208 protein-coding genes, 3 tRNA genes, 3 pseudogenes and 1 riboswitch (2 of these 215 running past the window's edge) are annotated in these 225,819 nt (G+C 67.6%); of the genes and pseudogenes, 117 read left to right on the plus strand and 97 right to left on the minus strand.

The window, feature by feature from the left end:
- A protein-coding gene (locus RM543_RS16130; protein WP_311693492.1) for an efflux RND transporter permease subunit crosses the window boundary here: on the plus strand, positions 1-490 show its end. It extends 2,669 nt beyond the left edge of the window; the window shows 490 of its 3,159 coding nt (coding positions 2,670-3,159); its start codon lies off the left edge, out of view; the stop codon is at positions 488-490.
- 127 nt (positions 491-617) lie between these two features.
- Here RM543_RS16130 and RM543_RS16135 read toward each other — a convergent pair whose 3' ends face one another.
- The 7 genes from RM543_RS16135 to RM543_RS16165 form a co-directional block, all read right to left on the minus strand.
- Complete coding sequence (locus RM543_RS16135; protein ID WP_311693494.1) at positions 618-1,763, minus strand: iron-containing alcohol dehydrogenase; 1,146 nt, start codon at positions 1,761-1,763, stop codon at positions 618-620.
- Positions 1,763-3,142, minus strand: a complete 1,380-nt coding sequence (locus tag RM543_RS16140; RefSeq protein WP_311693496.1) for an aldehyde dehydrogenase family protein — start codon at positions 3,140-3,142, stop codon at positions 1,763-1,765. The genes RM543_RS16135 and RM543_RS16140 overlap by 1 nt, the downstream gene beginning before the upstream one ends.
- Before the next feature lie 3 nt (positions 3,143-3,145).
- Positions 3,146-4,510, minus strand: a complete 1,365-nt coding sequence (locus RM543_RS16145) for a glutamine synthetase family protein (protein ID WP_311693497.1) — start codon at positions 4,508-4,510, stop codon at positions 3,146-3,148.
- Between the two features lie 78 nt (positions 4,511-4,588).
- On the minus strand, positions 4,589-5,629 hold the full coding sequence (locus tag RM543_RS16150) for a TRAP transporter substrate-binding protein (protein WP_311693498.1): 1,041 nt from the start codon (positions 5,627-5,629) through the stop codon (positions 4,589-4,591).
- A 57-nt stretch (positions 5,630-5,686) separates the two neighbouring features.
- Positions 5,687-7,015, minus strand: a complete 1,329-nt coding sequence (locus RM543_RS16155) for a TRAP transporter large permease (RefSeq protein WP_311693500.1) — start codon at positions 7,013-7,015, stop codon at positions 5,687-5,689.
- Positions 7,005-7,547: a TRAP transporter small permease subunit gene (locus RM543_RS16160; RefSeq protein WP_311693502.1), complete on the minus strand. Its 543-nt coding sequence runs from the start codon at positions 7,545-7,547 to the stop codon at positions 7,005-7,007. Before RM543_RS16160 ends, RM543_RS16155 begins: the two co-directional genes overlap by 11 nt.
- Complete coding sequence (locus RM543_RS16165; protein ID WP_311693504.1) at positions 7,544-8,317, minus strand: N-formylglutamate amidohydrolase; 774 nt, start codon at positions 8,315-8,317, stop codon at positions 7,544-7,546. The genes RM543_RS16160 and RM543_RS16165 overlap by 4 nt, the downstream gene beginning before the upstream one ends.
- A gap of 121 nt (positions 8,318-8,438) precedes the next feature.
- Between RM543_RS16165 and RM543_RS16170 the strand changes: the two genes are divergently transcribed.
- A complete protein-coding gene (locus tag RM543_RS16170) occupies positions 8,439-9,305 on the plus strand; it encodes a MurR/RpiR family transcriptional regulator (RefSeq protein WP_311693506.1) in 867 nt (288 codons plus the stop codon).
- A 64-nt stretch (positions 9,306-9,369) separates the two neighbouring features.
- Here the strand turns inward: RM543_RS16170 and RM543_RS16175 are convergent, their stop codons facing one another.
- Genes RM543_RS16175 through RM543_RS16185 form a run of 3 tightly spaced genes read right to left on the minus strand, consistent with a single transcriptional unit; the run spans position 9,370 to position 13,650 of the window.
- Entirely contained in the window at positions 9,370-12,045 is a 2,676-nt protein-coding gene (locus tag RM543_RS16175; RefSeq protein WP_311693509.1) for a family 78 glycoside hydrolase catalytic domain, read from the minus strand.
- A 13-nt stretch (positions 12,046-12,058) separates the two neighbouring features.
- Positions 12,059-12,748, minus strand: coding sequence for a GntR family transcriptional regulator (locus RM543_RS16180; protein ID WP_311693511.1), 690 nt, complete (start codon positions 12,746-12,748; stop codon positions 12,059-12,061).
- Positions 12,745-13,650, minus strand: a complete 906-nt coding sequence (locus tag RM543_RS16185) for a dihydrodipicolinate synthase family protein (protein WP_311693513.1) — start codon at positions 13,648-13,650, stop codon at positions 12,745-12,747. The genes RM543_RS16180 and RM543_RS16185 overlap by 4 nt, the downstream gene beginning before the upstream one ends.
- Positions 13,651-13,815: 165 nt before the next feature.
- Here RM543_RS16185 and RM543_RS16190 point away from each other — a divergent pair, with 165 nt between their 5' ends.
- The 4 genes from RM543_RS16190 (at position 13,816) to RM543_RS16205 (ending at position 18,008) form a co-directional block, all read left to right on the plus strand.
- On the plus strand, positions 13,816-14,817 hold the full coding sequence (locus RM543_RS16190; RefSeq protein ID WP_311693515.1) for a sialic acid TRAP transporter substrate-binding protein SiaP: 1,002 nt from the start codon (positions 13,816-13,818) through the stop codon (positions 14,815-14,817).
- A gap of 3 nt (positions 14,818-14,820) precedes the next feature.
- Positions 14,821-15,336 (plus strand): TRAP transporter small permease, encoded by a 516-nt coding sequence (locus RM543_RS16195; RefSeq protein ID WP_311693517.1) that lies wholly within the window; start codon positions 14,821-14,823, stop codon positions 15,334-15,336.
- Positions 15,337-15,351: 15 nt separating this feature from the next.
- A complete protein-coding gene (locus tag RM543_RS16200) occupies positions 15,352-16,656 on the plus strand; it encodes a TRAP transporter large permease (RefSeq protein ID WP_311693519.1) in 1,305 nt (434 codons plus the stop codon).
- A gap of 170 nt (positions 16,657-16,826) precedes the next feature.
- Positions 16,827-18,008 carry a sialidase family protein gene (locus RM543_RS16205; RefSeq protein ID WP_311693521.1) on the plus strand — a complete coding sequence of 394 codons (1,182 nt, stop codon included), beginning with the start codon at positions 16,827-16,829 and terminating at the stop codon, positions 18,006-18,008.
- Positions 18,009-18,084: 76 nt separating this feature from the next.
- Here RM543_RS16205 and RM543_RS16210 read toward each other — a convergent pair whose 3' ends face one another.
- Genes RM543_RS16210 through RM543_RS16225 form a run of 4 tightly spaced genes read right to left on the minus strand, consistent with a single transcriptional unit; the run spans position 18,085 to position 21,381 of the window.
- Complete coding sequence (locus tag RM543_RS16210) at positions 18,085-18,564, minus strand: MarR family winged helix-turn-helix transcriptional regulator (RefSeq protein ID WP_311693523.1); 480 nt, start codon at positions 18,562-18,564, stop codon at positions 18,085-18,087.
- Positions 18,565-19,851: a TRAP transporter large permease gene (locus RM543_RS16215; protein ID WP_311693525.1), complete on the minus strand. Its 1,287-nt coding sequence runs from the start codon at positions 19,849-19,851 to the stop codon at positions 18,565-18,567.
- A gap of 1 nt (position 19,852) precedes the next feature.
- Entirely contained in the window at positions 19,853-20,371 is a 519-nt protein-coding gene (locus RM543_RS16220; protein ID WP_311693527.1) for a TRAP transporter small permease, read from the minus strand.
- Entirely contained in the window at positions 20,368-21,381 is a 1,014-nt protein-coding gene (locus tag RM543_RS16225) for a TRAP transporter substrate-binding protein (protein WP_311693529.1), read from the minus strand. The genes RM543_RS16220 and RM543_RS16225 overlap by 4 nt, the downstream gene beginning before the upstream one ends.
- 183 nt (positions 21,382-21,564) lie before the next feature.
- Here RM543_RS16225 and RM543_RS16230 point away from each other — a divergent pair, with 183 nt between their 5' ends.
- The 8 genes from RM543_RS16230 to RM543_RS16265 all read left to right on the plus strand — a co-directional run bounded on the left by RM543_RS16230 (position 21,565) and on the right by RM543_RS16265 (position 29,899).
- Positions 21,565-22,521: a PDR/VanB family oxidoreductase gene (locus RM543_RS16230; protein WP_311693531.1), complete on the plus strand. Its 957-nt coding sequence runs from the start codon at positions 21,565-21,567 to the stop codon at positions 22,519-22,521.
- A 13-nt stretch (positions 22,522-22,534) separates the two neighbouring features.
- The gene (locus RM543_RS16235) at positions 22,535-23,875 is read left to right on the plus strand and encodes an aromatic ring-hydroxylating dioxygenase subunit alpha (RefSeq protein WP_311693533.1); all 1,341 of its coding nucleotides are present in this window, start codon (positions 22,535-22,537) and stop codon (positions 23,873-23,875) included.
- Positions 23,872-24,354: an aromatic-ring-hydroxylating dioxygenase subunit beta gene (locus RM543_RS16240; protein ID WP_311693535.1), complete on the plus strand. Its 483-nt coding sequence runs from the start codon at positions 23,872-23,874 to the stop codon at positions 24,352-24,354. The genes RM543_RS16235 and RM543_RS16240 overlap by 4 nt, the downstream gene beginning before the upstream one ends.
- 71 nt (positions 24,355-24,425) lie before the next feature.
- On the plus strand, positions 24,426-25,985 hold the full coding sequence (locus RM543_RS16245; protein ID WP_432280473.1) for an AMP-binding protein: 1,560 nt from the start codon (positions 24,426-24,428) through the stop codon (positions 25,983-25,985).
- Positions 25,982-27,154, plus strand: a complete 1,173-nt coding sequence (locus tag RM543_RS16250) for a thiolase family protein (RefSeq protein ID WP_311693539.1) — start codon at positions 25,982-25,984, stop codon at positions 27,152-27,154. The genes RM543_RS16245 and RM543_RS16250 overlap by 4 nt, the downstream gene beginning before the upstream one ends.
- Positions 27,151-28,398 (plus strand): SDR family NAD(P)-dependent oxidoreductase, encoded by a 1,248-nt coding sequence (locus RM543_RS16255; protein WP_311693541.1) that lies wholly within the window; start codon positions 27,151-27,153, stop codon positions 28,396-28,398. Before RM543_RS16250 ends, RM543_RS16255 begins: the two co-directional genes overlap by 4 nt.
- Complete coding sequence (locus RM543_RS16260) at positions 28,395-29,177, plus strand: cyclase family protein (RefSeq protein ID WP_311693543.1); 783 nt, start codon at positions 28,395-28,397, stop codon at positions 29,175-29,177. Before RM543_RS16255 ends, RM543_RS16260 begins: the two co-directional genes overlap by 4 nt.
- Positions 29,174-29,899, plus strand: a complete 726-nt coding sequence (locus tag RM543_RS16265; protein WP_311693545.1) for an SDR family NAD(P)-dependent oxidoreductase — start codon at positions 29,174-29,176, stop codon at positions 29,897-29,899. The genes RM543_RS16260 and RM543_RS16265 overlap by 4 nt, the downstream gene beginning before the upstream one ends.
- A gap of 4 nt (positions 29,900-29,903) precedes the next feature.
- Here RM543_RS16265 and RM543_RS16270 read toward each other — a convergent pair whose 3' ends face one another.
- From RM543_RS16270 to RM543_RS16285, 4 genes are all read right to left on the minus strand, one after another.
- Positions 29,904-30,491, minus strand: coding sequence for a hypothetical protein (locus tag RM543_RS16270; RefSeq protein WP_311693548.1), 588 nt, complete (start codon positions 30,489-30,491; stop codon positions 29,904-29,906).
- A 241-nt stretch (positions 30,492-30,732) separates the two neighbouring features.
- Positions 30,733-32,718 (minus strand): copper amine oxidase, encoded by a 1,986-nt coding sequence (locus RM543_RS16275; protein ID WP_311693550.1) that lies wholly within the window; start codon positions 32,716-32,718, stop codon positions 30,733-30,735.
- A gap of 23 nt (positions 32,719-32,741) precedes the next feature.
- Positions 32,742-34,148 carry an aldehyde dehydrogenase family protein gene (locus RM543_RS16280; RefSeq protein ID WP_311693552.1) on the minus strand — a complete coding sequence of 469 codons (1,407 nt, stop codon included), beginning with the start codon at positions 34,146-34,148 and terminating at the stop codon, positions 32,742-32,744.
- Between the two features lie 108 nt (positions 34,149-34,256).
- On the minus strand, positions 34,257-35,222 hold the full coding sequence (locus RM543_RS16285; protein ID WP_311693554.1) for a helix-turn-helix domain-containing protein: 966 nt from the start codon (positions 35,220-35,222) through the stop codon (positions 34,257-34,259).
- 240 nt (positions 35,223-35,462) lie between these two features.
- Here RM543_RS16285 and RM543_RS16290 point away from each other — a divergent pair, with 240 nt between their 5' ends.
- From RM543_RS16290 to RM543_RS16325, 8 genes are all read left to right on the plus strand, one after another.
- The gene (locus RM543_RS16290; RefSeq protein ID WP_311693556.1) at positions 35,463-35,960 is read left to right on the plus strand and encodes an acyl-CoA thioesterase; all 498 of its coding nucleotides are present in this window, start codon (positions 35,463-35,465) and stop codon (positions 35,958-35,960) included.
- Between the two features lie 57 nt (positions 35,961-36,017).
- On the plus strand, positions 36,018-36,965 hold the full coding sequence (locus RM543_RS16295; RefSeq protein WP_311693558.1) for an ABC transporter permease: 948 nt from the start codon (positions 36,018-36,020) through the stop codon (positions 36,963-36,965).
- Positions 36,962-37,783, plus strand: coding sequence for an ABC transporter permease (locus RM543_RS16300; protein WP_311693560.1), 822 nt, complete (start codon positions 36,962-36,964; stop codon positions 37,781-37,783). Before RM543_RS16295 ends, RM543_RS16300 begins: the two co-directional genes overlap by 4 nt.
- Positions 37,780-39,351 (plus strand): ABC transporter ATP-binding protein, encoded by a 1,572-nt coding sequence (locus RM543_RS16305; RefSeq protein WP_311693562.1) that lies wholly within the window; start codon positions 37,780-37,782, stop codon positions 39,349-39,351. The genes RM543_RS16300 and RM543_RS16305 overlap by 4 nt, the downstream gene beginning before the upstream one ends.
- A 147-nt stretch (positions 39,352-39,498) precedes the next feature.
- On the plus strand, positions 39,499-39,927 hold the full coding sequence (locus RM543_RS16310; protein WP_311693564.1) for a putative signal transducing protein: 429 nt from the start codon (positions 39,499-39,501) through the stop codon (positions 39,925-39,927).
- A 72-nt stretch (positions 39,928-39,999) separates the two neighbouring features.
- Positions 40,000-40,317: a hypothetical protein gene (locus tag RM543_RS16315; RefSeq protein WP_311693566.1), complete on the plus strand. Its 318-nt coding sequence runs from the start codon at positions 40,000-40,002 to the stop codon at positions 40,315-40,317.
- Positions 40,314-41,330: a P1 family peptidase gene (locus RM543_RS16320; protein ID WP_311693568.1), complete on the plus strand. Its 1,017-nt coding sequence runs from the start codon at positions 40,314-40,316 to the stop codon at positions 41,328-41,330. The genes RM543_RS16315 and RM543_RS16320 overlap by 4 nt, the downstream gene beginning before the upstream one ends.
- 93 nt (positions 41,331-41,423) lie before the next feature.
- Positions 41,424-42,902 (plus strand): NAD-dependent succinate-semialdehyde dehydrogenase, encoded by a 1,479-nt coding sequence (locus tag RM543_RS16325; RefSeq protein ID WP_311693570.1) that lies wholly within the window; start codon positions 41,424-41,426, stop codon positions 42,900-42,902.
- A gap of 199 nt (positions 42,903-43,101) precedes the next feature.
- Here the strand turns inward: RM543_RS16325 and RM543_RS16330 are convergent, their stop codons facing one another.
- Positions 43,102-43,422, minus strand: coding sequence for a hypothetical protein (locus tag RM543_RS16330; RefSeq protein ID WP_311693572.1), 321 nt, complete (start codon positions 43,420-43,422; stop codon positions 43,102-43,104).
- A 165-nt stretch (positions 43,423-43,587) separates the two neighbouring features.
- On the opposite strand from RM543_RS16330, the gene RM543_RS16335 reads away from it, so the two are divergent.
- Positions 43,588-44,178: a LysE family translocator gene (locus RM543_RS16335; protein ID WP_311693574.1), complete on the plus strand. Its 591-nt coding sequence runs from the start codon at positions 43,588-43,590 to the stop codon at positions 44,176-44,178.
- Positions 44,179-44,181: 3 nt separating this feature from the next.
- Here RM543_RS16335 and RM543_RS16340 read toward each other — a convergent pair whose 3' ends face one another.
- Positions 44,182-44,520, minus strand: a complete 339-nt coding sequence (locus RM543_RS16340; RefSeq protein ID WP_311693576.1) for a nuclear transport factor 2 family protein — start codon at positions 44,518-44,520, stop codon at positions 44,182-44,184.
- Positions 44,521-44,636: 116 nt separating this feature from the next.
- On the opposite strand from RM543_RS16340, the gene lepA reads away from it, so the two are divergent.
- The gene (gene lepA / locus RM543_RS16345; RefSeq protein WP_311693578.1) at positions 44,637-46,439 is read left to right on the plus strand and encodes a translation elongation factor 4; all 1,803 of its coding nucleotides are present in this window, start codon (positions 44,637-44,639) and stop codon (positions 46,437-46,439) included.
- A 110-nt stretch (positions 46,440-46,549) separates the two neighbouring features.
- Here lepA and RM543_RS16350 read toward each other — a convergent pair whose 3' ends face one another.
- Positions 46,550-46,687: an entericidin A/B family lipoprotein gene (locus RM543_RS16350; protein ID WP_311693580.1), complete on the minus strand. Its 138-nt coding sequence runs from the start codon at positions 46,685-46,687 to the stop codon at positions 46,550-46,552.
- A 74-nt stretch (positions 46,688-46,761) separates the two neighbouring features.
- A complete protein-coding gene (locus tag RM543_RS16355) occupies positions 46,762-47,478 on the minus strand; it encodes a hypothetical protein (protein WP_311693582.1) in 717 nt (238 codons plus the stop codon).
- Here RM543_RS16355 and RM543_RS16360 point away from each other — a divergent pair.
- From RM543_RS16360 to RM543_RS16370, 3 genes are all read left to right on the plus strand, one after another.
- Positions 47,477-47,986, plus strand: a complete 510-nt coding sequence (locus RM543_RS16360; protein ID WP_311693584.1) for a cytochrome b — start codon at positions 47,477-47,479, stop codon at positions 47,984-47,986. The genes RM543_RS16355 and RM543_RS16360 overlap by 2 nt on opposite strands.
- A gap of 267 nt (positions 47,987-48,253) precedes the next feature.
- Positions 48,254-48,865: an SCO family protein gene (locus RM543_RS16365; protein ID WP_311693586.1), complete on the plus strand. Its 612-nt coding sequence runs from the start codon at positions 48,254-48,256 to the stop codon at positions 48,863-48,865.
- 146 nt (positions 48,866-49,011) lie between these two features.
- Positions 49,012-49,206 carry a hypothetical protein gene (locus RM543_RS16370; protein ID WP_116087654.1) on the plus strand — a complete coding sequence of 65 codons (195 nt, stop codon included), beginning with the start codon at positions 49,012-49,014 and terminating at the stop codon, positions 49,204-49,206.
- Here RM543_RS16370 and RM543_RS16375 read toward each other — a convergent pair.
- Positions 49,184-49,969 carry an alpha/beta fold hydrolase gene (locus RM543_RS16375; protein WP_311693589.1) on the minus strand — a complete coding sequence of 262 codons (786 nt, stop codon included), beginning with the start codon at positions 49,967-49,969 and terminating at the stop codon, positions 49,184-49,186. The genes RM543_RS16370 and RM543_RS16375 overlap by 23 nt on opposite strands.
- Before the next feature lie 78 nt (positions 49,970-50,047).
- Between RM543_RS16375 and RM543_RS16380 the strand changes: the two genes are divergently transcribed.
- Positions 50,048-50,419 carry a hypothetical protein gene (locus RM543_RS16380; protein ID WP_311693591.1) on the plus strand — a complete coding sequence of 124 codons (372 nt, stop codon included), beginning with the start codon at positions 50,048-50,050 and terminating at the stop codon, positions 50,417-50,419.
- A gap of 9 nt (positions 50,420-50,428) precedes the next feature.
- On the opposite strand, the gene RM543_RS16385 is transcribed toward RM543_RS16380, so the two are convergent.
- The 7 genes from RM543_RS16385 to RM543_RS16415 all read right to left on the minus strand — a co-directional run bounded on the left by RM543_RS16385 (position 50,429) and on the right by RM543_RS16415 (position 57,326).
- Positions 50,429-51,358 (minus strand): AEC family transporter, encoded by a 930-nt coding sequence (locus RM543_RS16385; RefSeq protein WP_311693592.1) that lies wholly within the window; start codon positions 51,356-51,358, stop codon positions 50,429-50,431.
- A gap of 30 nt (positions 51,359-51,388) precedes the next feature.
- On the minus strand, positions 51,389-52,189 hold the full coding sequence (locus RM543_RS16390) for an MBL fold metallo-hydrolase (RefSeq protein ID WP_311693593.1): 801 nt from the start codon (positions 52,187-52,189) through the stop codon (positions 51,389-51,391).
- Entirely contained in the window at positions 52,186-52,980 is a 795-nt protein-coding gene (locus RM543_RS16395; protein WP_311693594.1) for a TatD family hydrolase, read from the minus strand. Before RM543_RS16395 ends, RM543_RS16390 begins: the two co-directional genes overlap by 4 nt.
- On the minus strand, positions 52,977-54,149 hold the full coding sequence (locus RM543_RS16400; RefSeq protein WP_311693596.1) for a DNA polymerase III subunit delta': 1,173 nt from the start codon (positions 54,147-54,149) through the stop codon (positions 52,977-52,979). The genes RM543_RS16395 and RM543_RS16400 overlap by 4 nt, the downstream gene beginning before the upstream one ends.
- Positions 54,150-54,456: 307 nt before the next feature.
- Entirely contained in the window at positions 54,457-55,095 is a 639-nt protein-coding gene (gene tmk, locus RM543_RS16405; RefSeq protein ID WP_311693598.1) for a dTMP kinase, read from the minus strand.
- A gap of 23 nt (positions 55,096-55,118) precedes the next feature.
- Positions 55,119-56,309, minus strand: coding sequence for a D-alanyl-D-alanine carboxypeptidase family protein (locus tag RM543_RS16410; protein WP_311693600.1), 1,191 nt, complete (start codon positions 56,307-56,309; stop codon positions 55,119-55,121).
- Between the two features lie 18 nt (positions 56,310-56,327).
- Positions 56,328-57,326, minus strand: coding sequence for an SPOR domain-containing protein (locus RM543_RS16415; RefSeq protein ID WP_311693602.1), 999 nt, complete (start codon positions 57,324-57,326; stop codon positions 56,328-56,330).
- A gap of 190 nt (positions 57,327-57,516) precedes the next feature.
- Here RM543_RS16415 and RM543_RS16420 point away from each other — a divergent pair.
- Positions 57,517-57,606 (plus strand) — tRNA-Ser (locus RM543_RS16420).
- A gap of 269 nt (positions 57,607-57,875) precedes the next feature.
- On the opposite strand, the pseudogene RM543_RS16425 reads toward RM543_RS16420, so the two are convergent.
- Both RM543_RS16425 and RM543_RS16430 read right to left on the minus strand, forming a co-directional pair.
- Positions 57,876-58,172 (minus strand): annotated as a pseudogene (locus RM543_RS16425) (hypothetical protein); the annotation flags it as partial.
- Between the two features lie 103 nt (positions 58,173-58,275).
- Positions 58,276-59,196 carry a DeoR/GlpR family DNA-binding transcription regulator gene (locus RM543_RS16430; protein ID WP_311693606.1) on the minus strand — a complete coding sequence of 307 codons (921 nt, stop codon included), beginning with the start codon at positions 59,194-59,196 and terminating at the stop codon, positions 58,276-58,278.
- Positions 59,197-59,279: 83 nt separating this feature from the next.
- On the opposite strand from RM543_RS16430, the gene phnD reads away from it, so the two are divergent.
- The 5 genes from phnD to RM543_RS16455 are packed head-to-tail and all read left to right on the plus strand — an operon-like array spanning position 59,280 to position 63,590.
- Positions 59,280-60,257, plus strand: a complete 978-nt coding sequence (gene phnD, locus RM543_RS16435; RefSeq protein WP_432280476.1) for a phosphate/phosphite/phosphonate ABC transporter substrate-binding protein — start codon at positions 59,280-59,282, stop codon at positions 60,255-60,257.
- 54 nt (positions 60,258-60,311) lie between these two features.
- On the plus strand, positions 60,312-61,088 hold the full coding sequence (gene phnC / locus RM543_RS16440; protein ID WP_311693610.1) for a phosphonate ABC transporter ATP-binding protein: 777 nt from the start codon (positions 60,312-60,314) through the stop codon (positions 61,086-61,088).
- Entirely contained in the window at positions 61,085-61,879 is a 795-nt protein-coding gene (gene phnE / locus RM543_RS16445; RefSeq protein WP_311693612.1) for a phosphonate ABC transporter, permease protein PhnE, read from the plus strand. The genes phnC and phnE (RM543_RS16445) overlap by 4 nt, the downstream gene beginning before the upstream one ends.
- Positions 61,876-62,685 carry a phosphonate ABC transporter, permease protein PhnE gene (gene phnE, locus RM543_RS16450; protein ID WP_311693614.1) on the plus strand — a complete coding sequence of 270 codons (810 nt, stop codon included), beginning with the start codon at positions 61,876-61,878 and terminating at the stop codon, positions 62,683-62,685. The genes phnE (RM543_RS16445) and phnE (RM543_RS16450) overlap by 4 nt, the downstream gene beginning before the upstream one ends.
- The gene (locus RM543_RS16455; protein WP_311693616.1) at positions 62,682-63,590 is read left to right on the plus strand and encodes an HAD-IIA family hydrolase; all 909 of its coding nucleotides are present in this window, start codon (positions 62,682-62,684) and stop codon (positions 63,588-63,590) included. The genes phnE (RM543_RS16450) and RM543_RS16455 overlap by 4 nt, the downstream gene beginning before the upstream one ends.
- A gap of 36 nt (positions 63,591-63,626) precedes the next feature.
- On the opposite strand, the gene RM543_RS16460 is transcribed toward RM543_RS16455, so the two are convergent.
- From RM543_RS16460 to RM543_RS16470, 3 genes and pseudogenes are all read right to left on the minus strand, one after another.
- Positions 63,627-64,841 (minus strand): glycerophosphodiester phosphodiesterase family protein, encoded by a 1,215-nt coding sequence (locus RM543_RS16460; protein ID WP_311693921.1) that lies wholly within the window; start codon positions 64,839-64,841, stop codon positions 63,627-63,629.
- A 155-nt stretch (positions 64,842-64,996) separates the two neighbouring features.
- A pseudogene (locus RM543_RS16465) lies at positions 64,997-65,753 on the minus strand (IS5 family transposase).
- A 254-nt stretch (positions 65,754-66,007) separates the two neighbouring features.
- Positions 66,008-66,660, minus strand: a pseudogene (locus RM543_RS16470) (transposase); the annotation flags it as partial.
- A gap of 30 nt (positions 66,661-66,690) precedes the next feature.
- On the opposite strand from RM543_RS16470, the gene RM543_RS16475 reads away from it, so the two are divergent.
- Entirely contained in the window at positions 66,691-66,948 is a 258-nt protein-coding gene (locus RM543_RS16475; RefSeq protein ID WP_311693618.1) for a hypothetical protein, read from the plus strand.
- A gap of 5 nt (positions 66,949-66,953) precedes the next feature.
- Positions 66,954-67,886: a cation diffusion facilitator family transporter gene (locus RM543_RS16480; RefSeq protein ID WP_311693620.1), complete on the plus strand. Its 933-nt coding sequence runs from the start codon at positions 66,954-66,956 to the stop codon at positions 67,884-67,886.
- 205 nt (positions 67,887-68,091) lie between these two features.
- On the opposite strand, the gene RM543_RS16485 is transcribed toward RM543_RS16480, so the two are convergent.
- Genes RM543_RS16485 through RM543_RS16495 form a run of 3 tightly spaced genes read right to left on the minus strand, consistent with a single transcriptional unit; the run spans position 68,092 to position 70,908 of the window.
- Entirely contained in the window at positions 68,092-68,400 is a 309-nt protein-coding gene (locus RM543_RS16485) for an antibiotic biosynthesis monooxygenase (RefSeq protein WP_311693622.1), read from the minus strand.
- A gap of 30 nt (positions 68,401-68,430) precedes the next feature.
- The gene (gene lsrK / locus RM543_RS16490; protein ID WP_311693624.1) at positions 68,431-69,966 is read right to left on the minus strand and encodes an autoinducer-2 kinase; all 1,536 of its coding nucleotides are present in this window, start codon (positions 69,964-69,966) and stop codon (positions 68,431-68,433) included.
- Between the two features lie 3 nt (positions 69,967-69,969).
- A complete protein-coding gene (locus tag RM543_RS16495) occupies positions 69,970-70,908 on the minus strand; it encodes a sugar-binding transcriptional regulator (RefSeq protein WP_311693626.1) in 939 nt (312 codons plus the stop codon).
- A gap of 210 nt (positions 70,909-71,118) precedes the next feature.
- Here RM543_RS16495 and lsrA point away from each other — a divergent pair, with 210 nt between their 5' ends.
- The 5 genes from lsrA (at position 71,119) to RM543_RS16520 (ending at position 76,935) form a co-directional block, all read left to right on the plus strand.
- The gene (gene lsrA / locus RM543_RS16500; protein ID WP_311693628.1) at positions 71,119-72,594 is read left to right on the plus strand and encodes an autoinducer 2 ABC transporter ATP-binding protein LsrA; all 1,476 of its coding nucleotides are present in this window, start codon (positions 71,119-71,121) and stop codon (positions 72,592-72,594) included.
- Positions 72,587-73,597, plus strand: a complete 1,011-nt coding sequence (locus tag RM543_RS16505; protein ID WP_311693630.1) for an ABC transporter permease subunit — start codon at positions 72,587-72,589, stop codon at positions 73,595-73,597. Before lsrA ends, RM543_RS16505 begins: the two co-directional genes overlap by 8 nt.
- Positions 73,594-74,574: an ABC transporter permease subunit gene (locus RM543_RS16510; RefSeq protein ID WP_311693632.1), complete on the plus strand. Its 981-nt coding sequence runs from the start codon at positions 73,594-73,596 to the stop codon at positions 74,572-74,574. The genes RM543_RS16505 and RM543_RS16510 overlap by 4 nt, the downstream gene beginning before the upstream one ends.
- Positions 74,575-74,604: 30 nt before the next feature.
- The gene (lsrB, locus tag RM543_RS16515; RefSeq protein WP_311693634.1) at positions 74,605-75,621 is read left to right on the plus strand and encodes an autoinducer 2 ABC transporter substrate-binding protein LsrB; all 1,017 of its coding nucleotides are present in this window, start codon (positions 74,605-74,607) and stop codon (positions 75,619-75,621) included.
- Between the two features lie 69 nt (positions 75,622-75,690).
- On the plus strand, positions 75,691-76,935 hold the full coding sequence (locus RM543_RS16520) for a class II aldolase/adducin family protein (RefSeq protein ID WP_311693636.1): 1,245 nt from the start codon (positions 75,691-75,693) through the stop codon (positions 76,933-76,935).
- Between the two features lie 339 nt (positions 76,936-77,274).
- On the opposite strand, the gene RM543_RS16525 is transcribed toward RM543_RS16520, so the two are convergent.
- From RM543_RS16525 to RM543_RS16535, 3 genes are read right to left on the minus strand one after another with little or no spacing between them, the layout of a single operon-like run.
- Positions 77,275-78,525 (minus strand): CaiB/BaiF CoA transferase family protein, encoded by a 1,251-nt coding sequence (locus tag RM543_RS16525; protein ID WP_311693638.1) that lies wholly within the window; start codon positions 78,523-78,525, stop codon positions 77,275-77,277.
- Complete coding sequence (locus RM543_RS16530; RefSeq protein WP_311693640.1) at positions 78,522-78,947, minus strand: PaaI family thioesterase; 426 nt, start codon at positions 78,945-78,947, stop codon at positions 78,522-78,524. Before RM543_RS16530 ends, RM543_RS16525 begins: the two co-directional genes overlap by 4 nt.
- Before the next feature lies 1 nt (position 78,948).
- A complete protein-coding gene (locus RM543_RS16535; RefSeq protein WP_311693642.1) occupies positions 78,949-79,734 on the minus strand; it encodes an IclR family transcriptional regulator in 786 nt (261 codons plus the stop codon).
- A gap of 148 nt (positions 79,735-79,882) precedes the next feature.
- Between RM543_RS16535 and RM543_RS16540 the strand changes: the two genes are divergently transcribed.
- The 9 genes from RM543_RS16540 (at position 79,883) to RM543_RS16580 (ending at position 90,853) form a co-directional block, all read left to right on the plus strand.
- Entirely contained in the window at positions 79,883-81,442 is a 1,560-nt protein-coding gene (locus tag RM543_RS16540) for an acetate--CoA ligase (RefSeq protein WP_311693644.1), read from the plus strand.
- Positions 81,443-81,479: 37 nt separating this feature from the next.
- Entirely contained in the window at positions 81,480-82,619 is a 1,140-nt protein-coding gene (locus RM543_RS16545; protein WP_311693646.1) for an FAS1-like dehydratase domain-containing protein, read from the plus strand.
- A gap of 29 nt (positions 82,620-82,648) precedes the next feature.
- Positions 82,649-83,134: a TRAP transporter small permease gene (locus tag RM543_RS16550; protein ID WP_311693649.1), complete on the plus strand. Its 486-nt coding sequence runs from the start codon at positions 82,649-82,651 to the stop codon at positions 83,132-83,134.
- A 52-nt stretch (positions 83,135-83,186) separates the two neighbouring features.
- Positions 83,187-84,188 carry a TRAP transporter substrate-binding protein gene (locus tag RM543_RS16555; RefSeq protein WP_311693651.1) on the plus strand — a complete coding sequence of 334 codons (1,002 nt, stop codon included), beginning with the start codon at positions 83,187-83,189 and terminating at the stop codon, positions 84,186-84,188.
- Positions 84,189-84,270: 82 nt separating this feature from the next.
- Positions 84,271-85,560, plus strand: a complete 1,290-nt coding sequence (locus RM543_RS16560) for a TRAP transporter large permease (RefSeq protein WP_311693653.1) — start codon at positions 84,271-84,273, stop codon at positions 85,558-85,560.
- Positions 85,561-85,594: 34 nt separating this feature from the next.
- Positions 85,595-87,202, plus strand: coding sequence for a carboxyl transferase domain-containing protein (locus RM543_RS16565; protein WP_432280474.1), 1,608 nt, complete (start codon positions 85,595-85,597; stop codon positions 87,200-87,202).
- A 2-nt stretch (positions 87,203-87,204) separates the two neighbouring features.
- Complete coding sequence (locus RM543_RS16570) at positions 87,205-89,196, plus strand: acetyl/propionyl/methylcrotonyl-CoA carboxylase subunit alpha (protein WP_311693655.1); 1,992 nt, start codon at positions 87,205-87,207, stop codon at positions 89,194-89,196.
- On the plus strand, positions 89,193-90,065 hold the full coding sequence (locus tag RM543_RS16575) for a hydroxymethylglutaryl-CoA lyase (protein ID WP_311693657.1): 873 nt from the start codon (positions 89,193-89,195) through the stop codon (positions 90,063-90,065). Before RM543_RS16570 ends, RM543_RS16575 begins: the two co-directional genes overlap by 4 nt.
- Positions 90,062-90,853, plus strand: coding sequence for a crotonase/enoyl-CoA hydratase family protein (locus tag RM543_RS16580; RefSeq protein ID WP_311693658.1), 792 nt, complete (start codon positions 90,062-90,064; stop codon positions 90,851-90,853). Before RM543_RS16575 ends, RM543_RS16580 begins: the two co-directional genes overlap by 4 nt.
- Positions 90,854-90,950: 97 nt before the next feature.
- Here the strand turns inward: RM543_RS16580 and RM543_RS16585 are convergent, their stop codons facing one another.
- Positions 90,951-91,577 carry a TetR/AcrR family transcriptional regulator gene (locus RM543_RS16585; RefSeq protein WP_311693660.1) on the minus strand — a complete coding sequence of 209 codons (627 nt, stop codon included), beginning with the start codon at positions 91,575-91,577 and terminating at the stop codon, positions 90,951-90,953.
- Between the two features lie 136 nt (positions 91,578-91,713).
- On the opposite strand from RM543_RS16585, the gene RM543_RS16590 reads away from it, so the two are divergent.
- From RM543_RS16590 to RM543_RS16605, 4 genes are all read left to right on the plus strand, one after another.
- Entirely contained in the window at positions 91,714-92,790 is a 1,077-nt protein-coding gene (locus RM543_RS16590) for an efflux RND transporter periplasmic adaptor subunit (protein ID WP_311693662.1), read from the plus strand.
- A 3-nt stretch (positions 92,791-92,793) separates the two neighbouring features.
- On the plus strand, positions 92,794-95,868 hold the full coding sequence (locus RM543_RS16595; RefSeq protein ID WP_311693664.1) for an efflux RND transporter permease subunit: 3,075 nt from the start codon (positions 92,794-92,796) through the stop codon (positions 95,866-95,868).
- A 461-nt stretch (positions 95,869-96,329) separates the two neighbouring features.
- Complete coding sequence (locus RM543_RS16600) at positions 96,330-97,562, plus strand: GAF domain-containing sensor histidine kinase (RefSeq protein ID WP_311693666.1); 1,233 nt, start codon at positions 96,330-96,332, stop codon at positions 97,560-97,562.
- 152 nt (positions 97,563-97,714) lie between these two features.
- Complete coding sequence (locus RM543_RS16605; protein ID WP_311693667.1) at positions 97,715-98,530, plus strand: alpha/beta hydrolase; 816 nt, start codon at positions 97,715-97,717, stop codon at positions 98,528-98,530.
- A gap of 46 nt (positions 98,531-98,576) precedes the next feature.
- Here the strand turns inward: RM543_RS16605 and RM543_RS16610 are convergent, their stop codons facing one another.
- From RM543_RS16610 to RM543_RS16630, 5 genes are all read right to left on the minus strand, one after another.
- Complete coding sequence (locus RM543_RS16610) at positions 98,577-99,845, minus strand: ABC transporter substrate-binding protein (RefSeq protein ID WP_311693669.1); 1,269 nt, start codon at positions 99,843-99,845, stop codon at positions 98,577-98,579.
- An 88-nt stretch (positions 99,846-99,933) separates the two neighbouring features.
- Positions 99,934-100,890 carry a branched-chain amino acid ABC transporter permease gene (locus RM543_RS16615; protein WP_311693671.1) on the minus strand — a complete coding sequence of 319 codons (957 nt, stop codon included), beginning with the start codon at positions 100,888-100,890 and terminating at the stop codon, positions 99,934-99,936.
- Positions 100,887-101,792: a branched-chain amino acid ABC transporter permease gene (locus RM543_RS16620; RefSeq protein ID WP_311693673.1), complete on the minus strand. Its 906-nt coding sequence runs from the start codon at positions 101,790-101,792 to the stop codon at positions 100,887-100,889. The genes RM543_RS16615 and RM543_RS16620 overlap by 4 nt, the downstream gene beginning before the upstream one ends.
- A complete protein-coding gene (locus RM543_RS16625; RefSeq protein WP_311693675.1) occupies positions 101,773-102,522 on the minus strand; it encodes an ABC transporter ATP-binding protein in 750 nt (249 codons plus the stop codon). The genes RM543_RS16620 and RM543_RS16625 overlap by 20 nt, the downstream gene beginning before the upstream one ends.
- Positions 102,519-103,316 carry an ABC transporter ATP-binding protein gene (locus tag RM543_RS16630; RefSeq protein WP_311693677.1) on the minus strand — a complete coding sequence of 266 codons (798 nt, stop codon included), beginning with the start codon at positions 103,314-103,316 and terminating at the stop codon, positions 102,519-102,521. The genes RM543_RS16625 and RM543_RS16630 overlap by 4 nt, the downstream gene beginning before the upstream one ends.
- A gap of 82 nt (positions 103,317-103,398) precedes the next feature.
- On the opposite strand from RM543_RS16630, the gene RM543_RS16635 reads away from it, so the two are divergent.
- On the plus strand, positions 103,399-103,788 hold the full coding sequence (locus tag RM543_RS16635) for a RidA family protein (RefSeq protein WP_311693679.1): 390 nt from the start codon (positions 103,399-103,401) through the stop codon (positions 103,786-103,788).
- 101 nt (positions 103,789-103,889) lie between these two features.
- Here the strand turns inward: RM543_RS16635 and RM543_RS16640 are convergent, their stop codons facing one another.
- Positions 103,890-104,825, minus strand: a complete 936-nt coding sequence (locus RM543_RS16640; RefSeq protein ID WP_311693681.1) for a LysR family transcriptional regulator — start codon at positions 104,823-104,825, stop codon at positions 103,890-103,892.
- A gap of 97 nt (positions 104,826-104,922) precedes the next feature.
- Here RM543_RS16640 and dctP (RM543_RS16645) point away from each other — a divergent pair, with 97 nt between their 5' ends.
- The 7 genes from dctP (RM543_RS16645) (at position 104,923) to RM543_RS16675 (ending at position 113,015) form a co-directional block, all read left to right on the plus strand.
- Positions 104,923-105,927: a TRAP transporter substrate-binding protein DctP gene (dctP, locus tag RM543_RS16645; RefSeq protein ID WP_311693683.1), complete on the plus strand. Its 1,005-nt coding sequence runs from the start codon at positions 104,923-104,925 to the stop codon at positions 105,925-105,927.
- Positions 105,928-105,943: 16 nt separating this feature from the next.
- Positions 105,944-106,417 (plus strand): TRAP transporter small permease, encoded by a 474-nt coding sequence (locus RM543_RS16650; RefSeq protein WP_311693685.1) that lies wholly within the window; start codon positions 105,944-105,946, stop codon positions 106,415-106,417.
- Positions 106,418-106,420: 3 nt separating this feature from the next.
- Positions 106,421-107,704: a TRAP transporter large permease gene (locus tag RM543_RS16655; protein WP_311693687.1), complete on the plus strand. Its 1,284-nt coding sequence runs from the start codon at positions 106,421-106,423 to the stop codon at positions 107,702-107,704.
- Positions 107,705-107,716: 12 nt separating this feature from the next.
- Entirely contained in the window at positions 107,717-108,067 is a 351-nt protein-coding gene (locus RM543_RS16660; protein ID WP_311693689.1) for a hypothetical protein, read from the plus strand.
- Positions 108,064-109,056: an alpha/beta hydrolase gene (locus RM543_RS16665; protein ID WP_311693691.1), complete on the plus strand. Its 993-nt coding sequence runs from the start codon at positions 108,064-108,066 to the stop codon at positions 109,054-109,056. The genes RM543_RS16660 and RM543_RS16665 overlap by 4 nt, the downstream gene beginning before the upstream one ends.
- 219 nt (positions 109,057-109,275) lie before the next feature.
- On the plus strand, positions 109,276-111,126 hold the full coding sequence (locus tag RM543_RS16670) for an ABC transporter ATP-binding protein (RefSeq protein ID WP_311693693.1): 1,851 nt from the start codon (positions 109,276-109,278) through the stop codon (positions 111,124-111,126).
- Positions 111,123-113,015 carry an ABC transporter ATP-binding protein gene (locus tag RM543_RS16675; protein ID WP_311693695.1) on the plus strand — a complete coding sequence of 631 codons (1,893 nt, stop codon included), beginning with the start codon at positions 111,123-111,125 and terminating at the stop codon, positions 113,013-113,015. The genes RM543_RS16670 and RM543_RS16675 overlap by 4 nt, the downstream gene beginning before the upstream one ends.
- 153 nt (positions 113,016-113,168) lie before the next feature.
- Here the strand turns inward: RM543_RS16675 and RM543_RS16680 are convergent, their stop codons facing one another.
- The gene (locus RM543_RS16680; protein WP_311693697.1) at positions 113,169-113,585 is read right to left on the minus strand and encodes an organic hydroperoxide resistance protein; all 417 of its coding nucleotides are present in this window, start codon (positions 113,583-113,585) and stop codon (positions 113,169-113,171) included.
- 619 nt (positions 113,586-114,204) lie between these two features.
- On the opposite strand from RM543_RS16680, the gene RM543_RS16685 reads away from it, so the two are divergent.
- Entirely contained in the window at positions 114,205-114,768 is a 564-nt protein-coding gene (locus tag RM543_RS16685; RefSeq protein WP_311693699.1) for a TetR/AcrR family transcriptional regulator, read from the plus strand.
- 332 nt (positions 114,769-115,100) lie between these two features.
- Positions 115,101-115,709 (plus strand): NAD(P)-dependent oxidoreductase, encoded by a 609-nt coding sequence (locus RM543_RS16690; RefSeq protein WP_311693701.1) that lies wholly within the window; start codon positions 115,101-115,103, stop codon positions 115,707-115,709.
- Positions 115,710-115,867: 158 nt separating this feature from the next.
- On the opposite strand, the gene RM543_RS16695 is transcribed toward RM543_RS16690, so the two are convergent.
- The 8 genes from RM543_RS16695 to RM543_RS16730 all read right to left on the minus strand — a co-directional run bounded on the left by RM543_RS16695 (position 115,868) and on the right by RM543_RS16730 (position 124,338).
- A complete protein-coding gene (locus tag RM543_RS16695) occupies positions 115,868-116,173 on the minus strand; it encodes a DUF2218 domain-containing protein (RefSeq protein ID WP_311693703.1) in 306 nt (101 codons plus the stop codon).
- Positions 116,174-116,301: 128 nt separating this feature from the next.
- Positions 116,302-116,919 carry a DUF1989 domain-containing protein gene (locus RM543_RS16700; RefSeq protein WP_311693705.1) on the minus strand — a complete coding sequence of 206 codons (618 nt, stop codon included), beginning with the start codon at positions 116,917-116,919 and terminating at the stop codon, positions 116,302-116,304.
- 11 nt (positions 116,920-116,930) lie between these two features.
- Positions 116,931-118,925: a CocE/NonD family hydrolase gene (locus RM543_RS16705; protein ID WP_311693707.1), complete on the minus strand. Its 1,995-nt coding sequence runs from the start codon at positions 118,923-118,925 to the stop codon at positions 116,931-116,933.
- Positions 118,926-118,986: 61 nt separating this feature from the next.
- On the minus strand, positions 118,987-120,543 hold the full coding sequence (locus tag RM543_RS16710) for an ABC transporter substrate-binding protein (protein WP_311693709.1): 1,557 nt from the start codon (positions 120,541-120,543) through the stop codon (positions 118,987-118,989).
- Positions 120,540-121,568 (minus strand): oligopeptide/dipeptide ABC transporter ATP-binding protein, encoded by a 1,029-nt coding sequence (locus tag RM543_RS16715; protein ID WP_432280477.1) that lies wholly within the window; start codon positions 121,566-121,568, stop codon positions 120,540-120,542. Before RM543_RS16715 ends, RM543_RS16710 begins: the two co-directional genes overlap by 4 nt.
- Positions 121,547-122,512: an ABC transporter ATP-binding protein gene (locus tag RM543_RS16720; RefSeq protein ID WP_311693713.1), complete on the minus strand. Its 966-nt coding sequence runs from the start codon at positions 122,510-122,512 to the stop codon at positions 121,547-121,549. The genes RM543_RS16715 and RM543_RS16720 overlap by 22 nt, the downstream gene beginning before the upstream one ends.
- Positions 122,509-123,390, minus strand: a complete 882-nt coding sequence (locus RM543_RS16725; RefSeq protein ID WP_311693715.1) for an ABC transporter permease — start codon at positions 123,388-123,390, stop codon at positions 122,509-122,511. The genes RM543_RS16720 and RM543_RS16725 overlap by 4 nt, the downstream gene beginning before the upstream one ends.
- Positions 123,391-123,393: 3 nt before the next feature.
- The gene (locus RM543_RS16730) at positions 123,394-124,338 is read right to left on the minus strand and encodes an ABC transporter permease (protein WP_311693717.1); all 945 of its coding nucleotides are present in this window, start codon (positions 124,336-124,338) and stop codon (positions 123,394-123,396) included.
- Positions 124,339-124,540: 202 nt separating this feature from the next.
- Between RM543_RS16730 and RM543_RS16735 the strand changes: the two genes are divergently transcribed.
- Together RM543_RS16735 and RM543_RS16740 are read left to right on the plus strand one after the other, a co-directional pair.
- A complete protein-coding gene (locus tag RM543_RS16735; protein WP_311693719.1) occupies positions 124,541-125,284 on the plus strand; it encodes a GntR family transcriptional regulator in 744 nt (247 codons plus the stop codon).
- Between the two features lie 292 nt (positions 125,285-125,576).
- A complete protein-coding gene (locus RM543_RS16740) occupies positions 125,577-126,410 on the plus strand; it encodes an MBL fold metallo-hydrolase (RefSeq protein WP_311693721.1) in 834 nt (277 codons plus the stop codon).
- On the opposite strand, the gene RM543_RS16745 is transcribed toward RM543_RS16740, so the two are convergent.
- Complete coding sequence (locus RM543_RS16745) at positions 126,380-128,521, minus strand: CHASE2 domain-containing protein (protein WP_311693723.1); 2,142 nt, start codon at positions 128,519-128,521, stop codon at positions 126,380-126,382. The genes RM543_RS16740 and RM543_RS16745 overlap by 31 nt on opposite strands.
- A 139-nt stretch (positions 128,522-128,660) precedes the next feature.
- Here RM543_RS16745 and RM543_RS16750 point away from each other — a divergent pair, with 139 nt between their 5' ends.
- Genes RM543_RS16750 through RM543_RS16760 form a run of 3 tightly spaced genes read left to right on the plus strand, consistent with a single transcriptional unit; the run spans position 128,661 to position 131,844 of the window.
- A complete protein-coding gene (locus RM543_RS16750; RefSeq protein ID WP_311693725.1) occupies positions 128,661-129,797 on the plus strand; it encodes a tetratricopeptide repeat protein in 1,137 nt (378 codons plus the stop codon).
- A gap of 10 nt (positions 129,798-129,807) precedes the next feature.
- Positions 129,808-130,710 carry a FecR family protein gene (locus tag RM543_RS16755; protein ID WP_311693727.1) on the plus strand — a complete coding sequence of 301 codons (903 nt, stop codon included), beginning with the start codon at positions 129,808-129,810 and terminating at the stop codon, positions 130,708-130,710.
- A gap of 3 nt (positions 130,711-130,713) precedes the next feature.
- A complete protein-coding gene (locus tag RM543_RS16760) occupies positions 130,714-131,844 on the plus strand; it encodes a nucleotide disphospho-sugar-binding domain-containing protein (RefSeq protein WP_311693729.1) in 1,131 nt (376 codons plus the stop codon).
- On the opposite strand, the gene RM543_RS16765 is transcribed toward RM543_RS16760, so the two are convergent.
- The 8 genes from RM543_RS16765 to RM543_RS16800 form a co-directional block, all read right to left on the minus strand.
- The gene (locus RM543_RS16765; RefSeq protein WP_311693731.1) at positions 131,841-132,569 is read right to left on the minus strand and encodes a DUF6065 family protein; all 729 of its coding nucleotides are present in this window, start codon (positions 132,567-132,569) and stop codon (positions 131,841-131,843) included. The genes RM543_RS16760 and RM543_RS16765 overlap by 4 nt on opposite strands.
- The gene (locus RM543_RS16770) at positions 132,566-134,296 is read right to left on the minus strand and encodes a patatin-like phospholipase family protein (protein ID WP_311693733.1); all 1,731 of its coding nucleotides are present in this window, start codon (positions 134,294-134,296) and stop codon (positions 132,566-132,568) included. The genes RM543_RS16765 and RM543_RS16770 overlap by 4 nt, the downstream gene beginning before the upstream one ends.
- A gap of 179 nt (positions 134,297-134,475) precedes the next feature.
- Positions 134,476-135,516: a sodium:calcium antiporter gene (locus tag RM543_RS16775; protein WP_311693735.1), complete on the minus strand. Its 1,041-nt coding sequence runs from the start codon at positions 135,514-135,516 to the stop codon at positions 134,476-134,478.
- Between the two features lie 231 nt (positions 135,517-135,747).
- The gene (locus RM543_RS16780; protein WP_311693737.1) at positions 135,748-137,268 is read right to left on the minus strand and encodes an aldehyde dehydrogenase (NADP(+)); all 1,521 of its coding nucleotides are present in this window, start codon (positions 137,266-137,268) and stop codon (positions 135,748-135,750) included.
- A gap of 13 nt (positions 137,269-137,281) precedes the next feature.
- The gene (locus tag RM543_RS16785) at positions 137,282-138,076 is read right to left on the minus strand and encodes an NAD-dependent epimerase/dehydratase family protein (RefSeq protein ID WP_311693739.1); all 795 of its coding nucleotides are present in this window, start codon (positions 138,074-138,076) and stop codon (positions 137,282-137,284) included.
- Between the two features lie 9 nt (positions 138,077-138,085).
- Positions 138,086-139,363 (minus strand): TRAP transporter large permease, encoded by a 1,278-nt coding sequence (locus tag RM543_RS16790; protein ID WP_311693741.1) that lies wholly within the window; start codon positions 139,361-139,363, stop codon positions 138,086-138,088.
- 4 nt (positions 139,364-139,367) lie between these two features.
- Positions 139,368-139,883 carry a TRAP transporter small permease gene (locus RM543_RS16795; RefSeq protein WP_311693743.1) on the minus strand — a complete coding sequence of 172 codons (516 nt, stop codon included), beginning with the start codon at positions 139,881-139,883 and terminating at the stop codon, positions 139,368-139,370.
- A gap of 66 nt (positions 139,884-139,949) precedes the next feature.
- A complete protein-coding gene (locus RM543_RS16800; protein WP_311693745.1) occupies positions 139,950-140,942 on the minus strand; it encodes a TRAP transporter substrate-binding protein in 993 nt (330 codons plus the stop codon).
- A 98-nt stretch (positions 140,943-141,040) separates the two neighbouring features.
- Between RM543_RS16800 and RM543_RS16805 the strand changes: the two genes are divergently transcribed.
- The 6 genes from RM543_RS16805 (at position 141,041) to RM543_RS16830 (ending at position 147,555) form a co-directional block, all read left to right on the plus strand.
- Positions 141,041-141,754 (plus strand): FadR/GntR family transcriptional regulator, encoded by a 714-nt coding sequence (locus RM543_RS16805; protein WP_311693747.1) that lies wholly within the window; start codon positions 141,041-141,043, stop codon positions 141,752-141,754.
- 85 nt (positions 141,755-141,839) lie between these two features.
- Positions 141,840-142,745 (plus strand): 5-dehydro-4-deoxyglucarate dehydratase, encoded by a 906-nt coding sequence (gene kdgD, locus RM543_RS16810; RefSeq protein WP_311693749.1) that lies wholly within the window; start codon positions 141,840-141,842, stop codon positions 142,743-142,745.
- Positions 142,742-143,878 (plus strand): mandelate racemase/muconate lactonizing enzyme family protein, encoded by a 1,137-nt coding sequence (locus RM543_RS16815; protein WP_311693751.1) that lies wholly within the window; start codon positions 142,742-142,744, stop codon positions 143,876-143,878. The genes kdgD and RM543_RS16815 overlap by 4 nt, the downstream gene beginning before the upstream one ends.
- Entirely contained in the window at positions 143,879-144,739 is an 861-nt protein-coding gene (locus RM543_RS16820; RefSeq protein WP_311693753.1) for an amidohydrolase family protein, read from the plus strand. It abuts the gene before it with no gap.
- 273 nt (positions 144,740-145,012) lie between these two features.
- Positions 145,013-146,467, plus strand: coding sequence for an aminotransferase class V-fold PLP-dependent enzyme (locus RM543_RS16825; protein ID WP_311693755.1), 1,455 nt, complete (start codon positions 145,013-145,015; stop codon positions 146,465-146,467).
- 176 nt (positions 146,468-146,643) lie between these two features.
- Positions 146,644-147,555, plus strand: coding sequence for a LysR substrate-binding domain-containing protein (locus tag RM543_RS16830; protein ID WP_311693757.1), 912 nt, complete (start codon positions 146,644-146,646; stop codon positions 147,553-147,555).
- Positions 147,556-147,715: 160 nt separating this feature from the next.
- Here RM543_RS16830 and RM543_RS16835 read toward each other — a convergent pair whose 3' ends face one another.
- The gene (locus RM543_RS16835) at positions 147,716-148,447 is read right to left on the minus strand and encodes an EamA family transporter (RefSeq protein WP_432280475.1); all 732 of its coding nucleotides are present in this window, start codon (positions 148,445-148,447) and stop codon (positions 147,716-147,718) included.
- A gap of 77 nt (positions 148,448-148,524) precedes the next feature.
- Here RM543_RS16835 and RM543_RS16840 point away from each other — a divergent pair, with 77 nt between their 5' ends.
- The 17 genes from RM543_RS16840 to RM543_RS16920 all read left to right on the plus strand — a co-directional run bounded on the left by RM543_RS16840 (position 148,525) and on the right by RM543_RS16920 (position 164,803).
- Positions 148,525-149,019 carry a MarR family winged helix-turn-helix transcriptional regulator gene (locus RM543_RS16840; protein WP_311693759.1) on the plus strand — a complete coding sequence of 165 codons (495 nt, stop codon included), beginning with the start codon at positions 148,525-148,527 and terminating at the stop codon, positions 149,017-149,019.
- A 339-nt stretch (positions 149,020-149,358) separates the two neighbouring features.
- Entirely contained in the window at positions 149,359-150,357 is a 999-nt protein-coding gene (locus RM543_RS16845; RefSeq protein WP_311693761.1) for a TRAP transporter substrate-binding protein, read from the plus strand.
- Between the two features lie 75 nt (positions 150,358-150,432).
- Positions 150,433-150,903 carry a TRAP transporter small permease gene (locus RM543_RS16850; RefSeq protein WP_311693763.1) on the plus strand — a complete coding sequence of 157 codons (471 nt, stop codon included), beginning with the start codon at positions 150,433-150,435 and terminating at the stop codon, positions 150,901-150,903.
- Positions 150,900-152,204: a TRAP transporter large permease gene (locus RM543_RS16855; RefSeq protein ID WP_311693765.1), complete on the plus strand. Its 1,305-nt coding sequence runs from the start codon at positions 150,900-150,902 to the stop codon at positions 152,202-152,204. Before RM543_RS16850 ends, RM543_RS16855 begins: the two co-directional genes overlap by 4 nt.
- Positions 152,205-152,208: 4 nt before the next feature.
- A complete protein-coding gene (locus RM543_RS16860; protein ID WP_116083403.1) occupies positions 152,209-153,147 on the plus strand; it encodes a dihydrodipicolinate synthase family protein in 939 nt (312 codons plus the stop codon).
- 11 nt (positions 153,148-153,158) lie between these two features.
- Entirely contained in the window at positions 153,159-155,387 is a 2,229-nt protein-coding gene (locus RM543_RS16865; RefSeq protein WP_311693768.1) for a molybdopterin-dependent oxidoreductase, read from the plus strand.
- Between the two features lies 1 nt (position 155,388).
- Positions 155,389-156,168, plus strand: a complete 780-nt coding sequence (locus RM543_RS16870) for an SDR family oxidoreductase (RefSeq protein ID WP_311693770.1) — start codon at positions 155,389-155,391, stop codon at positions 156,166-156,168.
- Between the two features lie 10 nt (positions 156,169-156,178).
- The gene (locus tag RM543_RS16875) at positions 156,179-157,405 is read left to right on the plus strand and encodes a D-amino acid dehydrogenase (RefSeq protein ID WP_311693772.1); all 1,227 of its coding nucleotides are present in this window, start codon (positions 156,179-156,181) and stop codon (positions 157,403-157,405) included.
- Positions 157,406-157,566: 161 nt separating this feature from the next.
- On the plus strand, positions 157,567-158,442 hold the full coding sequence (locus tag RM543_RS16880; RefSeq protein ID WP_311693774.1) for an STAS domain-containing protein: 876 nt from the start codon (positions 157,567-157,569) through the stop codon (positions 158,440-158,442).
- Between the two features lies 1 nt (position 158,443).
- Positions 158,444-158,797 carry an STAS domain-containing protein gene (locus RM543_RS16885; RefSeq protein ID WP_116083394.1) on the plus strand — a complete coding sequence of 118 codons (354 nt, stop codon included), beginning with the start codon at positions 158,444-158,446 and terminating at the stop codon, positions 158,795-158,797.
- Complete coding sequence (locus tag RM543_RS16890) at positions 158,790-159,209, plus strand: ATP-binding protein (protein ID WP_311693777.1); 420 nt, start codon at positions 158,790-158,792, stop codon at positions 159,207-159,209. The genes RM543_RS16885 and RM543_RS16890 overlap by 8 nt, the downstream gene beginning before the upstream one ends.
- Entirely contained in the window at positions 159,206-160,210 is a 1,005-nt protein-coding gene (locus RM543_RS16895) for an ATP-binding protein (protein ID WP_311693779.1), read from the plus strand. The genes RM543_RS16890 and RM543_RS16895 overlap by 4 nt, the downstream gene beginning before the upstream one ends.
- The gene (locus tag RM543_RS16900) at positions 160,207-161,343 is read left to right on the plus strand and encodes a sensor histidine kinase (protein WP_311693781.1); all 1,137 of its coding nucleotides are present in this window, start codon (positions 160,207-160,209) and stop codon (positions 161,341-161,343) included. The genes RM543_RS16895 and RM543_RS16900 overlap by 4 nt, the downstream gene beginning before the upstream one ends.
- Before the next feature lie 249 nt (positions 161,344-161,592).
- On the plus strand, positions 161,593-162,543 hold the full coding sequence (locus RM543_RS16905) for a DMT family transporter (RefSeq protein ID WP_311693783.1): 951 nt from the start codon (positions 161,593-161,595) through the stop codon (positions 162,541-162,543).
- 156 nt (positions 162,544-162,699) lie between these two features.
- A complete protein-coding gene (locus RM543_RS16910) occupies positions 162,700-163,182 on the plus strand; it encodes a Fur family transcriptional regulator (protein ID WP_311693785.1) in 483 nt (160 codons plus the stop codon).
- On the plus strand, positions 163,179-163,982 hold the full coding sequence (locus RM543_RS16915; protein ID WP_311693787.1) for an ATP-binding cassette domain-containing protein: 804 nt from the start codon (positions 163,179-163,181) through the stop codon (positions 163,980-163,982). Before RM543_RS16910 ends, RM543_RS16915 begins: the two co-directional genes overlap by 4 nt.
- Complete coding sequence (locus RM543_RS16920) at positions 163,982-164,803, plus strand: metal ABC transporter permease (protein WP_311693790.1); 822 nt, start codon at positions 163,982-163,984, stop codon at positions 164,801-164,803. Before RM543_RS16915 ends, RM543_RS16920 begins: the two co-directional genes overlap by 1 nt.
- Here RM543_RS16920 and RM543_RS16925 read toward each other — a convergent pair.
- From RM543_RS16925 to RM543_RS16960, 8 genes are all read right to left on the minus strand, one after another.
- On the minus strand, positions 164,800-165,945 hold the full coding sequence (locus RM543_RS16925) for an alpha-hydroxy acid oxidase (protein ID WP_311693791.1): 1,146 nt from the start codon (positions 165,943-165,945) through the stop codon (positions 164,800-164,802). The two genes, RM543_RS16920 and RM543_RS16925, sit on opposite strands and share 4 nt — an antisense overlap.
- Entirely contained in the window at positions 165,942-167,303 is a 1,362-nt protein-coding gene (locus RM543_RS16930; protein WP_311693793.1) for an FGGY-family carbohydrate kinase, read from the minus strand. Before RM543_RS16930 ends, RM543_RS16925 begins: the two co-directional genes overlap by 4 nt.
- Positions 167,300-167,617 carry an L-rhamnose mutarotase gene (rhaM, locus tag RM543_RS16935; RefSeq protein WP_311693795.1) on the minus strand — a complete coding sequence of 106 codons (318 nt, stop codon included), beginning with the start codon at positions 167,615-167,617 and terminating at the stop codon, positions 167,300-167,302. The genes RM543_RS16930 and rhaM overlap by 4 nt, the downstream gene beginning before the upstream one ends.
- Positions 167,614-168,621, minus strand: a complete 1,008-nt coding sequence (locus tag RM543_RS16940) for an ABC transporter permease (protein ID WP_311693797.1) — start codon at positions 168,619-168,621, stop codon at positions 167,614-167,616. The genes rhaM and RM543_RS16940 overlap by 4 nt, the downstream gene beginning before the upstream one ends.
- A complete protein-coding gene (locus RM543_RS16945; protein ID WP_311693799.1) occupies positions 168,618-169,586 on the minus strand; it encodes an ABC transporter permease in 969 nt (322 codons plus the stop codon). Before RM543_RS16945 ends, RM543_RS16940 begins: the two co-directional genes overlap by 4 nt.
- Positions 169,583-171,103 (minus strand): sugar ABC transporter ATP-binding protein, encoded by a 1,521-nt coding sequence (locus RM543_RS16950; RefSeq protein ID WP_311693801.1) that lies wholly within the window; start codon positions 171,101-171,103, stop codon positions 169,583-169,585. The genes RM543_RS16945 and RM543_RS16950 overlap by 4 nt, the downstream gene beginning before the upstream one ends.
- 82 nt (positions 171,104-171,185) lie before the next feature.
- Positions 171,186-172,181, minus strand: a complete 996-nt coding sequence (gene rhaS, locus RM543_RS16955) for a rhamnose ABC transporter substrate-binding protein (protein ID WP_311693803.1) — start codon at positions 172,179-172,181, stop codon at positions 171,186-171,188.
- Between the two features lie 32 nt (positions 172,182-172,213).
- Positions 172,214-173,017: a DeoR/GlpR family DNA-binding transcription regulator gene (locus tag RM543_RS16960; protein ID WP_311693805.1), complete on the minus strand. Its 804-nt coding sequence runs from the start codon at positions 173,015-173,017 to the stop codon at positions 172,214-172,216.
- Positions 173,018-173,198: 181 nt separating this feature from the next.
- On the opposite strand from RM543_RS16960, the gene RM543_RS16965 reads away from it, so the two are divergent.
- Together RM543_RS16965 and rhaI are read left to right on the plus strand one after the other, a co-directional pair.
- Entirely contained in the window at positions 173,199-175,301 is a 2,103-nt protein-coding gene (locus RM543_RS16965) for a bifunctional rhamnulose-1-phosphate aldolase/short-chain dehydrogenase (protein ID WP_311693807.1), read from the plus strand.
- Positions 175,302-175,334: 33 nt separating this feature from the next.
- The gene (gene rhaI, locus RM543_RS16970) at positions 175,335-176,609 is read left to right on the plus strand and encodes an L-rhamnose catabolism isomerase (RefSeq protein WP_311693925.1); all 1,275 of its coding nucleotides are present in this window, start codon (positions 175,335-175,337) and stop codon (positions 176,607-176,609) included.
- 121 nt (positions 176,610-176,730) lie between these two features.
- On the opposite strand, the gene RM543_RS16975 is transcribed toward rhaI, so the two are convergent.
- Positions 176,731-179,238, minus strand: a complete 2,508-nt coding sequence (locus RM543_RS16975) for a cation:proton antiporter (RefSeq protein ID WP_311693809.1) — start codon at positions 179,236-179,238, stop codon at positions 176,731-176,733.
- 420 nt (positions 179,239-179,658) lie between these two features.
- Between RM543_RS16975 and RM543_RS16980 the strand changes: the two genes are divergently transcribed.
- Positions 179,659-180,258 (plus strand): malonic semialdehyde reductase, encoded by a 600-nt coding sequence (locus tag RM543_RS16980; RefSeq protein ID WP_311693811.1) that lies wholly within the window; start codon positions 179,659-179,661, stop codon positions 180,256-180,258.
- Positions 180,259-180,286: 28 nt separating this feature from the next.
- Here RM543_RS16980 and choV read toward each other — a convergent pair whose 3' ends face one another.
- From choV to choX, 3 genes are all read right to left on the minus strand, one after another.
- A complete protein-coding gene (gene choV / locus RM543_RS16985) occupies positions 180,287-181,312 on the minus strand; it encodes a choline ABC transporter ATP-binding protein (protein WP_311693813.1) in 1,026 nt (341 codons plus the stop codon).
- Positions 181,309-182,142, minus strand: a complete 834-nt coding sequence (choW, locus tag RM543_RS16990; RefSeq protein WP_116083364.1) for a choline ABC transporter permease subunit — start codon at positions 182,140-182,142, stop codon at positions 181,309-181,311. The genes choV and choW overlap by 4 nt, the downstream gene beginning before the upstream one ends.
- Before the next feature lie 265 nt (positions 182,143-182,407).
- On the minus strand, positions 182,408-183,331 hold the full coding sequence (gene choX / locus RM543_RS16995; protein ID WP_311693816.1) for a choline ABC transporter substrate-binding protein: 924 nt from the start codon (positions 183,329-183,331) through the stop codon (positions 182,408-182,410).
- 100 nt (positions 183,332-183,431) lie between these two features.
- Here choX and betI point away from each other — a divergent pair, with 100 nt between their 5' ends.
- The 4 genes from betI to betA all read left to right on the plus strand — a co-directional run bounded on the left by betI (position 183,432) and on the right by betA (position 188,720).
- Entirely contained in the window at positions 183,432-184,004 is a 573-nt protein-coding gene (gene betI, locus RM543_RS17000; protein WP_311693818.1) for a choline-binding transcriptional repressor BetI, read from the plus strand.
- Positions 184,001-185,509, plus strand: coding sequence for a choline-sulfatase (gene betC, locus RM543_RS17005; RefSeq protein WP_311693820.1), 1,509 nt, complete (start codon positions 184,001-184,003; stop codon positions 185,507-185,509). The genes betI and betC overlap by 4 nt, the downstream gene beginning before the upstream one ends.
- 16 nt (positions 185,510-185,525) lie before the next feature.
- Positions 185,526-186,983 carry a betaine-aldehyde dehydrogenase gene (betB, locus tag RM543_RS17010; RefSeq protein ID WP_311693822.1) on the plus strand — a complete coding sequence of 486 codons (1,458 nt, stop codon included), beginning with the start codon at positions 185,526-185,528 and terminating at the stop codon, positions 186,981-186,983.
- Positions 186,984-187,052: 69 nt separating this feature from the next.
- On the plus strand, positions 187,053-188,720 hold the full coding sequence (gene betA, locus RM543_RS17015) for a choline dehydrogenase (protein ID WP_311693824.1): 1,668 nt from the start codon (positions 187,053-187,055) through the stop codon (positions 188,718-188,720).
- 71 nt (positions 188,721-188,791) lie between these two features.
- On the opposite strand, the gene RM543_RS17020 is transcribed toward betA, so the two are convergent.
- From RM543_RS17020 to RM543_RS17055, 8 genes are all read right to left on the minus strand, one after another.
- Entirely contained in the window at positions 188,792-189,523 is a 732-nt protein-coding gene (locus RM543_RS17020) for an SDR family NAD(P)-dependent oxidoreductase (protein WP_311693826.1), read from the minus strand.
- Positions 189,520-191,190: an SMP-30/gluconolactonase/LRE family protein gene (locus RM543_RS17025; protein ID WP_311693828.1), complete on the minus strand. Its 1,671-nt coding sequence runs from the start codon at positions 191,188-191,190 to the stop codon at positions 189,520-189,522. Before RM543_RS17025 ends, RM543_RS17020 begins: the two co-directional genes overlap by 4 nt.
- Positions 191,191-191,201: 11 nt before the next feature.
- Complete coding sequence (locus tag RM543_RS17030; RefSeq protein ID WP_311693830.1) at positions 191,202-192,332, minus strand: ABC transporter ATP-binding protein; 1,131 nt, start codon at positions 192,330-192,332, stop codon at positions 191,202-191,204.
- 17 nt (positions 192,333-192,349) lie between these two features.
- Positions 192,350-193,183 carry a carbohydrate ABC transporter permease gene (locus tag RM543_RS17035; RefSeq protein WP_116083351.1) on the minus strand — a complete coding sequence of 278 codons (834 nt, stop codon included), beginning with the start codon at positions 193,181-193,183 and terminating at the stop codon, positions 192,350-192,352.
- A gap of 12 nt (positions 193,184-193,195) precedes the next feature.
- Positions 193,196-194,089, minus strand: a complete 894-nt coding sequence (locus RM543_RS17040) for a carbohydrate ABC transporter permease (RefSeq protein WP_116083349.1) — start codon at positions 194,087-194,089, stop codon at positions 193,196-193,198.
- Between the two features lie 140 nt (positions 194,090-194,229).
- Entirely contained in the window at positions 194,230-195,495 is a 1,266-nt protein-coding gene (locus RM543_RS17045) for an ABC transporter substrate-binding protein (protein ID WP_311693834.1), read from the minus strand.
- 32 nt (positions 195,496-195,527) lie between these two features.
- The gene (locus RM543_RS17050; RefSeq protein ID WP_311693836.1) at positions 195,528-196,703 is read right to left on the minus strand and encodes a mandelate racemase/muconate lactonizing enzyme family protein; all 1,176 of its coding nucleotides are present in this window, start codon (positions 196,701-196,703) and stop codon (positions 195,528-195,530) included.
- Positions 196,696-197,598: a dihydrodipicolinate synthase family protein gene (locus tag RM543_RS17055; RefSeq protein ID WP_311693838.1), complete on the minus strand. Its 903-nt coding sequence runs from the start codon at positions 197,596-197,598 to the stop codon at positions 196,696-196,698. Before RM543_RS17055 ends, RM543_RS17050 begins: the two co-directional genes overlap by 8 nt.
- 110 nt (positions 197,599-197,708) lie before the next feature.
- Here RM543_RS17055 and RM543_RS17060 point away from each other — a divergent pair, with 110 nt between their 5' ends.
- From RM543_RS17060 to nrdF, 12 genes are all read left to right on the plus strand, one after another.
- The gene (locus tag RM543_RS17060; RefSeq protein WP_311693840.1) at positions 197,709-198,608 is read left to right on the plus strand and encodes a 2-dehydro-3-deoxygalactonokinase; all 900 of its coding nucleotides are present in this window, start codon (positions 197,709-197,711) and stop codon (positions 198,606-198,608) included.
- Positions 198,605-198,961, plus strand: coding sequence for a VOC family protein (locus RM543_RS17065; RefSeq protein ID WP_311693841.1), 357 nt, complete (start codon positions 198,605-198,607; stop codon positions 198,959-198,961). The genes RM543_RS17060 and RM543_RS17065 overlap by 4 nt, the downstream gene beginning before the upstream one ends.
- The gene (locus RM543_RS17070) at positions 198,958-199,821 is read left to right on the plus strand and encodes an EamA family transporter (protein ID WP_311693843.1); all 864 of its coding nucleotides are present in this window, start codon (positions 198,958-198,960) and stop codon (positions 199,819-199,821) included. Before RM543_RS17065 ends, RM543_RS17070 begins: the two co-directional genes overlap by 4 nt.
- 13 nt (positions 199,822-199,834) lie before the next feature.
- Positions 199,835-200,464 carry a 2-dehydro-3-deoxy-6-phosphogalactonate aldolase gene (locus RM543_RS17075; protein WP_311693845.1) on the plus strand — a complete coding sequence of 210 codons (630 nt, stop codon included), beginning with the start codon at positions 199,835-199,837 and terminating at the stop codon, positions 200,462-200,464.
- 5 nt (positions 200,465-200,469) lie between these two features.
- Complete coding sequence (locus tag RM543_RS17080) at positions 200,470-201,213, plus strand: ChbG/HpnK family deacetylase (RefSeq protein WP_311693847.1); 744 nt, start codon at positions 200,470-200,472, stop codon at positions 201,211-201,213.
- 79 nt (positions 201,214-201,292) lie between these two features.
- The gene (locus tag RM543_RS17085) at positions 201,293-203,032 is read left to right on the plus strand and encodes a type I secretion system permease/ATPase (RefSeq protein WP_311693849.1); all 1,740 of its coding nucleotides are present in this window, start codon (positions 201,293-201,295) and stop codon (positions 203,030-203,032) included.
- Positions 203,032-204,333, plus strand: a complete 1,302-nt coding sequence (locus tag RM543_RS17090) for an HlyD family type I secretion periplasmic adaptor subunit (RefSeq protein ID WP_311693851.1) — start codon at positions 203,032-203,034, stop codon at positions 204,331-204,333. The genes RM543_RS17085 and RM543_RS17090 overlap by 1 nt, the downstream gene beginning before the upstream one ends.
- A gap of 211 nt (positions 204,334-204,544) precedes the next feature.
- Entirely contained in the window at positions 204,545-205,348 is an 804-nt protein-coding gene (locus RM543_RS17095) for an aspartate dehydrogenase (protein ID WP_311693853.1), read from the plus strand.
- A gap of 57 nt (positions 205,349-205,405) precedes the next feature.
- Positions 205,406-205,598: riboswitch (cobalamin riboswitch) on the plus strand.
- A 115-nt stretch (positions 205,599-205,713) separates the two neighbouring features.
- Positions 205,714-205,935, plus strand: coding sequence for a glutaredoxin-like protein NrdH (gene nrdH / locus RM543_RS17100; RefSeq protein WP_116083332.1), 222 nt, complete (start codon positions 205,714-205,716; stop codon positions 205,933-205,935).
- A 6-nt stretch (positions 205,936-205,941) separates the two neighbouring features.
- Complete coding sequence (gene nrdI, locus RM543_RS17105) at positions 205,942-206,346, plus strand: class Ib ribonucleoside-diphosphate reductase assembly flavoprotein NrdI (protein WP_311693856.1); 405 nt, start codon at positions 205,942-205,944, stop codon at positions 206,344-206,346.
- Positions 206,316-208,475: a class 1b ribonucleoside-diphosphate reductase subunit alpha gene (gene nrdE / locus RM543_RS17110; protein ID WP_311693858.1), complete on the plus strand. Its 2,160-nt coding sequence runs from the start codon at positions 206,316-206,318 to the stop codon at positions 208,473-208,475. The genes nrdI and nrdE overlap by 31 nt, the downstream gene beginning before the upstream one ends.
- Positions 208,476-208,566: 91 nt before the next feature.
- Complete coding sequence (gene nrdF / locus RM543_RS17115; RefSeq protein WP_311693860.1) at positions 208,567-209,541, plus strand: class 1b ribonucleoside-diphosphate reductase subunit beta; 975 nt, start codon at positions 208,567-208,569, stop codon at positions 209,539-209,541.
- 280 nt (positions 209,542-209,821) lie between these two features.
- Here the strand turns inward: nrdF and RM543_RS17120 are convergent, their stop codons facing one another.
- The 5 genes from RM543_RS17120 to RM543_RS17140 form a co-directional block, all read right to left on the minus strand.
- Entirely contained in the window at positions 209,822-210,097 is a 276-nt protein-coding gene (locus RM543_RS17120; RefSeq protein ID WP_311693862.1) for a hypothetical protein, read from the minus strand.
- Between the two features lie 231 nt (positions 210,098-210,328).
- Positions 210,329-210,405 (minus strand) — tRNA-Pro (locus RM543_RS17125).
- 57 nt (positions 210,406-210,462) lie between these two features.
- On the minus strand, positions 210,463-211,596 hold the full coding sequence (locus tag RM543_RS17130) for a glycosyltransferase (RefSeq protein WP_311693864.1): 1,134 nt from the start codon (positions 211,594-211,596) through the stop codon (positions 210,463-210,465).
- Positions 211,596-212,582, minus strand: a complete 987-nt coding sequence (locus tag RM543_RS17135; RefSeq protein ID WP_311693866.1) for a DMT family transporter — start codon at positions 212,580-212,582, stop codon at positions 211,596-211,598. Before RM543_RS17135 ends, RM543_RS17130 begins: the two co-directional genes overlap by 1 nt.
- A gap of 135 nt (positions 212,583-212,717) precedes the next feature.
- Positions 212,718-213,047, minus strand: coding sequence for a hypothetical protein (locus RM543_RS17140; RefSeq protein WP_311693867.1), 330 nt, complete (start codon positions 213,045-213,047; stop codon positions 212,718-212,720).
- A gap of 427 nt (positions 213,048-213,474) precedes the next feature.
- On the opposite strand from RM543_RS17140, the gene RM543_RS17145 reads away from it, so the two are divergent.
- Positions 213,475-215,160: a peptidoglycan-binding domain-containing protein gene (locus tag RM543_RS17145; protein WP_311693869.1), complete on the plus strand. Its 1,686-nt coding sequence runs from the start codon at positions 213,475-213,477 to the stop codon at positions 215,158-215,160.
- Positions 215,161-215,417: 257 nt separating this feature from the next.
- On the opposite strand, the gene ykgO is transcribed toward RM543_RS17145, so the two are convergent.
- Together ykgO and RM543_RS17155 are read right to left on the minus strand one after the other, a co-directional pair.
- Complete coding sequence (ykgO, locus tag RM543_RS17150; protein ID WP_005850168.1) at positions 215,418-215,543, minus strand: type B 50S ribosomal protein L36; 126 nt, start codon at positions 215,541-215,543, stop codon at positions 215,418-215,420.
- Between the two features lie 84 nt (positions 215,544-215,627).
- Positions 215,628-215,702, minus strand: a tRNA-Val gene (locus RM543_RS17155).
- A 163-nt stretch (positions 215,703-215,865) separates the two neighbouring features.
- Between RM543_RS17155 and RM543_RS17160 the strand changes: the two genes are divergently transcribed.
- Positions 215,866-216,732, plus strand: coding sequence for an N-formylglutamate amidohydrolase (locus RM543_RS17160; protein WP_311693895.1), 867 nt, complete (start codon positions 215,866-215,868; stop codon positions 216,730-216,732).
- A gap of 3 nt (positions 216,733-216,735) precedes the next feature.
- On the opposite strand, the gene RM543_RS17165 is transcribed toward RM543_RS17160, so the two are convergent.
- Together RM543_RS17165 and RM543_RS17170 are read right to left on the minus strand one after the other, a co-directional pair.
- Positions 216,736-217,995, minus strand: a complete 1,260-nt coding sequence (locus RM543_RS17165) for a DNA polymerase IV (protein ID WP_311693897.1) — start codon at positions 217,993-217,995, stop codon at positions 216,736-216,738.
- Positions 217,996-218,068: 73 nt separating this feature from the next.
- Entirely contained in the window at positions 218,069-218,461 is a 393-nt protein-coding gene (locus RM543_RS17170; RefSeq protein WP_311693899.1) for a hypothetical protein, read from the minus strand.
- Positions 218,462-218,665: 204 nt separating this feature from the next.
- Between RM543_RS17170 and RM543_RS17175 the strand changes: the two genes are divergently transcribed.
- Together RM543_RS17175 and clpB are read left to right on the plus strand one after the other, a co-directional pair.
- Positions 218,666-219,289, plus strand: a complete 624-nt coding sequence (locus tag RM543_RS17175) for a hypothetical protein (RefSeq protein ID WP_311693901.1) — start codon at positions 218,666-218,668, stop codon at positions 219,287-219,289.
- A 190-nt stretch (positions 219,290-219,479) separates the two neighbouring features.
- The gene (clpB, locus tag RM543_RS17180; RefSeq protein WP_311693903.1) at positions 219,480-222,095 is read left to right on the plus strand and encodes an ATP-dependent chaperone ClpB; all 2,616 of its coding nucleotides are present in this window, start codon (positions 219,480-219,482) and stop codon (positions 222,093-222,095) included.
- Between the two features lie 133 nt (positions 222,096-222,228).
- On the opposite strand, the gene RM543_RS17185 is transcribed toward clpB, so the two are convergent.
- On the minus strand, positions 222,229-223,569 hold the full coding sequence (locus RM543_RS17185; RefSeq protein ID WP_311693905.1) for an aminotransferase-like domain-containing protein: 1,341 nt from the start codon (positions 223,567-223,569) through the stop codon (positions 222,229-222,231).
- A gap of 114 nt (positions 223,570-223,683) precedes the next feature.
- On the opposite strand from RM543_RS17185, the gene RM543_RS17190 reads away from it, so the two are divergent.
- Entirely contained in the window at positions 223,684-225,000 is a 1,317-nt protein-coding gene (locus RM543_RS17190) for a hydroxymethylglutaryl-CoA reductase, degradative (protein WP_311693907.1), read from the plus strand.
- 23 nt (positions 225,001-225,023) lie between these two features.
- On the plus strand, positions 225,024-225,819 hold the 5' portion of the coding sequence (gene dctP, locus RM543_RS17195) for a TRAP transporter substrate-binding protein DctP (protein WP_311693909.1). Its footprint extends 239 nt past the window's final position; 796 of the gene's 1,035 nt are visible here — the first part of the coding sequence; it begins with the start codon at positions 225,024-225,026; its stop codon lies off the right edge, out of view.

Consider the following 225,819-nt stretch of genomic DNA (forward strand, 5'->3'; position numbering starts at 1 on the left):
CATCCCCTTCGCCGTCATGCTCGCGATGCCCATCGGCGTTCTGGGGGCGCTCATCGGCGCATGGCTCGGAGGGTACGAGAACGGCGTCTTCTTCCAGGTCGGCCTCCTGACGGTCATCGGCCTGACCGGCAAGAACGCGATCCTGATCGTCGAGTTCGCGCGCGAGAGGATGAACGGCGGCGAGACCCTGATGGTCGCGACCCGGGAAGCCTCGGTCCAGAGGTTCCGGCCGATCATCATGACCTCCATGGCCTTCTCGCTCGGCGTGCTGCCGCTGGTGATCAGCACCGGGGCCGGCGCCGGGGGCCGCAACGCCATCGGCGCGGGCGTTCTGGGCGGCACGCTGTCCTCCACGATCTTCGGCGTGCTTCTCGTGCCGCTCTTCTTCGTGGTGGTGATGAGCCTCTTCGGACGCCGACAGGTGCGGGAGGCCGAGGCGCGGGCAGAGGCGGCGTCCTCCGAGCCAAGGCTCGCCACTGCCGCCGAGTGAACGCGCGGGAGTGCTGGAATAAAGGAGCGCCGCCCGAGGGGGCGGCGCTCCTTTCGTTTGGTGCATGGTCTCCGGCCGGGGCAGATGCGCGGTTCGAACAGAGCGTCGCTCCCGTCCCGGGGCGGTGTCAGATCGCCGCCTCGAACAGCGCCCGCATGTTTGCCTCCGTCAGTTCCACCGGGTTGCCTCCGCAGGACGGATCGCGGAGGGCCATCGCGACGAGATCGTCGATACGGTCGCCCGTCGCGCCGAGGTCGCTCAGCTTCCCCGGAATGGCAAAGCGCGCGTTGAAGTCGTCCACGAACTTGCGGAACCCGTCGAAGCCGCCGTCGATCCCGAGATATCCCGCGGCGCGGTCGAAGCGTTCGGCAATGACCGGGGCGTTCAACTCCAGAACGGCGGGCATGCAGACGGCATTCGTGGTGCCGTGGTGGGTGCCCCAGATGGCGCCGACGGGATGGCTCATCGCATGGATCGCGCCGAGGCCCTTCTGGAAGGCCGTGGCCCCCATCGCGGCGGCGGACATCATGTTCGCCCGCGCCTCGATGTCGCCCGGCGTGTCGTAGGCACGCGGCAGGTTCTCGATCACGAGCCGCATCCCCTCGAGCGCGATGCCATGGCTCATCGGGTGGTAATGCGGTGAGGAGAAGGCCTCCACGCAATGGGCGAAGGCGTCCAGGCCGGTCCCGGCGGTGATCGCCTTCGGCATTCCGACGGTCAGCTCGGGGTCCGCGATCACGATGGCCGGCAGCACCTTGGGGTGGAAGATGATCTTCTTCTCGTGCGTCGCCGAATTGGTGATGACGCTGGCGCGGCCGACCTCCGAGCCGGTCCCGGCGGTGGTGGGAACGGCGATGTTGGGCGCGATGGCGTCCGCGTCGGCGCGGGTCCACCAATCGCCGATATCCTCGAAATCCCAGACGGGCCGGGTCTGGCCGGCCATGAAGGCGACCATCTTGCCAAGGTCGAGGCCGGAGCCGCCGCCGAAGGCGATGACGCCGTCATGGCCGCCGTCGCGGTAGGCCTTCACGCCTGCCGCGAGGTTCTTCTCGTTCGGGTTCGGATCGACCTCCGAGAAGATCGCACGCCCGAGGCCTGCCGTGTCGAGGATCTCCAGCGCGCGCTCGGTGATCTCGAGCCCGGCAAGCCCCTTGTCGGTGACAAGAAGCGGGCGGGTGATCCCGGCGGCCGTGCAGGCGCCCGGCAGCTCCGCGATGCGGCCGGCGCCGAAACGGATCGAGGTGGGGTAGGACCAGTTGGCGGTTGGGCTCATCAGGACGACTTCTTCAGGTGGTAGGATTTGGGGCGGGTGAGCGCCTGGATGCCGAGGATGGAGAGGCCCGCGCCGCGGCCGGTATCCTTGCAGCCGGTCCAGCAGAGGGCGGGGTCGAGGTAATCGGCGCGGTTCATGAATAGGGTCCCGGTCTCGATCCGGTCGCCGAGGTCGGCGGCGCGGTCCAGGTCGCGGGTCCAGATGCTGGCGGTGAGGCCGAAGCGGCTGTCGTTCATCAGCCGGACCGCTTCATCGTCGTCCTTGACCGGCATGATGCCGACGACGGGACCGAAGCTCTCCTCCCGCATCACGTCCATGTCGTGGGTGACGCCGGTCAGGACCTGCGGCGTGAGGTAGGCGCCGCCATCGTCCGCCGGCGAGGTCTCGAGATGCGCCGTCGCGCCCTCCGCCACGGCCTTGTCGATCTGCTCCCGCACGGTCCGGGCGAAGCGGACGTTCGCCATCGGGCCGATCGTCGTTTCGGGATCGAGCGGATCGCCGAGCTTCAGAGCCTTGGCCCAGGTCACCGCCTTCTCGACGAACGCGTCATAGAGGCTTTCGTGGACGTAGATGCGTTCGATCCCGCAGCAGCACTGGCCGGCATTGAACATCGCGCCGTCCATCAGCCCGTCCACCGCCGCGTCCAGATCGGCATCCTCGCGCACATAGCCCGGATCCTTGCCGCCGAGCTCGGTCGAGACGGGCGTAAAGGTCCCCGCAGCCGCCTTCTCCATCGCCTGGCCACCACCGACGGATCCGGTGAAGTTCACGAAGTCCACCGCGCGGGCGGAAATGAGGGCGCTGGTCGTATCGTGGTCCATGAAGATGTTCTGGAACACGTCCTCCGGGATGCCGACGGAGTGGAAGGCCCGTGCCATCCGCTCGCCCACGAGGAGCGTCTGCGTGGCGTGCTTCAGTAGGACGGTGTTGCCGGCGATGAGGGCAGGCGCGACGGTATTGATCGCGGTCATCCAGGGGTAGTTCCAGGGCGCGACGACGAGGACGACCCCCCAGGGCAGGCGGCGGATGTAGCGGCGGGAGGTGTCATCGTCCCCCACCTCGATATCCGCCAGGGCCGCCTCGGCGATGTCCGCCATGTGGCCGCCGCGCTCACGGAAGCCGCCGAACTCGCCGCCGTAGCGCACCGGGCGGCCCATCATCCGCGCCAGCTCCTCGACGATTTCGTCGTTCATCTCCCCCACGGCCTCGATCCCCGCGCGCACGAGGGCCGCGCGCTCGGCGATGGACCGCGCCGCCCAGTCCGTCTGAGCGGTGCGGGCACGGGCAGCGGCGTCCCGTGCGGCCTCGGGCGAGAGCGTCTCCCGTTCGGCAAGGATCGATCCGTCGATCGGTGAGACGCATGTCAGCTTGGTCGTCATAAGTCAGGCTCCCTCGAACCCGCGCGCGAGCTCCCAATCGGTCACGGCGCGGTCGTATTCCTCTTGTTCCCATGTTCCGCAGCGGACGTAGTGGTCGACCACGGCATCGCCAAAGGCTTCGCGCAACATGGTCGAGGTCCGCAAGGTCTCGATCGCGTCGCGCAGGGTGCGCGGGATCTCCTCGACGTCGTCCTCCGCATAGGCGTCCCCCTCGTAGGGGCGCGGCAGCGTCAGCTTTTCCTCGATGCCGCGGAGGCCGGCCGCGATCAGCGCGGCCTGCGCGAGGTAGGGGTTCATGTCGGACCCGCCGGTGCGGCACTCGATCCGGACGCCCCGGGTTCCCTCGCCGCAGAGGCGGAAGGCGGCGGTGCGGTTGTCCACCGACCACACGGCCTTGGTCGGCGCGAAGGTGCCTGGGGCGAAGCGCTTGTAGCTGTTGACGTAGGGCGCGAGGAAGAAGGTGTAGTCCCGCGCGTAGGCCAGAAGCCCCGCCACGAACATGCGCATCAGCTCCGACATGCCATGGGCGTCCGCCTCGTCGAAGAACGCCGCCTCGCCGTCTTTCCAGAGCGACAGGTGGACGTGACTGGAGGAGCCGACCTTGTCCGGCGCCCATTTCGGCAGGAAGCTCGCGGAGCAGCCGTTCTGCCACGCGATCTCCTTCGTCGCTTGCTTGGCGATGGTGTGATGGTCCGCGCAGTCGAGCGCCGACGCGTAGCGGATGTTGAGCTCCTGCTGGCCGATTTCCGCCTCACCCTTGGTGCACTCCACCGGGATGCCGGCGGCCACGAGGTGGTTTCGCAGGGGCCGCATCACGGCCTCCTCCTTGGTCGTCTGGAAGAGGTTGTAGTCCTCGTTGAAGCCGTTGAAGGGGACGAGGTCGCGATACCCGCTCTTCTGGAGCGTGCGGTAGTCGCCCTGGAACAGGAAGAACTCCAGCTCCGTCGCCATCGCGGCATCGAGGCCCATCTCGGCGAGCCGCGCGACCTGCGCCTTCAGCATCTCCCGCGGGGCATGGGGGACGGGCGCGTGGTCGTGGTGATCGAGCAGGTCACCGAGGACCAGCGCGGTTCCCTCCAGCCAGGGCACGAGACGGAGCGTCGAGAGGTCCGGCTTCAGCACGTAATCGCCGTATCCCGTCCGCCAGCTCGTGGAAGCGTAGCCGTCCGGCGTGGACATGACGAGGTCGGTGGCGAGGAGGTAATTGCAGCAATGCGTCTCCTCGTGGGCATGGTCGATGAAGTTCGAGACGTGGAACCGCTTGCCCATCAGGCGCCCCTGCATGTCCACCATGGCGGCGAGGACGGTGTCGATCTCCCCGGCCTCGGCCTTTTTCTTGAGGGCGTCGAATGTCAGGTTTCCGGGCATCTGGATCGGTCCTTGGGGGTACGTGCGCGGGGAAAGGGACGGCCCGGATCTGACCGGACCGCCCCCTCATGCTCTGGCTCAGCCGTTGGTGTAGGGAGGGCCGGCCTGGTTGATGATGTCGTTGTACTCGCGGAAGATCGAGACGACCTTCTGGTGCACCTCGCCCTCCTCGGCGATCTCGTCCCAGAACTCCTTGGCCGCGTTCTCGACCTCGGCCCATTCCTCGGCCGGAACGGTGCGCAGCTCGAGCTTCTCGCCGGTCGCCCTGAGCCGCGCCTCGCCGCCCCAGTACCACTGGTTGCGGTAGGTGTGGCCGGCCTCGATCGCGGCCATGACCAGCTCCTTAAGATGATCGGGCAGTTCCGACCACCGCTCCTGGTTGACGAAGAAGGAGCCGATCCACGCGCCCGAGATGTTGTTGGTCAGGAAGTAGTCGGTCACGTCCGCCCAGCCGACGGTATAATCCTCGGTGATGCCGGACCACGCCATGCCGTCGAGCTCGCCCGTCTGAACGGCAACCTCGGCGTCCTCGTAGGGAATGTTCACCGGCACCACACCGAAGCGGGACAGGAAGCGCCCGGCCGTCGGGAAGGTGTAGAGCTTCAGCCCGTCCAGATCGGAGACCGACGTGATTTCCCGCGTCGTGTTGAAGTTGCAGGGATCCTGTCCGGCGGCCGAGAGCCACTTCACGCCGACCTTCGAATATTCCTCGTCCCAGATCTCCTTCAGACCATACTGGTTGAAGAGCACCGGCACGTCGAGGATGTGCTTGGTCGCGAACGGGAAGTAGCCGCCGAAGACCCGGAGCGGGGTCGGCGAGGCCATGCTGTCGTCATCGGAGTGCACGGCATCGATCGTCCCGCGCTGAAGTGCCTGGAAGAGTTCGCCCGTGGGCACGATCTGGTCGGCATAGAACAGCTCGATCTCCATCTCGCCGTTCGAGGCGGCATTGATGTAGTCGATGATGGGCTTCGTGACCTGCTCGCCGAGGGCGGCACCGGCATAGGTCTGGAAGCGCCAGCGGATCGGCTCCTGCGCCCGCGCGATAGAGGGTGCGGCGAGGGTCGCGGGGCCGGCAACGGCCGCGGTCTGGAGGAACTTGCGTCTCGTGGTCGTCATCTGAAGTATCTCCTTGGTGGGGGGGAACGGCCGGTTCTCCCGGCTCTGTCTGGTCGCTCAGAGACCGTACACCTTGGTCGGCAGCCACAGAGCGATTTCTGGGAAGATCATCACCAGCGCGAGCGCGAGGATCATGACGAAGACGAAGGGCACGATGGAGCGGTAGATGTCCCGCAGGCCGATCTCGGGAGGGGCCATCGCGCGCATCAGGAAGAGATTGTAGCCGAAGGGCGGCGTCATGTAGGCGATCTGGCAGGTGATCGTGTAGAGCACGCCGTACCACACCAGATCGAAGCCGAGTTCGCCCACGAGCGGCACGTAGAGCGGCGCCACGATGACCAGCATCGCCGTGTCGTCGAGGAACGTGCCCATGACGAGAAAGCTGAGCTGCATCAGGATGAGGATCATCCACGGGTTCAGGCCCAGCTGCTCGGTGAACAGCGATTCGATGGCCCGCACCGCGCCCAGGCCGTCGAACACGGCGCCGAAGGCGAGGGCGGCGGTGATGATCCACATGAACATGCAGGTGATGCCGAGGGTCTGCCGGATCGTCGTCTCGAAGACGGCCCAGGTCATCCGGCGCTTGAGAACCGCGGCGACGAAGGCGGCGATGGCGCCGATGGCGGAACTCTCGACGAGGCTGGTCCAGCCGTTGACGAAAGGCACCATCATCACCGCGAAGATCGCGACGGGCAGGAGACCGGCCCAGAGGAGGCGGATCTTCTCCTCCCGCGTGATCTCCGCCAGCTCCGCCTCGGTCAGCGTGGGGCCGAGCTCCGGTGTGATGCGGCAGCGGATCCAGATGTAGAAGATGAAGAGCGCCGCCATCATCAGTCCCGGAACGGCGCCGGCGAGCCAGAGCTGACCCACCGGCTGCCGCGCGATCATCGCGTAGAGGACGAGGACGACGGACGGCGGCACGAGGATCCCCAGGGATGAGCCCGCCTGGATGACCCCCGTGACCATCAGCTTGTCGTAGTTGCGTTTCAGAAGCTCCGGCAGGGCGATCGTCGCCCCGATGGCCATGCCGGCCACCGAGAGCCCGTTCATCGCGGAGATCAGCACCATGAGGCCGATCGTGCCCATCGCGAGGCCGCCGGGTGTCCCGCCGGTCCAGACGTGGAACATGCGGTAGAGATCGTCGGCAATCTTCGACTCGGAGAGCACGTAGCCCATGAAGATGAACATCGGCAGCGTCAGGAGCGGATACCACCGCATCACCTTGATGATCGCTGAGAAGCCGAGGTCGTAGCCGCCCCGGTCGCCCCAGAGGAGCACCGCCGCGATGACGGCGACGAAGCCGATGGCGCCGAAGACGCGCTGCCCGGTGAAGAGCATCAGCATCATCGTGGAGAACATGAGGGCGGCGATCAGCTCATAGGGCATCGCCCGGCTCCTCGTCCTGGTGTCTGAGGGGGCGTCCGGTGCGCAGGAACAACACGTCCTTGGCAAGCTCGCTCAGCGCCTGAAGCAGCATCAGCGCGATGCCGACGCAGATCGTGACCTTGATCGGCCACAGATAGGGGCGCCACGCGGAGGGGCTGCGTTCGCCGCCGTACTGGAAGGAGTAGCGGGTACTGTCGATCCCGCCCCAGAGCATGATCCCGAGATAGACGATCAGCACGAGAACGGTCACGGCATCCGTCCAGGCCTTTTTGCGCGGCGAGAGCGATCCGTAGATCAGGTCCATGCGCACATGGGTGCCCATCTGCATCGCGTAGGGCCCGCCGAGGACGAAGTAGGCGATCATGATGAATTGCGCCATCTCCAGCGTCCAGAGCGACGGCGAGAAGAAGACCTTGGACACGGTGGACCACATCAGAACGCCCATCAGGGCGAAGATGCCGAACATCACCAGCCGGCCGAGGCCGTAATTCATGCGGTCGACGGCCGCGACGAAGAGCCGGAGGAGGGTCATGCGCGGACGGCTCCCGCGCCGGCGAGGGCGAGCGGCTCCTTGAGCGTCTCCGCCAGATGCCGCGCCATCCGCTCCGCCGACGCATCGTCCGCGATGAGGTCGTTCCGGATCTCGATCATCAGGGCCGGACGCCCCTTCTCTTCGCCATGGAGCTTCAGGGTATGGGTCACGCCGTCCGCCGCCGAGTAGGGCTCGTTCAGCGCCGCGCGCCAGATGCCGCGCAGCGTTTCCGCACGGCAGGCGGCCTCGGCGAGGTCCGGCGTGGCATCGTGGAGGAAGCCCAGATCCAGCTCGCGCGCCATGCCGTTGTAGACCGGCGTGAAGCTGTGGATCGTCAGAAGCGTCGCTCTCCGTCCCGTCTTCTCCTCCTGCGCGGCGCAGGTGCCGGCCAGAGCGTCGTGGTAGGGCGCGTGGACCCGGTCGAAGCGCTCCCGCCGCGCGTCCTCGGTGAGGGATGCGTTGCCCGGAACGGCGTGGATCTCGCTGCGCTCGGGGATCGCATCGGGCGCCGGGAGCGGGCGGTTGCAATCGTAGACGAGGCGAGAGATCGCGCCCTCGACCACGGGCGCGTCCAAGAGCTCGCCCAAGAGGCGGGCCACCGGAGCCGCGCCGATATCCCAGGCGATGTGGGACCGCAGGGCCTCGGCATCCAGACCGAGATCCGACAACTCCGGGGGGACGTGGCAGGAGGCGTGTTCGCAGGCGACGACGAGGGCGGCCGGCCGTTCGGGGCCGATCACATGTGCCGCTGTCCAGTCGTCTCGGGCCATTTCTCTTGTCCCGTCCATGCCATTTGTGAAAATATCATTACAGCCGTCTGGCTTGTGTCAAGATTTATTCTGTATCCTTGGGTACATCGAAGAAGCGGCTGTAGCGGAAGGAACGCCACCCTTGGTCAAACGCCCCCTGGTCCGCGATCTTCTGAAGGAGAAGGAGGTCGATCTGACGGCGTCCGAGCGGAAGCTCACGGCCGTTCTGATCGACGGCGCCATGGTCGCCGGCCTTCAATCCATCACCCGGCTGGCGGACAGCGCACAGGTCTCGACGCCGACCGTCATCCGCCTTGCGCGCAAGCTCGGCTTCGACGGGTTCGGCGACCTTCAGGACGCTATCCGGGAGGACATCGCGGCGCGCATCAAGGAGCCGCTCGCCAAGCTGGAACCGGCCTCGCCGGACGCACCGCGCGATCACATCGTCTCCCGCTTCGTCGCCAGCGCCACCGCCAACATCAACCGCACGCTGGAGCGGCTGGACCTGACGGAGTTCGACCGCGCGGCGCAAATCCTGTCCGACACCGCCCGCGAGCTGCATATCATGGGCGGGCGGATCACCCGCTCCAACGCGCATTACCTCTTCAATCACCTCCAGATCATTCGCCCGCGCGTCTTCCTGATGGACAGCTCCCCGAGCGTCTGGCCCCAATCGCTGCTCGACATGGGCCCCCATTCCGCGCTCGTGATCTTCGATATCCGCCGGTACGAGAAGGAACTGGAGAAGCTCGCCGGCTTTGCGGTCGAGCAGGGCGTGAGCATCGTGCTCTTCACCGATGTCTGGGGCTCGCCCATCGAACCGCATGCCTCGGTCTGCTTCCGCGCCGCGATCGAGGTGCCGTCGAGCTGGGATTCGACGCTCGCCATCAACCTGCTCGTCGAGGCGCTGATCGCCGAGGTGCAGAGCCGGCTTTCGGACAGCAGCGCCGATCGGATCTCCGCGCTGGAGAAAACCATCGGCGAATCGAAGATCTTCCGGGGGATCTGACGGGGCCGCCGGTCGCCCTCATGGATCGCAACGAGACCAAGCGCGGGCCTGCCCCTCGCTCCGCCTAGTCTTCGTCCGCCCTGTAACCGAACTCGATCACATGCGCGCCGGGGCCGAGAGGGGCGGACTGCAGCGGCGCTCCCGCGAGGACCGGATCGGTTGCGGTGCGGGGCAGGGTCACCTCGGCCGTCGCCCCCGGCGGTATCGAGACGGTCCACCGCCCCGTTTCGCCGTCGATCTGCCAGGCGCTTTCGATCCTGCCGGAGGGCGCGTCGTAGCCGGCGGCGAGATGGCCGATACGCTCGTCGAAGATCGGGCGCATCCGGATGGACGCGAACCCCGGCGCCGCCTCGTCCCAGTCGATGCCGGCGAGGCGGGACCAGATCCACTCCCCGACCGAGCCGAAGGAGTAGTGGTTGAACGAGTTCATGCTGGCGCTCTGGAAACCGCGCTCGGGCGTCCAGCCATCCCAGCGTTCCCACGTCGTCGTGGCGCCGTGACGGATCGAGAAGCCCCAGGAGGGAAAGCTCTCCTTGAGGAGCAGATCCACCGCGCGGCGCTCAGAGAGCTCGTCCGCGACGACCGGGCAGACATGGCGCACGCCGAGGAAGCCGGTCTGCAGATGCCAGTCCGCCTCCTCGAAGAGCTGACCGAGGCGGGCGACGGCGGGGGACCGGTCCTCGAGAAGGTCGAAGTCGAGCGCGAGGAGGTAGGCGGTCTGCGTGTCTCCCGAAAGGCGACCCTCGCCATCCGCGAAGGCGCCACGAAACGCAGCGCGAAGGCGGGCGGCGAGCCGGTGCCAGCGCGTCCTGTCGCGGCCGAGCACGCCCGCGATCTTACCCATCAGGTCCGCGATGTGGACCCAGTAGGCGCTCGCGACGAGGGCGGGATCACTGCGGGGGCCTACATTCAGCCAGTCGCCGTAGTTGTTGTTCACCCTGTTCAGGCGGACGCCGTCCGGGTTGGCGGCCTCGATATAGTCCATCCACGCAACGAACGGCTCCCAGGCGCGCTGTAGAAGGTCCGTCCGGCCCGTCCTGAGATAATCGTGCCACGCGATGATGATCGGCCCGTCCCCCCAGCCCGGCGCGCCCGGCTGCGGTGTCAGACGGTAGGGATTGAGCGGCTTCGTCGGGGCGACATCCGGGAAGGCGCCTTCGGGGGACTGACCGTCGATCAGGTCCTCGATGTACTTCGTCGCAAAGGCCGTCGTGTCCATGTTGAAGCCGGCGGTCCGCCAGAAGACCTGCGCATCCGCCGTCCAGCCATACCGCTCGTCCCGCTGCGGACAATCGGTGGGAACGGCGATGAAGTTGTCCCGCTGGCTCCAGAAGATGTTGGACAGGAGCTTGTTCAGAAGCTCGTTGCCGGTGTCGATCTGGCCGGTGCGGGGCATGTCCGTCTGCAGCGCGATGCCGGTGAGGACAGGCTCGGACAGCAGGGCGCCGCTCTCGACCGCAAGGCCGACATACTGGAAACCGTGGAAGGTGAAGCGGGGGGTATAGACCTCTTCGCCGCCGCCCCTGGCGATATAGACATCCTCGGAAACCGCGTAGCGCAGGTTCTCGGTATAGAGCGCGCCGGTTTCCGTCAGGCGCTCGGCATGGCGGAGGCGGATGCGGGTGCCGGGCTCGGCCGTGACCTTAAGTTCGCAATAGCCGGCGATGTTCTGGCCGAGATCGTAGATGCGTTCGGATCCGTAAGGGGCGAGCTCTGTCGTCCCCAGCCGCTCGACCTCGCGGACGGGCTGTGCGCGGGCGGCGTTAAGCTCCGGTGCGCGGGGTTCGGGGTCACCGGTCTCGACGGGCTGCCAGTCGGCGTCGTCGTATCCGGGAGCCGACCAGCCGGGCATCTCTTTCCGGGCATCGAAGGCTTCGCCGGCGAGGAAGTCGCTGTAGAGGATCGGGCCGCGAGCGCAGGTCCAGCCGTCGTCACTGCTCAGGACCTCCCGGCTCCCGTCCGCGTAATGCAGGTGGATCTGGCAGAGAAACGCCGGCCGACCGCCGTAATGGTTGCCGGCACGGCGCTGGTTGTGGCCGACCCGGCCGCTGTACCAACCCTCGCCGAGGATCGCGCCCAGGGCGTTCCCGCCCGCGCGCAGGTGCCCGGTCACGTCGTGGACCTGGTACTCGACCCGGGTGTGGTAGTCGGTCCAGCCGGGGGCGAGGACGTCGGAGCCGATGCGCGTGCCGTTGACGTGGAGCTCGTAGAGGCCGAGCGCCGTCGTGTAGGCCGTGGCGCGGACCGGAGCCTCCGGAAGGCGCAGCTCGCGGCGCAGGTAATCGGCGGGACGGGCCTGGAAGCGGTTGTCGTACGCGTCATCCTGCGGCACCGGGCGGCCTGCGGCGGGGACGAAGGAACGGGCGATCCACTCGGCTTGCCAATCCTCCGCGAAGAGCCCGGTGAAGAGCTCGGCCGGATCGGGGACCGGGGCGGGGCGGCCCACCTCGTCCCAAAGCTGCACGCTCCACCACAGATGCCTGTCCGAGGGCAGGGGCGGCCCGTCATACGAGGCGCCGAGACCGGACGTTTCGCGGCGTCCGCTGTCCCACAGATCGGCCCGGCCGGAGGCGACGGCGTCCCGATCCTCGCCGATGAGGAGGCGGCAGGCACCTTGCCCGAGGGCCTTCCCGCCGAGGGACCATGTGAAGCGGGGGCGGGCGCCGTTCAGGCCGAGCGTCGGGTTGAGAGACTCGCATCTGAGGCGGATCGCGCGGAGCGCGGAGAGGGCGTCGGACATGGACCTACTGACGTCAGAGGTGAACGGCCCGGCTCCGGGCGCTCTGGATATGGCTCTCCATCGCGGCCATGGCGGCGGCCCGGTCGCGCGAGCCGACGGCGTCGATGATGGCCAGGTGATCGGTGAAGGCATCGAGCATGTACGCCGCGGAGAGGGCGTGGCGGTAGAGCTTGATCAGCCGCATCCGCGTCGTGTTCATCTCGTAGGTGCGGATCAGCAGAGCGTTCCCCGTCGCGTCCATGAGGGCGTCGTGGAACGCGGCGTCGATCTCTTCCGCCTCGGCGAGCGTTGCCTCCGTCGGAGATTCCCGCATCGCCGCCATCATCGCCTCGTGGCTGGCGCGATGGACGTCCAGCGCTTCCTGCGGCATGTCGGCGGCGGCCTGCGCGGCGGCTTCGCGCTCCAGCGCCATGCGCAGCTGGAAGGTCTCCCGGATCATCGTCAGGTCGATCGCCGGAATCAGGATCCCGCGCTGGTTCAGGACCTTGATGAGCCCCTCGGATTCGAGACGCGGCAGAAGCTCCCGCAGCGTCCCGACCGAGAGATCGAGATTCTCCGACAGCGCCTTCTGCGACACCATCTGACCGGGCTTGAGCTCGCCGGTCCTCAGGGCATCGAGAAAGCGCTGGTACCCCGCAGTGCGGACGCTGCTGGTGCCGGGCGGGCCGGTCCTGCCGCGCAGAGGGGCTGACGGTGAACTCATTCGACGGGCACTTCCTCCGGGGATGCGGTCAGGGCGCCGAGCAGGGATGCCAGCGTGTCCGCTTGTGTGGCTGCGAGCGGTGGTACCACCCGGACGTAGGCGTCGTCACCCTTCATGTGGGCGAGGACACTCTTGATGACCGTCAGGCCGCCATTGCCGTCGATCGCCTCGATGCGGCGGGCTGCGAGGGCCCGATCAGCGGCTTCGGGAGAGGGCGAGGCGAGCTTGAGGGCGGTTTCGGGGAAGAGGTTCGGCGTTCCGCCGATGAGGCCCGCGCCCCCCTCGGCGATGACGTCCGGCAGGATCCGGTCATCACCGGTGAAGACGGAGAGGTCCGGAAAGCCCCGTACGATCGCGAGCGTGTTGTCCAGCTCGCCCGTGGAATCCTTCAGGCCGGCCCCGCGCCCGCCGAGGACACCCTGGATCGCCGCCACGTGATCGGGAGTGAGGCGCACGCCGCTGAAGGCGGGAATGTTGTAGAGAACGATGTCCAGCTCGGGCGAGCCGGCCCGCTCGATGACCGCCCGGTAGAAATCGGCGACGGCCTCGACGCTTGCGGGGGCATAGTAGAAGGGCGGCAGGACGAGGGCGGCCCGGCAGCCGAGCGCGGCGACGCCGGCGACCATCTTGGCGGCCTCGTCGATCGAGGAGGCGATGACGCCGGCCACGTGCCGGCCCATGTCATGGCCCGCATCGCGCAGTTCCGACAGGGCTGCAAGCTTCTCCTCGGAGGAGAACGACGCGCCTTCGCCCGTGGTCCCGAAGAGGGACACGAAGCTGCAACCGCCGTCCAGCATGGACGCGGCGTGGGCTCCCAGACGGGCCACGTCGATCCGGTAGTCTTCGGTCACCGGCGTGATGCAGGCAGCGATCACGCCCCGCAGGTCCGTCTGGTCAATCATGTCGGGGGCTCCCATGCCGTCGGCTCACTGGCTGATCAAGTGAGTGTATAACTGATACAATCACTCTTTACATCATTTCCCGTGTCTTGCAATGTCATCCTCGCTTTCAGACATGGCCCGCTGCATGGTCGGGTTGTGCTTCAGAAGACCCCAGGGAGGTTTTACATGATCAGGACTTTTGCCGCTGCCGCACTCGTCGGCACCACCGCTCTGACGGGCGCCGCCACCGCGCAGGACGCCGTCGAGCTGAAGATTTCGGTGCCGAGCGTGCCGAGCGACATCCACACCCGCGCTCTCGGCGAGTTCAAGTCGAACCTCGAGGCCGCGATGCCCGGTGCGTTCGACGTGCAGATCTACGATTCGGGCTCGCTCTTCGGGCAGGGCGCCGACGTTGATGCCGTCGAGCGCGGCAATGCCGAGCTGACCTACCTGTCGTTCCAGCTCATCGCCGACCGGATGCCGCAATACGGCCTCTTCACGTCGCCCTACCTGTTCCAGAGCCCCGACCACTACGCCGCGGTGATGGACAGCGAGATCGGCCAAGAGGTCCGCAGCACCGTCTCCGACGAGATGAACATGCAGCTGCTGTCCCAGTGCTACCTCGGCACGCGCCAGCTCAACCTGCGCAACGCGCGGGACATCGAGACGCCGGAGGATCTGGCCGGCGTGAAGCTGCGGATGCCGAGCTCCGATGCGTGGCTGTTCATGGGGCAGGCGCTGGGCGCCAACCCGACGCCGCTGCCGTTCGGCGAGGTCTATCTCGGTCTTCAGACCGGCACGATCGACGCGCAGGACAATCCGCTTCCGACCGTCGAGGCCGCGAAGTTCTACGAGGTGACCGATCAGATCACGATGACGGGCCACCTCGTCGACGCGATCAACCTCGTGATCTCCAACGAGGTGTGGAACGACCTCAGCGAGGAACAGCAGGCCGCTGTCGAAGAGGCCGGCGATGCCGCCTGCGAGTGGAACAACGAGCAGCGTCTCAGCGAGGAGGAGCGTCTCGTCGGCTTCTTCGAGGATGAGGGGCTGACCATCACCGAGCCCGACGTGGACGCCTTCCGCACCCACGTCCAGCAGGTCTACATGGACAGCGACCGCTCGAACGACTGGCCCGAGGGCTGGGTCGAGCGGATCAACGAGCTGGCCCCCGGCTCCGAGGACTGATCGGTGACGGACGCGGCGGCCACGGACGGGCGCCGCGCCCTCCACGTCTGGGGGGCGCGGGCCAAGTTTTTCGCAGATGCGGTGGGGATCGTCCTGTTCCTCTCCGCCTTCTGCGGATTCATCATCCAGGTGTTCTATCGTTACGCGCTGAACAGTCCGCTCCTCTGGACGGAAGAGTTCGTGATGATCGCGTTCATCTGGACGGTGTTCTGGGCCGCCGCGTTCACCGTTCCGGTCCGCGAACACGTCTCCTTCGACGTGGTCTACGATATCGTGTCCGAGCGCACGAAACGCATTTTCTCGATGATCTCGCTGGCCGCCGCCATCGCGGCGTTCGTGCTGCTCGTGCCCTACACGTGGGACTACCTGTCCTTCATGGCGCGGCGGGACAGTTCGGTTCTCCGGATCCCGATGAACCTCATCTACGGCTGTTACATCCTCTTCCTCGTGGGCTTCACCATCCAGGCGGTGTACCGGCTCGTGCGGCTGTTCGGCCCGCACTGGCGCCACGAAATCTGATCCGGAGACCACCCAATGGAGTTCCTGGCCGATAACGCCTTGCTCATCATGCTCGTCATCATGGTGGGCATCACGATCACGGGCCTGCCCTTCGGGCTGGCGATGATCGTCTCCAGCGTGTTCTACCTCGCCATGGCCGGCCGCGACGTCGGACTGGCCGCGGAGAACGTGCTCAACGGTGTCTTCGGCAATTTCGTCGCGCTGGCGGTGCCGCTCTTCATCTTCGCCGCAAACATCATGAACGCGGGCAAGATCTCGGACCGGCTTCTGAACTTCGCGCTCGCCATGGTCGGCCGCCTTCCGGGCGGTCTGGCCCAGGTCAACATCCTGACCTCCCTCATCTTCTCCGGCATGAGCGGCTCGGCGATCTCCGATGCCGCGGGCGTCGGCAAGATCATCACGGACATGATGATGCGGGAGAACCGCTACCCCCGCGGCTTCGCCGGCGCCATGACGGCGGCCTCCGCCGTGGTCGGCCCGATCTTCCCGCCGTCGATCCCGATGGTGTTCTACGCCCTCATCTCCTCGACCTCCGTCGGCGCTCTCTTCCTCGGCGGCGTCGTGCCGGCGCTTCTCTTCTGCGTCATTCTCGGCGTCGCCGTCGCCATCATGGCCAAGGTGCGCGGTTTCCCCGTCGAGGCGCCGACCGCGCTCAAGGCGATCCCGCTGATCATCGTCCGGGCCTTCCCGGCGCTCCTGATGCCGGTGATCCTTCTCGGCGGCATCTACTCGGGCGCCTTCACGCCGACCGAGGCCGCGGCCGTCTCCGCCTTCTACGCCCTTCTCCTTGCGTCCTTCGCCTACCGGGTGCTCGGATTCCGCGAACTGATGGGCGTGGTGCGGGACACGGTGCAGACGACCTGCGTCGTCACCATCGTCCTGTGCGGCGCGTTCATCTTCAACTATGTCGTCACCGTCGAGCAGGTGCCGCAGGCGGTCTTCTCCCTGTTCCAGTCCGTCGAAATGGAAACCTGGCAGTTCCTGCTGCTGATGAACCTGCTGTACCTGCTGATGGGCTGCGTGCTGGACGTTTCGACCATCATGCTCGTCGTCACGCCGCTGTTCATTCCGACCGCCGCCGCGATGGGGATCGACCTGCACCACCTCGGCGTGGTCCTCGTCTTCAACATGATGATCGGCCTGATCACGCCGCCCTACGGGATCCTGCTGTTCATCATCAAGGCGCTGAACGGCATTCCGCTCGGAGAGATGATCCGGGAGACGTGGTTCTTCATGGCGCTCCTGATCTTCATGCTGATGCTGTTGACATTCTTCCCGGCGCTGTCGCTCTGGCTGCCACGCGCGGCGGGGATGCTCTGACGCCACGTCGGGATCCGGAGCGGGGAGTGCCGCCTGGGTCCCGAGGCTGACAGGCCACCCGGCGTCCCGCGCGACTCTTCCGGCGGTTGTCCGCCATCTGATCGGATCAGTTGTTGAATAAGTTGTCCGACTACTATCTCCTCCCCTTAGGGAAACTGGAGGAGATCACCATGACATCCGTCGCAAGAACCATGACGGCCGCTGCCGCGATCTGTGCCCTCGGTGCCGGCGCGGCCCTCGCACAGGACATGCCGTTCGACGTCGCTGACGGGCTATTCGAGTTCGAGGACACGGATACGCTCGGTCTCGAGCCGGCGGAGGGCGCGGAGACCATCACCGTGTTCGAGCCGGGAGACGAGGACTGGAAGTTCAACCACGGCTCGGTTCTCATCGGCTTCGGGGACGAACTCTACATGCAGTGGCAGAGTTCGGAGATGGACGAGGATGCCACCGAGACCGTCGTCGTCTACAGCCGCAGCGCGGATGGCGAGACCTGGAGCGAGCCGGTTCAACTCACCGCGCCCTGGAACGAGGGCTACACCTCCAACGGCGGCTGGTGGACCGATGGAGAGACGCTGGTCGCGTATCTCAATGTCTGGCCGGACGCAGTGTCCCCTCGGGGCGGACATGTCGAGTACATGACCAGCACCGACGGCCGCACCTGGAGCAAACCGCAGCCGGTCACGATGGCCGACGGCACGCCCCTCGAAGGGATCTTCGAGCAGGATCCGACCGCGCTCGAGAGCGGCCGGATCGTCAACTCCGCGCATCTTCAGCCCGGACTTACCGCCAAGCCGATCTTCACCGACGATCCCCTCGGCGTTTCGGGCTGGACCGTCGGCGAGATGGAGAACCTGCCGCATGAGGGCGACATCACGCGGGAACTGGAGCCGAGCTGGTTCGTGCAGGAGGACGGCGACGTCGTGATGATCTTCCGCGATCAGGGCAATACCTTCCTGAAGCTCGCGTCCCTGTCCTCCGACGAGGGCGAGACGTGGAGCCTGCCGGTCGAGACGGAAATGCCCGACAGCCGCACCAAGCAGAGCGCCGGAAACCTGCCGGACGGGACCGCCTACATGGCCGGAAACCCCACCGGCACAAAGGCGCGGATGCCGCTGGCGGTGGTCACGAGCGCCGACGGCGAGCTCTTCGACGAGGCCTATCTGCTGCGCAGCGCGTCCGACATGCAGGACCTGCGCTACGAGGGGCAGTACAAGCGCCCCTCGTACAGCTACACCAAGAGCTACGTCTGGAACGACGATCTCTACGTGGCCTACGCGACGAACAAGGAAGACGTGCAGTTCACCCGCGTCCCGCTCGACACCATCGCACGCGGTGCTGACGCTGACTGATCCCGCCTGGAGTTTCCGCAAGGAGGGCCCGGCCGCGGTTGCGCGGCCGGGCCCTTGTCCTTTCCGGGGGTGCGGGTCAGTCCCTGGCCGTGAGCTTTGCGTGAACCTCCTTGAGGAGCTGGCGCAGTTCTTCTCCCTTGCCGGCGGGCAGGACGCTCAGAAGCTCCGCCTCGTGGTCGCGGGCGCGGGCGATCATGTCATCGGCGAGGGCGCGTCCCTCGGCGGTCAGATAAATGCGGACGCGGCGGCGATCCTCGGGGTCGCTCCGCCGCTCGACGAGGCCGCGGGCGTCCATCTGCATGATGATGCGGGTCAGGCGGGACTGCTCCGCCAGCGCGAGCGGCGCCAGCCGTGTGACCATCTGGCCGTCCTCCTCGTGCAGGCAAGCGAGCACGCGCCATTCCGGCACGCGCAGCCCGTGCGCGCGGACGGTCGCATGGAATTCCTCGCTCGCCGACGCACTCGTGGAGGCAAGAAGGAACAGCAGGTAATTCGACAGAAAAGGCCGCTCGCCGGCGGCCTCTTCGAAAGAGTCGGTCTGGTCAGGATGGTCCATCTACATCGAGTTCGGCACGAACAGCACAAGGGCGGGGACCGCAATGAGCAGCAGGAGCCGCAGGATGTCAACGAAGACGAAGGGCAGCACCCCCGCGAAGACCCGCTGGAGCGGGATGTCCGGCGCCACGATCCGCATGACGAAGACGTTCATCCCGATGGGCGACGTGATGTAGCTCAGCTCCGTCGCCACGACGACGAAGACGCCGAACCAGATCAGGTCGAACCCCAGATCGGCCACGATCGGGTAGAGGACCGGCACCGTCAGCAGGATCATCGACAGGCTTTCCAGAAGACAGCCGAGCACCAGGAACAGCACGATCAGCATCAGGATGACGCCGATCCGCCCCACATCCATCCCCATGATCCAGCCCCTGAGGTCCGTCGTCAGGCCCGAGAGGTTCACGTAGTTCAGGAAATAGAGCGCACCGAACAGGATGAAGAACATGACGGCAGTGGTCTTGGCGGTATCGAAGAGGGTGGCGAGCGTGACCTTCCACGTGAGCTGACCGCGCAGGGCCGTGATCAGGATCGCGCCGCCGGCGCCCATGCCGGCCGCCTCCGTCGCCGTGAACACCTCCAGGTAGATCCCGCCCAGCACCCAGACGAAGAGGATGAGCGCGCCGGCCACGCCGCGCGTCGCCTTCAGGCGCTCGACGAAGGAGAGCTTCGGCATCGTCTCGATGCTTTCGCGGTGGATCAGGAGCGAAAGGCGCACCGCGCCCATGTAGAACAGGATCCCGATCAGGCCGGGGATGAGCCCCGCGAGAAAGAGCTTGCCGATGTCCTGCTGCGTCAGGATCCCGTAGATCACGAGGATCACCGAGGGCGGGATCAGGATGCCGAGCGTGCCCCCGGCGGCGACGGAGGCGGCGGCGAGCCGGTCCGAGTAGCCGTAGCGCCGCATCGCCGGCAGGCTGATCCGGCCCATCGTCGCCGTGGTGGCGAGCGAGGAGCCACAGACCGACGAGAAGCCGCCGCAGGCCACGATGGTCGCCATGGCAAGCCCGCCCTTGCGGTGCCTCAGCCAGGCATTCGCGGCGTCGTAGAGCTCCCCCGCGATCCCGGACTGCACCACGAAGTTGCCCATCAGGAGGAACAGCGGCACGACGGAGAGCGTGTAGCTCCGGCCGCTGTCGAAATAGACCTGCCCGAACATCGCGAGTGCGGGGTCGAGCCCGATGATGGAGATCACCCCGATCAGTCCGATGGCGGAGAGGGCGAAGGCGATGGGCACGCCCAGGAAGATGAGGCCCAGAAGGAGGACCAGTCCGATCGGCCAATCCATGTCAGATGTCCTCGGAGGTGCCCTTGGGCAGGCGCAGCAGGGTCATGGCGAGAAGAAGGAGCGCCGACGCGGCGCAAAGCACACTCGCGGCCTTGGCCACCGGGCCGAGCGGGAAGCGCAGGTAGATCGTCGTTTCGCCGTAGGAGGCAAGGCGGCTGCCATGCTCCCAGAGCTGCCACGCCACGAGCGCGAGAATGACGGCACCGACGAGGCGGGCGGCGGCGGTCTGGATCGCGGCGGCCCGTCCCCCGAGATTGGCGGTGAAGAGGTCCACCGTGATGTGCCCGTCATCGAGGCAGATCGCGGGCAGTCCGGCGAAGACCACCGCCATCACGAGAAGTTCGGTCATCTCGGTCGCGCCCGGAAGGGGGCTCGAGAAGAAGTAGCGGCCGAGCACGTCGACGAGGGTCACGCCGGTCAGCGCAAGCAGCATCACCCCGGTCAGGACGGCAGTGATGCGGCGGAAGTTGGAGCGCAGGGCGCGCGCGCGGCGCCCTGCGTCAGGTTCGGACAGGCTCATTCGGCCGCGACCTTGGCGGTCTCGTCTTCGAGCATCTGGAGGGCGGCGTCGAAGTCCACGCCCTTGGCCTCGACCTTCTCGCGGACGGTGTCGTAGATCGCCTGTGCCTCGGCGCGGATCTCCTCCATCTCCTCGTCCGTGGCGTCGTGGAACTCCACGGTGCCCTCGAGCGCCGCGAGCCCCTCTGCGTCCACCGCATCCCAGGCCTGACCGGCCATCCGTGCCAGAGCCTCGCCCGAGACGCTGTCGATGGCGGCCCGATCCTCCTCGGACAGGCTGTTCCACTTGCCTTCGTTCATCACGAAGAAGAACGACACGTTGTAGAGCCCGCCGGGCACCCGGAAGCCCTTCTCGATCAGCGAGCCGAGGTTGAAGAACAGGATCGACTCGTAGGGGAAGAAGATGCTGTCCGCGACGCCGCCCGACAGGACTTCGTAGGTCTGCGGGGAGGGCGCCTGAAGCGGGACCATGCCCATCTCCGTCGCGAGCTGGTTGGTCACGGCGCCCGCGACGCGGACCTTGGACCCGTCCAGTTCGGACAGCGGGGTCACGTCGCCACCGGTGGTGAACAGATGGCCCGGCCCGTGGCCCCAGAGCCCGAGAACCTTGACCCCGGCATGCTCGTTCTGCTCGGCGAGCATGTCCTCGTGCAGCCGCCAGAGGCCGACGGACAGCGCCTCGGCGCTCGGCGTGAGGAACGGCAGTTCGGCGATGTCGGTGAGGGCGAACCGGCCCGGCGTGTAGCCGTGAACGCCGAAGGTTAGATCAGACGCACCGGTCGCGGCGAGGTCGAAATGCGCGGGCGGGGGCCCGAGCGGGGCATCGAGGATCTGAACCGCCACGCGGCCGTCCGTCGCCTCCTCGACCTGCTCGGCCCAGGGCATCACGATGTCCTTCACGATGGCATGGGAACTGGGCAGCCAGTTCGACAGACGCAGGGTGGTTTCCTGCGCCGCAGCGCTTCCGGTGAGGGCCGCGAGCGCAATGGCGCCCAGGGTCAGGTGGCTCATGATTCGGTTCATTTCGTTCGCTCCCTGTTGCGATATTTTGCCCAAGCGTAAGCGACGGATTTCGGATCTGACAAGGAAAACATGTTTTTGCATCTTTTCATGCTTGAACCTTGACGGATCATTGCATGATATTTCATGCTTCCAGTCGGAAGTGCCCACGAAGCAGTCGCAACGGGAGGCGAGATGACGTCTATCGATCTGAAAGTGGAGAGCATCGAAGCGCCCGCGGAGCGTATCCGCTCGGTTGTTCTCGTCTCTGCGGGCGGCGACGCGTTGCCCCCTTACGAGGCCGGCGCCCACATGGAATTTCACCTGCCCGACGGCACCACGCGATCCTACAGCCTCATCGATTTCGAGGGGGACTGCGCGGCACCGAAGAGCTATCGCTTCGGGATTCGCCTCGAGGAAGAGAGCACCGGCGGCTCGTCCTACATGCATGGTCTGGGTGAGGGCGACACCGTCACCGCCGACGCTCCGAAGAACGACTTTCCGCTCGCGACGGACGATGCGCCGTCGCTGCTGATCGCTGGCGGTATCGGGATCACGCCCATGATCTCCATGGCTGCGGCGCTCAAGTCCGCCGGCCGCCCGTACAGCCTGCACTACGCCATGCGGGACCGGAGCGCCGCCGCATTCACGGGCCGGCTCGCCGAGCTCCACGGTGACCGCGTCTCGCTTCATTTCGACGACGAGGCGGGCGGGCCGCTGGACCTTTCCGGCCTTGTCGAGGGGGCCGAGGAGGGCGCGCATCTCTACGTTTGCGGTCCCAAGCCGATGATCGAGGCCGCCCGCTCCGCCGCCGAAGCCGCCGGACTGCCGTCCGGGCGCATCCATTTCGAGCTGTTCGACGCGCCTGCGGATCAGGAGGGCGACACGGCCTTCGAGGTCGAGATCGCCTCCAGCGGCAAGGTCTACACCATTCCGCCCGGTCGCAGCATCATCGACGTGCTGGAAGAGGATGGCGAGGACCTGATCTACGATTGCCAGCGCGGCGATTGCGGCATCTGCCAGACCGACGTTCTGGAAGGCGAGCCGGATCACCGGGACGTCGTTCTGTCGGAGGAGGAGCGCGCCGGGGGCAAGGTCATGCAGATCTGCGTGAGCCGCGCCAGGTCCGCCCGCCTGAAACTGGACCTATGAGGAGGACCGCACGATGACACGCTACACCACCCGCAGCGCCGTCGAAGGGCTCGTCACGCCCTATCAGGTGCACAGGGACGTCTATATCGATCCCGACGTCTTCCGCCTCGAGATGGATCATCTCTTCGCGAATACCTGGGTCTGGGTCGGCCATGACAGCCAGGTGCCGAACAAGGGCGATTACTACACCACCCAGATCGGCGATCAGCCCGTCATCATGGTGCGCCACTCGGACGGCGAGGTGAAGGTTCTCTACAACCGGTGCCCCCACAAGGGGACCAAGATCGCCATCGACCGGCAGGGAAACACCGGCAAGTTCTTCCGCTGCCCCTACCATGCCTGGTCCTTCAAGACCGATGGCTGCCTTCTCGCGATCCCGCTGAAGAAGGGGTACAACGGGACCGGTCTCGATCAGACCGAAAGCGCGAAGGGCATGAAGGCGGTCGGCGCCGTTCACACCTACCGCGGCTTCGTCTTCGCGCGGCTCGCCGATGAGGGGATTTCGTTCGAGGAGTTCTTCGGCGACAGCCTCTCCTCCCTCGACAACATGGTGGACCGCTCCCCCGCCGGGCGCCTCGAAGTCGCCGGGCAGCCCTTGCGCTACATGCATCGCTGCAACTGGAAGATGCTGGTCGAGAACCAGACGGATACCTGCCACCCGATGGTAGCGCACGAAAGCTCGGCCGGGACCGCTGTGCAGATCTGGGAGGAGATGGACATGCCGGAGGGCTCGCCCAAGCCCCCAGCGATGCAGATCATCGCCCCCTTCATGAGCTCCTACGAATTCTTCGAGGAGATGGGCATCCGCACCTGGCCGAACGGCCATGGTCATACCGGCGTGCACCACTCCATCCACTCGGACTACTCGGAGATCCCGGGCTATTTCGAGCAGATGACGGAGGCCTACGGAGAGGAGCGGGCGAAGGAGATCCTCGGCGAGAACCGGCACAACACGGTCTACTTCCCCAACATCATGATCAAGGGGCCGATCCAGCAGCTGCGGAACTTCATCCCGCTCGGCCCGGACAAGACGCTGGTCGAGAGCTGGATCTTCCGCCTCGTCGATGCCCCGGACGAGCTGGTGGCGCGCACGGCGATGTACAACCGCATGATCAACGCGCCGACCTCCATCGTCGGCCACGACGATCTCGAGATGTACGAGCGCGCGCAGGAGGGTCTCGTCGCCGACGGGCTCGAATGGGTGAACATCCAGCGCCTCTTCGAGGAAGGCGAGGACTTCGAGGAGGAAGCGGTCGAGAACGGCACCACCGAAAGGCAGATGCGAAACCAGTTCCACGCCTGGGTGAAGTTCATGACGGCCAGCATGCCCGAAGCCCTGGAGGCCGCGGAATGAGCAGCATCACGAAGGACGATCTGATCGACTTTCTCTACGAGGAGGTCCGGATGCTGGACGAGAGCCGGTTCGACGAGTGGCTCAAGCTCTGGTGCAAGGACGGGATCTACTGGATGCCGCTCGACTACAGGCAGGAGGATCCGATCCACGAGACCTCCCTGATGTACGAGGACCAGTTCATGCTCCGCCTCCGGGTCGACCGGCTGAACGGCGCCCGCACCTTCAGCCAGAAGCCCAAGAGCCGCTGCCATCACGTGATCCAGCGCCCCTTCGTGGACGAGATGGATCACGAGGCCGGGCGGTACGTCACCAAGACGCAGATGCACTACGTCGAGACGCGGATGGACGAGCAGTTCATGCTCGCCTGTACCGCACAGCACCATCTCGTTCTGGAAGACGGCGCGCTCAGGATCGAGCGCAAGCGGGTGGACCTTCTGAACTGCGACGCGCCCTTCGGCAATATCCAGCTTCTGCCATGAGGCCCGTCGAGGAAAAGAGCGTCTCGGCGGCATTTGGGGCGGCGGCGCGTCGGTGGCCGGAGCGGCCCATAATGCAGGTTCTGCCGGAGACGGCCGGGATCTACGGGATCGCGCCGGGGGAGATGACGTATCGCACCGCGGCGGAGCGGACCGGCGATCTGCGGGCGGCGTTCGAGGCGGCGGGGTACCGGGCCGGGCAGCGGGTGATGCTGCTTCTCGAGAACCGCCCGGACTTCTTCCTCTACTGGCTGGCACTGAACGCGCTGGGGCTCTCCGTGGTGCCGGTGAACCCCGATCTGCGCGCGGCGGAGCTCGAATACATGGCCGCCCATGCGGAGCCGGCGCTCGCCATCGCGGTCCCCTCCCGCGCGGAAGAGCTGCGTGCGGCGGGGGAGGCTGCTGGCGTGCCGTTCGGCGTCACCTCGCCGGGAGAGCCGCTGCCGGCGCCGCGCGGTGAGCCTGTCTTCGACGCCGGCGGCGCCCCTGAGGATCGCGAGGCGGCGATGCTCTATACCTCGGGCACCACGGGCCGGCCAAAGGGCTGCGTCCTGCCCAACACGTACTTCCTCGAGGCAGGCCGATGGTATTCCGAGGCCGGCGGGGTCTGCGCGCTGCGCGGCGACGTGGACGGGGCGGGCGAGCGGATGCTGACGCCGCTGCCGATCTTTCACATGAACGCGATGGCCTACTCCTTCATGGCGATGATCGCGGTCGGAGGCTGCCTGATCGCGCTCGACCGGTTCCACCCCCGGAGCTGGTGGACCTCGGTGCGCGAGAGCGGGGCCACCTGCCTGCATTATCTCGGCGTCATGCCGTCCATGCTGATGGGCGCGCCGGAGGGGCCAGGGGACCGGGACCACAAGGTGCGCTTCGGCTTCGGAGCGGGCGTCGATCCCAAGCTGCATGCCCCGTTCGAAGCGCGCTTCGGCTTTCCGCTGATGGAAGCCTGGGCGATGACGGAAACGGGAGCGGGCGCCGTGATCGCGGCCAACCGGGAGCCACGCCGGGTGGGGGAGGCCTGTTTCGGTCGCCCCGGCCCGGACCTCGAGGTGCTGATCGCGGGCGAGGGCGGAGCGCCGGTCGATCCCGGCGCGCCGGGGGAACTGCTGGTGCGGCACGCCGGCGCGGATCCCCGCCACGGCTTCTTCAGCTCATACTGGAAGAACCCCGAGGAGACCGCCTCGGTCTGGGAGGGCGGCTGGTTCCACACCGGGGACATCGTCCGCCAGGAGCCGTCGGGGGACATGGTCTTCGTCGACCGCAAGAAGAACGTCATCCGCCGCTCAGGCGAGAACATCGCCGCCGTGGAGGTGGAATCGGTGCTGATGCGACACCCCGGCATCGACGCGGTCGGCGTGGCCGCCGTGCCGGACGAGGTGCGGGGCGACGAGGTCTTCGCGTGCATCGTGGCGGCGGGCGGAGCGGAGGCGCCGGCGGAGGAGATCGTCGCCTGGGCGCTGGAGCGGATCGCCTATTACAAGGTGCCGGGCTACATCGCCTTCGTGAAGGAGCTGCCCCTGACGGCGACCAACAAGATCCAGCGGGCGGCGCTGAAATCCCTCGCCGCCGAGCTGCTCGCCGATCCCGCCACCGCCGATACCCGTGCCCTGAAGAAGCGACAGACGGCATGAGCAGGCGCCAGCCCTATGACGGCGTCGTTCTCGCCGCGCCCTGCAGCGTGCCTTACGTCCGCTATTCGACCGAAACGGCGCATCACTGGCTCGCCCGCGCCCTGAAGGGGACGCTGGATGCCGGTGGCCTCGCCAAGGAGGAGATCGACGGTTTTTCGGTCGCCTCCTTCACGTTGTTTCCGGACACGCCCGTCGGCCTCACCCAGCATTTCGGGCTGACCCCGCGCTGGCTCGACAGCATCCCGATGGGCGGGGCGAGCGGCGTCGTGGCGCTGCGCCGTGCGGCACGGGCGGTTCAGGCCGGGGACGCCGATATCGTCGCCTGCATCGCGGGGGACACCAACCAGATCGACAGCTTCCGCAAGCTCCTGTCCAGCTTTTCCCGCTTCGCGATGGATGCGGCCTATCCCTACGGCTACGGCGGGCCGAACGCGATGTTCGCGCTGCTGACGGACCGCTACATGCAGGACTACGGCGCGACCCGCGAGGATTTCGGGCGGATCTGCGTGGCGCAGCGGCAGAACGCCCTGCGCTACCCGCAGGCGATCATGCAAAAGCCGCTGAGCCTCGAGGAGTATCTCGCCGCGCGCCCCATCGCCGATCCGATCGCGCTCTTCGACTGCGTGATGCCCTGCGCCGGAGCGGAGGGGCTTCTGGTGATGCGGCAGGAGGAGGCGGAGCGCCGGGGGCTGCCCCATGCGCATCTCGCCGCCACCATCGAGCGGCACAACGCATTCCCCGATGATCCGATGCAGCTCCGCGGGGGCTGGGCGATGGATGCGGGCGAGCTCTGGGAGATGGCGGGCGCGGCGCCGGAGGATATGGATCTCGTCCAGACCTACGACGACTACCCGGTGATCTCGATGATGCAGTTCGAGGATCTCGGTTTCTGCGCCAAGGGCGAGGCGCCGGCCTTCCTGCGCGGGCGGGACCTGACCGTGACCGGCGATCTGCCGCACAACACCTCCGGCGGGCAGCTCTCGGCAGGGCAGGCGGGCGCGGCAGGGGGCTTCATCGGCCTCGTCGAGGCGCTCCGGCAGGTGACGGGGCAGGCGGGGCCGACGCAGGTTCCGGGCGCCCGGCGCGCCCTCGTCTCGGGGTTCGGGATGATCAACTACGACCGCGGCCTGTGCTCCGGCGCGGCGGTTCTGGGCGGAGGTGCCGCATGAGCGATCCCCTCTCGCGCCCTTCGAAGAAGAACCCGCAGACGCCGCTCCGCGTCCCCGCCCTGCCGCCAGAGGCGCGCAGCCGCGCTGCGATGGGCCTGACCGCCGCGGCCGCCGAGGGACGCTTTGCGCTCCAGCACTGCGCGGAGTGCGGCGCCGTCCAGTACCCGCCGCGCGATGCCTGCCACGCCTGCCTCTCGGTGGACCTGCCCTGGCGGGACACCGATCCCGCTGGCACTCTTCTGGCCGATACCTTCGTGCGCGCCTCGCCCAATCTCTACTTCCGCGACCGTGTGCCGTGGAGGACAGGCACGGTGCGGCTCGATGCCGGGCCCTCGATCGTTGTGCATGTCCACGGCGATTGCGAGCGGGGCGCGCGGGTGCGGGTGATCAGCCGGCTCGACCGGGCCGGGCAGGGCGTCCTGATGGCGCTGCCGATGGAGGAGACCCCGAACATGGCCGACGACCCCCAGCTCCGCGAGCTGACGGCGGACCCGAAGCACCGGCGCATCCTCATCACCGATGCCCGTCAGGACACCGCGCCCGCACTTGCCCGCGCGCTCCTGGCCGCCGGCGCGGCGGAGATCATGGTGGGCGAGGCGGAAGGCTGGCGGCCCTGGCCGGGGCGGGAGCGGCTCGCGGCGATGGAGGGCGTGTCGCTTCTGCCGCTCGACGTGACCGACACCGCCTCGGTGGAGACCCTGGCCGGCGAGATCGGCGGCAAGACGGACATCCTGATCAACAATGCCCGTTTCGTGCGGCCGGGCGGGCTCCTCGGCGGCGATCCCGGCTTCGCGCGGCAGGAGATGGAGGTCGCATATTTCGGCCTGATGCGGCTTGCGCAGGCCTTCGGGCCAGCGATGCGCGGACGGGGCAGCGACGGGGTCCGCAGCGCCGTCGCCTGGGTCAACATCCTGTCGGCGCACGCGCTCTCGAACGACCCCGCCTACGGCACCTTTTCGGCCGCGAATGCCGCGGCGCTGTCGCTGTCGCAGACCCTCCGCGCGGACCTTCGGCCGGGCGGGCTCAGGGTCCTCAACGTCTTCGCCGGTCCCACCGAGGACGACTGGCACCAGGCGGTTCCGCCACCCAAGGTCACCGGCGGCGCCATTGCCCGCTCGGTGGTCGAGGGCTTGCGGGACGGTCTCGAAGAGGTCTTTTGCGGCGACGTCGCCCGCGACCTGCGCGACCGCTGGAGGCAGGCCCCCAAGGTCCTCGAGCGAGAACTGACGGGAGGCGCCCCATGAGCGTGCTTCAGGACCTGGCGCTTGCCCTCTCCGGCGGCGATGTCGAGGTGGTGGACCTGACCCACACCCTCGATCCCGACTTTCCGGTCATCGTGTTGCCACCCGAATTCGGCCAATGCGCGCGGTTCCGGATGGAGGAGGTCTCCGCCTACGATCACCGCGGACCGTCGTGGAAATGGCACGACATCTCCATGTCCGAGCATACCGGCACCCATTTCGATGCGCCGTCCCACTGGATTTCCGGCCGCAACGTCCCCCATGGCAGCGTGGACGAGATCCCGCCCTCCGCCTTCGTGGGGCCGGTCTGCGTGATCGACTGTTCGGAAGGGGCGGCACGTGACGAGGATTACGAGCTGACCCCCGAAGTGATCGAGGCGTGGGAGGCCGCGCACGGCCGCATCCCCGAGGATGCCTGGGTCCTGATGCGCACCGACTGGTCGAAGCGCACGGGCGCGGCCTACATCAACCTGCGCGAGGACGGCGCCCATTCGCCGGGGCCGACCCCCGCCGCGATCCGCCTTCTCGTCGAGGAGCGGAACATCCGCGGCTTCGGCACCGAGACGGTGGGCACCGATGCCGGGCAGGGAAGCCATTACGATCCGCCGTTTCCGGCGCATCACACGCTCCACGGTGCCGGCAAGTACGGTCTGCAATGCCTCAAGGGGCTGGACCGTCTGCCGCCGACAGGCGCGGTCCTCATGGCCGCACCTCTCAAGATCAGGAACGGCACCGGAAGCCCCCTGAGGGTACTGGCGCTCATCGAGAAGGATCGCGCATGACCGGGTACACGGCCGTCATAACGGGCGGAAACAAGGGGATCGGCGCCGATCTCGCGAAGCAGCTTCTGGAGCAGGGCTACAAGGTGATCTCCGTCGCCCGCCATGCGCCGGAGACGGAGATGGACGGGCTGGAGCATGTCGAATGCGACCTACTCGATCCCGAGGCGGTGGAGCGCGCGGCGGCGGACATCGCAAGCCGGCACGAGGTCACGCACCTCGTCCACAATGCCGGCGTCATCTGGCCGAACCTCGTCGAGGAGGCGAAGCCGTCCGACATCACCGGCCTTGCGCAACTGCACCTCGGCTCCGCGCTCACGCTTCTGCAGGCCTTCCTGCCGGCAATGAAGGCGCGGAGCTTCGGACGGGTAATGTTCAACTCCTCCCGCGCTGCGCTCGGGGCTGCAACGCGGACGGCCTATGGCGCGAGCAAGGCCGGTATGATCGGCATGGCGCGGACATGGGCCCTCGAACTGGCGCCGCACGGGATCACGGTGAACGTGGTCGCACCGGGGCCGATCCTGACGGACAACTTCTGGGGCATCGTCGAGAAAGGTAGCCAGCAGGAGGACGACCTGGCCCGCCGCATCCCGGTGGGGCGTCTCGGAACCGTGGAGGACGTGACCCGCGCGTTCCTCTTTTTCTGTGATCCGCTGAACGGCTTCGTGACGGGGCAGACGCTCTATGTCTGCGGCGGTGCGAGCGTGGGCAGCGTACCGATCTGACGGGTCAGGCCCCCGGTTCCGGCTCCCGCCCGTGCGCTCCAAGGGCGAGGGGGAGGGCATGGAGCCCGCTCTGCCCGCCCGCGCGCGCTATGAGGGCGTGGCGGGTGGCGAAGAGGGCGAGGATCGGCAGGCCGGTCTCGACGAAGCGCGTCGCCTCGACCGTGAAGGTCCAGACGATTCCGGCGAGGCTGACGGCGAGCAGGATCATCGATGCGCGGCGAGCGTCCGGCCCGGGGACGCCGACGAAGCCGCCGCCCTTGCGCAATGTCAGGACAAGGCCCGCCCCGAAGATCGCAACGAGGACCAGGGATTGCGACTGCGCGACTAGGCTGTCCGCCAGAGCGTCCCGGCCGAGGAGCAGCATCCCTTCGGCGAGAGGCGTGATCAGGGCAAGGTAGAGGTTGATCCCGAGGATGATCGGGTGCGGCCGGAGCCGGCGCGACAGGTAGGCGGCCGAGACGATTGCTGCGAGAAGGGCACCGCACCAGCCGGCGACCCGAAGATCCCCGGTCTGTCGCAGCAGCGCGAAGAAGGCGAGGGACGGGGCGTTTTCGAAGAGCGGTCGCAGGCGCCCGTGCCACGGCTCCGGCATGTCGAGGATCCCCTTGCATCGGATTGTCCGAGAAGACGTGGGCGGGGCGGATGCTGTCAAGGGCGGGTGCGAGAGCGCGGAGGCGTGTCGCCCGGCCCAGGTGCGCCCCTCTTTCGGTCCGGGACCGCCTTCGGCGGGGGCATTTCCCAGAAAAGACGCAGGGCGCGCGCAGGCCCCGGAAATGGAAAAAGGGCGCGCGGGTGTTTCCCGCGCGCCCTCGATCACCGGTCTGCTTCTTCCGTCAGTCCATGCGGGTGTTGATCGCGGGGTTCAGCGAGAAGAAGTTGTTCGGGATGATGTGGACCTGCTTCCACTCGGTCGACATCACCGGCCAGTCTTCCAGCCGCGGGATGTGGTGGAAGCCTGCGGTGAACCACGTCACCACATCCTCGCCCGCGAGCGGCTTGTCCTCCTTCACCCACTCGGCCAGCGTGTCGGAGCCGTCGCTTTGCAGGGCGAACTTGCCGCCGGCATAGCGCTGCTCGGGGTTATAGACCGTGTTCCAGACCGAGTACTCGATGTAGGCGTTGCGCTTCATCGGGGGATCGTTCTGGAAGTCGTACGGCCCGTAGGCGATGCTGCCGTGGTGGATCATGTAGGACGGGATATGCCCCAGCGGGCCTTCGCGATCGTTGTTGTAGATCGTGAAGTAGCGCTTGTTCATCGCGCTGATGCGATAGCGCGCTTCCATTTCCGAGGCCGGGACCGACTTCTGCACTTCCCACATCGAGCGGCGCGGGCTGTCCGCTGAAAGCTCGGCCGGCACGATGTCCAGCGTGGCGAACTCGTTCACCGGCTGGTCGATGTCGAAATCGAGGCGGAAGTTGAAGTAGTGGTCATGGTTGGAGGCCACGAGGTTCGGAGCGATGAGGGTGCCCCATTCGGTATCCTCGGCAGCGGTCTCGTCGTCCAGGTGCTCCGTGGCAACGCCCTTGACCGCGTCGAGGCCGGTGGCGCCGATCATGATCCGCATCTGGCCGTTCTGCTCGAAGCGGTAGTCGATCAGGTAGTCGTAGTTCCCGACCTCGGAGGCGGTGCGATAGACGAGCTCGGTGGCCGGGCGCCCCTCGGCGGGGACCGGGTTGTCCGGCGTCTGGGCGAAGACCTCGTAATGCCGCCAGGCGGGGTCGCCGATGTTGCGCTCGAAGATGCAGATCGCGTCCGGGATCTCCAGCGGGTTGCCCATGTCGTCGGCGATGAGAGCCGGCATGTAGGTGGCGTATTCGGGACAATCGACGCCCGGCGTCAGGGGCGTGAGGAAGAGGCCGAAGCCGTATTCGCCGCTGTCCATGTAGGTCCGCCAGTACATCCCCGACGTTGGGTCCATGTAGGGCACGAAGACCTCGGAGAGATGCGCCTGGTAGAGCACGGAGCGCCATTCGTCGCCGTCGCGCACCTCGATCTGCGACAGGACCGGGCCGGGGCGCTTGTCGATGCGGTGGCGGAAGCGCCACATGTCCCACTCCACCTGACTGCCGTCCATGGTGAAGTTGGGCCCGCCCTCCTGGGAGAGCTTGGCGGGATTGCCGACGGGGCGCAGCTCCATGCGTTCGGCGATCTCCTCCTCGGTGTACCCCCAGGGATCCTGCGGAATCGGCACGTTGCCCTCGTCGACGACGCGGATCGCTTCGCCGGTGTTCAGGTCGACCACGGCGAAGAGGCCTTCCACGGGCTTGGCGTAGAAGTTGGAGCCCTCGGGGTTGAGGTAGCACGGCACCTTCATCAGGCGGTTGCCGTCCTCCTCGCCGGTGAAGAAGTTGCCGGCGGTGAGCGGCAGGCAGAAGACATCCTCGGGCGTCAGGCCGCGCGACTCGAGCCCGGTCACCATGTCGGGATGCGAGAGCGCGCCTTCCATCGCCGAGACGAATTCCTGGAACAGGATCATCGGCTGGCCGGTGACGGGCTCGGTGCTTTCCACCTCGCCGGTGGTGAGGTTCACGGTCGCCTCGACGAACCCGTCGCCCCCCTCCGGGGCGCTCATGTGGACCATCGCGCGGCGGGCGAGGTCGTCGCCCTCTTCCCAGTCGAGGACAGCCGATTTCTCCGGCTCGATCAGTTCGATCAGCGGATAGAGCGTCTCGTCCGTGGCGATCTCGGCATCGCGGAGGATTTCGTTGATCCGCCCGTATTCCTCGCCCGACAGGCCGTCGAGCGGGTGGGCGATGGCGCCGGTCGCGCCGATCAGCAGCGTCGCCGCGCTGCCGGCAAGAAGTGATCTCAATCTCATTGCGGTCTCCCTGTTATAGCCGTTCAGCTGAACAGCACTTGAATGTTGGTGTATTCCTCGAGGCCTTCCTCGCCGAACTCGACGCCGATGCCGGAGGCCTTCATGCCGCCGAAGGGGGCGTTCGGCTGGACCATGCCATGCTTGTTGATCCAGACGGATCCGCATTCGAGGCGCTGGCCGACCTTGCGGGCCGCCTCGATGTCGCTCGACCAGACGGAGCCGCCGAGGCCGGCGGGATTGGCGTTGGCCATCGCGATCGCGTCCTCAACGTCGCTGTACTTGATGATCGGCAGGGCCGGGCCGAATTGCTCCTCGTCCACGAGGGAATCGCCGTTCTGCAGCCCGGCGATGAGGGTGGGCGGGAAGAACAGGCCCTCGCCGGGCTCACCGCCGAGCAGCACGTCTCCCTTCGCGCTGGCCTCGGCGACGAGGCGGGAGAGCTTCTCGTGCTGCATCCGGTTCTGGACCGGACCGAGGATGGAGCCCTCGTCCATCCCGTCCCCCACGGGGATCGTCTTCGCGAACTCCACGAGGGCCGCGCAGACCTCGTCGTGGATGCTCTCATGCACGTAGAGGCGCTTCATCGCGGCGCAGGTCTGGCCGTTGTTGATGAAGCCGCCCCAGAAGAGGCCCTCGGCGATCTGCGCCGGGTCGGCGTCGGCCAAGACGATGCCGGCATCGTTGCCGCCGAGTTCCAGCGTCAGGCGCTTCATCGTTTCCGCAGCGGAGCGCATGACCTTCTGGCCGGTGGCGCACGAGCCGGTGAAGACGATCTTGGCGATGCCGGGATGGGCGGACATCAGGCCGCCGAGGTTCTCGGCCCCGTCGTCGCCCGTGACGACGTTGACGACGCCGGCGGGCAGCACCTCGTTCATGATCTGCACCAGCCGGAGCGTGGACAGCGGCGTGAGCGGCGAGGGCTTGATGACGACGGTGTTGCCGGTCCGGAGCGCCGGGATGACGTGCCAGATCGCGATCATCAGCGGGAAGTTCCAGGGCGTGATCGAGCCGACGACGCCGACGGGCTTGCGGTGCAGCTCGACGCGCCCCTCGTTGTTGTCCTGAAGCACCTTCATCGGCAGGGAGAGGCCGGCGGTGTAGCCCGCCCAGGCCTGCGCGCCGCCGACTTCCCAGCGTGAGCCCAGGCCGTTGAGCGGCTTGCCCTGCTCGGCGGTGATGATCTGCGCCAGCTCGTCGGCATGCTCCGCGATCTTCGCCGTGACCGCTTCGCAGGCTGCCTTCAACTCGTCCTCGGGCGTCTGCGACCATGTCTTGAAGGCTCGCTCGGCGGCGGCCACGGCAGCGTCCAGCTCCGCCTTGCCGGCAATCGGCGCGCGTCCGGCGACCTCACCCGTGGAGGGGTTCAGCACATCGAAGGTCTCGCCGGTGGCGTGGGCCTTTCCGTCGATGGTCAGCTCGAAACTCAGCATTCATGCTCCTCCCAAAGCATCGGGCCCGCCGGGATGCGGGCTCCTCATGGGGAGCAGTCTAGGGAGGCGACAGGGCTGGTCTTGGACTCCGGCGCCATATGAGATGGCCTAGGGCGACAGGGGCGGCCGGGCCGCGCCCGGAGAGACGCCGAAGCGTTTGCGGAACGTGCGGTAGAAGTAGGACAGATCGTTGAAGCCCGACTCAAAGGCGATGGTCGAGACGCTGTCCGCGCGGGAGGCCGGCGCCTCGAGCCGGGCGCGCGCCATGTCGAGCCGGATCGCCATCAGCCGTTCGCTTGCCGTTTCGCCGAGAGCCGAGAAATGGCGTTGCAGCGTGCGGGGGGAGACAGCGAGATCGTCCGCGAGCTCGGCCGGGCCGAAGCCGGCATCGTGACAGCGCCGCTCCATGATCGCCAGTGCGCGGGAGAGCACCGCCTCCTCGCGTTTCTCCGCCATGCCGGTCTGGGTCTCGATGCAGCGCAGATACGCGCCGAGGAGGCTGAGGAGCGCTTCGCCGAGATGAGGGGCCGCGACGGCGTCTTCGATGAAGAGCTTGGCGAGGACCGCCCGCATGGCGAGGAAGAGGGGATCGTCCCGGTCGATCCCGAGCCCCCCGGTGCAGGCCGGGCCGAAGCGATGCAGCATCTCTTCCCGCGGCAGGTGGAGCGAAACCTGCCGCGCGTGCTGTCCGGCATAGACGAAATCGGAGGGCTGCGCGGAATCGACGAGGAACATGTCCCCCGGCTCGAGCAGGTGCGACTTGCCCGACTGGTGGATGCGGCAGGTCCCCTTGTCCTGCACGATGAGGAAGAGGTGCCCGCCGGGATCGTCGCGGATCATTCGCGCATCCCGCATCACCCGTTCGGCGTCGCACGAGACCACCGCGGTCTCGAACCGCGACAGGTGCAGGCGGGAGGCCGTCCCGGCGACGAGACCCTGCCCCCGAAGGCTGGGCTCGATGCCGAAATTTCCGCAGATCGCGCGGATCGTGCTTGAGAATTCCTCGACCGGTCGCTGCCGTGCGTGCGTCGGCGCCGTGTCGACCAGGGGAGCGTGCCGCGTCGCGATGGTCATTGGCCATGTTCCTCGAAAACGGCCCCGCCCCTCCGCTCGGAGCGCGGCCGGCTGGGTCCGAAGCGTAGGGTGCCGCCGGCCATCCGGCAACTCCTTCCCTCGGCCGGGCCGTCTCCTCCGCTCTGAAACGCGCGCCGCCCCGGGGCCCGCGCAGGCGGGACTTTCAAAATGCGCGAGGGGCCTGTACTTCAAGCCGGCCTGCCCGGATCTGTCTTCCGGGCACAGGTGGAAGGGATCCGGATGACGCGTGACAAGACGCTGGAGATGACGGAGCTGATGACGCCGGACATGGCGAATTTCAGCGGCAAGGTGCATGGCGGTGCGCTTCTGAACCTACTCGACCGCGTCGCCTTTTCCTGCGCCTCGCGGTACTCGGGCAAGTATGTCGTGACGCTCTCGGTCGATCAGGTGACGTTCAAGGAGCCGATCCTCGTGGGCGAGCTCGTCACTTTCCGCGCCACGGTCAACCATACCGGCCGCAGCTCGATGGAGATCGGCATCCGCGTCGAGGCGGAGAACATCCGGGAGGGCACGCGGCGGCACACCAATTCCTGCTACTTCACCATGGTCGCCGTGAACGAGCTCGGCCGCCCGATCGAGGTGCCCGCGCTGAAGGTCGAGAGCGAGAACGACGACCGCCGCTGGCGCGCGGCCAATGTCCGCCAGTCCCTGCGCAAGGAGTTCGCGGCGCGGATGGAGAAGGCCAAGGCGTCCGGCGGTGAGAGCGAGGGGGCGTGAGACCGCTCCCGTGCCGGCGGGATGGCCCCGGCCGTGCTCCGGCGCTAGCCTGAGGCCATGCTGCGCTTTGCCGCCTCACGCCTGCTGTCGCTGGTGCTGTCGCTCGTTGCGGCGAGCATCGCGATCTTCCTCGTGATAGAGGTCATTCCCGGCGATCCGGTCTCCTACATGATGGGCATGGGCGCGTCTCCCGAGGCGGCGGCGGCTCTGAGGGCCGAACTGGGCCTCGGCGGCGGGATCGTGGAGCGCTATCTTGGCTGGGTGTCCGGCATGATGCGGGGCGACTTCGGCATCTCCTATACCTACCGCGTGCCGGTGGCGGAGCTGGTGGCGCAGCGTTTGTGGGTGTCCGTTCCGCTGACGCTCTACGCCCTCGCGCTCTCCACCCTCGTGGCGCTTCCCGTCGGCATCCTCGCCGCATCCCGCCGCGGCCGTCCCGCGGACTGGGCGGTGATCGGTGCGACGCAGATCGGCATCGCGGTGCCGAATTTCTGGTTCGCCATGCTCCTCGTCATCGCCTTCGCGATCGTCGTCCCCCTCTTTCCGGCAGGAGGTTTCCCGGGATGGGAGGGCGGTCTCTGGCCCGGCCTTCGCGCGCTGACCCTCCCGGCCGTCGCGCTTGCGCTTCCGCAGGCCTCCATCCTCGCCCGCGTGATGCGCTCCGCGCTGATCGAGACGCTGTCGCAGGATTACATCCGCACCGCCCGCGCCAAGGGCCTGAGCGAGGGGCAGGCGGTGCGCCGCCACGGTGTGCGCAACGCGCTGATCCCCGTTCTCACCATCGTCGGGCTCCAGTTCTCCTTCCTGCTGGCGGGCGCGGTGATCATCGAGAACGTCTTCTACCTTCCCGGCCTCGGGCGGCTGATCTTCCAGGGCATCACCCAGCGGGACCTGATCGTGGTCGAGAGCGTGGTCATGCTGCTCGTCTTCTCCGTCATCCTCGTGACGTTCGCGGTCGACCTCGCCTACGCCCTTGCCGATCCGCGGCTGAGGCGGCGGGCATGAAGGTCCCGGTCCAGCTTGGGGTCGGCGCCGCGCTGACGGCGGTGTTCGCGCTGGCCGCGCTCGTCTCCTTCGTCTGGACGCCGCATGACGTGACCCAGATCGTGGTGTCGCAGAAGCTGCAGGCGCCGGGCGGGGGGTATCTCTTCGGAACGGATCACCTCGGGCGGGACGTCCTCTCGCTTTTGATGGCCGGCGCCCGGACCTCCATCGCGGTCGCGCTCGTGGCGGTGGGGATCGGAGCCGGGATCGGCGTGCCCCTGGGGCTTCTCGCCGCTGCCGGACGGGGGCGGCTCCTCGACGAGGTGGTGATGCGGGGGAACGACCTGATCTTCGCGTTTCCGTCCCTCGTCATCGCGATCCTGATCACCGCCGTCCTCGGCCCCTCCGCGGTCAACGCTATCATCGCCATCGGCATCTTCAACATCCCGGTCTTCGCCCGCGTGGCGCGGGGCGGGGCGCTGTCGATCTGGGGCTTGGACTTCATCATGGCCGCGCGGGCGGCGGGCAAGGGCGCGGCGCGCATCTCCGCCGAGCACATCCTGCCCAATATCGCGAACCTGCTGATCGTCCAGGCGACCATCCAGTTCTCCCTCGGCATCCTCGCCGAGGCGGCGCTGTCCTATATCGGCCTCGGGGCGCAGCCGCCGGTTCCCTCCTGGGGACGGATGCTGGCCGAGGCGCAGACCTACTTCTACGCCGATCCCCGTCTCGCCGTCCTGCCCGGCCTCGCCATCGTCCTCACGGTCCTGGGCCTCAACCTGATGGGGGACGGATTGCGGGACATGCTCGATCCGCGCCTGAGGCGGGACGCGCTATGAGCCTTCTGGAGATCGACGCGCTCCGCCTCGATATCGGGTCGTCCCCGATCCTGTCCGGCGTGTCGCTGAGGGTGGAGCCGGGCAGGGTGCTGGGGCTGGTGGGCGAAAGTGGATCCGGCAAGTCGTTGACGGCGCTGTCGGTGATGCGGCTCCTGCCCGGGGGCGCGCGGCTGACGGGCACGGCGCGGCTTGGCGGCGAGGATCTGGTGACGGCGTCCGAGCGGCGGCTGAACAGGGTTCGCGGCGCGAAGGTCGGGATGATCTTCCAGGAGCCGATGACCGCGCTGAACCCGGTCCAGACCATCGGCCGACAGGTCGCCGAGACCCTGCGCATCCACGGCGCGGGGCGCGGCGAAGCGATGGAGCGCGCGGCCGAACGGCTCGCCCGCGTCGGCCTCGGTCCGGAGCGCTTTCCCCTCTCGCGTTACCCGCACGAGCTGTCGGGTGGCCAGCGCCAGCGGGTCTGCATCGCTCTTGCCATCGCGCTTCGTCCCGATCTGCTGATCGCGGACGAGCCGACCACCGCCCTCGACGTAACCACGCAGGCGCGCATCCTCGATCTCTTGCACGGCCTCGTGCGGGAGGAGGGGATGGGGTGCCTCTTCATCTCCCACGATCTCGCGGTGATCTCCCGCATTGCGGACGACGTCGCCGTGATGAAGGACGGCCGGATCGTGGAGGCCGGGCCCGTCGCCGATGTCCTGAGCGCGCCGCGCCAATCCTACACGAAGGCGCTTCTGGAGGCGGCCGGCCATGCGCCGGCTCGCAGGTCCGGCCCGGCGGCGACGCGAGAGATCCTGCGCGTCGATCGCGCCGAGCGGCATTACCCCGGCCCGCGCCGCGGGCTTTTCGGGCGCGGTGCGCCGGTGCGTGCGGTGGACGGGGTTTCGTTCTCGCTGGCAGAGGGGGAGACGCTGGGGCTCGTCGGCGAATCCGGCTGCGGCAAGTCGACCCTCGCCCGGACGATCCTCGGCCTCGAGCCGCTGGACGCCGGACGGATAGAGCTCTTCGCTCAGGAGATGGGCCCGTCCTTCCCGGGAAATCTCAGGGCCGGGGCGCAGATCGTGTTCCAGGATCCGTTCGCCAGCTTCGATCCCCGGTGGCGCGTGCACCGGCTGGTCTCCGAGCCGTTCCACCTCGTGCCGGATGCCCCGACGGGGGAGGCGCGGATGGAGCGGGTTCGCGAGGTGCTGACCCGGGTCGGCCTGTCGCCGCAGGATGTCGTGCGGTATCCGCACGAATTCTCCGGCGGCCAGCGGCAACGCATCGCCATCGCCCGTGCCATCGTGACGGGGCCCCGGCTCGTGGTGCTGGACGAGGCCGTGTCTGCCCTCGATGTGCGCGTCCGTTCGCAGATCCTCGACCTTCTGGCGCGGTTGCGGGACGAGCTCGGCCTTGCCTATCTCTTCATCGGGCACGACCTGTCCGTCGTCCGTGCGATCTCCGACCGGGTTCTCGTGATGAAATCGGGCCGGATCGTGGAAGAAGGCCCGGCGGAGCGCGTCTTCGGCGATCCGCAGCATCCCTACACGCAGGAGCTCCTCGCCGCCGCTCCGGCCCTTCGGTGATGGTGCACGGCTGCGCCGGCCCTGAGGGCGCGGCAGGGCGCGGGATCCGTCTGCTGGGAGAGCGGGGCCTGCGGTCTATATCGGCCTGTCAGGATTGCCGCTGGACGACCCTTCCCGGCGGCGACCGGATCGAGGACAGTCTTTGCAATGTCAGGTTTCACCGGATTTGCGCGCGTCGCCTCAGCCTATGACCCTTTGGAGGTCACGATGGCCGTCGCCCTCCTCGAAGGCGCCAGCTTCACCGTCCTGACCCCCGGCCTGAACCTCCATCAGGTCGTCCCGATGAACGCGATGGCCTTCGGGCCCATCCCGATCCTCGTTCCGGACGCTGAGGCCGAGGCGGCGCGGTCCCTTCTCGAAGCGACCCGGCCCGGCGGATGCGAGGGGCCGGGGGACGGGGCGGAGGGGGCCGCCGGGGGGGATGCGGGCGAGAGCGGCGACCCCCGCTTAAGAGGGCTCCGGAGCAGACTCGTCGATCTCGTCTTCTTCGCGATGTCTGGCCTGTCCTTTCCGAGGGATCGTCTGTCGGTCGACGGCCGCTTGAGGCGTCCGCCAGAGACGCCTCCGGAGACGTGACGTCCGGCCGCCCGGCTCCCCCGTCACATGGGCCCCCTTGCGCCCGCAGCGTCCCGGTGGTCCTTTGAGGTCATGCGACAGGCGGCGGACGTGACGGTTTACATGGGCGAGTTCGACAGCCAGCCGCTTGTCTTCGCGCATCTGGGCGATGCGATGCCCGGCATCGATCCCGGCGAGGTGGACGTGATCTGCAAGGCCGATCCGGGACCGCGCCTGCGCCATGTGTTCGAAGCGTCCACGGCGGAGGCCATCGAGGATGCGATGGGGCTCTTCACCGCGCTCGTGCTGATCTTTCCCGAGGCGACACGGGATGCCGTCACGCTTCCGGACGGAACGGCCCGGCTCGTCTGCCTCGGTACCTTCCCCGGAAGCCGGAGGCGCCCCGGATGAACGCAAGGTCGCGGCCCGGCCCGCTCAACCTCATCACGGACGTGGGCGGTCTCCTCGTCGGCAATGCCGGGGACGACGCGCTGAAATCCGGCGTCACGGTCCTCACCGGCGACCGGCCCTTCACCGCGGCGGTCCACGTCATGGGGGGCGCGCCCGGTACGCGGGAGACGGACCTTCTGGCGCCGGACAAACTGGTCACGGAGGTCGACGCGTTGGTCCTGTCGGGCGGGTCCGCCTTCGGTCTCGATGCGGCGGGCGGCGTCATGGCCGGATTGCGCGCGGCAGGGCGGGGGTTCGCGGTGGCGGGGCAGCACGTGCCCATCGTGCCCGCGGCAATCCTGTTCGATCTTGCGAATGGCGGGGACAAGGACTGGACCGAAAGCCCCTATACAGACCTTGGCCGCGAAGCTCTTCGGGAGGCGGGGACCGGGTTCGACCTCGGGCGCGAAGGCGCCGGGCTCGGCGCGATGACGGCGACGACGATGGGCGGGCTCGGCTCCGCCTCCCTCGTCCTGCCCTGGGGCGCGACCGTGGGGGCGCTCGTCGCGGTCAACGCGCTGGGCAGCGCCACCATTGACGGCGGTCGGCACTTCTACTCGGCGCCCTGGGAAATCGGCGGGGAGTTCGGCGGGCTCGGCCCGGCGATGCCATCGGATCCGGCGGCGCGCCCCGTGACCAAGGCGGACGGGGCGGCAGGCGGCGGACAGGGCGCCTCGACCACGATCGCCATCGTCGCGACCGATGCGAAGCTGAGCCAGGCGCAGGCGCAGCGCATGGCCATCGCGGCGCATGACGGCATGGCCCGCGCGCTCGTCCCCTCCCATACACCGCTCGACGGGGATCTGGTCTTCGCCGCGGCGACGGGGGAGGTGCCGCTCAGTGATCCCGTCATCGGTGCGCTCGACCTCGGCCACGCCGCCGCGACCTGCCTCGCCCGCGCCATTGCGCGGGGCGTCCATGCCGCACGCCCGCGGCCCGGCGATCTCCTGCCGTGCTGGTCCGATCTGTCCTGAAGCGGCGGCGGACCGGTCCCTGTCCGGCGGCTGGCATTGCGGACGTCCCCTGCTAGGTTGCCTCCCAAGATTCCCCTTGGAGAGGGCCCAAGAATGCTCGACGCTGCAAGCACCCTGAGAAACCGACTGTCCGATGCCGACCTGCTTCGCGAGCAGGCCTTCCTCGCCGGGGAGTGGTCGGACGCCGAGGGCGGCAAGACGTTCGGCGTGACCAACCCCTCGACGGGGGAGACGATCGCCGAGGTCGCCGACCTCTCCCGCGCGGACGTCGCCCGAGCCCTCGATGCCGCCCATGCGGCGCAGACGGAATGGGCCGCGCGAACCGCCAAGGATCGCGCCCAGGTGCTGCGCAAGTGGTTCGACCTCATGATGGCGGCGCAGGACGACCTCGCCGCGATCATGACAGCCGAGCAGGGCAAGCCGCTCAAGGAATCGATGGGGGAAATCGCCTACGGCGCGTCCTTCATCGAGTGGTTCGCCGAGGAAGGGCGCCGGATCTACGGCGAGACGATTCCCGGCCATGCGCCCGACAAGCGGATCACCGTGATCCGTCAGCCCATCGGCGTCGCGGCGGCGATCACGCCCTGGAACTTCCCGAACGCGATGATCACCCGGAAGTGCGGGCCTGCGCTCGCGGCGGGCTGCGCGTTCGTCGTGCGCCCCGCGTCGCAGACACCGCTCTCGGCGCTGGCCATCGCGGTCCTGGCCGAGCGGGCCGGGATGCCGAAGGGGCTCTTCAGCGTGCTCACGTCGAACAGCGCGAGCGCGATCGGCAAGGAGTTCTGCGAGAACCCCGTGGTTCGCAAGCTGACCTTCACCGGCTCCACCGAGGTCGGCCGGATCCTGCTGCGGCAGGCCGCGGACCAGGTGATGAAGTGCTCGATGGAGCTTGGCGGCAACGCGCCGTTCGTGGTTTTCGACGACGCCGATCTGGATGCGGCGGTCGAGGGCGCGATCATGTGCAAGTTCCGCAACAACGGCCAGACCTGCGTCTGCGCCAACCGGATCTACGTCCAGGAGGGCGTGCGCGATGCCTTCTCGCAGAAGCTCGCGGCGCGGCTCTCGGAGATGAAGGTCGGCGACGGGTTCGAGGAGGGCACCGATTTCGGCCCGCTGATCGACAGCGCGGCAGTGGGCAAGGTCAAGGCGCATATCGCCGATGCCACGTCCAAGGGGGCCGAGATCGTCATGGGCGGTTCGGGTCACGAGAAGGGCGATCTGTTCTTTCAGCCGACGATCCTGTCGGGCGCGACGCAGGACATGGCCTTCGCGACCGAGGAGACCTTCGGGCCGCTGGCACCGATCTTCAGCTTCAGGACCGAGGAGGAGGCGATCGCCCTCGCCAACGACACGATATTCGGCCTCGCCGCCTACTTCTATGCCCGCGACTATGCCCGGATCATTCGCGTTCAGGAGGCGCTTGAATACGGAATCGTCGGCGTGAATACCGGCGTCATTTCGACCGAGGTCGCCCCGTTCGGCGGCGTGAAGCAATCGGGTCTGGGGCGCGAGGGCAGCCGTCACGGCATCGAGGATTACCTCGAGATGAAGTACATCTGCACGAGCCTCTGAAAAGGCGGGGGCCGGGGCCCGCGCTTCGGCTCCCGAAGGACGTGTGCCGGGATCGCAGGCCTGCCCGGGCACACGTCCGGTTCGAGGTTCGGCGCGCGGTCCTGCCGGTCAGGCCCTCAGGCAAAACGAAAGGCGCGCCCCGCTCTCTAGCGGAATGGCGCGCCCGTGTTCGACCGGCATGATTCGCCCGGAGGGCGTATCAGCCCCGGCAGACGGAGGCGGCCGTGTTGCCGAACGCCTTGTAGCGGAGCCAGAAGCTGCTGTGGTCGGCCCGGCCGGATTGACGCGTGTCCTGCGCCTTCTGGGGGTCCTTGAAGAACTTGGACGCCATTCGCTGGTCGCCGCGGGTCAGCATCTGGTCCGCAACGCGCTGGATGCAGCCGCAGAGCGGGCGGGAGCCGGGGCGTTCGCCACTCATGCAGGCGCGCTCGATCTGCTTTGCGCCGGCCTCGGAGGGCATGGTGGTCGCAAGGGGCAGGGCCAGCGCCATCGAAAGCGCTGCTGTCGTGATAATCTTCATGTCATCGCCTCGTTCGGTTGGGCCCCCCGTCTTTAGCGCGGGGATGCCGGATCAACGTGCACATAGTCGTGCCCGAGATACCGCCAATTTTCAACGATTCCGTTAATGGCTCGCGGCGATGTGCAGCCTCTGGTGCCGTCACGAGGGTTGCGGCATAGATTGCGCATGCCACTCGACCTCCTCCTTGCCCTGTTCGGCTTCGCGCTGGCCTCCGCCTGTACCCCGGGACCGAACAACACGATGCTCCTCGCCTCGGGCGCCAATTTCGGCTTCCGGCGCACGCTTCCGCACATGGCCGGCGTCGCCCTGGGCTTTCCGCTGATGGTGCTGGCGATGGGGCTGGGGCTGTCGGCGGTGTTCGAGGCGCTGCCGACCTTGGCGGCGATCCTCAAGGCGGTGTCCTTCGCCTACCTTCTCTATCTCGCCTGGAAAATCGCGACCGCCGCTCCCCCGGAGGAGGGGGCCGAAAAGGGCCGGCCGCTCTCCTTTTTCCAGGCGGCGGCCTTCCAGTGGGTGAACCCGAAGGCCTGGGCCATCGCGCTCTCCGTGGTCGCGGCCTACGGCGCGCAGGACGTTCCAATGCTTCTCGGCATCGCGCTGATCTTCGCCGCGGCGGGCTGCGTCTCCACCACGGGATGGACCGTCATCGGGCAGCAGGCCACGCGCCTTCTGTCGAGCAGGCGGCGGCTGGTGATCTTCAACCGGATAATGGCGCTCCTGATGGTCGCGTCCCTGGTCCCCGCGATGCTGGGCTAAAGCCTACTCCGCCGGGGTCTGGTGGTGAGACACGAGGCACCAGCGATCCTCCGAGCGGCGGTAGCAGGAGGTGCAGAGCGCGCGGTAGGGCTCACCTCCCTCCCGGCTCGCCTCGGCGCGGTAGGCCAGGACGGCGGTGCCATCCTCCACCAGTGCCGATCCTTCCAAGAATGCGACCTCGGACCAGCGCGGCGCGGCCTGAAGCCCCTCGATGATGGCGCGGCCGGTGAGAATGCCGACCGGATCGGGAAAGACCATCACGGCGCCTTCAGCCGTCGCCTCTTCGTAGTGCTTCTGGCCGCTCAGCCAGAAATCGCGCTCCGCGCTCCACAACTCCTCCATCGGCCGCTCCCGTGCTGCTTCGGTACCTGGACCGAACGCCGCAAGCCCCCCGGCAGGTCCCGCGGGCAGATGTGCAGGGCATTGACCGTGCGCCAAAACGCCCGCATATCCACGCGATGACCGAGCTTTCGCGCATCCGCAATTTCTCCATCGTCGCCCATATCGACCACGGGAAATCCACCCTGGCCGACCGGCTGATCCAGCTGACCGGAACTGTCGCCGAGCGCGACATGAAGGAGCAGCTCCTCGATGCGATGGACATCGAGCGCGAGCGCGGGATCACCATCAAGGCGAACACCGTCCGCATCGAGTATCCGGCGCAGGACGGACATACCTACGTCCTCAACCTGATCGACACGCCCGGTCACGTGGACTTCGCCTACGAGGTCTCCCGCTCGATGCAGGCCGTCGAAGGCTCGCTCCTCGTGGTGGACGCGACCCAGGGCGTCGAGGCGCAGACCCTCGCCAACGTCTACCAGGCCATCGATGCGAACCACGAGATCGTCCCCGTCCTCAACAAGATCGACCTGCCCGCCTCCGAGCCCGAGCGCGTGAAGGAGCAGATCGAGGACGTGATCGGCATCGAGGCACACGACGCGGTGGAGATCTCCGCCAAGACCGGCCTCGGCATTCCGGATGTCCTCGAAGCCATCGTGAAGCGCCTGCCGGCGCCGGCGGCCGGCGATCCGGGCGCGCCCCTGAAGGCGATGCTCGTCGATTCGAAGTATGACCAGTATCTCGGCGTCATCGTCATCGTGCGGATCATCGACGGCACCCTGAAGAAGGGCGACCGGATCCGCATGATCAAGACCGGCGGCACCTACGACGTCGACGATGTCGGCGTCTACCGCCCCGCCATGACCTCGGTTCCGTCGCTCGGGCCGGGGGAGATCGGCTATCTCAACGCCTCGATCAAGCAGGTGCGGGACACGCGGGTCGGCGACACGATCACGCTGGAGAAGCGGCAATGCGAGACTGCGCTGCCGGGCTTCAAACCGTCCGTGCCGGTGGTGTTCTGCGGCCTCTTCCCGGTCGATACGAACGACTTCGACGACATGCGCGACGCCATCGAGAAGCTTGCGCTGAATGACGCCTCCTTCTCCTACGAGATGGAGACCTCCGCCGCGCTCGGGTTCGGCTTCCGCTGCGGCTTCCTCGGTCTGTTGCACCTCGAGGTGATCCGGGACCGGCTTGAGCGCGAATACGACATCGAGCTGATCACCACGGCGCCCTCCGTGATCTTCCACGTCTACAGCCGCGACGGCGAGATGACCGAACTGCACAATCCGGCGGACATGCCGGACCCGGCGACGATCGACCATATCGAGGAGCCGCGCATCAAGGCGACGGTTCTCGTGCCGGACGAGTATCTCGGCGACGTGCTCAAGCTCTGCCAGGACCGCCGCGGCATCCAGATGGATCTGACCTATGCCGGGACGCGGGCGATGGTGGTCTATGACCTGCCGCTCGCGGAGGTGGTGTTCGACTTCTACGATCGCCTGAAATCGGTGACCAAGGGCTACGCCTCCTTCGACTACCAGATGCTGGGCTACCGCGAGGACAACCTCGTGAAGATGCAGGTGCTGGTGAACGACGAGCCGGTGGACGCGCTCTCCATCATGGTCCACCGCGACCGTGCCGAGGGCAGGGGCCGCGCGATGTGCGAGAAGCTGAAAGAGCTGATCCCGCGCCACATGTTCAAGATCCCGATCCAGGCGGCCATCGGGGGTCGGGTCATTGCCCGCGAGACCCTCTCCGCCATGCGCAAGGACGTGACCGCCAAGTGTTACGGCGGCGACGCCACCCGGAAGAAGAAACTTCTTGAAAAGCAGAAGGCCGGCAAGAAGAAGATGCGGCAGTTCGGTAAGGTCGAGATCCCGCAGGAAGCCTTCATCAACGCGTTGAAGATGGACGGCTGAGCGCTTCCGCTGGACCGCGCGCCGACGGGCGCCGTACTGAAGTCAGATGCAAGAAGCCCCGCTCCGGTGATCCGGGGCGGGGCTTTTCGCGTCTGGAACTGGCCTTCGGTTCAGAGGTCGTTCTGAACGTCCTGGGCTGCGCCTTCGACGGCTTGGCCGGCGCTTTGAATGTCCTCGCCGGCACCGCCGACGGTTTCGCAGGCGGAAAGGGCGAAGAGGCCGAGAAGGGCCACGATGGTCATGCGCATGTTCTGTCTCCCGTATTGATTGGCAGGACAACGCAAGGACCATTGGCCGCGTTCCCGAATTCCATCACGCCCCATCACAATTTCGCTTCCAGGTCCTTGCGCAGGCGACGCCTGGCGAACCAGCCGCGGATCTGTTGGGCGGTCAGCGTGGTGGGGCGCAGTATGGCCGTCTCGCCATTCCATTCGATAAGAAATGTCCGCTTTGCCGCGACGAGCTGAGCTTCGGCCGCGTTGGCTGCGAGGACGGTGAGGGTGACGTTCGACAGATCGCCCGCCATATCCTTGTCGGAGCCGAATTCCCTGACGCGATTGATGAGCTGCCCGTAGCTGCCGATGTCGATGAACTCGCCGGATTTCAACGGCCCCTGGTTGGTCGCCTCGGCGGGGTTATTCAATTCCTCTGCCGACAGCTCCGACCGATCCGTGATGTTCGTCGTCTCGACGTGTCCGTTCTCCAGCGTCAGCAGAAGGTCGTGAATGTAGATCGGCTCGAACCCGAGATTCGAAATGAAGCAGCGCGCGTTCAGACCCGTTCCCGCGCCGATGGAAATCAGGATCTCCGTGCGCCTCTGCCGCCGCTGGCCGAGGACCAGGACGTGCAGGTACACCACCCAGATGAAGGCGGTGACGATGCTGGTGCCGGCCGAGACGAGCACCTGATGTTCGTAGATCCATTCAATCATAGCGCCGGGCAACTCCGGGCCCCAAGGCCGGTTCCATGCGATTGCGGGAACCGGCTGGCCCGCCTGCCGTTCCGTCAATGAAAAGCGCTTGCAGCAGGACAGCCACATGGCCGGCCACCCCGACCACTATTCACGCGAGCAGATGGTTGCTCACTGGATGATCGTCCTCTTCGTGCTGATGCAGTACATGATGGGCGACGATGTCGCCCGCTGGTTCGGGGGGCTCCTGGAGGGGGAGGCGACGCCCTCCGGACTGGGGCCGATCTACGTACATGGCTTCATGGGCGCGCTCATCTTCATCGTGATGGCCTTCCGTCTTTACGAGCGTCTGACGCGCGGTGTGCCGCCGGCTCCGACCACGGAGCCGCGGCCGATCCAGTTCGCAAGCCGCGCGGTGCACTGGGCCTTCTACGTCGTCCTGCTGGCGCTGCCCGTTTTCGGCGCATTGGCGGTCTTCCTGCAATCCGGGTTTGTGGGCTGGCTACACATGCTGACGACGAAACTGCTGCTTCTGCTCATAGTCGCGCATATCGGCGGCGCCGTGTGGCACCTGTTCCGCAAGTCGGACAAGACGACCGCCCGGATGTGGAGGCAGGACCCGCCCGGGCGGATCTGAGCCAGCCCAGCACCCGCCGCGACGTCTCACCGCAAGCCGTACCGTTGATCCGGATCACAGAAGCGGCGATGCTCCCGATCGATCATCCTCTTCGAGGCCCGCTCGATGTCTCGCCGGGCGTTCCCGATCTCCGCCGCGCCCGCCCCCGCACTCCTTGCGGCAGGGATCCGCGGTAGGCGGAGCGGCACGCGCCGGCGAAGCAATAGGGTGGATGGAACAAGACACCACGTATCGGTGCCGTACGGCCATCGATGAACGGAGACGATAATGCGCACCAATCGCCTGACGGTCTATTCGGCCATCGCCGCAACCGTAGTCGCCGTGGCCGTGATCGGCGGCACGCTGGGGTTTCTTGCCATGCGGCAGGGGCAGGAGGGCGCGGGCGGACATCCCGCCAATCTCGGCGGTCCGTTCACGCTCACCGATCATGACGGCGCGACGATCACGGAGGCGGATCTCGAAGGCCACCCGTCCGCCCTCTTCTTCGGCTTCACCCATTGCCCGGAGGTCTGCCCGACGACGATCGCCGACATCGACTGGTGGACGCAGCAGATGGGCGAGGATGCCGACGGTATCGAGTTCTACTTCGTCAGTATCGATCCCGAACGCGACACGCCCGAGATCCTCGGTGAGTATCTCAACGCGCAGACCGACCGGGTCACCGGCATCTCGGGAACGCCCGAGGAGGTCTGGGAGATGGCGCGGTCATGGCGGGTCTACTGGAACAAGGTTCCGCTGGAGGATGGCGGCTACACGATGGACCATTCGAGCATGATCTACCTTCTCGACGAGGAGGCCGACTATGCCGGGTCCATCAGCTACGGCGCCGAGGACGAAGAGGCGATGGCCGCGCTCGAGCGGCTCGCCGCCGGCAGCTAGAGAGCGAGCCGCCCGCCGAATGCGTGACCCGCCGGCAACAGGGCGGGGGCGTCTGGCACCCGGAGGGGAACGCGGGGGAGGTGTGGCGCCTTGTCCGGTCAGAACGGCCCGGCAAACGGGCCGCCCCGAGGCCGGAGGCAGGCACCATGACGCGAAAGACCCTCATCCTCTTCATACTGATCCTGCCGCTCGCGACCGGCGCCATGACGGCGGCCGCCGTACAGACCGGGTTCGATGCATGGTTGCCGATGCTCGCGACGCTGGCCTGCGCCACGGCCCTGGCATGGCAGATCGCGGATTTGCTGAACTGGCGCCGGATCAGGCGGGATCGCTTTCGCTGAGGAACGTCTCGACCGCCGCCTGAACCTCGCGCGGCTTCTCCGCATGGACCCAGTGGCCTGCGCCCTCCACCGTCTCGAAACGCGCTTTCGGGAACTGCGCCTCGATCTTGATCCGTCCCTCGGCTGTCACGTAGTTCGACTTCTCGCCTGACAGAAAGAGCGACGGGCCGTCGAACCGGCCTTCGGTTCCGGGCCAGCCGGTGATCGTGTCCATCTCCGCCTCCAGCACATCGAGATTGAGCTTCCAGGCCGTTGGATCCGCGCGCAGGTCCAGCGACTGCAGCAGGAACGCCCGGACGCCGGGCTCGTCGAGCGTCTCGGCAAGCCTGGCGTCGGCCTCGGATCGGGACGAAAGCCCGGTTAGGTCCAGCCCCTTCATCGCGTGGATGTAGCGCAGCTGCGAATGGTCGTAGGCGACCGGTGCGATGTCCGCCACGATCAGGCGGGAGACCAGCTCCGGGCGGGTGAGCGCCAGCACCATCGCCGCCTTTCCGCCCATGGAGTGCCCCAGCACATCGGCGGTGCCCCCGAGCTCCGCGATCACCTCCGCGAGATCGTCCGCCATGGCCTCGTAATCGTTCCGCGGCGCGTGGAAGCTGTCGCCGTGATTGCGCATGTCCACGGCGGCGACGGGGCGGCTCTCGGCGATGCGGCGGGAGACGGCGCCCCAGTTCCGGGCGGAACCGAAGAGACCGTGGACGATCAGGAGCGGCGGGCGGGGGTCGGACGCGGGGTCCGGGCCGAGGCGGGTGAGTGACAGCATGTTGCCGAGATAGCGCCCCGGCGCGGCTCTGGCCAGCCGGCACTTTCGGCGCGGCGGGGAGGGGGCTAGGCTGCTCCCATGGCCGAGAAGAGCATCACTGACAGGAATGCGAGCCTTGCGGCGCTGATGGGCGCGCGGCTCGGAATGCGGGGCGGCAGCCTCGGGGACAAGCTCCGCCGCGGCGGGCGGCATCTTCCGCGGCGCCTGCGGGCGCAGGCGGCCTATCTCGCAGAGGTGGAGTCCATGTCGGCCCATCCCCGCCTCGCGCGACAGGCGGACCCCGTACGCATCCGGCAGGCCGAGGGCGACTTGCGGCGCTACCTGCGCTCCGTCGATCCGTGGGACCGGCGCAAGGGACTTATCCTGAACGTCCTCGCGGCACTGTCCTTCAATCTTCTGCTGCTCTTCGGCGCCGCCGTTGCGGTGATGTCCTGGAAGGGCGTTCTCTGAAGCGCGGGCTCAGGGCAGGACCGACAACCAGAACCATGCCGTGAGCACGCAGAGCGCGGTTCCCAGCAGCACGGAGGACGCAGCCACGCGCTTGGCGACGCCGTACATGTTGGCGAAGATGTAGGTGTTCACCCCCGGCGCCATGGCGGCCGTGACGGTGGCGGAGCGGAGGCCGTCGACATCCAGTCCGAAGGAGCGGCCGAGCCCGTAGGTGATGAGCGGGTGGAGGAGAAGCGACAGGGAGCAGGCGAAGCAGATCGTCAGGATGTCCCCCTCTGGCTTGTACCGCATGAGGATGCCGCCGAGCGCGAAGAGCGCGGCGGGAAGCCCCGCGCGGGCCATCAGGTCCACCGCCTCCGACAGCACGGTCGGAACCGGAACGCCGGTCAGATTGACGACGAGACCGCAGGCGATCCCGATGATGAGGGCGTTGGACGCCATGCCCTGCAGCACATGCAGCGCCAGAAGTCGCTTCGACTGCCCGCGATTGCGCACCACTTCCATGACGGTGATCCCGACCGCGTAGCAGAAGGGGGAGTGGACGGAGATGATCGCGAAGTTCCCGGTCAGCGCGCCCGTGCCATAGGCCTGCTCGGTGATCGGCAGGCCGAGGAGGAGAGAGTTCGAGAACATCCCCAGAAAGCCGATCGCGACCGCATCTTCCCACGGCCGGCGGAAGAGGATCCGGGCGCCGGCGATGCCCACGACGAAGCCCGCGAGCGCACCGGCATAGAAGGAGGCAAGAAGCGGAAGGTTGAAGCCCGCCTGTAGGTCCAGGTCCGAGATCGCGCGGAAGAGCAGGCAGGGCAGGGCGAAGTTCTGCGCGAACCGCATCAGCCCGTCCACCGCCCCTTCGCTTATCTTTCCGAAGCGCGCGGCGGCGAAGCCGAACCCGATGACGAGAAAGACCGGAAGGACGACCCCGATCAGCGTCCCCATGTCAGGCTCCCTTGTTGCGCGGCGGGTAGGTCAGCCCTCGACATTCAGGACCATGCCGTCGAAGGCGGGCTCGATGTGGTCCGGTGTTTCGCCGCGCAGGGTCTCGTAGTCGAGATCGACATGCATGTTGGTCAGGACCGCCCGGGCGGGCGCGAGGCGTTCGATGTAGCCCAGCGTCCGCTCCAGATGCGAATGGGAGGGGTGGGGCGTGCGGCGCAGCGCGTCCACCACGAAGCAGCCCAGCCCCTCAAGCGCGGGCAGCACCTCGTCCGGCAGGCGCTCCATGTCCGGCAGGTAGGCCAGCTTGCCCATGCGGAAGCCGAGCGCGGTGATGTTGCCGTGGGGCACGCGGAAGGGCGCCAGCGAGATCGTACCGCCCGCGCCGGTGACCTCTACCGGCGCATCCCCGATGTCGTTCATCTCGAGGATCGGGGGATAGTCGGAGCCCTCGGGCTGGATGAAGGCGTAGGCGAAGCGGTGCAAAAGGTCCGTCTGCGTCGGCGCATCGGCCCAGACCGGAAGACGCTTGCGCATGTTGATGACGATCATCCGCAGATCGTCGAGACCGTGGGTGTGATCCGCGTGGGAATGGGTGAAGACGACCCCGTCGAGCGCGCCGATCCCGGCGGAGAGAAGCTGCGATCGCAGATCCGGCGAGGCGTCGATCAGGACGCGCGTGGTTCCGTCCGGCCCGTCCTTCTCCAGAAGCATGGAGCAGCGGCGACGGGCATTCCTTGCATTCTGCGGGTCGCAATCGCCCCAATGCCCGCCGATGCGGGGGACGCCGCCGGACGAGCCGCAGCCCAGGATCGTCGCGCGCAGGCCGCTCATGCCGCCGCCTTGGAAAAGAGCCGGTCGAAATTGGCGGAGGTTTGCGCGGTGATCTCGGGCAGGCTCATCCCCAGCGCCTCGCCGACGATCTCGGCCGTGCGGGCGACATAAGCCGGCTCGTTGCGCTTGCCGCGGTGGGGCGGCGGCGCGAGGTAGGGGCTGTCCGTCTCGACGAGGAGCCGGTCACGCGGCGCCGCGGCGAAGATGTCCCGGATCGCTCCCGATTTCGGGAAGGCCGCGATGCCGGAGATGGAGAGGTAGAACCCGAGGGCAAGCGCGGCGTCCGCCAGCTCGGCGCTCGAGGAGAAGCAGTGCATGACGCACCGGTAGGGGCCGGCGCGGTGCTCCTCGGTCAGGATGCGGGCCATGTCCTCATCGGCGTCCCTGGCGTGAATGATGAGCGGAAGGCCCGTCTGCCGCGCGGCCTCGATATGGATCCGAAGGCTCTCCTGCTGCCGTGCTGCCGTCTCGGCGGTGTAGTGATAGTCGAGCCCGGTTTCGCCGATGCCGACGAACTTGGGATGATCCGAAAGGGCGATCAGCTCCTCCGCTGTGGCCATGGGAGCCTCGCCCGCGCTCATCGGATGGGTGCCCGCGGCGTAGAAGACGCCATCATGCGCCTCGGCAATGGCGCGCACGCGGGGCTCGTTCTCCAGCTTGGTGCAGATCGTCACCATGCGTCCGATGCCGGCGGCGCGGGCGCGGGCGATGACGTCCGGCAGCTCATCCGCGAAATCGGGGAAGTCGAGGTGGCAGTGGCTGTCCACCAGAAGAGAGGTCTCGGAGGTCATGCGGCACTCGGGTCGAGGGCAGGGGAGGGAACGGAGGAGGCCGTCCCGTCGATGGCAAGGAGCATATCGAGGACGAGGGCGGCCGGGTCAAGGTTGACCGCCCGCCCGGCCCGCGCCTTGTCGAGCGCGGTCTGTGCCAGCTCCGCCCAGGCCCGTGCGGCCCCGGAGCCGGGGGAAAGTCTCGCCAGCGTTCGCGCCTCGCCGGGGGCCGCCTCGCTGCCGGGCGGCCCGTCGATGCCGGCGCGGGCAAGCCGGCCGAGCAGGATCTCCGTCAGGTCCAGGATCGTTCCGGCGGGGTCGGACGCGCCCCGGCCGGCGGCCTTCTCGGCGAACCGGATGGCGCGCGTCCGGTCCATGCCCGGCGCCTGCGACAGAAGCCCAACGAGTTCACCGTAGAGTGCCGCGCCATCTTCCCCCGCGAGCCGGATCGCCGCGCCGACGGAGCCCGCGGCAAGGATCGCGAGCGCATCGTTTTCCGTCTCCTGCCCGATCCCGGCCTGCCGCAGCGCGCGGCCAAGATCGCCTGTCGCGAGCGGCGCAAGCCGCAGGATGCGGCAGCGGGAGCGGATGGTGGGCAGAAGGCCCGCCGGGCGATGGGAGACGAGGAGCAGGAAGGTCCTTTCGGGGGGCTCCTCCAACAGCTTCAGAAGGGCGTTCGCCGCGGCCTTGTTGAGGTCGTCCACGCTGTCCACGATGACCACACGCCGCCCGCCATCCGGCGCCGAGAGCGAGAAGAAACGCTTCAGTCGGCGCACCTCGTCCACCGGGATCTCCTGCTTCGGCTGCTTGTCCCCCTCGGCCCAGGGACGGCGAAGGACCGCGAGCCGACCCTCGCCTCCTGCGGCGATGCGGCGGGCGACGGGGTGGCCGGGATCCGTTTCGAGCGTGGCCGGTGGCGCGGCGGTACCGAGAAGGGAGGTGTCGTCCATCTCCGGTGCGGTCAGCAGAAAGCGCGCGACCCGCCATGCAAGCGTCGCCTTGCCGATGCCGCGCGGCCCCGTGATCAGCCATGCGTGGTGCATCCGGCCCGAGGCGAAGGCTTCGAGGATGGCGCGTTCGGCCTCGTCGTGACCGAAGACCTCCGCCGCCTCCCGCGGGTGCGGGGCGCCGTCCATCCGGTCGGAGTCGTTCTGGTCGTCGGGGGCGATTGCGCCGGGAGATCTGGCCATGCCGCGCAGCCTAGGCGACTGGCGCCGGGGGGCAAGGGTGCGCGCGGCGCCCGGCCCCGTGCGGCCCGCAAGATGTGATGGCGGTTCGGCGGAAGAGGGCATGTCGCCGGGCCTTCGCACGGCCCGGCCAGATGATCCTCCAGTGCGGGCACGGGGCCGCTCCCAGCGGTGGGTGCGGATATCCCCGCCTGGACCCCCGATCTTCGCGCCCGCGTCATGCCCGCGTCTTGAGCGGGCATCCGCTTCGCCGGTGTTGGCCGTCGAAGGAAAAGGAGATCGGTCTAGAGAGGGGAGGGGGGAAACCGCCTTAGCCGAGGTGGCGGGCTACATGGGCGGCGATGTCCGCGGCGATCTCGTCCTCTGGGCGGTTGCCGTCGACCACCATGCAGCGCTCCGGCGCGCCAGCGGCGAGCTCGAGAAACCCCTCTCTCAGGCGCTCCTGGAACGCGAGGCCAAGGCCCTCGAAGCGGTCCTCCGCGTTGTTGCGTGCAAGGCCGCGGGAGAGGGCGGTTCCGGGGTCCGCATCGATGATGAAGGTCAGGTCCGGCTCGAGGCCGATCACGTCGGCATGAAGCCGGTCCGCCAGCGCTCGCAGATCGGCCCGCGCCGCGCCCTGATAGACGCGCGTCGAATCGGCGAAACGGTCCGACACGACGACGGCTCCGCGGGATAGGGAGGGGCGGATCAGGCGCTCGAGGTGATCGCGCCGCGCGGCGTTGAAGAGCAGGAGCTCCGAGATCGGGGACCAATCCTCCGCCGCGCCCTCGACGAGCAGTCGGCGGATCCGTTCCGCGCCGGGGGAGCCGCCGGGCTCCCGCGTCAGGATCGCGTCCCGGCCCTGCGATGTCAGGCTGTCATGGAGACGGCGGGCCTGGGTGGACTTGCCGGAGCCGTCGATCCCTTCGAAGGTGATGAAGACGCCTGCCGCCCCTGGTCCTGTCTCCATCATTCCCCCGCGGCGCGCCTGTCTCAGCTGGCCGGTTCGGCCTCCAGCTCGGCGCTTGGCTCGGGCGCCGACGCGGTTTCCTCGCGGATCCGCTCGTAGAGCACCATCGCGGCCGTCCGCACACGCGGCACGAACCCGCCGCGCGCCACCGGCGCTTCGGCGACGAGGGGCACTTCGCGGGCCTCCATGTCCGGCAGCTGGATATGCAGCGTGCCGAGCCGCGCCCCGGCTTCCACCGGCGCATGCACCGGGGATTCGTAGGTGATATGCGCTTCCACGTCGCCCTGGACGAGCGCCGGGACCAGAAGCTCCACGTCCTCCGGCACCACGAGGCCGACATGCTGCGTGTTGCCCATCCAGACATCCGCCGTCGCCATGCGGGATCCGCCTTCGACCACGGTCTTCTGCACGAATTGCCGGAAGGCCCAGTTCACCACGCGTTCGGCTTCCTCGGCCCGCGCATCCTCGCTGTCGAGCCCGGTGATGACGAAGACGATGCGCCTGTCACCCTGGACGGCGGAGCCGACGAGGCCGTAGCCCGCTTCGGTGGTGTGTCCGGTCTTCAGCCCGTCCGCGCCGATCCCGAGGGTCAGAAGCGGGTTGCGGTTGCGGTGGTTGGTGGGAACGCGGCCGTCGAAGCCCCATTCCTCCATGCCGAAATAGCCGTAATACTCGGGGAATTCGCTGATGATCCGATCCGCCAGGATGCCCAGATCCTCCATGCTCATCCGCTGGTTCGGGTTCGGCCAGCCGGAGGCGTTGGCGAAGATGGAATTCTCCATCCCCAGAGCCTGGGCCCGCTCTGTCATCAGCCGGGCGAAACTCTCCTCGGTGCCCGCCAGCCCCTCGGCCACGACGACGCAGGCATCGTTGCCCGACTGGACGACGATCCCCTTGATCAGCTCCTCGACCTGCGGCCGATCGGCCTCGGTCAGGAACATCGAGGAGCCGCCCATGTTCTTGGCGCGGGACGAGACGTTGAACCGCGTATCGAGGGTGACGCGGCCGTCCTGCAGCGCCTCGAACAGCATGTTCAGCGTCATCAGCTTGGACATGGAGGCCGGTGGAAGCGGGGTGTCCGAGTTCTTCTCGAGCAGAACGGTGTCCGTCGTCTGATCGTAGATCCAGGCGGCGGTGGCGCGGGTGTCGAACTGAGCGGCGGCCGGCAGCGCGGCGACGAGCAGCACTGCGAGGGTGGTGAGGATCTGTTTCATGCGCGCTCCTCTAATCCGTCAGCCCGAGACATAGTAGGCATCGGTAAACCCGAGATCCTTCACTTTGTCGAGAATGGCCGAGCGATCCGTTTCGCTGGCCGCCGGTCCGACGACGACACGCCAGAAGGTCGCGCCCTGGCTCTGCTGTTCCAGCACGTCTGGCACCATTCCGTTGGCGCGCATCGCGGTGGCGGTATTGTCGGCGTTTTCCTTCACGCTGAAGATGCCGATCTGCACGTAGGGCCGGCCGAGCGGACTTGCCGGCGCAGATGCTGTCTGCGGCGGGCGGGCGGCCTCCGGGGCAGGCTCGGCCCCGGCCACTGACGCGGGCAGGACCGTCGCCGGCGCGGACACGGCGACCGCCTCGGGCGCGGACTTGCGGCGGAAGGGGTTCCAGCTGCGCCGCGTACGGGCCGGTTCGGCTGCGGGCTGCGGAGCCGCCGCAACGCTGGTGCTCCCGGGCACGGCGGATGTTTCGCCTTCGGCGCGCTCGATGGCGGCCTCGGCGTCCGGCAGATCGAGGCTCGTGGTCGCGACGGCGCCGGGCTCGGGGATCGCGGCCGCCGCATCGGCTGCCGCGGCGGGGGCCTCGTCCTGGCGGCGGAGCGCGGTCACGTTCAGCCGTTGGGGGGCTCCCGCGATCAGGCCGATGGCGGAGGCTGCATCGGAACTGACCTGGAGCCGGGGTCCCGGATTCTCGCGTTCGCGCTTGAAGAGGGCTCCGATCACGAACTTGCCGTTGGTCTCGTTGCGAATGATGACCCGTTCGGGATCGTCGACATCCGGGTGCGCGACCCAGACGCCGCCGAGGGACGGGCGCCCGTCCCAGAGACCCTCCTCGGTCACCGAGAAGATCTCAGGCGCTTCCACGTCCCGCTCGACGAGGCGCCCGGACGCCGGCCGCTCCGCCGCGGCGGTCGTCCCCTCCAGCCCGGTCCCGGCCTTCTCGCCACATCCCGCGGCCAGAAGCGCAAGCGCCGAGACGCCAGCTACCCTGATCAAAGCAACTCTGCCCATTCTCTGCCCCTCTTGCACAGGAAGCGACCTCCCGCGCATCAGCATGGCCTTATGACGGCCTTTCGCTCGATATTGCCGCCGAGCATAGCCGCTCGGCGCCCATCTGCAAAGAGCGTAGCTGCGCCTGCCTCCCGGGGCCGCGCATACCTTCTTTACACCACGCCCCCGACGGCGCTACCCAAGGCCGCCCGGAGGAGTGGCAGAGTGGTCGATTGCAACGGTCTTGAAAACCGTCGTGCGTGAAAGCGTACCGTGGGTTCGAATCCCACCTCCTCCGCCACTTGCCCTCACGAAAGCGTCTCGTTCCGGCTGCAGCTGGATTTTTCCGTTGTTGTTGAGGGTTATGCGGGAGCGGCTGAGCACTCCCCCGGCGCCAGGTGGCCCGCAAGCGGTCTCTCAGGGCCGATATTCTTCCGACCTGTTAACCGCGAGCGGTCGGGTTAAGCCGATCAAGACCCCGATAACTAGGGTCTTGAGCCGCAGATCGTTCGTGACCATTGTGAAAGCCGTATCCGTGCCGAAGGGAACTGGCGTCGAACTCTGTTATGGTTAGGGCAAGAAATCGAATGCATCCGCGCTTTCATACAAAGCTCTAATGGGTGTCTCGGCAGAAACCGACGCGCGCGTCGCGGCTTCCTTTGGGTCCAAAACACGGAACTTGTCGCCGATCTTCGCAACGACCTCGATCCGACGATACTGGTCGCCGAAGCGTTCTCCGTACTGCGCCAGCCCCTTGAGCTTCGGCATCGCGTCGCCGAACCGAATGCCGTGCGGGTCGATGATATCGGCGGCGACGGTCCCATCGTCCTGCTGAACGAAAGAAGCGAAGCCTAGTCTGACGATCCTTGGTTCGCCCCCATCGTGGCCTTATTGCACGAAGCCTTCCCAGGATTCACATTGCGGGTCCAGCGGCGTAGCTGGGCGGCATGTCCAAGCCTGCCCTGAGCCGCTATCGCACCCTGAACTGATCCGCCTGCAACGCATCGCTGTGTGAGCGTGGATCGCTGACCGGAACCACGAGAATCTCGGTTGGGGTGTCGCGTATTGCAGTTCCCAGTTGGCCTTCGGGCAAAGCGTCTGTCACCAAGGTTCCGATTTCGTCGCAAGTGGCGATGCGGAACAGACGCGTGCGACCGAACTTGCTGCTGTCGATCAAAAACCGTCGCGCCGATGATTGGCGCAGCATCGTTCGCTTGATGGCGTCGAACCCCTCGACCGCTTCGGTCACACCGGCCTCACTCAGGCCCGCCGCCCCCAAAAAGCAGGCGTCCACATTGAAACCCGAGAGATAGTCGCACGCTTCCGTGCCGATCACGGCAGCTTCCTGCTGCATGTATCTTCCCGGTGCTAGGCGCACCTGAGCGGCCTGGCTCTGACCAAGGACCATCGCCACCTGAAGCGAGTTCGTGATTGCCGTCACGCGGCGTTCCGCGAAGGCGAGGGCGCGGGCGAACTCCATCGTCGTCGTCCCGGCATCGATCATGACCGTCTCGCCATCCGAGACAAGGCTGGCCGCGAAACGCCCCAGCCTCTCGCGCTCCGCGACGCGTTCAAGGCGGCGCTCGTCCATGTCGCGGTGGATGCCGGGTGAAGCCGCCGATGCACCGCCATGCGCTCGGTTGAGCAGGCCGGCCTCGCTCAGCTCTTCCATGTCGCGGCGGACCGTCTCGGTCGTGACGCCGAACAAGCTTGCAAGCTCGCTGACGCGAACATGCGGCTTGAGCCTGAGCTCGAGCAGGATCTGCTCTCGCCGCTCTACCTTTTTCAGTCGTCTTGGTTCCAGGGTTTCGACCGCCGACCTTGCTCTACTCCAATATTCGCCAAGGCGATTAAGGGAAAATCGCAGAACTTGGAATGACGTATGTTGCATATCCCACATTTCAGTGCTGTCATCCCTACAATGTGTCGTGGAGGCGACGCACCGACTGAAACGGGAGGAATACTGACATGCCCATGCACACGAGCTTCGGAACGACGGCGCTTGCCGCGCTGGCGTTCACGACGTCGGCCGCTTTCGCGCAAGACAGCTGCGAGAGCCGCGGTCAGCTCGACGAGCAATATTGCGATGCGAACGGTGACCTCGTCGCCGACGCGCCGGAGGATGAAAGCCAGCTTCTCAATCCCGACACGCTGGTCTTCGCTTACACGCCCGTCGAAGACCCGGCGATCTACGAAGACATCTGGACGCCGTTCATTGATCATCTCGAGGAGTCGACCGGCAAGGACGTGCAGTTCTTCGCGGTTCAGTCCAATTCGGCCGAGGTCGAGGCCATGCGCTCCGGCCGCCTGCACATCGCAGGCTTCTCGACCGGCCCCACGCCCTTCGCGGTAAACCTCGCAGGCGCGGTGCCCTTCGCGATCATGGGGGCCGATGACGGACGTTTCGGCTATACTCTGCAGGTCTACACGCAGGCCGACAGCGACATTCAGGAAATGCCGGATCTCGCGGGCAAGCGCATCGCGCATACCTCGCCGACGTCCAACTCGGGCAACCAGGCGCCGCGCGCGCTCTTCCCCGATCTCGGCGTCGTGCCGGACGAGGATTACGAGGTGAACTATTCCGGCAGCCACGACCAGTCGATGCTTGGCGTCGTCGCAGGCGACTACGACGCTGCGCCGGTTGCCTCGGAAGTGGTCGAGCGGATGGCCGAACGCGGCCTCTACGATCCCGAGGAGGTCCGCATCGTCTGGGAAAGCGAGCCGTTCCCGACCACCTCCTACGCCTACGCACACGACCTCGCGCCCGAACTGAAGGAGAGCATCGAGGACGCATTCTTCAGCTTCGACTTCGAGGGCACCGCGCTGGGTGAGGAGTTCGATGGCGTGTCCAAGTTCGTGCCCATCACCTACGAGGACCAGTGGGCCGTGATCCGTCAGATCCAGAGCGCGAACGGCGTCGAATATACGCCCGAGGGCCTCGCGGCGGAATAACTCGCACTCACCGGGCCGGCGCCGAAGCGTGCCGGTCCGGCAATGGAGCATCCCATGCTGAAGATCACCGACCTCGTCAAACGCTACGGCAGCGGCGACCCGGTCCTGAAGAACCTCGACCTGACCATCGAGGGCGAGAGTGTCGTGTCCATCATCGGCTCGTCGGGGGCGGGCAAGTCGACGCTCCTGCGCTGCATCAATCGTCTGGTCGAGCCGACCTCGGGCTCGATCGAGCTCAACGGCACCGAGTTGACGAAGCTGCGCGGCAGGAACCTGCGCGCGGCACGGCGCAAGATCGGAATGGTCTTTCAGGGCTTCAACCTCGTCGACCGGCTCACGGTGATGGAGAACGTGCAGTCCGGGCGGCTGGGCTACATCTCCACCTGGGCGGCGATCATGCGGCGCTATCCGAAGGAGGACATACGCCGCGCCTACGAGTTGATGGAGCGCGTGGGCATCGCGCATTACGCCAACACCCGCGCCGATCAGCTCTCGGGCGGCGAGCGCCAGCGCGTCGGCGTCGTGCGCGCGCTCATGCAGGACCCCGAGATCCTGCTGGCTGACGAGCCGACGGCCTCGCTCGACCCAAAGACCTCCGAGCAGATCATGGGCCTGCTGCGCGATCTCGCCGGAGAGCTGAAGCTGCCGGTTCTGATCAACATCCACAACGTCACCGAGGCCAAGGAATACACCGACCGGATCGTCGGGATGCGCTACGGGCGGATCATCTTCGACGACAAGCCTGGCAGCCTCGACCAGGAGGCGATGGACCGGATCTATTCCGGCAGCCCGCACGCCGACCGCAGCGAAGACCTTAGGCAGGCGTCATGAGCGAGGCGCGCGACACCTGGCAGAAGCCACCCTTCATCGCCAGCCCGGCGATCCGCTGGGCGGTTTATCTCGGCGCTCTGGGCTATTTCCTTTGGGTGGGGGCGACCATGCCCATCGACTGGGGCCGCGTCGCCGATGGCTTCGGCCGCGCGGGCCGCATCTTCGGCGGGGCCTTCCCGCCGAGCTTCGAGCGCAGCGGCCTCCTGATCGACGGCTTCCTCGAAAGCCTCAAGATCGCCATTCTCGCCACCACCGGCGGGGTGCTCCTATCGATCCCGATCGCCTTCACGGCCGCGCGCAACGTCGCACCGCTCCCGATCTACTACCTCGGGCGCTTCATCATCATTGTCGCGCGCAGCTTTCACCCGGTCATCGTCGCGATCATCTTCGTGAAAGCCGTCGGCTTCGGACCCTTCGCGGGGGTACTGACGCTGGTGGTCTACTCCATCGGCTTCGTCGCCAAGATGTTGGCCGAGCGGATCGAGGAGATCGACTTCGGCCAGGTCGAGGCGATGAGGGCGGCGGGCGCGCCGTTCTTCTCGACCATGTTCTACGCCATCTTCCCACAGATCATGCCGCGCCAGATCGGCCTGACGATCTACCAACTCGACAGCAACCTGCGCGCCTCGGCCGTTGTCGGCATCGTCGGCGCCGGGGGCATCGGTGCGACGCTCGCCAACGCGTTCGGGCGATACGACTACGACTTTGCCCTCGCCATCACCATCGTGATCGTGGGCGTGATCCTGATCTCCGAAGGGATCAGCGGCATGATCAGAAAGCGGATCGGATGACCAGCATTTCCGAACAGTTCGGGCGGGAGGACTGGAGCCGCTTCTCGTCCAGGCAGAAATGGCAACGCTTCGCGATCTTCGCGGTCTGCGCGCTGGCAATTGCATGGTCGATCACCTCGATCGAGGTCGTCTGGGCCTGGGTCTGGGATGCGCCGAGCCAGATGGGCGATTTGTTCGAGCGGATGTATCCCCCCGACGCCACAAACCTCGCCACCATTCTGCGGGTCCTGTGGGAAACGGTGAACATCGCGACCTTCGCGACCGCCTTCGCGGTCCTGATGTCGCTGCCGGTCGCATACCTTGCCGCGCAGAATACGACGCCGAACCGGGCAACGCTCTGGCTCGGGCGTCTGATCCTCGTGACCTCGCGGTCGGTCAACACGATCATATGGGCGCTGCTGTTCGTCGCGATCTTCGGCCCCGGCGTCGTCGCGGGCATCATCGCGATCATGTTCCGCTCCATCGGCTTCATCGGCAAGCTTCTGGGCGAGGCGATCGAGGAGATCGACAAGCGCCCGGTCGAGGCGCTCGAGGCCACTGGCGCGTCGCGCTTCAAGGTGATCGCCTACGCTATCGTGCCGCAGGTCATGCCGACCTTCTGGGCCGTCGCGATCCTGCGCTGGGACATCAACCTGCGCGAATCCACCGTGCTCGGCCTCGTTGGCGCGGGCGGTATCGGTATCATTCTTCAGGGCGCGATCGACACGTTCAACTGGCCAGAGGCGGCGACGGTCCTGCTGTCCATCCTCGTGCTCGTCATCATCGGGGAGGTGGTCTCGGCCTTCCTGCGGCGCCGCATCCTGTGAGCGTCCTGACCGCGACGGACCCGGCACGCGCCTTCGAGGCCTATCAACGGGTGCGCCCGCGCCTTCCCGCGGCGCGGTTCCCTCGGAGATGGCGTGCAGCCCGGAACCTGGGCGAGATCGCCGCCGAATTCGACCTGATCCTGCTTGATGCCTACGGCGTGCTGAACGTGGGCGAGACGCCGATTCCGGGTGCGGCCGAGCGCATTGCGGACCTTCGGGCGCAGGGCAAGCCGCTGATGGTCGTCTCGAACTCGGCCGGCTATCCCAAGCGGCGCATGATGCAGCGCTATGCGAAGCTAGGGTTCGATTTCTCACCCGCCGAAGTCGTGACAAGCCGCGAGGCACTGCTCGCGGAACTGGCCACGGCGCCGCGGCGCCACTGGGGCGTCATGCTCACGCCCGAGCCCGGGGATGACGAACTGCAGGCGCACGATATCGTCTTTCTCGGGGACGTCCGCGCGGAATACGAACGGGCCGAAGGCTTCCTGCTGATCGGAGCCGACGGTTGGACCGAGACGCGGCAAGCGCTGCTGACCGCTTCACTGCGCGCGCGCCCGCGCCCGGTCTGCGTCGGAAACCCCGATCTGGTCGCGCCGCGCGAAGGCGGTCTGACGCAAGAGCCGGGCCACTTCGCGCATCGGCTTGTCGATGAGGCCGGCGTCACGTCCGAGTTCGTCGGCAAGCCCTTCCGGGGAATCTTCGATCTCGCCCTCGCGCGTCATGCCGGCAAGCCCTCGCGGGTGCTGATGGTCGGCGACACGCTGCACACGGACATTCTCGGCGGCGCGCATATGGGCTTTGCCACGGCGCTCGTGACAGCGGACGGGTCGCTGTCGGGGCTCGACGTCAGCGGAGCGATCGCGTCCTCCGGCATCGTCCCCGATTTCGTCATGGACCGGATCTGATCCCGCGGCAGGCCGTACCCGCCGCGGGGAGCTCCCTCAAAGATCCATGCAGTTTGCGTAAAAGGTCACCGTCGCGGGCCAGTCCGAGAACATGCCGGCGATCCCGACATCCTGAGCCAGCACGTCGAGCACGCGCAGATAATCGCCGTCGCTATCGATCGCGTCGCTGACCGACTTGAAATACCAACCACCGCCTTCGGCCAGCGGCCCCGAGCGTTCGAGGGACCAGGCAATGATATCGAGCCCTGCGGCGTTCGCCTCCTCGGCATAGGCCGAAGGGACCATCTCGCCAGCGTCGTTCAGCGTCAGCAGCATCCAGATCGGCGGCGCGATGTAGTTCACGCCCATGTCGGCGAGCTCTTGCATCGTCGGTTTGAAGGTCGCGGGATCGGTCGGGTCGATCAGGCCCTCGTCGTCGTCCTCGGCCTCGTAGCGGTCGTCGAGATAAACCGCCTGGTCACCGTATTCGGTGTTTTCGATCCAGTATTTGACGTCGCTGAGGTTGAAGCTCTGCGGCCAGACATCCTCGGGAGGCACGTCCGCCGCCGCGTACTCATCGACCAGCTTCTGCGCGTAATCTTCTTGCGTGAAGCCGTCGAAGGGCATCTCGACAGACGGCGCCTTGAGCTCAGGCGTGAACTTTCCTCCGAGCGACCGGAAGAGCTCGATCGACTCCGCGTGGGTCATCAGCTCGGCACCGTCAGAATAAAGGGTCGTGCGGAAAGGGGCGACGCCTCCGAGATAGTCCTCCGCCGTCTCGGCACTGGCGTTCGCGGCGTCCATTTTGGGCTGGAGACTGCGAAACTCCGCGAGAGTCAGATCCGAGGTTCGGCACTCGGCACTCGCCTCGCTGTCACCTGACGCCGGCTGGAACGGCTGAGTGCATTTCTCGCCCAGATCGGTCGCCACGATGTTCGTCGTCGTATGCAGGTCGTTCTGCGCGTGACGGCAAACGAGTTCCTTGTCCTTTGTAAAGGTCACGTCGCATTCGAGGATACCGGCACCCTGCCGCGAAGCCGCCCGATTGGATTGCACTGTGTGCTCGGGGAACATGAGTGGCGCGCCGCGATGACCGATCGAGAAGTCGGTTCGCTCGGGACCGTTTCCGAGGCAAGCCTCAAGCGTGGATTTCAACTCTCCGTCTTCGAGCTTTTCGACGAGATACGCCGGACGCTGGCCGTAACTCATGGCGGGTCCTTCCACGGCTCCGTCCTGAGCAAATGCCGCAACCGGAGCAACAACCCCGAACATGGCGATTAAAACGCGTTTCATGAAATCTCCTCCCTTTTCTACGCTTGGCTGCATGTCAGTGACAGCCAGATGCGCCAAGGTAGAGTTCCACGCCGACCACGTGAAAACAATCGCCGATTGGCAACCGCATGTTTCAATCGGTCTAGGCTCAGGACTCATAGCCAATAGATGACGGTTGCGGCGAGAGCGATTGCGGAGAAGAAGGCCTTTGGGCATCTGTCATATCTGGTCGCGACCCGACGCCAGTCCTTGAGCCTGCCGAACATGATCTCGATACGGTTCCGGCGTTTGTAGCGGCGTTTGTCGTATTTCACGGTTTTCTTGCGTTGTTTCCGGCCCGGGATGCAGGCGCGTATCCCTTTGTCTTGCAACGCTTCTCGGAACCAATCTGCGTCGTAGCCCCGATCCCCGAGCAGCCAGTCCACATCTGGCAGGCTGCTGAGCAACGCTCGTGCCCCGATGTAATCACTGACTTGGCCAGCGGAGACGAAGAAACTGATCGGGCGGCCGTTGCTGTCGCAGATAGCATGCAGCTTGGTGTTCATGCCGCCCTTGGTGCGACCGATCAGGCGACCACGCCCCCCTTTTTCGCGCCCAGGCTGGACGCGGTACGATGTGCTTTCAGGTAAGTCGCATCAATCATCACCGTTTTCTTCTCGCCGTGCTCGGCAGCCAGCCCGGCCATCATCTGAGCAAAGATGCCTTTGTCGCTCCATCGCTTCCAACGATTGTAGAGCGTCTTGTGAGGGCCATACTCTTTCGGCGCATCCCGCCATCGTGAGCCATTACGATTTATGAAGTAATCCCACTCAGCACACGTCTATCATCGACGCGTGGCTTGCCGTGGCACTTCGGGAAATAGGGTTCAAGACGCGACATCTGCGCGTCGCTCAGCCAGAAGAGGTCAGACATGTCACCGCTCGTTTTCCGAACGCTGAATCACGCTGCCAAGGGGAAATCAATGGGTCCTGAGCCTAAGGCAACCACAATAGGTGGGTGGCTCGATAATCCGAACAAGCCAGATAGAATTTCCCATCATTTGCGACGAGAGGGAATCGGAAAACAAATCTGCGCCGCAAATTTTGGACCGCGGGGCGACTGAGTGTAACGGCGTTGTTGCGGAACACCTTTCTTAGGCGCTCCTGTTCCTTTCCCATTTGATGCCAGGAAACGCGGGCGATCTTGGCGCTGCCGAGCACTGAGAAGCGTTTGATGAGGGCGATATGTGTTTGAAATTCGGCGGTTTGTCGGGATCTCTTGCCGCGATCCGTTCGCCGAAGGCTTTGAGGCCGCGCATCTTCGCTTCGATGCGACTTCGGATATGGTAGCACGTCCACCGTTTCCAGAACGCCCTGCCGAAGGGACGCGTGGCGCGCAGGGTCTCGTTCGTAACACGGGCAGCCGGGCCGTCGTCCTTCCAGGGCCTGCCATTCTTGCGGTTTAGAGGTGGAGGATCAGCGACCCTTCCGGGGGAAGGGTTGACCGACGAAGGGAGCGGGCCAGTCGAGCCCTGCTTGCCGCAAGAGGCCGGCGACCATCTTTGCGGTCTGTCGCAGGGAGAGTTTTACGTTGCCGAGGGCTCCGCCCAGCCGGGGCTGAATTGCTTCCCCGGACCAATTTCGGGACGCCCTTCAATCCTGATCGACAGACAAAACTGGATCGCGGCATCGAAGAAAACCGGTGGCCTGCCGGCGCGACCGTTGTGCGGCGCGAGCCATGTCATTGACGAACCAGATCAACATCTCACTGAGCTTGCGCAGCGCGGCATTGTTGGCGGCCAGTTCGTGGTGCGGTAGCGGGTTGGCGTCGGCTTCGGCAAGACGCACCGCTAACTTACCGGTTTCCGGCTATGAATTCTCACCGGCTCAGGTTCTGCAACGACGCCGGTATCACCCGCGACCTCGGCCTCTACGACGATCCGGACGCCTTCTACGCCGAACATCGTCAAATGTCCGGCGTCGGGCGCGGTGGTCTCTACCGCCATGCGATCCGACGCTGTATGAACGCCCGCGTCGCCAACATCCGTCGTGGGCGCGTGCCCTCCATCCTCGATGGCGGGCTCGACGCGCCGCCGGCAGATGCTGGTCCACGGGCGGGAGCGAGCTGATGGGAATGGGACACGATCACGCACACGGGCATGCCGGCCATTCGCACGGCCCAAGCCTCTCGGCGAGCGATACGCCGCAGGCGCGCCGGTCGAAGGAACGCGCGATCCTCATCGCCGCGGGCCTGACGGGCTGCTTCATGGGGGCGGAAGTCATCGGCGGGCTCATCTCCGGGTCGCTCGCGCTTCTCGCCGATGCGGGCCACATGCTGACCGACTTCGCCTCTCTGCTCCTGGCCTGGTTCGCCTTCCGGCTGGCGCAGCGGCCGGCGGACTGGAAGCGGACCTATGGCTTCGACCGCTTCTCGGTGCTGGCCGCCTTCGTGAACGGACTGACGCTGTTTGCTGTCTCGGCGTGGATCCTCTTCGAGGCCGTTCAGCGCCTGCGCGATCCGCACGAGGTGCTGGGCGGGCTGATGCTCTGGGTCGCCGTGGGCGGGCTCGTGGTGAACGTCCTGTCCTTCTGGGTGCTCAGCCGCACCGAGGGCGACAACCTGAACGTCCGCGCCGCCGCGCTGCACGTGATGGGCGACCTCTTGGGCTCGGTCGCGGCGATTGCGGCCTCGCTGATCATCATCTGGACGGGCTGGACGCCGATCGACCCGATCCTGTCCGTGCTGGTCGCACTCCTCATCCTGCGCTCCGCCTGGGGGGTGGTGCGCGAGAGCGGGCACATCCTGCTCGAAGCCGCGCCCGCCGGCTTCGACGCCCGCGCCATCGCGGCCGACCTTGAGGCCACGCTGCCCGGCGTGGCTCGCGCCCACCACGTCCACGCCTGGTCAATCACGCAGGAGCGTCCCATGGCCACGCTGGAGGTCGACCTCGCGCCCGGCGCGGTGGCGGACGATGTGCGCCGCGCCGTGAAGGGCCGCGTGCGCGAAACAACCGGTATGGAGCATGTGACCGTCGAGGTGGCGGCAGGCGTTTCGCCAGGCGGGTGAACTGCCGTGTGCCCCCGAGGCGGGAGGGGGCACAGGAGCATATCCGAAGAAACGGGACATTCGCACGAAGCGACGCGGAAGCCTGGTTTCTCAGGGCTGGTATTCTCTGGCCGGGCGGCAGCAGAACCTGTGGCACCGGGGCGCCCAGGAAACGCGGGACTGTTCCAAGGCTCTGCCGCTGGAGGGCGAATTCGGCGGCCTTTTTCTACGCCGCCGCATGATCCTGAATGAGCACGGGCGTGAAATAGGTCTTGCTCCGGCCGCCGAGCGTGATGGGGTCGATCATCTTTACGCAGGTCTGGTAGTGCTCCGTGGCGCGATGGTCCTCCAGGGCGGCATCGCTTTCGAAGATCTCGTAGACGAAGAAGTTGTTCTCGTCCTCCGGATCGTGGAGCAGGTCGAAGCGGATGTTGCCCGGCTCCTTTCGGGTTCCCTCGCAGTTCAGCGTGAAGGCTTCGAGAAAGGTCTCTCGCGTCCCCTCCTGCACCTTGATGTTGACGAGCTGGATCAGCATTCCGTTTTCCTTCTTCTGCAGGGTTGGGGCTCAGCCCAGAGTGCCGGGCGCGTGCCACATGGAAGTCGTCACACCGGCGCGGACGAGGTCGCGTTGCACGGCGTAGGCCCGGGCCCAGGCGTCGCCGGCCTCGTCGTAGAGGCCTCTCAGCGAGGTGTCGGGCGTGAATTCACGGTCGATCCTGGCCCAGGCTCCGCCGGCCTCGGCAAGCGAGGCGAACTGCCCCGCGCCCGTGGCGGCCGCGACCGCACAGCCCTGTGCCGTGGCCTCTGAGACCTTGGGGGTCGTGACCCGGAGGCCGGTCACATCGGCGAGGATCTGGGCCCAGTGCGCGGACCTGGCTGCGCCGCCGGCAAAGACCAGTCGCTCCGGGCGATGGCCCGAGAGGGCGAAGACGGCCTCGAGGTTGCGGTGCGAGACGATCGCGGCGTTTTCCTGCAGGGCCCGGAAGATCGCGGCGGGGCCGCCGAGCGCGGGGTCGATCGAGAGGTTGAGCAGCGAGGGCGCCGCGTGGAACCAGTCGCCGTAGCGCATGACGTCCGAGAAGACCGGGATGATCCCGTGCGCGCCCGGCGGGACGGCCTGCGACAGGGCTTCGAGCTCGGTGTAGCTGCGTCCGTTGCCGAAGCCGTCGCGGAACCACCGCATGACGGCGCCGGTAAAGAAGCTGATCGCCTCGGCCTGATTGAGGCCGGCGACCATGTGGGGATTGACGCGCAGGTTCATGGTCGGGTCGGTCAAGCCAAGAGGAACATTGACCACCTGCTGCCAGAAGGTGCCGCCCATCACGGCACAATCCCCCTCCTTCACGACGCCGAGCCCCAGGGCGCCCGTCTGGCAATCGCCGCCTCCGGCCACGGCAAGGGTGCCTTCGGGCAGACCGGTTTCGGAGGCCGCGCCCGAGGTGACCTTGCCGATGACGTCGCCGGTCTGGACGATGCGCGGGAAAAGATCGGTGGGCAGGCCCACGGTCTTGAGAGCTTCCGTCAGCGGCTCTCGCGTCGTGAGGTCCAAAAGGCCCGTGGTCCCACCGTTCGAGGGTTCAAGCGTCAGTTCGCCGGAGAGCCGGTAGAGGATCCAGTCCGACAACATCGTCAGGCTCCGCGCCCGCTCCAGCGTCTCGGGGGCGTGGCGCTGCAACCAGATCAGGCGGGGCAGGGCGCCGAGGGCATAGGTCTGGCCGGACCGGGCGTAGATCTCGGCCTCGAGCTCGGGATGGCGCGCCCTGAGGTCGTGAACCTCGGCGCTGGCGCGGGCGTCGACGTTGGCGCAGGCCCAGATCTCGGCGCCGGTCTCGTCATGCAGGACGAAGGCTTCGCGCATCGCGGTGGCGCTGACAGCGCGTATCTCGGCGGGATCGACGCCGGCGGCCGCGATGACCTCCCGGCAGCAGCGCGCCAGCGTGGCCCAGTTGCCGGCCGTGTCGAAATCCATCGAGCCGGGATAACGCGGGTCGGTGGCGTGCCACCATTCCTGGCCGGACGCCGCGATCTCGGCCCCCGTCTCGTCGAAGAGAACGGCGCGGCCGCTTCCGGTGCCTGCGTCGATGGCGAGGAAATAGGGCATGGGTCAGATCTCCGTGGCATCCAGCAGCGCAAGCGCCGTGGGTTCGTCGGTTATCAGGATGTCGAGAATGTCGCCGCGGAGGGCCGACAGGATCGGACCGACCTTGGCCGGGCCGCCGGCTGCGCCGATCACCCTGTCCGTGTTTCGCAGCTGCTCCAGATCGACCCCCACCACCCGGTCATGCAGCGGAATCGAGAGATCCTGACCCTGGCGGTCGTAGAAGCGGAAGAGGATATCGCCCCGCGCCCCGCTGCGGCGGAGCGGATCGACCTCTCCGGCCGGGATGTAGCCCTGGGTCACGACAGTCGCGGTTTCGCTCAGCCCGCCGATCCCGACGAGCTTGTAATCCGCCTCCAGCGCCCGGGCCATGAGGGTGGAGATCGAGGGTTCCTGCAGCAATGCCTGGGCCAGCTCCGGCGTCGATACGACGAGCGGCGCGGGCAGCACGTTGACGTTGCGGTTCCAGTTGGCCTCCCGCATGCCCTCGACATAGGTGCGCACTCCGCCCGTGAGGGAATAGAGGCCGATGCCGCGTTCCTGCGCGGTGTGGCCCAGCATCCTGATCGAGTGGGCGACGGTCTCGCCCCAGCCGACGGACAGGGTTTCGCCGTGGGAGAGCTTCTGCATCAGGTACTGCGCGGCAGCCTGACCCAGCCGCAGGTTCACGTCGTCGATCGAGCTGTTCGGGATCACCCGGCAATCCGAGAGGCCGAACTGCCGCTTCATCAGTGTCTCGAGTTCGAGGCAGCCCTGCTGGCGGGAATTGATCCGCACCTGGATCAGGCCCGAGGTGCGACCGGCGTCGAGAAGCCGGGAGACCTTGATGCGCGAGATGTTGAGAAGCTCGCCGACCTCGCTCTGCGTGAGGCCGTCGTTGTAATAGAGCCAGGCCACTCGCGCCAGGAGCGCGTCGTCGGTATCGGCCTGCATCTGCTCAGTCATCGCGCCGTCCTCCCACCGCGGTCTGCGGAAGATAAAATAGTTCTCCGCAAAACATATGAACAAGTCAACTCCCGCAGTGAACGAAACTTTACCGTCACATTTGCCAATCTTTCCGTTGACAGGCGCCAACTGTCCTGAACAGATGTTTGAAGCAAATGCAAATGAACGACCCCGGTCGAAGTTTGCTGTCTTGGGGCGTGGGGAGGCGTCATGAGCACCGTGCTTGCCGAACTGTCAGACGTGTCGAAGAGCTACGCCGGCATCCCCGTGCTGAAGGGCGTCGACTTCACCGTGCGTGCAGGCGAGATCCACGCGCTCCTCGGGGGCAACGGCGCGGGCAAGTCCACGCTCATGAAGATCCTCTCGGGCCTCGTTCAGGCGAGCGGCGGCGCTGTCCGGCTGGGCGGCGAGCCCCTTTCGCCGGCCACGCCCGCGCAGGCGCAGGCCATGGGCCTCTATCTGGTGCCGCAGGAAGCCCATATCTTTCCCAATCAGTCGGTGCTCCAGAACATCTGCATCGGCATGCCAAAGGCGGCGGGCGCCTATCGCCAGCGGGTCGAGGAGCTGATCGCCCAGCTGGGCGTCTCGCTCTCGCCCGACACCAAGGCCGCGACCCTGGAGATCGCCGACCGCCAGATCGTTGAGATCATGCGCGGGCTGCTTCGCGAGGCGAAGGTGCTGATCCTGGATGAGCCGACCTCGGCCCTGACCCCGCATGAGGTCAGCACCCTGTTCGGGCACATGCGGGCCCTGCGCGCGGCGGGGCATGGGCTGGTCTTCATCTCGCACAAGCTGCACGAACTGAGGGCGGTTTCCGACAGGATCACGGTCCTGCGGGACGGCTATGTCGTCCTGGGCGAGGACATGGCGGCAAGCGCCGATCACGCGATCCTCGCCGCGATGAGTCCCGGCGTGACCGCCCTGGACGCGCGCGCAGGCAACCGGGAGATCACCGGCGCTCCGGTTCTGGAACTGGAGGGCCTCGGCGGAGAGGGCTTCGTCGACATTTCCCTCTCCCTGCGCGCAGGCGAGATCCTCGGCCTCACCGGGGTCGTCGGCGCGGGCCGGACAGAGCTTGCCGAGACGCTCGTCGGCCTGCGGCCCCGCAGCGGCGGACGGGTGACGCTCGCCGGGAGGGCCTTCACGGCCTCGGGTCCGCGAGAGGCGGTGCGCGCGGGCCTCGTCCATTTGTCCGAGGATCGCCAGCAATACGGGTTGTTCCTCGAGGCGCCGCTCTTCTGGAACACCTCCTCCTTCGTGTTCGGCGGCCTGCCGTTCCTGCTCCGGCCGGGGCGCGAGAAAACCCGCTTCGACGAGTACCGGGAGATGCTGGGGATCAAGTGCGCGGGGCCCGAACAGCCGGCCGGAAGCCTCTCCGGCGGCAACCAGCAGAAGGTCCTGATGGCGAAGTGCCTCGCGGCGGAGCCGAAGGTCCTGATCCTCGACGAGCCGACGCGCGGTGTGGACGTGGGCGCGCGCAACGACATCTACCGGATCATCGAGAGCCTGGCCGAGCGCGGTACGGCGGTCCTGCTGATCTCCTCCGACTTCGACGAGGTGGTGCGCCTTTCGGACCGTATCGCGGTCATGGCGGGCGGGCATCTTGCCGGTGAACTGGCGGGAGGCGCGGCCACCGACGATGTCGCCGAACTGGCCTTCGAGGCGGGGGAGGCGGCCCATGCTTGATCGCATTGCGCGGGACCGGGTGGCGACGCTCCTCGTCGTGACCATCGCGGTCTTCCTTCTCGTGGGCGCGGTCGCGCCCGGCTTCCTCTCGGCGCGCACCGCGACCAGCGTCTGGTCGAGCGGGCTGGTGCTGATGCTGGTCGCTCTCGGGATCTTTCCGGTCATCCTGACGCGGAACATCGACGTCTCTGGCGGCTCCATCCTCGGCCTGTCCGCCGTGACGCTCGGGCTGATGCTGAATGCAGGCCATCCGCTCTGGTTCTCGCTCGGAGGCGCGCTCGGTGCGGGGATGCTCGCGGGCGCGGCAAACGGCGCCCTGGTGGCGGGTCTCGGCGTGCCGTCGATCGTGGCAACGCTGGGAACGCTCGGTCTCTTCCGCGGCGTGATGCTGATCGCCACGAATGGAGAATGGATCGAGGAGTTGCCCGAGGCGCTGAAGGCGCTCGGGGCGAAGTCGATCGGCGGTCTCTCGGTCATGGGGATCGTCACGGCCCTGGTGATCTGTCTCGTCTGGCTCTTCCTGCGCTCCCGCCGGGGCCGCTGGGTCATGGTGGTGGGCGACAACCGCGAGGCCGCGCGACACCTCGGCCTGCCGGTCAAGCGCGTCGTCTTCCTGAGCTTCGTCTGGGGCGGGGCCATGTATGCCCTGGCGGGCATCACCTTCGCGGCGCAGATCGGCTTCGTGCCGAACCAGGCCGGCTCCGGCATCGAGCTTCGGGCCATCGCGGCGCTGGTCCTGGGCGGGGTGAGCCTCCTCGGCGGCGTCGGAACCGTCGCCGGCACGGTGATCGGCGTCATCTTTTTCACGGCGATCGATACCTCGCTCGTCTTCCTGAAGATCCCGGCCTACTGGAACGACCTCATCGGCGGCGCGATGCTGCTGATCGTCCTGCTGATCGACGGACGGCTCCGCATCGCGCTCGAAGCGCGGGACCGCGCGGCGCGCTACCGCCGCTCCTCGCACAAGACCGATGCGGCCGAAGACCAAGGGGGTGCCGCATGAAACGGCTGTTGATGCGCTGGGAAGTCGTGCTTCTCCTGATCCTCGTGGCCGAGCTCGCGCTCTTCGGCGCGATCAATCCACGCTTCCTGCGCCCGTCCTCCCTTCTGTTCGGGACCTCGGACTTCGTGCAGGTCGGCATCGTCGCGGTGCCGCTGACGCTGGTGATCATCGCGGGCGGCATCGACGTGAGCTTCGGCTCGACGGTGGGCCTTGCCGCGATCACCTTCGGGATCGCGAACTTCTTCGGGCTGCCCCTGCCGCTGGCACTTGCGGTGGGGTTCGGGACGGGGGCGCTGGCAGGGTGCCTGAACGCGACCATCATCCGGCTGACGCGGCTCCAGCCTCTGGTGGTGACGCTGGGCTCGCTCTACATGTTCGCCGGTGCGGCCACCGTGCTCTCTGGCGTCGTCGGGGCGAACGGCTACGAAGGGATCGGCGGCTTCCCGGAGGCGTTCACAGGGCTCGGCTACGCCCGTATCCTGGGCCTGCCGATGCCGCTCTTCGTCTTCCTGTGCTTTGCGGCTCTTCTGCTGATCCTGCTGCACCTGACCCGCTTCGGCCGCCTCGTCTTCCAGATCGGACAGAACGAGAGCGCCGCCCGCCATTCGGGGATGCCGGTCTTCCGGGTCCAGCTGATCACCTATGTCCTCACGGGCCTTGCCGCCGCGCTCGCCGGGGTGCTGCTCTCCGCCTATTTCGGGTCGGCCCGGGTCGACCTGGGGAGCGCCACGCTTCTGCCGGCGATCACCGCGGCGGTGCTGGGCGGCGCCTCGATCTACGGCGGGCAGGGCTCGGTCCTCGGCACCATCATCGCGACGTTCATCATCGGCTACCTGCAACAGGGCCTGCAGATGAGCGGCGTTCCCAGTCAGGTTTCCAGCGCGTTGTCCGGTGCGCTGCTGGTACTCGTTGTCGCGCTGCGTCACGGCACAGCGCTCTTGCGAGACTTCGTTCCGGTCCGTCCGCGCCGGGCCTGACCCGGGCGCGTTTCAGTGGAGGAGAGAAAGATGCGTAGAACGACAAAAATGTTGGGCACCGCCGCCCTGGGGCTGATGATGGCAAACGCCGCGGTCGCCGAGGACATTGCCTTCATTCCCAAGCTCGTCGGGGTTGGGTTCTTCACCTCGGGCGGCAATGGCGCCACGGCAATGGGCGAGGAGCTGGGCGTCAACGTGACCTATGACGGCCCGACGGAGCCCAGTGTCTCCGGCCAGGTCCAGTTCGTGAACAACTTCGTCAACCAGGGATACGGCGCTGTCATCCTGTCGTCCGTGTCTCCCGACGGGCTCTGCCCGGCGCTGAAACAGGCCATGGCCCGCGACGTGCTGGTGATGACCTGGGACAGCGACGTGAGCCCCGAGTGCCGGTCCTACTACGTCAACCAGGGCACCCCGGAGCAGCTCGGCGGCCTGCTGGTCGAGATGGCCGACGACAGCCTCGAGAGCAAGGAAGACGCCAAGGTCGCCTTCTTCTACTCGTCTCCCACCGTCACCGACCAGAATGCCTGGGCCGAGGCGGCGAAGGCGCAGATCGCTGAGGAGCATCCGGGCTGGGAAATCGTCACGACCCAGTATGGCTACAACGATGCGCAGAAATCGCTGCAAACCGCCGAGAGCATCCTCAACGCCTATCCGGATCTCGATGCGATCATCGCGCCCGATGCCAATGCGCTTCCGGCCTCGGCGCAGGCAGCCGAGAATCTCGACCGTGCAGAGGACGTGGCCATCGTCGGCTTCTCGACGCCGAACGTCATGCGCCCCTATGTCGAGCGCGGCACCGTGGAACGCTTCGGGCTTTGGGATGTGACCCAGCAGGGCGCGATCTCGGTCGCGGTCGCGGCGCATGTGCTGGAGAACGGGCCCCTCAACGTGGGCGACAGCGTCGAGGTGCCGGGCATCGGTACGGTCGAGGTCTCGCCGAACTCCGTGCAGGGCTACGACTATGAGGCCGAGGGCAACGGGATCATCCTTCTGCCCGAACGGACGGTCTTCACCGCCGAGAACATCGACGACTTCGACTTCTGAAGCCCGTCCACCACCCACAGCGGGGGGGCGCCCCGAGGCGCCCCCCTTCGACGTCCGAGGAGAGCTGCGATGCAGAGCCGATGGAACGACAAGGATGCCGAGGCCTACGTGGCCGAGGCCGAGGCCGCGGGCCAACCTGCCGCGCTGGGGCTGCGGGTCTATACCTCGCGCCTGATCGGGCAGGACCCCGACCTTGTGCTGCACGGAGGGGGCAACACCTCCGTCAAGATCCCCGATGCCGAAGGCGGCGCCGTCATTCACGTGAAGGGGTCCGGCTGGGATCTCGGCGACATCGAGGCGCCCGGCCTGCCCGCGATGCGCCTCGCGCCGCTGCTGACCACACGGGACATCCCGCACATGTCCGACGAGGACATGGTCGCTTTCCTGCGCAGCAACCTGCTCGAACCGGAGGCGCCGACCCCCTCCATCGAGGCGCTGCTGCATGCCTACATGCCGCATGCCTTCGTGGATCACACCCACGCCACCGCGATACTCGCCCTGGCCGACCAGGCGGGCATGGAGGCCCGCGTGAAGGAGATCTACGGCGACCGCGTGGGCTGGGTGCCCTACGTGATGCCGGGATACGACCTGAGCCACGCCTGCAAGGACGCCCTTGCGCGCGACCCGTCCGTCCAGGGGCTCTGGCTTGCGCAGCACGGGCTCTTCACCTTCGCGGAGACCGCGCGGGAGAGCTACGAGCTGATGATCGAGTTCGTCACGCTGGCCGAAGAGCATCTGGCCGCGCGAGGGATCGTGGTGCCCGGCCCGGAAAAGACTGACCGGGATGTTCCGGGCGCACTTGCGTCGACGCTGCGCGATGCTCTGGCCGATCGCGGTGGCCTGGGCGGGGACCCCGCCCTCGACGTCCGCTCCACACCATCCATCCGTGCCTACCTCGGTCGTGCCGACCTGGCCGAGCTGTCACGGCGGGGCACCGCGACGCCAGACCACGTGATCCGGATCAAGCCCTTCGGCATGATCCTCGAGGCCGATGCGGATCGGGGGCGGGTCGACCAGGCACTCGACGCCTACGAGGCGGAGTACCGGGCCTATTTCGACCGCAACGCCTCCCGCGCCAGTGAGGAGAAGGTCATGCTCGACCCGCTGCCCCGCATCGTGCTCATTCCCGGCGTGGGGGGCATCGCTCTCGGCCGCGATGCAAAGGCCGCGCGGATCGCGGGCGACCTCCTGGAACAGACCAGCCGCATCGTGAACGCGGCCGAGGACTACGACCGGTTCACCCCGATCTCCGAAGCCGACCTCTTCGACATGGAGTACTGGGCGCTGGAACAGGCGAAGCTCCGGAAAGCCTGAACCGCCGGGTGCAGGAGCCCTCAGCCCCTGCGCGGAGGGGCACTGCCGAAAGATGCGCCGCTCCCGACGGGGCAGTCTGTGGCTACGTCCATAGCTGCTCCCGCTCGCGGGCGGTTCAGGCGGAACGCCTCGCAGATCGGCCTGAGCAGTAGAATGGCTGGACAAGCGGCGGGTGCGCCCGCCCTCGTTCGGCAGGGCCCAGGGAAGAGATCGCAAGCAGCCAAGGTGGGCCTGACCCGCGAAACTGAATGCGCCGTTTCGGGGCCCTGCAGCACCCTCGGGATACGATCGGCAAACCCCATGTTCGATATTGGTGGCGACCGAGGGGATCGATGCGGTCTACACGGATTTGCCAGTGGCCGAGGTTGCGGCCGATCCTTGAATGACCCCGGCCTCCTCCAGCGCTTCGAGCTCGGCGGGACTGTAACCGAGCGTGTCGCGGAGGATCGAGACCGTGTCTTCGCCCAGAAGATGCGGTGCGCGGCTGGGGGCAGGGCTTTCGCCGTCGAAGCGCAGGGGACCTCGGACAAGGCGCATGTCGCCTTCGCTGTCATGCACGACCGTCTCGATCAGCCCGGCCTCGCGCACATGATCCTGCTCCAGCGACTCGCCGATCGACAGGATGGGGGCCGAAGGGACGTCGAACTCGGCCAGGCGGTCGAGCCAGTAGGCCGTCGTGTCCTGCGTCATCCGGGCCGCGATGATGACGTGTAGCGCGTCGCGGTTGGCGAGCCGCTGATCGTAGACGCGGAAGCGGGCATCGTCGATCAGCGCCTCGTGGCCGAGGCAGCGGGCGAAGTTGTGCCAGAAATGTTCGGTCAGGCAGGCGACGATGACGTGCCCGTCCGAGGTCGGGAACGAGCCGTAGGGAACGATGCTTGGATGCTGCGTGCCCACCGGTTCCGGGCTCCTGCCCGAGACGAAATAGATCTGAGACAGGTAGCCTTGCAGCGCGATCAGCGCATCCAGCATCGCGATCTCGACATGCCGTCCGCGACCGGTCGCATTGCGCTCGTGCAGCGCGGCAAGGAGACCAAAGAGGGAGAAGATGCTGCCGGCCATGTCGCCCAGGGGCAGGCCCAACTTGTTCGGCGCCTGCCCCGGCTCGCGATTGATGCTCATCACACCGGAAAGTGCCTGTGCCACGATGTCGAAGGCGGGCTTGTCGGCGAGCGGGCCGGTTCGTCCGAAGCCGGTGATGGAGCCATAGATCAGCCGTTCGTTCTCGGCGCGCAGGGCCTCGTACCCAAGTCCCAGCCGGTCCATCACCCCGGGGCGGAAGTTCTCGAGAAGGATGTCGCTTCGACGTGCAAGGTCCGTGGCGATGCGACGCCCCTCGGGGGACTTGAGGTCCAGTGCGATGCATTTCTTGCCGCGATTGAGCGCAATGTAATAGTGGCTGAGATTGCCGTGAAAGGGCGGGAAGTTACGGGTTTCGTCCCCCTTGCCGATCGGTTCGACCTTGATCACCTCGGCGCCGAGGTCGGCCAGCACCATGCTGGCGTAGGGACCCGACAGGATCCGGGAGAAATCGAGCACCCGTATGCCGGCAAGGGGCCCCGGGCGGGCTCCGGTTTCCGTCTCGCTCATCGCGGTGCCTCCGTCTGTCGCGCGATCTTCATCACGGCCGACGCGGCGGCGATCGGGCCGGTCCTGCTGCTGATGTCGCCGTCGATGAAAATCAGCGATCGCGTTGCATGGCGCAGTCTGGCGTGCACTTCGAGAAAATCTCCGGCCTTGGCGGCCCCCAGGAAGCGTGTATCCATCTGGACCGTGACGGTCGGCGCCCGATCCGCCGCGTTCCAGGCGACCACGGCCAGAACCTGATCCAGCAGGCCTGTCAGGACGCCCCCGTGGACAAGCCCGAGAAAATTGCGGTGCTTCTCCGCGGTCTGGAGGCCGTAGACGGTCTCTCCGCCGATCGTGCGCCGCAGCAGCGGGCCGATCAGGTCGACGTACCCGTCGGCCCGAACGGTCTTCCAGCCGTCCGGCGAGGTCTCTGCGTCGGTCATCTCAGCCTCTCTCGTCGACATGAAGATCCTGGACCTGATCGCGGATCGCCTGCATCGCCTGTGCAAGCGCGGGGATCTGCCCGTCTTCCAACCGTTCGGAAATGCCGATGGCGACGATGGATCGGGTCATCGTCCCGTCGCCGGCAAAAGCGGGAACGGCAACCACCGTGACGCCCGAGATGTAGCTGCCCCGGTCCGCGGAATAGCCTCGCTCCTTCGCGTCGCGGACCTCGTCCATCCAGGCCTCGAATGTCGGCGGGTGGTCCCAGACCAGCTTTTCGAAGCGCCGGCGCAGCGTCGCTTCGTCCAGGGCGTTGAACGCCGCGAAGAGCCGGCCGGTCGCGCTTATGAGCGCGGGAAAGCGACTTCCGAGATCGACCTGGAGGCGAAACGGCATGGTCGATTGCGAGAGGGCGACGACGATCATGTGGTCGCTGTCCGAGATCTGCGTGGCCGCGCTGGTCACGCCGTATTCGGCCGAGAACTCCGAGAGGCGCGGCTGGATCAGCGCCGAGAAAGTGTTGCGGTGCAGGGCCGATCTGGCAAGCGGCAGTATCCCGATGCCGATCGAGTAGCGCTTTGTCTGCGGGTCGAACTCCACCATCCCCTCGTCCTGAAGGGCCCGCAGGATGTGCATGCAGGTGCTCGGCACGAGACCGAGTTCCCGCGCGATGGGATTGACCCCGGCAGGTTCGCTCGACCGGGCGAGGAATCTCAGGATGGCGAGGGCGCGGGTCACGGCCGGAACCTGCCTGCGGCCCGCGACTGCGGTCGTTTCGTCTGACATGCGGCCCCTCTGGTGGAACAATTTCATTGCGTATATACAATGGATGAACCTTATTGACAATGATGTTCTGCAATCCCTAGGCTTGTCAACGATCCGGGGCGAGCGCTCCGGCGGCGATGCAACGCCAGGTCGGGGAGGACCGCACGACATGACCCGTCTGACAGACTTCACGTCCTACGAGGACGCGCAGCGCCACTACTCGAAGGATGCGTTGTGGGATCTGTTCGAAGGCACGCGAGAGCGGTTCAACATCGCTCACGAATGCATCGACCGGCATGTCGCGGGGGACCGCGTCGCACTCCGCGTCGCGCATTCGGACGGCACGGACGAGACCATCACGTTTGCCGAGATCTCCCGCCGTTCGTCCCAGATCGCGCACTTCCTGCGCGGCAAGGGGGTCGAGCCGGGCGACCGGGTCGCGGTCATGATCGAGCCGTCGCTGCCGTTCTATGCCGCGCTCTTCGGCATCATCAAGGCGGGCGCCGTTGCGGTTCCGATGTTCTCTCTGTTCGGGCCGGAGGGCATCCGCCTCCGGGTCGGGGATTGCGAGCCGAAGGTCTTCATCACCAATTCCGACAAGGCGGATGATGCGCGCGAGGGCGGCGCCCGGAACGTCGCCGTGATCGACGCGGATTTCCTCACGTCCCTCGACGCGCTGCCCGAGGTTTTCGAATGGTCCACCGCGGGCCGCGATCTGGCGGTCCTTCAATACACCTCGGGGACAACGCGGGCCCTGCCGGCGGCGGTGAAGCACAGTCATCAGTCGATCGTGACGCTGATGGTCGCCGCGCTGTACGCCACCGGTATCCGGCCCGGGGACAGGTTCTTTTGCCCGTCGTCGCCCGCCTGGGGGCATGGGCTGTGGCACGGGACCTTCGCGCCCCTGGCGATGGGGGTCTCGACCGGCACGTTCAGCGGCAAGTTCGATCCGGTGCGCCTGCTGAAAGCCCTGCAGGACTTCCGCATCACCAACCTGACGGCCGCCGCCACGCACTACCGGATGATGCGCAATTCGGGAGAGGCCGAGCAGTTCGACTACTGTTTCGACAAGCTGTCCTTCACCGGCGAACCCATCGATTCCGAGACCGCGGCCTATGTCGAGCGTGTCTTCGGCACGAAGGTCCGGTCGATGTACGGCACCACCGAGATCGGGGTGATCATCTCGAATTATCCCGGCGCGGATGATCTGGAGGTCCGCGACGGCGCCATGGGCAAGGCCGTGCCGGGTGTGGAGGTCATGGTCCAGCGGCCCGACGGCAGCCCGGCCGATCCCGGCGAAACGGGCGAGCTGATGGTCAGGAAGAAGGATGCCTGGTTTCCGACCAAGGACCTCGGCCGGGTCGACGAGGATGGCTATTTTTACCACGGCGGCCGCGCGGACGACGTCATCATCTCGGCCGGCTGGACCATCGGCGCCGTCGAGGTCGAGGACGCGATCCTGAGCCATCCCGAGGTGGCCGAGTGCGGTGTCGTGGGTGCGCCTGACAAGATCAGGGGCCTCGTCGTCAAGGCCTACATCATCCTCAAGGGCGCCGAGACCGAGGACCTGGGGGCGGCAATACAGGACCACGTCCGCGCCCGCCTGGCACGACATGAATACCCGCGGCAGATCGAGTTCGTGCGCGAGCTGCCGAAGACCCCCGCCGGCAAGGTCAACCGCACCATCCTGCGCAAGTGGGCGGCCGAGGCACATCAGGCCGCGGAATGACCCGCAGCCCTCGAACACGTCTGGAGGAGACACCCCGATGAACGACATGACGCAACGCAAATTCCCCAAGATCACCGAGGAGGGGCTCGACGATCTGCGCAAGCGGATCGGCGTGAAGATCGAGAAGACGGTCGAGCCGTGGTGCTACGAGGCGACGCGCGACAACATCCGCCACTACGCGCACGGGATCGGGGACGACAATCCGCTTTGGTGCGATCCGGACTACGCCAGGCAGACGAAGTACGGCGACATCATCGGGCTGCCCAGCTTCCTGTTCGCGACCAACAGGATCATCTCGGGCTATGTCGGGGGGCTGCCGGGCGTGCACGCCATGTGGTCGGGGTCGGACTGGAACTGGCACAAGACGATCACGCGCAACATGGAGTTCCGCACCGAAGCGGTCCTGAAGGATCTCGTCGAACACGAAACCCGTTTTGCCGGCCGCGCGGTCCAGCAGATCTACCACGTCGATTTCTACGACGCGAAGACCGGCGATCTGGTCGCTGACGCCGACAGCTGGTGTTTCCGCACCGACCGCGATCAGGCGCGCGAGAACGGCACCAAGTACACCGACGCCAAGGCCAAGGGACGGCGCACCTGGACCGACGACGAACTGAATGAATACTACAAGTATTACGAACGTGAAGAGATCCGCGGCGCCGATACCCGCTACTGGGGCGACGTGAACGAAGGGGACAAGCTTCCCACGATGGTCAAGGGGCCGATGACGGCCACCGGCTTCATCGCCTACGCGCAGGGCTGGGGCGGTCTTTACATCCGCGCCAACAAGCTCGCCTGGCAACTGCAGCAGAAGCATCCCAGCGCCGGCCCGAAGAACCGCTTCGGCATTCCCGACTGCCCCGAGCGGGTTCATTGGGAGGAGGAGTTCGCGCTCGAGGTCGGGGCGCCGGGGGCCTACGACTACGGTCCCGAGCGGGCCTCCTGGCTGACCCAGCATGTCACCAACTGGATGGGCGACGATGGTGTCCTGCGCGGCGCGAAGTGCCAGGTCCGGCGTCACAACCCCGAAGGTGACGTGATCCTCATCAACGGCAGCGTCTCCCGCAAGTTCGAGGAGAACGGGCGCGCTCTTCTGGAGATCGAGCAGCGGGCCGAGCAGCAGGACGGTGAGCTTTCGGCCATCGGCTCGGCCGTCGTCGAGCTGCCGCGGCGCTGAAGCAGACGGGCAGGGGGGGGGGTGACGCGATGTTCGAAGCGGCGTTGAGAAAGCTGGAGGATGTCCTGCATCTAGCAGGGTGCCTGGCGCTTGTCGCGGTCGCGGCGTTGATCAACGCTGATATCTTGCTCCGCCTGTTCTTCAGCTACCCGGTGCAGATCCAGTTCGAGTTGACCGAACTGTTCATGATGCCGGCCCTGGCCACACTCTCGCTGTCGCGGGTCTATCGCGACCGCGGACACCTGGCGCTCGAGTTCACGCCGGAGCGGCCGCCGGGCGTGCTGGGCGCAGCGATCGTGAAGCTGCGCCTGCTTCTGCCGGCGGCGTTCTTCGCCGCCGTCACCTACATGGCCGGGAAATTCGCGCTGGGCGCGATTCTGGACGGGCATGTCGAATACGGAGTCGTCGATTGGCCGCTGGGCTGGGCCTATGCCGTGGTCCCGCTGGGATGCGGTGTTCTCGTCCTGCGCCTGCTCCACGATGCCGCGCTGGGAGGACGCGCCATGGAGTTCTGAACGACACGACACGGCAAACCAAGATCTGAACGTTTCCAGGGAGGAGACTGAAATGAAGACCATGACCATCATACTGGCGGGAATGGCCGCGAGCCTGGGCTTCGGCACGCTTGCCGCGCAGGCCGAGACCCTGCGCCTCGGAGATTTCCAGTCCACCAGCCACATCGTCTCGATGGAGGGGACGACGCGCTGGATGGATGCGGTGGAGGAGGCCACCGACGGCGAGATCACCTTTGAACATTTCCCCTCCGAGCAGGCCGCGAAGGCGAAGGCCCAGCTCGATGCGGTGAACAGCGGCATCCTCGACGCAGCGCTTCTGGGCACACCCTACCATGCGGATTCGCTTCCTCTGAACTCGGTGATCGCGCTGCCGGGCTTCTACGGCAGTGCCGTCGAGGGGACCGAGGCGCTTCAGGAAATGCTGGCCGAGGGCCCGCTGCGCGAGGAGATCCTCGAGACCGACGTCACCCCGATCTTCGGCTTCGTCCTGCCGCCGTACCAGGTGCTGGCCAAGGAGCGTCTTGGCGCCGGCGACGACTGGGATGGCAAGGACGTCCGGACCTCCGGCTCCACCCAGGCCATGACAGCCCGTGCGCTGGGCGGTGTCGGCATCTCGATCCCCGGGCCGGAAGTCTACCCCGCCATCGAACGCGGACGCCTTGACGCGGTGCTGTTTCCGCTCGCCTCGGTGCCCGGCTACAAGCTGAACGAGGTCGTAAGTCACATCTCGACCAACGGGTCCTTCGGCGGCTACAGCTTCGTCATGGTCGTGCGCAGCGACCTGTTCGACAGCCTGTCCGCCGAAACGCAAGGCCAGCTGGTCAGCACTGGCAAAGACGTCGCCATGCATGTCGCCCAGGCCCAGGACGACTCGGTGTCCGGCCTGATCGATGAATGGGCGTCCCAGGGGATCGAGACCTACGAATTCACCGGGGACGAGCTGTCCGCCATCACCACCGACCTCGAGGCGGTGAACGCGGACTGGTCCGAGCGGCTGGGCGACGACCGGGCGTCGGAGGTCCTCGAGATCTACGGCAACCTGACGGCCGACTGACCGTCTTATCCGTCCGTCACCTAGACGACAGCCGCCCACTGCCGGCGGCTGTCCCTCGCTCACACCGGCGCCCGGAATTCACATGCTGACCTTCATCGTCATACTCGGACTGCTTGCGGCCCTGATGGTGTTCCGGGTGCCCATCGCCTTCGCAATGGGGATCTCGGGTACCCTCGGCCTTGCGTTTCAGCTCGGGCCGCGTCCCGCGCTGGCGGTGCTTCAACGTACCTTCTTCGATACCTCGGCCTCCTTCATCCTGGTCGCGATCCCGCTTTTCATCCTGATGGCGGAGCTTCTGACGGCGGGCGACGTGACGCGCCGCGCGATCATCGCCTGCCAGGCCTGGATCGGGCACGTGAAAGGCGGGCTGGCGATGGCGACGGTCGCGGCCTCGGTGATCCTCGCCGCCCTCGTCGGCAGTTCGACCGCCTCGACGGCCGCGATGTCCGCCTCGGCCTATCCCGAGATGCGCGCGCACCGCTATTCCGACCGGCTTGCGGCGGCGGTGGTCAGCGTCGGCGGCACGCTCGCCGTCGTCGTGCCGCCCTCCATCGTGCTCGTGGTCTACGGCGTTCTGACGGAAACCTCGATCGGGCGGCTGTTCATCGGGGGTATCCTTCCCGGTTTCCTGACTGCCATCGGGCTTGCCGTCGTCATAAAGATCATCGCCCAGACGACGGATCAGGCCCCGAAGGGCGATCCCTTCGTCTTCAAGACAGCGGTCAAGCAAAGCCGCCACGTCATTCCCATGGTCGCGTTGTTGCTGGCCGTGATCGGAGCGATCTACGGAGGGCTGGTCTCGCCCTCGGAAGCTGCCGCGCTCGGGGTCATGGGGTCGCTGCTCATCGTCCTGGCGCAGCGCACGCTGAGCTTCGCGCAATTCAATCGGTCCGTCAGCAGTTCGATCAGGGCGACCGTCATGATCGTCGCCATCGTCGCCTGCTCGGCGATCTTCTCGAACTATCTGGCGTTCACCCGCATCACCCACGCCATGCTGGAATTCGTCGCGACGACCGAGATGCGGCGCGAGGTCATCATGGGGATCATCATCCTCGTGCTGCTCGTCATGGGCATGTTCATGGACCAGCTGGCGATCCTGTCGCTGGCCATGCCGCTTGCGTTCCCGACCGCCATGGCACTCGGCTACGATCCCGTGTGGTTCGGCATCGTCGTGACCAAGACGGTCGAGATCGGCCTTCTGACGCCGCCGCTGGGCCTCAACGCCTATGTCGCCGCGGCGCAGACGCGGGTGCCGCTGGGCACGATCTTCCGCGGCATACTGCCGTTCCTCGGGATGGAGATCGTCGTGCTTGTCCTGCTGCTGTCCTTTCCGCAAATCACCCTGTTCCTGCCGGATCTCATGGCCCGATGACCCGCCGCGCCGCACTACGAAAGAGCGTCCAGAGATGAGCAAACTGCATAGCACCCTCGGCCCCGCATCGCCTGGTTTCGCCGAGAACGCCGCGGCCATGGAAGGTCATCTCGAAGGGATCGCGGAGCGCGCCGAACGCCTGCTTCGAGGCGGCTCCGACGCATCGCGCGCCCGGCATGTCGCGCGCGGCAAGCTTCTGCCGCGGGACCGGATCGCGGGGCTTCTCGACCCGGGGTCGCCGTTTCTGGAGGTCGGACTGTTCGCGGCGTCCGAGATGTACGATGACGAGATCCCTTGTGCCGGCGCCATTGCCGGGATCGGCCGGGTCGCCGGGCGCGACTGCATGATCCTGTGCAACGATGCCACCGTGAAGGGCGGGACCTACTTCCCGATGACGGTCAAGAAGCACCTTCGCGCGCAAGAGATCGCCGAAGAGAACTTCCTGCCCTGCATCTACCTCGTGGACAGCGGCGGCGCCAATCTCAACAACCAGGACGAGGTATTCCCCGACCGGGACCATTTCGGGCGCATCTTCTACAATCAGGCCCGTATGAGCGCCAAGGGCATCGCGCAGATCGCCGTCGTCATGGGCTCCTGCACCGCGGGCGGCGCCTACGTGCCGGCGATGAGCGATCAGACGATCATCGTGCGCGAACAGGGCACGATCTTCCTTGCCGGGCCGCCGCTGGTCAAGGTCGCGACAGGCGAAATCGTGGATGCCGAGACGCTCGGCGGCGGCGACACGCACACCAGGGCCTCCGGGGTCGCCGACTATCTTGCCGACGACGACCGTCATGCCCTGGCCCTGGCGCGCGAGATCGTCGGCCACCTCGGCCCCGCGCCCCGTCCGGACGTCAAGACGCGATCGCCCGAGGCCCCCCTTTATCCCACCGACGAGATCATGGGCATCGTGCCCGCCAGCGACAAGACACCCTATGATGCACGCGAGCTCATCGCGCGGCTGGTCGACGGGTCGGACTTTGCCGAGTTCAAGCCGCGCTACGGCACCACGCTTGTCACCGGGTTCGCCCATGTCGACGGGTTGCCGGTGGGGATCCTCGCCAACAACGGCGTGCTCTTTTCGGAAAGCGCCACCAAGGGGGCGCACTTCATCGAGCTGTGCTGCCAGCGCAAGATCCCGCTGCTGTTCCTGCAGAACATCACCGGCTTCATGGTGGGCTCGAGATACGAGGCGGGCGGCATCGCCAAGGACGGCGCGAAGCTCGTCACCGCCGTTTCCACCGCTTCGGTTCCAAAGATCACCGTGATCGTCGGCGGCTCTTACGGGGCAGGCAACTACGGCATGTGCGGCCGCGCTTTCGGTCCGCGCTTCGTCTGGATCTGGCCCAATGCGCGGATCGCCGTGATGGGCGGGGCGCAGGCGTCGGGCGTGCTTGCCGACGTGCGCCGCGCCGCGATCGAGGCGAAGGGCGGCGAATGGTCGGCCGAGGAGGAGGCATCGTTCAAGCAGCCGACGCTCGATCTCTTCGACCGCCAGTCGAGGCCGCTCTACGCCTCTGCCCGGCTCTGGGACGATGGTATCATCGATCCGCGCAAGACCCGCGACGTCGTCGCCCTGTCCTTGCGCGCGGCGCTGAACGCCCCGATCCCCGAGACAAAATTCGGCCTGTTCAGGATGTGACCATGACGCGCCCCTTCTCGAAGATACTTATCGCCAACCGCGGCGAGATCGCATGCCGTGTCATCCGCACCTCGCACCGGTTGGGGATCGCGACCGTCGCCGTACACTCGGAGGTCGATGCCCGTGCGCTGCATGTCGAACTGGCGGATGAGGCGATCCATATCGGTCCCTCTCCGGCAGCGGAAAGCTACCTGGTCGGCGAGCGCATCATCGATGCGGCCCGCGCCACGGGCGCCGAAGCGATCCATCCCGGCTACGGCTTCCTGTCCGAGAACCCCGATTTCGTCGAGGCGGTGGAAGCGGCCGGCCTGACCTTCATCGGGCCCTCCGCCCAGGCGATCCGCGCGATGGGGTTGAAGGACGCCGCCAAGGATCTGATGAAAAAGGCGGGCGTGCCCGTCGTCGAGGGCTATCAGGGCGACCGTCAGGAGCCGGAGTTCCTGGCGGAAGAAGCAGCGCGCATCGGCTACCCGGTCCTCATCAAGGCCCGCGCGGGCGGCGGTGGCAAGGGTATGCGCAAGGTCGACGCACCGGGCGATTTCGCCGAGGCGCTGCAATCGGCCCGGCGCGAAGGACAGGCCGCCTTCGGCGATCCCCACGTCCTGATCGAGAAGTTCATCACCGCCCCGCGGCATATCGAAGTGCAGGTCTTCGGCGACAGCCACGGCCGGGTCGTCCATCTGTTCGAACGGGATTGCTCGCTTCAACGTCGGCACCAGAAGGTGATCGAGGAAGCCCCCGCGCCGGGAATGAGCGACGAGGTCCGCGCGGCCATGACCGGCGCCGCCGTGCGCGCGGCCGAGGCCATCGGCTACACCGGGGCAGGCACGATCGAGTTCATCGCAGACGGGTCGGCCGCGCTGCGCACCGACGGCTTCTGGTTCATGGAGATGAACACGCGGCTCCAGGTCGAACATCCGGTGACCGAGGCGATCACCGGTGTTGATCTGGTCGAATGGCAGATCCGCGTGGCGGCGGGCGAGCCGTTGCCATTGGCGCAGGACGCGCTGTCCATCGGCGGCCATGCCTTCGAGGCGCGGCTTTACGCGGAAGACCCCGCCAAGGGGTTTCTCCCGGCGACGGGGGTTCTCGAGCACCTGACCTTCAGCGACCGGGCGCGGAACGATACGGGCGTGACAGGCGGCGATGCGATCAGCCCGTTCTACGACCCGATGATCGCCAAGGTCATTACCCATGCACCGGACCGCGACGCCGCGCGCCGGGCGCTGGTGTCGGCGCTGCAGGAGACCCACGTGGTCGGGACGGCGACCAACCTGCGCTTTCTCACGGCGCTGGCGGACCACCCCCGTTTTGCGGACGGCAGGTTCGACACCGGCCTGATCGGGACCGAGCTGGAAGACCTCGTCGCCGGGGAGTCGCCGGGCGCGCTGCATTTGGCGTTTGCCGCGATCGCCGCGCTGGACCTCGATCTGACGGACAGGCACCTCGGCTGGCGGCTTTGGGGCGATGCGGTGCATGACGTGATCTTCATGCATGACGGAGCCCCGCTGGAATGCTGGCTGGTGGTCCACGCGCCTCGCTCGGTCACGCTGCACCGCGAGGGCGAGGAGCCCGTTACGCTGTTCGACCTTGTCCGCGAGAACGGTCGGTTCAAGGCGCGGACGGGGGCGGCGCGCCAACGCGTCGAGGCGACGGTGCGCGTGGCGAACCGGCAAGAGGGTCGGCTTGTTTCGATTCTGACGCAGGGCGTCTCGCACGAGCTGCTTCTGCCCGACCTTCGCAAGGGCACCGCTTTCGTCGATGCCAGCGACAGCGTCCTTGCCCCCATGACCGGCGTGGTCGTGGTGCTGGACGTGGGCGTCGGCGACGCTGTGGAGGGGGGGCAGCGCTTGGCCGTGATGGAGGCGATGAAGATGGAAACGGCGCTGATCTCGCCCCGCGCCGGCACGGTGGCCGAGGTTCATTGCACCGCGGGCGCCTCCGTCGAAGGCGGCGCGGTTCTCGTCACGCTGGAGCCGGAGGAGGCGGCATGACCGATGTGCGCATCTTCGAGGTCGGCCCGCGGGACGGTCTGCAGAACGAAAAGGGGCGTATCCCGACCAGGGACAAGATCGCGCTGATCGACCTGCTGTCGGCCGCGGGATTCCCGGCCATCGAGGCGACCAGTTTCGTCTCGCCTAAGTGGGTGCCGCAACTGGCCGATGCCGACGAGGTCATGAACGGCATCCACCGCGAGCCGGGCGTCAGCTATGCCGTGCTCACGCCGAACATGAAGGGGTTCGAGCGGGCCGTCGCGGCGGGGGCGAGCGAGGTCGCCGTCTTCGCCTCGGCCTCCGAGGCGTTTAGCCTGAAGAACATCAATTGTACCATCGCCGAGAGCATCGCCCGCTTCGCACCGCTGATCGAGGCCGCGTCGGCGGCCGACTTGCCGGTCAGGGGCTACGTCTCCTGCGCGGTCGAGTGCCCCTATTCGGGTCCGGTCGATCCCGGCGCCGCCCGGGAGGTGGCCGTCGCGCTTCACGAGATGGGATGCTACGAGATTTCGCTGGCGGACACGATCGGGCGGGCCACCCCGGAGGCGACGCGGGCCATGCTGCAATCCGTGATCGCAAGCGTGCCCCCTGACCGCCTGGCGGGGCATTTCCACGATACGGGGGGGACGGCGCTGCGCAATGTTGCCGTGGCGCTGGAGCTTGGGCTGCGCAGCTTCGACAGCGCCGTCGGCGGCCTTGGCGGCTGCCCTTACGCACCGGGCGCAAAGGGCAACCTGTCGACCGGCGCCCTTCTGGATGTGCTGGACGGCATGGGGGTCGCGACCGGGATCGACCGCGATCGGCTGGCACTGGCGGAAGAGCATGTCGCAGGCCTTGCCGCCGCGACCCGAGAGGAGGCCGAGAGATGAGCTACGACACGATAAGGGTCGGGATCGACGAACGCGGCGTGGCACGTGTCGTGCTGAACCGCCCGGACAAGCACAACGCCATGAACGCGGCGATGATCGCCGAGCTGACCGAGGCTGCGACCCGCCTCGCGGCGGACGAAAGCGTCCGGGTCGTGATCCTGTCGGGGGAGGGGCCGAGCTTCTGCGCCGGTGGCGATCTTGGCTGGATGCGGGACCAGGCCCGGAAGGATCGCGCGGGCAGGACCGACGAGGCGTTGACCCTTGCGCGGATGCTGGCGCTTTGGGACGGGCTGCCCAAGCCTGTGATCGGACAGGTCCACGGCGCGGCCTATGGCGGCGGGATCGGATTGGTGGCGGTCTGCGATCTCGTCATCGCCGAAGAGGACACGCGCTTTGCCCTGACCGAGACGCGGCTGGGGCTCATCCCCGCGACGATCGGGCCTTTCGTCGTGCGCGGCATGGGCAACGCCTTCGCGCGGCAGGTCTTCTTTACGGCGCGTCCATTCGATGCGGACTTCCTTCTGCGCGCCGGCCTCGTCGCACGGGTCTGCGCGATGCAGGATCTCGAGACGACCGTCGAGGAGGAGCTGTCGGCCATCTTGAAATGCGCCCCCGGCGCTGTCGCGGACGCCAAGGCCCTGTGTGCCCGGCTTTCGGGGGTCGAGGGCGAAGATGCAATGCAGATGACGGCCGACGCGCTTGCCGAGCGATGGGAGACGGAAGAGGCGAGGGCCGGCATCGCGGCGTTCTTTGCCCGCGAAGCTCCCCCGTGGGCCCCGGCGCGCTAGCGGGGCCTTGCCGCTCCTCTGACGCGGGCATCACGCCGTTCATCGGACCGGGCCGATCGTCGACCTCGGGCGCGGGGGCCCGCGGCGCCGTGGCGCGTCAAAGGTAACCGTCGACGAATATCTGCACGGCACGGGAGAGATGGTCCTCCGATGCCGCAGGCTCGCCGCTCTGGTTTGTCATGGCCAGATGAAGCGTAGGTATCAAGGTGAGGGACAGGAAGATCGACGCGTCGCGTTCCAGCTGCTCGGGTGTCATCGACGGGCTGACAAGGATGTGCGTCAGCCGATGGACGACGACGGCGATAATGCGGCGTGACTGTTCCCGGCGGATCTTCAGCAGCTCGGGGAGGTCCCGTGCCATGTCCATCGTCATCCGCTCCATTGCGATGATGTCCCGGTCCCGCGCAAAGGCTGTCAGCTCGGCCCCGAGCGCATGAAGCACCTCGAAGGGCGTGCCCTCGGGGACTTCGGTCGACTCGAGCGCGGTGAGGGTCGCGTCTCCCAACTGCCGCACGACCGTCGAGAACAAATCGGCCTTGGACTCGAACCGCGTGTAGATCGTGCGCTTCGAGACCCCGGAACGGGCTGCAAGCTGGTCCATCGACGTGCGATCGTAGCCGTTCGCGACGAAAAGCGATCGGGCTTCCAGCAGCACCGCTTCGCCGATCCGCTCGGCCTCGTCCGCCGTCGGCCGCCCGGGGCGAACGTGCCTCTTGATGGACATGTCAGCAGATTTTGCTGGCCGCTTCACGATCCACCCCGACTTAAACTTTACTGACCAGTTTCATTAAACTACGTCTGCGTTTGCCCGTAGTCGATGACCCGGCTCAAAATGGCAATGCGCTAGCCGGAGGTGCCCCGTGCGTGACGTCGATCCAAGATCTGTTTTCCGCGGGCTCGCCCGTGCCTTCGCCCTTTCTGTCATGGCGTTCGTCGCCTCTCCCGCGGCCGCGCAGGAGAAGGTTCGTCCTGTCAAGATCGTCGAACTCGCGCCACGGCAGACAACGGAGCAGCGCACCTTCCCCGGACGCGTGCGCGCCTTGCAGACGGTGGATCTGGCGTTTCAGGTTTCCGGCCGGATCGTGAATTTCCCGGTGATCGAGGGCGGGACCGTAGCCGAGGGCGAGCTGGTGGCTACCCTCGACCGCACACGGTTCGAACGGTCGTTGCAGCAGGCCGAAGCGACGCTGGCCCAGGATGCGCAGGACCAGGAACGCCTGTCCCGGCTTTCGGGGAGCGCCGTGCCCCGGGTCGAGGTCGAGGCAGCCAATACCCAGGCCGAACTGTCCCGTCTTGCGGTCGAGGAGGCTCAGGCCGCCCTCGACGACGCTACGCTCGAGGCTCCGTTCGATGCGGTCGTGGCGCGCCGGCTGGTCGCGCCCTACACGACCATCCAGGCGGGAGAGCCCGTGGTGCGGCTGCATGACATGTCGGAGACGCTCATCGACATCAACGTGCCCGAGGTCCTCGTCGGGGAAGCGTCGGGCGGCGACATCTCCTTCAACGCTACGTTCCCGGGCAGGAACGAGACCTTTTCGCTCTCGATCTATGAATTCGAAGCCGAAAGCGCCGATACGGGACAGACCTTCCGGCTGTCGCTGCGGATCGAGGGGGATGCCGCGGCGGGCATTCTGCCCGGCGCCTCGACGATGGTGCTGGTGAGCCGGGTGGCGCGGGACGAAGGGATGATCCTGCTGCCGCCCGAGGCGCTCGTCTACGCGCCCGACGGCAGCCCGCAGGTCATGGTGTTCACGCCCGGGTCCGGTGACGACGCTGCCGGCACGGTCGCCCGGACGCCGGTCGACATCCGCCTGCGCGACGATGCGCATGTCGAGCTTGTGGACGGGCCGCCGGCAGGGACCGAGATCGTCGCCGCCGGTGCGTCGCTGATCGAGGACGGCCAGGTCGTGCGTCGCTTTTCCGGCTTCGGGGAATAGCCCATGTTCTCCATCGCCCGCGCCTCGATCGACAGGTCGCTGATCACCTGGCTTCTCATGCTGGGCTGTCTTCTGGGCGGCCTGTGGGGGTTCGCAACGATCGGCCGGCTCGAAGACCCGGCCTTCTCGATCAAGACGGCAATCGTCGTCACGCAGTATCCCGGCGCCTCCGCCGAAGAGGTCGCGCGCGAGGTCTCCGAGCCGCTTGAATCGGCCATCCAGCAAATGGGCGAGCTCGGCGTGATCTCGTCGGTGAACACACGCGGGATGAGCCGGATCACCGTCGACGTCAAATCGACCTATGGCCCCGACGATCTGCCGATGATCTGGGAGACCTTGCGCAACCGGGTGAACGGGGCGCGCGGTGACCTTCCGGAAAACGCCAGCGCGCCCTACGTCAACGATGCCTTCGGCGACGTCTACGGATTGTTCTATGCCGTCACGGCGCCCGGCTATTCGGACGCCGAGATTCACGACATCGCGACGTATATCCGGCGCGAGCTGCTGGTGGTGGATGGCGTTGCGGACGTGGTTCTGGACGGCCTCCCGCAAGAGGCGATCTATGTCGAGCCGCATCCCGCGATCATGGCCAATCTCGGCCTGCCGCCGGCGGCGGTCAGCGGGGCGATCGCGACGGCGGATTCGGTCGACCGGGCCGGGTCGATCACGCAAGGGGGCAAACGCATGGCCATTGCGCCGCCGGACGGGACGGGCACGGTCCAGAGCATCAGCAACCTGACGATCGGGCTGGGCGGGCAGGTGGTGTCGATGCAGGATTTCGCGACGGTCAGCCGCGAGCGCGTCGCCGAACCCACAAAGCTGATCCGGCTCGGCGGGCAGGAGGCGTTCACGGTCGGCGTCTCGGCCTTGACGACGCTGAACGTGGTCGAGGTCGGCAAACGCGTCGATGACCGGCTGGACGCGATTTTCCGGACGCTGCCCTACGGCGTCGGTCTGGAGCCGATCTATCAGCAGCATGTCGTGGTAGAGGAGGCGTCGAACAACTTTCTCCTGAGCCTCGCGCTCTCCGTCGCGATCGTGGTGATCGTGCTGGGCCTTTTCATGGGCTGGCGGGCGGCGGTCGTTGTCGGCACCACGCTGTTGCTGACGGTTGTGGGGACGCTGTTCTTCATGGCGACCTTCGGCATAAACATGCAGCGCATCAGCCTGGGTGCCCTGATCATCGCCATGGGGATGCTGGTCGACAACGCCATCGTCGTGGCGGACGGCATGCAGGTGGACATGGCGCGGGGCAAGCCGTCGCGCGATGCCGCGGAAGAGGTGGCCTCGAAGACGCAGATCCCGCTTCTCGGCGCCACCATCATCGGTATCCTCGCCTTCTCCGGCATAGGGCTCAGCCCGGATTCGACGGGAGAATTCCTGTTCTCGCTCTTCGCCGTGGTCGGCATTTCTCTGCTGCTGTCCTGGCTGCTGGCGGTGACGGTCACGCCACTTCTGGCGCATTACCTGTTCCGGCAGGGCGAAGCAGGTGCGCCGGATCCCGGCGTCGGAAAGGTCCTTGGGGCATACGGCGCCATGCTGCGCGCCGCGCTGCGGCTCCGCTGGCTGGTGGTGGCCGGCCTGGTGGCGTTGACGGTGGCGTGCATAATCGGCTTCGGCAACGTCAGGCAGCAGTTCTTTCCCAACAGCAACACGCCGATCTTCTTCGTCCACTACAAGCTCCCGCAGGGCAGCGACCTCGCGACCACGGCGGCCGACCTGGCCATCGTCGAGGATTGGCTGGAGGGTCGCCCCGAGGTGGTCGCCACCACGACGTTCGTTGGCGGCGGCGCGTCGCGCTTCATGCTGACCTACCAGTCGGAAGATCCCGCGCCCTCGTATGGACAGCTGATCATCCGCGCCCGCTCGCTGGAGGACATCGTGCCGCTGCGCAAAGCGCTCGATGCCTTCGGGATGGAGGCGCTGCCGGGGGGCGAGTTCAGGACCGAGCAGCTGGTCTTCGGCCCGGGCGGGGGGACGCCGATCCAGGCGCGCTTTTCGGGCCCCGATCCCGTCGTCCTGCGCGAGTTGGCCGAAGAGGCGAAGGCCCTGATGGAGGCGCACGGCCCCGACCTGCGCAACATCCGCACCAACTGGTTCGAACAGGAGATGGTGATGCGTCCGCTCTACGCGTCCGAGCGCGCGCAGGCGGCCGGGATCACGCGCGAAGATGTGTCGGACGTGCTCATGATGGCGAGCGAGGGGCTTGCGGCGGGCGTCTATCAGGAAGGGTCGCGGCAGATCCCGCTCATCCTGCGCAGTCCCGACTTCGGGCTCGACCGCAGCGAACGTCTGCTGGACGAGCTCGTCTATTCGGAACCGGCCAATGCCTATGTTCCCATCTCGCAGGTGGTCGACGGCTTCGCGCCCGAGATCCACAACTCCGTGGTGGAGCGGCGCAACCGCATGCTGACATTGACGGTGCAGGCCGGTGTCGCGACCGGGGCGAACGCGTCGAACGTGCTGACGCAGATCCAGCCGCATCTGGAAGCCATGCAGCTTCCCTCCGGCTATCATTTCGAATGGGGCGGGGAGTACGAAAGCCAAAAGGATGCACAGGGCAATCTGGGCAAGGTCCTGCCGGTGTCGCTTCTGGCCATGGTCGTGACGTCGCTTCTGCTCTTCGGAAAGCTGCGACAGCCCTTGCTGATCTGGCTGCTCGTCCCGATGGCGATCAACGGCGTGGCCATCGCGCTTCTTTCCACGGGCATGCCGTTCTCCTTCACCGCCCTTCTGGGTCTGCTGAGCCTGTCGGGGATGCTGATCAAGAATGGCATCGTCCTGGTCGAGGAGATCGACATCGTGCGCGGCGAAGGCGTGCGCATGGCGGACGCCATCGTTCGCGCCTCGACCAGCCGTGTCCGCCCCGTCGTGCTGGCCGCGGCCACGACAATCCTGGGGATGATTCCGCTGCTGTGGGACGCGTTCTTCGCTTCGATGGCGGTGACTATCATGGGTGGGCTCGGCTTCGCTTCGATCCTCACTCTCGTGGCCGCCCCGGTCTTCTACTACATGTTCTTCTACAAGGAACGGCGGGAAGAGGCGCGCCAGCAGAGCGGCAGCCCGGAAGGTGCATAGCCGTGGCTTCGATACCGGTTTCGACCTGCGCGGCCTCGCAGGTCCGCAGGCCGCAGCAGAGAATTTTCCAGTCGTCCGAGTTCCGTCATGCCCGGGGGGACGGGATCAAGCCACCGCTGGCGGAATTTTCTATCGCCGGACAGACCTGCCACTGAAACTCCATCCAGCCGTGAGTTCTGCAACGACACCGATAGGCCACCGGAAGTAATAGACCTCGTGCCGATATGGGCTTGGTAGGGCGACGGCATCATAGAGCGCGTGCTGTTCGGAACGCGCATGGACGGGGCAATCCGGCGGTGTGCAGGCATGAGCGGGGCGGATGTCTGAGAAGTCCGGCAGGGGGACAGATTTCCGGGGCATGAACGCCATATTGAGGGCCAATTCGGGCTGCATCCCTCTCCGGCGCCGGTGGCCTCTTCAGAGGCCGGCCGACGAGAAACCCTGCTGACGGATGACCTTCGATGCGACCATTCCCGATCCCCTTCAACGAGGAAGAGCGGCAGGCTGTGGTCGCGACCCTGAGCGACGTGAGGCCCGACGAGGATCCGATACTCCGGGAGATCGTCGGACTCGTGTGCGGGGTCATGGGGGTCCCGACGGCGCTGGTCAGCATCGTGGACGATGAGCGTCAGTGGTTCGCCGCCCGCGCGAATTTCCCGGTGGGGGAGACGTCCCGGGACTACTCGATCTGCGCACATGCGATCATCACGCCCGAGACCCTCGTCATTCCGGACACCCATGCCGATCCGCGGTTCCGGGACCATCCCGTCGTCGTCAATTCCCCTCACGTGCGGTTCTATGTCGGCGCTCCCATCGTGCTCGCTTCCGGCTTCCGGGTCGGCAGCCTGTGCGCCCTCGACTATGTCGGACGGGAGCGTCCCGAGCCGGCGGCGATCGCGATGCTGGAGAGCCTTGCGCGCATCGTGGCCGAAACGCTCGACCGCCATCACGCGCAGTCCGGGGACGACCGCGAGTCCGAGCGCGACCGGGGCGCGCGGGGCGAGATCCTTGCCCTTGTCGGTCACGAGTTTCGCACGCCGCTGACCGTGATCCTCGGGTCTTCGCGGCTTCTCGGAGCGCGGCTCGAGGGGGCGGACAAGCGCATGGCCGACGCGACGGCGACGGCAGCCCGGCACCTGTCGGACCTCGTGGACAACCTGCTCACCTTTTCCGACCTCTCGACCGGCGATGTCCGCCTCGGGGAAACCCAAGGCGACATGCGCGAGATGTTGAGGGCCGTCCACCTGGAGGGAGAACTCCTGTTCGAGGAGGGCGGGGCAAGTCTCGCCCTCGAAATGGATGATGCGATTGGCCAAGCCCTGTTCGATCCGGTCCATCTCAAGGGAGCCGTCACCTGTCTGATGATGAATGCTCTCGTCCATGGGGGCAGGGTGGCTCGCCTGGTTGGTCGCCAGGAGACGAGTGGCGATATCGTCATCGAGGTCATGGATGACGGGGCAGGGCCGTCCGGCAGCCTGCCATCGTGCCTGAAGCCGTTCCGAGTGGGCGAGAATATCGACACGCGGCGGACAGGTGGTATCGGCCTCGGCCTGCCGCTCGCGCAGCGCATTGCCGAGATGCACGGGGGCGAGCTCGACTTGCGGTCGAAGGACGACGGCTTCCACGCCGCCATCACGCTTCCCGCGTGGCGAGCGCAGCCCGAAGCAGTCAAGGACGCTCGCAAGGCGGGGTGAGCCGGCCGGTCATCCGGGGCGCCGCCCCCTCCGCCCGGGCGTGCCGGGGCCGGCGGCGTGCCCTGTCCGGTTTCCCCCGTTCGTGACCGCGTCTAGTGTGCGGCGGAACGGCGCCCTCTCGTGCGGCGCGACTACATGCCAGGGGGCAACACATGGCACAGCCAATGGACCGGGCGTTCTCGCTCGATGACGTGGACGATCTGGATGGCCTTTTTGCAAGGCGGCAGCGCGCGGCGACGGAGGCCATGGAACAGGGCCAGCCGGAGCGCGGCATTGCCTACGGCTCGTTGCCGGGCGAACGGCTGAACCTGTTCAGGCCGGCGGGCGGGGCCGGGGCGAACGCACCGGTGCTGGTGTTCATCCATGGCGGTTTCTGGAAATCGCTCGATGCCGATCTCTTCAGCTTCATCGCGCCGGCTTTCGCGGCCAGGGGCAGTCTCGTCGCCGTCATCGACTATCCGCTGATGCCGGCCACCCGGATGGCCGACGTGGTCGCGTCCTGCCGCCGCAGCGTCGCGTGGCTGCACGCAAATGCTGCGGGGCTTGGCGGAGATCCGGAGCGCATCTTCGTTTCGGGCAACTCGGCGGGCGGGCATCTCGTGGTCGAGCTGCTCGATGCGCCTGAACTCGCGGGCAAGGTGGCGGGAGGACTGGCCATCAGCGGGATCTACGATCTAGAGCCGGTCACGCGCTCGTTCCAGAACGACGATCTGCAACTGACCGCGGAGGAGGTCGCCCGGTTCAGCCCGCTCCGGCGCGAGGTCGATCTCCATGCGCCCTTGCGCGTGACCGTGGGCGGAGACGAGACGGGGGAGTTCCTGCGGCAGTCGAGCGAGATGGCGCAGAAGGTGGGCGCGCCGTCGATGGTCGTGCCCGGGACGAACCACGTCACGGTTCTTCTCGATGCGCTGGCGGTGGAGGGGCATCCGCTCCACGGCTTCCTGTGCGAGATGATGGACGCCGCCTGACGGGGGCAGGGTGCGGGCCGCCGGGGCCGCCCGCACCGGGATCAGCTTACTCTTCGGAGACGCCGGCCATCGCCTCGTTCACCCGCTCGATGTCCCAGGTGTCGAGGGTGACGAGAGCGCCGTCCTCGACGCCCCAGGTCAGGTACGGACCGGTCACGTCGCCGTTGTCGTCGAAGGTGATCGGGCCGGTGGCGCCGACGTAGCGGATCGGCTCTCCCGCGGCGATCAGCTCCTTGGCTTTCGCGAACCCCTCGGGGCCGGGATAGACCTCCTCGCCGTCGCCGCCGGTGATCTCGCGCACGTTGTCGCGGATCGCGGTGCCGTCCGCCTCGCCGGCCTGCTCCATCGCGAGGAGCGCCACGGCGGCGGCGTCATACATGGTGTGCAGGCCGGGACCGCTCGGGTCGCTGTCGTACTGCTCTTCCCAGGATGCGTTGAACGCCTCGACGGACTCGCCCTCGACCTGAGCGTTGTCGATGCCGACGGCCTCGGTGAGGTACTGCGCGCCCACCGCGTTCACGAATTCTTCCGCCCGGAGCGCGTTCGACAGGAGCATGTTCTGGCTGCCCCCGAAGGAAATCCATTCACGCGCGGCGGTGGCGCCGTCCGCCGGGAAGGCGATGAGGAAGAGCGAATCCGGCTCGCCTTGAAGCGCCCTGTTGATCTCGGCGCGGTAGGAGGCCTGCTCCTGGTTGTAGGGCGTGATGCTGGAGATCTCGCCGCCGAGCGCTTCGAAGGCCTGCTCGAAGTTGCCGGCGAGGCTGTTGCCGTAGTCGGAGTTCACGTGAACGACGGCGATCCGCTCGTAGCCCTTCTCGCGGGCGATGGTCGCCATGACGACGGCCTGCGGACGGTCCGTCGGCAGTGTGCGGAACCAGTAGCCGTCCGTTCCGCCTTCCTCGGCGAGTTCCGTGAAGCTCGGCGCGGAGGAGCAGCATGAAATCTGCGTCACGCCGGCCGGGACCGTGACGGAGGACAGGATCGGCAGGGAGATGCCGGACTGGATCGCGCCGAGGATCACCGGCACGTTCTCGATTTCCACCAGCGTCTTCGCGGCATCGACCCCGACATTGGGAGAGCCCTGGTCGTCGCGCAGGATGTAGTTCACATCGCAGCCGTTCACGCCGCCGGCCGCGTTGAAGTGATCGACGGCAAGCTGGCCCGCATCACCGATCGCCGAGCCGATGGCGGCCATCGAGCCGGTGATCGACAGCACCGCACCCACGTTGACCTCGCAGGATTGCGCGCTGGCCGAGCCGGCGGCGAACGCGCTCGCCGTGAGGGCGACGGCGGTGGAGCAAAGGTAGCGTGTCATGGGGTCTTCTCCTTCTGTTGGATGAAAGGCCGGCGCTTTTTGCTGCGCTCTGTCGGCCTGGACGAGCGATCCTGCCGGGGCGGCAGGGTCACGGGGCGCCCCGCTCCTTATGGCTGGAGACGGTGGCACGTTCTCCGATCAATCCGCGCGGCCGGAAGATCAGCATGGAGACGATCAAGAGGCCGATCAGCATGGTCTGGATCGCGCCGGCCTGGTTCTGGAAGCCGACCGGGCTGAAGCGGCTGATCGCGAGGCCGCTCATGGTCCAGAGTGCCCAGACGACGATGGCTCCGAGGAGCGCGCCGGCATTGTTGCCGCTGCCGCCGACGATGAGCATGGCCCAGATCTGGAAGGTGAGGATCGGGAGGAAGTCGAGCGGGCTCACGAACCCGATGAAGGCGACGTAGATACCGCCCGAAAGCCCGATCAGGGTGCAGCCCAGTACGAAGGCCTGCAGCCGGATCAGCGCGATGTTCTTGCCGAGCGAGCGCGCCGCGACCTCGTCCTCCCGGACGGCGTTCAGCAGGCGCCCCCACGGGGAGCGCACGGCGGCTTCCAGCGCGACGTAGACGAGGGCGGTGACGCAGGCCACGACGGCGAGGAAGAAGAGGTTGTAGCTGGTGGTCGACTCGAAGGCATCGATGAAGGGGCGCGGCAGGCCGACGAGGCCGTTGGCGCCGCCCGTGAGGCTCTCGAAGTTGAGGGCGACGAGCTGGATCGTGATGGCGATGCCGAAGGTGGCGATGGCGAGATATTCCTCCCGCAACTTGAGCGTCGCGAGCCCCACGACGATGGCCGCCAGGGCGCAGAGGATCATGCCGCCGAGAATGGCCAGCGGAAACGGCAGCCCGAAACCGCCGATCAGCGCCGCCCGGTCCGGCCCCGCGAGGATTGCCGTGCCATAGGCCCCGATGGCGTAGAAGCCGACGACGCCCGCGTTGAAGAGGCCGGTATAGCCCCATTGCAGGTTCAGGCCGAGGACCATGATCCCGTAGTTCAGCGCGATGATCAGGAAGAAGACGAGGTAGATGCCGAATCCGCTCATTTGGCTGCTCCCGCAGTGCCTGCAAACAGTCCCGTCGGCCGGACATAGAGGACCGCCAGCAGGATCAGGAAAGGGACCGCCATCTTGTAGCCCGGCGGCAGGATGAAGACCGCGAAGGCCTCCGCCAGCCCGACGATCATGCCGCCGATGACGGCTCCGGGGATGTTGCCGACCCCGCCGAGGATTGCGGCGGCGAAGAGCGGCAGGATGAGGTGGAAGCCGACTTCGGGGCGAAGCTGCACCGTCAGCCCGTAAAGAACGCCGGCGATGGCTGCGAGGGACGCGCCGATGATCCAGGTCCAGCGGATCACCCGCGCGGTCGAGACGCCGTTGACGCGGGTCAGGTCCGGGTTCTCCGCCAGCGCCCGCATCGACAGGCCGAGGCGGGTGCGCTGCAGGAAGATGTAGAGTGCGACCACGAGGACGGCCGCGAGCCCCAGCGCAAAGAGCTGGTCCGGCATCAGTCGCAGGCCCGGCGCGACCGGAATCGCGATCTGCAGCGTGTTCGAATAGTAGGTCGCCGCCCCGCCGAAGATCAGCAGGATCAACATCCGCACGAGGAGCGACACGCCGAAGGACGCGAAGACGAGCGTCAGGTGATTGCTCGTCCCCCGCAGTTGCCGGAAGACGAGTCCGTCGATGGTGAGTGCCAGGAGGGACGTCAGGCCCATGGCGGCGATGGTGCCGAGGATCAGCGGCAGCCCGAAGGAAAACGGGCCGATGGGGCCGCCGAGGGGGCCGAGAAGCGAGACCGCCGCCAGCGCCATGTAGGCGCCCCAGGTGATCAGTTCGGCATGGGCGAAATTGGCGAAGCGCAGGATGCCCATCGTCAGGGTCAACCCGATCGCTCCGAGCGCGATGATCGCGCCGCTTAAGATACCGTCAGCCAGCGCTTGCAGCATGCGTGCTCCGTTTCGTTCCGCCGAAGTAGATTGCTTTCATGTCCGGATCGTCGGCGAGGACGCCGGACGGCCCGTCGATCCGGTTCTCGCCCTCCGCGAAGACGTAGGTCCGGTCCGAGATCGCCAGCGCCGCCTTCACGTTCTGCTCGACCATGAGGATCGTGATGCCGTCATCGCTGAGGTCGGTCAGATGTCCGAAGACTTCGCTCACCGCCGCCGGGGACAGCCCCGCGCTCGGCTCGTCCAGCATCAGCAGGGCAGGCTCTGTCAGCAGCGATCGCGCGAAGGCGAGAAGCTGGCGCTGCCCGCCGGAGAGGACGCGGGCCTTGCGATCGCGATGATCGCGCAGGGCAGGGAAGCGCTCGTAAGCCTGTGCGATGCGGTCCTTCGCGAGCGAACGGGGCAGGGCGGCGGCACCGAGGCGCAGGTTCTCGTCGATGGTCAGCGTCGTGAAGACGTTGTCCGTCTGGGGAACGTAGGCGACGGAGGCGGCGCCCATCTTGTGGGTGGCGAGGGAAGTGATGTCGGTGCCGCCGAGCTCGACCCGCCCCTCGCTGATCGGGACGAGGCCTGCGATCGCCTTGATGAGGGTGCTTTTCCCGGCGCCGTTCGGCCCGACGATCGTGACGAGTTCGCCGCGATGAACCTCGAGCGAGATCCCGTGAAGGATGGGCAGGTCGCGGCGATAGCCCGCGACGACGCCGCTGACGGTCAGTAGCGCATTGCTCATGCCGCCGCTCCCCCCAGATAGGCCTCGACCACGTCGTCCCGCGCGATGACCTCGCGCGGCTTGCCCTCGGCGATCTTCTGGCCCGCCGCCATGACCACGAGGGAGTCGCAGAGGGAGGTGATCAGGTCCATGTTGTGCTCGATGATGAGGAACGTCATGCCCCGGCGGTTGAGCTCCACGATGCGCTCGATGATCGTGTCGAGAAGGGCGGGGTTCACGCCGGCGCCGGGCTCGTCGAGAAGAACGATTCCGGGGTCCGCCATCAGCGCGCGGGCGAGTTCCACGAGCTTCTGCTGACCGCCGGAGATGGACCCGGCGGGCTGCATTGCGACGGCGGAGAGGTTGCAGAACGCGATCACGTCATGCGCCTTCTCCCGCAGCTCCGCCTCCTGCCGCGAGACCCGCCCGCGGCCGATCCAGTTATTCCAGAACCGCTCCCCCGCCTGCCGCTCCGGCACGACGAGGAGATTTTCGAGCACGGTCATCCGCGCGAAGGGGCGCGGGATCTGAAAGGTCCGGGTCAGGCCGCTGGAGAAGACCTCGTGCGGGCCCAGGCCGCCGATCTGCGCTCCGTCCAGGGTGACGGTGCCTGAATCGAGGGAGGCCTCGCCGGCGATGGCATTGAACAGCGTCGTCTTGCCGGCGCCGTTCGGGCCCACGAGGCCGGTGATCCGGCCGGCCTCCGCGGTGAAGGACACGCCGTCCACCGCACGGACGGACCCGAACGCCTTTCGGGCGTCGCGGATCTCCAGCCGGCCGGTCTTTCCTGTCTCGGGCGTCTGAGCAGTCTGCACGCGCGCCTCCCGGTATTCTTGTTCACACTTAAGCGGATCTGATATACATGATCACGTGATCAAACAACCGAAAAGGTGACGCATGGGTCGGGGACGCTGGACGATAAACTCTGGATCGAAGTTCGAGGAAATGGCCGGATACTCGCGCGCCGTCATCGACGGCGAGTGGGTCTTCGTGTCCGGCACCGCCGGCTACGACTTTGAGAATGACACGATTTCGGATGATGCGGCCGAGCAGACGCGGCAGTCCCTGCGCACCATCGCTGACACGCTGGCCCGGGCGGACGCCGCCCTGTCCGACGTCGTCCGCGTTCGCGTCTACGTCAAGGACCGCTCGGACATCATGGCCGTCTCGAAAGTGCTTGGCGCGGCGTTCGACGATCCGAGGCCGACGAACACGACGATCGTCTGCGGCTTCGCGATGGAGGAGATGAAGGTCGAACTCGAGATGACGGCCCTCGTCCGCCGGTAAGGCAGCGCAGGAGGTCCGATTTCATCGTCGGCGCGCGGCGATCGTCGGCCCGAAGTGCAGCCTTTTCCCGAACCAGCGCGCGGGGCCGGCCAGGGGCTGCGCTACCCGGCGGGCCATTCGCCCGACCCAAGGAGCTCATGGATGAGCGCCTCGAGCCTCGCGCGGATGACTTCGTGCACCCAGTCGGCATGTTTCCGGCGGTGATAGGTCAGGCAGACCGTCCGTTTGTATCGCGGCTCTAGGGGCACGATCTGAACCTGACCGGCCTTCAGCTCCGAGACGAAGGCGCTCGGAGCGAAGACGCCGTACCCTTCGCCGCCGCTCACCATGCGGACCAGTTGCTGGCCCGCGTCGATCTCGAGCCGGATGTTGAGCGTATGTCCGAGCGCCTCGATCTGGCGTTGAAGGTTGCTGCGCAGGGTATGCCGCGCGGAGGTCACGATGAGCGGCAGCTCCGCGATCCGTTCGACCGGAAAGGGAGAGGGCAGGTCCCGCATCGCGTCGGTGGCGCCGCAGAGCATCATCTCCTCCCGGAACATGGGGCGCGACAGCACGGTGTCGGTATCAAGGCCGTTGAAGGTGATCGCCATGTCGAGCTCGCCCGCTTCGACCCAGTCGTAGAGATAGCCGGACATCGCCTCCACCAGACGGAGGGAGACCTTGGGAAACTCTTCGGTGAGGACGCGCAGGAGGGGCCGCGTCAGGACCACCGACGCAGAGGGCGGCAGCCCGATGGACACCTCGCCCGAGGGCTCCGTCTCCATGTCCTTGAGCGTGTCGCGCATCGCCGCCAGCCGGCCGAACAAGTCGTAGACCTGCGGCAGCAGCGTGCGGCCGTAACGGGTGAGGGACATGCCGCGCGGCAGCCGCTCGAACAGGGCGACGCCGAGGTCCGTCTCGAGGCGCTTGATGGAGGACGAAAGCGCCGGCTGCGCCACGCCGAGCCGCCCTGCCGCGAGGGTAATCGAGCCCTCCTCCGCGACGGCAAGGAAGGCGCGAAGTCGATTGAGATCAAGGGAATGGGCGAGCTGAGGCATCTGGCATAATCGATTTATTATGTCGAATTCGTTTATCTATATAAGTCTTTTATGCCAAGGCCGGCTAAACACTGCGCCAGCAAAACGGGAGGATTCCATGACCAAGTTCACATTCATCGCGGCGGCCCTTGCGACCGGCCTGAGCGCCGGCACCGCCTTCGCGGCCGACTACACGATCTCCGTCACGCTCGACACCAGCCCGCAGCACGTTCGGAACGTGTGGCTGAAGGACTTCGCCGAGGCGATCGAGGAGAGATCCGAGGGCCGCATGGAGCTCGAGATCTTCGAGGCGGCTGCGAAGTACAAGGATAGCGAGGCCGCGGCGGCGGTTGCCCAGGGCGCCATCGACATGGCCATCCCGCAATACCAGCTGATCTCCCGCTTCGTGCCGGCCGCCGACTTCGAGCAGCTGCCGATGTTCTACGGCCTCGACCGCGACCAGATCTATGCCGTGGTGGACGGCGAGGTCGGCGACGAGCTGCACGCGAAGATCGAGGACAAGCTGCCCGTCGAGGTGCTCGGCCGCCCGATCGACCTCGGCTTCGGAACCGTCTTCTCCACCAGCGTGGACCTTCAGACCCCGGCCGACCTCGAAGGCCTCAAGGTGCGCGTCCCCGGCGGACCCGCTACGGTTCAGCGCTACGAGACCATGGGCTCGGTTCCCGTGCAGATCTCCTGGCCGGACGTGCCGCAGGCGCTCCAGACCGGGACCGTCTCCTCGCTCTGGGCGACCCAGGAATCCGTGGCCTCGGCCAAGCTTTGGGACGCCGGCGTGAAATACGCCATGGAAGACCGTCAGGCCATCGTCCAGTACGTGCCCCTGGTGAACCGCAGCGTCTTCGAAGGGCTCCCCGAGGACCTTCAGACCCTGTTCGTCGACACGTGGGACGAGATGGTCGACGGTCAGCGCGACTTCGCGGCCGAGCGGCAGGCCGATGCCCGCGAGCTGAACGCCGAGAACGGCATCCAGACATCCGATCCGAGCACCGAGGCCTTGAACGAGATGCGGCAGACGCTGATGGCGGCGCAGCCCGCGCTCATCGACGTGCTCGGCATCGACCCGGCCTTCGTGGAGCGGATCTCCACCGTCGTCGGCGACTGACGAAAGAGGCATCGCGATGAAGACCATCCTCATCGGACTGGAGACCGGCGCGACCGGTCTCCTCGCCCTCGCGGCGGCATTGCTGACGGTCAGCGAATCCGTCCTGCGCTACGTCGCGCCGGCGCGACTGCCCGACTGGGGCGCCGAGGTGACCGTCTACCTCATCGGCTGGGCGGTGATGCTGAGCGCGAGCCGCCTGATCCGCGACAAGATGCACGTCAGCGTCGAAATGCTCGTCGATACCCTATCGCCGCGCATCCAGCTGGCCCTGCGGCTCTTCTCCTGCGTCTTCGGGGTCTGCATCGCGGCCTGCATCGCCTATGCGGGTTGGCTCATGGTCGACTTCGCCGTCCTCCTCGGGGAGCGGTCCGACAGCTCCATCCGGTTTCCAATGTGGGGCTACTACTCCGCGATCCCGGTGGGCTTCGGCCTCTGCGCGGCAACCTACCTCTGGCAGATCGTCCTCATCGCAACCGGGCGTGAGGGCTGATCCATGCTGCTGACAACCGCTCTCGTCCTGTTCTTCGCGCTGCTGCTGATCGGAGTTCCGATCTACCTGGTGCTCTCCGGCCTCGCCGTCATGGTGTGGCTCGTCGAGGGGGACCCGCTGGTCGCGCTCGGGCAGCAATACGCCAACCATCTCAATTCCTATACGCTCGTGGCGATCCCGCTCTTCGTCATCGCCGCGACGTTCATGCAGCGCGGCGGCGTCGCCCGGGCGCTGATCGACATGGCCTCCGCCTGGGTCGGCCGGACGCGGGGTGCGCTCGGGATCGTCTGCATCCTCGCCACCGCCCTCTTCGCGGCGATTTCCGGCTCTTCCGTGGCAACGGCGCTCGCGATCGGCGCGGTGCTGATCCCCGCCATGAAGGAACGCGGCTACCCGATCTCCTTCGCGACGGGCACCATCGGCGCCGGCGGCACGCTCGGCATCCTGATCCCGCCGTCCCTCGCGATGCTGATCTACGGCATCATCGTCGACGAATCCGTCCCGCGGCTGTTCCTGGCCGGCGTCATTCCGGGACTGATGCAGGCCGCCCTTCTGATGACCTACGTCCGCTACTACGCGGTGCGTCACGACCTGCCCGTCGAGGACCCGATCGACCGGGGACAATTCCTGCGGGCGAACCTGAATGCCCTTCCGGCGCTTCTCGTGCCCATCATCATCCTCGGCGGTATCTATTCGGGCCTCGTCACGATCTCCGAGGCGGCGGGCCTCTCCGCCGTGGTGGCGCTCGTCGTGTCGCTGCTGTTCTACCGGGAGATCAGGCTGCGGGACGTGCTGCCGATCCTCGCCGACGGCGTGCGGCAGACCGGCGTCATCATCTTCATCGTGCTGGCCGCGCTCACCTTCGCGCACTGGCTGACCGGGGCGGGCGTCACGCGGGCGCTGGTGGGCTTCATCGACCGGATGGACCTGAACGCATGGCAGTTCCTGATCGCCGCGAACCTCATCATGTTCGTCCTCGGGATGTTCCTGGAGGTGATCTCGGTCATCCTCATCTTCGTGCCGCTCATCGTTCCGGTGCTGCTGCAACTCGGCATCGATCCGATCCACTTCGGCGTGATCCTCGTGGTGAACATGGAGATCGCCCTGCTCACGCCGCCCGTCGGGCTGAACCTCTTCGTTCTGAAGTCGGTGGCGGATACCGGGATCGACAAGGTGATCCGGGGGGTGGCTCCGTATATCGGGCTGATGCTCGTGCTGCTCGTCTTCCTCACGTTCGTGCCGGCCGCATCCACGTGGCTGCCCGATCTCGTCTTCGGTGCAAGGTAAGGGGGACAGGACATGCCCATCGCACACATCACGGTCGCGCCGGATCTCTCCGGCACGGTCGCCGAGCAGGGGGCCGCGCTGACGAAAGGCGTCACGGACATCCTGACCGCCGGCCTCGGCGCGCGGGCGGAGCTCGTCCAGATCGGCATCACGGCGGCCCTGACCGCGCCCGGCGGCTGCGACGTCCTCTGCGTCGTCCATCACCGCGGGTCGGAACAGCGCAGCATGGCGGTCCGCAGCGATGTCGCGCAAGCCCTGCACGATCTGCTGCGGGACGCGACGGATCGCACGACCCGCGTCCGCCTGATCGCCCTGGGGCCGGATGATATCGCGGCCGCCGACAGCCCGGAGGCCCTGGCATGAGCGAGACCGCGATCCGCCTTCGCGACATCCGGTCCTTTCACGTCGGCGGGCAGACCGTCGAGCTGACCGGGCAGCCGCAGCAGACGGTCCGGGTCTCCCCCGATGCCGCGCCGCGGACCGTGGATCTCAACGGGCAGTACATCACCGGGCAGCTCTACGCGCAGCACTTCATGCTGGAGCGGCCGCGAAGCGACGTGCCCGTGCTGTTCTGGCATGGCGGGGCGATGACCGGTGTCACCTGGGAAACCACGCCGGACGGCCGGCCCGGCTGGGCGCAGATGCTGCTGCGAGAGGGCCGCGACGTGGTCGTCTCCGACGCGGTGGAACGCGGCCGCTCCTCCTGGTCGCCCTATCCGCAGATCTACGACACGGCCCCGCTCTTCCGCACCGCCGAAGACGCCTGGTACCTCTTCCGCATGGGCACCGCCGACGGCTTCTCCAGCGATCCCGCGGCGCGCAGGCCGTTCCCGCGCCAGCGCTTCCCCGTTGCCCGGTTCGATCAGCTCTGCGCGCAGTTCGTGCCGCGCTGGACCTCGAATGCCGACGCTTCCATCGCGGCCTACAGCGAACTGGTCTCGGGGTTCGACCGGGTGGTCATCGTGGCGCATTCGCAGGGCGGCTGGTTCGCGCAGCGCGTCGCCGCGCAATTGCCCGACCGGATCGAAGCCATCGTGCTCCTCGAGCCCGCCGGCGCGCCGCAGATGGACGAGGCGCAGCTTCGGGCCTGTGCAGCGGTGCCGCATCTCTACGTCTGGGGCGACTACTGCGACGATCACCCGGCCTGGGCGACGTACAAGTCCGATGCGATCGCGCATTCCGAGAAGCTCCGGGCCCTTGGCGGGACCGCGTCCCATCTCGATCTGCCGGAGCGCGGGATCAGGGGCAATTCCCACATGCCGATGATGGACGACAATTCCGGCGACGTTCTGTCGCTGGTCTCGGACTGGCTGGCCACGCAGCCCTCTCGCGAGGCGGCCGAAGCCCACTAGCCGCCAAGCGAACGTCCGCTCGTCGTCGGCGCCCGGCGGGGAGGGCGCCGCTGCACGGGCCCGGCGCCTGATTGCGCCGGGCGGGGCCAGATGGCAGTAACGCCCGGAGTGCCCGGACGGGGATCCCGGCGATCCCGGCTTCCCCGAACGCGCCCCGGCCGCGCCAGCGCGCCCCGGCATCCGGGCCGACAGGATCGCCTGCAGCGAGGACAGACCAGCATGACCCGGCACCAAGAGGCCGCGGCGGACACCCGGATGGAGTTCCGCAGAACGGCCGCCGTCGATCGGCAGGCAGGCCTGGGCGCCATCGCCCGCATCACGCGGATGTGCTTCCGCTACCCGTGGCGCGCCGGGCTCGCCATGGCCGCGACTTTGCCTGCGGTGTGCATGCAGCTCGCGATCCCGGTCATCCTGGGGCGAGCGGTGGACCAGACGCTCGCGATGGACAGCGATGACCCCGATCTGCGTGCGCTGACCCTCATCGCGCTGACGCTGCTCGTCGTCAGCATCCTGCGCGGGGTCTTCACGCTGGTGCAGAACTACGCCGCTGAATCGGTCGGACATGCCCTGGCGAAGGATCTCCGCGAGGCGATCTACGACAAGATTCAGCGGTTGCCCTTTTCCTTCCACGACCGCACCCATTCGGGCGATCTGATCACCGTCGGGATGCTCGATCTCGAAGGGGTGCGGATGTATTTCTCGACCGCGCTGGTGCGGACGCTGCTGCTGACGCTGCTGATCGGCATAGGCGCCGTGATGCTCCTGCGCACCGACGCGATCCTCGGCCTCCTGGCGCTCTCCTTCGTGCCCTTCGCCGCGTGGCGCAGCTCGGTCATGCAGCTGACGCTGAGGCGCACCTGGCTGATCTTGCAGGAGAAGCTCGGCGTCCTCAGCCAGAAGATGGAGGAGAATCTCGCCGGCATCCGCGTCGTCCGGGCCTTCGCCGCCCAGGATCACGAGATGGCCAGGTTCGACGCCTCCTCCCGCGAGGCGCTGGAGTACAGCCACCAGCGGATCGACGTGCGGGTCCGCAGCACCTCGGCCATGACGCTCGCCTTCTTCGCGGCGATGGGGCTGGTCCTGCTCTACGGCGGACGGCAGGTCGCGGCGGGGGAGATCACGGTCGGCACGCTGGCGACGTTCCTGACCTTCATGACCATCCTGCAGATGCCGGTCCGCCAACTGGGATTGATGGTGAACGGCTATGCCCGCGCCTCGACCTGCGGCAGCCGCCTCTTCCAGCTGATGGATGCGCCGGTCGAGATCGCCGATGTGGGCGGCGCGCGGGACCTCGAGATCACCGAGGGCACTCTCCGGCTCGACAATGTGGGCTTCGCCTACCGGGAGCAGGGCGCAGGGCCGGTCGTCTCCGGCATCTCGTTCGAGGCAAGGCGCGGTGAGACGATCGGGATCCTCGGCGCGCCCGGCGCGGGCAAGACCTCCCTGATGCAGCTCCTGCCGCGCTTCTATGACGTGACCGAAGGCGCGATCACCATCGACGGTCAGGACATCCGCGACGTGACCCTCTCCTCCGTCCGGCAGGCGGTGGCCATCGTGCAGCAGGACAGCTTCCTCTTCACGACGTCGATCGAGAACAACATCGCCTATGCCTCGCCCTTCGCCGACGACCGCCGGATCCGCGGCGTCGCCGACAGCGCACAGCTGCACGACTACGTCCTCGGCCTGCCGCAGCAATATTCCACCGTGGTGGGGGAGCGGGGCGTGTCGCTGTCGGGGGGGCAGCGCCAGCGCCTCTCCATCGCGCGCACGCTGATGGCGGAGCCCGCCGTCCTGATCTTCGACGACAGCACCGCGGCCATCGATGCCGGCACCGAGAGCCGCATCCGCGCGGCCCTGCGCGATCATGGCAAGGGGTGCGTCACCCTCATCGTCGCGCATCGCCTTGCGAGCCTCAAACATGCCGACCGGATTCTCTTCATGCAGGACGGACGTATCGTCGAGCACGGAACGCATGCCGAGCTCCTCGCCCTCGGAGGGCGCTACAAGGCGCTCCACGATCTGCAGATGAACCCCGAGCCGGACGTTCTGGAACAGGAGGCGAGCCGATGAGCCCGAATGGTCAGGCCGAGCCGCGCGATCCCCATGCCGACGGCCGCCCGAGGATGCGCGCCGTCGTGGGCTCCACCCGGGTCGAGGAAGAGATCTTCGGCCGGGTGTTCGACGGCAAGGTCGTCCGCCGCCTCTGGACGTTCGTCGCCCCGTACAAGGGGCGCGTCCGGATCGCCGTCGGCGCCGTTCTGGTCTTCACCCTCTCGCAGCTCCTGATCCCCCTTCTGATCCGCTATGCCATCGACTACGGCATGGCGCCGGGTGCGCCGGGGTGGCTTCTGGCCGGCATCGTCGCCCTTTTCGCGCTGGTCATCGCCGTCAATTACGGCGCCTCGCTCCTGCAGGAACGCATTACCGGGCAAGTGGCCGAGAACGTCCTGTTCGATATCCGCCGCAAGATGTTCGGCCACCTGCAGCACGTCTCGCTGACCTTCATGGACCAGACCGAGGTCGGACGGCTGATGTCCCGCCTGCAGGGCGACGTGAACTCGATGCAGGAGTTTCTCGAAACGTCGGTCCAGTCCGTCGGCGATATCGCCCTGCTGATCGGGATCGTCGCGGTCATGCTCTGGCTGGACTGGCAGCTCGCGCTTCTGGTGCTGATGGTCCTGCCGATCCTGCTGGTGGTGCGGGTGTTGTGGCTGGCGCGGGCGCGGTCCGCCTTCATGGCGGCGCACGAGGCCAACTCGGTCACGAACGGGGCGCTGTCGGAGGCGATCCACGGTGTCCGTGCGATCCAGGCGACGCGCCGCGAAGGGCTGAATGCGGAGCTCTACGCGGAGCTGACCGAGCGGACCTGGCGCTCGCAACTGCGGGCCTCGCGCCTTGCGCAGGTCATGATCCCCATCGTCGATACGCTGACCGGCATCGCGATGGCGGTGGTCGTGGTGGCGGGGGGGCTGATGGTCGTCTCGGGGCGGATCGAGGTCGGCGCCATGGTGGCGTTCCTATTCTACATCCAGCGGTTCTTCGACCCGATCCGCTCGCTGACGATGCAGTACTCGGTCATGCAGCGGGCGATGGCGTCCGGGCACCGCCTGACGGAGGTCCTGGACGTCGAGGTTGACGTGGAGGACGCGCCGGATGCCGTTGCGCTCGGTCCGCAGGATGACGCCTCGGTCGAGTTCAGGGGCGTCACATTCGGCTACGATCCCGCGCACCCGGTCCTCAAGGACGTCAGCTTCTCCGTGGCAAGCGGCGAGAGGGTCGCGCTGGTCGGGCCGACGGGGTCCGGGAAATCCAGCTCGATCTCCCTGATCCACCGCTTCTACGACGTGCAGGACGGGTCCGTCCGCGTGGGCGGGCACGACGTGAGGGACGTTACCCAGGAGAGCCTCGGTCGGCATATCGCCATGGTCCTGCAGGAGCCGTACCTCTTCACCGGCACGGTCATGGAGAACATCCGCTATTCCTCGCACTGGGCCAGCGATACGGACGTGACCGAGGCCGCGAAGGCCGTCGGCGCGCACGACTTCGTCGAAGCGATGCCGCTCGGCTACGACACCCTTCTCGACGAGCGCGGCTCCAACCTCAGCCTCGGGCAACGGCAACTTCTCAGCTTCGCCCGCGCCCTCGCTGCCGATGCGAGGATCCTGGTGCTGGACGAGGCGACGGCGAATATCGACAGCTACACCGAGCTGCAGATCCAGAAGGCGTTGCAGAAGTTGCTCGAGGGGCGGACGGGCCTCGTCATCGCGCACAGGCTCGCCACGATCCGTAACGCGGACCGCATCGTCGTGCTGCAACAAGGGGTGAAAATCGAGGAGGGCGACCACGATGCGCTGATGGCGCGGCAGGGGCTCTACTCAAAGCTCTTCACCCTGAACCATGCCAGCTTCGACGACATCGCGGAGGACCTGGACGAGGAAGAGCGCAAGGTCGCGACCTGAGGCATCGTCCGGCGGCCTCGGCCCGCGGTGCTGTCCGGGGCGGCTGGGAGGCGGCCGGGTCATGTCGGTCCGGTCGCCCCTCTTGGTCTCAGGGGAACGCGAGCTGTTCGCGGGCCACGGGCGCCCGGCAACGAGGCGGGGCGCCAGCGTCGATCACGCGGTCGCCGTATCCACGTGGAGCCGGACGTCGATGTTGCCGCGGGTCGCGTTGGAATAGGGGCAGACCTCGTGTGTCGCCTCCACGAGTTTCCGCGCGTCATCCTCGGGCATGCCGGGCAGATGCGCCGTGATGTCGAGATCGAGGGCGTAGCCGCCTTCGCTGCGCTGCCCGATCCCGACCGCGACCGAGGTCTTCGACGCGCTGGCGTCGAGGCCGAGCTGCTTGGCCGTCATCTCCATCGCGCTGTCGAAACAGGCGGCGTAGCCGAGCGCGAAGAGCTGCTCGGGATTGGTTCCCTCATCGCCGCTGCCGGGGCGCGCCATCTGGACGGAGTAGCTGCCGTCTTCCAGCGACGAGGTGCCGGTGCGGCCGCCGGATGCCGAGGCCTCGGTCTTGTAGAAAATCTTCATCATCTGTCCTTTCGTCGAACGGCTGACCCGCCATGGTTCTGGAACGGGTCCGAGGGTGTCGATCGCGCCGCCCCAAGGCTTGCCCGTTGGCGCTCATGCCGGGACGCGCGCCTGTGCATCGATGTCGGTTCGATCGGGCGAGCCTTCAAGACCGCCCGTCGCGGCAACGACGAACACGTCGTGACACGCAGAGGAGCAGGTTCGCTCGGACCCGCAATGGCGGCGGAACGACCGCTTCGGGCATCTCGGCCGTTCCGGGACATTCGCTCCGCCGCGCGTCGGCGAGCCGGCCCCGGTGTCGCGCTTTTTTCGGCACGGTTTCATCCCGTACCGCCGGCTCGCGGATGATGTCATCGGGATCATGTTCAGCCTGAGCCGGCCGCATCTCCACGTGCCGGGCGCTCGGAGGCCGCATCGGATTTGCGGCCGTCGCCACGAAGAAGACTGGCAAGAGCGTGGCTCAGTCGGAAAAACGTAGTATTCCGTTCAGCAGTCATCGGGGGGAGGGAGATCCCCACGGGGGGACTTCGCATATTTTGCACGATGTGCAGTATGGAGCGATGACGGATTGAGAGGTAGTATGTCCGAGTTGAAGGCGCCAGTCGCGCATCTCAAACGCATGAAGACGGCGCGCCGTATCCAGCAAGCCACGCTGCACCTCGCGGCCGCGTCAGGCTATGCCGGCCTCACGGTCGACATGATCGCCGAGGAAGCCGGGATCAGCCGGCGGACCTTCTTCAATCATTACCGCAACAAGCAGGAGGCGCTGGCGGGGCCGCAGATCCACGATTTCAGCCAGAATCACGACTGGTTCGTGAACTCTGCCGGGCCGCTTCTACCGGACCTGAAGCGGCTGATACGGGAGACCCTGAGCAATGCCTCGCCCGAGCGTTCGACGGTCCACAATATCGGCCTGGTGCTGCAGGATACGCCCGAGTTGCAGCCGGTGTTCAGCGCGCTGATCGACAACGTCGCGTGCGAGTACCAGAGCCTTCTGGTTCGCCGCCTCGGGGAGGAGCAGGGCGTCATGTGCCAGCTCCTTGCACGCGTCGTCGCGCATTCCATCGCGCTGTCGTTCCGGGAATGGGCCCAGGGTTCGGACAGCACCCTGAACGCGATCGCGGACATGGCCTGCGAAAAGCTGTCGGCGGTCGCGGCCGCGTTCGGGGCGCCGGAGGCCTGAGCCGGCGCGGTGCCGCGCAGCCCGCTCAGGAGGGGCGGCTCGGCGCTTCAGGCCCTGATGTGGGGCGCACCCGGCCCCTTCGCCGCGTCCGGTCGCGCCGGCTGGACGTCGGGGCGTGGAGGCAGGATCGAGCTTATGGCGGGTCGGACGCGTCGGGCGATCCGAGGGGCCGCGGACCGGCCCAAGGGGGGGCATCGAGCGCTGACCTGGTCACGCGGAGATGACGTCTTGCAGGGCCATTTCGGAGCTTGATAGCTTGCGGTCTTAGATCGAGACCAGGTCCATGTCCTGCACCTCTCGGCAACCGAAGATCAGCCATCAGGAGATCACCCATGAAGATTGCCCTCGTCGGAGCATCCGGAAATGCCGGCTCCCGCCTTCTCAGGGAACTGTCCGTTCGCGGTCACGCCGTGACCGCCATCGCCCGCCATCCCGTTCGCATCGCCGATCTTGCCGGCGTGACCGCCAGGGAGGCGGACCTCGAGGAAACGGACGATTTCGTGTCCGCTCTCTCGGGCCATGACGCGGTGATCAGCGCCTTGCCATTCTCCACCACCGATGGAGACGCGCTGATCGGCGCGGTCCGGTCCTCCGGGGTCAAGCGGTACCTCGTCGTGGGCGGCGCCGGCAGCCTTCAGGTCGCGCCGGGCGAGAAGGTCATCGACCAACCGGGCTTCCCGGATGCCTATCGCCCCGAAGCGTCGGCCGGGTCCGATTTCCTCGACACGCTGCGCGGGGCGGACGATCTGGAATGGACCTTCCTGTCCCCCTCTGCCGAATTCGTGCCGGGTGAGCGCACGGGCACCTTCCGGCTCGGCACGGATACTCTTCTGTCGAACGAGGACGGATCGAAGATTTCCTTCGAGGATTTCGCGATCGCCATGGTCGACGAGCTGGAAACGCCGAAGCACGTCCGCTCGCGGTTCACGGTCGGCTACTGAAGCAAGAGCGGGGGGGGGGCAGGGCGGATGTCAGCCCCCCAAGCGCCCCTAGAGCGCTTCGCAGATGGCTAGGCACGGGGTCGTCGCGGGAGCAGACGGCGAGGAGGCCGACGCCCCGCTGGCCCCAGCGGGCGCGGCGCGTCCCGGGCTGCTCCCGCTCAGTTTGGTGCATCTCCGGTAGAGCGGGTCCAGTCGAACTGCAGTTCCTCGCGAAAGGCGAAGCGCTTGAGGTGATCGGCGACGACCGTCTCGAGCGTCTCGATATCGCGGGTCCCGTCCTTTTCGATGCTCACGGTCAGCACGTCCGCGGCGGCAGCAAGGTGGACATTCGCCCCTTCGCCGAAGTCGATCCGTGCCTCGGTCGGATCGAAGGCCACCTCGAAACGGTGGCTCCAGTGCTTGGCGAGTTGCTGCAGGTAGCGGCTTGCATGTTCGGTGGCGACGTTTGCCGTCGAGCGGGTCATGGCGTCGGTCCTTTCGGTCATGGTGTCCTGGCGCGTGCTGCTCCCGTACATCGGTCTCGGGCGGGGAGCGGTCAACGCATGGCTGCCGGTCGTCCTGCACGGCGCATCCTCGGCGACGCGCACAGCCGTCACGCAGCCCGCGTGACCCTGAGCTCCACGTCCCGCGGAACGCCGTCCGTGCCATTGATGACGATGAGGTCCTGGGGACAGGCGGACACGGCGAAGAGGCAGTCCATCTCCGCCCGCAGGCGGACGTACTGGCCGGGCCCCGTGCGGCTGGGATTGTCCTCCAGCGTGTCGTTGTCCCGGATCACCGTCTCCATGAAGAGGTTCCACGGGGTGGGGATGCGCGGGGGGTTGCGGCCCATCCGGTCGAAGGCGGCGCGGAGGTTGTCGGCGCAGTTGTCGTGATAGCCCTCGTGCCCGTAGAAGATCTCGTAGCTGGGCGCGCAGCAGGCGGGGCAGAGCGTGTCGTGAACGCCGGGCGAGGTGTCCTCCATGAAGGTCAGGATGGTGCGCCAAGCGTCGGTGCACAGGACATCGCCGGGGCGGAAGGTCATCCGGTAATGCAGGATGCGGCTGTGCTCCATGGACATGTATTCGCCCGGCGCGTCCTGCGGGAAGGCCCAGGTGTCCACCACCTGTCCGCCATGGGTGTTCACGACGTCCACGATGTCCCCGGCGGCCAGGGCGACCATGCGGGCTTCGCGGGCGGGGACGTGATGCGTCTCGGTCAAGTCGGTCATTTCCTTTGCCCTCAGTAGTCGAATGCGTGGGTCCAGTGGCGGGCATAGACCTCGCGGTCCCCCTCCATGGCGGAGGCGCGGGAGGCGAGGGTGAGCTTGCCATCCTGCCAGAAGACCTGCGTGTCCGTCTCGATGCGGACGCGCCATTCCTCCCGCTCGTAGGTTTCGGCGAACTGGAAACCGGCGCGGGCCGAGGTGCCGTCACCGGGCATGATCGCATAATCGTGGCCGCCTTCGGTGGTGATGCGCAACCCGTCGATCTGTCGCGTTGAGGGAGACTTCGCGGACACGATCGTCTGCTCGCCGGTGACGAGGTTCCAGGTCACGTCGCGGGTCTCCTCGCCGACGGCGAGATCGGCCGAGGGGACGGGCATGGCGTGGATCGCCTCGTCGAAGGGGCGCAGATCGTGCCGCGCATCCCGCGGCATCCCCGGCAGGTCGAGCCTGAGGGCGCCCGGCGCGATACGGATCGCGTTGTCCCCGGCCTCCGGCCAGACCATCGGCCAGTAGCTCGTGGAGAGGGACAGGCGGAGGCGGCTGCCGGGAGCGAACGCGTGTGCCACGCTCTTTATCGGCAGGGCGATCTCGAACATCTCGCCCGGTGCGGTGCCGTCGGGACGCTCGAGCCGGTGCAGGGCGAAGGTGATGCGGGCGATGGTGCCGTCCGGACGAACCTCGTTTAGCCGGACTGCGAGAAGGGCGCGGGGGCCGTCGAAGGCGAGGCAGAGGCGGAGCGTGGCATTGCCGACGAGATGCAGTGGAGCCCCAAGGCGGTGCGTGTCGAAGCAAAGTGAGAGCCCGTCGTCGATGGCCGCGTCGCCGGCGAATTCGGGACCGTTGCCGCCGCCGTCGAGCGGGCACCATTCGCCGCCGGCGGACCCGACGGTCAAGGCTGTGTCCAGCAGCATCTCGGGCTGATCCGGCACCGGCGTGTCGCTCAGCCGCAGATCGTCCGCATGGAGCGTCGTCACCGGCGCGTCGGCGGGCCAGCGTTCGACCCCGATCCAGTCTCCGTCGATCTTCGGATCGCTTGCATCGGGAACGGGATCCCGGCCGACCCAGAGCCGGAGCATCGGCTCGTCCATGATGCCGGTCTCCTCGCCCAGAAGCCAGTGACGCCACCAGCGCATGCACTCCTGCAGGAAGCCGATCTGCGGGCCCGGCTGGCCCCATGTCGGGTACATGTGCGTCCAGGGCCCGATGAGGGCCTTTCGCGGGCCGGAAAGGTTCTTCATCAGGCGCAGGATCGGATCGGTGTATCCGTCGACCCAGCCGCCCACGGCATAGACGGCGCAGTCGATGTCGCCGTAATTCTCGCATACGGAGCCGTGGCGCCAGAACGCGTCCCGCTCCATATGCGCCATCCAGCGCGACAGCGGCGGCTCCAGCGCGTCCAGCCGGGACATCCAGAGATCGCGCCAGCGTTCCCCGGCATGGGCCGGGTCGGGCGGGCGGCACAGCTGGGTGAACAGGCCCGCGCCCCATTGCATGCCGTCGATGAGAAGCCCGCCGCCCATGAAGTGGACGTCGTCGCGGTACCGGTCATCGGTCGAGCAGGCGGTGACGATGGCCTTGAGCGCAGGGGGCCGCCGCGCGGCGATCTGAAGCCCGGCGAACCCGCCCCAGGATATTCCGATCATGCCGACATTGCCGTTGCACCAGTCCTGCCGCGACAACCAGTCGATGACCTCCAGCGCGTCGTCCTGTTCCTGCTTCAGGTACTCGTCGTGAAGCAGGCCTTCGGAGTTGCCAGAGCCGCGGATGTCCACCCGGCAGGCCGCGATGCCGCTTTCGGCGAAGTAGCCGTGCATCATGCTGTCGGCGAGCGCCGTGCCGTCGGACTGGCGGTACGGAATCCATTCCAGGACGACCGGCACCCGGTCGGCGGCGGGCGCCTCGGGCAACCACAGGCGCGCGGTCAGCTCCGTGCCGTCCGACAGGGGAATGACGATCTGGCGATAGGGGGCGGGCCGATCGCTGGTCGTGGCGACGGAGAAATTCTGCATGGATGGCGTCCCGAAAGTCTGGTGCCGCGCCCGGAGCCGTCCCGGGCGCGGCGGAAGTGCCTCAGCCGGCGGTGAAGTCGCGCAGGAGCGCCCATTGCGCATCGGCGCTGTAGGCTGCGTTCACCGAAGGCTTGGAGACCCAGGCGTTCACCCCGTGATAGAGGAAGACATAGGCGCCGGTCTCCTCGAGCTCGTCCTGGAGCGCGACATAGCGCGCCGACCGCGCCTCCGGATCGGAGATGGTCACCGCTTCGTCGTTCCGTGCATCCCACTCCTCGGAGCAGGTGCGCTGGAAATTCCAGTCGCCGATCTGATCGCAGGTGAACCACTCGGTGACCCAGGAGGGATCCGGCGCCGTGGTGAACGGCTCGATGATCAGCTCGATGTTCTGGTGGTCCGTCGGATGCTGCGCCTCGGCGACCATGGTGTTGCTGTCCATCTGGCGGATCGTCAGGTCGATCCCGACGGCGGCCAGTTGGACCTGGAGCACCTGCGCCACGATCAGAAGGTCCGGGCTGGTGCCGAATGTCAGCGAGAGCGAGAGGTCAGTGACGCCCGCCTCCGCCAGAAGCTCCTGCGCGCGCTCGGGATCGTAGCCGTAGAGCACCTCCTCCCGCGCGCCCGGAAGCGGCGGCGGCACGAGCCCGTGGGCCTGATCCACCGCGCCGCCGAAGGTCGCATCGACGATCTGCTTCACGTCCACCGCGTGCTGGATGGCGCGTCGGACGGTCAGATCGGAGAGCTTCGGGTTCTCCACGTTCATCCCGAGCCACGCATAGCCGAGCGCCGGCTTGACGACGAGATCGGAGCGGCCGCCCTCATAGGAGGGGATCGAGTTCACGGCGATCTGCGTGCAGTCGATGTCGCCCGCGGCGAAGGCCGTTTCGGCTGAGGTCACGTCGCCGATGGGGAGGATCTCGATCCGGTCGTAATACGGCTCGGGACCGGCCCAGCCGGGGTTGCGGACGAGCCGGATGACCTCACGCGGCCGCCATTCGTCCAGCATGTAGGGGCCGGAACAGGCGGGAACCTCGGTCGCGAAACTCTTGGTCCCGGACGCGTCCATCGCGGCCTTGCTCAGGATCAGGCCGGAGGCGTGGGGAAGGGTGGAGGTAAAGAGCGGCGCGAACGCCTCCTTGAGGTGGATGATCCCGGTATAGGTTCCGGTCACCTCGACATGGTCGAGGGCGGCCCAGTCGGAGGCATAGACGGCGTTGACCTCGGGATCGGCGAAGCGCTCGTAGGAGAACTTCACATCCTCGGCGGTCATCTCGCCGTGATCGCCGGAGAACATGATGCCGGGGCGCAGCTCGAAGCCGATATGCAGCGGATCGCTGTCGTCGATGGAGGACGCCGCGTCCAACTCCCAGGTCCAGTCGTCGCCCGGCGCGTAGCGCACGAGGCCGGAGAAGATCGCGAACATCACCGTCTCGTCATACCAGCCGCCGCGGCTGGCGGGGTCGAGCCGCTCGATGTCGCGGTCGTTGCGGATGCGCAGGGTCCTGTTCTCCTGCGCGAAGACGGCGCCGGTGCCGGCGAGAGAGCCGAGGGCAAGGGCAACGCCGCCGCCGCCGGCACGTTGCAGGGCCTGCCTGCGGGTCAGTCTGAACTCGGTCATGGGGATATCCTGTTGGCTGCTGGTTCTGGGTGGGAAACGCCCGCCGGCTGCCCGGCATAGTGGCAACTGGCGGTGTGTCCGGGGGCGATTTCGCGCAGCGCCGGCGCTTTCGCGGCGCAGAGGTCGGTGGCGAGCGGGCAGCGGGTGCGGAACTCGCAGCCCTCCGGTCGCCGTGTCAGGCTGGGCACGTCCCCCTCGATGAGACCGCCACCGCCGGTCGCCTCGCGAGCGCCGATCAGGGCGCGGGTATAGGGATGCTCTGGCGCGCTGAAGATGGTCTCGGTCGGGGCCTCCTCCACGATCCGGCCGAGATACATGATCGCGATCCGGTTCGTGACGTGCCGCGCCACGGACAGGTTGTGGGTGATGAAAAGGAAGCTGACCCCGAGACGGCTCTGGAGCTCGCCGAGGAGATTCAGAAGTTCCCCCTGCACGGACAAGTCGAGCCCCGCGGTCGGTTCGTCCGCGATCACGAGGTCCGGCTCCAGCGCGAGGGCGCGGGCCACGGTGACGCGCCTGGCCTGTCCGCCGGAGATCTGGTGCGGGTAGCGGTCGGCGAAGTCGGGCGAGAGACCGACGAGACCCAGGAGTTCGGCGGCCTTGTCCCTGCGGTTTCCGCTAAATCCACCGGCGATTGCCAAGGGCTCCGTGACGGACGTGCCGAGGGTCATCCGCGGATCGAGGGAGGCGACCGCGTCCTGGAACATCATCGAGGTGCGCCGCCGGATCCCGGCCCATTCGGGCGCATCCTCCGACGTCGCCGTCGCATCACCCACCCGGATGGACCCACCCGAGATCGGAGCGAGCCCGATCGCAGCGCGGCCGAGGGTGGTCTTGCCGCTGCCGCTTTCGCCGATCAGGCCGAGCGTCTGGCCGGCCTCCACCGACAGCGAAACGTCCGGCAGAACGGTGACATGGCGGGGGCCGCGGCCGAGGAGCCGGTCGGTCAGGGTGCCGGAGGGGTAGCGGACGCGCAGGTTCTGCGCCTCGAGGATGGGTCGGGTCATGGGGTCACCAGATGGCAGGCGGCGCTTTGCCGGGGGCCGAGGTCGTGGCGCTTCGGCGCTTCGGCGCGGCAGTGCGCGACGGCGGACGGGCAGCGCGGCTCGAAGATGCAGCCCGCCGGCCTGTCATCGAGGGCGGGCACGGTGCCGCCGATGGTCGGCAGTTCGGAGGTGGGCTCCTCGATCCGGGCCGGATCGCATTCCAGAAGCGCTTTCGTGTAAGGATGCCGGGGATCCTTCAGCACCTCGGCCACGGTCCCGGTCTCGACCAGCTCACCCGCATAGAGGACGGCGATCCGGTCGCAGAGCCGCTCCACCACGCTCATGTCGTGGGTGATGAAGACCGTCGCTCCGCGCAGCGTTTCCTTCGCCTCCGCCATGATCCCGAGGATCTGCGCCTCGGTCGTGGCGTCGAGCGCCGTCGTCGGCTCGTCCGCGATCAAGAGCTTCGGTTCGGCCAGAAGCGCCGCGGCGATGGAGACCCGCTGCAGGATGCCGCCCGAAAGCTGATGCGGATATTGCTGCATCCGCACGCCCGGGTCCGAGAGGCGGACCTGCTCCAGCATCTTCAGGATGCGGGCCTTGCGTTCGGCGCGCGGGCGGTCGTGATACCAGTGCTGGAAGATATCGAGCTGCCGCCCGATCTTCATCACCGGGTTGAGCGCGGTGAAGGGATCCTGCGCGATGGTGGCGATGTCCCGGCCGCGGAGCTGGCGCAATTCCCGCTCGGTCATTTGCCCGAACAGGTCGCGCCCCTCGAAGCGGAGGCCGCCCGTCACGGTCGATCCGCTCGGCAGGAGACCCATCATCGCCGCGGCGAGGGTCGACTTGCCGGAGCCGCTCTCGCCGACGATCCCGAGGGTCTCGCCTGTGCCGATCTCGAAGCTGACATTCCGAACCGCGGCCGCCGGGGCGCCGGGATAGCGGATGGAGACGTCATCGAGGGCCAGGACGGGGGCGCTCATGTCCGCACCGCCCGGCGCGGATCGAGCGCGTCTCTCAGGGTCTCGCCGAGAAAGGTGAAGGCGATGGTGGACAGAACGATCGGCAGGCCGGCGGCGATGGCGATATGCGGCGCCTGCCGGACATAGGTGTAACCTTCGGAAAGCATGTTTCCCCAGCTCGATTGCGGTGGCTGTATGCCCTGGCCGAGAAAGCTGAGACCGGATTCGATGCCGATGACGGCGGGAATATCCATCGCGATCAGGACGAGGATCGGGCCGATCAGGTTCGGCAGCATGTGGGTCGCGGCGAGGCGGATGCGGGAGGCGCCCATCGATTGCGCCGCGACGATGAAATCGGCGTTGTTCAGCACCAGCACCTGGTTGCGCACGACGCGGAAGTAGCCGGGCGCCATGGAGATCGCGATGATCACGATGAGTGCGGGGACCGAGGCGCCGTAGATCGTGACAAGGGCGAGGGCGAACAGGACGAGCGGCAGGGACTTGATGGAATCGTTGAGCAGGACGAGCGCGCTGTCGAGGATCTTGCCGCCCAGACCCGCGATCATCCCCATCGCCATGCCCACACCGAGCGCCGCGCCGGTCCCGGTCAGGGCGATGTAAAGCGCGGTGCGCGTGCCGAAGACGATGCGGGAGAGCAGGTCCCGTCCGAGCTGATCGGTGCCCAGCCAGTGCGCGGCGCTCGGCCCCTGCATCCGGTTGATCGGATCGATCGCGTTCGGATCGTAGGGTGCGACCCAGGGCGCCGCCAGCGCGGCGATCACGAAGGCGGCGACGACGAGGGACGCGATCGCGCCCGTCGGTGTGCCGAGCAGGCGGCGGAGCGTGGCATAGCGCTCGGCCTTGAGTGCCCTCGGCGCGGCTGCGGTCTGGTCGGTCATGGGTCAGCCCTTCTCCGCGAGGCGCGGATCGAGATAGGCGATCAGGGCGTCGGCCAGGAAATTCGCCAGGACATAGAGCCCCGTCGTCACGACCACCGCGCCGAGAAGGACCGGGAAATTCCGGCTGAGCACGGCGTCGTAGGCGAGCGAGCCGAGGCCCGGCCGGGAGAAGACGACCTCCACCAGAACCGCGCCCGAGAGCAGGTTTCCGATGCCGACGCCGAGAACGGAGATGACCGGAACGACCGCGATGGGCAGGACGTAACGCAGCGCGATGCGCAGATCCGAAACGCCGAAGGAGCGGTAGGTCCTCACATGCGGCTGCGCCAGCGTCTCGAGCATGGACACCCGCACGAGCCGCGCGATGTATCCGACCCAGGCGACGCCGATGGCAAAGGCCGGCAGGGCAAGGTGGTGGAGCTGGTCGAGCAGGTCCCCCGGCTCGCCTGCGCCGATGGCCGGAAACCAGTTCAGCATGACCGCGAAGAGGATCAGGGCGTAGATCGCCATGAGAAACGCGGGGAGCGCCACGACGCTGGTGGATATGACGCCGATCAACCAGTCGATGAAGGTGTTGGGCCGGAGCGCCGCCCAGATCCCGAGGGGCGTCCCGATGGCCGCGGCCCAGATCACGCCGACGACCGCGAGCGTGACGGTGCGGGGCAGGGCCGCGAAGACCAGATCCGCCACCGGACGCTGGCTGAGGATGTCCGTTCCGAAGTCGCCGTGAAGGAGATTCCACAAGAAGCTCGCCGCCTGCATGGCGAGGGGCTGGTCGAGGCCCATCTGCTCCCGGAAGAACGCCTTTTGCGCCTCGCTCGCGCGAGGTCCTAGGGCGATGCTCGCTGGATCCCCGGGCACGGCATAGATCAGCACGAAGAGCAGCAGCATCGACACGATGAGCACGCAAAGGCCCAGTGCAAACCGTCTCAGCAGGTAAGTCGTCATGTGTCAGTGACCCGATCCCGGGCGCATGCCGCGGGTCGACCTCTCGAATGGTGGTGATGTCATTTGAAGATGCGCTGTAATATATCACGGAGTATATTGCAAGGGTGCTGCCCCGGGTGCTAGCCTCGGCATCGGGTTGGAGGAGAGCGCGGGAAGCTGTTTTTCCGGCCGTACTGCACGTTCAGAACATGAGATCGGACAGATGGGACCACGACATCCGGACCGGGTCTTCCGCTGGCGCGAGCGGATCGGGGAGGAGCCGGCGGGCTACCGGACCCTGACGGATCGCGCCTACGATCAGATCCGCACCCGTATCATGACCGGCGACTTTGCCGCCACGACGCCCTTCACCGAGGCCGATCTCGCGCGTGAGCTGCAGATGAGCAAGACGCCGGTGCGCGAGGCGCTGGTCCGGCTGCAGACAGAGGATTTCGTGCGCGCCATTCCCCGGCGCGGCTACATCGTGGCCCCCGTGCAGATCGCGGAGATCCGGGACCTGTTCGGGTTCCGGGCACTGATCGAGGGCGAGGCCGCGGCCCTCGCCGCGCGCCATGCCGGGCCGGATCGACTGGAGGAACTCGAAGAGCTGATCCGGATCGACGCCGAGAACGACAGCGAGGGATCGCAGCGCGTGGCCAGGATGATCCTGATCAACAACGCCTTTCACGAGACGATCGCGCTCGGAGCCGGGAACCGCCGCTTGCACCGCAGCACGGTGCAGATCATCCGCGAGTTCGAACGGTTCTATTTCCTCGAAGCGAGCTTGCCCGAATTCTACGACCCCGGTTTCGTCGGGCATGAGGCGGTGCTGGAGGCGATCAGCGGCGGCGAGCCGGAAATCGCGCGGACGCGGATGAAGGAGCATGTCGACAGCTCCCGGCGCGTTCTGTCGAAGGCGATCAGCGAGGGCATGGCGCCTGCATCCTCCCTGCCGATCATGCTCTGACGGGATGGCCCGCCCGGGATCGGGCGTAAGGCAGGTCGCGACCCGGCGTCTTGCGCCCGCGTCCGTCCGATGTCCGCATGTTGGAGGCGTGGAGCGGAAGTCGTCCGGCGCCCGCAGGAACAACGTGCGCAGGAAGAAAGTGGCTCTCGCGCGCGGGACATGGCATAGAAGGGTGTACGGCCAGCATCTGCCCATCTCTGCCAAGGAGATCTGGAGTGTCTCGGTTTTCCCCGTTCTGCCCCGCCCATGCCACGCCTGAGCCGGATTGCGACGAGACGGGAGGTTCCGAGCGGTGCCCGGCCTGACCCTCTCCGTTCACGGTGCCCGCGGGACCGCTGCCGAGGAAGGTGGGGGCGTGGCGCGGCATGGCGGAGCGACGAGTTGCGCGACGCTCACCTGGGGCGATCCCGAAGCGATCCTCGTCCTCGATGCGGGATCGGGGGCCGCGGCCGCGGGTCCGGCGCTTGCCGGGCGGCGTCGGATCACCGTCCTTCTGTCGCATCTTCATCTCGATCACCTGATCGGCCTGCCGCTCCTTCTGTCCGCCGCGCCGCCGGGGGCCGAACTGCGCGTGGCGTCCGCCGCATCGAGCCCGGCGGCACTGGAGCGCGCGCTCCGCTGCCTCATTTCGCCGCCCTTCTATCCCGTCGCGCCGCAGACGCTCTGTCCCGGCTTCACGGTCACCGCGATGCCCGATCTGGTGCCGGACGGACCGACGCTCGGCGCCGCCCCGCTGTCGCATCCGGGCGGCGCCAGCGGATATCGCGTCGTGTGGGAGGGGCGATCCCTTGCCTATCTCACGGACCACGAGCCGGACGAGGGCGAGGGCGACGCCGGCCTGCGCAGTCTCGCCGAAGGCGCGGACCTCGCCCTCATCGATGCCACCTGGACCCCGGGAGAGGCCGCGTCCCGCCGCGGCTGGGGGCACGGCGACTGGCGCACCGCCCTCGATCTGACGCAAGGGGCGGGGCAGGTCGGGCTCTGGCATCACGCACCCGGGCGGAGCGACGACGGCCTCGATGCGATCGTCGAGGACGCGCGGCAGATCCGGCCGGGGACGTTCGCCGCGGCGGCGGGGCAGGTCGGCGCGGTGGGTCAGGTGGGAGATTTCTCCCCCGGATCGTAGAGCCCGCTCCAGCCTTCGGGCCGCGCTTCCGTCTCGAGCCGCAAGGTGCGGTCGGACTGGAGCGCGAAGAGGCCCGGCGGAAGGCGCGTCAGTTCGGCGAGCGACGTCCGCGCCGATGCGGCGTCCCAGGCCCGCCAGGCCGCCAGCCACCGCGCCTGCGCCTCCGCGAGTCGCGCGAAGTCGGGGCTTTCCGCCAAGGCACGGTCGCCGAGCAGGGCATGAAGCTCCACCGGCGCATCCCGTCCCTTCACCCGGACGCGGTCGACCTCCAGCGTGGCCATGAGACTGCCCCGGACCGTCTCCGCCGAGGCGAGGGTCTCGACGCCGTAGTACCGGGTCAGGGCCTCGATGCGGGAGGCGACATTGACCGGATCGCCGATGGCCGAATAGGCGAAGCGCTGGGCGGAGCCCAGATTGCCGACGCAGCAGGTCCCGGTGTTGAGGCCGATGCCGATGGCGAGCGGCGGGCGGGCGCTGCCCGTGTTCAGTGTTCTCAGGGCCTGGCCCATCGCGCTGGCCGCTTCCAGCGCCCGCACGCGATGCGCCTCGACGGGCAGGGGGGCGTTCCAGAAGGCCATGATCGCATCGCCGATGAACTTGTCGATGGTCGCGCCATGCGCCAGCAGGATCTCGGTCATGGGGGTCAGGAAACCGTTGAGAAGCGCCGTCAGCTCCGTCGGGTCCATTCCCTCGGACAGGCCGGAAAAGCCGCGAAGATCGCAGAAGAGAATCGTGATCTCGGTGGCCTCTCCCTCCAGCCGGGCGGCGGAGGGGTCGTCCGCGAGCCGGTCCACCACCGCCGGCGCAAGGTAGAGCGAGAAGGTCCGGCGCACGCCGCGCCGCTCCCGCTCGGTGAGGAGGGCGAGGGTCGTCGCCCCGCACAGGAATGTCGTCAGGAGCGCGAGGATTGCGGGCCCGGGATCGAGGACCAGTCCGCGGGGCAGGGCGGCCCAGGCAAGGCCCAGCACGCCGGCGATGAGAGCCGACGCAAGCGCCGCCGCGCCGCCCGCCCCGAGGAGCGGCATGAGGACAGAGAGCGACAGGCCAAGGAGGAGCGCGGCGGCGAATTCCGCGCCCGGTGCCCAGCCCGGGCGTACGAGTGCCGCGCCGGACAGCATCTGGTCCAGCGCCTCCGCATGGGCCTCGACCCCCGGAACCAGGCCGCCGAGCGGCGTTGCCACGAGATCCCGGAGGCCCGCGGCGGACGTGCCGACGAAGACCACCCGCCCGGAGATCCGGTCTGCCCATCCCCCGGCATCGTCCAGGATGACCTCGGCGGCGGAGAGGCGGGGCACGTCCGGCAGGCCGGACCAGTGCAGCCAGAGCCGCCCGTCCGGGCCGACCGGGGTGTCGATCCCGCCGATCCGCATCGCCTCGAGGCCGGGCCGGCCGCCCTCATCCGCGACGCGCAATTGCAGCGCTCCCGCGCCCTGCGCCACCCGCAGCGCCTCCGCTGACAGGCCGGGGATCAGACCCGCTTCCGTCGCGAAGAGAAGCGGGACGCGCCGCACCACGCCGTCCGGCTCGGGAAGCAGGCTGAAGCTGCCGAGACCTGCCGCCGCCGCGTCGAGGCTGGGCAGGTTCGACACCGCTCCGCCGAGACTTGGCAGGTACGGGGCGGGATCCGGCCCGCGAACCGCGATCCCGGCTTTCGGCGCCGGCGGCGACGCGCGGCCCTCGGGGGTGAGAATGAGACCGGCGACGACGGGACCGGCGGCGAAGGCGCGGGCAAGGCTCTCGTCCCCGTCTGCTGCGCCCGGTGGCAACTGCGCCGTGCCGCCCGCACGCCGGATCGCTGCCGCCGCCGTGGTGACGGACAGGCGGTCGGGCTCGGCGAAGACGATGTCGAAGGCGATGGCAGCGGCGCCGGCTTCCGTCAGCCGCTCCACCATCCGTGCGAGATCCCCGCGCGGCCAGGGCCATTGGCCGAGCCGGGCGAGCGCGGCCTCATCAATATCCACGATGGCGATGGGCGGATCGAGGGATTGCCGCGGGGCGGACCGCTGCCAGCCGTCCACCAGAAGGGTCATCGCCCGCTCCCCCTGGCCCGGCAGGGCGAGGACGAGGATCAGTGCGACAACGGTTCCCACCGCCCCTGCCGCGCGGGTCATCGGACGTAAACGCCGGCCGGTTCGTGGTATCAAGGTCACACGCTGTCCATTCCGCGCCACTCTCGCAAGACGTAAGGTTACGCAACGGCAAACGGCGCTACTCTGCAACCCGTATCAGGATCGAATCGCCCGGAGTGTCATGCGTCCCCTAGCGACCGCCCTCCTTCTCAGTCTGACTGGCGCACCGGCCTTCGCGCAGGGCGCCGGTGATCTCGACGCGGCCCGCGCCTCCATCGCGGCCGGCGAGGTCCAGGCCGCCCTCGCGCCCCTCGAGCGGATCCTTCTCGCGCGGCCCGAGGCGGACGATGCCCGGCTCCTCTACGCCCGGACGCTCTATGACCTCGGCGATTACGAAGGGGCGGAGCGGGAATTGCGGCTTCTGGAGGATCGTCTGGGGCCGAGCGATGCAGCCTATGCCAGCGACTTGCGGCAAAGCGCCGTGGCGCGATCCAAGGCCTTTCGCGGGCGCGGTACCGTCTTCGCCGGGATCCGCGCCGAGAGCGACCCGGGACTGGGCACGCTGGACGCAGAGGACGAGACCGCTGCCGTCGCCGGGCTCGACCTGCGGCTCGAACAGGAGATCGCAGGCTTGGGCGGCGGCCTCGTTTTCGGCGATCTGCGTCTGCGCGGCGCGGTCCACGACGAGGCGGAGGAGCTGGACGGGCTGGGCGGCGCCCTGACGTTCGGCTTTGAGCTGCCCTACGCGGACCTGACGCTCATTCCCTACCTCACCGCCTCCTCCGAGCGGACCGACGATGGCGGACGCCTCGACGCCGCGGGCGGCGGGCTTGCCCTGCGCTACGCGCTGACGAAGACGACGGGCCTGACCTTCGATCTCGAGCGGGAAACCCGGCGGCAGCGGGACAGCGACATCCGCGGCGAGGGCGATGCCCGCCGCGCGGAGATCGGATTGCGGTCCCGCCCGATGCCGGGGGTTCTCCTCGGAGCCGCAATCGCGATGGAGGAGTTCGACGCAGGAGGCGATGCGCTCTCCTACACGGCGCCCGAGTTGACGCTCGATGCGAGCTACGCCTTCGATGACGGCGGGCTTCTCTTCGGCCGCGCGATCGCCATCGAGCGGGATTACGAGGGCGGCGGTGACGAGAGCATCCGGGATTACTTCGTCGGCTACGCCCGGCCCTTCACCTTCGCGGGTCTGGAGGGGCTGTCCGTCCAGGTGGGACTGAGGCACGAGCACCGGCGGTCCGATTTCGACGCGCGGGACGGGCGGAACACCTCGCTCGAGGTGACGCTCCTTCGAAATTTCGAGTTCTGAGAGGGCCGCGATGACCGATAAGCACCGCTTCGCACTCGCGCTTTTCGCTTCGGCAAGCGTCCTGGCGCTCACCCCGCAGGCTCAGGCGCAACAGGTCGGCACATCGAGCGCGGTCCGGGGGGAGGTGTTCCTGACCCCCGCGGCGGCCCCGCAGCGAAGGCCCGCGACTCCCGGTCTCGGCATCTCGCTGTCGGACCTCGTCGAGACGCGCGCGGCGAGCACCCTCCAGGTTCTGCTCCTCGACCGCTCGACCTTCACGGTCGGCGAGAATGCCTCCCTCGTCATCGACCGTTTCGTCTACGATCCGGACCGCGGGACCGGCGATGTCGCGGCGGACCTCGCGCGCGGCGCGTTCCGCTTCGTCTCGGGCCGGGTGACGCGGCAGGGGACGGTGGCACGGATCGACACGCCGGCGGCGACGATCGGCATCCGCGGCACCTTCCTCGAGGGCGTGGTGGGGCTGGACGCCGTCGCCGCGGCGCGGGCCCTGGGGCATGACGTCTCGGGCTGCACCGATCCGGCGAACGCCCTCTTCGTCGCCCTGCGCGGTCCGGCCCAGGGGCCCGGCCGGGGTGGCCAGATCACCATCGCGAACCGGACCGGCAGCCGGACCCTGTCGCGGGCCAACCAGGGCGTGTTCGTCGGCGGGCCGGATTGTCCGATCCGGGGCGCACGTCGCTACGAGGGCGAGGCGCGGGCGATCATCGACGCGGCCCTGAGGACGGCTCCGTCCGGCCCGTCGGCACCGGTCTCCTCGGGCGTCCCTCCGGGGGCGCCGCCGGCCGCCGGCATATTGCCAAGTCGGCCCGGCACCGGCGTGACGGCGACCCCGCCGGCCCTGGTGACCCCGGTCGAGCCCCCGCCGCCGCCTCCGCCTCCGCCGCCTCCCGGGTCCGGTGTGGGCCAGCTCTGACGCGTGGCCGAGGGCCGGTCCGCACTCCTTGGAACCGAAGCGTGGCCCGGGGCCGGGCGAGGCCATGCCGCGCGCCTCAGCTCCGTCGCGGCACTCCTCGAGGACGCCGGCTGGCGGACGATTATCGTCCAGCCCCCCGAAGGACCCGGTCTGCCGGCGCGCCGGGACGGCGGCGGTGACGCGACCTTCGCCGAGACGCTGGCCGGGTTCGGGCTCGCCGATCCCGGCGGCATGTGCGCGCGCATGGAGGCATGGCTCGGCCGGATCGGGGCAGTGGTGCCCGATCTCGTCATCGGCGATCTGGCTCCGCATCTGATGCTGGCGGCGCGGGGGGCCTTCCCGACAATCGCGATCGGCAACGGCTTCTTCGTTCCGCCGCCGGATCTGTCGCCCCTGCCTGTCCTGCCGGGGCTGGGCGCGTCGCGGGTCGATCAGGAGGCCCTGCTTGCCGGGGTGAACGCCTGCCTCCTGGAGTTCGGCCGTTCGCCGGCCGCCTGTCTCTCCGCAGCCGTCGGGGGAGACCGGGCTCTCGCGCTGACGCCCGACCTGCTCGACCCCTACGCAGGGAGACGCGAGGGCGGGGGCATCGGTGCGATCGTGCCGCCGGGGTTGACCGGATCGGGCGGTGGAGGGCAGGGCATCGTCGCCTATGCGTCGGGATCGGTGCCTGTCGCCTGCCGCATCCGCATCGCGGAGGCCCTCGAGGCCGTGGAGGGAGAGCGCGTCGCAATCCTGCCCGGCTTGCCGGGGGACGTGGCGCGGCGGCTCGTCTCAAAGGGCATCGAGGTCAGGGAGGAGGCCCTTCCGCTCTCGCAGATAGCAGCGCGGGCGCGGCTCGTCGTGCATAGCGGCGGTTTCGGGCTCGCCGCGGCGATGCTGGCCGCCGGTGTGCCGCAGCTTTCCCTGCATACGGACGGGGAGAAATCTCTGACCGCGGAGGCCCTCGTGCGGGCCGGGGTCGGCCGTGCCCTCCGGCTCGACCTGTTGCCCGGGGCGGACGTGATTGCGGCGGAAATGTCGGAGGCGGCAGCGGACGAGGACCTCGCGCGTCGCGCTCGACAGCTCGCTCGCCACCGCTGGAGCGATCCCCGCCCGGCGATCCTTGCGGCCTGCGAGGCGCTGGTGCCGGACTAATCCGCGAACGGCTTCGGGCGCAGACGGGTGCGGTGGGGCGGCGTCACCGGTTCGGCCGGTCCGCGCGTATAGTCCCGCTGCCACCCGGCTTCCCGCGCGGCGCTGCCCTCGCGCTTCAGATCGCCGAGGAAGGCGTTGCGGCTTTCGGCCCAGGCGCGGTGCTCGGCATGGTCCGGCGCGCCCGCATCGTAATCCGACCGTGCAGGCTCCACATTCTCGATCAATCCGCGCGGCATCGGGAAGAGGTGCGCGAAGGGCTCGCCTGGCTCGAAGGCCACGGTGGCGCCGGGTGTGGTGAAGCGCCAGTTCATCGTGATCCCGAACGGGGACCAGTCGGTCTCGACGATTCCGGTCAGCCCCTGGATATGCGGCTTCGGGCGATTGACCGGTCCCTGCAGCCAGAGATCATGGCCGGGCGAGGTGGAGATCCGGCCGGGGAGCCGGAAGGTCAGGATGCCGGAGCCGAAATGCGACACGGCCAGGGGAGGACGCCGCTCGTCCTGCCCCAGGACGACGACATCGTCGGTCGCTGCGCCGCCGGTCCATGTTGCGACGAAGCGGACGGGGTTCAGCAGCTCCCAGCCATGGGCATTGGCTATGGTGAGGGGCAGGCAGCGATTGGCGAAGGATTCGGGCGTCGCGTCCATCCAGTCCCGCCGGGCCGGCGCCGGGCGCGCCCCGATCTCCCAGGACGGATCCAGCTCGAGACGCAAGGCCACGCTCACGCCGTCAGCTCGTCCAGCACCCCGGCCTCGATCTGCTCGCGCATGTGGGCATAGCCGATGGCTTCGAGCTCGGCGCCGGCATGCCAGTCCATCAGGCCCAGATGCGGCGGGATCGGCGGAACCAGCAGGAGATTGCCGCGCATCGAGGCCGTCGCCATCGCGCGCCGGCTGGTGATGCCCATGCCCTTCTGGAGGATCTGCATGATACGGGGGAAATCGGCCGGATCGTGGCGGCGCAGCGCCAGATCCCGTGCGAGGCGGAAGCGCGGCGGCAGGCGGTCGTAACTGCTCGTCACCCGCCATTCCGTCGGCTGCGAGAGGCCGATGACGAGGTTCGGCCCCAGCTTGATCGACTGGAGCGGGCCGACGGGAAGGTTGTCGATGACCCCGCCGTCGATCAGGATCTCGCCATCCTCGGTCACGACGGGCGGCAGGAGCCCCGGCAGGGACCCCGATGCGCGGACCGCCATCCAAGCCGGTCCGGTCCGGTGCAGGTGAACGTCGTTGCGCGTCAGCGAGGCGGAAACCGCAAGGACCGGGACCGGCAGATCCTCCAGTTGGACCGAGCCGTAATGGTGCTTCAGCGAGGCGTCGAACGGGTGATGGTCGAGCAGGGCATGGATCGGAACGGTCAGCTTCTTCAGCGCGGCCGACCAGACGAAGATCTCTTCCGAGCGGCGCAGAACCTCCGGCGGCGAGAGGCCCGAGGCAAGTGCGATCGCCATCGCAGCGCCGCCGCTGGTGCCGGCATAGGTGTCGATCTCGACCCCGGCCTCCCCGAGCGCGCGGGCGACGCCGAGATGCGCGCAGCACAGCGCCCCGCCGCCGGCAAGGACGAGCCCGAGGCCCCGACCGCCCACGAGCCGCGCGGCGCGGGCCAGGTCGGCCTCTCCTGCAAGATGGTGGTGCATGTGCGGATCGCGCCCTTCGAGCCAGCGCGCGGTTCCGGTGATGGTGGTGCCGGACCTTCGACGCAGTACGAGGTGGCGCGCCTCGGGACGGTGCAGCCGGAGCGCCTCGGCCTCGAGTGGCAGGATGCGCGGATCGGCCTCCGCATCGCCGACCAGGATCGCGGCATCCGATTCGGACAGGGCAGCCTCGGCGAAAGGCGTCAGCTCCATGTCCTCGATCCAGATCGCCTGACCGCCGCCTTCGGCCTCTCGGGTGTGGAACCAGCGGGCGATCCCCTCGGCGTCGTTGCGGAGTTCGGCGGGAAGATCCCCCGCGCGCAGCGGCGCCTTTCCGAACAGGCCGCGGGCGAAGGGCTCGGCGAACTCGCCCGGCACGGCCCGGTTGCCGGCCGGAACCAGCGCGACGATCCCCGGCGGAGCGGGGGCGAGGCGCGGCACATGGGGCACCGCCTCGGCTAGGCGCGCGGCGAGGGAGGCAAGGACCCTGCTTGGCACATCCGTCTGGCGGGCCGCCTCCTCCCATCCGTCCCGGCCCAGGCAGATGACCTCGGCGGTGCGGGCGGCCACGACATCCGCGGTGCGGACGCCGCCGGTGAAAAAGGCGATCTCCCCGATGGGCTGGCCTTCGGAGATCTCCGCGATCACCCCACCGCCGGCAATGACGTGGAACCGTCCCAGCGTGACCAGGTAGAGCGTCTCGGCGGGATCACCGGCGGCGATCAGGCGCTCGCCGCGTTGCAGCTTCCTCAGATGCCCGTGCCGCCGCAGAGCCGCCTCGGTGGCGGCGTCGAACATCGCGGCATCAGCGCGCGTCACATCACGGTCATGGGGCACCTGGGCGGAACTCGCATCGGGAGCTGACTTTAGGTAAACGCTACGTCCTCCCTTCCGCCGCATCAAGCGCGGAGATGCCGGGGCGGGCTGTGGCCGAAGCCGTACCCCGGGCGCCCGTCCGCTGCCGGCCCTCCTGCCGGAGCCGACATCGGCGGCAGACGTCAGGGGCCGGTGGAGAACTGGATGGCGACGGCGGCGGCGTAGATTCCGATGAGGAGGATGCTCTCGCCGCCGATCTTGCCCGGCCCCTGCCGCTGCCGGGCGATCAATCCCCCGATCAGGATGCCGGTCATCAGGAGCGCCGTCGCGATCCAGTAGAAATCCGCATCGCTGACGGCGTGGTAGAGCGAGCCTTCACGGTACGAGATGTCGGACGCGACGAGGAACAGCGTATCGAAGGTATTCCCGCCGATGATGCCGCCGACGGCGAGTTGCAGCGCGCCGCGCCTCACGGCTGCGACGGTCGTCACGAGCTCGGGCATGGATGTCACGGTCGCCGTCGCGAGGGCGCCGACCGTCGATCCCGAGATGTCGAGGCGCTGGGCGAGTTCCGAGGCGGTCTTTGAGATGACATAGCCCGCCACGCCCATCAGCAGCATCAGGCCGCCAAAGATCAGGAAGAGCCGCATGGTGCTCTGGCCGCGGCTCTCGTCATCCTCCTCGTCGGGCTCGTCGGCCATGGTGTCCCGCGTGGCGACGGGGGTCCACATCGGATTGTCCTGCACGCGTCTCTGGGTGAAGAGGCCGCCGGCATAGACCAGCGGGATCACGAGCGAGATCGGGTGAACGGACCAGAGGGTGAATTCGGGCGACGACATCGCCAGAAACGGCAGCGTCAGGAGCACCATCAGGACGATGCCCTGGAAGAGGTTGCTCAGGTCGGCGGCGGCGTGTTCGAGGTTGACCTTGCGGTAGAACATGTCGGCCACAGCCAGGAACAGGGTCTGGGCCGCGATGCCGCCCACGCTGTTCGAGAAGGCGAGGGAGGCGTTGCCGTCGAGCGCTGCCGTCACCGAGACGATGATCCCGCCGAGCGATGTCGCGGCTCCCAGCAGGACGCCCCCGATGAGCGCCTCGCCCAGACCCGTCCGGTCGGCGATGCGGTCGGCAAGCCCCGTCATGCGCAGGCCCGCGAGGACGATCACGGCGCTTGCGGCGAAAAAGGCGCCCGCCAGGATCGACGACGAAAGGGCGTCCCACATGAAATCGCTCCGATGGAAAGACGGCGCCGGGCACATCATCGCGCGTCGGCTGTCCGGGCCGCATACCACCACGGACGCCCGAAAGTGAACAGCCCCCCGCCGTGGGGGGCGAGGGGCTGGCGTCTCAGGGGCGTCTCGTCGCGAGGACCGAAATCTGGCGAGTGGCAGGCGGCGCAGCCGTCCGGTCCCCCGGTGCCGGGGCCGACCCGAAGGCCGGCCCCGGGCAGGGTCTCAGCCGTTCAGATCGGCCGGCAGGACCGCGTCCGGCAGGTTCTGGTAGCAGACCGGCCGCAGGAAACGGCGGATCGAAAGGGTGCCGACACTGGTCGCGCCGAAGTTCGTGGACGCCGGGTAGGGACCGCCATGGACCATCGCGTCGGCGACCTCGACGCCGGTCGGGAAACCGTTGGCGAGGATCCGCCCCGCCTTGCGTTCCAGCACAGGCAGGAGCGTCTTCGCGGCGTCCGCATCGCCGTCATCCATGTGGATCGTGATGGTGAGCTGACCCTTCAGGCCCCGCGCGATCTTCTCCATCTGGGCCGCGTCGCGGCACCGCACGATCAGGCCGAGCGGGCCGAAGACCTCCTCGCCGAGCGCCTCGTTGGACATCCACGTCTCCGCATCCGTCTCGAACAGGAACGGCGTGGCGGAGCGTTCGGCGGGGTCCGTGGTCACGATGGCGGTGACGCCGGCCTCCTTGCCCATCGCCGTGGCGCCGTCCTTGTAGGAGGAGGCGATGCCGGAGGTGAGCATGGTCTGCGGGCCCATCTCTTCGAGCGCGTCCTTCGCGGCGTCGCGCAGGGCGTCGGCGCCCGGACCGTCGAGCACGACGGCGATGCCGGGATTGGTGCAGAACTGGCCGGCCCCCATGCAGAGCGACCCGGCCCACGCCTTGCCGAGCTCGGCCCCGCGTGCGGCGGTGGCCTCGGCGAGAAGGAACATCGGGTTCACGGATCCCAGCTCACCGTAGAACGGGATCGGCTCGTCACGCTGGGCACAGAGATCGAAGAGCGCGCGGCCACCCTTGAGCGAGCCGGTGAAGCCGACGGCCTTGATGAGCGGGTGCTGCACCAGGGTCTGACCCACCGTCCGGTCCCCGCCCTGGATCAGGGAGAAGACGCCCTTCGGCATTCCGGTCCGCTCGGCGGCGGCCTGAATCGCCTCGGCAGCGAGTTCGCCGGCGCCGGGATGGGCGCCGTGACCCTTGACGACGACGGGGCAACCGGCGGCCAGCGCGGCCGCCGTGTCACCGCCCGCGGTCGAGAAGGCGAGCGGGAAGTTCGACGCGCCGAAGACGGCGACGGGGCCGATGGGTCGCTGGATCATCCGCAGGTCGGGACGGGGCATCGGCTGCCGGTCGGGCATCGCGGGGTCGTGGCGGACATCGAGATAGGCGCCGTCCCGGATGTGTTTCGCGAACAGGCGAAGCTGGTTCGCCGTACGCGGCAGTTCGACGGAGCGGATGCGCGGTTCGGGCAGGCCGGTCTCGGCCATCGCGGTCTCGGTGATCTCGTCGACGCGGGCCTCGAGTTCCTCGGCGATGGCGTCGAGAAACGCCGCGCGATCCTCGCGGGAGGTCGCGGCATAGGCATCGAAGGCGCCTTCCGCAGCTTCGCAGGCGCGGTTCACCAGCTCCGGCGTGCCGACCGAGAAGTCATGCGCATCGCCGGTGGCGGGGTCGGACGAGAAGGTCTTGTCCGAAGCGACCCGCTCGCCGGCGATCAGGTGTTTGCCGTGGGGGTGATAGGTCATTTTATCCTCGCAGTCAGTCTCGGTGAATGGGCTCGGCGGTGAACGCCCCGCCCTGGTAGACGGCATCCGGCGAATCCGCGGCCGGCCGGGCATTGTTTGCCTCGACCTTGTCCCGGAAACGAGCGGAACTGTCTTTTGGTTGCCAACCCAGGTAGCGCGACGCGGAATTGTCCCACCATTGCTCGTCGTTGTCCGACACGCCCCAGATGATCGGGGCGCCGAGCCGCGGCGCGCGGAAGACGCATTCGATCAGGGAGACGAAGTCGTCCGGGCTGAACCATGTTGCCATCATGCGGTGATTTTTGGGCTCGGGGAAGCAGGAGCCGATGCGGACGATCGCCGTCTCCTGGCCGAACTTGGAATGATACATCGAGGCCATCGCCTCGCCGAAGCACTTGGACACGCCGTAGAGCCCGTCGGGCTTCATCGGGTCCTCCACGGTCAGATGCCTGTCCTGCGGGTGATAGCCGATGGTGTGGTTGGACGAGGCGAAGAGAATGCGCGGATGGCCGTTCGCCCGGGCCGCCTCGTAGAGGTTGTAGACGCCGCGGATGTTCGCATCGCAGATCGGATCGAACGGCTGCTCCACGGAGACACCGCCGAAATGGATGATGCCGTCGCAGCCCGCGACGAGATCGTGGACGGCGGCCTCGTCGGCGAGGTTCGCCTGGACGACTTCCTCGCCGCCCTCGGCCGGATCCATCTCGGCAAGGTCGGACAGGCGGATCGTCTCGGCAAGGTGGCCGAGGCGGGTTCGCATAACCTGACCCAGCCCTCCGGCTGCTCCGGTGATGAGAAGGCGTTTCATGTGTCGCTCCTAGTCAAACAGGCTTGGCAGATACATCGAGAAGAACGGCACGTAGGTGACGAGCATCAGCGCCACGATGATGGCCGCGTAGAAGGGCAGGATCGTCCGCACCGCCTGGTCGATCCTGATGCCGCCGACGACGCAGCCCACGAAGAGGCAGGCGCCGACGGGCGGGGTGCAGAGGCCGAGGCCGAGGTTCATCATCAGGATCACGCCGAACTGCAGCGGATCCATCCCGAGGTCAGTGACGACGGGCAGGAAGATCGGCGTGCAGATCAGGATCAGCGCCGCCATGTCCATGATCATGCCGAGGACCAGCAGCGTCACGTTCAGCAGCAGCAGGATGACGATCGGGTTGTCGGAGATCATCGTCACGCTCGTCGCCAGAAGATCCGGCACGCGGTAGAGCGCGAGAAGATAGGCGAAGGCCGAGGCCGTCGCGACGAGGATCATCACGAGCGCGGTCGTGCGCACCGCGGCGACCACGGCGAGGACGAACTTGTCCCAGGTCAGCTCCCGGTAGACGAAGGCCGTGACGAGGATTGCCCAGATCGCGCCGAACGCGCCCGATTCCGTCACCGTCATCACGCCCGAGAGCACGCCGCCGACAATGATGACCGCGGTCAGCAGGCCGGGGATCGCGACGAGGAAGCTGATCCCGAGGGCACGGAAGCCGGGAAACGGCTCGCCAGGATAGCCGCGGCGGACCGCGATGGCCCAGGCGACCACACCGAGGATCACGCACATCAGGATGCCCGGCAGGATCCCGGCGATGAAGAGGTTGGACACGGAGACGCCGCCGGCGGCGACGGCATAGAGGATCATGTTGTGCGACGGCGGAATGACCACGCCCGCGACCGAGGAGGTCACCGTGACGTTGACGGCGTAGTCCGCGTCGTAGCCCTTCTCCTTCATCACGGGGACGAGAATCGAGCCGAGCGCCGAGGTGTCCGCGACGGCGGAGCCCGAAATGCCGCCGAAGAGCATCGACGAGGCGACGTTCACCACGCCGAGGCCGCCGCGCATGAAGCCGACGGCGGAGGCGGCGAGGCGAACGAGGCGGGCGGCGATCCCGCCCTGCATCATCAGCTCTCCCGCGAAGATGAAGAACGGGATCGCGAGCAGCGAGAAGACGGAGATGCCCGACAGGATGCGCTGGAACGCGATGAAGAGCGGCAGGCCCTCGTAGAGAAAGCCGCCCACCGTTGCCAGCCCGAGCGCGAACGCGACGGGCATTCCGGCAATCAGGCCAAGGAAGAACAGGCCGAAGAGAAGGGCGAGGCCCATGCGGTCAACCTTTCAGCGGATCCCGGCCGCGCGCATGCTCGGCCATGTGATAGAGGGTGAAGAGGGCGGAAAGCACACCGCAGATCGCCATCGGCAGCGCACGAAGGCCCTCTGCGACGCCCAGCATCGGAATGCGGCGACCCCATGTGTTCAGCGTCAGCTCGAAGCCATAGACCGCGAGCGATATGGAAAAGGCGAGGACACCCGCAAGCGCGAGCCAGCGAAGAGGCGCGGCGATGGCGGCGGGCATCATCTCCCGCATGAAGTCGACGGAGAGATGGGACTTGGTCCAGACCCCGACGGCTCCGCCGAGAAAGGTGATCCAGACGACGAGCACGAGGGCCAGTTGTTCGACCCAGGTCGGCGTGTCGTTCATCACGTATCGGCCCCAGACGAGCCAACCGAAGATCACGATCAGCAGGGCAAGCTGCACTCCGGCGATGCCCATGCACACGGTCGCGACCCCGTGGAGCACGCGGTAGACCGGGTCGCGGGTCTGGCGTTCGTCAACGAGTAGCATGGGGGTCCCCCTCATGACGCGAAAGGGCCGGGCAGCGCGCCGCCCGGCCCCCTCGCAAGCCTCGGGTCAGCCCTCGCCGCCCTGGGTGGCGCGGATGTCCGTGATGTAGCTTTCGAGGTCCGGGTTCTCGGAGATGAAGGCCTCGTAGATCGGCTGCATCGCGTCCTGGAACGCGGCGGGATCCTCGACGTCGTTCACCTCGACACCGGCATCCATCACCTTCTGGCGGCTCTGCTCGGAGCTTTCGGCCCAGAGCTGGCGCTGAAGATCGGCGGCCTCGATGGCGGCCTGGCGGACGATCTCCTTGTCCTCGTCGGAGGTCGCGTCCCACGTTTCCGCCGCGATGCAGATGCACTCCGGCAGGATCAGGTGGTTGGTGTTGGAGTAGTAGCCCGCCACCTCGTAGTGGTTGGAGGTGTCGAAGGACGGCCAGTTGTTCTCCGCCCCGTCGATGACGCCGGTGCGCAGCGACTGGTAGACCTCGCCGTAAGCCATCGGCGTCGCATTGCCGCCGAGCGCGTCGACCATGTCGACGTAGAGGTCGTTGCTCATGACGCGGAACTTCAGGCCATCGAGATCCGCCGGCGTCATGATGGGACGCTCGGTGTTGTAGAAGCTGCGTGCGCCCGAATCGAACCAGGACAGGGCGACGATCCCGGCCTCTTCCAGCGCCGCGGCGAAGCGCTCGCCCGTTTCGCCGTCCATCACCTCGTGCATGTTGTCGAGGTCGGTGAACAGGAAGGGCAGTGAGAGCACGTTGGTCGCGGGCACGATCTGGCCCATCGGCCCCATGTTGAAGTTCGCGAAATCGATGCCGCCATTGCGGAGCTGCTCGATGGCGTCCGGCTGATCGCCGAGGACGGCGTTGTGATAGACTTCGGGCTCGATCCGCCCCTCGGTGCGCTCGGCCACCGTCTCGGCGAAGCTGTCGAGGGCGACGCCGTTGGGATAATCCTCGGGGTGGATGTTCCAGCCGCGCCAGGATTCGGCGGCGACGGGCAGGGCGGTCATGCCGGCAAGAAGGCCGGCGATTGCGGTCGTCGTGAACGGTTTATTCATGATACTCCTCCTCAGGTGGTGGAGGTTGTATGATAAGTTGAGCCCGGTCCTGTCAAGCGATATGATGAGATCGTCAGAAACTGGAGGGCCCTTCCGCCGTGGCCAAGACCGCTTCCCCCCGCGCCCGCAGCCGCAACCTCGTCGGCGGCCTTGTCGATGCCCTGCGCGCAGAGATCGCGGACGGCACGTTCGAGGCCGGTGACAAGCTGCCGTCAGAGGCTCGCCTGACCGAGCGCTTCGGCGTGTCCCGGACGGTTGTGCGGGAGGCCATCGCGGGATTGCGCGCGGACGGACTCGTCGCGCCCCGCCAGGGCGCCGGCGTCTTCGTGCTGGAGCCGCCGGAGGTCACGACCCCCTTCCATCTCGCTGATTACGAAAGAATTTCCTCGGTCATCGAGATGCTCGAGCTCCGGGTCGCCGTGGAGATGGAGGCCGCGTCCCTGGCCGCGGTAAGGCGCAGTCCGCAACAGGAGGAGGCGATCTTCGAAGCCGCGGCCCTCCTGCCTCGTCATGCCGCGGAAGGGCGTCCCACCAAGGAGGCCGACCTCGCCTTCCACCTCGCCATGGCGGATGCGACGAACAACCCGCGGTTCCGGGAATTCCTCGAAGTGCTGGGCCTGTCGATGATCCCCCGCGCGGCCCTTACAATCGGCGACGCCCCCAGCCCGCCCGACTATATCGACCTGCTCTCCGCCGAGCATTCGCGCATTGCCGAGGCGATTTCCGCCGGCGATTCGGAGGCGGCACGGGGTGCGGCACAAGCGCACCTGCGCAATTCGATGGCCCGTTACCGCGAATATATAAGACGATAGACCGCAACTTGTCATACAAGTGTTGACATCCAATCGGTCGCACGGCTAATCGGGAAAAAACCGCCGGTCAGATGGAGTGCACCCGATGGATCCCCAATCAGTGAAGTCCGCCCTCGGGTCCGGTCTGCTGTCCTTTCCCGTCACCGCGTTCGACAAGGACGGCGCCTTCGCGCCGGACCCCTACAAGGCGCATGTCGAGTGGCTGTCGGGCTATCCCGCGAGCGCTCTCTTCGCCGCCGGCGGCACGGGGGAGATGTTCTCCCTGACGCCGGACGAGATCCCGCAGGTCATTCGCGCCGCGAAGGAAGCATCGGGCGACACTCCGATCATCGCCGGCTGCGGATACGGCACCGAGATCGCCATCGGCATCGCGCGCGAGGTGGAGAAGGCGGGCGCGGACGGCATCCTGCTCCTGCCGCACTATCTGACCGAGGCACCGCAGGAGGGTCTCGCGGCCCATGTCCGCGCCGTCTGCAACTCGGTCGGCATCGGCGTGACCATCTACAATCGCGGCGTCTCGCAGTTCGAGTACGAGACCGTGGCCGGGCTCTGCGACGAGTTGCCGAACCTCATCGGTTTCAAGGACGGCTCGGGCGAGGTCGGCCGGATGCGCCAGATCACCGCCCGCATCGGCGACCGCCTCGCCTATCTCGGCGGCCTGCCCACGGCGGAGGTCTTCGCCGAAGCCTATCTCGCCGCGGGCTTCTCGACGTATTCCTCTGCCGTCTTCAACTTCGTGCCGCGCCTCGCGATCGAGTTCTACGATCGCCTCCAGGCCGGTGAGCGCGGCCGCTGCGAGGAGATCCTGAACGACTTCTTCTATCCGTTCCTCAAGCTCAGGGACCGCAAGGCGGGTTACGCCGTTTCCGCCATCAAGGCCGGCGTCCGGATCCAGGGTTTCGAGGCGGGCGCCGTACGCGCCCCGCTGACCGATCTGACGGACGAGGAAATGGAAATGCTCGAAGACATCATCGGTGCCGAGAAGCGATGAAGATCGCCGAGGTCCATACCCACCTGCTCGATCACCGGCTGGAGGTGCCGTTCGAGAGCGCCTCGATGCGGTTCGACCGGCGCACGCATGTGCTGGTCGAGATCGTCTGCGACGACGGCACCGTGGGGTGGGGCGAATGCCTCGGCCCGGCCGGGCCGAACGCGGCGATCGTGAAGGCCTACGCGGCCCGCCTCGTGGGGAAGAACCCGCTCGAGACCGAGAAGATCTGGGCGGACCTCTACAACGCGCTGCGCGACCAGGGGCAGCGCGGCCTCACGATCACGGCGCTCTCGGGCATCGACGTCGCGCTTTGGGACATCAAGGGCAAGGCCCTCGGCCAGCCCGTCTCCATGCTGCTCGGTGGCCGGTTCCGCGACAGCGTTCGCGCCTATGCCACCGGTTCCTTCCGCCGGGACGGGGTGGACCGGGTGTCGGACAACGCGGAGGAGGCCGCCGGTCACCGTGCCGCGGGCTTCCACGCCATGAAGATCAAGATCGGCTTCGGCATCGCCGAGGACCTTCGCGTCATCGCCGCGGTCCGGGAGGCGATCGGGCCGGACATGCGGCTGATGATCGACGGCAATCACGGCTACGACACGCTGGAGGCCATCGAGCTCGGACGCCGGGCGCATGCATTCGATATCGACTGGTTCGAGGAGCCGGTCGTTCCGGAGCACCTCTCCGCCTACCGCGAGCTTCGCTCCCGTCAGCCCATCCCGATTGCCGGGGGAGAGACCTGGCACACCCGCTGGGGCTTTCGCGAGGCGCTCGAGACCCGCGCGGTGGACATCGCCCAGCCGGATCTCTGCGGGTGCGGCGGGTTCACCGAAATGCGCCGCATTGCCGACCAGGCCGCGCTGCATGGCGTCCGCCTCGTGCCTCATGTCTGGGGCACGGCCATCCAGATCGCGGCCTCCCTGCAATGGATGGCGGCGATGGTGCCGAGCCCCGTCCGCCGCGACCCCATCGAACCCATTCTCGAATTCGACCGGACCCACAACCCGTTCCGCCAGGCTGTGATCACGGCGCCGATCGAGCACGAGGGCGGTGTCGTTGCGATCCCGGACGCTCCCGGCCTCGGCATCGAGGTGAATCGCGACGCGCTGGCGGAATTTGCCCTGAAGGAGGTCTGAATGACCATCGACCGCAAGCTGACCGGAACGCCGCCCGCCACCCGTCTGCCGAAAGGCGCGGTGGACACGCAGATGCACATGTATCTCCCCGGCTTCCCGGCCGTCGAGGGCGGCCCGCCGAATCCGCCGGGCGAGCTTCCGGGGCCCGATCAGTATCGAAGCGTCATGGACTGGCTCGGGATCGACCGGGTCGTGATCACGCAGGGAAATGCGCAGCAGAAGGACCATGGCAACCTTCTGGCCTGCCTGGCCGAAATGGGCGATGTCGCCCGCGGTGTCGCCTGCATCGACGGATCCACCGGCGACGCGGAACTCGATCATCTCGCAGAGGCCGGCGTCGTCGGGGCGCGCATCATGGACCTGCCGGGCGGCGCCGTTCCCCTGTCCCGGCTCGAGGCGGTCGCCGAGCGGGCGCGCGCGCGCGACTGGCTGATGACGGTGCAGTTCGACGGCTCTCGTGTCGAGGAGGAGGAGCAGCGCCTTGCCGCCCTGACGCAGCCGTGGATCCTCGATCACCACGCCAAGATCTTCGACGGTCCGACGCCGGGCCGGAAGGCCGCGATCAAGCGCCTGCTCGACACCGGTCACTGCTACTTCAAGTTTGCCGGGTGCTACGAGAGCAGCAGCGCCGGCGCGCCGGGGTACGAGGATGTCGCCGAGGTCGCCCGCGAGATGGCGGACCACGCCCCCGAGCGCATCATCTGGGGAACGAATTGGCCGCACAACATGGCCAAGACGACGGAAGACTATCCCGACGACGCGGCGCTCCTGGATACGGTTCTGGACTGGTTTCCCTCCGATGAGGCGCGGACGCTGGCTCTGGTGGATACCCCCCACCGGTTGTTCTTCGATCCACGATAGGCCGGACTCCTCGGGGCAGGGCGTTCCGGCGCCCTGTTTTCCGGTCGCGGGACTGGTGCCCTGCGCCGCCCTGCCGAGCCTCGGCACCATCCTGACGCCCCTTGGGTCGATCCCTCACGGCAGACATCGATCGGTGAGTTTGAACGGCCCTGCCGGATAAGTGGGTCAGATGACCCAAAATGGCGGCGCTGTCCGAAGGGTATGGTACTGTTTTCCCGCCTGTGGTGGGTCAGACTGCCATCAGTGCAGATCTGACCACCGGAGGTGTTTCCCATGACGACCGACAGCGCAGCCCCGTTCGATGTCTTCGAGGCGGAGATCGCAGGCCTCGGACGCGAGGGAGTGCGCAGCGGCGTCATCGGTGACGGGACCAGTTTCGAGACGCCCTTCGGCACGAAATCCATGATCTATGCGGACCACGTTGCGTCCGGCCGCGCCCTGATGCCGGTGGAGCGGTTCGTGATGGAGAAGGTCCTGCCGATCTACTCCAACAGTCACACCGAAGCGTCGCATTGCGGCCGTCAGATCACCCGCATGCGCAAGGCGGCGCGCGATGTCGTGGCGCGCGAAACGGGCGCTGGCGACGGCGATCACGTCGTCTTCTGCGGCAATGGCGCCACGGCCGGCCTGAACCGCCTCGTCCTGCTCCTGCGCTGCGCCGAGCGGGTGGCGTCCGGCGAGCGCGTCGTCGTCCTGATCGGCCCGTACGAGCACCATTCGAACATCCTGCCCTGGCGGGAGAGCGGGGCCGAGGTGATCGAGATCGTCGAGGCGCCCGGGGGCGGCCCCGATCTCGGGGCGCTGACGGAGGAGCTGGACGCGGCGCGGGACGCCGATCTGGTCGTCGGCGCCTTTTCCGCCGCCTCGAACGTCACCGGCCGCCTCTCCCCGGTCGCCGAGGTGACGCGGCTCCTGAAGTCCTTCGGCGCGCTTGCGATCTGGGATTATGCCTGCGGCGCCCCCTACCTTCCGATGTCCATGACCCCGGAAGAGGACGCGCCGATCGACGCCATCGTGTTCTCGCCGCACAAGTTTCTCGGCGGGCCGGGGGGCTCCGGCGTTCTCGTCCTGCGCCAGGATCTGGATCACGGCCAGCGGCCCACGGCGCCCGGCGGCGGCACGGTGTCCTTCGTTTCGCCCTGGTCGCACACGTATCTTCCCTCCCTTGCGGCGCGCGAAGAGGCCGGCACCCCGGACGTGATCGGGGATATCCGCACGGCGCTGGCGCTTCTGGTGAAACGCGCCATCGGGCAGGACCGCATCGCCCGTCAGGACGAGGCGCTCAGGCAGAAGGCGCTCGCGGCGTGGGCGGGCCTTCCGGGCCTCCATCTCATGGGCCAGGAGGCAAGCGTGCCTGCGTTGCCGATCTTTTCCTTCCAGATCTTCGACGGGGAGGCACAGGTCCATCCACAGCTCGTCACTCGGATGCTGTCGGACCATTTCGGCGTTCAGGCGCGCGGCGGGTGCGCCTGCGCCGGGCCCTATGCGCACCGCCTGCTCCGGATCGATCAGGCGGCCTCGGAAGTGCTCGAGGGGCGTCTGAGCCGGGGGGAGGAACTGGCCAAGCCCGGCTGGACGCGTCTCTCCCTGCACTGGGCGCACCGGGAGGAAGAGGTGGACGCGATCCTCGCCGCGGTGCGGAACGTCGTGCTGAACGCGCGCGAGCTTGCCGGCGGCTACAGCGCGGACCCCGCCACGGCCCGGTTCACACCGTCCAAAGCCGCCTGAGGCCACGTCCGTCCGCCGCCCGTACGGGCCCGAGCAACCTGCGCGAGGCCGCGCGCGGCGCGGCACTCTTGCGCGCTTCCCGGTGCCGCGCGGCTTGAGATGCATCTCTGGACGTGCTTCGCTTGTCCTTGAATTCGTTCGACGGGTCAGGCCGGGCAGGAGCGTCAGGAGACGGGGTGAACCAGAAGCAGATCGAAGCGTTCCGCATGGTGATGCGTCACGGTACCGTCACCGGCGCCGCCAAGGCGCTGAGCGTGTCGCAGCCCGCCGTCAGCCGCCACATCGCGGATCTCGAGGCGTCCCTGGGTTTTCCTCTCTTGCTGCGGTTCGGCGGTCGCGTGGAGGCGACGCGGGAGGCGCATGCCTTCTTCGCCGAAGTCGAGCGGATGTATTACGGCTTCGACCGGCTGGCACAGGAAGCGCAGAAAATCCGCGGCCACCAGCGCACGACCCTGCGCCTCGCATCGCTTCCCATGGCCTCGTTCGGACTGATTCCCGCCGCCGTCAGCGCGTTCGTCGCACGTCACCCCGGCGCCGAGGTGACCCATGACGTCCATACCTCGTCCCGCATCCTCGACCAGCTCTCCGCCCGGCAGATTGACATCGGACTGGCGCAGACCGTCGCGGCGCGGCCCGATGTGGAGGTCGTCGCGTCGTACACGACGAAATGCGTGTGCGTCATGACGCGATCGGACCCGCTTGCGACCCGGGACGTGATCACGCCCGCGGATCTCGCGGGGCGCCCCCTTGTCGTTCTCAACCATCGCACCGTGACCTACGGCTACGTGCTCCAGCGATTTGCTGAGGCTGGGGTCGCGCCCGATATCGTCGCCGAAACGCAGCCCTCCTATTCCGCCTGCGGCCTCGCGGCGCTCGGAGTTGGCATCGCGATCGTGGATCCCGTCACGTCCGGCGTCTTCGGGGAGGCCCTGACCTCGGTGGCCTTCGCGCCCGAGATTCCGTTCGACTTCCAGGTGCTGACGGCGCGCGATGCGCCCTTCTCCCGCGCGGCGGCCGCGTTTCTCGAGGATCTCACCTCCATTCTCGACGCGGATCCGCGCCTGTCCCGTCGCGGCGCCGGCGGCTAGCTCGATGCGCGGGCCGTCCCTGATCCGGCGGGCGGGCGGGCCTGCGAGGCAGGGCGGGGCCGGCTGCCGATCCAGACGCAGCCAAGGACGATGGCCGCGCCGAGAAGCTGGACGCCGGTCAGCGCCTGTCCGAGGATCGCCCAGCCGAGGAGAACCGCGGTCAGGGGCTCAGAAATCCAAGCCCCGTGACGCCGGCGGGGCCGATCCGTTCGATCCCCCGAAACCAGAAGAAATAACTGAGCGCGGCGCCTGCGATGGCCAGCCACAGGAAGCCCGCGACATGGGCGAGGCTCGGGGCAGGGAGGGCCGGCTCGAAGATCAGCGCTGCGGGCAGGAGCAGCAGCCCGCCCGCCGTGAGCTGCCAGGCGGTGAAGGTCAGGGCGGGAACGTCGGGGCGCCACTTGCGCGTCAGGACGATTCCGGAGGCCATGGAGACCGACCCGATGAGCGCCGCGGCGATGCCGATGACGTCGGGATCAGCGTCCGGTCCGAGAACCAGCAGCGCAACGCCCCCGATTCCGACGATCGCCGCGCCGACGCCGCGCGCGGTGAGAGGTGTGCCGAGGACCGCCCGCGCCAGGATGAGCACGATCAGGGGCTGGATGGAGGTGAGCGTGGCCGCGAAACCGCCGGGCAACCGGTAGGCCGCTACGAAGAGAGCCGTCCAGAAGATGGAGAAGTTGAGCGCGCCGAGAATGGCGAGGCGTCCGAGCCAGCGCAGTGGCGGAAGCTGCCGGGTGACCAGCAGGAGCAAGAGCCCGGCGGGAAGCGCGCGCAGAACGGCGTCCGTCAGGGGGTAGCCGGGCGGCAGAAGCTCGGACGTGACGATGTAGGTGCTTCCCCACACCGCCGGGGCGGAGGCGGCAAGAAGGGTGTCGGACAGATTCGGCATGTGATCCTCCATATGTCTCGACGTCGAGATAGATACTTTTATCTTGGCGTCAAGATAAATTCGGGATATGCTGGGGCATGGATCAGGTGGATCGCATTCTTTCCCAATGGGGCTCCGAGCGTCCGGATCTGGACGTCTCGGCCATGGGCACATTCGGGCGGATGAAACGGCTCGTGGACCGCCTCTCGCTGGAACTGCTCAAGGTCTACAAGGCGCACGACCTGACGCCGGCCTCCTTCGACGTGCTCGCCACCCTGCGCCGCGCCGGACCGCCCTACGCGCTCACACCGTCCGCCCTGATCTCGTGGACGATGGTGGCTTCGGGCACGATGACCAACCGCCTCGATCGTCTCGAAGCGTCCGGGCTGGTGCTGCGGCAGGTCAATCCCGAGGACGGCCGCGGCTCGGTCGTCGCGCTGACGGACGAAGGGTTTGCGCTGATAGATGCTGTCGTGACCGAGCATGTCGCGAACCAGCACCGTCTGATGGAGGGCCTGCCGGAGGAGCTCCGCCCATCGCTGGATGAGGGGCTGCGGGTCTGGCTCGCGTCCTTCGAGGGGGGCGCGGACTGAACGGGCTCCGCCTGCAGGGTGCCCGCTCATCGGAATGCGCTTTCCCGGGTGCCGTCAAATCACGCGTCATGCCTCTGAAACAATCGCCGGGCGGCAGCGCCCCGATCGCAGGCGCTGCCCGGGGCGCGGATCTCCTGCCCGGCGCGGGACCATGCGGCCCGATGTGGCCCCTGCAGCGCCGGGGCAGTCCGTGTTCCAGGCTCGATGGGGCAGGGTTGCACGGTTCGGGCATAACCTCCCGGTATGGCCCGATCCTCTAATTGTATTTGTAATTATCGCGAAGCTGGGTTGAGCTTCGTTACGTCAGCTTCACCGACCGTTCATGAAAGCGAGATCAACATGACCCATTCCAGGCGCCTCTTCCTTCTCGGCTCCGCCGCCGGACTTGCGGCCGTCTCCCTCGTGAGCGCCGCGACCGCGCAGGAACACACGCTTCGCGTCCATACCCTCGTGCAATCGCCGCACCCCTACAACGACATGGCCGCGGCCTTCAAAGAGCAGGTCGAGGAGGAGAGCGACGGGCGGATCGCCGTCGAGGTCTTCGACTCCGGACAGCTCGGCCAGGACCCCGCCGTCATCGGGGAGATGGGCTTCGGAACGATCGACATGATGATCTCCACCACCTCGAACGCGGTGCAGAACGTTCCCGAATACGCGATCTTCACCATGCCCTATCTCTTCGAGGGGATGGATGACGTCCTGGCGAAGGTCGGCCCCGGCACTGCGCTGCACGACCATTTCCAGGCCGTCTATGACGAGCGCGGCGTCGGCCTGCACCTCCTCGCCCTCGGCGCGTCCGGCACGAGGAACATGTCCACCGCCGACACGATTGTCGAAGGGCCCGGGGACCTCTCCGGCCTGAAGATGCGCACCCCGCCCTCGCCGATGGACGCCGAGACGTGGTCCGCCTTCGGGATGCTGCCGGTCACGGTCGCCTGGGGCGAGCTCTACGCCGCCATGCAGACGGGCGTCGCCGACGCGATGGAGAGCTCCCTGCCGGGCTATTCCGGCTCCAAGCTCTACGAGGTCGCGCCGAACCTCGCGCTGACGGCGCACACCTTCCAGGTCAATCACACGTCGATCTCGCAGCGGACGTGGGACAAGCTTCCGGACGATCTGAAGACGGTCGTCGAAGAGGCGGCCATCTCGGCCAACGAATACGGTGTCGAGCAGTCCAAGATGTATGACGAGGAGCTCGTCGAGACGCTTCAGTCCGAGAACGGCGTGACCGTCACGCGGCCCGACCCGGCGGCCTTCATCGAGGTGCTGTCCCCGATCCAGGTCCAGCTTGCCGAGGATCTCGACCTCGTCGAGGAATACGAGCTGGTCACCCAGTAAGCCGCCCTTCGCGAATGCCCTCCGGCCGGTCCAGCGCGGCCGGCCGGACGGCCCCCCAACCCGGATCTTCATCCCATGCTGAACAGGATCGTCGACGGCGTGACCTGGGCCGTGCGGCTCTTCATGTGGCTCGGCTTCGCGGCCATGATCGCCACGGTCGCGCTCCAGGTGGTGGCGCGCAACATTCTGCAGACCTCCTTCATCTGGACCGGGGATGTCGCGCAGCTTCTCTTCGCGTGGCTGATCTTCATCGGCGCGGCGGTCGGTCTCAGGGTCGGCGCGCATTACCGGGTGGACATGATTCCGGACGGACGCCCCGCCATGCAACGCGCCGCCGAGATCATCGCGCTCGCGGCGGGTGTCTGCGTCGCCCTCATCCTGCTGATCCAGGGCTGGCAACTGGCCCAGGTGCGGGCCTCCGCCGACGTGCAGTCGCTCGGCATCTCCCGCTTCTGGATGTTCGCTCCCATGCCCGTCTCCGGCGCTCTCATGCTTCTCTACCTGGCCGAGATGGTCATCGCTCCGCGTGAGGGGGTCCGGCCATGAACCCTCTCGTCACGCTCCTTCTCAGCTTCTTCGTGCTGATCGGGTTTCGGGTGAATATCGGCTTCGCGCTGATCCTCTCCTCCGCCTTCGTCATCATCCTCGAGGACCTGCCGCTGATCTCGGCGGTGAACCAGATGTATGCCGGCATCGACAGCTTCACGCTGCTGGCCGTGCCGTTCTTCATGTTCCTCGGTCGGGTGCTGAACGCGGGCTCGATCACCGGGCGGCTGCTCGATGTCGCCGATGCGACGGTGGGACACGTGCGCGGCGGTCTCGGACACGTCAACGTCGTCGTGTCGATGATCTTCGCCTCCCTCTCGGGGTCTGCGGCGGCCGATACCGCCAGCGTGGGCTCGATCCTGATCCCGGCGATGAAGAAGGCGGGCTATCCCCCGGCCTTCGCGGCGGCCCTCACGGCGGCGTCCTCCACTCTCGGCGTCATCATCCCGCCCTCGATCATCCTCATCGTCTACGGCGCCTTCGGCAACGTCTCGATCGGAGCGCTCTTCGTCGGCGGCGTGCTTCCGGGCGCGCTCGTCGCGCTCTTCATGATGATCTACACCTACATTCTCGCGGTGAGGTACGGCTATCCGTCCAACCCCTTTCCGGGCGTGCGCGCGGCGGCGCGGACGGTGCTGCGGGGCTCCCCGCCGCTCCTCATCCCGGTCATCGTCCTCGGCGGCATCGTCGGCGGCATCTTCACTCCGACCGAAGGCGCCATCGCCGCCGTTCTCTGGGCGCTCTTCCTGACATACATCGTCTACCGCGATGCACCGCTGCGCCTCCTGCCGCGGATGCTCGCGGATGCGACCGTGGATTTCGCGATCCCGATGTTCACCGTCGCAGGCGCCGGCATCTTCGGCTGGCTCATCGCCTATCTCGGCGCCGCGCGGCTGGTGGTGGACTTCATCATGGGCGTGACGCAGGACCCGACGCTCATCATGCTCCTGCTGATGGGCTTCCTGCTCCTCGTCGGCATGGTCCTCAATCCCATCTCGGCGGTCCTGATCTTCCTGCCGATCATCCAGGCGCTCGGCAACACGGCGGAGATGAACCCCGTCCATCTCGGCGTCGTGGCCACGATCACGCTGTCCGTCGGGCTGATCACGCCGCCTTACGGGATCTGTCTGCTTATCGCCTCGCAGATCGCCGGCGCCTCGCTCGGCAAATCCATGCTGGCGGCGGCGCCGATCTGCATGCTCACCATCCTTGTCGCGGTCCTGTCGCTCTGGATCCCCGATATCGTCCTGGGGCTGCCGAAGCTCCTCGTCCCCGAACTCTTCCCCGCAACCGGAGGCTAGACCCATGTCCCGCACGAACCCGACCGGCTCCTTCGTCGCTCTCGTCACGCCGATGAATGCCGATGGCAGCATCGACTTCGAGGGCTTCCGCACCCTCCTGAACTGGCACGCCGAGAACGGCACGAGCGCCGTTCTCATCATGGGCTCCACCGGGGAGGTCTCCATGCTCTCCCCCGAGGAGCGCAAGGCGATCATCACCGAGACGGTGAAGATGAAGCCCGGCAACATGCAGATGTGGTACGGGATCACCGGCAACAACACCGCGACCACCATCGACTACGCCCGCTTCACCAAGGACGCCGGGGCGGACGGCGCGATCATGGCCGCGCCCGCCTATATCTGCGCCGACAACGACGCGATCGAGGACTACGCGAAGGAGGTGCTGGACAGCACCGACCTGCCGATGGGCTTCTACAACAACCCCCCGAGGGTGAAGACGGACCTTCACTGGGACAATCTTTTGCGGCTCGCCGATCATCCCAACATGGTCGTCCTGAAGGAATCCACCACGCGGGTCGGGCAGGTGGCGCAGGTCTGCGCCGGCGGCAAGGACCTCTCCGTGATGTGCTGCTGCTCCCCGAACCTCGGCCTCATCATCCCGACCATGGCGCTTGGCGGGCACGGCACCGCGAACATGACCGGCAACATCATTCCGCAGGAAATGGCGACGATCTCGACCCCCTGGGCGACCGGCGAGGATGCCTTCGCCTGCCGCGAGACGTACCTTCGGATGCTCCCGATCCTCCATTTCGTCTATTCCGCCATCAACCCGGTGGCGCTGAAGACGATGATGCGGCAGATCGGTCTGCCCTCCGGCCCGCTCCGCAAACCGCTGCAGCCCGCCAAGCCCGAGATCCTGCAGAAAGGCCTCGATGCGTGGCAGGCGCTGGGGCTGGACGAGAAGTACGGTCTGCCCGTCAAATCCCGCCTCGCCGCGGAGTAGAAGGAGGCGCCATGAGCCGCCGGCCGATCAGCCTGTGTCACTGGGGCCCGTTCGAGGCTGAGGTCTCGGACGGACGCCTCGTGCGGACCGCTCCGATGGAGGGAAGCGGCGCCGATCCGGACATGATCGGCGCCTGGCCGGAGCTGCTCTATTCCGAGACCCGCATCCGCGAGCCCCATATCCGCGCCTCCTGGCTCGAGGGGAAGAAGGCGGGCCGCGGCCGCGATCCTCTCGTTCCCGTCGGCTGGGACGAGGCATTGAGCCATGTCGCGGCCGAACTCGCCCGCGTGCACCGCGACTTCGGCCCGGCCTCGATCTTCGGCGGCTCCTATGGCTGGTCGAGCGCGGGGCGCTTTCACCACGCCCGCACGCAGATCCGCCGCTTCCTCGCCGCGACCGGCGGTTTCACGGACCAGCTGGGAAACTATTCCTGGGGCGCGGCGCAGATGATCCTGCCGCATATCCTGGGCTCCCACGCGGCCGTCTCCAGCGCGGCAACGTCGTGGGCCAGCATCGCGGAGCATACCGATACGCTCGTCGCCTTCGGCGGCCTGAAACCGGCGAACTGGAACGTGACCTCGGGCGGCGCCGGCAGCCATCATTTGCCCGAGGCGGTTCTGAACGCGAAGGCGCGGGGCACCCGCTTCGTCCTCGTCACGCCCCATGCTGGCGATGCGCCGGACGGCCTCGACGCCGAGGTGATCGCCCCGCGCCCCCACTCGGACACCGCGATCATGCTCAGCCTCGCGCGGCAGGCGGTGGCCTCGGGGCGCGCCGACCCGGACTTCCTCGCCCGACACACCCATGGGGCGGACCGCTTCCTCGCCTATCTCGCCGGCGAGACCGACGGGCAGGAAAAGACGCTCGCCTGGGGCGCCGAAATCGCCGGTTTGCCGGTGGAGGATCTCGAACGGCTCTGGTCGCGGATCGCCGAGGGGCGGGTGATGCTCACGGCAAGCTGGTCCCTCCAGCGGGCGGAGAACGGGGAGCAGACCTACTGGGCGCTCATCGCGCTCGCCGCGCTTCTCGGTCAGATCGGGCTGCCGGGTGGCGGCTTCTCCTTCGGATACGGCTCGATGAACGGGGTCGGCGCCGACGCGCGCTCAGGTCTCGTGCCGACCATGCCGGGCCTGCCGAACCCCGTCCCGCCGATCCCCACCGCCCGTTTCGCCGACGCTTTTCTGAACCCCGGCCGGAGCATCGACTTCAACGGCCACACGGTCGTCTATCCGGATATCCGGCTCGTGTACTGGGCCGGCGGCAACCCGTTCCACCATCACCAGGATCTCTGCAGGATGGAGAAGGCCTGGGCCGTGCCCGAAACGGTGATCGTGCACGAGCCATGGTGGACGCCGACCGCGCGCCGCGCCGATATCGTCCTGCCCGCCACCACGTCGCTGGAGCGGCGGGACATCGGCGGCTCCTCCCGCGATCCGTCGGTGTTCTTCATGCCGAAGCTCGTGGAGCCGGTGGGCGAGGCGCGGAGCGACTTCTCGATCTTCTCGGGTCTGGCGGACCGTCTCGGCTGCGGCGCGGCCTATCACGAGGGGCTGGATGAGGAGGGGTGGCTTCGCCGGCTCTGGGACGTCTCGCTCGAGCGCGCGGAGAAGGCGGGGATCGACCTGCCGGACTTCGAGACCGCGTCCGAAATTAATTACGTTCCCGTCTCGCCGCCGGCCGAACCCGAGGTTCTCCTCTCCGCCTTCCGGGCCGACCCCGAGGCGGCCGCGCTCGGCACCCCGTCGGGCCGGATCGAGCTCTATTCCGAGGCCATCGCCGCGATGGGCTACGCGGATAGTCCGCCGCATCCGGCCTGGCGCCCGCCTCTCGAATGGGCCGGCGCAGCGGAGGAGGGGGAGTTGCACCTCCTCACCAATCAGCCGGCGAAGCAGCTTCACGCGCAGCTCTACCCCGTCATGAAGGACGGGGATGGCCCCGCCGCCTGCCGCATCGCGCCGGGCGATGCCCGTGCGCGGGGGATCGAGGATGGCGACCTCGTGCGACTGCATAACGGCCGCGGCGCCTGCCGGGCGCGGGCGGTGATCGATGACGGCCTCCGGCCGGGCGTCCTTCTGATGTCCACCGGCGCCTGGTACGATCCCGACCCGGAGGGCGGACCGGAGCGGGCGGGCAATCCCAATGTGCTGACGGCGGACCGGCCGACATCGAGCCTCGCGCAGGCGACGGCGGCCCAGAGCGCGCTGGTACGGATCGAAGGGCTGGACCGGGAGAGGACCTGACATGGAACTGGGACTGAGTGGCAAGCGCGCGCTCCTGACCGGCGCGAGCCGGGGAATGGGCCGTGCCTGCGCCATGGCCATCGCGGCCGAGGGCGCTGAGATCACCATGGCCTCCCGCGGCGCCGAGGAGCTGGAACGGGCCGCCGCCGAGATCCGGCAGGCGACCGGGGCAACCGTTCACACCGTCGCGGCCGACGTGACGACGGAAGAGGGCCGCACGAAGATCCTCGCCGCCTGCGAGGCGCCTGACATCCTTCTCAACAACGCCGGCGGCGCGCCTCCGGGAGATTTTCGCGACTGGGGCCACGACGAGTGGATCGGTGCGGTGGAGCTGATGATGCTGCCCGCGATCCTGATGATGCGCGGCACCGTGGACGGGATGATGGAGCGCGGCTTCGGCCGCATCGTGAACATCGTCTCCCGTTCGGTGAAGATCCCGCAGCTGGAGCTGGGCCTCTCGAACGGCGCCCGCTCCGGTCTCGTCGGCTTCACCGCGGGCCTCGCGCGGCAGACGATCCGCAAGGGCGTCACCATCAACAACATCCTGCCCGGCATCGTGGACAGTGACGGCCAGCGGGACCACATCCGGGGAATGCTGGAAGAGGGCGGCGAGAGCTTCGAAGAGATCTGGGACCGCCGTGCCGCGTCGAACCCCGCCGGACGCTATGGCCGCCCCGAGGAGATAGGTGCATGGTTCGCGTTCCTGTGCAGCCATCATTCTGGCTTCGTCACCGGGCAGAACCTGCTTGTGGACGGTGGCAGTTATCCGGGGACCTACTGAGGGGCAATTCATGCGGGTCATCGTCATCGGCGCGGGCATCGTCGGCATCGCCAGCGCGTGGTACCTGACAAAGGACGGTCACGACGTCACCGTCCTCGAGCGCCGCGAGGGCCCGGCGGAAGAGACCTCCTTCGGCAATGCGGGCGGCGTCTGTCCCGGCTTCGCAGGGCCCTGGGCCGCGCCGGGAATGCCGCTAAAGGCGCTGCGCTGGATGTTCCGGGACGAGGCGCCCCTCAAGATCCGCCCCTCTCTCGAGCCTGCGCGCCTGTCCTGGCTTGCGCAGTTCACGCGCAACTGCACGTCGGACCGGTTCGCGGCCAACAAGGCGGCGATGCAGAGGATCGCGCATTTTTCGAAAGCCTGCCTGCAGGAGCTGAGGGCGGAGACCGGCATCTCCTACGATCACGGCACGGGCGGCGTGGTGCAGGTCTTCTCCACGCGAGACGAGATGGAGGCCGGCCGCCGGTCGGCGGAGATCCTGGACCGCCTCGACATCCCTCACCGCCTGCTCGGGTCGGACGAGTTGACCGCGGCGGAGCCGGGGCTCGCGCGCTCCGAGGTCGACTTCACCGGCGGGCTGCACCTCACCACGGACGAGACCGGCGATTGCCACCTCTTCTGCGAGGCGCTTGCACGGCTCGCGGCCGAGGCGGGCTGCACCTTCCGGTACGGCGTGGATGCGGCATCGATCGACCGGGCGGAGGGCCGGGCCTCGGGCGTGCGTCTCCGGGACGGGGAGCAGCTCGGGGCGGACGCGGTCGTGGTCGCGACCGGGCCATGGGCGCGCGAACTACTGGACCCGCTCGGCATCCGCGTGCCGGTCTATCCGGTAAAGGGCTACTCCATGAGCGTGGAGATCGGGGAAGATGCGTTCGCGCCTGCCTCCTCCGTCATGGACGAGCATTCGAAGGTGATGATCACCCGCCTCGGCTCCCGCATCCGCGCCGCGGGCGTTGCTGAGATCGCGGGCTTCGACCGGGCGATGCCGAAGGCGGTGATCGAAAGCCTGAAGGCCCGGGTCGCCCGCCTGTTCCCCGGCGCGGCCGATTATGAAGCGGCGACCTTCTGGCACGGCTTCCGCCCGATGACGCCGGACGGCCCCGCGATCATCCGCGAGAGCCGCGTCCCGAAGCTCTACCTCAACGTCGGCCACGGCTCGAACGGGTGGACGCAAGGCTGCGGCGCCGCGAAGGTGCTCGCGGCCGAGATCTCGGGGCGCCCCTCGCCGCTCGCATGATGCGCGGGGGGGGATGCCGCCGCCCGGGATGGTGCCGGGGTTGAAGCAGTTGCGGTAATTGCGGTTTTCCGGATCGGATCGCGGCGTGACCGGCCGGGGTAAATTGACTCTTCCGATGAGTGCTGCGTTTTATCCCCGCAAACGATACCAGAGGACCTCCCATGCCGCAGACGGGCACAGCCACCATACTCAAGATCTTCGAGGCCGATTTCGGTGGCATCGTGGAGGAATGGCGCGGCACTCAGGTCGAGGAAGGGGTGCGCCGGTCGGATCTGTTCACCGATTCCGAGAGCCGGGCGCAGAACATCGAGCTTCTGAAGGCATTCCTCACCGGCATACGCTCCGGCGTCCACGAGCAGGATTTCAGCTTCGAGGACACCGCCTGGGAGGACCTGCGCGCCGTTCTCGCCGATCTCACCAAGGAACGGGTCAGCCGCGGCGTGACCCCGTCCGAGATGGCAAACTTCGTGCTGGCGCTGAAGGCCCCGCTCTTCTCCCGCCTGGCCACGGAACTCGCCGGCGACACGGACAGGCTGATGGCGGAGATCCGGCTCGTCACCCGGCTGATCGACGCGTTCGCGATCTACACCAACGAGGTCTTCATCGCCGAGCGCGAGCAGATCATCGAGCGCCAGCGCGAAGAGATGATGGAGCTGTCGACGCCCGTCGTCGAGCTGTGGGATCGCGTCCTGACCCTGCCGCTCATCGGCACGCTCGACAGCGCCCGCTCGCAGGAGGTCATGGAGAACCTCCTGGAGACGATCCTGCAACGTCAGGCCGAGGTCGTCATCGTGGACATCACCGGCGTCTCCACGGTGGACACGCAGGTCGCGCAGCACCTCCTCCGGGCCGCCGCGGCGGTGCGCCTGATGGGGGCGGAGTGCATCATCTCCGGCATCAGCCCGATGATCGCGCAGACCATGGTGCAGCTCGGCATCGATGTCGGGACCGTCTCCACGCGCTCCAGCATCCGCACCGCGCTGGCCGATGCCCTGCGCAAGGTCGGTTACGTGATCGAGAAGCGGGACGCGCACTGACATGTCGGGTGTCGCGTCCATCCACCTCGTCGAAAACGCGCTCCTCGTCTCGATCCAGGACGACGTGACGGATACAGAGATCATCGATCTGCAGGACGCGCTGTCGAACCGCATCGCGGACGAGAACGTGGACGGCGTCATCGTCGATATCAGCGCGCTGGAGATCGTGGACACGTTCGTCGGCCGCGTCATCGCGCAGCTTGCCGGCATCTCCCGCCTCCTCGCGGCAGAGACCTACGTCGTCGGGATGCGCCCGGCCGTGGCCGTCACGCTGGTGGAACTCGGCATGTACCTGCCCCAGACGCGGACCGCCCTCAGCCTGTCCCACGCGCTGGCGCAACTCCGGCGTGGCTGAGCCGCAGCCCGACTTCCTGCACAAGATCATACAGCGCATCGACCTCAGGACCGGGAAGGATGCGGTGCAGGCCCGCCAGGTCGTGGCGCGGGAGCTGAAGGCGCGGGGCGTCTCGGCCCTGCGCGTCACGCGCTTCGCCACCGCCGTCAGCGAGATTGCCCGTAACGTGATCGTGCATGGCGGCGGAGGACACTTTACCGTTGGGCTGAACGCCGCGACGTCGTATCTGGACGTCGAATGTCGCGATCGGGGGCGCGGAATTCCCGATATCGAGCAGGCCATGAAGGACGGGTTCACGACCGCAGGCGGTCTTGGCCGGGGCCTCGGGGGTGCGAAGCGCCTGTCCGACCGGTTCGAGATCGAGACCGTGCCGGGCCAGGGGACGACAGTGAGGATGAGCGCGAAGATATGAAACGCTGGATCGAGATCGAGGACCGGTCCGCCATCGCGGCGGTGCGGCGACTGGCCCGGCGCTACGCCTCCGGCCTTAAGCTGTCCGAGAACCGGCTCGAGGAGATGGCGATCGTCGTGACCGAGGCGACGACGAACATCCTGCGCTATGCGGATAAAGGACGGATGCTGATCGAGGTCCTGCAGGCGCAGGGCGTCTCCAAGGTCGTCCTCGTCTTCACCGACAGGGGCCCCGGCATCTCCGAGATCGGCCGGATGGTGGAGGACGGCATCAGCTCGTCGGGATCCGCCGGCCTCGGCCTCGGGGCGATCCGGCGCCTGTCCGACAGCTTCGATATCTTCAGCACGGCGGAGGACGGCACCACGATCGTCTGCACCTTCGAGGCCGAGAACGCGCCGCCCAATGCGGACCTGCTGGATGTCGAGGGGCTGCGCGTGTGTCACCCGGCGGAGACGAGTTGCGGCGACGACTGGTTCGTGCGGCAGATTCCGGGGCGGGCGGACGTTCTGCTCTGCGACGGGCTCGGCCATGGTCCGAAGGCGGCGGAGGCGTCAGCGGAGGTGCTGGACGCGGCCCGCGCGGCGGATGTCGCGCCCGAGGACATGATGATGCATCTGACGCGCGCGCTCGTCGGCACGCGGGGGGCCGTGGCCGCGATGATCCGGGTCGATCTCGAGACCTCGACGCTCAGCTACTCGGCCCTCGGCAACATCACCACCATGCTCGTCGGTCGCTCCGGCTCCAAGCGGATCGCGGTGAGGGACGGGCGGATCGGCGGCGCGCCGACCCACGGCTATGCCGAGACGCTGCCGCTCGAACCGGGCGACATGATCATCATGCACAGCGACGGCCTCAAGACCCTGCGCGAGGGTGACCTTCGCCCGGCGCTACTCGCCCGGTCCCCCCTCCTGATCGGGGCCTTCCTTCTCGACCGCGCCTTTCGCGGCCGGGACGACGCGAGCATCGTCGTCGTGAAGGTGAGGAAAGAGGCCCGCGCATGAGCGGGGCGCGGCTCGCGGCGGTCCGTCTCGAGAAGGCCGATGACATCGTCCGCCTGCGCGAGGTGACGATGGCGCTGACCGACGTGCTGCAATTCGGCACCTTCGAGAAGACGCGGACGGTGACGGCGGTGCTGGAACTCGGACGCAACGTGATCGAGCACGGGGAGCGCGGCCGGGCGACGTTCACGCTCGCCCAGGCCGCCGGCCGGCAGGCGCTCGGTGTGACGGTGCAGGATCAGGGCCACGGCATCCCCGATCACAAGCTGAAGGGCACGGGGGAGATCGCCTCGGAGACCGGCCTCGGGCTCGGCCTGCGCGGCGTGCAGCGGATCGCGGAGCGCTTCGAGGTTCAGACGAACGCCGAGGGCACGCGGATCGACGCGGTTTTCCTCGCCCCCGTCCTGATGCGCAAGCCGGAGGCGCTGATCGCTGCGGCCGGCGAGGCCATGCGGACGCTGGACGCTGCCGACCCCGCCGCCGCGCTCACGCAGCAGAACCGGGAGCTGATGGACAGCATCGCCGACCGGGACCTCCTGATGCGGGAACTGCACCACCGCACGGGCAACAACCTGACCCTGATCGTCGCGCTCATCCGCATGAGCAAGGGTCAGTCCGAGGCGCCGGAAACGCGCCAGATCCTCGGTGAGCTCGAAACCCGCGTCGCCTCTCTCGCAAAGGCGCACGAGCTGATGCAGAAGGCCGCGAATGCCGGCACCATCCCCGCCGAGACGCTCCTTCGGGAGGTCGCCCGGAATGCCGAACGGGCCTTCAACACCGAAGGCTTGCGGGTGACGATCGACGTCACCTGCGACTGGACGCAGCTCGAGGGGCGTCTCGCCACGGATATCGGGCTGATCGTCGGGGAACTGATCACGAACGCCTACAAGCACGCCTTCAAGGGGCGCTCCGAGGGACGGATCACGGTGACCTTGTCGCGCGACGCGTCGGGCGGACTGGACCTGGCGATCAAGGATGACGGGACCGGCCTGGCGGACGGGGCGACCCGCCCCGAGCGGTCGGACAGCCTCGGCTGGAAGCTGATCCGGACCCTGGCGTTCCAGCACGACGGCACGCTGACGGTGGGCGGGGAGGACGGATTCACCGTCCGCATTCTTTTCGCGGGCAAGCCGTAGCCTCGCAGGGTGCGCAATCGGAGTGCGGTCTGCGTCGGGTCCAGCCCGCCAGCTTGCGTGCCGCCCGCGGCTTGACCCGGCCTCCGGGCGGCCCCTATAGCGGATGGGTGGTGTGGCCACTCCCGCAATGGCGTTGCGGCTGGACGGCGCACGCATGGCAGACCCCGCAATCGATCGATGTCCCGAACGCCCGGACGTCCCCCCGGCCCGCCTCCTCCGGCGCCGGGGCAGATGGTACGAGGTGCAGACATGACCGAAACCGCCACCCGCCCTTCCGTCCGCCAAAGCGGCACGAGCGCCACCGGCATCGTGGCGATGATCATTCCGATGGCCCTTCTTCCCATCGGCGATGCCTTCGCCAAGTTCCTGACGGGCGAGATCCATCCCGTTGAGGTCGCGACCGGCCGGTTCGTGGTGCAACTGGTGCTGCTCTTCGCGGCCGCTGCCCTTCTGCGCCGCAGGCTCGAGGGGCCTATGTTCTCGCCCCTGGTCGCCGTGTCGGGCGGGCTCGTGATGGTGACGCTGACGATGCTCATCTCCGCCTTCGCGGTCATGCCGATCGCAACGGCCATCGCGATCTTCTTCGTCGAACCGCTGCTCCTGACCGTCCTCGCGGGGCCGCTCCTCGGCGAGCGCCTCGGAGCGCGGCGGCTTTCGGCGGTGGGCGTGGGGCTCGTGGGGGCGCTGATCGTGATCCGTCCGGGCGGGGAGCTCGGCTGGGCGGCGGTGATGCCCCTCATCGCCGCGCTGACCTACGCGCTCAACATGATCGTGCTGCGCCGAGCCTCGGCCACCCGCTCGTCGCTGACCCTGCAATGCGGCGCGACCTTCTACGCCGCACTCGGCTCGCTCGCCATCACCGCGCTCCTTTATGCCACGGGCTTCGTCGTGCCGCGGATCGGGGCGCTGCCCGGATGGGGCTGGGGCGCGCTGATCGCGGCTGGCGCCTTCGCCGCCTGTTCCTTCCTGCTGATCGCCGAAGCGTTTCGGCGGGTTGAGGCCGGCATTCTCGCGCCGCTGCAATATTTCGAGATCATCGGGGCGACGGTGGTGGGCTACCTCGCCTTCGGGGAATTTCCCGATGCGCTGACCTGGGCGGGGCTGGCCGTGATCCTCGCTTCCGGCCTCTACGTCTTCTACCGCGAGCGGCGGCTGGCGGTGGTGCCCCGGCGCAGCCGACGCCGCGTGCCGCCCCGCTGAGCGGAACGGGGCGCGCCCGAGGTGATCGGGGGGGCAAAAGGGACAAAGGTTGATCCGAGAGGATGGAAATCCGGCTGCAGTGTGATTAGGTAACATTGAGCATTCCGATCGATGTCATGTAACAGACGTCACCAATTCGTCCGATCCGAGGTCCAGATGTCCGGTCACGCCTTCGAGCAGCACGATCACCATTCCTGCATCGCCGACGGCGTCACCGCCGCCGTGGCTTACTGCGCCGAGCACAAGCTGCAGTTCACCAAGACGCGGAAACGCGTTCTGGAGATCCTGCTGGAAAGACACAGGGCGATGGGCGCCTACGAGATCCTCGACCGTCTCCGGGAAGAGGGCCTCGGCTCCCAGCCGCCCGTCGCCTACCGCGCCCTGGACTTCCTCGTGACCAACGGCTTCGCCCACCGCATCGAGCGGCTGAATGCCTTCATCGCCTGTACCCACCTCGAGTCCGGTCACGCTCCGGCCTTCCTGATCTGCCGCTCCTGCGATCGCGTGGTGGAGGCCGAGACCGATCTCGGCGCCGGCGAACTGGCCCGCGCGGCGGCCGCGACGGGCTTCGTGATCGAGCGTACGGTGCGGGAGGCGGAAGGCCTTTGCCCCGATTGCAGCCCGGGCGAGGTGGCATGACGGCGCTGATCGAGACTTCCGGCCTGACAATTCGCTACGGCGGGGCCACGATCCTCGACCGGGTCGATCTCGGCATCGGGCGTGGGGAGATCGTGACGATCGTCGGCCCGAACGGGTCCGGCAAGTCGACCCTCCTGCGGTCCCTTCTCGGGGGCGTCAGTCCGAGCCGTGGAACGATCCGCCGCGCGCCGGGCCTGCGCATCGGCTACGTGCCCCAGCGTCTCGTTCTCGATCCCACGCTCCCGATCACCGTGATGCGCTTCCTCGGCCTGCCGACGAAGGTGCCGAGCGAGGCGCGCGTCGCGGCGCTAGAGGCCGCGGGCGTGCCCGGGATCGGCGAGCGGCAGATGGCGGCGCTCTCGGGCGGGCAGTTCCAGCGGGTGATGCTGGCGCGTGCCATCCTGGAAAAGCCGGATCTTCTGATCCTGGACGAGGCGACGGCGGGGCTGGACCAGATCGGCGCAGCGGCCTTCTACCAGCGGATCGAGGCGCTCCGGACCGAGACCGGCTGCGCCATCCTGATGGTCAGCCACGATCTGCACGTGGTGATGAGTGCGTCCGACCGGGTGATCTGCCTCAACGGCCATGTCTGCTGCGAGGGAACCCCAGAGGTCGTCGCCGAGGCGCCGGTCTACCGCGCGCTCTTCGGGGAGGGCACGAAAGGCACCTTCGCGCTCTATCGCCACAAGCATGACCACGAGCATGATCACGTTGGCGGGGATGCGTGTTCGCATGGGCCGGCGGAGGCGCTTCCGGCGGCCGATGCCCATGCAGGCCGGCAGTCGGAGGCCGCAGAGTGATGCTCGACGATTTCATGGTCCGCGCCACGCTTGCGGCGATCGGTACGGCACTGGCTGCCGCGCCGCTCGGCTGCTTCGTCGTCTGGCGGCGGATGGCGTATTTCGGCGATGCCACCGCCCATGCCGCGATCCTCGGGGTGGCGCTGTCGCTCGCCCTGTCCCTGCCCATCTTCGCGGGGGCGCTCGTCGTGGCGCTGATCATGGCGACGACGGTGGCGCTCCTCTCTGGCCGGGGCTACGCGATGGATACGCTTCTCGGCGTCCTCGCGCATTCGGCGCTGGCCTTCGGGCTCGTGGCGGTGTCGTTTCTCACGACGGTGCGGATCGACCTGATGTCCTACCTCTTCGGGGACATTCTCGCGGTCGATCGCACCGATCTTGGCATCATCTGGGGCGGAGCGGCGCTCGTGATCGCGCTCATCGCGTGGCGCTGGTCGGCGCTTCTGACCGCGACGCTCAGTCCCGATCTCGCCCGTGCGGCGGGAATCGATCCGAGGCGGGAGCAGCTGGCGCTGACCTTCGCTCTCGCGGTGGTGGTCGCCGTGGCGATCAAGGTCGTCGGGGTCCTTCTGATCACCGCGATGCTGATCATCCCGGCTGCGACGGCACGGACCTTCTCGCGGACGCCGGAGGCGATGGCGGTCATCGCGGCGGGCACGGGCATCGCGGCGGCCCTGGGCGGGCTCCGAATGTCCTACGAGTTCGACACGCCCACCGGCCCGACCATCGTCTGCGTCGTCGCGGTCTTCTTCTGCGCGGCCTCGGTCTTCGCGGCGCTGCGCGAGCTGGTGTCCCGCCGGGGCGGGGCGCGGGCGAATTAGCGGAAGCGCAGGTTCTCGCGGGTCAGCTCCTCGATCCTGTCGCGGCCCATCAGGCGCATGTCCCGCACGAGCTCGTCGCGCATGAGGTCGAGGGCGCGCTCGACGCCGGGTTGCCCCGCCGCGGCCAGCGGGAAGAGGTAGTAGCGCCCGAGCCCCACCGCCTTCGCGCCGAGCGAGAGCGCCTTGAGGACGTGGCTGCCCCGCGTCACGCCGCTGTCGAGCAGGACGTCGAGCCGGTCGCCGGCGGCCTGTGCGATCTCGTCGAGCTGATCGAAGGAGGAGCGGGAGCCGTCGAGCTGCCGTCCGCCATGGTTCGAGATGACGATGCCGGTGCAGCCGATATCGGCCGCGCGCACCGCATCCTCGGGCGCCATCACGCCCTTGAGGCAGAACTGCCCGCCCCAGAACTCCACCATCTCGGCGACGTCGTCCCAGGTCATCGTCGGGTCGAGCATCTCGCTGAAATACTCGGAGATCGACGCCGTCCCGCCGCCCATGTCGATGTGGTAGTCGAGCTGGGGCAGGGAGAATTTCTCGTGCCGGACGTAGTTGATGCCCCAGGCGGGCTTCATCACGAACTGCGCCAGGCCGCGGGCATTGAGCCTGAAGGGGATCGAGAAGCCGGTGCGCTTGTCCCGCTCGCGGTTGCCGCCGGTGATGCTGTCCACCGTCAGCATCATCACCTCGACGCCCGCCTCCTTCGCCCGCTCCATCATCGCGCGGTTCAGGCCCCGGTCCTTGTGGAAGTAGAACTGGTAGACCTGCGGATTGGAGTGGCTGCGGCGCACCTCCTCGAGGCTGACCGTGCCGAGGGAGGAGACGCCGAACATGGTGCCGAACTTCGCCGCCGCTGCCGCCGTCGCCCGTTCCCCGTCGTGATGGAACAGCCGTTGGAGGGCCGTCGGGGAGCAGTAGACGGGAAGGTCCAGTTTCTGCCCCATGACGGTGACGGACAGATCGATGTCCTGCTTCCCGCGCAGGACGTTCGGAATGAGGTCGACGTCGGAGAAGGATGCGGCATTGCGCGCGAGGGTGCCCTCGTCATCTGCCGCGCCGTCGATGTAGTTGAAGATCGGACCCGGCAGGCGTCGCTCCGCAAGGCGGCGGAAGTCGCGGAAGTTGTGGCAGTCTTTCAGTCTCATGTCGTCCTCCCGGTGCGGTCGCGCCAAGCCTCTGCATAGGCCCCGAGCGCGTCCTCGTCACGGGGCGCGATGGCGCGCCCGGGCTGTTCGCTGTGGCGCCCCACGAGAAGGAGCGCGCCGCCCACGGACGTCCCGGTGGCCGAGGCGCTCGCCTCGACAGGGCCGCGGAGGGCATTGAGCATGTCGAGGTAATCCTCGTTTCGGGCGAAGGGGCCCTCCACGATCACGGGACCTTCCGCGCCGATCAGCGAAAGACAGGTATCGGTCATCAGCGCCAGGTACCAGGACAGCGCGAGGCGCCGCTCTCCGTCCGTCCGGGGCTCGCGGGTGAAACCGCCGGCATGGTCTCCGAAAGGGCCCGTGCCGGGCTCGACGGCGGGCAGGATGAAGAGATCCTCCAGCACGGCGGAGCGGTCGGCGACGGTGGTTCGGGCGTCCCCCTCAGGCCTCAGCCGCTCGTATTCGCGGCCCCCCATGAACCGGGCGGATGGCACGGCGTCCCCCAGGGCGTTCACGTTCACCAGCGTATCGCGTGCGGGATCGAGCGAGCGGGCCGCGCCGCCGACCGCCATGGCAATGACCCAGGTGCCCGTCGAGACGACCGAGAACGGCGCGGCCCGGCCGGCCAGATGGGGATAGAGCGAAGCGTTGCTGTCATGGATCCCGCAGACGACCGGCGTTCCCTCGGCGATGCCGGTGAGGGCGGCGAGCTCCGGCCGGAGGGTGCCGAGGATGTCGGAGGAGCGGCGGGCGGGCGCGAGGCGCTCCGAAAGGCCAAGCGTCTCGACGAGCGAGGAGGGCCGTCCCTGCCATGGATTCCACAGATCCGTGTGGCAGCCGAGGGAGGTCACGTCTGTCGCCAGTTCCCCGGTCAGCCGATAGCCCCAATATTGCGGGTAGGTGACGACATGGGCAAGCCTTTCGTCCAGTCCCGGATCGCGGCCGAGTTGCCAGTGCAGCTGCGCGCCGAGATTGAGGCCGAGCGGCAGGCGGGGGGACCCGGTCTCTGAAAAGGGCGGGCGGATGGCGTCGTAGGCCTCCGCGCTCTCAGAGGGGCCGTCATGCTCGTAATCCAGCATCGGCGCCGCGAGCGATCCGTCCTCCGCCAGAAGAACGGCGGCGGCGCCGTGGGTGGTCACGGAAATGGCGTCGATCCCGTGGCTGGACGCCATGTCGCGGAGCGCATCCAGCAGGAACGCCCAGTGTCCGTCCAGGTCGAAATGCGGATAGGGCGGTCCGGGGCGGACCGCGTTCGGCCGCGTCCGCACATCCGTTTCGGACAGCGTATCCGCATCCACGAGGGCCAGCTTGACGTTGGTCTTGCCGATATCGATGACGGCGATACGACGGGGTTTCATGGAAGATGGAAGACCGTTTCGAGGTCCCGTTGCCACGGCGATCGGTCGGCGTTCGTCTCCATGATGTCCGCCATGTGCGCCCACCAGCGGCGCATGACCGGATGCTCCGGCAGCGCCTCCATCCCGTGATCCTCGCTGCGCCAGAGCACGCCGAAGAGGGTGGACGTCTCCCGGTCGAGATGGATCGAATAGTCGCTCACGCCGGCGTCTTTCAGAAGCTCCGCCAGTTCCGGCCAGATCTCGTCATGCCGGCGGCGATACTCGTCTTCCCGGCCGGGGACGAGCCGCATGACGAAGGCGTGCTTCTCGCTCATGCCGCCTTCCCCGTCCGGACGAGCCGGATCAGGCGGGGCAGGGCGATGACGCCGATCAGCAGCGCGCCGATGAAGATCGACATGACGATGCCCGGCACGTTCAGAAGCCCGAGGCCGAACGTCACCATTCCCATGATCAGGGCCGCGATCACCACGCCGAGGATCGAGCCCGCGCCGCCGAGGATCGACACGCCGCCGAGGACCACCATCGTGACCACTTCGAGTTCCCACGCGAACGCGATGGAGGGGCGGGTGGAGCCGAGGCGCGCGGTCAGGCAGATCGCGGCCATGCCGGACATCAGGCCGGTGAGCAGGAACAGGATCATCTTCACCCGCGCGACCCGGATGCCGGAGAAGGTCGCGGCGGTGGCGTTGTTGCCGATGGCGTAGATCTGCCGTCCGAAATTGGTCGCGTGAAGGATGACGCCGTAGATCACGGCGAGGATCGCGAAGAGGACCAGCTCGAAGGAGATCACCCAGAAGACGTAGCCGCGCCCGAAGAACGCGAAGTCGGGCGGGTAGCCGTTGAAGGCCTGATCGCCGAGGACGATGTAGCTGATCCCGCGGAAGAGGCTCATCGTACCGATGGTCACGACGATGGACGGCAGGCCGAGCCTCGTCACGAGAAGCCCGTTGAACGCCCCGCAGACAAGGCCGACGCCGAGGCCGATCAGAACGAGGGCCGGCATCCCGGCGCCGTATTGCAGCGCCCAGCCCATCGCGGTCGAGGCGAGGGCGATGATCCCGGCGACCGAGAGGTCGATCTCCCCGGCGATGATAAGGAGGGCCATCGCGAAGGCGATCATTGCCTTTTCGGTGAAGTTGAACGTCGCGTCCGAGAGGTTCCAGGGGTCGAGGAAGTAGGGGCTCGCCTGCGTGTTGGCGAGGAAGATCAGGATGGCGATGACGGTGAGCAGCAGTTCCCACGAGCGCAGGATGCGGGCCGGGCGGCTGGAGAGCCGGTCGGGAACGTGGCGGGGTCTCGTACCCTCTGCGATGCTCATTGGGCGGGCTCCTTGAGGATGACGCGGCCGGGATCCTTGCGGCGGTTGAAGGCGACGGCGACGATGATCGCGGCGCCCGAGATCGCCATCTGCCAGAACGGCGAGATGCCGGCGACGGGCAGCGCGTTCTTGATCGTGCCGAGAAAGAGTGCGCCGAGGACCGCGCCTGTGACGCTTCCGAGGCCGCCGGCGATGGAGATGCCGCCGATCACGCAGGCGGCGACGATATCGAGCTCGAACCCGCTGGCCACGTCGGTATAGGCGACCGCGTAGCGCGACACCCAGAGATAGCCGCACAAACCGGCGAGGCCGCCCGCGATCACGAAGGCCATGAACCGCGTCCGTCCGACATCGATGCCGGTATAGACCGCCGCAGAAGGGTTGCCGCCCACGGCGAAGAAGGCCCGGCCAAGTGCGGTGCGGTTCACGAGGATGGCAAAGCCCGCGATGACGGCGAGGGCGATCCAGCTCAGGACCGGGAGCGCCAGGAACTCCGCCCGCGGGAACGCCTTGTAGGCCGCGCTCATCTCGTGGGAATTGACCCATGCGCCGCCCGAGACGACGAAGATGATGCCGCGATAGATCGTGAGCGTGCCGAGCGTGACGACGATGGGCGGGATGTCCAGCTTCCAGACGAGCAGGCCGTTGAACGCCCCCATCAGGAGGCCGAGCGCGACCGCGATGGAAATGAGCGCGACGACCGGAACGCCCGGCATCGCCGCGTTGATCATCGCGGTGACCATGCCCGTCAGGGCGAGGTTCGAGGCCTGGCTGAGATCGATGCAGCGGGTGAGGATCACCAGCGTCTGTCCGAGCGCCAGCATGATCAGGATCGAGGTGTCGTTGAAGACGGAGGCGAGGTTGCCGGGGGCCGCGAAGCCGGAGAACCGCGTCTCGACGAGCAGGATCAGCGCGACGAGCGCTGCCAGCAGGATCGCCTCGCGGGACGTGATGAACTGCTTCATGCGGCGGTCTCCTCGTATCCGGCCGCGGCGCGGACAAGCTGTTCGGGGGTCAGGCCGTCGCGGTCCAGTTTCGCGGCGATGCGGCCGTCCCGCATGACGATGACGCGGTCGGACATGCCGAGGATCTCCGGGATCTCGGAGCTGACCATGATGACGGACAGGCCCTCCGCGGCAAGCTCGGCCATGAACTCGTGGACCGCCGCCTTGGAGCCGACGTCGATCCCCTTGGTCGGTTCGTCGAGGATGATGACCTTGGGCCTGGTCGCGAGCCACTTGGCGATCACGACCTTCTGCTGGTTGCCGCCCGACAGGTTGCCCACCGCCTGGTCGAGGGAGGCGGCCCGCAGATCCAGCCGTTCGGTGTATCTGCGGGCCAGGGCGAACTCGTCCGCCATCTGCACGAAGCCGTTTCGGGAGGTCTGGGTGAGGGAGGGCAGGGTGACGTTCTGGAAAATCGGCATGGCGGTGATGGCGCCCTGCTTGCCCCTGTCCTCGGGGACGTAGACGATCCCGCGGGCGATGGCCTCCGCGGGGGAGCGGATCACGGCGACCTTGCCGTCGATCTTCACGGCGCCCTTGGACGGTGTCGTCGCGCCGAAGAGGGCCTGCATCAGCTCCGAGCGCCCGGCGCCCACGAGGCCGTAGAAGCCGAGGATCTCCCCGCGGCGCAGCCCGAAGCCGATATCGGCGAACTCGGTGGGGTGGGAATATCCGGAGACGCGCAGGATCTCCTCGCCCGGACTGGACGTGCGGGCGGGAAAAATCGCGTCCATCGAGCGGCCGACCATCTTGGTGACGAGGGCGTCCTCGGTGACATCCTTCATCATTCCCGCATCGACCATCTCGCCATCGCGGAAGACGGTATACCGGTCCGCGATGCGGAAGATCTCGTCGAACTTGTGGCTGATGAAGAGGATCGCCTTGCCTTCGGCTTTCAGCCGCTCGACCAGCTCGTAGAGCTCCTCGATCTCCGCCTGGGAGAGGGACGCTGTCGGCTCGTCCATGACGACGACGCGGGCATCGACGGACAGGGCGCGGGCGATGGCCACGAGGTGCTTCGACGCGATGCCGAGATCGCGGAGCGGGGCCATGGGGTCGAGTTTCGCGCCGATGCGCGCCAGGATCTCGCGGGCATCCGCCCGCATGCGGCTCCAGTCCATGAGCCCGAACCGGCCGCGCGGGGCGTGGCCGAGAAAGATGTTCTCGGCGACCGTCAGCTCGTCGAAGAGGACGGTTTCCTGGTGGATGGCGGTGACGCCGGCCTCCTGCGCCGCGGTCGCGGTCGGGAAGCGGGTGGTGGTCCCGTCCACCTCGATATGCCCCTCGTCGGGCTGGTAGATGCCGGTGAGGATCTTCACCAGCGTGGACTTGCCGGCGCCGTTCTCGCCGATCAGGGCGGTGACCTGCCCTTCGTGGAGCTCGAGCTCCACGCCGGACAGGGCCGTCACGCCAGGAAAGCGTTTCGTGATGCCTTCGAGGCGGAGCACGGGCCCCGCGATCGTCGTGCCGTCATCCATTGGGGTGCCTTTGTCGATCCCGGGCTGGAAAGGTCGGCCCGGCCCCTGGGACAGGAGCCGGGCCTGATGGATCCCGGGAGGATCAGAAGACGCTCTTGAACTCGTCGATGTTCGAGGCGTCGTAGGTGAAGGGCTCGCTCATCGCGGCCTGGTTGTCGTCGTCCAGGGTCGCGGTGCCCATGCGGCCCATGCCGATCTCGGCGCCCGGCTCGGCCTCGGCCTCATCGGTGGCGAGGTTGTAGGCGAGCATGGCGGTTGCGTAGCCCAGATCGACCGGGTTCCAGATCGCGAAGGACTGGGACGCGCCGCTCTCGATGGCGCCGGCCATCTCGGAGGGCAGGCCGAGGCCGGTGACGTTCACCTCGCCCGCCTGGCCGGCATCCTGAACCGCCTGCGCGGCGGCGACGATCCCCACGGAGGTCGGCGCGATGATCGCGTCGAGATCGGGATAGGATTGCAGCAACCCTTGGGTTTCGCGGTACGACTTGTCGGCCAGGTCGTCGCCGTAGACCGTCGCGACCAGTTCGATGTCCGGATACTGGTCCATGACCTTTTCCATCTCAGCGATCCAGGTGTTCTGGTTCGTCGATGTGGAGGTCGCCGACAGGACCGCGACCTTGCCGCCGTCCGGCAGCTTGTCCGCGGCGAGCTTGATGATCGTCTGGCCGATCAGCTCGTCGGAGGAGGGGGCGAGGTGCATCTCGCGGCCCTCGGGGGCGACGCCCGAATCCCAGGAGATCACGGTGATGCCGCGCTGCATGGCCTTCTGAAGGGCCGGGACGACCGCGTCCGGATCGTTGGCGGAGATCGCGATGGCGTCCACGCGCTGGGCGATGAGGCTGTTGATCACCTCGATCTGGCCCTCGGCCGTGGTGCTTGTCGGGCCGGTATAGATGATCTCGGCGTTGCCGAGCTCTCCGGCTGCTTCTTCGGCGCCCCGGGCGGCGGCTTCGAAGAAGCCGTTGCCGAGCGATTTGGCGACGAGGGCGATGCGCACGTTGTCCTGTGCCATGGCGGTCGTGCCCATGAGGGCCGCGGCGACCCCCGTGGCGATGGCGATGCGTCTGGTGATGCTCATGTCGTTTCCTCCCTGGATGAGCGGTTCGTTGATTACCCCGCGGAGCGCGCCTCCTGCGCGCGGTTCGGGGTCGTGACGGTCAGCGTGATGCCCTCGGCCTCGATCATCGCGGCCTCGGCATCGGCGATCCCGTCATCGGTGATGACCGTATCGATGCGCGACAGCGGACAGAGGACCAGCGCTGAGCGGTTCCGGAACTTGCTGGAATCGACCATCAGGACGATCTCGTCGGCCTGGCCGATGAGCTTGGTCTCCGCCTGGATGATGAGCGGGTCCTGCTCCATCACGCCGAGCTTGGAGAGGCCCTGCGCCCCGAAGAACATGCGTTTGGCGGCAAAGTTGCGCGTCACGTCGTTCTCGAAGGGGCTGAGGACGATGTTCTGCTCGCGGTAGATCGTGCCGCCGGCGAGCATCACGGTGTTCTTCGACTGCTTGAGCAGATGCTCGGCGATCGGAAAGGAGTTGGTGAAGACGAGGCAGCGGCGATTGGCCAGCGGGTGGACCATCTGGAAGGTGGTCGTGCCGCCATTGATGATGATCGCATCCCCGTCGTCGCACATCTCGACCGCGGCCTGCGCGATGGCGCGCTTCTCCGCGACGCGGCGGGTGGCGTTCATCTCGAAGGGGCGCCCGGAAAGGCCGACGAATTGCGGCGGCGCGAGGCTCTCGACCCCGCCGCGCACCCGGCGGACCTTCTTCTGCATGTGGAGGGTGGCGATGTCCCGGCGGACCGTCGCCTCGGAGGCGTCGGTAAGCTCGCAGATCTCCGATACCGTCACCACGGGCCGGGCCTGGACGGCCGACAAGATCACGCGATGACGCTCACTTTCGATCATGGACACTCCTCCCGGCGCTCAGAGTTTCCATAGTTTACCCTCCTGTCAATCATAAATTGTCATAAATGATCGTTTCTGCGGTGCGGCGTGATTGATTTTGATCGTTTCGGATTGACTTTCACGCATTCCCCTCGGACAGTGCTGCGCGATTGAACGAGGCTCGATGCGGGGGAGACCAGCCATGCCCGAGGATAACGCCGGCGGAATGATCGCCAACAACTGGGACTCCGCCAAGGCGGAATCGATGAGCGAGCCGGAGAAGCTTCTCTACCGCTCGAACCTTCTGGGCTCCGACAAGCGGGTCACCAATTACGGCGGTGGCAACACCTCCGCCAAGGTCATGCAGCCCGACCCCCTGACCGGCGAAGAGGTCGAGGTGCTCTGGGTGAAGGGCTCGGGCGGCGATATCGGCTCGATGGACATGGCCGGTTTCTCGACCCTCTACATGGACAAGCTACGCGCGCTCAAAGGGGCCTATCGAGGCTTGGAGCACGAGGACGAGATGGTGGGCTACCTGCCGCACTGCACGTTCAACCTGAATCCCCGCGCCGCCTCCATCGACACGCCGCTTCATGCCTATGTGCCGAAGAAACACGTCGATCACGTCCACCCCGACGCGGTCATCGCGATCGCCGCCTCCGAGGATTCGAAGGCGCTGACGCAGAAGATCTACGGCGATGCGATCGGCTGGCTGCCGTGGAAGCGGCCAGGCTACGAGCTTGGCCTCTGGCTCGAGAAATTCTGCAAGGAGAACCCCGAGGCGAAGGGGGTCGTCCTCGAAAGCCACGGCCTCTTCACCTGGGCTGACGATGCCGAGGAATGCTACGGTTTGACCCTCGATGCGATCAATCGCGCGATCGAATGGTTCGCGTCCGAGACAGCGGGCAAGGCGGCTTTCGGCGGCGAGGTCCACGCCCCGCTTGCCGCAGGCGAGCGCCGCCGGATCGCCTCGGCCCTGATGCCCGCGATCCGCGGAATGATCTCGGAAGACGGCTACAAGGTCGGCCATTTCGACGATCAGGATGCCGTTCTGCAATTCGTCGGCGCGAAGGACATGGAACGCCTCGCCGCCTTGGGCACCTCCTGCCCGGACCACTTCCTGCGCACCAAGATCCGGCCGCTCGTGGTCGACTTCGACCCGGCCAATCCCGATGTGGACGGCACGCTCGACCGTCTGAAGGGCATGGTCGAGACCTACCGCGCCGACTACGCCGCCTACTACGATCGCTGCAAGCATGACGACAGCCCGGCCATGCGAGACCCCAACGCGGTCGTCTACCTCGTGCCCGGCGTCGGCATGATCACCTTCGCCAAGGACAAGGCGACGGCGCGGATTTCGGGCGAGTTCTACGTCAACGCCATCAACGTAATGCGCAACTCTGACGCCGTCTCGACCTACCAGGGCCTGCCGGAGCAGGAAGCGTTCGACATCGAGTACTGGCTCCTCGAGGAGGCCAAGCTCCAGCGGATGCCGAAGCCGAAATCCCTCGCGGGCCGCATCGCCATCGTCACCGGCGGCGCCGGCGGCATCGGGGCGGCGACGGCGGAGAAGTATCTCGGCGAAGGCGCCTGCGTCGTCCTGGCCGATATCGACGCCGGCGCGCTTGCCGCCACGAAGGAGACCCTCGCCAAACGGTACTCGGAAGATGTCGTGAGCACGGTCGAGATGAACGTGACGCGCGAGGATGCCGTCGCGGACGCCTATGCCGAGATGGCGGCCCGGTTCGGCGGGGTGGACATCGTCGTTTCCAATGCCGGCATCGCCTCCTCAGCGAAGGTCGAGGACACGACCTTGGAGCTGTGGGACAAGAACATGTCCATCCTCTCCACCGGGTACTTCCTCGTCTCCCGCGAGGCGTTCCGGATGCTGAAGAAACAGGGCATCGGCGGCTCCATCGTCTTCGTCGCCTCGAAGAACGGTCTCGCCGCGAGCCCCGGAGCCTCCGCCTACTGCACCGCGAAGGCCTCCGAGATCCACCTCGCCCGCTGCCTCGCCCTCGAAGGCGCCCCCGAGGGCATCCGGGTCAACACCGTGAACCCCGATGCGGTGCTTCGCGGCTCCAAGATCTGGTCCGGCGAGTGGCTCGACCAACGTGCGAGCACCTACGGCACAGACAAGGAGGGGCTCGAGGAGATGTACCGCGAGCGGTCGCTCCTGAAGCGCTCCGTGCTGCCGGAGGACATCGCCGCGGCCTGCTACTTCTTCGCCAGCGACGAGAGCGCCAAGTCCACCGGAAACATCGTCAATGTCGATGCCGGCAATGTTCAGGCCTTCACGCGCTGAGGCGCGGGCGGGTCAAAGGGAGGGAAGATGCCAATGATCGGCAAGGACAGGATCGCCGCCGCCAACGAGGCGGCCGAAGCAGATCTTCGCGCGGAGTACGACGCGCTCGGCGCAGTGCTGGACCGCCGCGGGATCGACATCGCGGCGGTGAAGGAGAAGGTCGCGGGCTACGGCATCGCCGTTCCGTCATGGGGCGTCGGGACCGGGGGAACCCGTTTCGCCCGCTTTCCGGGGGCGGGGGAGCCGTCCACGATCTTCGACAAGCTCGACGATTGCGGCGTCATTCACGAGTTGACCGGGGCGACCCCCCGCGTCTCTCTCCATGTTCCGTGGGACGATGCCAATCCGGCAGATCTCGTCGCCAAGGGAGAGGAGCTCGGCCTCGGCTTCGACGCGATCAATTCCAACACCTTCCAGGATCAGGCGGAGCAGGCGGCGAGCTACAAGTTCGGCTCGCTGTCACACACACGAGAGGAGGTCCGGTCGCAGGCGGTGGAGCACAATCTCTACTGCATCGAGCTGGGCAGGAAGATCGGGTCGCGCGCGCTGACGATCTGGGTCGGGGACGGCTCCAACTTCCCCGGTCAGGTCAATTTCACCCGTCAGTTCGAGCGCTACCTGGACAGCGCCAGACAGATCTACGCGGGGCTGCCGGAGGATTGGCGGCTGTTCACCGAGCACAAGATCTTCGAGCCTGCCTTCTACTCCACCGTGGTTCAGGATTGGGGCACCAACTACCTGATCGCGACCGAACTGGGCGACCGCGCGTCCTGCCTCGTCGATCTCGGTCACCATGCGCCGACCGTCAATATCGAGATGATCGTCGCGCGGCTGATCCAGTTCGGCAAGCTTGGTGGGTTCCACTTCAATGACAGCAAGTACGGCGACGACGACCTCGATACGGGCTCCATCGATCCCTACCGCCTGTTCCTCGTCTTCAACGAGCTGGTGGAGGCGGCCGACGTGCCGGGGTTCGATCCCGCGCACATGCTCGATCAGAGCCACAACGTGACGGATCCCATCGAAAGCCTGATGAACTCCGCCATGGAAGTGCAGCGCGCCTATGCGCAGGCGCTGATCGTGGACCGGGGCGCCCTGGGCGGGTTCCAGGAGGAGAATGACGCGCTCATGGCCTCCGAGACCCTGAAGCGGGCCTTCCGCACGGACGTCACCCCGATCCTGCAGATGGCCCGCCTCGAGAAGGGCTGTGCCATCGATCCCGTCGCCACCTATCGCGCGTCTGACTATCGCGGGAAGGTCGCGGACGAGCGCCCGGTCTCGACCTCCGGCGGCGGCGGCATCGTCTGAAGGGCAGGCCCACCTGACTGCGTGTCGATCAGGCGCCGCGCTTGCCCTTGGGATGGCGCCTGAATTTGCCCCCGACCGACTTGCGTCTCAGCCTCCATGAGGCCCGCAGGTGGACGCTCCCTTACTCGGCTCCGTCGGCGATCAGCGCGGTCGGATCTATGCCGCGCTTTTCGGCGCTGGCCCGCAGGGCTTCGCGCAGCGACGTGCTCCTTCGAAGGAGGCGCCTAAAGCGTGCCTCGTCCAGGACGGCCAGCGTGGACGGGGCGATGGCGCGGACCTTGGTGCGGAGCGAGCGGGCCATCAGGATCTCCATCTGGCCGAACATCTCGCCGCGGCCGAGCCGCCATATCTGCCCGGCGCTCTCAAGCTCCACAGCGCCGGAGGCGATGAAGAAAACGCTCCGCGCCGCGATGTCCTTTCTCACCACCACGTCTCCTGCATTGACGTAGCGGGTCCGAAGCGCACGGGCGAGGCGGGCGAGGGAGGCCTCGTCCAGGTCGGAGAAGAGCGGAAGCTGGCGAACGAGCTGGCTTCGCTGAAGCGCGAGGTCGAGCCGGGGGCGCTTCTCCGACATGGTGCGGCGGTGGGCGCCGCCCTGGATCAGCGCCGTATGCACCTCCTCCCCGATCAGTCCGTCCTCCCGCATGGCATCGTATTCGCGCTCCTCGAGGCGCAGCGCGGTGCGGCGGATGAACCGGCGTTCCAGTTCCTCGGCATAGCCCGGATATTGCAGGCGAAGGCTCTCGAGCGCCGTCTCGATGGCCTCGATGCGGCGGGAGAGCAGTTCGTGCAGCAAGTCCGCCACGCGGCGCCCGTGGATGCGCCGGATGCGTCCGTCGATGAAAGCGCCGAGGTCCCGCAGGATCAGGCGCTGCGACAGCAGGAGCTCGAAGCGGTCGGCCGTGATCCGGGCAAGGGGCGCCGAGATCCCCGCGCGGTCATGAAGGCGCAGAGCCGCCTGGAACGCCTTGCTGTAGGCCACGCTCGACCGGGCCGCGTTCTGGTACCCGTTTCGCCCATGGACCCGCGTGCCTTCGATCAGGCGGTCGGCATCCGACAGGACCTGTTCGGCCATCTTTCCGGAGATCGTCCGCTCCCGAACGCGGCTCAGGATCGTATCCCGCTCGTGGCCGGCAAGAGCGATGAGACCGAGCGTGACGCGGTCCCGGTCGAGGATGTCGGAGCTGTCCTCGGCCTCGGTCACGGCGGCGTCGAGGCGCTCCCCGAACCGCTTGGCTTCCGAGCGGACGATATCGTGGCTCAGCTCGTACTTCTCCGTCGTCTTCGCCACGTCCGCCCGCACGGTCTGCAGCGCGACGGCGACGACCTGGCGGGACAGCGCCTCGTCCATCGGCGACAGCCGGTCGAGCCCGAGCCGGCCGATCACCCAGCGCAGCGTCGTGCCCTGCACCATGAGCGTGTAGAGCGTGAAGCCGGTGGCGAGGATGCCGACCACGCGCTTGATCTCGTCGGGGACGCGGAAGCTCTCGGTGACCGCCAGCGCAAGCGCGAGCGTCACCGCGCCCCTCAGCCCGCCCCAGAGGATCGCGACGCGATAGGGCCGCTCCACCTGCGGCGACAGCCGGGCGAGGCGAAGGAGCGGGAGCACGCCGAAGAGGATCACCGCCCGGGCCGCGAGCGCCGCGGCGATGACCACGCAGATCAGCCCGATATCGGCGACGCCGACCTCTTCCAGGAGCCGCGGGATCAGGAGTGCGGCGAGAATGAAGATCAGCGCCCCGGCCCAGTGCGCCAGGAGGTCCCAGACCTCGCGCAGGTTCGACCAGGCCTGCGGCGGCAGGCGGCCCGGCCCGGTGAGGTTCAGCGTCACGCCCGCGGCGACGACGGCGATGACGCCGGAAGCCCCGATCAGTTGCTCGGCGCAGACATAGGCGAGGTAGGGCAGGGCGATGGAGATGGAGATCTGCGCCAGCTCGTGCCGGTGGACCAGCGCCATCAGTCCGACCGTGGCCCGCGCGATGATCCAGCCCGCGACGGCGCCGCCGATGATCAGGACGGGAAAGCGCGAGAGCGCGTCGCCAAGCTCAGGGTCCGGCACGCCGCGCATGACGAACCCCATGAAGAGCCCGAAGAGCGCGATGGCGGCGGCATCGTTCAGCAGGCTCTCGCCCTCGATGATGCGCGCCAGCCGCCTCGGGGCCGAGAGTGAGCGGAAGATGGAGACGACCGCCGAGGGGTCCGTGGTCGCGACGATGGAGCCGATCAGCAGGCAGGCGGTGAGCGGGAGCGAGCTCGCCCAGAAGAGCGCATAGCCCACCCCCAGCGTCGCGACGACCACCGCCACGACGGCCAGGACGAGGATCGGCATCCAGTCGTCCAGCATCCGGCGCAGGTTCATCCCCAGGGTCACCTGGAACAGCAGCGTCGGGAGGAAGACGTAAAGAAAGACGTTGGACCGGATCGGCAGACCGACGATCGCCTCGGCGACAGGGTTCAGCGCATCGGTCAGCTCGGTCCGCAGGAAGAAGATCGCACCGAGGCCGATGACGATTCCGAGCGCGGCGAGGATCACGCTGTAGGGAAGGCGCAGCCGCGCCGCGAGCGGCTCGGCCACCCCGATCACCAGAAAGAGCGACGCGACGAGCGTCGTGAGTACGATGATGTCCATGACCGCTCGGATAGCATGGGGACGACGTGCGCGGGACCGTGTCCGGCCCTGCGGGGCGCCGTCGCGAGGGGTCGAGACTCTCCCGAAACGGTGTCGGGATAAAGACCCGGAGATGCAGGGCGCGCGTCAGGTCGCGAAAATGTGCGCCGGTGGGGCGGCATGGGACGCGGAAGGCTGCGCGCTGCGACGCGATCACGCATGAGCCGGCATTGCGCCGTCCACGGCGGCGGCCGATGTTCGGCTCTGAAGCGGCGGCGCTCCTCGCGACATGTCGGGGGTCGCCGCCTCGTCCAGGCAGGGGGCAGTGCAGCGGACGGGGTCGTCCCGGATGCGCGCGGGAGGTCCCCCCCTCGATGCCACGTTCAGGCGCGCGGCCCGGCCTGCCCGGCCCGCGCGAGCGACCCTAATCCCGGAGGCTCCATGCCCGATACGCTCCACGCGACCGACGCCGACACCCTGTCACGCCTCTTCCTCGAGGCGCGCAGCCACAATGGCTGGCAGGATCGCAAGGTCCCCGACGGCACGCTCCGCACGCTCTGGGACACGTTGAAGATGGGGCCGACCTCGGCCAATTGCTCGCCCGGTCGCTTCGTCTTCATCCGGTCCGAGGAGGGCAAGGAGCGGCTGCGTCCGGCGCTGTCGGGCGGCAATCTCGACAAGACCATGGCCGCGCCCGTCTGCGTGATCATCGCGCACGATCCGAAATTCCACGAGCATCTGCCCGAGCTTTTCCCCCACACCGATGCGCGGTCGTGGTTCACGGGGTCGGACGATCTCGCCCGCGAGACCGCGTTCCGCAACGGCACGCTCATGGGGGCCTACCTGATGATTGCGGCGCGGGCGCTGGGGCTCGATGTCGGGCCGATGTCCGGGTTCGACAAGGCGAAGGTCGAGGAGATCTTCCTTGCGGAGACCGGCTGGGAGGCGAACTTCCTCTGCAATCTCGGCTACGGCGACGCGGACAAGCTCTACGACCGGTTGCCCCGGCTTGGCTTCGACACGGCCTGCCGGCTCGTCTGAGCCGGCAGGGCGGGCCCGTTCCTTCCGTCTACGCCCCGGTCGCGCCGCCCGTGAGGCCCCGCAGCAAGCTGGACTCGGTGACGCGCCCGACGAGGGCGCCGCCCTCCGTCACGCCGACCGCGCCGGTGGCGGCCTCGAGGGCGTTCATCACCTCGGCAACGGGCGTTTCGACGTCGAAGGCAGGGCCGGTCGCCTCACCGGGTTCCATCACGTCCCGCGCGGTCAGCACGCCGAGCGGGTTCATGTGGGCCACGAAGTCGGCGACATAGTCGTTGGCGGGCTTGGTGAAGATCTCCCGCGGGGTGCCGACCTGGATGATCCGCCCGCCCTCCATGATCGCGATCCTGTCGCCCAGCTTGAACGCCTCGTCGAGGTCGTGGCTGACGAAGAGGATCGTCCGCTTCAGGCGTTGCTGCACTTCGAGAAGCTCGTCCTGAAGGCGGGTGCGGATCAGCGGATCGAGGGCGGAGAAGGGCTCGTCCATCAGGAGGATGGGCGCTTCGGTGGCAAAGGCGCGGGCAAGGCCGACGCGCTGCTGCATGCCGCCCGACAGCTCGGCGACCTTGCGGTCTCCCCAGCCGTCGAGGCCGACGAGGGAGAGCTGGTCGGCGATCTTGGTGCCGCGCTCCTCCTTCGGCACCCCGGACAGCTCGAGGCCGAACCCGACGTTCTCCTCGACGCTCCGCCAGGGCAGGAGGCCGAACTGCTGGAACACCATGGCGACGGAGTGGCGCCGGGCCTGCCGCATCTCCTTGGCGGAACAGTTGGCCATGTCGACCATGCCGTCGCCGCTCTTCACCCGCACAGACCCGCGGGTGACCTTGTTCAGCCCGTTGACGGCGCGCAGCAGCGTCGACTTGCCGGAGCCCGACAGGCCCATCAGGACCAGCGTCTCGCCTTCGGCGACCGTCAGGGTGCAGTTGTGGACCCCGAGGACCTGGTCGGTCCGTTCCTGGATCTCCGGGCGGCTCATCCCCTCGTCGGCCAGCGGCAGGGCTTCCTGCGGCTTGTCCCCGAACATGATCGAGACGTTCTCGAATTCCACGGCGCTCATTTGCGATTCACCCTCAGCATCCGGTCGAGCATGATGGCCACGACCACGATCACGATCCCGCTCTCGAACCCGAGCGAGGTATTCACCTGGTTCAGCGCGCGGACGACGGGCACCCCGAGACCGTCCGCCCCGACCAGGGCGGCGACCACGACCATGGACAGCGACAGCATGATGGTCTGGTTCAGCCCGGCCATGATCTGCGGAAACGCCGATGGCAGTTCGACCTTCCAGAGCTTCTGTTGAGGCGTGGCACCGAAGCTGTCGGCGGCTTCGAGAAGCGGCTTCGGCGTGCCGGTGATCCCCAGATGCGTCAGGCGGATCGATGCGGGCAGAACGAAGATCACGGTGGCGAAGAGCCCGGGCACCATGCCGATGCCGAAGAACACGATCGCCGGGATCAGGTAGACGAAGGTCGGCAGCGTCTGCATCAGGTCCAGGATCGGCCGCACCGCGGCATAGAGCTTCGGACGGTGCGCGACGGCCACGCCGGTCGGCACCCCGAGCGCCATGCACACCACGCAGGAGGAGAGCACCAGCGTCAGCGTCTCGGCCGTCTCCTCCCAGTAATCCTGGTTCAGGATGAAGAGAAATCCGAGCAGGACGAAGAGGCAGACCTGCCAGCTGCGTTGCAGGGCCCATGTCAGCGCCACGAAGGCGAGGATGATGACCAGCTCGGGCGGCGTCAGGAGCAGCCAGAGAATCCCCTCGATCAGCCCCTCGCCGCCCTCGGCGATCGCATCGATCAGGCCGGAGAAGGTGTTCTGTATCCAGTTGAAGAGATCCGCGGCGGCATCGCCGACCGGGATCTTGTACGCGCTCAGCCAGTCCATGCGTGGCCTTTCCTGATCTTGTCACTGTCCGGGTGCGCGACTGCGGCCGCGCGCTGCGCCGCGGCTCGGGGCATGTGCCGCCAGAGCGGGGCAGTCTCTCGCGTCCGGGCCCGGCCCGGCGGGTGCGGTCGGCGCGCGGGCGAGACGGGGTCTGCCGGTGCGGCGTGCATCGGTTGCGACGAAAGGGGGAGGAGGGCCGCGCGCGGCGCGCAGCCCCGGAGCGGAGGCGGCCCCGCCATGTCGGGCGAAGCCGCCATCCCCGGTCTCAGAGGCCGAGAGCGGACTGAGCGGCGGCCAGGCCGGGCTCGCCGTCCACGGTGGTCACCCCCTCGAGCCAGGGCTCGATGACCGCGGGGTTCTCCTGCAGCCATGCCTGAACGGCCTCGTCTGGATCGGAGCCCTCGTCGAGGATCCGGCCCATGATGGCGTTCTCCATGTCGAGGGTGAAGTCCATCTGTTCAAGGAGCTTGCCGGCATTGGGGCAGTCTGCGGTGAAGCCCGAGCGGGTGACGGTGTAGACCGTGCCTTCGCCGCCGAAGAAGTCCTCGCCGCCCTCGAGATACTGCAGCTCGAAGTTGGCGTTCATCGGGTGCGGGGCCCAGCCGAGGAAGACGATGTCCTCGTCGCGGTCGACGGCGCGGCGAACCTGGCTAAGCATGCCCTGCTCCGAGCTCTCGCGGATGCTCAGATCGCCCATGCCGTACTCGTCCTCCTCGATCAGGCTGATCAGGTAGGCATTGCCTTCGTTGCCGGGCTCGATGCCGTAGATCGTGCCCTCGATCTCGTCGGAGAATTCGGCGAGATCCTCGTAGGACTGGAGGCCCTTGTCATAGGTGTAGGACGGCACGGCGAGGTTGTAGATCGTGCCGGTGAGGTTGTCGTTGACCGACTCGATCGAGCCATCGTCGAGATAGGGCGTGATCGCGCTTTCCTGGGACGGCATCCAGTTGCCGAGGAAGACGTCGATGTCGCCGCCCGACAGCGATGCGAACGTCACCGGCACGGACAGGACGGACACGTCCACGTCGTATCCCAGCGCCTCGAAGACCTGCTTCGCGGCGGAGGTGGTGACGGTGATGTCGGTCCAGCCGACATCGGAGAACGAGATCGAATCGCACTGCGCTTGGGCCGAGGCGGTGCCGGCAACGGCCGTGAGGGCCAGCGCGGAAAGGGTCGTTCTGAACGTCATGGTAGGTCTCCCTGTTTTCTTGATTGACCGATCAATAAAAAATCGACATGGCTTCGGCAACACCTTTCTGCCGCCGGGGGTCGATGTGCCGAAGATCGGAATGGAGCCTATTCGAAAGGAAGCGCTCCTGAAAGCGACAATACGGGAGGTCGGCTCGGCCGGCTCGCTCGAGATCCCGGTGAGCCGGATCGCGCGCTCCGCCGGCATGTCCACCGCGCTTGCCCACCATTACTTCGGCGGCAAGGACCGGATCTTCCTCGCCGCCATGCGCTACATCCTCTCCGAATACGGACGCGGCGTGCGTGCGGAGCTGGCCCGGGCAAGCGGCCCGCGGGAGCGGCTCGGTGCCATCCTGCGGGCGTCCTTCGAGGATCCGAACTTTCGCAACGAGGTGATCGGCGCCTGGCTCGTCTTCTACATCCAGGCCCGCAATTCGCCCGAGACCGCCCGGCTTCTGCGGATCTACCATCGCCGCCTCGCCTCCAACCTGATCAGCGAACTGCGCCCCCTCGTCGGCGACCGCGCCGTGGCCGCCGGTGCCGCCCTCGGCGCCCTGATCGACGGCGTCTACCTCCGGCACGCGATCGGGGACATCGAGGCCGATGCGGAAGCGGCCGAGGCGACCGTCTATTCCTATCTCGATCTCCTCCTGGCACAGGAAAGACCCCAATGACGCGCCCCAATATCCTGGTCATCATGGTCGATCAGCTGACCGGCACGCTCTTCCCGGACGGCCCGGCGGACTGGCTCCACACGCCCAACCTCAAGCGCCTGGCGGAGCGGTCCGCGCGGTTCGAGACGGCCTATTGCCCCTCGCCGCTCTGCGGCCCGTCCCGCGCCAGCATGATGACGGGGCAGTTGCCGTCCCGCACCGGCGTCTACGACAATGCCGCCGAACTGCCCGCCTCGGTCCCGACCTATGCGCACCACCTACGCCGCGCCGGCTACCACACCGCGCTCGTGGGCAAGATGCATTTCGTCGGCCCCGACCAGCTGCACGGGTTCGAGGAGCGTCTGACGACGGATATCTATCCCGCCGATTTCGGCTGGACCCCGGATTACCGCAAACCCGGCGAGCGGATCGACTGGTGGTACCACAACATGGGCTCGGTCACGGGGGCCGGCGTCGCCGAGATATCCAACCAGATGGATTACGACGACGAGGTCGCCTTCCGCGCCGGCCAGAAGCTCTACGACCTCGCGCGCGAAGAGGAAGGGCGGCCGTGGTGCGTCACCGTCTCCTTCACGCATCCGCACGATCCCTACGTCGCTCGCCGCCGCTTCTGGGACCTCTACGAGGAGTGCGAGCATCTGGAGCCGCGCGTCCCGGCGATCCCGTACGAGGAGCATGACGCGCATTCGAAGCGCATCTACGATGCCAATGACTGGCACCGCTTCGAGATCGAGAACGAGCATGTCCGCCGCTCCCGGCGGGCGTACTTCGCCAACATCTCCTATCTCGACGAGAAGATCGGCGAGCTTCTGGATATCGTCGAGCGCACGCGGCAGGACTGCGCCGTGGTCTTCACGTCGGACCACGGGGACATGCTCGGCGAGCGCGGCCTGTGGTTCAAGATGTCGCCCTTCGACGGCTCCTCCCGCGTCCCCTTCATGGTCGCTGGCGCCGGCATCGAGGCCGGTCACGTGACGGAGCCCGTCTCGACCGTCGATCTGTGCGCGACCCTCTGCGATCTTGCCGGCATCGACATGGGGGAGGTGACACCCTGGACGGACGGTCACTCGGCCCTGCCGGTCGCGTCCGGCGATCCGCGTCCCGCGCCGGTCCCGTTCGAGTATTGCGCCGAAGGCTCCTATGCTCCCGTGGTGACGCTCCGGGACGGGCGCTGGAAGTATACCCGCTGCCAGCTCGATCCGGACCAGCTCTACGACATGGCCGAGGATCCGGACGAGTTGACGAACCTCGCCGCCGATCCCGCCCATGCCGAGACGCTGGCGCGGATGCGGGAGCTGTCGGAGGCGCGCTGGGACCTCGACCTCTTCGACAGCCAGATCCGCCAGAGCCAGGCCCGCCGCTGGGTGGTCTACGACGCCCTCCGCGCTGGCCGGTACACCCCGTGGGACCACGAACCCGAAACCAAGTCCTCCGAGCGCTTCATGCGCAATCACATGGATCTCAACACGGTCGAGGAGCGCCGCCGCTTCCCCCGTGGTGAATGACGAGAAGGCCGAAGACATGACTTATGACGTCCAGCCCGAGGGCAGCCACTTCGTGAACGGCAAACCGGCCCGTGATGCCGAAGGCGCCGAGCTGCCCGTGATCTATCCCGCCACGGCGGAGCGCATCGCGCTTCTGAACGAGGCGACACCGGCCGTGATCGAGGCGGCGCTCGCCGGCGCCGAGGCCGCCTGGCGCGACTGGGCCGCGCGCCCCGGCGTCGAGCGCGGGCGCGTCCTGCGTCGCGCCGCCGATATCCTGCGCGAGCGCAACGAGGAGCTCTCCCGCCTCGAGACCCTCGATACCGGCAAGCCGATCCAGGAGACGCTTGTCGCGGATGCCGCCTCCGCCGCCGACGCCCTCGAATGGTTCGGCGGGATCGCCGCCGGGGTCGCGGGGGAGCATGTCCAGCTCGGGGAGGATTTCGGCTACACCCGCAGGGAGCCCTTCGGCGTCTGCGTGGGCATCGGCGCGTGGAACTACCCGATCCAGATCGCCGCATGGAAATCCGCCCCCGCGCTCGCCTGCGGCAACGCGATGGTTTTCAAGCCCTCCGAAACCACGCCCCTCTCCGCCCTGAAGCTCGCCGAGATCTACATCGAGGCGGGCCTGCCCGAAGGTCTCTTCCAGGTGGTGCAGGGACGGGGCGCCGTCGGCGCGGCCCTGATCGAGGACGACCGCGTCGCGAAGGTGTCCCTCACCGGCTCGGTCCCCACCGGCCGCCGGGTCTACGAGGCGGCCGCGCGCGGGCTGAAGGCGGCGACCATGGAACTGGGCGGCAAGTCCCCGATGATCGTCATGGAGGATGCCGATCTCGATGCGGCCGTCGGAGGCGCCATCCTCGGCAACTTCTATTCCTCGGGCCAGATCTGCTCCAACGGCACCCGCGTCTTCGTGCAGGAGGACGTGCTGGAGGACTTTCTCGCCCGGCTCGCGGACCGCACCGCCGAGGCAAGGGCCGGAGACCCCCTCGATCCGGAGACCACCCTCGGCCCCCTCGTCAGCGAGGCGCAGCTCGAGAAGGTCATGGGCCATATCGAGGCCGGAAAGGCCGAGGGCGCCCGCCTCGTCTGCGGCGGAACGCGGATAGGTGGGGAGGGCTACTTCGTCGCGCCCACGGTCTTCGCGGACGTCTCCGACGAGATGAGCCTTGCCCGGGAGGAGATCTTCGGACCGGTCATGTCCGTCCTGTCGTTCAAGACCGAGGAGGAGGCGCTGGCCCGCGCCAATGCCACGCCCTACGGCCTCGCCGCCGGGGTCTTCACCCGCGACATTTCCCGCGCTCACCGGATGGCCGCCCGGCTGGACGCCGGCACCTGCTGGATCAACACCTACAACCTGACCCCCGTCGAGCTGCCGTTCGGCGGCGTGAAGGCCAGCGGCGTCGGCCGGGAGAACGGCCATGCCGCCATCGAGTTCTACAGCCGCCTCAAGACCGTCTATGTCGGCATGGGAGGCGTCGATGCGCCGTACTGACCACCTTCGTCCCGCGGATCAGGGCCGCGCCACGCTGGGAGCGTCCCGCTGCCGCGCCGGAGCGATCCGATGAGCACCGATTACGTCATCGTCGGCGCCGGGTCGGCGGGCTGCGCCATGGCCTACCGGCTGTCCGAGGCGGGCCGCTCGGTCACGATCGTGGAATCGGGCGGCACCGATGCCGGCCCGTTCATCCAGATGCCGGGCGCGCTGTCCTACCCCATGAACATGCGCCGCTACGACTGGGGCTACACCACCGAACCCGAGCCCCATCTCGGCGGTCGGCGCCTCGCCGCGCCGAGGGGCCGGGTGATCGGCGGGTCCTCCTCGATCAACGGCATGATCTATGTCCGCGGCCACCCGCTCGATTACGAGCACTGGGCCGACAGCGGCGCTTCCGGCTGGTCGTGGTCCGATGTCGCCCCGTATTTCCGCCGCATGGAGAACTGGCATGCCGGCATCCATGGCGGCGATGCGGCACGCAGGGGGCATGACGGTCCCCTCCATGTCACGCGCGGCAAGCGGGACAATCCGCTGGTGAAGGCCTTCGTCGAGGCCGGCCGCGAGGCGGGCTACGGCGAGACGAAGGACTACAACGGCAACCGCCAGGAGGGCTTCGGCCCGTTCGACGCGACAATCTGGAAAGGTCGCCGCTGGTCCGCCGCCTCCGCCTATCTGAGGCCCGCGCTCAAGTCCGGCCGGGTCAGGATGGTGCGCGGCGAGGCTGCCAGGGTCGTGATCGAGGAAGGCCGCGCCACGGGCGTCGCGCTCGGGACAGGGGAGGTCGTACAGGCCGGGCGGGAGGTGATCCTCTCTGCCTCCGCCTTCAACACTCCGAAGCTCCTGATGCTCTCCGGGATCGGCCCCGCTGCGCATCTCGCGGAACTCGGGATCGAGGTGGTCGCCGACCGTCCCGGCGTCGGCTCGAACCTTCAGGACCACCTGGAGATGTACATCCAGTACGCCGCGACGCAGCCGGTCAGCCTCTTCAAGTACTGGTCGCTTCTCGGCAAGGCCTATGTGGGCGCACGCTGGGTCCTGGGCCGGCAGGGTCCCGGTGCCTCGAACCAGTTCGAGAGCGCGGGTTTCGTGCGCTCGAGGGCCGGGGTGCGCTACCCCGACATCCAGTACCACTTCCTGCCCCTTGCCGTGCGCTACGACGGCAAGACGGCGGCCGAGGGACACGGCTTCCAGTGCCATGTCGGCCCCATGCGCTCGCCGAGCCGCGGCAATGTCCGGCTGACCTCGGCGGACCCGGCCGAGGCGCCCTCGATCCTCTTCAACTACATGGCCGAGGAGAAGGACTGGGAGGACTTCCGGCGGTGCATTCGCCTGACGCGCGAGATCGTCGCCCAGCCGGCCTTCGACGCGTTCCGCGGGGCGGAGATCTCGCCGGGCACCGAGGCGCAGACGGATGACGAGCTCGACGACGTGATCCGCGAGGAGGTGGAAAGCGCCTATCACCCCTGCGGCACCGCGAAGATGGGGCGGAGGGACGACCCGGGCGCCGTCGTCGATCCCGACGGCAGGGTGATCGGCCTCGAGGGGCTGCGGGTGGCGGACAGCTCGATCTTCCCGCGCATCACGAACGGCAACCTCAACGCCCCGTCGATCATGGCAGGAGAGAAGATCGCCGATGCCGTGCTCGGCCGGGCCCCCCTGCCGCCCGAAGAGGACGGATGGTGGGAAGCGCGCGACTGGCAGAGCCGGCAGCGCGAGAGCGATCCGGTTCGGTGATGCAAGGGGGGGGGGCGGTCTCCGGCCCCCCGCAGAAGCAGGCGAACGATCGGCCTCGGGCCCGCGACTGTTCAGACCACCCCGCCGTCCACGACGAGCGTCTGCCCCGTCACCATGCGCGCGCCGGGTGAGGCGAGCCAGAGGGCGGCCTCGGCGATGTCGTCCGCGCGGATCAGGTCCGGGATGCATTGAAGCGCGTGGGTCTCCGCGATCCAGTCATCGGTCAGCCCGGCCTCCACGCGCTCCGTGACCACCCGTCCGGGCGCGATGGCGTTCACCCGGATCCCCTTAGGGCCCAAATCGCGCGCGAGGCCGCGGGTCAGACCGACGATGCCAGCCTTGGCGGCATGGTAGGCGGCGAGGTTGCCAGCGAGCTTCATCCAGGCTGTGGAGGAGAGGTTCACGATGGCGCCGCCGCCGGCCGCCTCCATGCCCGGCGCCACGAGGCGGGCGAGGGCGGCGTGATGGTCGAGGTTGAGCGCCATCATCTCCCGCCATGGTCCGGGCGTCAGCTCATCCAGGGCCATACGCCGGTCGACGCCTGCATTGTTCACGAGGACCCGCACGGGACCGCGCTCCCGGACAAGACCCGCCACGACGTCATCGAGGGCGTCCAGATCCCGCAGGTCGAGCCGTACGGGATGGACGTGCCCCGGCCCGGCGTCTTCGGGATCGAAATGGATGGCATCGCGGTCGAGCGCCGAGACCTCGGCGCCGGCGCGGGCGAAGGCGAGCGCCGTGGCCTTGCCGATCCCCGCCGCGGCGCCCGTGACGAGGACATGCGCCCCCCCATGCGCGCTCAAACCGCCACCTCGCGTGTCGGCAGGCCGGGTGTGTCCATCTCGATGGCGAAGAGACCGCCCGACAGCGGCGCTTCTTCGAGCACCTGGGCAGGCAGGCGGATCGAGGCGGAGGTGATGTAGAGGGTGGTGAGGTCCGGCCCGCCGAAACAGCAACTCGTCGGGCGCGGGACGGGCATGTCGATTTCCCGGATCAGGCGGCCGCCGGGCGTGTAGCCCGCCACGCGCCAGCCATCCCAGAAGGCGATCCAGACATTGCCCTCGGCATCCACGGACAGACCGTCCGGCTTGCCGTCCCGCGGGTCCACGTTAAGAAAGACCCGGCGGCCGGTGATCGCTCCTTCGGCGGCGTCGTAATCGTAGGCGAAGACCGTGCCGAGGCCTGAATCGGTGAAGTAGAAGGTCCGGTCGTCAGCCGACCAGCCAAGACCGTTGGAGACCTGGAAGCCCCCGTCCACCGCGCGCGAGGAGGTGGGCGTGTCGAAGCGGTAGAGCGAGCCCGACGGCATCGAGGCGTCGAGGCTCATCGTCCCGGCCCAGACGCGGCCCGAACTGTCGCACTTGGCATCGTTGAAGCGGTTGGAGGGCAGATGCGCCTCGGGGTCGTGGATCGGATCCAGATCGCCGGAGGGGCCGAGCCGTTCGAGGCCGTTCTGCGTGACGGCCATCATCGTTCCGTCCGAGGCGGGAAGGACGGCCGAGACCAGGCGGGGGGAGGGGTGCATCGCGCTCCTCGCGCCCGAGGGATCGAAGATGCGCGTGGCGGGCGCCGCGATGTCGACCCAGCGCAGGAGGTTCTCCCGCGCGTCCCAGACCGGCCCTTCACCGACGATGGCGCCGGCGGCGTCAACGCATTCCAGCGTCTCGGCGATGTGGCTGTGGCGGCGCGGGTTGGGGGAGATGCTCACGCTGGCGGTTCCTATGTTGCCCATCACGCGGCGGGCGGATTCCATCAGGTCCCGCCCGACGATATGGCGTTGTTCGAGGCCGAGCGCGCTTTCGTGAGCGGTCACCGCGATGGCGCCGCGGCCCATTCCCGGCGGCCCGTGGACCTCCACCGCAACGACGATCAGGCCGGGGACGGACCCCGATTCAGCGATCGAATAGCCCCGCGCCCGGCTGATCGCGATTTCCGACAGGATGCTGTGCTGGGTGTCGCGGTCGTAGCTGGTGATGAAGCGGTTCATCTCGTGCGGGGCCATCGCCGCCATCATGGCCCGGCCGGAGGCGGACTCGGCCGCCGGCACCGAGCGGCCGACATCGACGCCGACCGCGAGCGGGTTCTGCGGGCGGCGGACGTCGACATAGATGATCTCGTCCCCTTCGAGGACGGTCAGCGAAACCGTCTGGCCCAGCTCCGCGGAGAGGCGGGACAGTTCGTGCTCCGCCGCCGATCGCAGGTCGAAGGACGAGAGCGAGGACCGCCCCAGCTCGATGAACCGCTTGCCGAGGGAGTAGGTCTTCGCCGCGTTGTCGTGCTTGAGGTAGCCGAACTCCACCAGCGCGCCGAGGAGCCGGTAGAGCGTCGCCTTGGGCAGGCCGGTTTCGCGCAGGAGGTGCGCGGAGGTGCAGGGCGCTTGGGCCTCTCCGATCAGTTCGAGGAGCTGGATGCCCTTCACCAGCGTTCCGGCGCCGGGATATCGCTTCGCGATGTTGTCGAAATCCGGCACCGGCGCGGTCCTCAGCTCAGGGCTTTCTGGGTTTCGGGATCGAATACATGAACCTTCCCCTCCGGCAAAGCGACCCGGACGTGCTCCCCGTCCGAGTAGCGCCGGTCGTCGATGACGCGGGCGAGCATCGTGGTGCTGTCCCGCGCGGCGTCGTCGGAGCCGATGACCTTCTGGAGCGAGTGGATCGCCTGCCCCTCGGGGGTCGGGAAGTGCAGGATCTTCTCCGTTCCGAGGCTTTCGACGAGGCCGAGGGAGACGGGCGTGCCGCCGATCTCGCCGCCGATCCTCAGGTGCTCCGGGCGGATGCCGAAGATCGCCTCGTCCCGGGGCAGCCGGTCTGGCGAGACGGAGAGCGGCACGACCTGTTCGCCGAAACGGGTCTGCGCCCGGCCGTTCTCGATCTCGACCGGGCCGCGGAAGAAGTTCATCCCCGGCGAGCCGATGAACCCCGCGACGAAGATGTTGGCGGGCTCAGCGAAGAGCGTGTCGGGCGAGCCGATCTGCTGGATCACGCCGCCGCGCATGACGACGATCTTGGTCGCCATCGTCAGCGCCTCCACCTGGTCGTGGGTGACGTAGATCGTGGTCACGCCGAGGCGCTTCTGCAGGTTCACGATCTCGGAGCGCGTCTGCACCCGCAGCTTGGCGTCGAGGTTGGAGAGCGGCTCGTCCATCAGGAAGGCGCTCGGCTCGCGGACGATGGCACGGCCCAGGGCGACGCGCTGTCGCTGGCCGCCCGACAGCGCACGCGGGCGCCGGTCGAGATAGGAGGTCAGCTCAAGCGTCTCGGCGGCGGCCTCCACCTTGCGGTTGATGTCCGCCTTGTCCTGACCGCGCATCTTCAGGCCGAAGCCGATGTTGGAGCGCACGGACATGTGCGGGTAGAGCGCGTAGTTCTGGAACACCATCGCGATGTCCCGCTTGCCGGGGCCGAGCTCGGTCACGTCGCGCCCGCCGATGGAGATGCTGCCCGCGCTCGTCGCCTCGAGCCCGGCGAGCATCTTCAGCGCGGTGGACTTGCCGCAGCCCGAGGGGCCGACGAAGACGCAGAAGTCGCCGTCCTCGACGTGGAGCGTGAAGTCCCGGATCGCATGGACCTCGCCATAGCTTTTCTGGACGTTGTCGAAATCGATGGTCGCCATTGGTCTGGCCCTTTCGTTTACTTGTCTGAGCCGGACGAGAGACCGCCCACGAGATAGCGTTCGAGGAAGAGATAGACGCCGATGATCGGCACCGCGGCCATCAGGGACGCGGCCATGATCGTGTTCCAGTCGGTCACGAACTCGCCTTTGAGCGTGGCGATGCCGACATTGAGCGTCCACTTGGATTCGGACGTCGTCAGGAAGGTCCGGGCATAGAGGAAGTCCGACCAGCTGATGACGAAGGCATAGAGCGCCGTGGCCGCGAGGCCGGGCGCGGCAACCGGCAGCACCACCCGCACGAGGGCGCCAAGGGGGGAGCAGCCGTCCACCAGGGCGGCGTGTTCAAGCTCCGGCGGGATCGTGTCGAAATAGCCCTTCAGCATCCAGGTCGCGAAGGGGACGATGAGGGTCGCCTGCGCGATCACCACCGACCAGAGCGAGCCGACGAGGCCGAGAGACTTGAAGATCGCGAAGAGCGGGATGACGAGGAGCGTCGCCGGCAGCATCTTCGAGGTCAGGATGAAGAGGCCGAGGCCCTGACCGCCGCGCAGACGATGGCGGGAGAGGGCATAGGCCGCGAGCACCCCCACCGTCAGCGACAGGATCATCGTGGCCACCGCGACGAGGATCGTGTTCCACATCCAGAGCGCGAAGGGCTGCGTCGCCAGAAGGTCCGCGAACACGCCCCATTGCGGATCGTCAGGCCAGAAGCGGGGCGGGTATTCGCGCAGCCGCGTGCGGGGGCTGAGCGCGGTGAGGATCATCCAGTAGATCGGGAACAGCAGGGCCGCGCAGGTGAAGATCACCGTGGCGTAGATCCCGAAGGTCCCGAGGGGAGAGCGTTTCTGCATCGGGGCGGGCTCCTAGTGGACCGAGTTGGCGAAGCGGCCGACCAGCGCGCGGCTGATGAAGGCGCAGATGACGAGGGTGACGACGCCGACGGCAGCGCCCTGTCCCATGCGGAAGAAGGAGAAGGACTGCTCGAAGGTCAGGATCGACAGCGTCGTGGTGGAGCCGATCGGCCCGCCCTGCGTCAGCACGTAGATGATGGCGAAATCCCGGAAGACCCACAGCGTGGTCATCACCGCGGTGACGCCGATCACCGGCGCGAGGCTCGGAAGCGTGATGAAGAGGAAGCGCTGCCAGACATTGGCGCCATCCACCCGCGCCGCCTGGTACTGTTCCTCGGGGATCGACTGCAGGCCCGCGAGCAGCATGATCGAGACGAGCGGATAGCCCTTCCAGATCATCACGAAGCAGACCGCGAAGAAGGCGGCGGTGGCGTTCGAGGCGAACTGGATCGGCGCTCCGATCAGGCCGACCTTCAGAAGCGCCCAGTTGACGACACCGAAGGAGCTGTCGAGCATCCACGCCCAGATCACCGTGGCGACCACTTCGGGCACCGCCCAGGGCAGCGCGACGAAGAGGCGGGCGAGGGCGCGGCCGCGGAACTTCTGGTTCACGAGAAGCGCGGTGGCGAGGCCGATCGCGAGGGAGATCCCGCCCACCGTCAGCACCATCTTCGCCGTGACCCAGACCGCGTTCCAGAATTCGCCGGAGCGGACGAGCCAGTCGTAGTTCTCCAGCGTCCAGGGCTCGCGGTCCCCGCCGACGCGGGCGATGCGCACGTCCTGAAGCGAGATGTCCACCGAAAGCAGGATCGGATAGATGATGATGAGCGCCATCATCAGGACGGCCGGCGCGAGCAGCAGATACCCGAATTTCGCGCGGTGGCGCGGCGAACTGAAATCGATCACGTTGGGTCTCCTCCCACGAGGGGGCCGGCCGGGCATGGCGGCGCTCCCGAGGGGCGTTCAGGTGATGCGGCCGCGCGGGGCAGGGTGATGCGCCCGCGCGGCTCGACGTCTGTTTGGGTACGATCCCGGAATGACCAGGATCAGTCGGCGATGCGCTCCACGGCGGCCTGGATGTTGCCGGCGGCCACTTCGGGATCGAGGTCATCGATCAGCATCCGCTGGGTTTCGCGGAAGACCAGCTTCACCACCTCGTTGAACTCCAGTTCGAGCCCCGCGGGCAGACGGTCCACCCCGGCTGCGGCGGCCTTCGAGTTTGCGGTCTCGAAGAGCTCGAAATAGGGGTCGGCCTCGATCTCGGCGGTGTAGTCGAGCCCCGGCATCGGCGCAGGCGAAGAGCCGAGGGTGGCGAAGCGCTGCTGCATCTCCTCAGAGGCGGCGATCTCGATGAAGTCCCAGACGAGGGCCTTGCGGTCATCGGGGATGTCGGACGGCATCCCGATCACGTTCGAGGTCCCGCCGACCGGCGGATCGAGCGGCGATTCCGCGAGCTTCAGGTCGCCCCGGGTCTCCTCGCCCGCCTCCTTGATGATGTTGTAGATCCACGGCCCGTCGAGGCGCATGGCGATGCGGCCCTCGACCAGCAGCTGGCGCATGTCGCCCGCCTCGGCGTCCTTCGGCGTCAGGCCTTCGGAGTAGATCTGCTTGAAGCGGCGCAGACCCTCGATCACGCCGGGGCTGTCGAAGGCGGGCTCGCCGTCCTCGGTCCAGTTGCCGCCGGCATCGAGCACGAAATGCAGCATGTCGTGCATCATGTTGGAGCCGCCGGCGCTGGAGACGCCGATGCCGTACACATCGGTCTGACCGTCGCCGTCGGTGTCTTGCGTGGTGGCCTCGGCGGCAGCGAGCAACTCCTCCCAGCCCTGCGGAACCTCCTCGATGCCGGCCTCGGTCAGCAGCCGCTCGTTGTAGGCGAGGATATAGGCCGTGTAGAGCAGCATGAGGCACTTGGTCTCGCCGTCCCAGACACAGGTATCCTGTCCGGCCCAGCCCTCGAGATCGAGGCCGCTCTCCTCGATGTAGGGATCGAGGGTTTCCATCCAGCCTTCGTTGGCGAAGCTCTGGTACTCGAATGCGGCGAGATGGACGATGTCGGGCGGGGTGCCGCCGGCGAACATGGTGAACATCGTGTCGGCGTATTCGGAGCGCGCGACCTTGGTCATCTCGACCTCGACGCCCTCGTGCTCGGCCTCGAACTTCTCGATCACCTCGTTCCACCAGTCGCCGTAGCCCGGCTCGCCCTTCATCCAGCTGACGAAGGTCAGGGTCTCGGCCGAGGCGGCGCCGGCGGTCAGGGCGGTCGTGGCGGCGAGGGCCGCGATGGCGGCTGTCTTGTTCAGATGTCTCATGTAGGTCTCCTCCTTACATCTGTTCTGTTCGGTCAATCGTCGATCCGGGTGAGGAACGCGAAGGCGTCCGGGGCCGGCACGGCGCCGATCCCGGGGGTGTCGTCGATCGTGAAGCGACCGCTCTCGCAGACCGCCGCGCCCTCCAGCAGCGCGGCGTTGCGGCCGTAGATCGAGTGCTGGAATTCGTGGCAGCCGGCGCCCGCCGCGAGACCGGCGCGCAGCGACGCGGCCATGAAGAGGCCGAGCCCGATGGTCGCGTGCGGGATGATGTCCGCCCCGCGCTCCGTCGCCAGCTTCGCGATGCGGGCGAACTGCGTGATGCCCGTATGGCCCATTTCCGGCTGTACGATGGCGCAGGCGTTCCGGGCGGCACGGGGGCGGTAATCCCAGTCCGTCCGCCATTCCTCTCCAAGCGCAAGCGGGCATGGCAGGCCGGCCGCGACGCGGGCCTGCGCCTCGACATCCTCGGGTGCGACCGGCGCCTCGAGGAACCAGGGGTCGTGGGGCGCAAGAGCGGCGCCGAGGGCGATCGCCTCCTCCGCCGTGTAGGCCCAGTGCATGTCCACGGCGATCCTGTGATCCGGACCGAGGGCCGCGCGCAGGGCCTCGACCTCGCCCGGCACGTCCCCGTTCTCGGTATGGCTGATCGGGATCTTGACGGCATCGAAGCCGTCCGCCGCCCATCGCTCCGCCATCTCGATGCGGCCGGCGCGGTCAGGGGCGGGCAGGCCGGACACATAGGCCGGGAGCTCTCCCGGTCCCGGCCGCCCGAGCGCCGCCTGGAGGCTCTGTCCGCCGGCTCTCGCATGCAGGTCCCACAGAGCGATGTCGAGCGCGGCGAGGGCGTCGGCAAGGTAGCCGCCCCAGTAGCCGCGGTTGCGCTGGAGCGCGTAGAGCGCGTCCCACGTCTCGCCTGGATCCATGGGCGGCAGGGCTTCGAGGTACGGCGCGAAGAGGTCGCGGATGATCTCCATGACCGCACGCGGCGCGACGAGACCGTAGGTTTCCCCCCAGCCTTCCGCACCCGAGGCATCGCGCAGGCGCACCACGATGGAGCGGTCGATCAGCGGATAGACCGTGCCGTTGAAGCCGCGCACGACGTAGCGCTCGCCGATCGCCACCTCGTCCGCGCCGGGCGCGCCGAGATAGGCCGTGTCCCGCGGCCGCTCGAAGAGGAAGACCTCGACGGAGGTGATCCGCTCACGCATGCACCGTCTCCAGCGCGGACATGGCGCGCGCATGGAATTGCAGGATCAGCCGCTCGAGGGTCTCGTCCGGCTCCGGCAGGGCCTCCCGCACGTCCGCCGTGGCGCAGAGCCCCTTTTCCCGCAGGATCAGCTTGGTGAGGCGCATCCGGTAGGGCGCCTGGATGAGCAGGAGCGGCAAGGTGCGTTCGTAGAGATCGAGCGCCCGGTCCCGGTCGCCCGCCTGCCACGCAGTCATCAGCGCCGCGTGGAGTTCGAGAAGTTCAAGCGCCGGCATCGTCGCCACCGCGCCGCGCACCAGTTCCTCGTAGAGGTAGCGCGCCCCGCCTCCGCCGATCACGCCGTCGAGGTCCGCGCCGCAGCCGGCCACTAGCTGGCTGACCTTGGGGCCGGACGGTACGCCTTCCTCCTTCACGTAGCGGATCGCGGGAACGGCGCGCGCGACTGACAGCATCTCCTCGGCGGAGAGGTCCGCGCCGCGAGGGGCGAAGAGGTTCTGAAGGACGATGATGCCGCCATCGAGCGCCTCGGCGATGCGGTGGAACCACGCCTCGCTGTCCGAGCCCATCGCCGGGATCGCCATGGCCATCGCGCCATCGACGCCGCTTTCGGCCACGCTCCGGGCCAGCTCGACCATGGTCTCGGGCTCGGCGGCGTTGACGCCGGCAAGGACGGGGAGCCGGCCGGCGCAGGTCTCCACCACGATCTCCAGGGAGGTCCGGCGCTCCTCTGCGCTCAGCTGCACGTCCTCGGACGCGACGCCGGGATAGACGAGCGCCGCGGCGCCGGCCGAGATTGCGTGCTCGGTGAAGCGGCGCAGGCCGCCGAGGTCCACGGTGCCGTCCGCACTGAACGGGGTGGGAACAATCGGCAGGACGCCTTCCAGTCGAACACTCATCCCATTCCCTTTATTTGAGACTGCATTTCCATAATTGAAACCTAGCCAAGACGCCAATAGGATGTCAACGAGTTTCGGAAGGCCGGTTTCGGACCGGGAGGGAGTGACACATGGATTTCATTGCAGTCGATTGGGGCAGCACGCGCTTCCGGGCGTGGTCGATGGGGGCGGACGGTGACGTCCTGGACAGCGTTGAGAGCGATACCGGTCTCAAGGCCGTCGAGGGCGGGCGGTTCGAGGCAGCGCTGATGACCGCCTGCGGCGACTGGCTGGCGCGCGATCCCGGTCTGCCCGTCCTGATGTCCGGCATGGTCGGGTCCCGCGCGGGCTGGAAGGAGGCACCGTATTGCCTCTGCCCCGCAGATCTCGCGGCCGTCACCGCCGATGCGCTCCGCTTCGAGGTGGCCGGACATCCCGCCGCGATCCTGCCCGGCGCGACCTGCGACGACGCGCTCGGCCATGCGGACGTGATGCGCGGAGAGGAGGTGCAGATCTTCGGCGCGGCCGGTCTTCTGGGCGTGGAGGACGCGGTGATCTGCATCCCCGGCACCCATTCGAAATGGGCGCGCCTCGAGGGCGGGCGCCTTGCCGGGTTCGAGACCCACATGACGGGCGAGATCTTTGCCCTCCTGCGCAATCAGAGCCTCGTCGGCGCGCTCGCCGAGGGCGATGCGGACGATCCGGCCGCGTTCCGGGATGGTCTCACCCACGGCATGGCCGCTCCGCTCGCCCATGCCGCCTTCGCCGCGCGGGCCGACGCGCTGAGGGGCACGCTTCCCGCGACCTCGATCTCCGCCTTCCTGTCCGGCGTCCTGATCGGAGCGGAGCTGGCGCGGCGCCCGGAGGCGGACGAGGTGGTGCTGATGGCGACCGGTATCCTGGCCGAGCGCTACGGCGCCGCGCTCGATCACGTGGGCGCGCAGGTGCGCTTCGTCGATGCCAAGGACGCGACACGCGCAGGCCAGGTCCGCGCCGCGGCGACGCTCTGGCCGGAGCGGGTGCCCGCGTGAGCGGGTTTCCGGCGGCCGAGATCGACCATGTCGCGGTTCCCTGCCGCGATCCGGAGGCGTCGGCGGCCTTCTATGTCCGCCTCGGCTTCACGCGCAGCTTCGCCAAGGACGGTCTTCGGCAGATGCAGCTCGGGGGCGCGATGGTGGAACTGATCGCCGCCGAGACTGAGATGCAGGACGCTCCCGTCCCGCGCCACGTGGCCCTGCGGGTCACGGATGCGCGGCAGGCGGCCGAGGCGCTGGACGCCATGGGGATCGAGACGGACGGCCCGCCCCGGAGGGGCGCTTCGGGAGCGCTCTTCCTGTTCTTCAGGGATCCGGACGGCAACTGGATCGAGATCGTGTCCCGATGAGCCTTGGTGCCTCCGGAGCAGAGCGGGGCGGTGCGCCCCTGGCTCTCGTCGCGCTCTTCTGCGGCGTCGCCTCGAGCGTGATGCTGAAGGGGATCGCGGATCTCGCCCCGGGACATGCCATCGCCATTCGCTCCGCCATTGCCGCCGGTCTGCTCGCTCTCGTGATCGGCGTCCGGATGGCGCGGGGGAAAAGCGGCGGGCTCGATCGGGCCGGCGCCGCGCGCGCGGTGTTCGATGCGCTGGCGGGGCTCACCTTCGCGCTCGCGATCTTCGAGCTGCCGCTCGCCCTTCTGGCCACGATCCATGCGACGATGCCGCTCGTGAGCGTCGCGCTTGCGGCCCTCATCCTGCGGGAGCCGCTGCCCGCGCGGGCGCTCGTCGCCATTGCCGTCGGCTTCGCGGGCGTCGTGGTGATCCTCGATCCCGGTTTCGGCGCCTCGCCGCTCGGCCTGACGCTCGCGCTGGTCTCCACGTTCGCCTATGCCTGCCGGGACCTCGTGACCCGTCGTCTGAGGCCGGAGGCGGACATGCTCAAGTCCGTGATTCTCTCCTCGGTCCTGATCGGCGCGGCCGGGCTCGTCACTGCCGGATTGCCGGACCGCGCCCACATGCCCGCCGCGCCCGATCTTGTGCGCCTCCTCTGCGCTGCACTGACCTTTCTCGGGGCGAACACGCTGATCATCGCCGCCTTTCGCCGCGCGACGGTCGCCCGGATCGCACCGCTGCGCTATACCAGCATCCTGTGGTCGCTCGTCTTCGACGCCGCGATCTGGGGACATGTTCCCGATGCCGCCACAGCGGCCGGCATCGCTCTCATCGTGACCGCGGGGCTGATCCTGCTCCGCCCCGCCAGACCCTGACCAGAGGACGACCATGACCTTCGCCGACGCCCTTTCCGCCACCCCGCTCGTCGCCATCCTGCGCGGGATCGAATCGCACGAAGCCGGGGATATCGCCCTCGCCCTGATCGATGCCGGCTTCACCATCGCCGAAGTCCCGCTGAACTCGCCCGATCCGTTGAGGAGCATAGCCGCGATGGTCGAGGCCGCCGGGGATCGGCTGATGGTCGGGGCGGGAACGGTGTTGCGGGCGGAGGATGTCGACGCGGTTTTGGATGCGGGGGGTCAGATCATCGTCTCGCCGGACTTCAAGGAAAGCGTCGTGCGGCGGACGAAGGAGCGGGGCGCAAGCTCCATGCCGGGCATTTCGACGCCGACCGAAGCCTTCGCCGCCATCGAGGCGGGCGCGGACGGGCTGAAGATCTTTCCTGCCGAGGCGTCGCATCCGGGTGTGCTGAAAGCGTGGCGCGCCGTGATGCCGGCGGAGCTGCCGATCCTGCCCGTGGGCGGGATCGACGAGACCAACCTCTCCGGCTGGTGGCAGGCCGGCGCCTCCGGTTTCGGCCTCGGCTCCTCGCTCTACAAGCCGGGACGCAGCGCGGCGGAGGTCGGCGAGCGCGCGGCGGCGATCCGGGCCGCACTGGAGCGGGTTCGCGAAGGGTAGGGGCCATGCGCCTCATCGTGACGGCGGATGATGCCGGACTGTCCGAGGCGGTCGATCGGGGAATTGCCGGGGCCGCCCGGGCGGGGACCGTGACGCAGACGACCTTCATGGTCGCAGCGGCCTTCCCGGATATCGCGAGCGCCGCGGCGCGTATCGGCGGCATGAACATCCCCTGCGGCGTGCATCTGCAATTGACCACCGGCGCCCCGGTGAGTGCCGCCCTGCGCGATGTCGTCGGAGAGCGCCTGCCGGATCACGCCGGGGCCCTTCGGCTGGATCCGGAGCTCGTGCGGGCGGAGTGGCGCGCCCAGATCGAGGCGGCGCGGGAGGCGGGCCTCGCGCCCTCCCATCTGGACACGCATCAGGGCGTCCACCGCCTTGCCGCCTTTCGCCACGTCTACTTCGCCCTCGCGCGGGACTTCGATCTTCCCGTGCGCGGCCATGACGCCGCATTCGCAGCCGAGGCCCGTGCCGGCGGCGTTGCCGCGACGCGCCACGTTCTTACGGGGTGGACCGGCCGGCGCCTCGGCCGCGCGGAGCTACTGTCGGAGCTGGAGACGTATGGCGGGTCCGGCGGCATCCTCGAGCTCGTCACGCATCCGGGCCGCGTCGATGCGCGCCTCGAGGAGATGTCCGCCTGGCGGGGGCGGCGGGAGGCCGAACTGGCCGTCCTCTCGGATCCCGATCTGCGCGAGACCCTGAGGGCGCGGGGGATCGTCCTTGGCGATTACGGCACCCTCGCCACCTGATCCACGCCCCACCCTGCCGGCTTTAATCGGGCCTTAGCGAATTTCTGCTTGAAGGGTGCGGGGTATCGAGGGTGACAGGATGGCAGGCAATCGGCACAGGCCGTGCGGAGTTCGGGAACTGCGCGCCGCCCGGCGCGAGGGGCGCCCGCTCTTTTTCGCCGTCAGTCTCTTCAGCTTCTTCGTGAACCTGCTGATGCTTGCGGGTCCGCTTTACATGCTGAACGTCTACGACCGCGTGCTCGGCTCGCATTCCGTGGAGACCCTGCTGTCGCTGACGGTGCTCGTGGTCTTCCTCTACGTGCTGATGGGCGTGCTCGATTATGCCCGCGGGCGCGTCATGGGCCGCGCCGGGGCGCGGTTCCAGAGCCGTCTCGACCGCCGCGTCTTCGAGGCGACGATGCGGGCGTCGGCCCTGTCGGCGCCGCCGCGGGAGGCCGCGACCGGGCTGAGGGATCTCGACGCCGTGCAGCGGCTCTACAACGCGCCTGTGCTCATGGCCCTGTTCGACCTGCCGTGGACGCCGCTCTTCTTTCTCGGCATCTTCGTCTTCCATCCGGTCCTCGGAGTGGCTGCGCTCGCCGGAGCGGGGGCGCTGATCATCGTCGCCTTCGCCAACCAGATTCTGTCACGCCCCTCGCTCGAGGCGGCCGGAACGGCGAGCCGGTCCGCGGAGGTCTTTGGCGCCCGGATCCGGGACGACGCCGAACTGGTCCAGGCCCTGGGCATGCGGGACGCGGTCTTCTCCCGCTGGAACGTGGCGCGGCATGCCTCGCTCGGCGCGTCCATCGGCGCGGCGGACCTGACCGGAACGTTCGGCGCGATCACCAAGGCGTTCAGGCTCTTCCTGCAATCGGCAATGCTCGGCTTGGGCGCGTTCCTCGTCCTCAGGGGCGCGATGACGCCGGGCGCGATGATCGCGGGTTCCATCCTGCTCGGCCGGGCACTGGCGCCGTTGGAGCAGGGGATCAACGGCTGGCCGCTTGTCCGCCGGGCTCAGGAGGGCTGGCGAAACCTCGCCGTCCTGCTCACCGCCTTGCCACCGTCAGAGCCGCGCACGGCCCTTCCGGCGCCCCGCGGCCATGTCGAGGCCCAGGGCATCACAGTTGCTCCTCCCGGGGAGACGCGCGCCGTCCTGCGCCAGCTCTCCTTCACGGTGGAGCCCGGTCATGCGGTCGGCGTGATCGGGCCCTCCGGATCGGGCAAGTCGAGCCTTGCGAAGGCCCTGACCGGCTACTGGCCGCCGGCGGCCGGAGCGCTTCGGCTCGATGGCGCCGCGCTCGAGCAGTACGAGCCGGACGCGCTGGGGCGCCATGTCGGCTACCTGCCGCAGCGGGTCTCTCTCTTCGAGGGAACGATCCGGGACAATATCGCGCGCATGGCGACGGACCCCGATGACGCCGCGGTCGTCCGCGCAGCGAAGCAGGCCGCGGCGCACGACATGATCGTCTCCCTGCCGGACGGGTACGACACCCGCGTGGGCCCGGGCAACGGCCGCCTGTCGGGCGGACAGGCCCAGAGGATCGGCCTCGCCCGCGCCCTTTACGGCGATCCGGTGCTGATCGTCCTCGACGAGCCGGATTCCGGTCTCGACAATGATGGATCCAACGCCCTGAGCGCCGCGATCCGAACGATGAAATCCGAGGCGAGGGTGATCTTCGTGATGGCGCACCGACCGTCCGCCATAGCCGAATGCGACATGCTTCTCGCCCTCGACGGCGGCACTTGCCGCGCCTTCGGGCCGAAGGCGCGGGTACTGAGGGACATGGTGCAGAACGCCGAGGCGATCCGCCGGGTGCCTGCTGCGGCGGGAGTGGCGTGATGGAGCGGGGGCGTGAGACCTGGTCCGCGCGCGGGCCGATGCTCGCGGGGCTCGTCGCCGTGCTGCTGCTGCTTGCAGGTGGCGGCGCCTGGGGCCTCACCGCACGGATCGCAGGCGCCGTGATCGCGGCCGGGCGGCTCGAGGTGAAGCAGGCCCGGCAGGTCGTGCAGCATCCCGATGGCGGCGTGGTCGACCGGATCCTGGTGGAGGAGGGGGACCGCGTCGCGGCAGGGGATCTGCTGATCCGGCTCGATGCGGACGCCATCCGCTCCGAGCTTTCGGTGACCGAGGCGCGATTCTACGAGGGTCTTGCCCGCCGGAGCCGCCTTGCCGCGGAGCGGGACGGCGCCGCGCGGATCGAGTTCGACCCGCAGCTCCGTGCCGAACCCGCGTACCGGGTGCGCGAGCTGATGGAGGGCGAGGACTGGCTTTTCGGGGCCAGGCGCGACAGCCTGTTGTCGGAAATCGAACAATTGTCGAAGCAGCGCGAGCAGATCGCCGATCAGATCATCGGCATCGAGGCCCAGCGCCGTGCCGTGCGCCGGCAGATCGAGCTGCTGTCGGCGGAGCTGGCCAACAATCGAAGCTTGCTGGGCAAGGGGCTGGTCCGTGCGTCCCACGTCTCCGCGCAGGAGCGCGAGCTGGCGGTCCTGACCGGCCGGGCCGGTGAGCTCACGGCCGGCATCGCCGGCGCGCGGGGGCGCATCACCGAAACCGAGCTTCGCCTGATCGCGATCCGGCGCAAGCGGAGGGAGGAGGCAATCGCGGAGCTCCGGGATCTGCAATACGACATGACGGAGCTGTCCGAGGCGCGCCGGGTCCTGAGGCGTCAGCTCGACCGGCTGGAGATCCGCGCACCGACCTCCGGCATCGTCCACGACATGCAGGTATTCGCCAGGCGCGCGGTGATCCGGGCCGCGGAGCCGGTGCTCCATATCGTTCCGCAGGACCGTCCGCTGGTGATCGCCGCGCGGGTCGAGCCGTTTCACGTGGACGACGTCCATGTTGGCCAGGAGGTGTCCCTGCGCTTCTCCGCCCTCGATCAGCGCACCACGCCGGAACTCTACGGCCAGGTTGCCAAGCTCTCCGCGGATTCGCTCGAGGACAAGACGACGGGCGCGCATTACTACCGCGCCGAGATCGTGCTTTTGGGCGGCGAGGTCGGCCGCCTGCCGGAGGGGGTGGCGATGTTGCCGGGCATGCCGGTCGAAACGTTCATCCGCACGGCCGATCGCACGCCGATCGCCTTCCTGACAAAGCCGCTCGCCGATTATTTCGCGAAGGCGTTCAGGGAGAGTTAAGGAAATCTGCATAGCCTGTCTCTGCTTGCGTTCGGGCAGCTCTTGATCGGGCCGGGCGCGCGGAGGAGCCGGCGGCCCGTCTGCGCGCGGACGGCGCGGGTAACGAGCGCCATTCTTCCCGCGCGAGGCGGAACGGGTTTGTCCCCCGGGGTCGGCCGTGATCATAAGAAGAGGAGACTGGATGAGGTAAGGCACCATGGAGCGAAGGATATTGAAGGTCGCCCTCGGCGGGTTCGGCGCTGTCGGCCGGGCCGTCGCCGAGGCGCTCGACCGGGGGATCGACGGGCTCGAGCTGGTGGCCGTGTCCGCGTCCGACCGGGCGCGCGCCGAGGCGCGCATGTCGGGTGGCTTCCGCAAGGTCTACCCGGTCAAGCCTCTCGAGGAGCTGCAGGACGGGGCCGACGTGGTCGTCGAATGCTGCCCGGGACATTTGTTGGAGACGATCGCCCGCCCGGCGCTGGAGGCTGGCCGGATCGTCGTCGTCGTGAGCGCCGGCGCGCTTCTGGCCAATCCGCATCTCGAGGAGATCGCGGCGCGGACGGGCGGGCGGATCCTGGTCCCGTCGGGCGCGCTCGCGGGGCTCGATGCGGTGAGGGCAGCGGCAGAGGGCACGGTCGAGAGCGTGACGATCTCGACGCGGAAACCGCCCGCCGGTCTCAAGGGCGCACCGGCGATCGAGGCCATGGGCTTGGACCTGGACGCCGTCACGGAGCCGGTCCTGTGCTACGCGGGCCCCGCCGAGGATGCGATCGCGGGCTTTCCGGCGAATCTCAACGTTGCCGTCGCGCTCGGTCTTGCGGGGATCGGCACGGCGCGCACGATGCTGGAGGTCTGGGCGGATCCGACGGTGGAGCGCAACACCCACACGATCCGGCTCGTGTCGGACAGCGCGACCATGACGATGACCATCGAGGGCATTCCCTCGGACGATAATCCTCGCACCGGCCGGATCACGCCGCTGAGCGTCATCGCCCTGCTGAAACGCCTCGCCGCGCCGATGGTGATCGGAACCTGACGAAGCGAAAGGCGCGGGTTCATAAATCTACATATTGACGCAGCCCCTCCGGCTATCCCAAGATATCCGTGCTTTGGTTCCGGCGACTCGTTGCCGGTGAAGAGGGAAGACTGGTGGAAATCCGGCGCTGCCCCCGCAACTGTAAGCGGCGAGCCGACCCCCGGCGATCCACTGGCTCTATGTGCCGGGAAGGTGGGGGAAGGCATTCGAGCCGTCGAGTCAGGAGACCTGCCAGAGCGGAAACACGACACGGGCGGTGGGCCCGGAGGCGTCGTTCGGACGATATCGGCCGCAGGGTCGCATCGGCTCCTTTCGTGCCTTCGATCCTCGCCACGAGACACGGAAGATCTAAGGGACCGAGCCGCATGACCATCACCGTCTATTCCAAACCCGCCTGCGTGCAGTGTACCGCCACGACCCGCAGCCTCGATGCAAAGGGCATCACCTACGAGGTCGTCGATCTGACCCTCGACGACAGCGCGCTCGCCCGTGTCACCGAACTGGGATATCGTCAGGCTCCCGTCGTGGTGGCCGGAGAAGAGCATTGGTCCGGCTTCCGCCCGGACATGATCGGCCGCCTGGGCTGACGCGTCTTGCGCCTGGCGTTCTACTCCTCCGCCTCCGGCAACACCGCGCGCTTCGTCGAACGGCTCGGAGTGCCGGCGGAGCGGATCGGGCCGGGTGCACCGCCGCGCATGACGGCGCCTTACGTGCTGGTGACGCCGACCTATGCCGATGGCGAAGGTCGCGGAGCCGTCCCGAAGCCGGTGATCCGGTTTCTGAACGACGCCGACACTCGCGGGCACCTTCTCGGGGTCATCGCGGGCGGCAACCGCAATTTCGGTGAAACCTTCGCCCTCGCGGGCGACATCATCGCGGCAAAATGCGGGGTGCCCTGCCTCTACCGGTTCGAACTGGCCGGCACGAACGGGGACATCGCGCGGGTGAGACAGGGACTTGAAAGATTATGGACGCAGAAACCCTCGACCGCGGCGTGAGCGCCAGCCCCGAGATCCAGGGGATGGATTATCACGCGCTCAACGCGATGCTGAACCTCTATGACGACAAGGGGCACATCCGGTTCGAGGCGGACCGCCAGGCGGCGCGCGCCTATTTTCTCGAGCACGTGAACCAGAACACGGTGTTCTTCCACTCGCTGGAAGAGAAGCTCGGCTACCTCGTCGAGAAGGGCTACTACGACACGAGTGTGCTCGATGCCTATGACAGGGCGTTCGTGCACAAGATCTGGGATGCAGCCTTCGCCAAGAAGTTCCGCTTCCCGACCTTCCTCGGCGCGTTCAAGTACTACACGTCCTACACGCTCAAGACGAATGACGGGAAGCGCTACCTCGAGCGCTACGAGGATCGCGTCTGCATGGTCGCCCTGGCGCTCGCGCGCGGGGACGAGACGCTGGCGATGCGCCTGATGGAGGAGATCGTCGCGGGCCGGTTCCAGCCGGCAACGCCGACCTTCCTCAATGCCGGCAAGGCGCAGCGCGGGGAGCTGATCTCGTGCTTCCTTCTGCGCATCGAGGACAACATGGAGTCCATCGGCCGGTCCATCAATTCGGCTCTGCAGCTGTCCAAGCGCGGCGGCGGCGTGGCCCTGCTGCTGACCAATATCCGCGAGCACGGTGCGCCCATCAAGGGCATCGAGAACCAGTCCTCCGGTGTCATCCCGGTGATGAAATTGCTCGAGGACAGCTTTTCCTATGCCAACCAGCTCGGCGCGCGGCAGGGGGCGGGGGCGGTCTATCTCAACGCCCACCACCCCGACATCCTGCGCTTTCTCGACACCAAGCGCGAGAATGCGGACGAGAAGATCCGCATCAAGACGCTCTCCCTCGGCGTCGTCATTCCGGACGTGACCTTCGAGCTCGCCAAGCGCGACGAGGAGATGTACCTCTTCTCCCCCCATGACGTCGCGAAGGTCTACGGCAAGCCGTTCTCCGAGATCTCGGTAAGCGAGAAATACCGCGAGATGGTGGACGATCCGCGCATCCGGAAGTCCAAGATCCGCGCCCGGCGCTTCTTCGAGATCCTTGCGGAGATCCAGTTCGAGAGCGGCTATCCCTACATCATGTTCGAGGACACGGTGAACCGCGCGAACCCGGTGCAGGGCCGGATCAACATGTCCAATCTCTGCTCCGAGATCCTGCAGGTGAACGAGGCGTCCGAGTTCGAGGACGACCTGAGCTACAAGCACCTCGGGACGGACATCTCCTGCAACCTCGGCTCGATGAACATCGCCAAGGCGATGGATGGCGGCGATCTCGCGGCGTCCATCGATGTCGCGGTCCGGGCGCTGACCGCGGTCAGTGACATGTCCGCCATCGACAGCGTGCCCTCGGTGCGCCGCGGCAACGACGAGAGCCATGCGATCGGGCTGGGGCAGATGAACCTGCACGGCTACCTCGCCCGCGAGCGCATCCATTACGGCAGCCCCGAGGCGCTGGACTTCACGTCCGTCTATTTCGCGACGGTGCTGTTTCACGCGCTGACGGCGTCCAACGCGCTGGCCTCCGAACGGGGCAGATCCTTCGCCGGCTTCGAGAATTCGACCTACGCGGACGGCTCCTTCTTCGACAAGTATGTCGAAGAGGACTGGATGCCGAAGACGGATGTCGCAAAGGCACTGTTCGAAAAGGCCGGCATTCCGCTGCCGACGCGCCGGGACTGGGCGCAGCTGCGCGATGCCGTGATCGCCGAAGGGCTCTACAATCGCAATCTCCAGGCCGTGCCGCCCACCGGCTCGATCAGCTACATCAACAACGCGACCTCCTCGATCCACCCGATCGCGTCGAAGATCGAGATCCGCAAGGAAGGCAAGATCGGACGCGTCTATTATCCGGCGCCGTTCATGACGAACGAGAACCTCGAATATTACCGCGATGCGTACGAGATCGGGCCCGAGGCGATCATCGACACCTATGCCGCCGCCACCGAGCACGTCGACCAGGGGCTGAGCCTCACGCTGTTCTTCCGGGACACCGCGACGACACGGGACATCAACCGCGCGCAGATCTACGCGTGGCGCAAGGGGATCAAGACGATCTACTACGTCCGCCTGCGCCAGATGGCCCTCGAAGGCACCGAAGTTCAGGGCTGCGTCTCCTGCACCCTCTGATATCCTTCAGGCGGCCAGGTCCCTCCGGCTTCGCCCGGTGGGGCCGACGTCCCGCCCTCGACCGTCACTTCGATCTTGAGAGTATGCCGAGATGAAAGACCTCACCCGCCGCGTCGCGGCCCGTGCCGTGAACTGGAACCGCGTCGAGGACGACAAGGACCTCGAGGTCTGGAACCGTCTGACGGCGAATTTCTGGCTGCCCGAGAAGGTGCCGCTGTCCAACGACGTGCAGAGCTGGGCCACCCTCACGCCCGAGGAGCGCAAGCTGACGATCCGCGTTTTCGCCGGCCTCACCCTCCTTGATACCGTGCAGGCCGGCGTCGGCGCGCCGGCCCTGATGGCGGACGCGACCACGCAGCACGAGGAGGCGGTCCTGGCCAACATCTCCTTCATGGAGGCGGTGCACGCCAAGTCCTACTCCTCGATCTTCTCGACGCTCTGCTCCACCGAGGAGATCGACGCGGCGTTCCGCTGGGCCGAGGAGAACGAGCATCTCCAGGCCAAGGCGTCCCGCATCCTCGAGGATTACGCGCCGGGCGGCGATCCCCTGAAGAGGAAGATCGCCTCGACCTTCCTCGAGAGCTTCATGTTCTACTCGGGCTTCTACCTGCCGATGTACTGGTCGAGCCGGGCGAAACTGACCAACACCGCCGATCTCATCCGTCTGATCATCAGGGACGAGGCCGTGCATGGCTACTACATCGGCTACAAGTTCCAGCGCGCCCTAGCGAAGGAAAGCGCCGAAAAGCAGGCGTCGATCAAGGATTACGCCTTCTCGCTGCTGTTCGAGCTCTACACCGTCGAGGACCGCTACACCGCCGAACTCTATGACGGCGTCGGTCTCACCGAGGACGTGAAGCGCTTCCTGCACTACAATGCGAACAAGGCGCTGATGAACCTCGGCTACGAGGCGCTCTTCCCCGAGACCTCGACGGAGGTGAACCCGGCGATCCTGTCCGCGCTCTCGCCCAACGCCGACGAGAACCACGACTTCTTCTCCGGCTCCGGTTCGTCCTACGTGATCGGCAAGGCCGTGGCGACGGAAGACGAAGACTGGGACTTCTGAGCGTCCGCGCTCCCTGTGAACCATGAAAGGCCGCCTGCCATGGCGGCCTTTTTCGTGCGTGGGGGGACAGGGCGGTGTGGCAGACCCCGGACCCGACGCGCGAGCTCCCCTCTCTTCGCGGGCGTCGCGCCACGGGGATGATTCCGGCGGTCTCGGAGGGCGTAAAAGCGGACGAGGAGGGCGCTACGACTGCGGAACTAAGGCCTCAAGGCACCCTCAGCGATCCACCAAGCCGAATTCGGCCTCGTGGCGGGCGAGGACTTCGAGGTCACGTTTCCCTCTACAGGAATAGCCGCGCCGCGACCGGCACGGCCTGAAAAAGCGTCCCGACCGCAACGGCGCCCAGGCCCCATTTTGCCAGGCGCGACGATCGCAGCAGGTTCTGCACGGCAGAGAGTTTCAGGTTCTCTTCAAAGGTAGCGTCAGCGATGCGAGAAACTCCGATACGGACCGCATCTTCGGGGCGCAGGATGACCGCCCGCGCCGCTACGCCGGCACCAACCAGCGTCAAAAACAGACCGGTCAGCGTGAGTGCGTCAGCAATGACTGGAGGCATTCAATCGGTCCTGTTCGATACTCAACTGCCTAAGGCGCAATCTGCCGCGATCTTGCCGTTCGGTCTACCCTGCGCACGAACGTCCCGATTTAAGGGCCGGCGACCTTGTCGCCCCAGGCTCGCATGTCCCGGAGCCGCCGGCCGTGCTTGCCCGGTGCTCCCCAGAGCGCGTTGCGCATCGCCCCCTGGGCTGAATGCCCTGGGCAGAGTTCTTAATTCTTTCTGAAAAACTGGTCGGAGTGGCGAGATTCGAACTCACGACCCCTGCCTCCCGAAGACAGTGCTCTACCAAGCTGAGCTACACTCCGACCGTGGCGCGGGGGGTAGCCTGTGGCGCGGGGAATGGCAAGGGGTTTGAGCGTGCCTTACGCTAGGGTTTTTCTCATATGCGTCTCGAGCTCGGACAGGAGGGTGCGCTTGTCGAAGCGTGCAAGGGCCGTGGCGCGGGCGGCGGTGGACATCTTGCGGATCCGGGGGCCGAGATGAAGCCCGTAGGCGATGGCCTGCGCGAAGCCTTCCGCGTCGTGCTCGCCCACGAGGAAGCCCGTCTCGCCTTCCTCGATCGCGTCCGGGATGCCGGCATGTCGGGTGGAGATGGTCACCGCCCCGGCGGAGAGCGCTTCCTGGATGGCGGTCGGCATCCCTTCGGTGTCCCCGTCCGGACCGGTGACCGAGTGCTGCAGGAAGAACTCGGCGCGGGACAGCAGCGTTCGGACCGCGTCATGGGGCAGGCGGCCGTGAAAGGTGATCCGGTCCCCGGCTCCGAGGTCCTGGGCCAGGGCGCGGCACGGCTCCATGAGCGGGCCGTCTCCCACGATGTCGAGCTTCGTGTGGGGCAGGCCGCGCGTGGCGTTTGCGAAGGCGCGAATGGTGACCAGGGGCGCCTTCTTCGGCACGAGGCGGCCCACCGCGAGGAAACGGCCGGGGATCTTCTCCTCGGGGACGAACAGATCGGTCTCGACGCCGGAGGGGATCACGGTCGTGTTGGGATGCGCGGCGCCCGCCCGGGCGAGGTTGTCCACGAGATGTCGGGACACCGCGAAGATGCCGGAGAGGTAGGGCATGAGCCGCCGGTAATCGCGCGCCTGCTTGGCGGTCTGGAGCGAGCGGGAGGCGTCCGAGCCGCGGAAATAGGTGAAGCAGGGGATGCCCAGATCGGATGCGAGGGGCGCGAGGACGAGGGCCTGTGTGCCGTACTCCGTCAGGATCACCTCGACCCCCTCGCGCTTCAGGAAAGCCGCGATGGCAGCGCGGTCCCGCCCGGCGGGGACCTGCGTCGAGCCGTGGCGGAGGAGGTTGCGCGCCTGCCCCGGAAGGGATGCGAGGGCGGCAAGGCCTGTCGCCGGCCGGCGAACGTGGATCGGGCGGTGATGCACGTCCTCCCCCCTGCGGCGGGCGCAGAGGATGACCGTATCGCCGCCGAAGAGGTGGCCGATATGGTGGTTGATGAAGGTCTCGCCGGGGTTATGGTAGGTCCCCATCGCGATGCAGGTTCGCATTAGCGCTCCTCCGGATCCCCTGTTTCCGTCCGCCCCTTGCGCATCATCAGCAGGCCGGAGCGAAGGAAGGTGCCCGTTTCGGGCCGCAGGCGCATCCGCAGAACCGGCCGGTTTTCCGATGCACCGGCCGTGCCTTCGCGCAGGACGATGTAGATGCCGCTGGCGATGATGATCCCGGCGCCGATCATGGTCCAGCGGTCCGGACGCTCGGAGAAGAAGAGGGCCCCGTAGAGCGTGGCCCAGATGATCTGCGAATATTGCATGGGCGCGACGATCACCGCCTCCCCGCGCTTGTAGGCGGCGATGATCAGGGAGGTCGCGCCGAAGGCCATGACCGAGATCAGGGCGAGCAGCCCCAGATGCGACGCCGGCATGGGTTCGTAGACGAAGGGCAGGGCGGCGCCCATCACGACCACATTGGCCAGCATCGGGTAGAGAATGAGGACGACGCTGCGCTCCTCCCGCCCGATCCGGCGCACGATGACGGCGGAGAGGGCGGTGCCGACAGCGGTGACGAGGGCCGCGGCATGGCCGAGGCCGAGGGTCGTGGCGCCGGGGCGCAGGACGACGAAGACACCGCAGAGTCCAAGGACGACGGCGCACCAGCGTTTCAGGCGGACCGTTTCGCCAAGTATGGGAACCGAGAGGATCGTGACGAGAAGCGGCGCGGCGAAGATCAGGGCGTAGACCTGCGTGAGCGGCAACGTCGAGAAGGCGTAGAAGGCCGACACGCCGCCCGCGACGCCGGAGATGGCACGCAGGAGGTTCCACCACGGATGAATCGGGCGCAGGTGGCCGTCCACCGGGTCCGAAATCAGCATCAGCGTGGCGAGGGGGAAGTTGAAGAGGACCGAGAAGAAGACGATCTGCACCGCGGAGTAGCTCGCGCCGAGATATTTCACCCCGAGGTCATGGGTCGCCCAGACGGCGAAGGCCGCGAGCGCGAGCAGCGCGCCGGAGCGGTTGGAATGGACTGGTTCGGACATGAGCGGGATCCCAGCGAAGCGGATGGGTCGGCACCGCTTCTGCACCGCTCCCGGCCGTCGTGCAAGCCGCTGTGCCGAGGGGGCGGGAGATGGTGGAGGGGCCGCGGCGCCAGCTGCGGGGCTCCGGGCGGTCCGTCAGTCCGGTTTGCTCCAGAGCGTGAGAATGACGCCCGTGATCGCCGCGAGCGCCAGCGTCCCGGCAACGGAGAGGCTGCACCTGAGACCCGCCAGCGCAAGGAGGAAGGTCGCCGAGCCCGCCAGGCCCGCCGGGAAGAGGAGGGCGACACCGGGCTCGCCGCGCCGGTCGACGGCCCTTACCGGGAGGGCGTGGTCCTCCGGCTCGTCGGTTTCCGCATCCGGTACGGACGTCAGGATGCGCTCGCGCGCACGCTCGTAGGCAGCCTTGCTCAGGCCGCCCGACAGGCGCATCCGCTCCAGTTCCCTCAATTCCTCGATCAGCGTCATGGACCTGCTTCTCTCACCGGGCTGGAGCAATGCCTCCGGAATGTGGTCCCCTCTGGGCAAGGGGTGGAGAAACGCGAGCCAGGGTAAACGCCAGGACCGGGCGCCCGGTCCGGTGATACCGGGGAAGGGGGACGCTCTTCCACGGCGCAATCGAAGACCGCTCGGGGCCTGATCGCGGGTCGGCGGGTGGAGGCGAGGGCGCTGCCGGACGCCGGGGGAGGGTCGTCTGGCCGATGGCCGCGCTCGAGGGCGGGGCGCTGGAGGCCCTTGAATCTAAAGGGCCGCAAGACGGCGTGAGGGCGGGAAAGCACACCCCTATCCGCTGTCATCCCGGCGCTATTTGATAACGCGGCACCCGACTATAGCCTTCACGGCGAGCACCCCGGCCAAGACCGGACCCGTCACATCCATGGGAGGATTGCCCGCCATGATCTCTCGCCTCTGCCTCGTCGCCGCCGCCGGGATCGCGCTGATCCACGGCGCTGCCCGCGCCGATCAGGCCCTCGTTCTCGGCGCCCCGGAGCCCGCCCGCGCCGGTCTTTTCACCGGCAGCGGCATGCCGGACGTGGCGCAGGGCCTGCGCGATGCGGGATTTACCGTAACGGCCGGGACCGGGGGGCGCGTGGATGACATGCGCACCTCGCTGTCGGAGATGCTGACCGAGTTGGAGGACGGGGAGCGTCTCGTCATCCATCTGACCGGCCGATTCGTGCGCAGCGGACGGGAGAGCTGGATCCTCGCCGATCGCTACGACCTGCCGGCACGCGGCGATCTCAACCTCGCGACGGTGGGGGGCGTGGGCCTCTCCCTCGACACGGTGCTCGAAATTGCCGGGCGCGTGCCAGGCGGCGCAGTGTTGGCGCTGGGCATCGAGGAGGACGACCTCGATCTCGGGCGCGGCCTCTCCGAGGGGGTCAGGCTGGGGACCGTGCCGCAGGGCGTGACCGTCCTGCGCGGCGAGCCGGGAGACATGGCCCGGTTCGTGGCGCGGGACCTGACCGAGCCGGGCCGCAGCCTCGCCGCGTCCATCGGTTCGGTGGAGGGAATTTCGGCGGATGGCTTCGTGTCGGACCGGCTGATCTTCCAGACCGAAGAGCGGCGGGAGGCGGATACCGATACCGGCTCCTCGCAGGCCGAAATCGCCGCCGAGGTCGAGCGGGCGATCTGGGAGGCGTCCGAGGAGCAGGACACGCTCGCGGCCTACCAAGGCTATATCGAACGCTACCCGCGCGGGACCTTCGCAACGCAGGCCCGATCCGCCATCGAGGCCATCGAATCGGAGCCCAACCGGGATCAGCGACTGCAGGAGGAGGCCCTCGGGCTGTCCCGCGACGAGCGCAGGCAGATCCAGCAGAGCCTGACCGTTCTGGATTACGAGCCCCGCGGAATCGACGGGATCTTCGGCCCGGGCACCCGCGGCGCGGTGAACAGGTTCCAGCGACAGAACGGCTTTCCGGAAACCGGCTATCTCGACCGGCGACAGATCGAGCGGCTGACGCTGCAATCGGAGCGGCGGCAGGCCCGGAATGAGGCGGAGGCCGAGCGTCGCCGTCTCGAGGCGGAGCAGCAGGACCGCGCGACCTGGGACGCCACCGGCGCCGGTGGGGACGAGGCCGGGCTTCGTACCTACCTAGAGCGCTACCCCGACGGGCTCTATTCCGATATCGCCGAGGCGCGACTGGGCGCGATCGAGGAAAGCAAGCGTGCCGAAGCCGAGGGGCGCGATCGCGCCGCCTGGGATCAGGCGGCCGACACGGCGACGATCCCCGCCTACCGCGCCTATCTCGAGACATTCCCGGAGGGCGCATTCAACGAGGAAGCGCGATCCCGGATCGCGGCGCTCGTCGAGGAAAGCAGCGACGGGCGTCGCGAGGCGGAGATCGCCGAGCAGGCCCTCCCGCTCAACCCGATCACCCGCTCCCTGGTGGAAAAGCGGCTGGACCAGCTCGGACTGGAGCCGGGTCAGCTCGACGGACAGTTCGACGACGACACCCGCCGCGCCATCCGCCGCTTCCAGCGCGATCGGGATATCGAGATCACGGGCTATCTGACCGAGGAGACGCTCTCGCGAATGCTGGCGGACGTGGGCCAGCTGTTCCTCGGCGGGCGATGAGGGGGAGGGCTTCGGTTTGATCCGGGCCGGCAGCATTGTCGTCGGCCCGGTGCGGCCGGGGCCACCCTCCCTGGTCTCTCAAAGAAGATCGGATGGGATCGTGGACGAGCGTGGCATCGGGGGACCTACGCGCGATTCGCGCCGGTCAGCCTTTCGGGGGCCACGCGCCGTGGAGGCGGGTTTGACGACCAGACAAAAAAAAGAGGGCCGCTCCGGCGAGGGAGCGGCCCTTCTTTGCACCAAACCGGTGCGCTCGATCAGCCCTGACGGGCCTTGAAGCGGCGCTGGGTCTTGTTGATGACGTAGACGCGGCCCTTGCGGCGCACGACACGGCAATCCCGGTGCCGGTTCTTCAGCGAGCGGAGCGAATTACGGACCTTCATCAGGACCTCTCCTCAAACTGCGGCGCCCCTGTATGTGCGCGCCCGGTTGCGTTCATGGCCCCCGCGTGGCGGGCCGGCGAATAATGGTGGGCGGTACTGGGATCGAACCAGTGACCCCTACGATGTCAACGTAGTGCTCTACCGCTGAGCTAACCGCCCGTGCCACAGCTCTTTTCCTTTGTCCCGAGCTTCCGTCGGAAGCGAAGGACGCGGGATCGGTGCCGCGTCGGTGGAGCGCTCTATAAAAGCATCGCGGAGGGGGTTCAAGGGGTTTCCGCACCGATAAAAAAACCCCATCATCTTCTGACAAGTGGAGGGGATCATGACGCAGGCGCCGTTCCGGATCGAACGTCCGACGAGATCGACCACGGCCACCATTTTCGCCTCTCCCCATAGCGGGCGGGATTACCCGTCGTCGTTTCTGCGCCAGGTGATTCTCGATGAGCTGTCGGTTCGCTCCTCGGAGGACGCCTTCATGGACGAACTCGTGAGCGCCGCCCCGTCCTGCGGCGCTACCCTGATCGCGGCGAACGTGCCACGGGCTTTTATCGATCTTAATCGCGGCCCGGACGAGCTCGATCCCGGCGTGGTGCAGAACGTTCGCGGATCCGGGCACAATCCGCGGATCGGTTCGGGCCTCGGCGTGATACCCCGCGTCGTCTCCAACGGGCGGGCGATCTATCGCGGCAAGATCGAACTGACCGAGGCGAAGGCGCGTATCGCCGACTTCTGGCAGCCGTACCACGCCGCACTGACCGCCGAGATCGAGAGCGCGAAGCGCGCGCACGGGGTCGCGATCCTGTTCGACATGCACTCGATGCCGCACGAGGCCATCGATTCAGGGCTGCGCGCGAAAGGGAGTCCACCGCAGGTCGTGCTCGGCAACCGCTTCGGCGCGGCCTGCGGCGGCGATATCATCGAGCGGATCGAGGCCATCTTCCGGGAGGAGGGGTTTCGGGTCGCGCTCAACGTTCCGTTCGCCGGAGCATATGTGACGCAGCAATACGGGCGACCCGCGCGCAACCAGCATGCCGTGCAGATCGAGATCGACCGCAGTCTCTACATGGACGAGGCGCAGATCGAGAAAGGGCCGGAGTTCGACGCGTTTCGCGAGCGGATGTCTGGAATCATCCGCAAGCTCGCCGATCTCGGCCGGCCGGAGCACTCCGTGCCGCTGGCAGCCGAATAGCCTTCAGCGCAGGGCACGGCCCTTGAGGATCGCGCCATCCCCGAACCGACCGCGAATCGCATCGGTGGCGCGCTCCGCGCGGGCGCGGGCGGCGGCATCCGGGTCGAGCAGGTCGCCGAACTCCGTGCCGCCCTTGTCTTCGGACAGATCCGAGATGCCAACGCCGATGAGGCGAAACGGGCCGGGATCGTCGGTCTGGTCCAGAAGGCTGCGCGCAGCGCGGTAGAGCCGGTCCGCGATCTGGGTCGGATGGTCGAGGGAGACGCGGCGGGTCACCAGCTTGTGGTTCGCACGCTTGAGCTTGAGTATCACCACGCGCCCGGCCAGACCCTTGGCCTTCGCGCGGTCGCACACCTTTTCCGACAAACGCCAGAGATGCCCGTCGAGGAGGTCGCGGTCAGCCGTGTCCTCGCCGAACGTGGTCTCGTTGGAGATCGACTTGGCCCGGCGGTCCTGCGTCACCCGCCGGGCATCGACGCCGCGGCAGAGGTGATAGAGACGCTCGCCGGACGAGCCGAACCGGTGGCTGAGGTCCTTGCGATCCCAGCGCTGGAGGTCCGCGAACGTCCTGATGCCGGCCTTCTCGAGGCTCGACTGCGCCGCCTGACCGACGCCCCAGATCCGGGAGACCGGCATGGGCGCCAGCATGTCGAGGGTCTCGGCGGTCCCGATGACGGAGAAGCCGCGGGGCTTGTCCAGTTCGCTTGCCAGTTTGGCGAGGAACTTGTTGTGCGACAGTCCGATGGAGCCGGAGAGCCCGAGCTCGTCCTCCATCCGTTTCAGAAGGCGCGCAAGGAGAAGGGCAGGCGGTGCGCCATGCAGGCGCTCGGTTCCGGTCAGGTCGAGGAACGCCTCGTCGAGGGAGAGGGGTTCGATCGCCGGGGTCATGTCGTCCATCATGGCGCGAATCGCGCGGGAGGCTTCGACATATGCCGCCCCGCGGGGCTTCACGATGACGGCGTCCGGGCAGAGCTTCAGCGCCTTGAACATCGGCATTGCCGATCTGACTCCGTAGATCCGGGCGATGTAGCAGCACGTCGAGACGACGCCGCGCCTCCCGCCGCCGACGATCACGGGCTTGTCGCGCAAGGAGGGATCGTCCCGCTTCTCGACCGATGCGTAGAAGGCGTCGCAATCCATGTGGGCTATGCCGAGCGAGAAGAGCTCCGGATGCGACAACAGGCGCCGGCCCCGACAGACGGGACAGCGCGGGCCCGGTGCATCGGGCCAGTGGGACAGACAATCTCTGCAGAGGGCGGGCATGGCCCACCCAATCTAGGCGATCGGGCCGGGCGATGCGAGCGGCCGCGCGCTGATACCGCGCGGCCCAAATGCATCAGGCGGCCAGCGGCGCCTGCGTCTCGACATGGACCCGCGTATGCGCGAGCTGGTCGAGCTGTGCCATCATCGCGGCTTCGCGCGCGATGTCGTCCCGGAGGCTCTCGCTCCGGGCAGGAACGCTCACCCGGCGGTGGACGACCTGAGGGCGGGCATCAGCTGCGTCGCGGACGATGAGGCGGACCATGGCCTCGACGCGGCCGAAGTCGCGGTCACGGCGGGCATGGACGATATGAGTGGACAGGACGGTCATGGCGTTGCTCCCCATGGTACCGGCGCTTTTCGGGGCCGGAGTAGATGTTGCGGCAGCGGAAGAGGCCTCGGCCTCGGCGATGTGCGACTTGCGCTCCCCCAGGAGCACGCCGGTGCGCGGTCTGTTTTTGAGGGTCATCACTGTCCTGCTCGCTTCTCTTTCTTGATGGCCGGGACGTCTGTCGGTCGCCGTGCCGCTTTCTGTGGATAACTACGCCGTTGACTCCCGAAAGTTCCGACCGGCCCTGATTTTCCGTTCTGCAGGCCTTGCGCGATGATGCGGAACCCCGCACGAACGGGGTACGTTTGCCGCGCATAGCCACGAGAGTTTCCGGAGATTGACATGAGCACCACGATCACTGCCCGCCGCGACCGCAAGAGCATGACCCTCATGATCCCTCTGGCGGTCCTCTCCGTGGGCGTCGTGATCATCCTTGCCATTCTCCTCGCGTGGTCGGGCAGGGAGGTCGACGGCGCGGCCGCGCCCGGCGAGGCGCCGAACAACGAGGTTGCCGTGGAGCCGACCGGGGCCGGAACGGCGCCGGAAGGCGTGATCGATCAGGCCGGGGCAGGGCTCTCCGACGAGACGGATTCGGACATGATCGAAGGCGCCGCCGGTGCCGCCTCGAGCGCTGAAGGCGAGGAGATGATGAACGAGTCGGGTGCGGCCGTGGAAGATGGCGCTGCCGCTGGAGAGGAAGCAGCCGATGACGAAGGCGCTGCTCTCGAGCCCGCTGCCGATCAGGAGCAGGGCGACCTTGCCCCGGCCGGCGACGAGCAGCCTGCGACCGTGACCCAGCCCACCGCGACGGTTGGCACGACGGAAACGCCCGAGGGCGAAGAAGGCGCCGAGGAAAGCTCCGGCATGGATCTCGAAGAGGTCGATGATCCCGACACGGACACCGAGTTCACACCGACCCCCTCCGGCCCCGAAGGCCGCGACGGCGAGACGATCCTCCAGCAGTGAAGGCCTCCGGGCCGGCCTTGTGAAAAGCGTCCGCTCCGGCGGGCGCTTTTTTTGTTCGAGGCGCCCGGCAAGGGGGTTGCATTTGAGCAACAGTGTTTCCATCTGATGATCAAGGCCCGGTGCCGGAGGCTCGCCGCAAGACGGGGGCATTCACCAGCCGGGTGCTTGAAAACAAAGGAGAATACGACCGATGGACATGGAGAAGTTCACGGAGAGGTCGCGCGGCTTCCTGCAGGCGGCGCAGACCATCGCGATGCGAGAGGATCACCAGCGCATGGTGCCCGAGCATCTTCTGAAGGCCCTGATGGACGACGATCAGGGGCTTGCGAGCAACCTCATCCGCAAGGCCGGAGGCGCGCCCGAGCGCGTCATCGAAGCCGTCGACGCGGCGATTGCGAAGCTGCCCAAGGTGAGCGGCGATTCCGGCCAGATCTACATTGATACCTCGACGGCAAAGGTCCTCGACGAGGCCCAGAAGATTGCGAAGAAGGCGGGCGACAGCTTCGTCCCCGTCGAGCGCATCCTGACTGCGCTGGCCGTCGTGCGCTCCGGCGCGAAGACGGCGCTGGAGGCGGGAGCCGTGACGGCGCAGAACCTCAACGGCGCGATCAATGACGTCCGCAAGGGCCGGACGGCGGACAGCGCCAGCGCTGAGGAGGGCTACGACGCGCTCAAGAAGTACGCGCGCGATCTCACCGAGGCGGCGGAGCAGGGCAAGATCGACCCGATCATCGGCCGGGACGAGGAAATCCGGCGCTCGATGCAGGTCCTGTCCCGCCGGACGAAGAACAATCCCGTCCTCATCGGCGAGCCCGGCGTCGGCAAGACGGCCATCGCCGAAGGTCTCGCGCTGCGGATCGTGAACGGCGATGTGCCCGAGAGCCTGCGCAACAAGCGTCTCATGGCGCTCGACATGGGCGCGCTGATCGCCGGAGCGAAGTATCGCGGCGAGTTCGAGGAGCGCCTGAAGGCGATCCTGTCCGAAGTCACCGCCGCTGCTGGCGAGATCGTTCTCTTCATCGACGAGATGCACACCCTTGTCGGCGCGGGAAAGGCGGACGGGGCGATGGATGCGTCCAATCTTCTGAAGCCCGCCCTTGCGCGGGGGGAGCTGCACTGCGTCGGCGCCACCACGCTCGACGAGTATCGCAAGCACGTCGAGAAGGACGCGGCCCTCGCGCGGCGGTTCCAGCCGGTCATGATCGAGGAGCCGACGGTGGAGGATACCGTCTCCATCCTTCGGGGCATCAAGGAGAAATACGAGCTGCACCACGGCGTGCGGATCTCCGATAGCGCGCTCGTCTCGGCCGCGCAGCTGTCCCACCGCTACATCACGGACCGCTTCCTGCCCGACAAGGCCATCGACCTGATGGACGAAGCCGCGTCGCGCCTCCGGATGGAAGTGGACAGCAAGCCGGAGGAGCTGGACGCGCTCGACCGGGAGATCCTGCAGAAGCAGATCGAGTCGGAGGCTCTCCGCGCCGAGGACGACCAGGCCTCCAAGGACCGTCTGGAGAAGCTCGAGCGTGAACTCGGCGATCTGCAACAGCGCTCCGCCGAGATGACGGCGAAGTGGCAGTCCGAGCGCGATCGCCTCGAAGGCTCGCGCGAGCTGAAGGAACAACTCGACCGGGCCCGCGCGGATCTCGACATCGCCAAGCGGGAGGGCAACCTCGCCCGCGCCGGCGAGCTGAGCTACGGCATCATCCCGCAGCTCGAGAAACAGCTCGCGGAGGCCGAAGGCGCCGACGGCGACATGATGGTGGAGGAAGCCGTGCGGCCCGAGCAGATTGCCCAGGTCGTGGAGCGCTGGACCGGAATTCCGGTCTCGAAACTCCTCGAGGGCGAGCGGGACAAGCTCCTGCGGATGGAGGATGCCATCGGGCGCCGGGTGATCGGTCAGCGTCAGGCGGTGCGCGCCGTCTCCAACGCCGTGCGCCGGGCGCGCGCGGGGCTGAACGACGAGAACCGTCCCCTCGGCTCCTTCCTCTTCCTCGGGCCGACCGGCGTCGGCAAGACGGAGCTGACGAAATCGCTGGCGGAGTTCCTGTTCGACGACGACAGTGCGATGGTGCGGATCGACATGAGCGAGTTCATGGAGAAGCATGCCGTCGCCCGCCTGATCGGGGCGCCTCCGGGCTATGTCGGTTACGACGAGGGCGGCGTCCTGACGGAAGCCGTGCGGCGCCGGCCTTACCAGGTGGTGCTGTTCGACGAGGTGGAGAAGGCGCATCCGGATGTCTTCAACGTCCTTCTGCAGGTGCTCGATGACGGGCAGCTCACGGACGGGCAGGGACGGAAGGTGGACTTCAAGCAGACGCTCATCGTGCTGACCTCGAACCTCGGCGCGCAGGCGCTCAGCCAGATGCCCGACGGCGCCGATCCGGGGCCGGCCAAGCGGGACGTGATGGACGCGGTCCGGGCGCACTTCCGGCCCGAATTCCTGAACCGCCTCGACGAGACCATCATCTTCGACCGGCTTGGCCGGGAGGACATGACCGGGATCGTGGATATCCAGCTCGGTCTCCTGCAGAAGCGCCTCGCGCATCGGGGGATCTCGCTGGAGGTGGACGAGGCCGCGAAGCGCTGGCTGGCCGACGAAGGCTACGACCCGGTCTTCGGGGCGCGACCGCTCAAGCGGGTGATCCAGCGGGCGCTGCAGGATGAACTGGCCGAGATGATCCTCGCCGGGGACGTCTCGGACGGCGAGACGCTGACGGTCGGCGCCGGGGCGGAAGGCTTGCTCATCGGCGACCGCGTGGCGTCGTCCGGACGCGGCAAGCCGGAGGACGCGGTAGTCCACTGAAAGCCGCTCGAAGGCAGCAAGACGGGGCGCGGTTTCGGCCGCGCCCTTTTTCGTGCGGGGGGAGGGACCGGGCCCCGTGGGGCGGAAGGCCAGGGAAAGCCGTCGGCCATGGCGGAGCTGGGCCGAGGCGAGATCAGATGACGCTGCGCAGGAAGGAGTAGAACCGGCTATCGTTGATGCGGCTCCAGTTGATGCGCATTCCCGGGGCATACGGCCCGTCGCCCGTGCGAAAGAGGCGGCCGGGCGCCAGGAAGATGCCCTGCGCCGCCGCCTGCCGGGCTAGCTCCAGGTCGTCCGCGCCCTCCGGCAGTGTCACCCAGCCATAGAGCCCGCCATCGGGCGGCGCGAACAGCTCAAACCCCATCTCCGCGAGCCGCGCCATCCCCTCGTCCCGGTTGGCGCTCAGTCGCCTGGCCATGCGGGTCCGGATTTTCTCATGCCGTCGGCTGCGGATGATATCCACGATGGCGCGCTCGGTATGGCTGGAGCTGTTCACCGCGAGGATCATCTTCAGTTCGGCGAGACTGGCGGCGATCTCCGCGCTCGCGATGACGAACCCCGAGCGGAACGAGGGCGATAGCGTCTTCGAAAAGGTGCCGATCTGGATCACCCGCTCGAAGAGGTCGAGCTGCGCCAGACGCGTGCCGCCCACCCCCGGCAAATCGATGAAGGGATCGTCGTCGATCACCAGCATGTCCTTCCGGTCCGCGACCTGAAGGATCGCGTGAGCGGTGGGCAGATCTATGGAGCAGCCGGTTGGGTTCTGAGCAAGCGACTGGGTGAAGAAGATCCGCGCCCGGTGCCGGGTGGCCAGCTCTTGAAGCGCGTCCGGATCAGGGCCGCGCGGGGTGCGCGGGACGCCGACGACGTTCACCCCCGCCAGTCGCAACTTGGCGAAGAGCGGGTAGTAACCGGGATCGTCCGCAAGGACCGTATCGCCCGCCCGGGCAAAGCGGCGGATGACCAGATCGAGCGCATGGTTCGCGCCGAAGGTGGTGACGATCTGCGCCGGACTGACCTCGATCCCCGAAGACAGCTGTGCCGCCGCGATGCTCTCCCGCAGGGAAAGAAGTCCATGCGGCGTCCCATAGCCCCCTTCGCCTGTCGGCAGGGTCACGCCGGGGACGGAGCTCAGCAGCCAGGTTTCAGGTGGCCGCCCGTCCCCCACCAGCACCGTATAGGGACGATCGAGCTGGGCATGGAGGAGCGAAACGATGTCGCTGGCTTCCCGCAGGTTCGCGGGCTCCGCGTCCTTGGACGAAAGCTGCGCAACGAAAAAACCGGCCCCCTGTCGCGAGGTGACGAGGCCATGCGCGACGAGCCTGTCATAGACGGTCACCATGATGTTCTTGGACACGCCGTATTGCTGACAGGACTGCCGGAGGGACATGAGGCGCGTGCCTTCGGCGAGATCGCCCGTGGCGATCCGATGCTTGAGCGCGTTGAAGATACGGTCTGTCTTGGTCTGGGCCATGCCGAGAGTGTCTCTACTACACTATGGGTACAGTACAGGTTCAATTTCACTATCTGTACCAATACAAACCCCTCGGCTTTCGCGATGGTGCCCGCCGGATGAGGAGAGCACGACATGGCCGACACAGCAGGCACCCTGCCCACCGAGAACCGCGCCGGCTCCGGATCGCGCATCGAAGGCATGCGCGACATGGAGCCTGCCGAACGCCGGAGCGCCGTCACGGCGGCCGCCGGTCTGGACCAGGCCGTGGAAGCCGCCTTGTCGGGCGACGACATCCTGCCGCTCGCCACGGCGAACGGGATGATCGAGAACGTCATCGGCAAGTTCGAACTGCCGCTCGGCGTCGCCACCAACTTCACCGTCAACGGCCGCGAGCACCTCGTGCCCATGGCGGTCGAGGAGCCCTCGGTGGTCGCTGCGGCGTCGTACATGGCAAAGATCGCGCGGAGCGGGGGCGGGTTCACGGCCTCCTGCACGACGCCGATCATGCGCGCGCAGGTCCAGATCGTCGGGCTGTCCGATCCGCAGGGCGCCCGCGCCCGCATCCTGGCTCGCCGGGATGAACTCATCGAGATGGCCAATTCCCGTGACACAGTGCTCGTAAGCCTCGGCGGCGGCTGCAAGGATATCGAGGTTCACGTCTTTCCGGAGACCCCGATCGGGCCCATGGTCGTACTGCACCTCCTCGTCGATGTGCGGGACGCGATGGGTGCCAACACGGTCAACAGCATGGCCGAGATGCTCGCGCCGCGCGTCGAGGAGATCGCCGGCGGCAAGGTTCGCCTGCGCATCCTTTCGAACCTCGCCGACCGCCGCCTCGTCACCGCCTCCGTACGGATCCCCGAAGAGGCGCTGACGACCAAGACGATGACCGGCGCCGACGTGGCACAGGGCATCGTCGAGGCATGTGCGCTTGCAATCATCGACCCCTACCGCGCCGCCACCCACAACAAGGGCATTATGAACGGGATCGATCCCGTGGTCGTCGCCACAGGCAACGACTGGCGCGCCATCGAGGCGGGCGCCCATGCCTATGCCGCGCGTAACGGGCGGTACACCTCGCTGACAGCGTGGGAAATCGACCGCGACGGTGCGCTGGTCGGCACGCTGGAACTGCCGATGGCGCTTGGCATTGTCGGCGGCGCGACCCGGACCCACCCGGCTGCGCAGGCGGCGCTCAAGCTGATGCAGGTCAGCTCGGCCGATGAACTGGCACAGATCACCGCCGCGGTCGGACTCGCACAGAACATGGCGGCGCTGCGCGCGCTTGCGACCGAAGGCATCCAGCGCGGTCACATGACGCTTCATGCCCGCAACATCGCCATCACCGCCGGCGCGACCGGCGCAGAGATCGACCGAGTGGCCAAGGCCATCGTCGCAGCGGGGGACGTCAGCGTCGCCCGTGCAAAAGAGGCGCTGGAGGGCGTCTGAGAATGACATCAGGGAGGAACACCATGTCCAATTCGACCCGGCGCAGCATTCTGCGCCTCGGAGCTGCCGGTCTGGCCGCTCCCGCCATCGTCGCCGCCACCTCCGTCCGTGCCCAGGGCACGACGAGCTGGCGCATGCAGGCCCTCTGGGGCGGCGGCACCACGCCGATGCTCTACGAGGAAAAGTTCTGCGAGCGCGTTGCGGAGCTGACGGGCGGCACCCTCGAGATCACCCCCTTCGCGGGCGGTCAGATCGTGCCATCGGCGCAAGCCTTCGACGCGGTTCGCGGCGGGGCCTTTCAGATGATGAAGACCTTCGACGGCTACACCGCCGGCAAGATCCCGGCGCATGGCTTCTCGTCCACCGTTCCCTTCGGCTTCCCCGACGCGGACCAGTACGAGGCGTGGTTCTACGAGCGGGACGGCATGGAGCTGGCCCGGGAAAGCTATGCCCCGGCCGGGCTGACCTATGTCGCCCCCACCGTCTACGGCGAGGAGCCGATCCACTCGCGGGTGCCGATCTCCAGCATCGCGGATCTGAACGGCCTGAAAGGCCGCTTCGTCGGCCTCGCCTCTGCCGTGATGGGCGATTTCGGCGTCTCCGTCTCGCCCTTGCCGACGTCCGAGGTCTATTCCGCGCTCGACAAGGGCCTCATCGACATCGCCGATCGCGGCGACATCAAGGCGAACTACGAGGAAGGCCTCCACGAGGTCGCCAAGTACCTCGTCCTGCCGGGCTTCCATCAGCCCACCACGGCGACCTCCTATGTCGCCAACACGCGGGCCTATGATGCGCTCGACGACCAGCAAAGGGCAGCGC

The sequence above is a fragment of the Tropicimonas omnivorans genome, from assembly GCF_031846565.1.
Taxonomy (GTDB): domain Bacteria; phylum Pseudomonadota; class Alphaproteobacteria; order Rhodobacterales; family Rhodobacteraceae; genus Tropicimonas_B; species Tropicimonas_B omnivorans.

Coding starts and splice junctions, on each gene's coding strand:
- RM543_RS17120 (WP_311693862.1), bottom strand. CDS start 210,097: ATGCCTCCAGTCATTGCTGACGCACTCACGCTGACCGGTCTGTTTTTG.
- RM543_RS17045 (WP_311693834.1), bottom strand. CDS start 195,495: ATGAGACATCTGAACAAGACAGCCGCCATCGCGGCCCTCGCCGCCACG.
- RM543_RS17030 (WP_311693830.1), bottom strand. CDS start 192,332: ATGGCGACCATCGATTTCGACAACGTCCAGAAAAGCTATGGCGAGGTC.
- RM543_RS16695 (WP_311693703.1), bottom strand. CDS start 116,173: ATGACCCGCTCGACGGCAAACGTCGCCACCGAACATGCAAGCCGCTAC.
- RM543_RS16860 (WP_116083403.1), top strand. CDS start 152,209: ATGTCCCGCACGAACCCGACCGGCTCCTTCGTCGCTCTCGTCACGCCG.
- RM543_RS17050 (WP_311693836.1), bottom strand. CDS start 196,703: ATGCGTGAGCGGATCACCTCCGTCGAGGTCTTCCTCTTCGAGCGGCCG.
- RM543_RS16815 (WP_311693751.1), top strand. CDS start 142,742: ATGAAGATCGCCGAGGTCCATACCCACCTGCTCGATCACCGGCTGGAG.
- RM543_RS16660 (WP_311693689.1), top strand. CDS start 107,717: ATGCCCATCGCACACATCACGGTCGCGCCGGATCTCTCCGGCACGGTC.
- phnD (WP_432280476.1), top strand. CDS start 59,280: ATGCACACGAGCTTCGGAACGACGGCGCTTGCCGCGCTGGCGTTCACG.
- betC (WP_311693820.1), top strand. CDS start 184,001: ATGACGCGCCCCAATATCCTGGTCATCATGGTCGATCAGCTGACCGGC.
- RM543_RS16430 (WP_311693606.1), bottom strand. CDS start 59,196: ATGCAACATACGTCATTCCAAGTTCTGCGATTTTCCCTTAATCGCCTT.
- RM543_RS16665 (WP_311693691.1), top strand. CDS start 108,064: ATGAGCGAGACCGCGATCCGCCTTCGCGACATCCGGTCCTTTCACGTC.
- RM543_RS16200 (WP_311693519.1), top strand. CDS start 15,352: ATGGAGTTCCTGGCCGATAACGCCTTGCTCATCATGCTCGTCATCATG.
- RM543_RS17175 (WP_311693901.1), top strand. CDS start 218,666: ATGAGCACCACGATCACTGCCCGCCGCGACCGCAAGAGCATGACCCTC.
- RM543_RS16505 (WP_311693630.1), top strand. CDS start 72,587: ATGCTTGATCGCATTGCGCGGGACCGGGTGGCGACGCTCCTCGTCGTG.
- RM543_RS16290 (WP_311693556.1), top strand. CDS start 35,463: ATGACGCGTGACAAGACGCTGGAGATGACGGAGCTGATGACGCCGGAC.
- RM543_RS16735 (WP_311693719.1), top strand. CDS start 124,541: ATGGGACCACGACATCCGGACCGGGTCTTCCGCTGGCGCGAGCGGATC.
- RM543_RS16700 (WP_311693705.1), bottom strand. CDS start 116,919: ATGACCGACTTGACCGAGACGCATCACGTCCCCGCCCGCGAAGCCCGC.
- lsrB (WP_311693634.1), top strand. CDS start 74,605: ATGCGTAGAACGACAAAAATGTTGGGCACCGCCGCCCTGGGGCTGATG.
- RM543_RS16930 (WP_311693793.1), bottom strand. CDS start 167,303: ATGAAACCCCGTCGTATCGCCGTCATCGATATCGGCAAGACCAACGTC.
- clpB (WP_311693903.1), top strand. CDS start 219,480: ATGGACATGGAGAAGTTCACGGAGAGGTCGCGCGGCTTCCTGCAGGCG.
- RM543_RS16680 (WP_311693697.1), bottom strand. CDS start 113,585: ATGAAGATTTTCTACAAGACCGAGGCCTCGGCATCCGGCGGCCGCACC.
- RM543_RS16185 (WP_311693513.1), bottom strand. CDS start 13,650: ATGATTGACCAGACGGACCTGCGGGGCGTGATCGCTGCCTGCATCACG.
- nrdE (WP_311693858.1), top strand. CDS start 206,316: ATGGACGCAGAAACCCTCGACCGCGGCGTGAGCGCCAGCCCCGAGATC.
- RM543_RS16625 (WP_311693675.1), bottom strand. CDS start 102,522: ATGAGCAATGCGCTACTGACCGTCAGCGGCGTCGTCGCGGGCTATCGC.
- RM543_RS16475 (WP_311693618.1), top strand. CDS start 66,691: ATGAATTCTCACCGGCTCAGGTTCTGCAACGACGCCGGTATCACCCGC.
- RM543_RS16785 (WP_311693739.1), bottom strand. CDS start 138,076: ATGAAACGCCTTCTCATCACCGGAGCAGCCGGAGGGCTGGGTCAGGTT.
- RM543_RS16610 (WP_311693669.1), bottom strand. CDS start 99,845: ATGACACGCTACCTTTGCTCCACCGCCGTCGCCCTCACGGCGAGCGCG.
- RM543_RS16320 (WP_311693568.1), top strand. CDS start 40,314: ATGAACGCAAGGTCGCGGCCCGGCCCGCTCAACCTCATCACGGACGTG.
- RM543_RS16915 (WP_311693787.1), top strand. CDS start 163,179: ATGACGGCGCTGATCGAGACTTCCGGCCTGACAATTCGCTACGGCGGG.
- RM543_RS16160 (WP_311693502.1), bottom strand. CDS start 7,547: ATGACCCTCCTCCGGCTCTTCGTCGCGGCCGTCGACCGCATGAATTAC.
- RM543_RS16640 (WP_311693681.1), bottom strand. CDS start 104,825: ATGCCTCAGCTCGCCCATTCCCTTGATCTCAATCGACTTCGCGCCTTC.
- RM543_RS16365 (WP_311693586.1), top strand. CDS start 48,254: ATGCGCACCAATCGCCTGACGGTCTATTCGGCCATCGCCGCAACCGTA.
- RM543_RS16710 (WP_311693709.1), bottom strand. CDS start 120,543: ATGACCGAGTTCAGACTGACCCGCAGGCAGGCCCTGCAACGTGCCGGC.
- RM543_RS16685 (WP_311693699.1), top strand. CDS start 114,205: ATGAAGACGGCGCGCCGTATCCAGCAAGCCACGCTGCACCTCGCGGCC.
- RM543_RS16525 (WP_311693638.1), bottom strand. CDS start 78,525: ATGAGCGAGACGGAAACCGGAGCCCGCCCGGGGCCCCTTGCCGGCATA.
- RM543_RS16370 (WP_116087654.1), top strand. CDS start 49,012: ATGACGCGAAAGACCCTCATCCTCTTCATACTGATCCTGCCGCTCGCG.
- RM543_RS16140 (WP_311693496.1), bottom strand. CDS start 3,142: ATGACGACCAAGCTGACATGCGTCTCACCGATCGACGGATCGATCCTT.
- RM543_RS16340 (WP_311693576.1), bottom strand. CDS start 44,520: ATGGAGGAGTTGTGGAGCGCGGAGCGCGATTTCTGGCTGAGCGGCCAG.
- RM543_RS17035 (WP_116083351.1), bottom strand. CDS start 193,183: ATGCAGAAACGCTCTCCCCTCGGGACCTTCGGGATCTACGCCACGGTG.
- RM543_RS16920 (WP_311693790.1), top strand. CDS start 163,982: ATGCTCGACGATTTCATGGTCCGCGCCACGCTTGCGGCGATCGGTACG.
- RM543_RS16615 (WP_311693671.1), bottom strand. CDS start 100,890: ATGAGCGGATTCGGCATCTACCTCGTCTTCTTCCTGATCATCGCGCTG.
- RM543_RS16260 (WP_311693543.1), top strand. CDS start 28,395: ATGAGCGTGCTTCAGGACCTGGCGCTTGCCCTCTCCGGCGGCGATGTC.
- RM543_RS16485 (WP_311693622.1), bottom strand. CDS start 68,400: ATGCTGATCCAGCTCGTCAACATCAAGGTGCAGGAGGGGACGCGAGAG.
- RM543_RS16605 (WP_311693667.1), top strand. CDS start 97,715: ATGGCACAGCCAATGGACCGGGCGTTCTCGCTCGATGACGTGGACGAT.
- choV (WP_311693813.1), bottom strand. CDS start 181,312: ATGAGCGCCGTGGAATTCGAGAACGTCTCGATCATGTTCGGGGACAAG.
- RM543_RS16205 (WP_311693521.1), top strand. CDS start 16,827: ATGACATCCGTCGCAAGAACCATGACGGCCGCTGCCGCGATCTGTGCC.
- RM543_RS17170 (WP_311693899.1), bottom strand. CDS start 218,461: ATGACCCTCAAAAACAGACCGCGCACCGGCGTGCTCCTGGGGGAGCGC.
- betI (WP_311693818.1), top strand. CDS start 183,432: ATGGAGCCTATTCGAAAGGAAGCGCTCCTGAAAGCGACAATACGGGAG.
- RM543_RS16910 (WP_311693785.1), top strand. CDS start 162,700: ATGTCCGGTCACGCCTTCGAGCAGCACGATCACCATTCCTGCATCGCC.
- RM543_RS16725 (WP_311693715.1), bottom strand. CDS start 123,390: ATGACCGACCAGACCGCAGCCGCGCCGAGGGCACTCAAGGCCGAGCGC.
- RM543_RS16150 (WP_311693498.1), bottom strand. CDS start 5,629: ATGACGACCACGAGACGCAAGTTCCTCCAGACCGCGGCCGTTGCCGGC.
- RM543_RS16360 (WP_311693584.1), top strand. CDS start 47,477: ATGGCCGGCCACCCCGACCACTATTCACGCGAGCAGATGGTTGCTCAC.
- RM543_RS16280 (WP_311693552.1), bottom strand. CDS start 34,148: ATGCTGAGTTTCGAGCTGACCATCGACGGAAAGGCCCACGCCACCGGC.
- RM543_RS17085 (WP_311693849.1), top strand. CDS start 201,293: ATGGCAGGCAATCGGCACAGGCCGTGCGGAGTTCGGGAACTGCGCGCC.
- RM543_RS16885 (WP_116083394.1), top strand. CDS start 158,444: ATGTCGGGTGTCGCGTCCATCCACCTCGTCGAAAACGCGCTCCTCGTC.
- RM543_RS16275 (WP_311693550.1), bottom strand. CDS start 32,718: ATGAGATTGAGATCACTTCTTGCCGGCAGCGCGGCGACGCTGCTGATC.
- RM543_RS16670 (WP_311693693.1), top strand. CDS start 109,276: ATGACCCGGCACCAAGAGGCCGCGGCGGACACCCGGATGGAGTTCCGC.
- RM543_RS16395 (WP_311693594.1), bottom strand. CDS start 52,980: ATGACCTCCGAGACCTCTCTTCTGGTGGACAGCCACTGCCACCTCGAC.
- RM543_RS17090 (WP_311693851.1), top strand. CDS start 203,032: ATGGAGCGGGGGCGTGAGACCTGGTCCGCGCGCGGGCCGATGCTCGCG.
- RM543_RS16925 (WP_311693791.1), bottom strand. CDS start 165,945: ATGAGACTGAAAGACTGCCACAACTTCCGCGACTTCCGCCGCCTTGCG.
- RM543_RS17165 (WP_311693897.1), bottom strand. CDS start 217,995: ATGCCCGCCCTCTGCAGAGATTGTCTGTCCCACTGGCCCGATGCACCG.
- RM543_RS16175 (WP_311693509.1), bottom strand. CDS start 12,045: ATGTCCGACGCCCTCTCCGCGCTCCGCGCGATCCGCCTCAGATGCGAG.
- RM543_RS16400 (WP_311693596.1), bottom strand. CDS start 54,149: ATGGCCAGATCTCCCGGCGCAATCGCCCCCGACGACCAGAACGACTCC.
- RM543_RS16585 (WP_311693660.1), bottom strand. CDS start 91,577: ATGTCCATCAAGAGGCACGTTCGCCCCGGGCGGCCGACGGCGGACGAG.
- RM543_RS16865 (WP_311693768.1), top strand. CDS start 153,159: ATGAGCCGCCGGCCGATCAGCCTGTGTCACTGGGGCCCGTTCGAGGCT.
- RM543_RS16635 (WP_311693679.1), top strand. CDS start 103,399: ATGGGTCGGGGACGCTGGACGATAAACTCTGGATCGAAGTTCGAGGAA.
- RM543_RS16960 (WP_311693805.1), bottom strand. CDS start 173,017: ATGATCGAAAGTGAGCGTCATCGCGTGATCTTGTCGGCCGTCCAGGCC.
- RM543_RS16790 (WP_311693741.1), bottom strand. CDS start 139,363: ATGGGCCTCGCCCTTCTCTTCGGCCTGTTCTTCCTTGGCCTGATTGCC.
- RM543_RS16965 (WP_311693807.1), top strand. CDS start 173,199: ATGCCCGAGGATAACGCCGGCGGAATGATCGCCAACAACTGGGACTCC.
- RM543_RS16570 (WP_311693655.1), top strand. CDS start 87,205: ATGACGCGCCCCTTCTCGAAGATACTTATCGCCAACCGCGGCGAGATC.
- RM543_RS16780 (WP_311693737.1), bottom strand. CDS start 137,268: ATGACCTATCACCCCCACGGCAAACACCTGATCGCCGGCGAGCGGGTC.
- RM543_RS16510 (WP_311693632.1), top strand. CDS start 73,594: ATGAAACGGCTGTTGATGCGCTGGGAAGTCGTGCTTCTCCTGATCCTC.
- phnC (WP_311693610.1), top strand. CDS start 60,312: ATGCTGAAGATCACCGACCTCGTCAAACGCTACGGCAGCGGCGACCCG.
- RM543_RS16650 (WP_311693685.1), top strand. CDS start 105,944: ATGAAGACCATCCTCATCGGACTGGAGACCGGCGCGACCGGTCTCCTC.
- RM543_RS16520 (WP_311693636.1), top strand. CDS start 75,691: ATGCAGAGCCGATGGAACGACAAGGATGCCGAGGCCTACGTGGCCGAG.
- choW (WP_116083364.1), bottom strand. CDS start 182,142: ATGGACTGGCTGAGCGCGTACAAGATCCCGGTCGGCGATGCCGCCGCG.
- RM543_RS16535 (WP_311693642.1), bottom strand. CDS start 79,734: ATGTCAGACGAAACGACCGCAGTCGCGGGCCGCAGGCAGGTTCCGGCC.
- lepA (WP_311693578.1), top strand. CDS start 44,637: ATGACCGAGCTTTCGCGCATCCGCAATTTCTCCATCGTCGCCCATATC.
- RM543_RS16620 (WP_311693673.1), bottom strand. CDS start 101,792: ATGCTGCAAGCGCTGGCTGACGGTATCTTAAGCGGCGCGATCATCGCG.
- RM543_RS16545 (WP_311693646.1), top strand. CDS start 81,480: ATGAACGACATGACGCAACGCAAATTCCCCAAGATCACCGAGGAGGGG.
- RM543_RS16940 (WP_311693797.1), bottom strand. CDS start 168,621: ATGAGCATCGCAGAGGGTACGAGACCCCGCCACGTTCCCGACCGGCTC.
- RM543_RS16895 (WP_311693779.1), top strand. CDS start 159,206: ATGAAACGCTGGATCGAGATCGAGGACCGGTCCGCCATCGCGGCGGTG.
- RM543_RS16305 (WP_311693562.1), top strand. CDS start 37,780: ATGAGCCTTCTGGAGATCGACGCGCTCCGCCTCGATATCGGGTCGTCC.
- lsrK (WP_311693624.1), bottom strand. CDS start 69,966: ATGCCCTATTTCCTCGCCATCGACGCAGGCACCGGAAGCGGCCGCGCC.
- RM543_RS16730 (WP_311693717.1), bottom strand. CDS start 124,338: ATGACGACTTACCTGCTGAGACGGTTTGCACTGGGCCTTTGCGTGCTC.
- RM543_RS16255 (WP_311693541.1), top strand. CDS start 27,151: ATGAGCGATCCCCTCTCGCGCCCTTCGAAGAAGAACCCGCAGACGCCG.
- RM543_RS16580 (WP_311693658.1), top strand. CDS start 90,062: ATGAGCTACGACACGATAAGGGTCGGGATCGACGAACGCGGCGTGGCA.
- nrdH (WP_116083332.1), top strand. CDS start 205,714: ATGACCATCACCGTCTATTCCAAACCCGCCTGCGTGCAGTGTACCGCC.
- ykgO (WP_005850168.1), bottom strand. CDS start 215,543: ATGAAGGTCCGTAATTCGCTCCGCTCGCTGAAGAACCGGCACCGGGAT.
- RM543_RS16155 (WP_311693500.1), bottom strand. CDS start 7,015: ATGCCCTATGAGCTGATCGCCGCCCTCATGTTCTCCACGATGATGCTG.
- RM543_RS16300 (WP_311693560.1), top strand. CDS start 36,962: ATGAAGGTCCCGGTCCAGCTTGGGGTCGGCGCCGCGCTGACGGCGGTG.
- RM543_RS16820 (WP_311693753.1), top strand. CDS start 143,879: ATGACCATCGACCGCAAGCTGACCGGAACGCCGCCCGCCACCCGTCTG.
- rhaM (WP_311693795.1), bottom strand. CDS start 167,617: ATGAGCGAGAAGCACGCCTTCGTCATGCGGCTCGTCCCCGGCCGGGAA.
- RM543_RS16285 (WP_311693554.1), bottom strand. CDS start 35,222: ATGACCATCGCGACGCGGCACGCTCCCCTGGTCGACACGGCGCCGACG.
- RM543_RS16265 (WP_311693545.1), top strand. CDS start 29,174: ATGACCGGGTACACGGCCGTCATAACGGGCGGAAACAAGGGGATCGGC.
- RM543_RS16855 (WP_311693765.1), top strand. CDS start 150,900: ATGAACCCTCTCGTCACGCTCCTTCTCAGCTTCTTCGTGCTGATCGGG.
- RM543_RS16460 (WP_311693921.1), bottom strand. CDS start 64,841: ATGTTCGGGGTTGTTGCTCCGGTTGCGGCATTTGCTCAGGACGGAGCC.
- RM543_RS16825 (WP_311693755.1), top strand. CDS start 145,013: ATGACGACCGACAGCGCAGCCCCGTTCGATGTCTTCGAGGCGGAGATC.
- RM543_RS16870 (WP_311693770.1), top strand. CDS start 155,389: ATGGAACTGGGACTGAGTGGCAAGCGCGCGCTCCTGACCGGCGCGAGC.
- RM543_RS16565 (WP_432280474.1), top strand. CDS start 85,595: ATGAGCAAACTGCATAGCACCCTCGGCCCCGCATCGCCTGGTTTCGCC.
- RM543_RS16655 (WP_311693687.1), top strand. CDS start 106,421: ATGCTGCTGACAACCGCTCTCGTCCTGTTCTTCGCGCTGCTGCTGATC.
- RM543_RS16675 (WP_311693695.1), top strand. CDS start 111,123: ATGAGCCCGAATGGTCAGGCCGAGCCGCGCGATCCCCATGCCGACGGC.
- RM543_RS16375 (WP_311693589.1), bottom strand. CDS start 49,969: ATGCTGTCACTCACCCGCCTCGGCCCGGACCCCGCGTCCGACCCCCGC.
- RM543_RS16975 (WP_311693809.1), bottom strand. CDS start 179,238: ATGGACATCATCGTACTCACGACGCTCGTCGCGTCGCTCTTTCTGGTG.
- RM543_RS16690 (WP_311693701.1), top strand. CDS start 115,101: ATGAAGATTGCCCTCGTCGGAGCATCCGGAAATGCCGGCTCCCGCCTT.
- RM543_RS17070 (WP_311693843.1), top strand. CDS start 198,958: ATGAGCCTTGGTGCCTCCGGAGCAGAGCGGGGCGGTGCGCCCCTGGCT.
- kdgD (WP_311693749.1), top strand. CDS start 141,840: ATGGATCCCCAATCAGTGAAGTCCGCCCTCGGGTCCGGTCTGCTGTCC.
- RM543_RS16230 (WP_311693531.1), top strand. CDS start 21,565: ATGACGTCTATCGATCTGAAAGTGGAGAGCATCGAAGCGCCCGCGGAG.
- RM543_RS16600 (WP_311693666.1), top strand. CDS start 96,330: ATGCGACCATTCCCGATCCCCTTCAACGAGGAAGAGCGGCAGGCTGTG.
- RM543_RS16310 (WP_311693564.1), top strand. CDS start 39,499: ATGTCAGGTTTCACCGGATTTGCGCGCGTCGCCTCAGCCTATGACCCT.
- RM543_RS17160 (WP_311693895.1), top strand. CDS start 215,866: ATGACGCAGGCGCCGTTCCGGATCGAACGTCCGACGAGATCGACCACG.
- RM543_RS16330 (WP_311693572.1), bottom strand. CDS start 43,422: ATGAAGATTATCACGACAGCAGCGCTTTCGATGGCGCTGGCCCTGCCC.
- RM543_RS17135 (WP_311693866.1), bottom strand. CDS start 212,582: ATGTCCGAACCAGTCCATTCCAACCGCTCCGGCGCGCTGCTCGCGCTC.
- RM543_RS17055 (WP_311693838.1), bottom strand. CDS start 197,598: ATGAGTGTTCGACTGGAAGGCGTCCTGCCGATTGTTCCCACCCCGTTC.
- RM543_RS16755 (WP_311693727.1), top strand. CDS start 129,808: ATGACCGATAAGCACCGCTTCGCACTCGCGCTTTTCGCTTCGGCAAGC.
- RM543_RS17060 (WP_311693840.1), top strand. CDS start 197,709: ATGGATTTCATTGCAGTCGATTGGGGCAGCACGCGCTTCCGGGCGTGG.
- RM543_RS17145 (WP_311693869.1), top strand. CDS start 213,475: ATGATCTCTCGCCTCTGCCTCGTCGCCGCCGCCGGGATCGCGCTGATC.
- RM543_RS16220 (WP_311693527.1), bottom strand. CDS start 20,371: ATGAGCCTGTCCGAACCTGACGCAGGGCGCCGCGCGCGCGCCCTGCGC.
- RM543_RS16945 (WP_311693799.1), bottom strand. CDS start 169,586: ATGAAGCAGTTCATCACGTCCCGCGAGGCGATCCTGCTGGCAGCGCTC.
- tmk (WP_311693598.1), bottom strand. CDS start 55,095: ATGGAGACAGGACCAGGGGCGGCAGGCGTCTTCATCACCTTCGAAGGG.
- RM543_RS16750 (WP_311693725.1), top strand. CDS start 128,661: ATGCGTCCCCTAGCGACCGCCCTCCTTCTCAGTCTGACTGGCGCACCG.
- RM543_RS16575 (WP_311693657.1), top strand. CDS start 89,193: ATGACCGATGTGCGCATCTTCGAGGTCGGCCCGCGGGACGGTCTGCAG.
- RM543_RS16180 (WP_311693511.1), bottom strand. CDS start 12,748: ATGAGTTCACCGTCAGCCCCTCTGCGCGGCAGGACCGGCCCGCCCGGC.
- RM543_RS17190 (WP_311693907.1), top strand. CDS start 223,684: ATGGCCGACACAGCAGGCACCCTGCCCACCGAGAACCGCGCCGGCTCC.
- RM543_RS17130 (WP_311693864.1), bottom strand. CDS start 211,596: ATGCGAACCTGCATCGCGATGGGGACCTACCATAACCCCGGCGAGACC.
- RM543_RS16190 (WP_311693515.1), top strand. CDS start 13,816: ATGATCAGGACTTTTGCCGCTGCCGCACTCGTCGGCACCACCGCTCTG.
- RM543_RS16210 (WP_311693523.1), bottom strand. CDS start 18,564: ATGGACCATCCTGACCAGACCGACTCTTTCGAAGAGGCCGCCGGCGAG.
- RM543_RS16705 (WP_311693707.1), bottom strand. CDS start 118,925: ATGCAGAATTTCTCCGTCGCCACGACCAGCGATCGGCCCGCCCCCTAT.
- RM543_RS16250 (WP_311693539.1), top strand. CDS start 25,982: ATGAGCAGGCGCCAGCCCTATGACGGCGTCGTTCTCGCCGCGCCCTGC.
- RM543_RS16840 (WP_311693759.1), top strand. CDS start 148,525: ATGGATCAGGTGGATCGCATTCTTTCCCAATGGGGCTCCGAGCGTCCG.
- RM543_RS16270 (WP_311693548.1), bottom strand. CDS start 30,491: ATGCCGGAGCCGTGGCACGGGCGCCTGCGACCGCTCTTCGAAAACGCC.
- RM543_RS16415 (WP_311693602.1), bottom strand. CDS start 57,326: ATGGGCAGAGTTGCTTTGATCAGGGTAGCTGGCGTCTCGGCGCTTGCG.
- choX (WP_311693816.1), bottom strand. CDS start 183,331: ATGACGTTCAGAACGACCCTTTCCGCGCTGGCCCTCACGGCCGTTGCC.
- RM543_RS16795 (WP_311693743.1), bottom strand. CDS start 139,883: ATGCTACTCGTTGACGAACGCCAGACCCGCGACCCGGTCTACCGCGTG.
- RM543_RS16595 (WP_311693664.1), top strand. CDS start 92,794: ATGTTCTCCATCGCCCGCGCCTCGATCGACAGGTCGCTGATCACCTGG.
- RM543_RS16950 (WP_311693801.1), bottom strand. CDS start 171,103: ATGGATGACGGCACGACGATCGCGGGGCCCGTGCTCCGCCTCGAAGGC.
- RM543_RS16380 (WP_311693591.1), top strand. CDS start 50,048: ATGGCCGAGAAGAGCATCACTGACAGGAATGCGAGCCTTGCGGCGCTG.
- RM543_RS16720 (WP_311693713.1), bottom strand. CDS start 122,512: ATGAGCGCCCCCGTCCTGGCCCTCGATGACGTCTCCATCCGCTATCCC.
- RM543_RS16245 (WP_432280473.1), top strand. CDS start 24,426: ATGCAGGTTCTGCCGGAGACGGCCGGGATCTACGGGATCGCGCCGGGG.
- phnE (WP_311693614.1), top strand. CDS start 61,876: ATGACCAGCATTTCCGAACAGTTCGGGCGGGAGGACTGGAGCCGCTTC.
- RM543_RS16850 (WP_311693763.1), top strand. CDS start 150,433: ATGCTGAACAGGATCGTCGACGGCGTGACCTGGGCCGTGCGGCTCTTC.
- RM543_RS16905 (WP_311693783.1), top strand. CDS start 161,593: ATGACCGAAACCGCCACCCGCCCTTCCGTCCGCCAAAGCGGCACGAGC.
- RM543_RS17185 (WP_311693905.1), bottom strand. CDS start 223,569: ATGGCCCAGACCAAGACAGACCGTATCTTCAACGCGCTCAAGCATCGG.
- RM543_RS17140 (WP_311693867.1), bottom strand. CDS start 213,047: ATGACGCTGATCGAGGAATTGAGGGAACTGGAGCGGATGCGCCTGTCG.
- RM543_RS17075 (WP_311693845.1), top strand. CDS start 199,835: ATGACCTTCGCCGACGCCCTTTCCGCCACCCCGCTCGTCGCCATCCTG.
- RM543_RS16900 (WP_311693781.1), top strand. CDS start 160,207: ATGAGCGGGGCGCGGCTCGCGGCGGTCCGTCTCGAGAAGGCCGATGAC.
- RM543_RS16875 (WP_311693772.1), top strand. CDS start 156,179: ATGCGGGTCATCGTCATCGGCGCGGGCATCGTCGGCATCGCCAGCGCG.
- RM543_RS16350 (WP_311693580.1), bottom strand. CDS start 46,687: ATGCGCATGACCATCGTGGCCCTTCTCGGCCTCTTCGCCCTTTCCGCC.
- RM543_RS17080 (WP_311693847.1), top strand. CDS start 200,470: ATGCGCCTCATCGTGACGGCGGATGATGCCGGACTGTCCGAGGCGGTC.
- RM543_RS16880 (WP_311693774.1), top strand. CDS start 157,567: ATGCCGCAGACGGGCACAGCCACCATACTCAAGATCTTCGAGGCCGAT.
- lsrA (WP_311693628.1), top strand. CDS start 71,119: ATGAGCACCGTGCTTGCCGAACTGTCAGACGTGTCGAAGAGCTACGCC.
- RM543_RS16530 (WP_311693640.1), bottom strand. CDS start 78,947: ATGACCGACGCAGAGACCTCGCCGGACGGCTGGAAGACCGTTCGGGCC.
- RM543_RS16390 (WP_311693593.1), bottom strand. CDS start 52,189: ATGAGCGGCCTGCGCGCGACGATCCTGGGCTGCGGCTCGTCCGGCGGC.
- RM543_RS16550 (WP_311693649.1), top strand. CDS start 82,649: ATGTTCGAAGCGGCGTTGAGAAAGCTGGAGGATGTCCTGCATCTAGCA.
- RM543_RS16315 (WP_311693566.1), top strand. CDS start 40,000: ATGCGACAGGCGGCGGACGTGACGGTTTACATGGGCGAGTTCGACAGC.
- dctP (WP_311693683.1), top strand. CDS start 104,923: ATGACCAAGTTCACATTCATCGCGGCGGCCCTTGCGACCGGCCTGAGC.
- RM543_RS16240 (WP_311693535.1), top strand. CDS start 23,872: ATGAGCAGCATCACGAAGGACGATCTGATCGACTTTCTCTACGAGGAG.
- nrdF (WP_311693860.1), top strand. CDS start 208,567: ATGAAAGACCTCACCCGCCGCGTCGCGGCCCGTGCCGTGAACTGGAAC.
- RM543_RS16845 (WP_311693761.1), top strand. CDS start 149,359: ATGACCCATTCCAGGCGCCTCTTCCTTCTCGGCTCCGCCGCCGGACTT.
- RM543_RS16215 (WP_311693525.1), bottom strand. CDS start 19,851: ATGGATTGGCCGATCGGACTGGTCCTCCTTCTGGGCCTCATCTTCCTG.
- RM543_RS16135 (WP_311693494.1), bottom strand. CDS start 1,763: ATGAGCCCAACCGCCAACTGGTCCTACCCCACCTCGATCCGTTTCGGC.
- RM543_RS16540 (WP_311693644.1), top strand. CDS start 79,883: ATGACCCGTCTGACAGACTTCACGTCCTACGAGGACGCGCAGCGCCAC.
- rhaS (WP_311693803.1), bottom strand. CDS start 172,181: ATGAGCATCACCAGACGCATCGCCATCGCCACGGGGGTCGCCGCGGCC.
- RM543_RS16555 (WP_311693651.1), top strand. CDS start 83,187: ATGAAGACCATGACCATCATACTGGCGGGAATGGCCGCGAGCCTGGGC.
- RM543_RS16295 (WP_311693558.1), top strand. CDS start 36,018: ATGCTGCGCTTTGCCGCCTCACGCCTGCTGTCGCTGGTGCTGTCGCTC.
- betA (WP_311693824.1), top strand. CDS start 187,053: ATGAGCACCGATTACGTCATCGTCGGCGCCGGGTCGGCGGGCTGCGCC.
- RM543_RS16355 (WP_311693582.1), bottom strand. CDS start 47,478: ATGTGGCTGTCCTGCTGCAAGCGCTTTTCATTGACGGAACGGCAGGCG.
- phnE (WP_311693612.1), top strand. CDS start 61,085: ATGAGCGAGGCGCGCGACACCTGGCAGAAGCCACCCTTCATCGCCAGC.
- RM543_RS16495 (WP_311693626.1), bottom strand. CDS start 70,908: ATGACTGAGCAGATGCAGGCCGATACCGACGACGCGCTCCTGGCGCGA.
- RM543_RS16165 (WP_311693504.1), bottom strand. CDS start 8,317: ATGGCCCGAGACGACTGGACAGCGGCACATGTGATCGGCCCCGAACGG.
- RM543_RS16980 (WP_311693811.1), top strand. CDS start 179,659: ATGCCCGATACGCTCCACGCGACCGACGCCGACACCCTGTCACGCCTC.
- RM543_RS16225 (WP_311693529.1), bottom strand. CDS start 21,381: ATGAGCCACCTGACCCTGGGCGCCATTGCGCTCGCGGCCCTCACCGGA.
- rhaI (WP_311693925.1), top strand. CDS start 175,335: ATGATCGGCAAGGACAGGATCGCCGCCGCCAACGAGGCGGCCGAAGCA.
- RM543_RS16775 (WP_311693735.1), bottom strand. CDS start 135,516: ATGTGGGACGCCCTTTCGTCGTCGATCCTGGCGGGCGCCTTTTTCGCC.
- RM543_RS16385 (WP_311693592.1), bottom strand. CDS start 51,358: ATGGGGACGCTGATCGGGGTCGTCCTTCCGGTCTTTCTCGTCATCGGG.
- RM543_RS16335 (WP_311693574.1), top strand. CDS start 43,588: ATGCCACTCGACCTCCTCCTTGCCCTGTTCGGCTTCGCGCTGGCCTCC.
- RM543_RS16325 (WP_311693570.1), top strand. CDS start 41,424: ATGCTCGACGCTGCAAGCACCCTGAGAAACCGACTGTCCGATGCCGAC.
- RM543_RS16800 (WP_311693745.1), bottom strand. CDS start 140,942: ATGAATAAACCGTTCACGACGACCGCAATCGCCGGCCTTCTTGCCGGC.
- RM543_RS16410 (WP_311693600.1), bottom strand. CDS start 56,309: ATGAAACAGATCCTCACCACCCTCGCAGTGCTGCTCGTCGCCGCGCTG.
- RM543_RS16145 (WP_311693497.1), bottom strand. CDS start 4,510: ATGCCCGGAAACCTGACATTCGACGCCCTCAAGAAAAAGGCCGAGGCC.
- RM543_RS16235 (WP_311693533.1), top strand. CDS start 22,535: ATGACACGCTACACCACCCGCAGCGCCGTCGAAGGGCTCGTCACGCCC.
- RM543_RS16835 (WP_432280475.1), bottom strand. CDS start 148,447: ATGCCGAATCTGTCCGACACCCTTCTTGCCGCCTCCGCCCCGGCGGTG.
- RM543_RS16480 (WP_311693620.1), top strand. CDS start 66,954: ATGGGACACGATCACGCACACGGGCATGCCGGCCATTCGCACGGCCCA.
- RM543_RS16745 (WP_311693723.1), bottom strand. CDS start 128,521: ATGACCCGCGCGGCAGGGGCGGTGGGAACCGTTGTCGCACTGATCCTC.
- RM543_RS16560 (WP_311693653.1), top strand. CDS start 84,271: ATGCTGACCTTCATCGTCATACTCGGACTGCTTGCGGCCCTGATGGTG.
- betB (WP_311693822.1), top strand. CDS start 185,526: ATGACTTATGACGTCCAGCCCGAGGGCAGCCACTTCGTGAACGGCAAA.